The organism is Methylomusa anaerophila (genome assembly GCF_003966895.1).
GTDB lineage: Bacteria > Bacillota > Negativicutes > Sporomusales > Sporomusaceae > Methylomusa > Methylomusa anaerophila.
Genome location: NZ_AP018449.1, coordinates 3,628,596 through 3,859,281 on the forward strand (window position 1 = coordinate 3,628,596; position 230,686 = coordinate 3,859,281).

222 protein-coding genes, 11 tRNA genes, 1 other RNA gene, 3 riboswitches and 3 other annotated features (2 of these 240 only partly in view) are annotated in these 230,686 nt (G+C 44.6%); of the genes, 183 read left to right on the plus strand and 51 right to left on the minus strand.

All coding sequences use genetic code 11. The features are described 5' to 3' along the window. Window positions 1–578 carry the 3' end of a DUF6398 domain-containing protein gene (locus MAMMFC1_RS16270; protein ID WP_126309546.1) on the plus strand. It extends 1,006 nt beyond the left edge of the window, so 578 of the gene's 1,584 nt are visible here — the last part of the coding sequence; its start codon lies off the left edge, out of view; its stop codon occupies window positions 576–578. 47 nt (window positions 579–625) lie between these two features. After that, window positions 626–991 (plus strand): zinc ribbon domain-containing protein, encoded by a 366-nt coding sequence (locus MAMMFC1_RS16275; RefSeq protein WP_126309548.1) that lies wholly within the window; start codon window positions 626–628, stop codon window positions 989–991. A 37-nt stretch (window positions 992–1,028) separates the two neighbouring features. Here the strand turns inward: MAMMFC1_RS16275 and nadE are convergent, their stop codons facing one another. Next, the gene (gene nadE, locus MAMMFC1_RS16280) at window positions 1,029–2,933 is read right to left on the minus strand and encodes an NAD(+) synthase (protein ID WP_126309549.1); all 1,905 of its coding nucleotides are present in this window, start codon (window positions 2,931–2,933) and stop codon (window positions 1,029–1,031) included. A gap of 311 nt (window positions 2,934–3,244) precedes the next feature. On the opposite strand from nadE, the gene MAMMFC1_RS16285 reads away from it, so the two are divergent. The 4 genes from MAMMFC1_RS16285 (at window position 3,245) to pckA (ending at window position 8,429) form a co-directional block, all read left to right on the plus strand. Then, a complete protein-coding gene (locus tag MAMMFC1_RS16285) occupies window positions 3,245–4,315 on the plus strand; it encodes a DUF362 domain-containing protein (protein ID WP_145987650.1) in 1,071 nt (356 codons plus the stop codon). A gap of 109 nt (window positions 4,316–4,424) precedes the next feature. Then, window positions 4,425–5,123: a B3/B4 domain-containing protein gene (locus MAMMFC1_RS16290; protein ID WP_126309551.1), complete on the plus strand. Its 699-nt coding sequence runs from the start codon at window positions 4,425–4,427 to the stop codon at window positions 5,121–5,123. Next, window positions 5,120–6,628: a threonine synthase gene (gene thrC / locus MAMMFC1_RS16295; RefSeq protein WP_126309552.1), complete on the plus strand. Its 1,509-nt coding sequence runs from the start codon at window positions 5,120–5,122 to the stop codon at window positions 6,626–6,628. Before MAMMFC1_RS16290 ends, thrC begins: the two co-directional genes overlap by 4 nt. Window positions 6,629–6,851: 223 nt before the next feature. Continuing rightward, window positions 6,852–8,429 carry a phosphoenolpyruvate carboxykinase (ATP) gene (gene pckA / locus MAMMFC1_RS16300; protein WP_126309553.1) on the plus strand — a complete coding sequence of 526 codons (1,578 nt, stop codon included), beginning with the start codon at window positions 6,852–6,854 and terminating at the stop codon, window positions 8,427–8,429. A gap of 19 nt (window positions 8,430–8,448) precedes the next feature. On the opposite strand, the gene MAMMFC1_RS16305 is transcribed toward pckA, so the two are convergent. From MAMMFC1_RS16305 to MAMMFC1_RS16335, 7 genes are all read right to left on the minus strand, one after another. Then, a complete protein-coding gene (locus MAMMFC1_RS16305) occupies window positions 8,449–8,628 on the minus strand; it encodes a hypothetical protein (RefSeq protein WP_126309554.1) in 180 nt (59 codons plus the stop codon). A 397-nt stretch (window positions 8,629–9,025) separates the two neighbouring features. Beyond that, a complete protein-coding gene (gene ligD / locus MAMMFC1_RS16310; RefSeq protein ID WP_232035482.1) occupies window positions 9,026–9,964 on the minus strand; it encodes a non-homologous end-joining DNA ligase in 939 nt (312 codons plus the stop codon). Next, window positions 9,954–10,793: a non-homologous end joining protein Ku gene (gene ku, locus MAMMFC1_RS16315; protein ID WP_126309555.1), complete on the minus strand. Its 840-nt coding sequence runs from the start codon at window positions 10,791–10,793 to the stop codon at window positions 9,954–9,956. The genes ligD (MAMMFC1_RS16310) and ku overlap by 11 nt, the downstream gene beginning before the upstream one ends. 90 nt (window positions 10,794–10,883) lie before the next feature. After that, window positions 10,884–11,840, minus strand: a complete 957-nt coding sequence (ligD, locus tag MAMMFC1_RS16320) for a non-homologous end-joining DNA ligase (RefSeq protein ID WP_126309556.1) — start codon at window positions 11,838–11,840, stop codon at window positions 10,884–10,886. Window positions 11,841–12,172: 332 nt separating this feature from the next. Further along, window positions 12,173–12,469, minus strand: coding sequence for a zinc-ribbon domain containing protein (locus tag MAMMFC1_RS16325; protein ID WP_126309557.1), 297 nt, complete (start codon window positions 12,467–12,469; stop codon window positions 12,173–12,175). A gap of 143 nt (window positions 12,470–12,612) precedes the next feature. Continuing rightward, entirely contained in the window at window positions 12,613–14,481 is a 1,869-nt protein-coding gene (gene pepF / locus MAMMFC1_RS16330; protein ID WP_126309558.1) for an oligoendopeptidase F, read from the minus strand. 106 nt (window positions 14,482–14,587) lie between these two features. Further along, on the minus strand, window positions 14,588–15,367 hold the full coding sequence (locus MAMMFC1_RS16335; RefSeq protein WP_126309559.1) for an N-acetylmuramoyl-L-alanine amidase family protein: 780 nt from the start codon (window positions 15,365–15,367) through the stop codon (window positions 14,588–14,590). A gap of 261 nt (window positions 15,368–15,628) precedes the next feature. On the opposite strand from MAMMFC1_RS16335, the gene MAMMFC1_RS16340 reads away from it, so the two are divergent. The 6 genes from MAMMFC1_RS16340 to MAMMFC1_RS16360 all read left to right on the plus strand — a co-directional run bounded on the left by MAMMFC1_RS16340 (window position 15,629) and on the right by MAMMFC1_RS16360 (window position 23,236). Then, window positions 15,629–17,413 carry a B12-binding domain-containing radical SAM protein gene (locus tag MAMMFC1_RS16340; RefSeq protein WP_126309560.1) on the plus strand — a complete coding sequence of 595 codons (1,785 nt, stop codon included), beginning with the start codon at window positions 15,629–15,631 and terminating at the stop codon, window positions 17,411–17,413. Between the two features lie 299 nt (window positions 17,414–17,712). Continuing rightward, complete coding sequence (locus MAMMFC1_RS16345) at window positions 17,713–18,660, plus strand: TIGR01212 family radical SAM protein (RefSeq protein ID WP_126309561.1); 948 nt, start codon at window positions 17,713–17,715, stop codon at window positions 18,658–18,660. Between the two features lie 160 nt (window positions 18,661–18,820). After that, complete coding sequence (locus MAMMFC1_RS21600) at window positions 18,821–19,189, plus strand: hypothetical protein (protein WP_158618799.1); 369 nt, start codon at window positions 18,821–18,823, stop codon at window positions 19,187–19,189. Between the two features lie 177 nt (window positions 19,190–19,366). Then, on the plus strand, window positions 19,367–20,023 hold the full coding sequence (grpE, locus tag MAMMFC1_RS16350) for a nucleotide exchange factor GrpE (protein ID WP_126309562.1): 657 nt from the start codon (window positions 19,367–19,369) through the stop codon (window positions 20,021–20,023). After that, window positions 20,004–21,845: an Hsp70 family protein gene (locus tag MAMMFC1_RS16355; protein WP_126309563.1), complete on the plus strand. Its 1,842-nt coding sequence runs from the start codon at window positions 20,004–20,006 to the stop codon at window positions 21,843–21,845. Before grpE (MAMMFC1_RS16350) ends, MAMMFC1_RS16355 begins: the two co-directional genes overlap by 20 nt. Before the next feature lie 2 nt (window positions 21,846–21,847). Beyond that, on the plus strand, window positions 21,848–23,236 hold the full coding sequence (locus tag MAMMFC1_RS16360; protein WP_126309564.1) for a J domain-containing protein: 1,389 nt from the start codon (window positions 21,848–21,850) through the stop codon (window positions 23,234–23,236). Between the two features lie 78 nt (window positions 23,237–23,314). Here the strand turns inward: MAMMFC1_RS16360 and MAMMFC1_RS16365 are convergent, their stop codons facing one another. Then, window positions 23,315–23,509 (minus strand): DUF378 domain-containing protein, encoded by a 195-nt coding sequence (locus MAMMFC1_RS16365; protein WP_126310668.1) that lies wholly within the window; start codon window positions 23,507–23,509, stop codon window positions 23,315–23,317. 174 nt (window positions 23,510–23,683) lie between these two features. Here MAMMFC1_RS16365 and MAMMFC1_RS16370 point away from each other — a divergent pair, with 174 nt between their 5' ends. Both MAMMFC1_RS16370 and MAMMFC1_RS16375 read left to right on the plus strand, forming a co-directional pair. Continuing rightward, on the plus strand, window positions 23,684–24,226 hold the full coding sequence (locus MAMMFC1_RS16370) for a hypothetical protein (protein WP_126309565.1): 543 nt from the start codon (window positions 23,684–23,686) through the stop codon (window positions 24,224–24,226). After that, a complete protein-coding gene (locus tag MAMMFC1_RS16375) occupies window positions 24,227–25,735 on the plus strand; it encodes an AAA family ATPase (RefSeq protein ID WP_126309566.1) in 1,509 nt (502 codons plus the stop codon). A gap of 42 nt (window positions 25,736–25,777) precedes the next feature. On the opposite strand, the gene MAMMFC1_RS21605 is transcribed toward MAMMFC1_RS16375, so the two are convergent. The 3 genes from MAMMFC1_RS21605 to MAMMFC1_RS16385 all read right to left on the minus strand — a co-directional run bounded on the left by MAMMFC1_RS21605 (window position 25,778) and on the right by MAMMFC1_RS16385 (window position 28,016). Further along, window positions 25,778–25,921: a hypothetical protein gene (locus MAMMFC1_RS21605; RefSeq protein ID WP_158618800.1), complete on the minus strand. Its 144-nt coding sequence runs from the start codon at window positions 25,919–25,921 to the stop codon at window positions 25,778–25,780. A 179-nt stretch (window positions 25,922–26,100) separates the two neighbouring features. Beyond that, window positions 26,101–27,030: a class II fructose-1,6-bisphosphate aldolase gene (fba, locus tag MAMMFC1_RS16380; protein WP_126309567.1), complete on the minus strand. Its 930-nt coding sequence runs from the start codon at window positions 27,028–27,030 to the stop codon at window positions 26,101–26,103. 104 nt (window positions 27,031–27,134) lie between these two features. Next, complete coding sequence (locus MAMMFC1_RS16385) at window positions 27,135–28,016, minus strand: RluA family pseudouridine synthase (protein WP_126309568.1); 882 nt, start codon at window positions 28,014–28,016, stop codon at window positions 27,135–27,137. 135 nt (window positions 28,017–28,151) lie between these two features. Here MAMMFC1_RS16385 and nagA point away from each other — a divergent pair, with 135 nt between their 5' ends. Next, window positions 28,152–29,297, plus strand: a complete 1,146-nt coding sequence (gene nagA / locus MAMMFC1_RS16390; RefSeq protein ID WP_126309569.1) for an N-acetylglucosamine-6-phosphate deacetylase — start codon at window positions 28,152–28,154, stop codon at window positions 29,295–29,297. Between the two features lie 52 nt (window positions 29,298–29,349). Beyond that, on the plus strand, window positions 29,350–29,850 hold the full coding sequence (locus tag MAMMFC1_RS16395; RefSeq protein WP_126309570.1) for a PTS sugar transporter subunit IIA: 501 nt from the start codon (window positions 29,350–29,352) through the stop codon (window positions 29,848–29,850). Between the two features lie 127 nt (window positions 29,851–29,977). On the opposite strand, the gene MAMMFC1_RS21870 is transcribed toward MAMMFC1_RS16395, so the two are convergent. Beyond that, a complete protein-coding gene (locus tag MAMMFC1_RS21870; protein ID WP_194085693.1) occupies window positions 29,978–30,442 on the minus strand; it encodes a hypothetical protein in 465 nt (154 codons plus the stop codon). A 123-nt stretch (window positions 30,443–30,565) separates the two neighbouring features. Beyond that, entirely contained in the window at window positions 30,566–30,910 is a 345-nt protein-coding gene (locus MAMMFC1_RS16405; RefSeq protein WP_126309571.1) for a hypothetical protein, read from the minus strand. 262 nt (window positions 30,911–31,172) lie between these two features. On the opposite strand from MAMMFC1_RS16405, the gene MAMMFC1_RS16410 reads away from it, so the two are divergent. The 6 genes from MAMMFC1_RS16410 to MAMMFC1_RS16430 all read left to right on the plus strand — a co-directional run bounded on the left by MAMMFC1_RS16410 (window position 31,173) and on the right by MAMMFC1_RS16430 (window position 35,503). After that, a complete protein-coding gene (locus MAMMFC1_RS16410) occupies window positions 31,173–31,424 on the plus strand; it encodes a hypothetical protein (protein ID WP_126309572.1) in 252 nt (83 codons plus the stop codon). Window positions 31,425–31,473: 49 nt separating this feature from the next. After that, window positions 31,474–32,598, plus strand: a complete 1,125-nt coding sequence (locus MAMMFC1_RS16415; protein WP_126309573.1) for a hypothetical protein — start codon at window positions 31,474–31,476, stop codon at window positions 32,596–32,598. Window positions 32,599–32,703: 105 nt separating this feature from the next. Then, window positions 32,704–33,099 carry a class II SORL domain-containing protein gene (locus tag MAMMFC1_RS16420; protein WP_126309574.1) on the plus strand — a complete coding sequence of 132 codons (396 nt, stop codon included), beginning with the start codon at window positions 32,704–32,706 and terminating at the stop codon, window positions 33,097–33,099. Between the two features lie 282 nt (window positions 33,100–33,381). After that, a complete protein-coding gene (locus MAMMFC1_RS22460; RefSeq protein WP_232035483.1) occupies window positions 33,382–33,522 on the plus strand; it encodes a hypothetical protein in 141 nt (46 codons plus the stop codon). 39 nt (window positions 33,523–33,561) lie between these two features. Further along, window positions 33,562–34,470, plus strand: coding sequence for a DMT family transporter (locus MAMMFC1_RS16425; RefSeq protein ID WP_126309575.1), 909 nt, complete (start codon window positions 33,562–33,564; stop codon window positions 34,468–34,470). A 589-nt stretch (window positions 34,471–35,059) separates the two neighbouring features. Beyond that, a complete protein-coding gene (locus MAMMFC1_RS16430; protein WP_126309576.1) occupies window positions 35,060–35,503 on the plus strand; it encodes a hypothetical protein in 444 nt (147 codons plus the stop codon). Between the two features lie 216 nt (window positions 35,504–35,719). Here MAMMFC1_RS16430 and MAMMFC1_RS16435 read toward each other — a convergent pair whose 3' ends face one another. Together MAMMFC1_RS16435 and MAMMFC1_RS16440 are read right to left on the minus strand one after the other, a co-directional pair. Beyond that, window positions 35,720–36,037, minus strand: a complete 318-nt coding sequence (locus MAMMFC1_RS16435; RefSeq protein WP_145987651.1) for a hypothetical protein — start codon at window positions 36,035–36,037, stop codon at window positions 35,720–35,722. 3 nt (window positions 36,038–36,040) lie between these two features. Next, window positions 36,041–36,331 carry a hypothetical protein gene (locus MAMMFC1_RS16440; protein ID WP_126309578.1) on the minus strand — a complete coding sequence of 97 codons (291 nt, stop codon included), beginning with the start codon at window positions 36,329–36,331 and terminating at the stop codon, window positions 36,041–36,043. Between the two features lie 584 nt (window positions 36,332–36,915). Here MAMMFC1_RS16440 and MAMMFC1_RS16445 point away from each other — a divergent pair. The 7 genes from MAMMFC1_RS16445 (at window position 36,916) to MAMMFC1_RS16475 (ending at window position 48,078) form a co-directional block, all read left to right on the plus strand. Beyond that, complete coding sequence (locus tag MAMMFC1_RS16445) at window positions 36,916–38,145, plus strand: aspartate kinase (protein ID WP_126309579.1); 1,230 nt, start codon at window positions 36,916–36,918, stop codon at window positions 38,143–38,145. A gap of 165 nt (window positions 38,146–38,310) precedes the next feature. Further along, complete coding sequence (locus MAMMFC1_RS16450; RefSeq protein ID WP_126309580.1) at window positions 38,311–38,580, plus strand: alpha/beta-type small acid-soluble spore protein; 270 nt, start codon at window positions 38,311–38,313, stop codon at window positions 38,578–38,580. Between the two features lie 347 nt (window positions 38,581–38,927). Continuing rightward, window positions 38,928–40,175, plus strand: a complete 1,248-nt coding sequence (locus tag MAMMFC1_RS16455) for an aminotransferase class I/II-fold pyridoxal phosphate-dependent enzyme (RefSeq protein WP_126309581.1) — start codon at window positions 38,928–38,930, stop codon at window positions 40,173–40,175. A 157-nt stretch (window positions 40,176–40,332) separates the two neighbouring features. Further along, a complete protein-coding gene (locus MAMMFC1_RS16460; protein WP_126309582.1) occupies window positions 40,333–41,136 on the plus strand; it encodes a hypothetical protein in 804 nt (267 codons plus the stop codon). A gap of 406 nt (window positions 41,137–41,542) precedes the next feature. Continuing rightward, a complete protein-coding gene (locus MAMMFC1_RS16465; protein WP_126309583.1) occupies window positions 41,543–42,184 on the plus strand; it encodes a hypothetical protein in 642 nt (213 codons plus the stop codon). Between the two features lie 128 nt (window positions 42,185–42,312). After that, window positions 42,313–42,612, plus strand: coding sequence for a hypothetical protein (locus MAMMFC1_RS16470; RefSeq protein ID WP_232035484.1), 300 nt, complete (start codon window positions 42,313–42,315; stop codon window positions 42,610–42,612). Window positions 42,613–42,744: 132 nt separating this feature from the next. Continuing rightward, entirely contained in the window at window positions 42,745–48,078 is a 5,334-nt protein-coding gene (locus MAMMFC1_RS16475) for a heavy metal translocating P-type ATPase (RefSeq protein WP_126309584.1), read from the plus strand. Between the two features lie 63 nt (window positions 48,079–48,141). On the opposite strand, the gene MAMMFC1_RS16480 is transcribed toward MAMMFC1_RS16475, so the two are convergent. Then, complete coding sequence (locus tag MAMMFC1_RS16480) at window positions 48,142–48,462, minus strand: hypothetical protein (RefSeq protein WP_126309585.1); 321 nt, start codon at window positions 48,460–48,462, stop codon at window positions 48,142–48,144. Window positions 48,463–48,946: 484 nt separating this feature from the next. On the opposite strand from MAMMFC1_RS16480, the gene MAMMFC1_RS16485 reads away from it, so the two are divergent. Beyond that, window positions 48,947–50,497: a nucleoside kinase gene (locus MAMMFC1_RS16485; RefSeq protein WP_416338595.1), complete on the plus strand. Its 1,551-nt coding sequence runs from the start codon at window positions 48,947–48,949 to the stop codon at window positions 50,495–50,497. A gap of 93 nt (window positions 50,498–50,590) precedes the next feature. Here MAMMFC1_RS16485 and MAMMFC1_RS16490 read toward each other — a convergent pair whose 3' ends face one another. From MAMMFC1_RS16490 to MAMMFC1_RS16530, 9 genes are all read right to left on the minus strand, one after another. After that, on the minus strand, window positions 50,591–51,946 hold the full coding sequence (locus MAMMFC1_RS16490) for a pyruvate carboxylase subunit B (RefSeq protein ID WP_126309587.1): 1,356 nt from the start codon (window positions 51,944–51,946) through the stop codon (window positions 50,591–50,593). A 123-nt stretch (window positions 51,947–52,069) separates the two neighbouring features. Beyond that, the gene (locus MAMMFC1_RS16495) at window positions 52,070–53,515 is read right to left on the minus strand and encodes a [Fe-Fe] hydrogenase large subunit C-terminal domain-containing protein (RefSeq protein ID WP_126309588.1); all 1,446 of its coding nucleotides are present in this window, start codon (window positions 53,513–53,515) and stop codon (window positions 52,070–52,072) included. Window positions 53,516–53,723: 208 nt separating this feature from the next. Next, window positions 53,724–54,701 carry an ABC transporter ATP-binding protein gene (locus tag MAMMFC1_RS16500; RefSeq protein WP_126309589.1) on the minus strand — a complete coding sequence of 326 codons (978 nt, stop codon included), beginning with the start codon at window positions 54,699–54,701 and terminating at the stop codon, window positions 53,724–53,726. Beyond that, window positions 54,698–55,711 (minus strand): ABC transporter ATP-binding protein, encoded by a 1,014-nt coding sequence (locus MAMMFC1_RS16505; protein ID WP_126309590.1) that lies wholly within the window; start codon window positions 55,709–55,711, stop codon window positions 54,698–54,700. Before MAMMFC1_RS16505 ends, MAMMFC1_RS16500 begins: the two co-directional genes overlap by 4 nt. Before the next feature lie 278 nt (window positions 55,712–55,989). Then, window positions 55,990–56,424 carry a putative toxin-antitoxin system toxin component, PIN family gene (locus MAMMFC1_RS16510; RefSeq protein WP_126309591.1) on the minus strand — a complete coding sequence of 145 codons (435 nt, stop codon included), beginning with the start codon at window positions 56,422–56,424 and terminating at the stop codon, window positions 55,990–55,992. Beyond that, window positions 56,408–56,680 carry an AbrB/MazE/SpoVT family DNA-binding domain-containing protein gene (locus tag MAMMFC1_RS16515; RefSeq protein ID WP_197723846.1) on the minus strand — a complete coding sequence of 91 codons (273 nt, stop codon included), beginning with the start codon at window positions 56,678–56,680 and terminating at the stop codon, window positions 56,408–56,410. The genes MAMMFC1_RS16510 and MAMMFC1_RS16515 overlap by 17 nt, the downstream gene beginning before the upstream one ends. Before the next feature lie 174 nt (window positions 56,681–56,854). Beyond that, complete coding sequence (locus tag MAMMFC1_RS16520; protein ID WP_126309592.1) at window positions 56,855–57,769, minus strand: ABC transporter permease; 915 nt, start codon at window positions 57,767–57,769, stop codon at window positions 56,855–56,857. A gap of 2 nt (window positions 57,770–57,771) precedes the next feature. Then, window positions 57,772–58,704 (minus strand): ABC transporter permease, encoded by a 933-nt coding sequence (locus MAMMFC1_RS16525; RefSeq protein WP_126309593.1) that lies wholly within the window; start codon window positions 58,702–58,704, stop codon window positions 57,772–57,774. 59 nt (window positions 58,705–58,763) lie between these two features. Further along, a complete protein-coding gene (locus MAMMFC1_RS16530; protein WP_126309594.1) occupies window positions 58,764–60,374 on the minus strand; it encodes a peptide ABC transporter substrate-binding protein in 1,611 nt (536 codons plus the stop codon). 161 nt (window positions 60,375–60,535) lie between these two features. On the opposite strand from MAMMFC1_RS16530, the gene MAMMFC1_RS16535 reads away from it, so the two are divergent. Together MAMMFC1_RS16535 and MAMMFC1_RS16540 are read left to right on the plus strand one after the other, a co-directional pair. Continuing rightward, window positions 60,536–60,772 (plus strand): hypothetical protein, encoded by a 237-nt coding sequence (locus MAMMFC1_RS16535; RefSeq protein ID WP_126309595.1) that lies wholly within the window; start codon window positions 60,536–60,538, stop codon window positions 60,770–60,772. A gap of 88 nt (window positions 60,773–60,860) precedes the next feature. Continuing rightward, a complete protein-coding gene (locus MAMMFC1_RS16540; protein ID WP_126309596.1) occupies window positions 60,861–61,244 on the plus strand; it encodes a DUF1540 domain-containing protein in 384 nt (127 codons plus the stop codon). A gap of 338 nt (window positions 61,245–61,582) precedes the next feature. On the opposite strand, the gene MAMMFC1_RS16545 is transcribed toward MAMMFC1_RS16540, so the two are convergent. Next, window positions 61,583–61,804, minus strand: a complete 222-nt coding sequence (locus MAMMFC1_RS16545) for a DUF896 domain-containing protein (RefSeq protein WP_126309597.1) — start codon at window positions 61,802–61,804, stop codon at window positions 61,583–61,585. Window positions 61,805–62,146: 342 nt separating this feature from the next. Here MAMMFC1_RS16545 and MAMMFC1_RS16550 point away from each other — a divergent pair, with 342 nt between their 5' ends. After that, a complete protein-coding gene (locus MAMMFC1_RS16550; RefSeq protein ID WP_126309598.1) occupies window positions 62,147–62,980 on the plus strand; it encodes a copper amine oxidase N-terminal domain-containing protein in 834 nt (277 codons plus the stop codon). Between the two features lie 202 nt (window positions 62,981–63,182). Here the strand turns inward: MAMMFC1_RS16550 and MAMMFC1_RS16555 are convergent, their stop codons facing one another. Continuing rightward, window positions 63,183–63,467, minus strand: coding sequence for a sigma-70 family RNA polymerase sigma factor (locus MAMMFC1_RS16555; protein WP_126309599.1), 285 nt, complete (start codon window positions 63,465–63,467; stop codon window positions 63,183–63,185). A 313-nt stretch (window positions 63,468–63,780) separates the two neighbouring features. Beyond that, window positions 63,781–64,032 carry a helix-turn-helix domain-containing protein gene (locus MAMMFC1_RS16560; protein WP_126309600.1) on the minus strand — a complete coding sequence of 84 codons (252 nt, stop codon included), beginning with the start codon at window positions 64,030–64,032 and terminating at the stop codon, window positions 63,781–63,783. 395 nt (window positions 64,033–64,427) lie between these two features. On the opposite strand from MAMMFC1_RS16560, the gene MAMMFC1_RS16565 reads away from it, so the two are divergent. The 14 genes from MAMMFC1_RS16565 (at window position 64,428) to MAMMFC1_RS16630 (ending at window position 76,229) form a co-directional block, all read left to right on the plus strand. Continuing rightward, window positions 64,428–65,345 carry an NAD(P)/FAD-dependent oxidoreductase gene (locus MAMMFC1_RS16565; protein ID WP_126309601.1) on the plus strand — a complete coding sequence of 306 codons (918 nt, stop codon included), beginning with the start codon at window positions 64,428–64,430 and terminating at the stop codon, window positions 65,343–65,345. Between the two features lie 321 nt (window positions 65,346–65,666). Continuing rightward, complete coding sequence (uraA, locus tag MAMMFC1_RS16570) at window positions 65,667–66,959, plus strand: uracil permease (protein ID WP_269471846.1); 1,293 nt, start codon at window positions 65,667–65,669, stop codon at window positions 66,957–66,959. A gap of 100 nt (window positions 66,960–67,059) precedes the next feature. Next, window positions 67,060–67,329 (plus strand): ACT domain-containing protein, encoded by a 270-nt coding sequence (locus tag MAMMFC1_RS16575; RefSeq protein WP_126309602.1) that lies wholly within the window; start codon window positions 67,060–67,062, stop codon window positions 67,327–67,329. A 51-nt stretch (window positions 67,330–67,380) separates the two neighbouring features. Next, complete coding sequence (locus MAMMFC1_RS16580; protein WP_126309603.1) at window positions 67,381–68,739, plus strand: PFL family protein; 1,359 nt, start codon at window positions 67,381–67,383, stop codon at window positions 68,737–68,739. Window positions 68,740–68,811: 72 nt separating this feature from the next. Continuing rightward, window positions 68,812–69,519 carry an endonuclease III gene (gene nth, locus MAMMFC1_RS16585; RefSeq protein ID WP_126309604.1) on the plus strand — a complete coding sequence of 236 codons (708 nt, stop codon included), beginning with the start codon at window positions 68,812–68,814 and terminating at the stop codon, window positions 69,517–69,519. Between the two features lie 30 nt (window positions 69,520–69,549). Beyond that, window positions 69,550–70,005 carry an N-acetyltransferase gene (locus MAMMFC1_RS16590; protein WP_126309605.1) on the plus strand — a complete coding sequence of 152 codons (456 nt, stop codon included), beginning with the start codon at window positions 69,550–69,552 and terminating at the stop codon, window positions 70,003–70,005. Window positions 70,006–70,149: 144 nt separating this feature from the next. After that, window positions 70,150–71,139 carry a GTP 3',8-cyclase MoaA gene (moaA, locus tag MAMMFC1_RS16595; RefSeq protein ID WP_126309606.1) on the plus strand — a complete coding sequence of 330 codons (990 nt, stop codon included), beginning with the start codon at window positions 70,150–70,152 and terminating at the stop codon, window positions 71,137–71,139. A 45-nt stretch (window positions 71,140–71,184) separates the two neighbouring features. Beyond that, window positions 71,185–71,661, plus strand: a complete 477-nt coding sequence (gene moaC / locus MAMMFC1_RS16600) for a cyclic pyranopterin monophosphate synthase MoaC (protein ID WP_126309607.1) — start codon at window positions 71,185–71,187, stop codon at window positions 71,659–71,661. Window positions 71,662–71,666: 5 nt separating this feature from the next. Beyond that, complete coding sequence (locus MAMMFC1_RS22465; protein ID WP_126309608.1) at window positions 71,667–72,107, plus strand: MOSC domain-containing protein; 441 nt, start codon at window positions 71,667–71,669, stop codon at window positions 72,105–72,107. Further along, window positions 72,100–72,588: a MogA/MoaB family molybdenum cofactor biosynthesis protein gene (locus tag MAMMFC1_RS22470; protein ID WP_126309609.1), complete on the plus strand. Its 489-nt coding sequence runs from the start codon at window positions 72,100–72,102 to the stop codon at window positions 72,586–72,588. Before MAMMFC1_RS22465 ends, MAMMFC1_RS22470 begins: the two co-directional genes overlap by 8 nt. 291 nt (window positions 72,589–72,879) lie before the next feature. After that, entirely contained in the window at window positions 72,880–73,551 is a 672-nt protein-coding gene (gene phoU, locus MAMMFC1_RS16615; protein WP_158618802.1) for a phosphate signaling complex protein PhoU, read from the plus strand. 128 nt (window positions 73,552–73,679) lie between these two features. Continuing rightward, window positions 73,680–73,919, plus strand: a complete 240-nt coding sequence (locus tag MAMMFC1_RS16620) for a TIGR03905 family TSCPD domain-containing protein (RefSeq protein ID WP_126309611.1) — start codon at window positions 73,680–73,682, stop codon at window positions 73,917–73,919. Window positions 73,920–73,993: 74 nt separating this feature from the next. Further along, window positions 73,994–74,256: a binding site (T-box leader), on the plus strand. A gap of 75 nt (window positions 74,257–74,331) precedes the next feature. Beyond that, window positions 74,332–75,348 (plus strand): 3-deoxy-7-phosphoheptulonate synthase, encoded by a 1,017-nt coding sequence (gene aroF, locus MAMMFC1_RS16625; RefSeq protein WP_126309612.1) that lies wholly within the window; start codon window positions 74,332–74,334, stop codon window positions 75,346–75,348. After that, entirely contained in the window at window positions 75,345–76,229 is an 885-nt protein-coding gene (locus MAMMFC1_RS16630) for a prephenate dehydrogenase (RefSeq protein ID WP_126309613.1), read from the plus strand. The genes aroF and MAMMFC1_RS16630 overlap by 4 nt, the downstream gene beginning before the upstream one ends. A gap of 139 nt (window positions 76,230–76,368) precedes the next feature. On the opposite strand, the gene MAMMFC1_RS16635 is transcribed toward MAMMFC1_RS16630, so the two are convergent. From MAMMFC1_RS16635 to MAMMFC1_RS16645, 3 genes are all read right to left on the minus strand, one after another. Beyond that, window positions 76,369–77,982: an SGNH/GDSL hydrolase family protein gene (locus MAMMFC1_RS16635; protein WP_126309614.1), complete on the minus strand. Its 1,614-nt coding sequence runs from the start codon at window positions 77,980–77,982 to the stop codon at window positions 76,369–76,371. A gap of 273 nt (window positions 77,983–78,255) precedes the next feature. Further along, window positions 78,256–79,056 carry a sensor histidine kinase gene (locus tag MAMMFC1_RS21615; RefSeq protein ID WP_232035486.1) on the minus strand — a complete coding sequence of 267 codons (801 nt, stop codon included), beginning with the start codon at window positions 79,054–79,056 and terminating at the stop codon, window positions 78,256–78,258. An 808-nt stretch (window positions 79,057–79,864) separates the two neighbouring features. Beyond that, window positions 79,865–81,031 carry a GNAT family N-acyltransferase gene (locus tag MAMMFC1_RS16645; protein ID WP_126309616.1) on the minus strand — a complete coding sequence of 389 codons (1,167 nt, stop codon included), beginning with the start codon at window positions 81,029–81,031 and terminating at the stop codon, window positions 79,865–79,867. Between the two features lie 175 nt (window positions 81,032–81,206). Between MAMMFC1_RS16645 and MAMMFC1_RS16650 the strand changes: the two genes are divergently transcribed. Then, window positions 81,207–82,271 carry a response regulator transcription factor gene (locus MAMMFC1_RS16650; protein WP_126309617.1) on the plus strand — a complete coding sequence of 355 codons (1,065 nt, stop codon included), beginning with the start codon at window positions 81,207–81,209 and terminating at the stop codon, window positions 82,269–82,271. 206 nt (window positions 82,272–82,477) lie between these two features. Here the strand turns inward: MAMMFC1_RS16650 and hydG are convergent, their stop codons facing one another. Both hydG and MAMMFC1_RS16660 read right to left on the minus strand, forming a co-directional pair. Then, a complete protein-coding gene (gene hydG, locus MAMMFC1_RS16655) occupies window positions 82,478–83,911 on the minus strand; it encodes a [FeFe] hydrogenase H-cluster radical SAM maturase HydG (RefSeq protein ID WP_126309618.1) in 1,434 nt (477 codons plus the stop codon). Next, entirely contained in the window at window positions 83,901–84,185 is a 285-nt protein-coding gene (locus MAMMFC1_RS16660) for a TM1266 family iron-only hydrogenase system putative regulator (RefSeq protein WP_126309619.1), read from the minus strand. The genes hydG and MAMMFC1_RS16660 overlap by 11 nt, the downstream gene beginning before the upstream one ends. 326 nt (window positions 84,186–84,511) lie before the next feature. Between MAMMFC1_RS16660 and MAMMFC1_RS16665 the strand changes: the two genes are divergently transcribed. Beyond that, window positions 84,512–85,534: an acyl-CoA dehydratase activase gene (locus MAMMFC1_RS16665; protein WP_126309620.1), complete on the plus strand. Its 1,023-nt coding sequence runs from the start codon at window positions 84,512–84,514 to the stop codon at window positions 85,532–85,534. Window positions 85,535–85,564: 30 nt separating this feature from the next. Here the strand turns inward: MAMMFC1_RS16665 and MAMMFC1_RS16670 are convergent, their stop codons facing one another. Then, window positions 85,565–86,653 carry a hypothetical protein gene (locus tag MAMMFC1_RS16670; protein WP_126309621.1) on the minus strand — a complete coding sequence of 363 codons (1,089 nt, stop codon included), beginning with the start codon at window positions 86,651–86,653 and terminating at the stop codon, window positions 85,565–85,567. After that, window positions 86,650–87,561: an acyl-CoA dehydratase activase-related protein gene (locus MAMMFC1_RS16675; RefSeq protein WP_126309622.1), complete on the minus strand. Its 912-nt coding sequence runs from the start codon at window positions 87,559–87,561 to the stop codon at window positions 86,650–86,652. The genes MAMMFC1_RS16670 and MAMMFC1_RS16675 overlap by 4 nt, the downstream gene beginning before the upstream one ends. A gap of 151 nt (window positions 87,562–87,712) precedes the next feature. On the opposite strand from MAMMFC1_RS16675, the gene MAMMFC1_RS16680 reads away from it, so the two are divergent. From MAMMFC1_RS16680 to MAMMFC1_RS16725, 10 genes are all read left to right on the plus strand, one after another. After that, window positions 87,713–88,639, plus strand: coding sequence for an acyl-CoA dehydratase activase-related protein (locus MAMMFC1_RS16680; protein WP_232035487.1), 927 nt, complete (start codon window positions 87,713–87,715; stop codon window positions 88,637–88,639). Beyond that, complete coding sequence (locus MAMMFC1_RS16685; protein WP_126309623.1) at window positions 88,636–89,712, plus strand: hypothetical protein; 1,077 nt, start codon at window positions 88,636–88,638, stop codon at window positions 89,710–89,712. Before MAMMFC1_RS16680 ends, MAMMFC1_RS16685 begins: the two co-directional genes overlap by 4 nt. 126 nt (window positions 89,713–89,838) lie before the next feature. After that, a complete protein-coding gene (trmL, locus tag MAMMFC1_RS16690) occupies window positions 89,839–90,297 on the plus strand; it encodes a tRNA (uridine(34)/cytosine(34)/5-carboxymethylaminomethyluridine(34)-2'-O)-methyltransferase TrmL (RefSeq protein ID WP_126309624.1) in 459 nt (152 codons plus the stop codon). 43 nt (window positions 90,298–90,340) lie between these two features. Further along, window positions 90,341–91,222 carry a TIM barrel protein gene (locus tag MAMMFC1_RS16695; RefSeq protein ID WP_126309625.1) on the plus strand — a complete coding sequence of 294 codons (882 nt, stop codon included), beginning with the start codon at window positions 90,341–90,343 and terminating at the stop codon, window positions 91,220–91,222. A gap of 183 nt (window positions 91,223–91,405) precedes the next feature. Next, a complete protein-coding gene (murB, locus tag MAMMFC1_RS16700; protein ID WP_408631252.1) occupies window positions 91,406–92,332 on the plus strand; it encodes a UDP-N-acetylmuramate dehydrogenase in 927 nt (308 codons plus the stop codon). A gap of 181 nt (window positions 92,333–92,513) precedes the next feature. Continuing rightward, a complete protein-coding gene (locus MAMMFC1_RS16705; protein ID WP_126309626.1) occupies window positions 92,514–94,130 on the plus strand; it encodes an MBL fold metallo-hydrolase RNA specificity domain-containing protein in 1,617 nt (538 codons plus the stop codon). A gap of 147 nt (window positions 94,131–94,277) precedes the next feature. Beyond that, window positions 94,278–96,092: a translational GTPase TypA gene (gene typA, locus MAMMFC1_RS16710; protein WP_126309627.1), complete on the plus strand. Its 1,815-nt coding sequence runs from the start codon at window positions 94,278–94,280 to the stop codon at window positions 96,090–96,092. Between the two features lie 62 nt (window positions 96,093–96,154). Then, complete coding sequence (locus tag MAMMFC1_RS16715; RefSeq protein WP_126309628.1) at window positions 96,155–97,876, plus strand: adenosylcobalamin-dependent ribonucleoside-diphosphate reductase; 1,722 nt, start codon at window positions 96,155–96,157, stop codon at window positions 97,874–97,876. Window positions 97,877–98,039: 163 nt separating this feature from the next. Continuing rightward, a complete protein-coding gene (locus MAMMFC1_RS16720; protein ID WP_126309629.1) occupies window positions 98,040–98,474 on the plus strand; it encodes a cell division protein SepF in 435 nt (144 codons plus the stop codon). Window positions 98,475–98,804: 330 nt separating this feature from the next. Next, window positions 98,805–99,107: a hypothetical protein gene (locus MAMMFC1_RS16725; protein ID WP_126309630.1), complete on the plus strand. Its 303-nt coding sequence runs from the start codon at window positions 98,805–98,807 to the stop codon at window positions 99,105–99,107. On the opposite strand, the gene MAMMFC1_RS16730 is transcribed toward MAMMFC1_RS16725, so the two are convergent. From MAMMFC1_RS16730 to MAMMFC1_RS16745, 4 genes are all read right to left on the minus strand, one after another. After that, window positions 99,104–100,405, minus strand: a complete 1,302-nt coding sequence (locus tag MAMMFC1_RS16730) for an aspartate aminotransferase family protein (RefSeq protein ID WP_126309631.1) — start codon at window positions 100,403–100,405, stop codon at window positions 99,104–99,106. The two genes, MAMMFC1_RS16725 and MAMMFC1_RS16730, sit on opposite strands and share 4 nt — an antisense overlap. Window positions 100,406–100,838: 433 nt before the next feature. Further along, a complete protein-coding gene (locus MAMMFC1_RS16735) occupies window positions 100,839–102,797 on the minus strand; it encodes a peptidase U32 family protein (RefSeq protein WP_126309632.1) in 1,959 nt (652 codons plus the stop codon). A gap of 36 nt (window positions 102,798–102,833) precedes the next feature. Continuing rightward, window positions 102,834–103,703 carry an ABC transporter substrate-binding protein gene (locus tag MAMMFC1_RS16740; protein WP_126309633.1) on the minus strand — a complete coding sequence of 290 codons (870 nt, stop codon included), beginning with the start codon at window positions 103,701–103,703 and terminating at the stop codon, window positions 102,834–102,836. Window positions 103,704–103,832: 129 nt separating this feature from the next. Continuing rightward, window positions 103,833–104,162, minus strand: a complete 330-nt coding sequence (locus MAMMFC1_RS16745) for a helix-turn-helix domain-containing protein (RefSeq protein ID WP_126309634.1) — start codon at window positions 104,160–104,162, stop codon at window positions 103,833–103,835. A gap of 128 nt (window positions 104,163–104,290) precedes the next feature. Here MAMMFC1_RS16745 and MAMMFC1_RS16750 point away from each other — a divergent pair, with 128 nt between their 5' ends. The 21 genes from MAMMFC1_RS16750 (at window position 104,291) to MAMMFC1_RS16845 (ending at window position 129,690) form a co-directional block, all read left to right on the plus strand. After that, window positions 104,291–104,482 (plus strand): helix-turn-helix domain-containing protein, encoded by a 192-nt coding sequence (locus tag MAMMFC1_RS16750; protein ID WP_126309635.1) that lies wholly within the window; start codon window positions 104,291–104,293, stop codon window positions 104,480–104,482. A gap of 433 nt (window positions 104,483–104,915) precedes the next feature. Next, window positions 104,916–108,341 (plus strand): DNA polymerase III subunit alpha, encoded by a 3,426-nt coding sequence (locus tag MAMMFC1_RS16755; protein WP_126310680.1) that lies wholly within the window; start codon window positions 104,916–104,918, stop codon window positions 108,339–108,341. A gap of 33 nt (window positions 108,342–108,374) precedes the next feature. Further along, a complete protein-coding gene (locus MAMMFC1_RS16760; RefSeq protein WP_232035489.1) occupies window positions 108,375–109,616 on the plus strand; it encodes an LL-diaminopimelate aminotransferase in 1,242 nt (413 codons plus the stop codon). Window positions 109,617–109,849: 233 nt separating this feature from the next. After that, window positions 109,850–110,791 carry a DMT family transporter gene (locus MAMMFC1_RS16765; protein ID WP_126309636.1) on the plus strand — a complete coding sequence of 314 codons (942 nt, stop codon included), beginning with the start codon at window positions 109,850–109,852 and terminating at the stop codon, window positions 110,789–110,791. A 3-nt stretch (window positions 110,792–110,794) separates the two neighbouring features. After that, window positions 110,795–111,517, plus strand: a complete 723-nt coding sequence (gene sfsA, locus MAMMFC1_RS16770; protein WP_232035490.1) for a DNA/RNA nuclease SfsA — start codon at window positions 110,795–110,797, stop codon at window positions 111,515–111,517. A 380-nt stretch (window positions 111,518–111,897) separates the two neighbouring features. After that, window positions 111,898–112,623, plus strand: coding sequence for an amino acid ABC transporter ATP-binding protein (locus MAMMFC1_RS16775; protein ID WP_126309638.1), 726 nt, complete (start codon window positions 111,898–111,900; stop codon window positions 112,621–112,623). Between the two features lie 59 nt (window positions 112,624–112,682). After that, window positions 112,683–113,525, plus strand: coding sequence for a transporter substrate-binding domain-containing protein (locus tag MAMMFC1_RS16780; protein WP_126309639.1), 843 nt, complete (start codon window positions 112,683–112,685; stop codon window positions 113,523–113,525). Further along, the gene (locus tag MAMMFC1_RS16785; protein ID WP_126309640.1) at window positions 113,525–114,196 is read left to right on the plus strand and encodes an amino acid ABC transporter permease; all 672 of its coding nucleotides are present in this window, start codon (window positions 113,525–113,527) and stop codon (window positions 114,194–114,196) included. Before MAMMFC1_RS16780 ends, MAMMFC1_RS16785 begins: the two co-directional genes overlap by 1 nt. Then, complete coding sequence (locus tag MAMMFC1_RS16790) at window positions 114,193–114,843, plus strand: amino acid ABC transporter permease (protein WP_126309641.1); 651 nt, start codon at window positions 114,193–114,195, stop codon at window positions 114,841–114,843. The genes MAMMFC1_RS16785 and MAMMFC1_RS16790 overlap by 4 nt, the downstream gene beginning before the upstream one ends. Window positions 114,844–115,170: 327 nt before the next feature. After that, window positions 115,171–115,471 (plus strand) — a binding site (T-box leader). A gap of 127 nt (window positions 115,472–115,598) precedes the next feature. After that, the gene (gene trpD / locus MAMMFC1_RS16795; RefSeq protein ID WP_126309642.1) at window positions 115,599–116,624 is read left to right on the plus strand and encodes an anthranilate phosphoribosyltransferase; all 1,026 of its coding nucleotides are present in this window, start codon (window positions 115,599–115,601) and stop codon (window positions 116,622–116,624) included. 56 nt (window positions 116,625–116,680) lie between these two features. Then, entirely contained in the window at window positions 116,681–117,298 is a 618-nt protein-coding gene (locus MAMMFC1_RS16800) for a phosphoribosylanthranilate isomerase (RefSeq protein WP_269471894.1), read from the plus strand. Continuing rightward, on the plus strand, window positions 117,292–118,053 hold the full coding sequence (gene trpC / locus MAMMFC1_RS16805) for an indole-3-glycerol phosphate synthase TrpC (protein WP_126309644.1): 762 nt from the start codon (window positions 117,292–117,294) through the stop codon (window positions 118,051–118,053). Before MAMMFC1_RS16800 ends, trpC begins: the two co-directional genes overlap by 7 nt. A 29-nt stretch (window positions 118,054–118,082) precedes the next feature. Beyond that, window positions 118,083–119,276 (plus strand): tryptophan synthase subunit beta, encoded by a 1,194-nt coding sequence (gene trpB, locus MAMMFC1_RS16810; RefSeq protein WP_126309645.1) that lies wholly within the window; start codon window positions 118,083–118,085, stop codon window positions 119,274–119,276. Further along, window positions 119,264–120,061, plus strand: a complete 798-nt coding sequence (trpA, locus tag MAMMFC1_RS16815) for a tryptophan synthase subunit alpha (protein WP_126309646.1) — start codon at window positions 119,264–119,266, stop codon at window positions 120,059–120,061. Before trpB ends, trpA begins: the two co-directional genes overlap by 13 nt. 162 nt (window positions 120,062–120,223) lie before the next feature. Continuing rightward, window positions 120,224–121,213 (plus strand): hypothetical protein, encoded by a 990-nt coding sequence (locus MAMMFC1_RS16820; RefSeq protein WP_145987652.1) that lies wholly within the window; start codon window positions 120,224–120,226, stop codon window positions 121,211–121,213. Window positions 121,214–121,618: 405 nt separating this feature from the next. Continuing rightward, the gene (pgm, locus tag MAMMFC1_RS16825; RefSeq protein WP_126309648.1) at window positions 121,619–123,271 is read left to right on the plus strand and encodes a phosphoglucomutase (alpha-D-glucose-1,6-bisphosphate-dependent); all 1,653 of its coding nucleotides are present in this window, start codon (window positions 121,619–121,621) and stop codon (window positions 123,269–123,271) included. 223 nt (window positions 123,272–123,494) lie between these two features. After that, complete coding sequence (locus tag MAMMFC1_RS21620; RefSeq protein ID WP_158618804.1) at window positions 123,495–123,638, plus strand: hypothetical protein; 144 nt, start codon at window positions 123,495–123,497, stop codon at window positions 123,636–123,638. Continuing rightward, window positions 123,631–125,559, plus strand: coding sequence for a PrkA family serine protein kinase (locus tag MAMMFC1_RS16830; protein ID WP_126309649.1), 1,929 nt, complete (start codon window positions 123,631–123,633; stop codon window positions 125,557–125,559). The genes MAMMFC1_RS21620 and MAMMFC1_RS16830 overlap by 8 nt, the downstream gene beginning before the upstream one ends. A gap of 44 nt (window positions 125,560–125,603) precedes the next feature. Further along, window positions 125,604–126,800, plus strand: coding sequence for a sporulation protein YhbH (gene yhbH, locus MAMMFC1_RS16835; protein ID WP_126309650.1), 1,197 nt, complete (start codon window positions 125,604–125,606; stop codon window positions 126,798–126,800). Then, window positions 126,793–128,094 carry a SpoVR family protein gene (locus MAMMFC1_RS16840; RefSeq protein WP_126309651.1) on the plus strand — a complete coding sequence of 434 codons (1,302 nt, stop codon included), beginning with the start codon at window positions 126,793–126,795 and terminating at the stop codon, window positions 128,092–128,094. The genes yhbH and MAMMFC1_RS16840 overlap by 8 nt, the downstream gene beginning before the upstream one ends. A gap of 246 nt (window positions 128,095–128,340) precedes the next feature. Further along, the gene (locus MAMMFC1_RS16845) at window positions 128,341–129,690 is read left to right on the plus strand and encodes an MATE family efflux transporter (protein ID WP_126309652.1); all 1,350 of its coding nucleotides are present in this window, start codon (window positions 128,341–128,343) and stop codon (window positions 129,688–129,690) included. Between the two features lie 27 nt (window positions 129,691–129,717). Here the strand turns inward: MAMMFC1_RS16845 and MAMMFC1_RS16850 are convergent, their stop codons facing one another. Continuing rightward, complete coding sequence (locus MAMMFC1_RS16850; RefSeq protein WP_126309653.1) at window positions 129,718–130,068, minus strand: DUF4870 domain-containing protein; 351 nt, start codon at window positions 130,066–130,068, stop codon at window positions 129,718–129,720. 349 nt (window positions 130,069–130,417) lie between these two features. Here MAMMFC1_RS16850 and MAMMFC1_RS16855 point away from each other — a divergent pair, with 349 nt between their 5' ends. The 3 genes from MAMMFC1_RS16855 to MAMMFC1_RS16865 are packed head-to-tail and all read left to right on the plus strand — an operon-like array spanning window position 130,418 to window position 133,846. Then, complete coding sequence (locus MAMMFC1_RS16855; protein ID WP_126309654.1) at window positions 130,418–130,618, plus strand: putative signal transducing protein; 201 nt, start codon at window positions 130,418–130,420, stop codon at window positions 130,616–130,618. Window positions 130,619–130,649: 31 nt separating this feature from the next. Then, on the plus strand, window positions 130,650–132,404 hold the full coding sequence (pyk, locus tag MAMMFC1_RS16860) for a pyruvate kinase (RefSeq protein WP_174234385.1): 1,755 nt from the start codon (window positions 130,650–130,652) through the stop codon (window positions 132,402–132,404). A gap of 11 nt (window positions 132,405–132,415) precedes the next feature. Further along, on the plus strand, window positions 132,416–133,846 hold the full coding sequence (locus MAMMFC1_RS16865; RefSeq protein WP_126309656.1) for a hypothetical protein: 1,431 nt from the start codon (window positions 132,416–132,418) through the stop codon (window positions 133,844–133,846). A 5-nt stretch (window positions 133,847–133,851) separates the two neighbouring features. Here MAMMFC1_RS16865 and MAMMFC1_RS16870 read toward each other — a convergent pair whose 3' ends face one another. Further along, the gene (locus MAMMFC1_RS16870) at window positions 133,852–134,994 is read right to left on the minus strand and encodes an acyltransferase (RefSeq protein ID WP_126309657.1); all 1,143 of its coding nucleotides are present in this window, start codon (window positions 134,992–134,994) and stop codon (window positions 133,852–133,854) included. Between the two features lie 145 nt (window positions 134,995–135,139). On the opposite strand from MAMMFC1_RS16870, the gene MAMMFC1_RS16875 reads away from it, so the two are divergent. Both MAMMFC1_RS16875 and MAMMFC1_RS16880 read left to right on the plus strand, forming a co-directional pair. Next, on the plus strand, window positions 135,140–135,619 hold the full coding sequence (locus tag MAMMFC1_RS16875; protein ID WP_126309658.1) for a peroxiredoxin: 480 nt from the start codon (window positions 135,140–135,142) through the stop codon (window positions 135,617–135,619). A gap of 22 nt (window positions 135,620–135,641) precedes the next feature. After that, window positions 135,642–135,980, plus strand: coding sequence for a CC/Se motif family (seleno)protein (locus MAMMFC1_RS16880; RefSeq protein ID WP_126309659.1), 339 nt, complete (start codon window positions 135,642–135,644; stop codon window positions 135,978–135,980). Between the two features lie 59 nt (window positions 135,981–136,039). Here the strand turns inward: MAMMFC1_RS16880 and MAMMFC1_RS16885 are convergent, their stop codons facing one another. The 4 genes from MAMMFC1_RS16885 to MAMMFC1_RS16900 form a co-directional block, all read right to left on the minus strand. Further along, the gene (locus tag MAMMFC1_RS16885; RefSeq protein ID WP_126309660.1) at window positions 136,040–136,300 is read right to left on the minus strand and encodes a hypothetical protein; all 261 of its coding nucleotides are present in this window, start codon (window positions 136,298–136,300) and stop codon (window positions 136,040–136,042) included. Window positions 136,301–136,625: 325 nt separating this feature from the next. Then, entirely contained in the window at window positions 136,626–137,975 is a 1,350-nt protein-coding gene (locus MAMMFC1_RS16890; protein ID WP_126309661.1) for a vWA domain-containing protein, read from the minus strand. Further along, window positions 137,972–138,949: an AAA family ATPase gene (locus MAMMFC1_RS16895; RefSeq protein WP_126309662.1), complete on the minus strand. Its 978-nt coding sequence runs from the start codon at window positions 138,947–138,949 to the stop codon at window positions 137,972–137,974. Before MAMMFC1_RS16895 ends, MAMMFC1_RS16890 begins: the two co-directional genes overlap by 4 nt. Window positions 138,950–139,111: 162 nt before the next feature. Further along, window positions 139,112–139,471 carry a hypothetical protein gene (locus MAMMFC1_RS16900; RefSeq protein WP_232035492.1) on the minus strand — a complete coding sequence of 120 codons (360 nt, stop codon included), beginning with the start codon at window positions 139,469–139,471 and terminating at the stop codon, window positions 139,112–139,114. Between the two features lie 260 nt (window positions 139,472–139,731). Here MAMMFC1_RS16900 and MAMMFC1_RS16905 point away from each other — a divergent pair, with 260 nt between their 5' ends. After that, on the plus strand, window positions 139,732–140,040 hold the full coding sequence (locus MAMMFC1_RS16905; RefSeq protein WP_126309663.1) for a hypothetical protein: 309 nt from the start codon (window positions 139,732–139,734) through the stop codon (window positions 140,038–140,040). A gap of 26 nt (window positions 140,041–140,066) precedes the next feature. Next, on the plus strand, window positions 140,067–140,570 hold the full coding sequence (locus tag MAMMFC1_RS16910) for an ECF transporter S component (RefSeq protein WP_232035493.1): 504 nt from the start codon (window positions 140,067–140,069) through the stop codon (window positions 140,568–140,570). Window positions 140,571–140,585: 15 nt separating this feature from the next. Here MAMMFC1_RS16910 and MAMMFC1_RS16915 read toward each other — a convergent pair whose 3' ends face one another. After that, the gene (locus MAMMFC1_RS16915; protein WP_126309665.1) at window positions 140,586–141,308 is read right to left on the minus strand and encodes a M48 family metallopeptidase; all 723 of its coding nucleotides are present in this window, start codon (window positions 141,306–141,308) and stop codon (window positions 140,586–140,588) included. Window positions 141,309–141,457: 149 nt separating this feature from the next. Between MAMMFC1_RS16915 and MAMMFC1_RS16920 the strand changes: the two genes are divergently transcribed. From MAMMFC1_RS16920 to aroH, 17 genes are all read left to right on the plus strand, one after another. Continuing rightward, entirely contained in the window at window positions 141,458–141,658 is a 201-nt protein-coding gene (locus MAMMFC1_RS16920) for a hypothetical protein (RefSeq protein ID WP_126309666.1), read from the plus strand. Window positions 141,659–141,751: 93 nt separating this feature from the next. Then, window positions 141,752–141,837, plus strand: a tRNA-Leu gene (locus MAMMFC1_RS16925). Between the two features lie 261 nt (window positions 141,838–142,098). Beyond that, complete coding sequence (locus tag MAMMFC1_RS16930; RefSeq protein ID WP_126309667.1) at window positions 142,099–142,398, plus strand: hypothetical protein; 300 nt, start codon at window positions 142,099–142,101, stop codon at window positions 142,396–142,398. Window positions 142,399–142,416: 18 nt separating this feature from the next. Continuing rightward, complete coding sequence (locus tag MAMMFC1_RS16935) at window positions 142,417–142,734, plus strand: hypothetical protein (protein WP_126309668.1); 318 nt, start codon at window positions 142,417–142,419, stop codon at window positions 142,732–142,734. Window positions 142,735–142,992: 258 nt separating this feature from the next. Continuing rightward, the gene (locus MAMMFC1_RS16940) at window positions 142,993–143,784 is read left to right on the plus strand and encodes a DUF4931 domain-containing protein (RefSeq protein WP_126309669.1); all 792 of its coding nucleotides are present in this window, start codon (window positions 142,993–142,995) and stop codon (window positions 143,782–143,784) included. Window positions 143,785–143,797: 13 nt separating this feature from the next. Beyond that, window positions 143,798–144,406 carry a GDSL-type esterase/lipase family protein gene (locus MAMMFC1_RS16945; protein WP_126309670.1) on the plus strand — a complete coding sequence of 203 codons (609 nt, stop codon included), beginning with the start codon at window positions 143,798–143,800 and terminating at the stop codon, window positions 144,404–144,406. A gap of 39 nt (window positions 144,407–144,445) precedes the next feature. Continuing rightward, window positions 144,446–144,652, plus strand: a binding site (T-box leader). A 48-nt stretch (window positions 144,653–144,700) separates the two neighbouring features. Further along, window positions 144,701–147,181: a leucine--tRNA ligase gene (gene leuS / locus MAMMFC1_RS16950; RefSeq protein WP_126309671.1), complete on the plus strand. Its 2,481-nt coding sequence runs from the start codon at window positions 144,701–144,703 to the stop codon at window positions 147,179–147,181. A gap of 189 nt (window positions 147,182–147,370) precedes the next feature. Further along, on the plus strand, window positions 147,371–147,694 hold the full coding sequence (gene trxA, locus MAMMFC1_RS16955; protein WP_126309672.1) for a thioredoxin: 324 nt from the start codon (window positions 147,371–147,373) through the stop codon (window positions 147,692–147,694). 217 nt (window positions 147,695–147,911) lie between these two features. Continuing rightward, window positions 147,912–149,084 (plus strand): radical SAM/SPASM domain-containing protein, encoded by a 1,173-nt coding sequence (locus tag MAMMFC1_RS16960; RefSeq protein ID WP_126309673.1) that lies wholly within the window; start codon window positions 147,912–147,914, stop codon window positions 149,082–149,084. A gap of 5 nt (window positions 149,085–149,089) precedes the next feature. Continuing rightward, complete coding sequence (gene nirJ2, locus MAMMFC1_RS16965) at window positions 149,090–150,076, plus strand: putative heme d1 biosynthesis radical SAM protein NirJ2 (RefSeq protein WP_126309674.1); 987 nt, start codon at window positions 149,090–149,092, stop codon at window positions 150,074–150,076. 99 nt (window positions 150,077–150,175) lie between these two features. Next, entirely contained in the window at window positions 150,176–151,291 is a 1,116-nt protein-coding gene (locus MAMMFC1_RS16970) for a hydrogenase small subunit (RefSeq protein ID WP_126309675.1), read from the plus strand. Window positions 151,292–151,367: 76 nt separating this feature from the next. Further along, complete coding sequence (locus MAMMFC1_RS16975) at window positions 151,368–153,260, plus strand: nickel-dependent hydrogenase large subunit (RefSeq protein ID WP_126309676.1); 1,893 nt, start codon at window positions 151,368–151,370, stop codon at window positions 153,258–153,260. 44 nt (window positions 153,261–153,304) lie between these two features. Further along, the gene (gene cybH, locus MAMMFC1_RS16980; protein ID WP_126309677.1) at window positions 153,305–154,027 is read left to right on the plus strand and encodes a Ni/Fe-hydrogenase, b-type cytochrome subunit; all 723 of its coding nucleotides are present in this window, start codon (window positions 153,305–153,307) and stop codon (window positions 154,025–154,027) included. A gap of 96 nt (window positions 154,028–154,123) precedes the next feature. Then, a complete protein-coding gene (locus tag MAMMFC1_RS16985; RefSeq protein ID WP_126309678.1) occupies window positions 154,124–154,606 on the plus strand; it encodes a HyaD/HybD family hydrogenase maturation endopeptidase in 483 nt (160 codons plus the stop codon). Beyond that, entirely contained in the window at window positions 154,599–154,976 is a 378-nt protein-coding gene (locus MAMMFC1_RS16990; RefSeq protein ID WP_126309679.1) for a hydrogenase expression/formation C-terminal domain-containing protein, read from the plus strand. The genes MAMMFC1_RS16985 and MAMMFC1_RS16990 overlap by 8 nt, the downstream gene beginning before the upstream one ends. 93 nt (window positions 154,977–155,069) lie before the next feature. Continuing rightward, the gene (locus MAMMFC1_RS16995) at window positions 155,070–155,231 is read left to right on the plus strand and encodes a DUF1540 domain-containing protein (protein WP_126309680.1); all 162 of its coding nucleotides are present in this window, start codon (window positions 155,070–155,072) and stop codon (window positions 155,229–155,231) included. 487 nt (window positions 155,232–155,718) lie between these two features. Continuing rightward, window positions 155,719–156,093 (plus strand): chorismate mutase, encoded by a 375-nt coding sequence (aroH, locus tag MAMMFC1_RS17000; RefSeq protein ID WP_324332177.1) that lies wholly within the window; start codon window positions 155,719–155,721, stop codon window positions 156,091–156,093. An 82-nt stretch (window positions 156,094–156,175) separates the two neighbouring features. Here aroH and mqnE read toward each other — a convergent pair whose 3' ends face one another. Then, window positions 156,176–157,279 carry an aminofutalosine synthase MqnE gene (mqnE, locus tag MAMMFC1_RS17005; protein ID WP_408631215.1) on the minus strand — a complete coding sequence of 368 codons (1,104 nt, stop codon included), beginning with the start codon at window positions 157,277–157,279 and terminating at the stop codon, window positions 156,176–156,178. Between the two features lie 181 nt (window positions 157,280–157,460). Between mqnE and MAMMFC1_RS17010 the strand changes: the two genes are divergently transcribed. From MAMMFC1_RS17010 to sigK, 5 genes are all read left to right on the plus strand, one after another. Further along, complete coding sequence (locus MAMMFC1_RS17010; RefSeq protein WP_126309681.1) at window positions 157,461–158,411, plus strand: glycosyltransferase family 2 protein; 951 nt, start codon at window positions 157,461–157,463, stop codon at window positions 158,409–158,411. 75 nt (window positions 158,412–158,486) lie between these two features. Then, window positions 158,487–158,623: riboswitch (cyclic di-AMP (ydaO/yuaA leader) on the plus strand. Between the two features lie 50 nt (window positions 158,624–158,673). Beyond that, entirely contained in the window at window positions 158,674–159,294 is a 621-nt protein-coding gene (locus MAMMFC1_RS17015) for a C40 family peptidase (RefSeq protein ID WP_232035826.1), read from the plus strand. A gap of 198 nt (window positions 159,295–159,492) precedes the next feature. Continuing rightward, a complete protein-coding gene (locus MAMMFC1_RS22475; RefSeq protein WP_232035494.1) occupies window positions 159,493–159,654 on the plus strand; it encodes a hypothetical protein in 162 nt (53 codons plus the stop codon). A gap of 180 nt (window positions 159,655–159,834) precedes the next feature. Then, a complete protein-coding gene (gene yyaC / locus MAMMFC1_RS17025) occupies window positions 159,835–160,422 on the plus strand; it encodes a spore protease YyaC (RefSeq protein WP_126309683.1) in 588 nt (195 codons plus the stop codon). A 243-nt stretch (window positions 160,423–160,665) separates the two neighbouring features. Next, complete coding sequence (sigK, locus tag MAMMFC1_RS17030) at window positions 160,666–161,373, plus strand: RNA polymerase sporulation sigma factor SigK (protein ID WP_126309684.1); 708 nt, start codon at window positions 160,666–160,668, stop codon at window positions 161,371–161,373. Between the two features lie 77 nt (window positions 161,374–161,450). Here the strand turns inward: sigK and MAMMFC1_RS22745 are convergent, their stop codons facing one another. Continuing rightward, window positions 161,451–161,576, minus strand: a complete 126-nt coding sequence (locus MAMMFC1_RS22745) for a hypothetical protein (protein ID WP_269471847.1) — start codon at window positions 161,574–161,576, stop codon at window positions 161,451–161,453. An 82-nt stretch (window positions 161,577–161,658) separates the two neighbouring features. On the opposite strand from MAMMFC1_RS22745, the gene MAMMFC1_RS17040 reads away from it, so the two are divergent. The 12 genes from MAMMFC1_RS17040 (at window position 161,659) to holA (ending at window position 171,106) form a co-directional block, all read left to right on the plus strand. After that, window positions 161,659–162,165 carry a P-loop NTPase family protein gene (locus MAMMFC1_RS17040; RefSeq protein WP_126309685.1) on the plus strand — a complete coding sequence of 169 codons (507 nt, stop codon included), beginning with the start codon at window positions 161,659–161,661 and terminating at the stop codon, window positions 162,163–162,165. Between the two features lie 536 nt (window positions 162,166–162,701). Beyond that, window positions 162,702–163,964, plus strand: coding sequence for an ATP-binding protein (locus MAMMFC1_RS17045; protein ID WP_126309686.1), 1,263 nt, complete (start codon window positions 162,702–162,704; stop codon window positions 163,962–163,964). 569 nt (window positions 163,965–164,533) lie between these two features. Beyond that, on the plus strand, window positions 164,534–165,040 hold the full coding sequence (locus tag MAMMFC1_RS17055; RefSeq protein WP_126309687.1) for a YqeG family HAD IIIA-type phosphatase: 507 nt from the start codon (window positions 164,534–164,536) through the stop codon (window positions 165,038–165,040). A 279-nt stretch (window positions 165,041–165,319) separates the two neighbouring features. After that, a tRNA-Asp gene (locus MAMMFC1_RS17060) sits at window positions 165,320–165,396 on the plus strand. A 157-nt stretch (window positions 165,397–165,553) separates the two neighbouring features. Further along, window positions 165,554–165,629 (plus strand) — tRNA-Phe (locus MAMMFC1_RS17065). A gap of 6 nt (window positions 165,630–165,635) precedes the next feature. After that, window positions 165,636–165,710: transfer RNA gene (locus MAMMFC1_RS17070), tRNA-Gly, on the plus strand. A gap of 7 nt (window positions 165,711–165,717) precedes the next feature. Next, window positions 165,718–165,792 (plus strand) — tRNA-Cys (locus tag MAMMFC1_RS17075). A 186-nt stretch (window positions 165,793–165,978) separates the two neighbouring features. Further along, window positions 165,979–166,067: transfer RNA gene (locus MAMMFC1_RS17080), tRNA-Leu, on the plus strand. A 249-nt stretch (window positions 166,068–166,316) separates the two neighbouring features. Next, window positions 166,317–166,787 carry a hypothetical protein gene (locus tag MAMMFC1_RS17085; RefSeq protein ID WP_126309688.1) on the plus strand — a complete coding sequence of 157 codons (471 nt, stop codon included), beginning with the start codon at window positions 166,317–166,319 and terminating at the stop codon, window positions 166,785–166,787. Window positions 166,788–166,930: 143 nt separating this feature from the next. Then, on the plus strand, window positions 166,931–167,560 hold the full coding sequence (locus MAMMFC1_RS17090; RefSeq protein ID WP_232035495.1) for a helix-hairpin-helix domain-containing protein: 630 nt from the start codon (window positions 166,931–166,933) through the stop codon (window positions 167,558–167,560). A 43-nt stretch (window positions 167,561–167,603) separates the two neighbouring features. Further along, window positions 167,604–170,012 carry a DNA internalization-related competence protein ComEC/Rec2 gene (locus MAMMFC1_RS17095; RefSeq protein WP_126309689.1) on the plus strand — a complete coding sequence of 803 codons (2,409 nt, stop codon included), beginning with the start codon at window positions 167,604–167,606 and terminating at the stop codon, window positions 170,010–170,012. A 29-nt stretch (window positions 170,013–170,041) separates the two neighbouring features. Next, the gene (gene holA / locus MAMMFC1_RS17100; protein WP_126309690.1) at window positions 170,042–171,106 is read left to right on the plus strand and encodes a DNA polymerase III subunit delta; all 1,065 of its coding nucleotides are present in this window, start codon (window positions 170,042–170,044) and stop codon (window positions 171,104–171,106) included. A 130-nt stretch (window positions 171,107–171,236) separates the two neighbouring features. Here the strand turns inward: holA and rpsT are convergent, their stop codons facing one another. Continuing rightward, complete coding sequence (gene rpsT / locus MAMMFC1_RS17105) at window positions 171,237–171,506, minus strand: 30S ribosomal protein S20 (protein ID WP_126309691.1); 270 nt, start codon at window positions 171,504–171,506, stop codon at window positions 171,237–171,239. 175 nt (window positions 171,507–171,681) lie between these two features. Between rpsT and gpr the strand changes: the two genes are divergently transcribed. The 35 genes from gpr (at window position 171,682) to MAMMFC1_RS17280 (ending at window position 205,612) form a co-directional block, all read left to right on the plus strand. Continuing rightward, window positions 171,682–172,653 (plus strand): GPR endopeptidase, encoded by a 972-nt coding sequence (gpr, locus tag MAMMFC1_RS17110; protein WP_126309692.1) that lies wholly within the window; start codon window positions 171,682–171,684, stop codon window positions 172,651–172,653. A 124-nt stretch (window positions 172,654–172,777) separates the two neighbouring features. Next, window positions 172,778–173,917 (plus strand): stage II sporulation protein P, encoded by a 1,140-nt coding sequence (gene spoIIP, locus MAMMFC1_RS17115; protein ID WP_232035496.1) that lies wholly within the window; start codon window positions 172,778–172,780, stop codon window positions 173,915–173,917. Between the two features lie 9 nt (window positions 173,918–173,926). Further along, window positions 173,927–174,421, plus strand: coding sequence for a hypothetical protein (locus MAMMFC1_RS17120; RefSeq protein WP_126309693.1), 495 nt, complete (start codon window positions 173,927–173,929; stop codon window positions 174,419–174,421). A 105-nt stretch (window positions 174,422–174,526) separates the two neighbouring features. Continuing rightward, on the plus strand, window positions 174,527–176,323 hold the full coding sequence (gene lepA / locus MAMMFC1_RS17125; RefSeq protein WP_126309694.1) for a translation elongation factor 4: 1,797 nt from the start codon (window positions 174,527–174,529) through the stop codon (window positions 176,321–176,323). A 24-nt stretch (window positions 176,324–176,347) separates the two neighbouring features. Next, window positions 176,348–177,505 (plus strand): radical SAM family heme chaperone HemW, encoded by a 1,158-nt coding sequence (gene hemW / locus MAMMFC1_RS17130; protein ID WP_126309695.1) that lies wholly within the window; start codon window positions 176,348–176,350, stop codon window positions 177,503–177,505. A gap of 101 nt (window positions 177,506–177,606) precedes the next feature. Next, on the plus strand, window positions 177,607–178,638 hold the full coding sequence (hrcA, locus tag MAMMFC1_RS17135; RefSeq protein WP_126309696.1) for a heat-inducible transcriptional repressor HrcA: 1,032 nt from the start codon (window positions 177,607–177,609) through the stop codon (window positions 178,636–178,638). A 112-nt stretch (window positions 178,639–178,750) separates the two neighbouring features. Continuing rightward, complete coding sequence (locus tag MAMMFC1_RS17140; RefSeq protein WP_126309697.1) at window positions 178,751–180,337, plus strand: TCP-1/cpn60 chaperonin family protein; 1,587 nt, start codon at window positions 178,751–178,753, stop codon at window positions 180,335–180,337. 23 nt (window positions 180,338–180,360) lie between these two features. Then, window positions 180,361–180,948 (plus strand): nucleotide exchange factor GrpE, encoded by a 588-nt coding sequence (gene grpE, locus MAMMFC1_RS17145; protein ID WP_232035497.1) that lies wholly within the window; start codon window positions 180,361–180,363, stop codon window positions 180,946–180,948. A 66-nt stretch (window positions 180,949–181,014) separates the two neighbouring features. Continuing rightward, complete coding sequence (dnaK, locus tag MAMMFC1_RS17150; protein WP_126309698.1) at window positions 181,015–182,862, plus strand: molecular chaperone DnaK; 1,848 nt, start codon at window positions 181,015–181,017, stop codon at window positions 182,860–182,862. Between the two features lie 28 nt (window positions 182,863–182,890). After that, window positions 182,891–184,024 carry a molecular chaperone DnaJ gene (gene dnaJ / locus MAMMFC1_RS17155; RefSeq protein WP_126309699.1) on the plus strand — a complete coding sequence of 378 codons (1,134 nt, stop codon included), beginning with the start codon at window positions 182,891–182,893 and terminating at the stop codon, window positions 184,022–184,024. A gap of 53 nt (window positions 184,025–184,077) precedes the next feature. After that, the gene (gene prmA, locus MAMMFC1_RS17160) at window positions 184,078–185,013 is read left to right on the plus strand and encodes a 50S ribosomal protein L11 methyltransferase (RefSeq protein ID WP_126309700.1); all 936 of its coding nucleotides are present in this window, start codon (window positions 184,078–184,080) and stop codon (window positions 185,011–185,013) included. Window positions 185,014–185,027: 14 nt separating this feature from the next. Further along, window positions 185,028–185,765, plus strand: coding sequence for a 16S rRNA (uracil(1498)-N(3))-methyltransferase (locus MAMMFC1_RS17165; RefSeq protein ID WP_126309701.1), 738 nt, complete (start codon window positions 185,028–185,030; stop codon window positions 185,763–185,765). Between the two features lie 2 nt (window positions 185,766–185,767). Beyond that, entirely contained in the window at window positions 185,768–187,114 is a 1,347-nt protein-coding gene (mtaB, locus tag MAMMFC1_RS17170) for a tRNA (N(6)-L-threonylcarbamoyladenosine(37)-C(2))-methylthiotransferase MtaB (protein ID WP_126309702.1), read from the plus strand. A 119-nt stretch (window positions 187,115–187,233) separates the two neighbouring features. Next, complete coding sequence (locus tag MAMMFC1_RS17175; RefSeq protein ID WP_126309703.1) at window positions 187,234–187,581, plus strand: histidine triad nucleotide-binding protein; 348 nt, start codon at window positions 187,234–187,236, stop codon at window positions 187,579–187,581. A gap of 112 nt (window positions 187,582–187,693) precedes the next feature. Next, entirely contained in the window at window positions 187,694–187,870 is a 177-nt protein-coding gene (rpsU, locus tag MAMMFC1_RS17180; RefSeq protein WP_021167731.1) for a 30S ribosomal protein S21, read from the plus strand. Between the two features lie 27 nt (window positions 187,871–187,897). Beyond that, window positions 187,898–188,350, plus strand: coding sequence for a GatB/YqeY domain-containing protein (locus MAMMFC1_RS17185; RefSeq protein WP_126309704.1), 453 nt, complete (start codon window positions 187,898–187,900; stop codon window positions 188,348–188,350). A gap of 88 nt (window positions 188,351–188,438) precedes the next feature. After that, window positions 188,439–189,749, plus strand: a complete 1,311-nt coding sequence (locus MAMMFC1_RS17190; RefSeq protein WP_232035498.1) for an NfeD family protein — start codon at window positions 188,439–188,441, stop codon at window positions 189,747–189,749. Window positions 189,750–189,798: 49 nt separating this feature from the next. Next, window positions 189,799–190,797: a flotillin-like protein FloA gene (gene floA / locus MAMMFC1_RS17195; protein WP_126309705.1), complete on the plus strand. Its 999-nt coding sequence runs from the start codon at window positions 189,799–189,801 to the stop codon at window positions 190,795–190,797. Between the two features lie 16 nt (window positions 190,798–190,813). Continuing rightward, complete coding sequence (locus MAMMFC1_RS17200) at window positions 190,814–191,227, plus strand: hypothetical protein (protein ID WP_126309706.1); 414 nt, start codon at window positions 190,814–190,816, stop codon at window positions 191,225–191,227. 124 nt (window positions 191,228–191,351) lie between these two features. Next, a complete protein-coding gene (locus MAMMFC1_RS17205) occupies window positions 191,352–192,869 on the plus strand; it encodes an ATP-binding protein (protein WP_126309707.1) in 1,518 nt (505 codons plus the stop codon). A 72-nt stretch (window positions 192,870–192,941) separates the two neighbouring features. Next, window positions 192,942–193,217 carry a sporulation protein YqfC gene (gene yqfC, locus MAMMFC1_RS17210; RefSeq protein ID WP_126309708.1) on the plus strand — a complete coding sequence of 92 codons (276 nt, stop codon included), beginning with the start codon at window positions 192,942–192,944 and terminating at the stop codon, window positions 193,215–193,217. Continuing rightward, on the plus strand, window positions 193,207–194,421 hold the full coding sequence (yqfD, locus tag MAMMFC1_RS17215; RefSeq protein ID WP_126309709.1) for a sporulation protein YqfD: 1,215 nt from the start codon (window positions 193,207–193,209) through the stop codon (window positions 194,419–194,421). Before yqfC ends, yqfD begins: the two co-directional genes overlap by 11 nt. A 31-nt stretch (window positions 194,422–194,452) precedes the next feature. Then, a complete protein-coding gene (locus MAMMFC1_RS17220) occupies window positions 194,453–195,403 on the plus strand; it encodes a PhoH family protein (protein WP_126309710.1) in 951 nt (316 codons plus the stop codon). Between the two features lie 210 nt (window positions 195,404–195,613). Beyond that, window positions 195,614–197,806 carry an HD family phosphohydrolase gene (locus tag MAMMFC1_RS17225; RefSeq protein WP_126309711.1) on the plus strand — a complete coding sequence of 731 codons (2,193 nt, stop codon included), beginning with the start codon at window positions 195,614–195,616 and terminating at the stop codon, window positions 197,804–197,806. Next, window positions 197,757–198,209 (plus strand): rRNA maturation RNase YbeY, encoded by a 453-nt coding sequence (gene ybeY, locus MAMMFC1_RS17230; RefSeq protein ID WP_232035827.1) that lies wholly within the window; start codon window positions 197,757–197,759, stop codon window positions 198,207–198,209. Before MAMMFC1_RS17225 ends, ybeY begins: the two co-directional genes overlap by 50 nt. Window positions 198,210–198,224: 15 nt before the next feature. Further along, window positions 198,225–198,572, plus strand: coding sequence for a diacylglycerol kinase family protein (locus MAMMFC1_RS17235; protein WP_126309713.1), 348 nt, complete (start codon window positions 198,225–198,227; stop codon window positions 198,570–198,572). Window positions 198,573–198,679: 107 nt separating this feature from the next. Next, a complete protein-coding gene (locus MAMMFC1_RS17240; protein ID WP_126309714.1) occupies window positions 198,680–199,087 on the plus strand; it encodes a cytidine deaminase in 408 nt (135 codons plus the stop codon). A 2-nt stretch (window positions 199,088–199,089) separates the two neighbouring features. Beyond that, window positions 199,090–199,992, plus strand: coding sequence for a GTPase Era (gene era, locus MAMMFC1_RS17245; protein ID WP_408631216.1), 903 nt, complete (start codon window positions 199,090–199,092; stop codon window positions 199,990–199,992). Window positions 199,993–200,092: 100 nt separating this feature from the next. Further along, window positions 200,093–200,674 (plus strand): DUF502 domain-containing protein, encoded by a 582-nt coding sequence (locus tag MAMMFC1_RS17250; RefSeq protein WP_126309715.1) that lies wholly within the window; start codon window positions 200,093–200,095, stop codon window positions 200,672–200,674. Between the two features lie 153 nt (window positions 200,675–200,827). Further along, the gene (locus MAMMFC1_RS17255) at window positions 200,828–202,222 is read left to right on the plus strand and encodes a hemolysin family protein (protein WP_232035500.1); all 1,395 of its coding nucleotides are present in this window, start codon (window positions 200,828–200,830) and stop codon (window positions 202,220–202,222) included. A 49-nt stretch (window positions 202,223–202,271) separates the two neighbouring features. Beyond that, complete coding sequence (locus tag MAMMFC1_RS17260) at window positions 202,272–202,439, plus strand: YqzL family protein (RefSeq protein ID WP_197723848.1); 168 nt, start codon at window positions 202,272–202,274, stop codon at window positions 202,437–202,439. A 9-nt stretch (window positions 202,440–202,448) separates the two neighbouring features. Continuing rightward, window positions 202,449–203,198, plus strand: a complete 750-nt coding sequence (recO, locus tag MAMMFC1_RS17265) for a DNA repair protein RecO (protein WP_126309717.1) — start codon at window positions 202,449–202,451, stop codon at window positions 203,196–203,198. Between the two features lie 77 nt (window positions 203,199–203,275). After that, the gene (locus MAMMFC1_RS17270) at window positions 203,276–203,722 is read left to right on the plus strand and encodes a DUF4342 domain-containing protein (RefSeq protein ID WP_232035501.1); all 447 of its coding nucleotides are present in this window, start codon (window positions 203,276–203,278) and stop codon (window positions 203,720–203,722) included. A 428-nt stretch (window positions 203,723–204,150) separates the two neighbouring features. Further along, a complete protein-coding gene (locus MAMMFC1_RS17275; RefSeq protein ID WP_126309718.1) occupies window positions 204,151–204,804 on the plus strand; it encodes a helix-turn-helix transcriptional regulator in 654 nt (217 codons plus the stop codon). After that, window positions 204,797–205,612, plus strand: a complete 816-nt coding sequence (locus tag MAMMFC1_RS17280) for a pyruvate, water dikinase regulatory protein (RefSeq protein ID WP_126309719.1) — start codon at window positions 204,797–204,799, stop codon at window positions 205,610–205,612. Before MAMMFC1_RS17275 ends, MAMMFC1_RS17280 begins: the two co-directional genes overlap by 8 nt. 29 nt (window positions 205,613–205,641) lie before the next feature. Here MAMMFC1_RS17280 and MAMMFC1_RS17285 read toward each other — a convergent pair whose 3' ends face one another. Then, window positions 205,642–206,115 carry an LptA/OstA family protein gene (locus tag MAMMFC1_RS17285; protein WP_126309720.1) on the minus strand — a complete coding sequence of 158 codons (474 nt, stop codon included), beginning with the start codon at window positions 206,113–206,115 and terminating at the stop codon, window positions 205,642–205,644. A 160-nt stretch (window positions 206,116–206,275) separates the two neighbouring features. Between MAMMFC1_RS17285 and MAMMFC1_RS17290 the strand changes: the two genes are divergently transcribed. The 27 genes from MAMMFC1_RS17290 to MAMMFC1_RS17420 all read left to right on the plus strand — a co-directional run. Continuing rightward, a complete protein-coding gene (locus MAMMFC1_RS17290) occupies window positions 206,276–207,274 on the plus strand; it encodes a deoxyguanosinetriphosphate triphosphohydrolase (RefSeq protein ID WP_126309721.1) in 999 nt (332 codons plus the stop codon). Window positions 207,275–207,562: 288 nt separating this feature from the next. Beyond that, window positions 207,563–209,377 (plus strand): DNA primase, encoded by a 1,815-nt coding sequence (dnaG, locus tag MAMMFC1_RS17295; protein WP_126309722.1) that lies wholly within the window; start codon window positions 207,563–207,565, stop codon window positions 209,375–209,377. 50 nt (window positions 209,378–209,427) lie between these two features. Next, window positions 209,428–210,537, plus strand: coding sequence for an RNA polymerase sigma factor RpoD (rpoD, locus tag MAMMFC1_RS17300; protein ID WP_126309723.1), 1,110 nt, complete (start codon window positions 209,428–209,430; stop codon window positions 210,535–210,537). Window positions 210,538–210,619: 82 nt separating this feature from the next. Further along, window positions 210,620–210,694 (plus strand) — tRNA-Asn (locus MAMMFC1_RS17305). A 235-nt stretch (window positions 210,695–210,929) separates the two neighbouring features. After that, window positions 210,930–211,004, plus strand: a tRNA-Ile gene (locus tag MAMMFC1_RS17310). A gap of 169 nt (window positions 211,005–211,173) precedes the next feature. Further along, window positions 211,174–211,248: transfer RNA gene (locus MAMMFC1_RS17315), tRNA-Glu, on the plus strand. 117 nt (window positions 211,249–211,365) lie between these two features. Then, a tRNA-Val gene (locus tag MAMMFC1_RS17320) sits at window positions 211,366–211,441 on the plus strand. Window positions 211,442–211,583: 142 nt separating this feature from the next. After that, window positions 211,584–212,273, plus strand: a complete 690-nt coding sequence (locus tag MAMMFC1_RS17325) for a tRNA (adenine(22)-N(1))-methyltransferase (protein WP_126309724.1) — start codon at window positions 211,584–211,586, stop codon at window positions 212,271–212,273. Beyond that, on the plus strand, window positions 212,264–213,382 hold the full coding sequence (locus tag MAMMFC1_RS17330) for a Nif3-like dinuclear metal center hexameric protein (protein ID WP_126309725.1): 1,119 nt from the start codon (window positions 212,264–212,266) through the stop codon (window positions 213,380–213,382). The genes MAMMFC1_RS17325 and MAMMFC1_RS17330 overlap by 10 nt, the downstream gene beginning before the upstream one ends. 84 nt (window positions 213,383–213,466) lie before the next feature. After that, window positions 213,467–213,576, plus strand: a riboswitch (TPP riboswitch). A gap of 67 nt (window positions 213,577–213,643) precedes the next feature. Beyond that, entirely contained in the window at window positions 213,644–213,844 is a 201-nt protein-coding gene (thiS, locus tag MAMMFC1_RS17335; RefSeq protein ID WP_126309726.1) for a sulfur carrier protein ThiS, read from the plus strand. 3 nt (window positions 213,845–213,847) lie between these two features. Then, window positions 213,848–214,618, plus strand: a complete 771-nt coding sequence (locus tag MAMMFC1_RS17340; protein WP_126309727.1) for a thiazole synthase — start codon at window positions 213,848–213,850, stop codon at window positions 214,616–214,618. 20 nt (window positions 214,619–214,638) lie between these two features. Continuing rightward, window positions 214,639–215,739 carry a 2-iminoacetate synthase ThiH gene (thiH, locus tag MAMMFC1_RS17345; protein ID WP_126309728.1) on the plus strand — a complete coding sequence of 367 codons (1,101 nt, stop codon included), beginning with the start codon at window positions 214,639–214,641 and terminating at the stop codon, window positions 215,737–215,739. A gap of 85 nt (window positions 215,740–215,824) precedes the next feature. Further along, entirely contained in the window at window positions 215,825–216,751 is a 927-nt protein-coding gene (locus MAMMFC1_RS17350) for a 3'-5' exoribonuclease YhaM family protein (protein WP_158618806.1), read from the plus strand. A gap of 80 nt (window positions 216,752–216,831) precedes the next feature. Beyond that, window positions 216,832–217,185, plus strand: an RNA gene (rnpB, locus tag MAMMFC1_RS17355) — RNase P RNA component class A. 215 nt (window positions 217,186–217,400) lie between these two features. Then, window positions 217,401–218,831, plus strand: a complete 1,431-nt coding sequence (gene glnA / locus MAMMFC1_RS17360) for a type I glutamate--ammonia ligase (protein ID WP_126310704.1) — start codon at window positions 217,401–217,403, stop codon at window positions 218,829–218,831. Between the two features lie 264 nt (window positions 218,832–219,095). After that, the gene (locus tag MAMMFC1_RS17365) at window positions 219,096–221,006 is read left to right on the plus strand and encodes a type I glutamate--ammonia ligase (RefSeq protein WP_126309730.1); all 1,911 of its coding nucleotides are present in this window, start codon (window positions 219,096–219,098) and stop codon (window positions 221,004–221,006) included. A 179-nt stretch (window positions 221,007–221,185) separates the two neighbouring features. Beyond that, window positions 221,186–221,698 (plus strand): ferritin family protein, encoded by a 513-nt coding sequence (locus tag MAMMFC1_RS17370; RefSeq protein ID WP_126309731.1) that lies wholly within the window; start codon window positions 221,186–221,188, stop codon window positions 221,696–221,698. Between the two features lie 229 nt (window positions 221,699–221,927). Beyond that, a protein-coding gene (locus MAMMFC1_RS17375; protein ID WP_126308630.1) for an IS630 family transposase occupies window positions 221,928–222,967 on the plus strand; the annotation gives its coding sequence in 2 pieces (ribosomal slippage) (window positions 221,928–222,423 and window positions 222,423–222,967; 1,041 coding nt in all). Between the two features lie 76 nt (window positions 222,968–223,043). Next, complete coding sequence (locus tag MAMMFC1_RS17380; RefSeq protein ID WP_126309732.1) at window positions 223,044–223,715, plus strand: nitrite/sulfite reductase domain-containing protein; 672 nt, start codon at window positions 223,044–223,046, stop codon at window positions 223,713–223,715. Between the two features lie 132 nt (window positions 223,716–223,847). Continuing rightward, on the plus strand, window positions 223,848–225,074 hold the full coding sequence (locus tag MAMMFC1_RS17385) for a Zn-dependent hydrolase (RefSeq protein WP_126309733.1): 1,227 nt from the start codon (window positions 223,848–223,850) through the stop codon (window positions 225,072–225,074). 17 nt (window positions 225,075–225,091) lie between these two features. Further along, the gene (locus MAMMFC1_RS17390; RefSeq protein WP_158618807.1) at window positions 225,092–225,796 is read left to right on the plus strand and encodes a 2-phosphosulfolactate phosphatase; all 705 of its coding nucleotides are present in this window, start codon (window positions 225,092–225,094) and stop codon (window positions 225,794–225,796) included. Window positions 225,797–225,986: 190 nt separating this feature from the next. Then, the gene (locus tag MAMMFC1_RS17395; protein ID WP_126309735.1) at window positions 225,987–226,445 is read left to right on the plus strand and encodes a hypothetical protein; all 459 of its coding nucleotides are present in this window, start codon (window positions 225,987–225,989) and stop codon (window positions 226,443–226,445) included. 119 nt (window positions 226,446–226,564) lie between these two features. Next, window positions 226,565–226,721: riboswitch (cyclic di-AMP (ydaO/yuaA leader) on the plus strand. Window positions 226,722–226,739: 18 nt separating this feature from the next. Further along, window positions 226,740–227,324, plus strand: a complete 585-nt coding sequence (locus MAMMFC1_RS17400) for a peptidoglycan-binding protein (RefSeq protein ID WP_232035829.1) — start codon at window positions 226,740–226,742, stop codon at window positions 227,322–227,324. A 133-nt stretch (window positions 227,325–227,457) separates the two neighbouring features. After that, window positions 227,458–227,910, plus strand: coding sequence for a DMT family transporter (locus tag MAMMFC1_RS17405; RefSeq protein WP_232035503.1), 453 nt, complete (start codon window positions 227,458–227,460; stop codon window positions 227,908–227,910). A 160-nt stretch (window positions 227,911–228,070) separates the two neighbouring features. Beyond that, entirely contained in the window at window positions 228,071–229,204 is a 1,134-nt protein-coding gene (locus MAMMFC1_RS17410; RefSeq protein ID WP_126309737.1) for an acyl-CoA dehydrogenase family protein, read from the plus strand. 79 nt (window positions 229,205–229,283) lie between these two features. Continuing rightward, window positions 229,284–229,360, plus strand: a tRNA-Val gene (locus MAMMFC1_RS17415). Between the two features lie 177 nt (window positions 229,361–229,537). After that, window positions 229,538–230,686, plus strand: the 5' portion of a protein-coding gene (locus MAMMFC1_RS17420; RefSeq protein WP_158618808.1) for a GDSL-type esterase/lipase family protein. Its footprint extends 84 nt past the window's final position; 1,149 of the gene's 1,233 nt are visible here — the first part of the coding sequence; the start codon lies at window positions 229,538–229,540; its stop codon lies beyond the right edge, outside the window.

The following is a 230,686-nucleotide window of genomic DNA, read 5'->3' on the forward strand; positions in this document are numbered from 1 at the left end:
TCACGAGTGTAGAAATCAGCACTAATCTTCGCCGGCGTATAAAAGAGGAAATTGCCCGCCAAAAAGCCATATTTGATATTCAAAAGCCAGGAGCCAGCTGGAGTGAGTTTTTAGAACGTCATGCCAATGCCATACGGCATACAATCGATTTGCTGGCTACTTGGGCCAAAGTCAATGTCACCCCCTATACCCATATTGAACATACTTTTCCCAAGATTGAAGAAAAATGCAGACCCAACCTTGCGGTGTCGCAGGTAATCGCTGGATTTATGCCAAAATTATCGTATTCACATCATGACGTTATGCTGGCGCAACAATTGTGGGATGATTTTAGTCAGCTTACCTGTGTTACTGTTCGCAAGCCCGAGGTATGGGCGGCTGCGGTAATCTACGCGTATTCGCAAATTAATTCTTCCGAGGCCGGGGTTTCCCTTGATATTCTGGCTGAGGAACTGGGAGTGAGTAAGTCCGGTGTCAGCCAAAACCGGAACAGGATTGCCGATATTCTTGAATTGAAACCGTTCGATCCCCGCTATTTGAGCGAAGAAGGCCTAATACATTTGCTGTATAGCTCGTAGTATTAGTATTACATCTATATACGATAGAAGGTTAGAAGGTGAAATGAATGCGATGCAGTAGCTGTGGCGCCGACCTTGATGAACAAAATGAAGTTTGTCCCCATTGCCGCATGGGATCCGAGGTAAAGCCCTTGTCCAAGCGGGAACGAGACAATTTTGACGGCCTTACTATCGAAGAAGAGAAGACTAAGAGCGGCAAATATTATGAATACCGTGAAGAAAGCCCTAGCCATCGTATTCATGTGCGACAGATTAATCTTAACTTTGGGTTAACCGGACTGCTGGGCAAACTTACTATTCTTGCTTTCCTTATCTTCGTATTCGGCGTGGTGTTCTTCGTGGCCTTGCCGTTACTCTTTCTCTTGGCAATTGCCGGCAGCATTGTGTGGTTCCTTTTCTTGAGACGCAGATGAGGCTGTTGTGAATTCGCAAAATATTATCCACCTGCCATTAGCAGGTGGATAATATTTTTGCTTTAAGATTATTATAGGCGCGGGTATAGTAGCTGCCGTTCTGGGCTTCTCTATGGTCAAAGCCGTATGCCCGGCGGCTCACGGCTAAAACCGGCGGCGATTGTATTCGTTTGGCAAGTCCCATGCCGGCGTAGAGATTCCACCACCGTTCCAAATCGGTGATAAACTCCTTGGGGGAAGGGAACAAACGGGAGACTATTCCGGCTTCGCAACCCAGTTTTTCTTCCAGACTGCCTTCCTGATACCAAGTGAGAATATCTTCCGGGGTGGCTTTATGCCAGTATTCTATAAAAGATCTGAACAGATAATCATGATACGGATAAATAATAGGATCTCCTTTACCTTCATCTACGGCTTGATCGGGAGAAAGTTCGGCACTGGGGACGATATCAATAGTTGCCTGCGGAATTACTTCCTCTTCGTAAATGCAGCTATTAAGATAACCGGCCAATTGGTAGACCTGGTGCTTCCATAAGTCGGCAAGAGTCGCGAGAAACCCTGCTTGATCTCCGTATAAAGTGGAGTAGCCGACTGTAAGCTCACTTTTGTTGGCATTACAAGTGAACCCACCACCAAACGTGGCTGCTATACCTGCCAGCAATCTGGATGAACGGTCCCGGGCCTGAATATTTTCCGTGATGAAGGGAGTAATGTTAAGATGGTGTGTTTTTTTATTTGCCGGGCAGACCACCGCTGTTTGGCTGATCTGGGATATGGTAAGGTCAACGGCTTCCTGGATGGGAATAACCGTATACAAACATCTAAGATTGGCAGCAAGCTGTGCTGCCAGATCCTTAGTGGTTTGAGAATTATATTTACTGGGCATATTGACCAGCAGTACATTTTCCGGCCCCAATATTTTTGCATACAACGCTGCGCTGACAGCAGAGTCGATTCCGCCCGAAGCCCCGATTACAACCTTTTTCATATTAATTGTAGATAAAAATTTGTTAATACCATAACTAATAGCCTGGTACATACTGGAAATATTGTTGTCATCGGCAGCCGCGACCGGGATGTGATTTAGGCCGCCATTTTCCGGGTCAAGTTCAATATATTCAAGTTTTTCGCGGAAGGGGGGACAATAAGTGATGATCTCGCCGGCGCAGTTATATACCGTACTGAAGCCATCGAAAGTATAAACGGTTTTGCCGTTATTCTGCCCCCCCACAGTATTTACGTATATCAGCGGGGTTGCGGTATCCCGGGCCTGGCTGGAAAATACCCGGTTGCGTTTATTGTTTTTTCCTAATGTAAAAGGAGAACTGGAAATATTTATATATAAGTCAACAGGTCCGTTGGCAGCTAAAGCCGCAATGGGATCCACGGTATAATCGTCATTCCAGCCGTCCTCACAAATAATACAGCCTAAATGGTATTCTTTGCCGGATACTTTTATCGTAACCGGCAAGAGCAGGCTTTCGGTATCTTGTTTAAGATCAAGCGCCAGCTTGCGGAGGCTGTAAAAATGCCGGGTGTCGTCAAATTCCCGGTAATTGGGATGGAGCGTTTTGATTCGAAACGGATAAGGAAACCGGTGATCCGGGACAAGCTTCCCGTTTTGGGCCACAAAACAGGCGTTGTATTTTCTGGGGCGCCCGTCGTCGCCGCGTTTTTCCCAGTCAACGGCGACATTGCCAAAAATAACGCATATTCCGGCAGCTGCGGCGATGATATCTTGTCCAAAGGCTTCGCAATCTCTGATAAATGACTGCTGTTCCCACATATCACCAATCAGGTAGCCTGGAATTGCCATCTCGGGGAAAACAATTATATCTGCTTGCTGTGTGCGGGCTTGATGAATCATGTCCAGCATTTTTTTCGTATTTAGGTCGGGTCTGCCGGGAATGACATCCATCTGCCCAAGCGCAATTTTCAACAAAAAAGTTCACCTCATTCAGCAGGAATATGGGAAAGATAGGTATTTATCATCGTGTTGGCAGAATTAGAGAGTTTTCCCTTATAAATGTGGAAAAAAACAGTATATCGCAATATTCGCTGTCTATAAGTGCTTGTCCTTTATTATTTGCAGATTTTTTCCTGATAGACCATGAAAATAGTCGATTGTAAAAGACTCATTAAAAATCACCGCACCCTTGCCATTATTCACATTTGACGGTTGACAAATAGAGGAATCAATTATATACTGTGATAAATTTGAGTATATTAAGTATATTTGGAGGGATTTTTGTGATGGCCAAAGTATACTTTATTCCTGTCGCTGATGCACTGCCGGTTTCCCAACAGGCGGAAGTTATGGCGAAATTATTTGACGAATCAGGTGCTGGCGGGGTCATAGGCAAAAATGATTTTGTCGCCATAAAGCTTCATGTAGGTGAGCGAAAGAACACAACGCATGTGAAACCGGAACTTATTAAAAAATTGGTAGACAGGGCCAAAGGGTTAGGCGGACAGCCTTTTTTGACTGAAACTTCCACCTTGTATAAAGGGGAACGGGAGAATGCGGTTAAGCATATCCTGCATGCGCATAAACACGGATTTGGTATTGAAAGAGTCGGCGCGCCCTTTATTCCGGCCGATGGCCTTGCCGGCAATACTGAATATGAGGTGGAAATCAACGGCCAACTGCATGAGAAAGTTAAAGTAGCCAGGGAAGTGGTTAGTGCCGACGCTTTGCTGGTTGTTTCCCATCCTACCGGACATATTGCTGCCGGTCTTGGCGCTTGCCTAAAAAACCTGGGAATGGGATTAGCCAGCCGGCTGGGTAAAATGCGGCAACACTCCGCAATGCTGCCGGAAATCATCACTGAAACCTGTCAATTCTGCCGGAAGTGTCTAAAGTGGTGCCCGGAGAACGCTATTGTTGAACAAGATGGAAAAGCTTACATCCTTAGTCATAAATGCATTGGCTGTGGCGAGTGTTTGGCAGTCTGCCGGTTTGATGCCGTAAAGTATGACTGGGACATCGAATCAGGGTATATGCAGCGTAGTATGGCGGAACATGCTTACGGCGCGGTTAAAGATAAAGCAGGTAAGTCTTTCTATTTTAATGTAATGATCGATATGACCAAAGACTGTGATTGTTTTGACGTTGAGCAGTCCAAACTGATTCCGGATATCGGAATCCTGGCTTCTTCCGATCCGGTTGCTATTGATATGGCGACGCTGAATTTGACCGCCCAAACTAATGGCAGAACGTTGGCGGCGATGTCCTACTCCCATCATAATGCCATGATCCAAATTGAGCATGCGGCCAAAATCGGCATGGGTTCAATGGAATATGAATTAATTACATTAGATTAGAATTATCTTATCACTCAATAATCTGGTCGAGGCTACAAATGCTAAGATATGTACTATTGTTCGCTAAGATGGAAAGTCAAGCACTGTGCATTATGGAAGGCGGGTAATAATGAAAATAGTAATAGATGAGAGCATAAGCCAGGTTGTGCCCAACTGCCATCTGGGGTATCTACATATAAAGGATGTTGTTGTCCGCGGTACCCCGCCAGCCTTAAGCCAGGAATTTTTAAAGCTGCAGTCTGAAGTTGCCGAGGCTTACAACCTTGAAATTCTCCCTAAACTTCCCCGCATCATGGCCGTTCGCAATATGTATAAAAAGTTGGATTTTGACCCTTCACGGTATCGCCCGGCATCTGAGGCGCTCGTGCGGCGGGTTCTCCAAAATAAGGGATTATATTACGTTAATAGTGCGGTTGACGTAAATAATTATTGCTCCATTAAATACATGTTACCTTTTGGTCTATATGATATGGATCGAATCAACGGCGATATCCTATATCAAAGGGTTAGTGAAGGAACATATACCAATATTGCCGGCAATCTGGTAAATACTGACGGCAAACCTTTTTTAACCGACCAGCTTGGCGTATTTGGCAATCCTACTTCCGATTGTCAGCGGACGGCAGTTACATTAACGACGAGAAATCTGTTGTGCGTGATTTATGCTGATGAAGCTGTCAATACGGCAGAATTAAGTTCAATGCTGGATTTTGCGGCGGAAATGTTCCTATGCTATAATAAAGGTTCAGTGACAGCGAAAGGTTTTGCCTCAGTTTATGAAGGGATTAGAGAGGGGACTGGGCAATGAAATACATCAGCACTCGCGGTGCTATTGGTGAAATAGAATCGGCCGCCGCTATTGCCGCTGGCATTGCTCCTGACGGGGGACTTTATGTGCCTGGAGAGTTGCCGACGATAAATCTCCAGGGCATAGGCGGTTTACTTCCTTTGTCTTATCAAGAACGGGCAGTCAAAATTCTTAGCCTGTTTTTGTCTGATTATAGTTATGAAGACTTGGTCGAGTGCGTTACGGCTGCCTACAATCTTGAAAAATTTGATTCCCCGGCTGTAGCGCCTGTTGTTACTGTCGGCAATAATACCCACATGCTCGAACTATGGCATGGTCCTACTAGTGCTTTTAAGGATATGGCTCTGCAGCTTTTACCGCATTTACTGTCCAAGGCTCTGACCAAAATCGGCGAACAGGCTGAAATTGTTATTTTGGTAGCGACTTCCGGCGATACAGGCAAAGCAGCTCTGGACGGATTTAAGGATGTTGAACGAATTAAGGTTATCGTATTTTATCCTGAGCACGGCGTTAGCCAGATTCAACGGTTGCAGATGGTCACCCAGCAAGGAGGCAATTTATCTGTAATCGCTGTTCGCGGGAATTTTGATGATACTCAGACTGGTGTGAAGGAAATATTTAACGATCCTGCCTTCAACTATGAACTCTTGGAGCATGACTATAAACTTTCGTCAGCGAATTCTATCAACTGGGGAAGACTCGTACCCCAAATAATTTATTACTTCAGTGCTTACTGTGATTTGGTGCGCGAACAGCACGTTTCTTGGGGACAGCCGGTAAATTTCGTGGTCCCTACCGGTAATTTTGGCAATATACTGGCAGGATATTATGCAAAATTGATGGGCTTACCCATAAACCGTCTCATTTGTGCTTCCAATAGTAATAATGTATTGACGGAATTTATCAATACAGGCACTTATAACCGGAACCGGCCGTTCCACAAAACCTACTCCCCTTCCATGGACATACTGATATCCAGTAATTTGGAAAGACTGTTGTTTCACATATCGGCAGCCGACTCCGCAAAGGTTCAGGGTTGGATGGAACAACTAAGGTCTACCGGAATGTATCAAATTGAAGCAGAATATTTCACTAAAATAAAAGAAATATTCTTTGCCGGTTATGTGGATGACACGGAAACAACTGAAACCATCAGGCAGGTATTTAATGATTTTAATTACGTATTAGATCCGCATACGGCGGTCGCCTGGAGAATTGCTGATAATTACCGGCTTGAGACAGGGGACGGCATACCGAATATTATCGTTTCTACCGCAAGTCCATTTAAATTTAACGCGACGGTTTTAGCCGCTTTATCCGCAAGTAAGAGCTTATCAGAGCAGGCGGAATTTGGTTTGCTGGCTATGCTTGCTTCTTTAACGGGATGGAAGGTGCCGCGGGCGCTAAGTGAACTGGAGCATCTGAAAGTACTGCATAAATATACCTGTGATAAGGATAAAATGTATTTGGCTGTCAGAGATGCTCTCGCTGGGTTAAAAAAATAGTAATTATTATTAAATATAATCATAGTCAATAAGACTTGGCAGGAATACCAAGTCTTATTCATTTTGTTTAGAATTTTTTACTCAATATATGTAAAAATATATTATAAAAAAATTGTATTTGCGTTAAATTACTGACTAATTGTTTCTTTTGTATACACAACTCCTGTGATATAATGACAACTAAAATGATAACGCGATTCTAAACAGATGGAGGAATTATGTAATGAATGTGATCCCGGCCGACGCCATTCGTATTTTTGAAGGAGAAGGATTGGATAATATTCACTATAACCTGACACCTAGTGAATTAGTGGAATTTGCGTTGTCAAGAGGTGAAGGATTAACGACTTTCACCGGTGCTTTGCGAGTAACTACCGGCAAATATACCGGCAGGTCCCCCAATGATAAATTTATTGTTGACTCACCGGCAATCCATAATGAAATTGACTGGACCGGCAACAAACCTTTTGGTACCGATAGGTATTATCATTTATATAATCGAATGATGGCTTACATGCAAAACCGGAATTTATTCGTATTTGACGGGTTTGCCGGGGCTGATCGGAAGAATCGCGTCATTGTCCGTTTTATTAATGAATTTGCCTGGCAGAATTTATTTGCTCATCAACTGTTTATTCGTCCTCAGGCCAGCGGGCAGAATCTGATTCCTGACTTTAAAGTAATATGCATGCCGGGCTTTAAGGCATCACCGGCGATCGACGGGACCAACTCCGAGGCATTCATCATTCTTAATTTTGAAGCGGGCACCATCCTTATTGGTGGTACCGGCTATGCGGGAGAAATGAAAAAATCAATTTTTTCCGTAATGAATTATATTTTGCCGCAGGAAGGTATCTTGCCCATGCATTGTGCCGCTAATGTGGGTCAGTACGGAGATACCGCGCTTTTCTTCGGGCTAAGCGGTACCGGAAAAACTACTTTATCTGCAGACTCCAGCCGCCGGTTAATCGGTGACGACGAACATGGCTGGAGTGATGACGGAATATTTAACATTGAGGGCGGCTGTTATGCAAAGTGCATCCGCCTCAGTTACGAAACCGAACCTCAGATATGGGAAGCCATCCGTTTTGGCGCGGTCCTTGAAAATGTGGTTATGGACTCTCATTCGCGTGTGGTTGATTTTGATTGTGAGAAAATTACTGAGAATACCCGCGCGGCATACCCTGTGGATTATATTCCCAATGCATTGATTCCGGGTGTAGCCGGACATCCCACAACCATTGTATTTTTGACTGCCGATGCCTTGGGTGTATTGCCGCCGATTGCCAAACTTACCAAAGAGCAGGCTATGTACCATTTTCTATCGGGTTATACCAGCAAACTAGCCGGTACCGAAAGAGGAATAACCGCGCCTGAGGCCACCTTTTCCGCTTGTTTCGGATCACCGTTCCTGCCTTTATCGCCCCTGAAGTACGCGGAGTTACTGGGAGAAAAACTGGAACGGTACAATACCAATGTGTTTTTAATTAACACCGGCTGGTCCGGCGGCCCGTACGGCACCGGTTCCCGCATGAGTCTGCTCCGTACCCGGGCCATGGTTACTGCCGCTATTGAAGGGCGACTGGATGATGTAGAATACGAACTTGACCCGGTATTTAATGTTTATGTACCCACTTCTTGTCCCGGGGTACCAACGGATGTCCTGACGCCGCGCAATACTTGGCCCGACAAGGATGCTTATGACCGTCAGGCGCAAGAATTGGCCCGACTTTTTATCAAAAACTTTAGTAAATATGAAAATATGCCGTTGAAGATTATTGACGCCGGACCTAAAGCTTAAATAGTTGTTGATATATTTATTACTTTCCGCCGCCAAAGGCGATGAACAGCATGAATAGCACTCCGATGATAATAATCCAGTCTATCAGTTGTGGTGATTTTTTCGTATTTTTCACTTTGGCCCGAATTTTCTTCCGGGCAAGGGAACGTTCCAGCTCTTCATCATAGATTCTTTGTTTTTCTTTGGCCGTTAAAGACATGAAATCACCTCGCCGCAGTTATAAGCTTATATGTTAAGTATAATTGAGAATACATGTAAAAATATGTAAAATAACGATTTGTACCATGACATATTACTTGAATTGAAAAAGGATGATAAGGCGCATAAAATTGAGCTGCTTTAAACTCTAGTGTCTTGACCACATTATCTTTTTAGTTTGATGACGGACAAAATGGCAAATGGCGGCGTCAGCCCCTCCTAGCAGACCCCTTCCAGTATGCGTCGTCGGGTCTTCCTTGTCCTTTGCCATTTTGTCTCGCCCTAAAACTAAAATATAACATGGTCAAGACTCTAGGGCAGCTCAATTTTTTTCGTTACTATTTTAATTTACGGCTAACCCACTTGTAGAAGTGATAGTTTCGTTTCACGTTTCATTGTTAGCTTTTGCCCAATTGGTTTGTGGCCGGAAGGTTTTGTTTTAAGCCAAGTAACGGACCAAACAAATCTCCCCGCGATTTGACTCGGTCCAAAACCTGCTGAGCTTCAAAAACAAGTGAATTAGGATTATTCTCATGCCAGGCGGCCTCAACCTCTTCCCATGTTACCGGGGTGGATACAGTGGCCAATTCTCCGGCTCTTAATGAATATACACAAACAGTGGTTTTATGTTCATCGTTTTGACTCCAGTCAATGAAAACTTTCCCGCTTCGCAGTTTTTTTTTCATATTGGCAACAACTTTTTGGGGGTATTGCTCCTGTAAACGGTTAGCCAGTAAGCGGGCATAGCTTTTGGTGTGGTCGTAGCTTAGGGGTGTATTGAGTGGAACGTATACCTGCAATCCTTTGGCGCCGGAGGTTTTGGGGAAACTTTTGAGATCCTGCTTGGCCAGCATTTCCTTTAGCCACAGAGCTACCTGGGCACAATCGACAATGGTTGCCGGGGGACCGGGGTCTAAATCAAACACTAAGAGAGACGGACTGGCGATTTCGGGTGCGAGGGAAAGGGAGGTGTGAAGCTCCAAGACGGCTAAGTTGGCTGCCCATATTAAAGTCGACAGATCAGCGGCATTACAATAGTTAATGTATTTCCGGTTTCCTTCGCTCCATACCGGGATGGTTTTTACCCACTCCGGACGGTGTACGGGACAATCTTTTTGATAAAAAAATTTGCCTGTCACGCCGTTGGGGTAACGTTTGAATGTTAAGGGCCTGTTAGCAAGGTGGGGCAAAAGGACCGGTGCTATACGGATATAATAATCCAGCATTTGCCCTTTGGTGAAGCCGGTAAGGGGATAGAAAACCTTGTTCAAGTTGGCAAGCTTCAACTTTTTCCCCGCAACTTCAATCGTTGTTTTATCCGAAATATTATTGGGCACGGGATTTTTTCCTCCCGGAGCTTACGACTGTTTTGCCTGCTTTATCCGGATTTTTTTTGATGGCGGAGATACTCGCTTCCAGGGCAGCCATTAAGTCGATCACTTTTGCTCCTTCTTTTACTTCCGGCTGAACGGCGATAGTTTGGCCTTCCGCTTTTTGTTCAATCATTTTTATGACTTGTTCGTAGTATTCATCATGATATTTTTCCGGCTTAAAGGCGGCTGAAAGGGACTCAATCAACTGTTCAGCCATGGCTAGTTCACGCTTGTCCGGTTCAACGCCTGTATCCGGCAATTCTTCCAACTGGGCGAGAGATATAAGTTCATCCGCAAAATGCATGGTAGACAATGAGAGGGCTTGTCCTGACGGCCGGATTGCAGTCAGGTATTGTTTGTTGCGGATCACAACTTTGGCTATAGCCACTTTTCCTGTTTTCTGCATAGCCTTTAGCAAGAGAGCGTAGGCTTTAGCCGACCCTTTATCCGGGGTCATATAGTATGAATTGTCAAAATACATGGGATCAATTTCGCTAAGACTGACGAAATCTTCAATAGCAATGGTTTTGGCATTCTTAGGTTGTATAGTCTCAAGTTCTTCACTGGAAACGACAACATAACGGTCTGGTGAAATTTCATAGCCCTTTACGATATTTTCATTGGGAACTTCTGCTCCATCGGTAGAACAAACTTTTTTCAAGTTAATGCGGCAACCGTCGGATTTTCTTAACTGATTAAAATGAATGGTTTTCTTTTTTACAGCATTATACAATTTTACCGGGATATTCACAAGGCCAAAGCTGATAGCCCCGCTCCACACAGGTCTAGGCATGTACATCATCTCCTCGCGGCAAATATTCGGTATCTAACGATTTTTAAGCAGTTCGTGACACTTGATAGCTGAGCGGATAGACAATAGTGACTATTGGGTTGGTTCGCGGGTTACTTGGTGTGGCTCAATATCGGTTCGGAGGCCTTTAAAGGCAGGATGGCGTAAAGTACCATTGGGTGTCCATTCTGTAAACTCAAATTCGCCGACAAACAGGGGTGTTACGTATACTGCGTTTGGGACCCGCGGGTCGGTGGAAAAGGGGTTCATGTCTTGTTCGTGGGGCTTAAGCAGGCGGGACAATCTGTCAAGGGTGTTGCGGGTAAAGCCTGTTCCGGCTTTACCGGCGTAAATAAACCGGTTGGATTGGTCATAGTATCCTATTAGCAGTGCTCCGATTTGGCCGTGGCGATTTCCTTGACCGGGTACCCAACCGCCGATCACAAGTTCCTGGCGCCGCTGATTCTTGATTTTAATCCAAGCTCCCGTTCTTTTGCCGGGCTGATAAGGACTGTCAAGACGCTTGGCAATAATCCCTTCTAAACCAAGTTGTCTGCTGGCGGCAAGGATGGTATTGCCGTCGCCGGTTTTGTAGTCCGGAGTTTGCCAGGAAGGACCGTTTAGCTCCAGTTCTGCCAGTAGTTTGCGTCGCTCCGTATACATTAAATCAAGGCAAGACCGGTTATTGAAGAGCAATATATCAAAAATGATGTATTGTACAGGTATTTCCTGCATTTTAGCTTCAATTGCCTTAGCATCCGACAAGCCCATTCGGTGTTGGAGATCGGAAAAAGAAGGAAGCCCTTGGTTATTATAGGCAATAATTTCGCCATCTAAAACAAGCTTTCGATTATTCATTGATATTCCCAACCTGTGAAGTTCCGGATATTGAGCAGTAATATCTTTATTGTTACGACTCATGACAGTGGCCTGATTGTCTTTTATATAACATATCGCCCTTAGACCATCCCATTTAATCTCATACCCGTAGTCTGCCTGTTCTTCCGGCAGAGAACCGGCTTTGGCCAGCATCGGTTTAAAGATCAGCACATGTTTTCCTCATTCCTTAATTAAAAAGGTGATTCAGTAATAGTATCTTTGCGTGACCAGTGGTCTGCTATAGAATTAGGGTTTACAGACCACTTGGGAAATATGAGGGAAAAATAAAAACAGGCCCATGATTTGGCCTGAAAAAACTAAAACGTCATAAGACAAAGGAACCGGAACCACAGAGACACCGAGGACACAGAGGGACACAGAGGGACACAGAGAAAGGATAAGGAAGAGCGTTGAAAAACATAAATAATTAATCCCTCTGCGCCTCTGCGGTAAAACGTTCTTCCCTGTGGCGCCCAATATATTGGCATGGAGGTCTGCCTGGATTACCTGTTTGCTTTGAAACAATCCCGGCAATATACAGGTCTGCCGGTGGTAGGTTTAAAGGGAACCTGGGTGGTAATTCCGCAAGCACTGCAGGTTGTTTCGTACATTTCACGCTGCTGGTGCGGTACTGCGCTCACGCGGCCGCCACTTTGGCGCTTTCTGGCGGCGCGACATTCGGGGCAGCGGGACGGGGCATTTTGAAAACCTTTTTCGGCGAAAAAAGCTTGCTCGGATGCGGTAAAAATAAAACTTGCCCCGCATTCCTTGCAAGATAATTCTTTGTCTTGATAGTCCATTAATAACCAACCTCCTAGAAATAATTGACGCAAATCAATTGCCGGCCGGTTGGTTAGAGGATTTTAAGACTGCGAGCCATCCCAAAGCAATTATTTACCGTCATTTACTACACTATAACCCTGTCGCTGATTTATTGTCAAGATTATCCAAGTAATTTTTCCAGTTGATCTAAAGCAGTTAAGAATTTACGTAATGTTAATTCAACCGGATATGGCTCTGCCATATTCACTCCCGCCTGCTGAAGAATATTGAGAGGATAATCTGCTCCGCCGCTTTTTAGGAAGTTCAAATATTTTGCCTGCGCGGAATCATCCTGGGCAAGCATTTTTTCCGCCAATGCAGTTGCTGCGGCATAGCCGGTTACATACTGATACACATAAAAATGCCAATAGAAATGAGGAATGCGCGCCCACTCAATTTTGATTTGGTCATCAACCACTATGTTAGGACCGTAATATTTGGTGTTAAGATTGCGCCACAAGTCATCGAGGATGTCGGCGGTTAAGGTTTCTCCAGCCTCAACTTGTTGATAGATGACTTTTTCGAATTCGGCGAACAAGGTTTGGCGGTAGACGGTTGCCCTGACCAGTTCCAGATACTGATTAATAAGATAAAGTTTTTTCTGCTTGTCGTCTATGGTTTTAATCAGGTAATCATTGAGCAAGATCTCATTGGTAGTCGATGCAACCTCAGCGGTGAAGATAGTATATTGTGACGTTGCATAAGGTTGATTGGACTGACTGTAATAGCTGTGTAGCGCGTGACCCATCTCATGCGCCAGGGTGCTGACGTCTTCCAGACGGTCATGATAGTTTAGAAGAACAAAAGGGTGGACGCTGTAAACACCCCAACAGTAAGCGCCGGTCTGTTTGCCTTTGTTTTCATAAACGTCAATCCAGCCGGAAGCAAGCCCTTCATTAAGGATAGCGATATATTCCGGACCAAGAGGAGCAAGGCCTTCTTTAACAAGTTTCAGGCCATCGGTATAAGAAACTTTGAATTTGACGTCCGGAACCAGCGGGGCGTACAGATCATACATATTTATTTCATCCAGACCGAGTGCTTTCTTTTTCAAAGATACGTAACGATGGAGCGGCTCCAGGTTCTGGTTAACTGTTTTGATTAAATTGTCATATACTTCGATTGGGATATTGTCGCCATGCAAGGCCGACTCCAGGGTTGAATTATATTTTCTTGCTTTTGCATAGAAGAAGTTGGTTTTCACATTGGCGGACAAGGTAGCGGCAAAAGTATTCCGGTAGTGATTGTATTCGCCTAATAAACCGGTGAATGCATCCTGCCGCACGCGGCGATCGGATGACATGATGAATTTGCGGTATCTGCCTTCACTGAGGCGGACAGGGTTATTTTCTTCGTCTTTGATCTCAGGAAAAACCATGTCCGCGTGAGCGAGCATATTAAAAATGTTTTCCGGCGCTTGGGTTACTTCCGACGAACGGGAAAGCAACTCTTCCTCGGCCGGAGATAAAACGTGCTTTTTCTGTCTGGCCAAATTATCGAAATAGAAGCTGTATTCCGTCAGTCCTGTTTCATTTTTACGATAAAAGGATAAGACATCATCGGCAAGGGATAGGATTTCCGGTTCGATAAATGCCGTTGTTCCACCAAGTTCAGCCAGGAGACTTTCAATTTTTCCGACCATTCCCTGGTATTTGGGGTCAGCGGTATTTTCATCCCGCTGCAGCCGTGAATATGCATGTAGCTTGCTTGCTATAATACTTAATTCGTCCCGTAGTTTTAAGCAAGCTAACAGCGTTCCGGCTGATTCGGATAAAGCGCCTTTATAGCCGGATATTTTTTCCAGAGATGCTTTAACTTTATTCAAATCACTTTTCCAGGCTTCTTCATTGCTGTAAATATCTTCAATGCGCCATTGATACTTTTTAGGAATATCGGTACGGGCGGGCAGGTCGGCGCCGGATTGACTGCTGTCGGCGTTAGTTTTATGTTGTGGGCCGGTTTTGGCGGCGTGCAAGATTGTAGTTGTCATGAGTGTAATAACACTTCCTTTTTTTAGATAATTTCGGTATACTTTAGTAATATATTAGCATGATTTGGTATAATTCCTGTATATTGTGCCCGCAAGTTGGAGTTTTCTATACTTTATAATACTTCATTATCCCCTCGCAAATGCTGTCGGCAGCGTTTTCCCGGCCGTCAGTGCTTGACAATAACATTTCTTCCACCGGGTTTGAGATGAATGCTACTTCAACCAATATTGCAGGCATATCGGTATAACGGAGTGTATAAAAGCTGGCAAACCGGGAGCCCCGGTCTTTTGTGCCGAGACGATTTCCTATACATTCCTGCACTAGTTTTGCCAACTGTACTGATTCCCGGTCTCCATAGTGAAATGTAGTTGTGCCGACAGCAGTTTTACTGGTAAAAGAATCGTTGTGGATGCTGATAAACAGATCCGCTTCGGCATCGTTGGCAGCACTAACTCTGACCCGGAGTTCTTCGTCCGGGATTGCATCAGGATAAGCAACGTCTTTATCGCTGTCGCGGGTCATGATAACAGTGGCGCCATTTTTCTCCAGCTTATCTCTGAGGAGAAGGGCAATCGCCAGGGTATGATCTTTTTCGGCAGTACCGGCAGGTCCTAGCGACCCGGGGTCGCTTCCCCCGTGTCCCGGATCAAGGCAAAATACTTTGTTGGCTAAACGGGCGCTTTCTTCAACCCGCTCTTCATTTGGTTTATCCACAGGCAGAGGCGGTACGCTGGAATCCTTGGAATTAATTAACACCAGCTCTCTGGTAGCGTCGTAACGAATTCCCCATTTAAGGTTTTTCGCAACATTTTTCAGAGTAATTAAAAGGTCACGGCTGACTCGGACATTACCCGGCAAATAATGCCCGTCTATTATGATTCGCATAATAATCACCTTCCCTGAATGCATCAGCGATATAGTTTACCTTGATTCATTTTATGCTGCAGTCAGGCGGGCGGTGAAAGAGTTGCAAACCTTCCCGGGCAGGATAATTTCAAAGCAGACGGGAATTAATAGATGAGATAATAAGTTATTCCGGTTAATCAGAGGGTAAAACACGCAACCCTTAATTTAGGGAGGCTGGTCCAAAATGCGTGGATGCACCGTTGCATAGGGCCTTTTGTCGTGCCTGTAGAGGTGAATGAATTGAAAATTCTACTAATAGCTTTAAACGCCCAATATATACATTCTTCTTTGGCGCTCCGTTCTTTGCGTTCTTATTGTGAGTCTGAGTCATTGAAGCAGGATAATGAATTTATGATTCGGGAGTATACCATCAATAATGATTTGCTTGCTATGCTGAGTGATATTTATCGGCTAAAACCGGAGGTAATTGGGATAGCATGTTACATATGGAATATGAACTTAATTTTAAATCTGGCAAGTCTGATAAAAAAAGTTCTGCCCAATGGCAAAATTGTGTTAGGTGGACCGGAAGTTTCCTATGATCCCGATACTATCCTTGAAAAATATCCTGCCATCGATTATATTGTTATGGGTGAAGGGGAAGAGGCTTTTGCCGCTTTGCTTAAGGTACCGGCCGGATACAAAGAAGAACGTGTACCGGGGCTGTGTTACAGGCGAGGGGCGGATGTGGTTGCCAATGGCTTACCCAATATCATCCCCGACCTTAATAGTTTGCCTTTTCCTTATGTCACCACCGATATCTACGATTTAAAAGATAAAATTATTTATTATGAAAGTTCACGCGGTTGCCCGTTCTCTTGCCAATACTGTCTGTCCAGTATTACTCAAGGAGTACGTTTTTTGAGCCTGGAGCGGGTGTTTAACGACTTGGAGTTTTTTATCAGGCACGATGTAAAGCAAGTTAAATTTGTTGATCGGACTTTTAATGCCCGCAAGGATCACTATTTCCCCATACTGAAGTTTTTGGCAAATCAGAGTTGCCGTACCAACTTCCATTTCGAGATTGCTGCCGATATGTGGGATAGGGAGGTGCTCAGTTTTTTGCAGACTGTTCCGCCGGGGCGATTCCAATTTGAGATTGGGATTCAGTCAACGAACCAATCTACTTTGTGTGCCATTCAGCGTCAGAATAACTGGGAACGGATTGCAAACAATGTTCGCTGCCTTCACAAACACGGCAACATTCATCTTCATCTTGATTTGATTGTCGGCCTGCCTTATGAAGATATGAATAAATTTGCACGGTCATTTAATGATGTTTATAGTTTACAGCCCGATATGCTCCAGATTGGTTTCTTGAAGCTGCTTAAAGGATCAGGTATCCGACGGGAAGCGGCCAAGTATGGTTATGTATACATGGATTCGGCACCGTACGAGGTATTGGCCAATAATTGCCTAAGCTATGATGAAATTCGCAGACTTAAGATTATGGAAGAGGTGTTTAATCAAGTTTACAACAGCGGCAGATTTCGGTATAGTTTGCCTTGGATGATTCTAAAGCATACGGGAAGCGCTTTCAAATTCTATTACGACCTTGCGGCTTATTGGGAAGAACGCGGGTTGCACCTTGTGTCTCACGGGGTAAAATCACTATATTTATACATGGCTCAATTTTTCGAAAAGGGTCATTTACAAGACATGAATCTATACCTGGAGTTCTTAAAGTTTGATGCCTTATTGGCGGATAAAGTTTTGGTCCGCCCGGAATTTCTACCTTGGAATCAATCTGCTCAGCATGAAAGCGACCCCTGGGAGAAAGAGAAAGCATCCTATTGGCGGGATGCTGACCGGGTCAGCCGCTATGTGAAAAATTACAGTTTCACAACATGGCGGGACATTAAGAAAAAGTATCATATTGAGGTCTTTAATTATGACATTCCTTCCTATATACAAGAAAGATTACCAGGGAGTACTACCGTACAACAAAAAGAAGTCGCTATCCTGTTTTCATACGCCGGCAACAGCCCGGCGTTTCAAACAATCAAGCCGGAAGATTTTTGGTGATAAGAAGGTACCTGCTTATTTTACAAATGCCACGAACTGCTTAGAAATCGCCAGATACCGTTGCATATGAAAAAAACTTATTGTAATGATATTTGCTAATTACAGTTCTAACCATCATAGTCAGACCGTAGGCGCGACGGGGACCGGAACGGAGGCGTACTGGTGGTTCGCACAGACTACTTAGAAAAAGGCTAACTAGGCCAGAACGGTTGTAGTGAGGACCGCAGGAGCAACGACGCAGATGGCGGTTTATAAGCAGTTCCCAACTTAAAGTGAATAATCATGAAAGGAATTGTTTCATGAGGTATTACATGTATTCGGAATACCTAAAGCAGCGATACGGCGAAAAAGTATACAAGCTGCCCATAAGCTTGCCGGTAACCTGCCCCAACCGGGATGGAACATGTGGTATCAACGGCTGTGTATTTTGCGGTCAGATTGGAGCCGGTTACGAGAACCTGCCTGCGTCCATGACAGTTGCAGCTCAGATAAAAGCGAATAAAGAACACATTGCCGCTAAGTACAAAGCAAGTAAATTTATTCCTTACTTCCAGAACTTCAGCAACACTTACCTTCCTGTTGATAAACTGGAAAACTATTTGTTGGCAGCCTGCCGGGAAGGAGCGGATATTGTTGGGATTGCACTGGCAACGCGGCCGGATTGTGTTCATGATCAATATCTTGATTTGCTTTCCCGTATAAAAGAAGAGTATGGAGTAGATATTGTCCTTGAGCTGGGTCTGCAAACTGTGAATTATCATACCCTTGTAAAAATCAACCGGGGACATACGCTGGCGGAGTTTATTGACGCCGTAGTGCGAGCCAAGCGGTATGGTATAGACATTTGTGCGCATTTAATCTTGAATTTGCCCTGGGACGATATGGCTGACGTTGCAGAAAACGCTAAGATCGTCTCGGCTCTCGGTATTGACCAAGTTAAGCTGCATGCCCTGTACATTGTTAAAGACACGGTTATGGCCGAATGGTATCAACGGGGGACAATCGCCTTGATCAGTAAGGAAGAATACATCGAGCGGGTAGTGACCTTCCTGGAGCACTTACATCCCCGCATTACTGTCCAACGTTTAATCGGCAGGGCCCCCGAGCAAAACACCTTATTTACCAATTGGCAAACCGGTTGGTGGAAAATTCGGGACGCGATTGAACAGCGTTTGGAAGAATTAGATACATGGCAAGGCAAAAGATGTAACTATTTGAACGGTCGGGCGGTACAAAAGTTTATATAGATTGTACGCGTTTGCGCACCATTGTTGTCTTTCCCGCAGCTAAGAGCTGTCAGTCCCGCCGATAAAAAAGCCCGGCGGGATGGACGGGAGCTACTTGACTGCTTTAAGTTGGTGAATGGCGGCTTCTTGCTGAAATAGGCGATTATTGAGCACGTCAAATTTGGCGTTTAGCTCAGATACATCTTCTCAAGCTTGTCAAACTCGTAAGTTAGTAATGGCGGATTTTGCCACTTGGTTGAATGAAAGGGAAATAGTGTATACAATTCAAAGAAAACTTGCTTTTCTGTGTATTTTCATGACATATTTACAAAGGGAGAGTATGTTGTTAATATTATACTTGCAAGTCGTTTTTAAGGAGAGTGTAATATTGACAATGGAAAAACTTCAGCTATTGGAGCGTATTCATAAGCTCGCTTCTATAGTGCATAGCGAAGATTTAAAGGACTTTAACCTGACTGAAGAGAGCATCCAAGAAATTCGTAAAGCGCTGGATGCTTTAACTGAAAAGTATATAACCTGCTACTGCTGAACATCGTCTTAACGATGTTTTTTTTTTAATCCCTGGGTTTCGTTTCATTTGCTATTCATGCAATGAACGGTAGTTTTTTGATAATGGCAAAAAATAGGTATGGAAAATCTAGGTGGAATTTTGGTATTATAGTATTAAAATAGACCTTTTTAGGATATTAAGCAGGGAGAGAACAAAATGGAGTGGGTTTTCTGGAAAAAGAAGCGACATTCGTTGGATGAACAACTTGGCGGCATTAATCAGCAGATTGCAGAAATGAAGGATGGATTGACTCGGCTGGAGGATATGAGTGAGGCTGGGGTGAGTCAGAGTGCCGACTTCAACGCGCAGATAGCCAAACTAGCCAGACTGCAATACAAATCCGGGCAGGAAATACAGGCCGGATTGGCCGGTCTGCACCAGATGCTGGGACAAGTACTGGAACGACAGGCTGAACTCGCTCTGGATACTGCTCAAGTTGACGTTTTAAACAAACAAAACGAACAGTTGCGGGCCGCGTTAATAGATCAGCTTGATGAGTTGGATGCAGTTTGTGCCCGGCTGGATGCGGCAGCCGAGCATTCGTGGCAGACAGTGCTTAATCAGTGGCGATGTCGGATCAGCCGGGCTTTGGCAGAAGTTGGCATACTGGAAGTTGAAGTGGTTGGCAAGACCTTTGCCCCGGAGATCGCTGAATGCGTAGGGACGGTGATAAGACCTGCCGGTAGTCCAGAAATTCCTTATGAGGTGGCGGAAGTTCTGCGGCGGGGTTTTATAACTCGGGATGGAGTTCTACTGCGTAAGGCGCAGGTGGTTACATACAGGGAGGATCACTATGAGCAAAAAAATAGTTAGGCCGATAGTGGGGATTGATTTGGGGACTACTAATTCGGCAGCGGCATATATTCACAATGGACAGCCGGAAATTATTCCGCTGTCCGACGGTAAACGGCTTATGCCGTCCGTTGCTATGATGGATATGCAGGGACGTATTATTGTTGGTGAGACGGCACGGGCTTCGCTGGTGGCTATGCCTGACCGGGTCGTCGCCGCCGTGAAGCGCAGGATGGGTTCTACGGAACTTATTACCATGGCCGGTCAGCAATTTTCAGCGCAAGAAATTTCCGCTATTATTCTCAAGGAATTGAAAAAACATATTGAAGCAAAATTGGGCGGCGATGAAATTGAGGCAGTAATAACTGTTCCTGCTTATTTTACCGACGAACAGCGGCGAGCTACCAAACAGGCCGGGGAATTGGCCGGTTTTGCGGTGGAAAGGATTATTAATGAACCTACGGCGGCAGCCTTGGCGTATGGACTTAATAAGCTGGGGGAAGACCGGCATATATTGGTGTACGACTTGGGCGGGGGGACATTTGACGTTTCGGTTGTGGAAATGATAAGCGGGATACTGGAAGTAAGGGCTTCAGCCGGAGATAGCCAGTTGGGCGGCGAGGATTTTGACTGGCGGCTGGTCGATTGGCTGGCCGAAAAAGTAAAAAAAAGCCATGGCATAGACCCTCGCCAAGACATACGGGCAAAGAGCCTGTTAAAAGAGCAGGCCGAAAAGATAAAAATGAAACTATCCACCGCAGATAAGGTTTCTGTGGAAATTCCGTTGCTTACGATGAAGCGTAACCGGCCGGTGGGACTATTTACCGAGATTACTCGCGAAGATTTCAACCAACTGATCAAAGATTTGCTGGATAAAACAACGGACTGTGTGAAGAGAGCGCTGGCGGATGCCGGCATTTTGCCGGCAGATGTGCAGGATATCTTGCTGGTGGGGGGGTCGACCCGCATCCCGCGGGTGCGGGAAATGATTGTTGAGTTATTCAAGAAAGAACCGCGTGCGGATGTAAACCCGGATGAAGCGGTGGCTCTCGGTGCGGCGGTTCAGGCCGGCATAAAAGGAGGCGCTCTGTCGGCAAGCGGTCTTATTGTCACCGATGTTGCCCCATTTTCCCTGGGGGTTGCGGTGGCCCGCAATTACAACGGTGTTATGCGGTCAGGAATTTTCCATGTCATTATTCCGCGCAACACGCCGGTACCCGCAGCTCGAACAGACAAATTTTGCACAGCCGTCCCTGAGCAGACCGAGGCGGAAATAGAAATATATCAGGGAGAACATGAACAGGTAAAACGCAATCATTTGCTGGGTAAGTTCTTATTGCAAGGCATACGATCAAACCGGCGGGAACCTGAAAGGATTGACGTGACGTACCGGTATGATTTGAATGGTATTCTGGAAGTAACGGCCAAATGTGTTTCCAATAACAAAGAACAAAGCCTGACGGTACATGACGAACTGGCCCGCGATTCTCAGGAAGCCTTTCAGGATAGCATGGAAAAACTTAACATTCTGTATTCCCATACTGAGGATGGCGCCGAGGAATATTTACCCGCTGAGGACCCTGACGGGGATGATGATTGGCCGGAAGACGAAATTGGGCCGGAAAAATTTGACGCTCTTCGCAGGCAGGCTGTCTTGCTGCGCACCAGAATACAAAATATTGAAACCGTTTGCAATGATCTGCAGCAGGAAAAATTGAAACAAATTGACCAGAAACTATCGGAAACTTTACTGCTTGCTGAAGAAAATGCTTATCCACTATTGCAGGAGGCGGTCGATGAGGCGGCTGATTTTCTCATTGAATTGGAAACTTGGGAGGAATAAGTATGAAACAGGAACCCCTGTTTGATAATTTGGAAGAACTGCCGCTGCCCAAGGAACAAGACGTGAAAAGTGGAAAGGAAGAAGCTGCGATTATTAAAGAGCGACGGGAACAAAAGAAAAAACAACCTGCCGGCAAGCCGCAACCGGCTGCTGTTCTTAGGCGGCGCCGGAAAAAGGGACTGGCTATGGTGGAAGATTATTATGCCGTCCTTGGCGTCAGTAATACGGATAGCCTTGATATTTTAAAACGAAACTATATTGCCAAGGTAAAAGAACATCCTCCTGAAACCCACCCCGAGCAGTATCAGCTAATCCGCCAGGCTTATGATACCCTGCGCGACGCCGGGCGGCGCAAGGAGTATGATGTTTTACGCAAGTACGGCGAATCTGTTGATGACCTTGTGCATGAGGCTATGAACAGCAGTATGGGTAATGCAGAAAAATTACTGAACCGGGCATTGGCTATCGACCCTGGATACCAAAAGGCAAGGCTGGCTTTGGCCTATTTATACTTACACCAAGATAAAGAAACCAAATTTGAGGAACAGTTCACCGTATTGCGGGAAACGGTCGGCGATGAGGTTTGGCCGGCCTTGTGGAAAACTAAAATCGTCATGTTGCTGGAAGAATATCATGGTGCGTGTGCGTTTGTTGAAGCTGAACAGCGGCGGCATCGCTATCCGGAAACTCTAACGCAAGATTGGGACATGTATTTGTCTGTTTATGAGTATGCGGACCGGGAAGAGGAATTTATGGCTGAGCTTGAAACCCGGGCCAGCGGTGCCGGCGGGGAAAATCCTGACGATATCGGGCTGTTTATTGCCTGGCTCCAGGTGGCTGATGCACTAGATGATAAGAAAAGCCTGAACAGGGCAGAACGGGAAACAGGCAAATTTATCAAGCGTTTTTGCCTGCCGCAACAAAGAACTGTTATTGCTGCGGCACTGTTGGCAGAATACCACAAATGCAAGGAAAGCGGCGACACGGATGGCGCCAAACGTATGGCTGATTTGGCGTATGCCGCCGACCGAAACAGCAAGGAAGTCCGGGAAACCCGGGAACAGGCGCAGGCTAATTATTCTATCGGCAAGGAAATGGAGCGGGCGCTAAATGACCAGCGGATTTTGCCGCTGGTTTTACTGGACGCTATGGAATGGCTGGTTGAGGAAGATGTACTGGATGGCGGTATGCTGGATGAACTTAGGAGTGCCTTACCTGACGAAATACTGGAAGAGTTGCGGGAAATGGATGAAGAATATGCCGCCAGCATTGTCTGTTTGAAGAAAAAATGTCCTATTATTTATCGACGGTTCCAGGCGCGCTGGGAAGCGTTGTTCAAGGAAAAGACCGGGGGATTGAACCGGGAGGCCAGACGGTCGTTGCGGCTATAGGTGCAACTCCAAAGGGGCTAACCTGTTATATTTCAGGTCAGCCCTTTATTTATTTAGGCGTAGGCTAAAATAAATAATTTAAGTTAGGCTTCTTTCCCTAAAGAGCAGTGACAGGGACCAGATACCAGCCAAACCAACTAGAGTGTAAACAGTCCGGCTGAGGAGAGAATTTTGTCCACCGAAAATAGCAGCTACTAAGTCAAGGTTAAACAACCCAACCAGCAGCCAGTTCAACGCTCCGGCGATAACTAATATTAGGGCCACTCTATCCATCATTTATTCCCCCTTGTTATTATATACATGTTTAGTTTACCCTCGGTTATTGCAACTTATTCTACTAAAGACTGGATATACAGGATGATAATTACCATATAAAATTTTATAGGAATATGATATAATTTTTGAGTTAATAGTATTGCTTTACTCCGGAGAGAGGAGTTGGATTGTATGCAAGACAATAGTATGAAATGGCTGCTGGGAGTAGTTACCGTTATTGTAACTCTTGCTTTGTTATTGGGTGGGCAGTTTGTGTGGAATCGCTATGCCGTAGCTAAACCTTTGGATAAAATGTTCAATGGGATTCAAGGTGTGGAACAGGTAACGGTGGATTTTAATGATCAGATAAAATCAAATGAACAGGTCAGTATTCAGGTCAAGCTTGGTGATATTGATAATTTGCAGAAAGTATATACTGAGGTAATAAAAAATTTGGAAAAAAAGGGTGGTACCCAAAAATATGACCTGGTAATTCAAGACGACCGTTCGCCGGAACTTGAAGATTTTTACTATTCTGTTCACTATTACATTCAAGAAGCTATCGTGACCGGGAAGTTTGCTGTAATGGCTGAAAGAATTCAAAGCCAGTCGAATTCTGCCGGTGTGAATACCCAAGTTTATGTGGATACCGATAATATCTATCTGCAAATGAAAAAAAACGGTCGTGCAATGTATGTCATTACACCTCGATCTCATTCCAAGGAGGTGAGATAGATGTATCGCATTGAAGTTGTGCTGGGTGTGGTGGTTGCCATATTGATTTTTCTGGCGATACAGGGCCTTGACATTTTGCCAGTCCTACTGTTCGGCAGCCTTTTGGGCGCCATCTATTATATGAATGTAAAACGGGCCGGCCGTAAGTCGTTTGCAGCAGTTGGGCAGACGGGAGCGGAGGAACAACTGATACACTTTGACGATATCGGCGGCCAGGATGTGGCCAAAGGAGAACTAAGGGAAGCACTGGAATTCATTAAAAATGTTGAGAGTATCCGAAGCCTTGGCATTCGCCCATTAAAAGGAATATTGTTAAATGGTCCCCCGGGGACAGGGAAGACATTGCTGGCGAAAGCCGCTGCCCAATTCACAGGATCTGCCTTTCTTGCCGCCAGCGGTTCTGAATTTGTTGAAATGTATGTAGGTGTCGGCGCCCAGCGGGTGCGGCAACTGTTTAAACAGGCCAGGAATATTGCCAAAAAGCATGGCAAGTCAAGTGCTGTGGTCTTCATTGATGAAATCGAAGTGCTGGGTGGAAAAAGAGGGCAAAACGCCGGTCATTTGGAATACGATCAGACTTTAAACGAGTTGCTGGTTCAGATGGACGGTCTATCTGCGGACGATGATGTCCGAATCCTGGTTATTGGGGCAACCAACCGGATGGATATTCTTGATCAAGCCCTCCTGCGGCCCGGTCGGTTTGACCGGCGAGTAAAGGTTGATTTGCCTGACAAAAAAGGCCGTCAACGGATTTTGGAATTGCACACGCGCAATAAGCCTCTGGCTGAAGACGTTTCGTTGGAAGATGTAGCCAGCGACACATTTGGGTTTTCCGGCGCCCACCTTGAAAGTGTCACCAATGAAGCCGCTATTTTAGCCTTTCGTGAAAGTAGCAGTACAATAACCGCTGAGCATCTGAAAAACGCGGTTGAAAAAGTTATTATGGGTGAAAAACTGGATCGAATTCCTGGACCGGAAGAAACTAAGCGGATTGCCATTCACGAGACCGGACATGCAATTTTAAGCGAATGGACCCAACCGGGTTCGGTCGCTAGTGTGAACATCGCGCCTCGCGGCAACGCATTAGGTTATGTACGACAAACGCAGCAAACAGACATATACATTTATACTGTTGAATATATTCAGAAGAAGATTTCAGTTGCAATCGCCGGTGCCATTGCCGAAGAGATCTTCCTGGGTAATCGGAGTACTGGCGCTGCCAATGATTTTAAACAGGCTGCCGAACTTTCAAAACAGATTATTTTTGGCGGTATGTCCGAACTTGGCATAGTTTCACCGGAAGATATTCCGCAAGAACTTCTCCACAATACCATTAGCGATATTCTGCAAAATATTGCGAAACAGGTCAAAGACATTTTGGCGGAACAACAATCGGCGATGGATATAACCGTTCAGACGCTTTTAAATCAGGAAGTAATATCCGGAAACGAATTCCGGACAATACTGGCAGATCAAAGCAATCAAAGTGAACTAGCGGAATCAGTATAGTAATAAAATGTAAAAGGCGCTCCCAAGAGCGCCGGTTAGATACTATTTTTTGTGATTGATGAAGGCAAGCAGGTAAAGCGTATTACCGTGTTTTCTGGCGAAATCCTCTTCAAACTGTTTAACGGTTGTCAGTTCTTCGCTGGACAAAGTTGCATAGGTAATGTCGGTAATATTATTGGGACACATAAGCGGCATATCTCCTTTCAGTCTGGATTTGGTGTTAATTTGTCCGGATAATAAAAGATCTATTCTATATATGTCCCATTAAAGAATGATATCCGGGTATTAGGATAAGCTGAGGTTAAGCGACAGCGGCGAAGCGTTCCTAATACCCGGATATCATTAATTTTTTAATTGGTATGTATTTAGATACGGTTACTGCAGTTGAGTACATTGCGTATTTTGTGTTTGACCATGTTCTTGATAGCTTCACGTGCGGGTTTCAAGTATTGACGGGGATCAAAATCCGCAGGATTTTTCGCAAAGTGTTCACGGATGCTGGCAGTCATCGCCAGGCGTAGGTCGGTATCAATATTAATCTTGCATACACCCATCTTACCTGCTTTTAGCAGCATATCTTCCGGAACACCCTGGGCACCATGGATTTTGCCGCCATACTGGTTGCATTTTTCCACAAATTCAGGTAGTACGGTGGATGCGCCGTGCAGCACCACTGGGAAGCCGGGAAGCTTATTGGAGATGGTTTCCAAGCGGGCGAAGTCCAGCTTGCACTCGCCCTTGAATTTATATGCTCCGTGGCTGGTACCAATGGCAATGGCCAAAGAGTCGACGCCGGTACGTTCAACGAATTCTACTGCTTGATCGGGGTCTGTATAGGTAGCGTCCTTAGCATTGACGTTGACGGCGTCTTCAACCCCGGCCAGACGGCCCAATTCGGCTTCCACCACTATACCGCGTTCATGAGCGTATTCAACCACTTTCTTGGTTACCGCAATATTTTCTTCAAACGGTAGTTTTGAACCGTCGATCATAACAGAAGTAAAGCCGCCGTCGATACACGATTTGCATATTTCAAAATCTTCCCCATGGTCGAGATGCAGGGCGATAGGAAGGCCGGAGTCTTCCAATGCTGCTTCGACTAGCTTCACGAGGTAGATATGTTTTGCGTATTTGCGGGCACCGGCGGATACTTGCAAAATTAACGGAGCGTTTTCCTCCTTGGCGGCGTCCACAATGCCCTGGATGATTTCCATGTTGTTTACGTTAAAGGCGCCGACAGCGTATTGGCCTTCGTAGGCTTTTTTAAACATTTCACTGGTTGTAACTAACGGCATACAAATCCCTCCTAGAAATTGTTGGTAGTTCTGATCGTATTATATCATAATATTTGGGTAAAAGAGAAACAAGCAATGCAATTATATAGAAATTATTAGGAATATCACCAGTTGTTGGACAATCTTGTTAACAGTGCACAGATGTCATCGGGAAGCGGACTTTCAATGGACAATGATTGCCGTGATACAGGGTGGGGGAAAACAAGGCGGGAAGCGTGAAGGGCCTGCCGGGAGATGAGTTCAGTGGAACCGCCGTATAAATCATCTCCCAGCAGAGGATGACCGATATGGCTCATATGTACCCGGATCTGATGAGTCCGTCCGGTTTTGAGGGAAAGTTTAACCAGGCTGGCAATATTGTTGGTCAAAACATGGACTACCTGAAAGGCAGTAATAGACGATTGGCCGCCAGGATTCACCATACGTTTGATGATACTGTCCGGACAGCGGGATATTGCGGCCTCTATTATACCGGATAATGGATAAGGAACGCCGGACACTATTGCTAAATATTCTTTGCTAATTAAGGGAAAACGCTGATTCAACAGGTGGTGGACATCAGGCGCCTTGGCGATAAGGACCAGGCCGGAGGTATTCCGGTCAAGACGATTCACCGGATGAAACCCGCATGATAAGCCTTTCGTTTGAAAGTAGTTAATAATGCCGTTGGCCAAGGTAGTTTCCTGACTGAGACTCACGGGATGAACGAGAAGCCCGGGCGGTTTATCCACGACCAAAAGATAATCATCTTCATAACGGATGACGAGGTCTAACGGTATTGGGGCCAGATCGTTCGCCACCGGCCAGATTACGCGGATAACATCCCCTGCTTTCAATGGCGTGCGGGGAGCAGCCGGCAAACCATTGACTTCAACACTGCCGGACTGTTTAATTTTTCGCCAAAGACTTAAGGATATGCCGTCGCGGCGGAGAAAATCTTTAACCGACATCCCGTCAAAGCCTTCGGGAATAACGAAACTACGCATAATGTCTCCTTTGATTTATTGAAGCGGACACGCGGATACTCTGATAGTATTTCGCTGTGCGCTTGGAAAAATCCTATAAAGAAAAATATGTTATAATGAACACGGCTATAAAAAAGTTATAAAGGACGATGCCAATTGCGAGCCATTCATAATGCTAAAATAATCACTGAAACGGGATTGATTGAAAATTCTGCGGTGGTATATACCGAAAAAATAGCAGCGGTGGTTCCGGATACGTCCTTGGACTGCTATCAGCTGCGGGAAAAAATTGATGCGGAAGGAAACTATCTGGCTCCCGGCTTTATTGATCTTCATATCCATGGTTGTGCTGGCATGGACACTATGGATGAAGAGGATAGTGCGCTGGATGTGTTAAGTAAAAGCTTGGCTCAGACCGGCGTTACGGCCTTTTTGCCGACGACTATGACCATGCGGTTTGATCTTGTGGAAAACGCGCTGGCGCGCATTCGGGGCAAAATGGGCCAATCACCTGGCGCCGAAATATTAGGCTCTCATTTGGAAGGACCATTCATTAGTAAAGAGCATAAAGGGGCGCAGGATCCACAATATATTTTGGAACCGGATTATAGCAGGATTGACCGTTTCGCCGATGTAATTAAGATAGTAACAATAGCTCCTGAGATGTACGGCAGTCTTGAATTTATTCAAAAGGCACGGAGAGATAACATTATTATTGCGGCCGGACATAGCGCGGCAACCTACGATCAGGCCATGGCGGCTATCGCGGCCGGAGCATCTCATATTACTCATACATTTAATGCTTTCACTGCTTTTGACCACCGTCAACCGGGCATGCTGGGCGCGCTGACGGACAGTAGTGTAACCTGCGAACTGATTGCTGATAACATTCACGTTCATCCCGCCGCCCAGCGTTTGCTTCTTAAGCTTAAAGGAGTGGAAAAGCTAATTTTGATTACCGACGCGATGCGGGCTTGTCTAATGCCGGATGGAATATATGACCTGGGCGGGCAAAGAGTAAATGTAAAAAGCGGCGCAGCCCGTTTAAATAGCGGCGTAATCGCCGGGAGTGTGCTTACGCTTAATAAAGCGGTTGCGAATTTTAGAGCTACCTCCAGACTCTCGCTCAGTGAAATTGTTAAAATGGTTACAATTAATCCGGCGCGCAAATTGGGTATCGATTGCTGTAAAGGCAGCATTGCACCAGGTATGGATGCGGATATGGTTGTTTTCGATGAGGCCGTCAACGTGCTGTTAACCCTGGTCAGAGGGCGGATAGTATACCAAAAGGCAATGAGTTAGAAAGGCCGGCAAACTGTATCCCGATGATAAATTTCAGACAGGTGGGAATCATATGTTCAATTTTTTAAAAAGAAAAAAGTATTCAAATTCTTCGAATTCTTCATTAAAACTATTTGCACCGGTAAAAGGACGGATAATGGACATCTCACAAGTGCCGGATCAGGTTTTCGCCGGATGCATGATAGGAGATGGAGTGGGCATTGAACCCGATGAAGGACTTATAGTTGCTCCTTGTGACGGAGAGATAGCAGTGCTGCCGCCGACACTGCATGCAGTGGCATTAATATCAAACGAAGGTGTCGAGATTCTGATTCATGTGGGACTAGATACCGTGGAACTGGGGGGGACAGGCTTTACTGCCCATGTGAAACCTGGAAATAAAGTGCGTTGCGGTGAAAAGCTGCTAACTTTTGACCTGGACTATATTCGAAGTCAGGGGAAATTGTTAACGACACCAATTGTCATTACCAACATGGATGAAAAGGTAAGCAAATTAATGAAGTTTGTGGATAGTGGTAATGGAGTAATAATGGAAATTGCGCTGAAAAACTAATCCCTGTGCGAAGTTGCTTGATTTCCGAAAAACGTGGATTGAAAACGAAAATAACCAGGGGGACCTAAAGTCCTCCTGGTTTTGTTTTTGAACTTGCTTTTCACGGTTCAAAAACGGTTTGCGTTTTTTACATAACATAGTTAATCATAGATATAAATTTGGCCAGATGCTCCCGTTCCATTGCTAACGAGTTACGAAGATATTCACCCATGGGATTTCCCCGCTGGCTATAGAATTGTACAAAGCGACGGTGCCTGCGGATTAATCCTAGTAGCAGAAGTGTGAGTAGCAACCGATTTCCCCACTGTCTTTCATTTTCTTCCGTCTCATTGTCTCTTAACTTTAGCCCATACTTTTTTATGGAGTTTGCCATTGAGTCATCATGTAAACTAATCATGTGTAAAACGTCCATGTAAGCTTCCCAGTGGTTTTCTGTCATACTGTCCAAGCTATCGCGCATAGAATCCGTTGCATGTTCCGCGGCATCAGCCGAAGACCGCATCAGTTCCAATTGTTCAATTGCCTCCTGATGCAGCGTAATCATATGTGCTGGATCAACCGGGGTGGGCCGGCGGCTGAATGGTTTTCTCATTTCATCATCTCCTCATCTCCTCTATCAAAGTCAGTATAATATATAGTATAGGGTATGCTTTTGTGTATGAAATGTGTGATGGATAGAGGGGTCAGCAACATTGCTGGCGAGATGAAAACCTAATTAACGGCGGGACTTAAAAGGAGCAATGAACCGGATCATTTTAATCGGTACATGCAGGGAAATGGGCTTATGCCGATAAAAACTGTTCACGATAATATAGTCGCAGCCTACGTAACAAATAGTGCCACAGAAGGTCGAAGTCCGGCAAAAAAGCATTGCGTCTGTGCCGATAAGGACTTCATCACCCAAGAAACACATGAGTCGATCTTTGAAATTATCATAGTATGCTTTTGGGGGCAGGTAGTCTGGCAACTCGTCGCAGCACATCACGTCTTTGTCGGGATAATCACAGCACAACTTTTCATCGTGGTCGTGGCTGTACCAATGCGGGTATTTGCTTTCCATGGATACCAACATCCTCCTTTATAAAGATATTTATTCACTTGGTGCCAATATTGTATCTATCTGTTTGCGCTACCTACTTCAGCATATGATAGGCTTAAACATAATGTTACAACCGTCAACATTTTAAAGCCTAAATCGCTGCCGAAAATTTCTTAGCGTAAATTTTACACTCACAAAAGCAGGAAATTATTGATCAAGAATCGAAATTAAATATTGATCTCTATGTTTTTTCAATGGGGAGAGAGGAGCATATAGTACCATAATGGAGTTTATTCAAAACATTAATATTATCCTTGTCGGTTTTTTGGTTTGGCTTATCATTGCGCCAAGGATTAGCAGTCCCAAATATGGAGAAATGTTTTTGGCCTATATGACTGCTTTATTATTTAGCCTTATTGCCAGTTCGGAACTGTTGATGGTGAAGCCAGTAGCTTTTTTCTTTACAGTTGGTGGTGTATTAGCTTTCTGTTATGTAGTGGCGAGGATGACAATTCGTATAACTATCAGAAAGTAAGAATTTATCCGGTATAAAACCGAGCATAAATTGAAAAAGGGGTTAATATATGGCAGTAAAACCGCAAAATAAACCACAATCTGGCAGACGTAATCACGATGAAAATATTCAACAGGAAAAGGCTGAAGTACGTTATTTCAAAGGGGAAGAACAGTTTGAACGCTGGCGTAAAGAATTTATTCAGCATCAGGATTATGAGTTGAAGTTAGGAGCAGTCAGCAAATTAGTATATGAGCAAGTAGACTATGAACCTTTTTTAGAAAGGATAACTTTTCCCGAATTGGTACTGACCGATTATGAATATCTCTATGAACAGAACCGTAAAAAAATCGAAACCCAATTTATGATGCCAATTGCTAGCAGGATTGGTATTTTAGCTATTTTGGCTATTGCTGTTGCCGTGTTGTTTAATGTCATTACCTTGTGGATTACCGTACCTTTGGCTGTAGCTGCCGCCTTTTCTTTGTATATTGTTTTCAAAACGAGGGAAGAGGCTTTAGAAGAGTCTCATATTGCCAGTCAGGCCGAAATTGAACGCCGTCATGCCGAGGAGATCAAGGTATATGAAGAAGCTAAATCCAAACACGAAACTGAGGAAACTACCCGGATAGAAAATATTCAGCGGTTACTGGAGGGAGAACCGGGAGCCATCGGGTTGAAAATTGATGAAACCTTGTCGCAGATGAGATTGCCGGTAATTGTAGAGGTTGATGTAGACTTTCATGTGAATATACCTTTAATTACGGTTTGGCTGCCGCCCAAAGCTGTTGTGCCCAGGCAAACATGTGAATTGCTTCCCTCGGGAAGAATTCAGTACCAGGACAAAGAACCCAGCACGTTCAATAAGCAATATTTCGAATTATGTGCTGCCATTATTTTGCAGGTGACAGCTGACATATTATCCCGTATTCCGACTTTTGAGCATTGTTATGCCTGCGGAATGGCTAAAACTGATATTAATGACGAGTGTGTTATAACCTTTCATGCGACCAGAGAAGAAGTTGCCGGCGCCTGCCAGGCAACCAATTCGATTATGGCATTGCAAATCTTGAACGCCAGTTATGAATGCGATACTTCCTTAGGGTTGAAGGCTGTTGAAATGAAATATCCACCAGAATGGGAAGGATTGGACCAACAAATGTTACGTACCGTTCACGTACGCATATATAAATAATAAAATAATATAATATTGATGGTATATACGGAGGAGTTTAGTATTTAACGGAGAATGGTTATTCCATGTAATGTATTCCAATTACCAACAAGGAGGAATGGACACATGAGAATTGCTGATCTTGTTCAAAGTGCCGATTGGAAGGCGGAGAAGCACGTACCGGTCCTTGAGGCAGCGGATCGTGTGCAAGCAGGGGAAAAACTCACTGTTGAAGTATGTGTAGGCAAGGAAATTGCTCATCCCAATACTACCGAACATCATATTCGCTGGATTAAGCTTTATTTTAAGCCTGATAATGGCAAATTCCCTTATGAAATAGCGACATTTGAGTTTAACGCTCATGGTGAATCTGTGGAGGGCGCCAATAAAGGACCGGTCTGTACCGATCCGTTTGGCAAAGTTGTTATCAAGTTGAATGCTTCCGGTACTCTGATTGCTGAATCTTATTGCAATATCCACGGACTGTGGGAAAGTTCCAAAGCTGTAACCGTTGTAGAATAACGAATGATTCATTAAGAGAATACATATAAAGACCTGCTAACTCAAGTCAAGAGAAAAATCAAAAAAGAGTAGCAAATAAATTGCAAGCAAAGCAGACCGGCAGTGAAAAGCTATCGGTCTGTTTTATTATGCGAAGAGCTAAACAGAATAAATTCCCCTAACTCTGGTGTAATAGATGCGCGAGAATTTATTGAGGGCAGCAATTCAGTTTTAGCCCTGTGGATATTCAACGCCACATATTTTTGAATGGGAGCGCGAATAACTTTCCTATTTGGAGCTATAATGGCTAAAATCGTGTCTGGGCATATGGGATACTTAATTATTAGTGGCGACAATTATCGGGAAGTGCAAAACAGGATTAAGCTGGAAATGGACAACTTTGCCAATAAAATAGTAGGCAATACTAGCGAAGCAAGTGCGTAACTATTTGTTGTAAAAAAAATAGTCTTGGGGGAAATACAAATGTATCAGTCTTACGTTATGGGGCTCGTAGCCATTTTTTGTACCGCTGTAGTTTGGGGGTTATCCTTTATCAGCATAAAAATAACGGTGGCTGTGATACCACCGATGACCCTGGCATTATTACGCTTTATCATTGCCTCGGCGATTCTTGTTCTTGTACTAAAAAAAGTCGAGCCTGCCACGCGCTTGGCTAAGAGAGACGTTCCTTTCATAGCCCTTTCGGGAGTGCTGGGAGTGACAATCTTTTATTCCTTTCAAAATATAGGGATTAAACTGACCACGGCCTCCGCCGCTTCGATGATCATTGCGTCCATACCAATATTCACCATAGTAGGCGAGTTTCTGGTTTTTAAAACTAAGTTGTCGTTAATCAAGATATGCAGTGTAATTTTATCAATCGTTGGGGTTTACCTGATCGTTGCCACACCGCAACAAGCATCAAGCGAAAACTTGGTAGGAATTTTATTTATGTTGGGGGCTACTGTATCCTGGGTTATATATATGTTAATCACAAGGCCATTATCGGAGAAGTATTCTCAATTAGCAGTGGTTACACATCAAGTTATTTTTGGTACCTTAGCCTTAATCCCTTTCAGCTTTTTTGAAACTTGGCAATGGGAAGCTGTGAATTACCCCATTATTCTTCACTTACTATACCTGGGGATTATTTGCTCGGCTTTAGCTAATTATCTTTATGTATACGCAATGAATATATTAGGGGTTAGCAACGTTTCCCTCTTTGTTAATTTTATACCGGTGGTTTCGGTGATTGGCGGATTTACCATTTTACAAGAGCCGGTAAGCACGATGCAAATGCTAGGTGGCGCGATTATTTTACTGTCTGTTTATTTAGCTAATCGCAAAATAGAGAAGTCAGAGGAAGAAGTAAACACAACCCTGGCAAAATAATGGGGGGAGGACCAGACGACAATAGTGAAAATTTGTATGTTATAGGATTTATCGCAAAACAAGGAAAGAACAATAAAATGCTAATGAACAAGGACCTGTTCACAAACTGACTTCATTAATAAGTTAGTTGAGCAGACTAAGATTGAAAAGGAATATTGGAAAATATAGCTGTTTATGAAAGCTTTCTCGGGCAGTTCGGTGATATCCACTTTTGAACAAAAGTAAACAGCAATGTAAGAGCAGTCGGGCAAAGGTAACTCCTTTGCCCAATTATCATACAAGAGAAAGGAAAATTCGATGAATAAACAGTTTAAGGCTGACTTTATGCTATTGATGATTACGATCTTCTGGGGAAGCTCTTATGTCGAATTATCTACATAGGATTATTTTGTAGGAGTGAGGGCTATGTATCAGGAAACAAGAGCACGGCAAATGGAATGGAATTTATTTGTATTGATGAATTAGTTTCCAAGGATCATTTTTTACGTCAAGTGGATAAGCAATGGAACGAATTGTTGGATTATTGAAAAAATGATATAATGAAAGCGAAAGAACCTGAGAATAGAACTGATTTTTCGGAGGTGAGGGTATGCATAAGGTGCTGCTCTTAGTTGCCTGTTGTTCATTTCTCTGGAACTATGACATTCCTCAACGGTATATGAGTTGCGAGAAGGGAAAGGTACGCTGCGGGCGTAGGTTGATTCGTTTAGCACTTCTTAAACTAGGGAGAAGGGTCGGGGCAAAAGCAGCTCGCCAAATAACGCTGGCGCTTATATTTCTGGTATGGTTATGCTTATCCTGCTACTTTATAGCCGTCGGTGCTTTTTTTCACACCACAGGGCCCAAAGTGGTGTCTATGTTGGCGGCAATCTTAGGAACTATGGCGCTGGGGCAGGAAATGGCTCATGCTTACCGAAACTTTGCGGAATGGTGCTACAACAGGGAGGAGAATGTTTTAATGGTAAGCAAAGGCTGTTGGGAAATTATACTGGCTGGATTGGTGTTTGTAAATGTATTATTCTACAATAATTAAATTAAGCCTATAACCCCGAAAGTAGTTGATTTTATTGGGGTTATAGGCTTATTATTTTTCTGGTATGGTAAGAGGATGGAGGTGTCCAATTTGGGCAGTTGTGCGTCCGGGATTACCAAACATCGGTAAGGAAATGTTTCCTGACTTGAAAAGATACCCTAGCCACTAAAGAGGCCCCATTGAGCGCTACCGCCTGGCTATAACTCTAATTCGCATTCACAAGCGCTTGAAAATTTTCACAAGGTGTTTTTTGTAAAAACAAGCTTCTCCATCATGCCGCCGGACTATGCAGTTAATATCATCAATTCGGCAAACGCTTGCCGATTGAGACCGAACGACGTTGCCCCCGATGTGGAGTTTACCGACTGGAACGATGCCAATTAAGGCAGCCAGGTTGTCAGTCCCGTCGATAAAAGAAAACCCGGCGGGATGGCCGGGGATTGATTGTAGAACGGTGGGACTATTCAGCTTTTCTAATGCGGCGTATATCGCTATCATGTTCAGCAGCTTTACGAACAAGGAAGTTGATATCATGTGCTAGGCGGCAATATCATCTTTAGAAGCTGTTTGGGCCTCAAGACGAGCAATGTTTTCTTTGGTGGCCGTACTTACTAACAGGCCGTCAAATTTGGCGTCTAATTCTTCAGTACGGTGAACAAGGGCTTTAATGTATTGGGTGTTTTCTGCTTGTTGACCTTCGATATTGTTAACGGTGGTTTTTAGGTCGGTAATATCGGATTCCATCCGGTCAAGCCGCTGGGTAATTTGCTTTTGACCTTCAAATAGCTGTTTCTGACCTTCTAGGAGTTGTTTTAATAACTCTTCCATGATCAATACCTGCCTTTCAAACCTATAGGACTATTTTACACCATAACCAGGAAAGAGGACAGTCCCAAACTATTGTTTGACTTGGGAAAATTCTCCGCGTACAGTTATAGCATGTCAATTTCCCAGATTGTCAAATTGACATGCTGGTAGTGGCGGATTTCGCCAGTTGTGTTGTGCGATTCGCACAGTAAGGTGGGGAATTTTCCCACGTGACTGAACCATTTTTTGTGACCGACAACTTGTCCGTCACAAATATCCAGTGTCAAAGTTCCGAAACCTTTAACATACGACAGCGCTGTCGTGAGTTAGCGCGCGCTGAATAATCCCAAACGCTTGGGATTTTGTAATATTACAAAATTTATTACAATCATCGTTAAATGTGTGTTATTATGAAAGAGTAAGAATGCGTATTCTATAAGCACTCATGAACACCGTTAAGTACGGTTGATTATATTTATGTAAATGTATTATTCTACAATTAAATCAAGTTTTGTTTGTAATTTGTCCTCTCATAGAAGGAATCTGTTCGCGCATGGAGAATATACAGTGTCGTGCTAATTTATTGGTACCAAAGGGGGATAGGCATGGCACTAATTGTAAAAAAATTTGGCGGCAGTTCTGTGGCGACACCGGAAAAGATCAGAGCTGTGGCCAGTAGAGTATTAAACGAACAAAAAACCGGTGATAAAACTATAGTTGTGGTCTCAGCTATGGGAGATACTACAGATGATCTCGTAACTTTAGCCAAGGAGATTACTGGAACGATTGATCAGATATACAATCGGGAAATGGATATGCTGCTTACTACCGGCGAGCAGGTATCAATAGCCTTATTAGCCATGGCATTTCAGAAATTAGGACATCCTGCTGTTTCTTTTACCGGTTCTCAGGCGGGTATTGCGACTAATGAAATCCATTGTAAGGCAAAAATTATTGGCATCGATCCGGTAAAAGTATTTAACGAGCTGGAAGCTGGAAAGATTGTTGTAGTTGCTGGTTTTCAAGGACTTACAGATAAAGGCGAAATCACAACTTTGGGGCGTGGCGGTTCTGACACGACAGCAGTAGCTTTGGCTGCCGTCCTAAAAGCTGATCATTGCGAGATATATACGGATGTTGACGGAATTTATTCCACTGATCCGCGCATGGTGCCTTCGGCCAGGAGAATGAAAGAAATTACTTATAATGAAATGCTGGAGATGGCAAGATTAGGAGCGGGTGTAATGCATCCCCGGTCTGTAGAGCTGGGTAAGCATTATGGCATACCGATTCACGTTCGTTCCACATTTGTTCAGGAGCCAGGTACGTTTATTAGGGAGGAGTATACGATGGAAGAAAAAGAGTTCGTTATTCGCGGCGTTACCCATGATACTAATGTTGCAAAGATTGCCATCTTAGGGGTACCTGACATTCCGGGTATAGCTTATAAAATTTTTTCAGTCCTGGCAAATTCCAATATTGATGTTGATATGATTGTTCAAAGCATCCGCAGCTCCGAAAAAAATATTATTGATATGGTTTTCACGATTGCCAAAAGTGATGTTTCGCAAGCAAAGGTAATTATGGATCAGCTTGGCAAGAAAATGGAGTTTAATGGCATCCTCATTGAAGAAAATGTGGCCAAGGTTTCGGTGGTGGGCGCTGGTATGTTAGGTAACCCCGGTATTGCCGCAACTACTTTCGGAGCACTTGCAGAAGCTGGTATTAATATAGGAGTAATCAGTACATCGGAAATTAGTATATCTTGCCTGATTCAAGAGGACAAAGTAAAAGAAGCCGTCAATGCCATTCATGCCCGTTTTTTTCCGAAATAGAAATTTATAGGGAACGCTTCTTTGACACTGCCGCTTAACCTAATACCCGGATAATGCGACATACATATATAGATTAAAAACCATTAATTTCAAGGTATGTCTTATTTGATTATTGGTATCCTAATAACAGGTACCCAATATTTTTTAAAATGGAGGTTTTGCGTAATGTCACGAAGCAACAAACCTGTGAATCCAGCAGCGCAAAATGGCCTCGACCGGTTGAAAGAAGAAACGGCTGCCGAACTAGGTCTGCAGAACTATAACAACACCTATAAGGGAGCATTAACTTCCGCTGACAATGGTCGGGTAGGTGGCCAAATGGTTAAAAAAATGATTCAAGCCCAGGAACAACAATTTGCAGGGAGCGCAGGGAGCGCAACCCCGAATGCCGGTGGAACAGTGACGGCAAAATTTGATGCAAATCAAAGACCCTAAGCAGGCGAAAGCCTGCTTTTTCTTTTTTTATTTTATTATTATATACGCATTAAAGAAAACAATCCGGGTATTAGGACGCTTCGATGCTGTCGCTTAACCTGAGCTTATCCTAATACCCGGATGTTCCAATTCTTTAATGCGTTGTTATTAGATCTCGAAAAATTCACAGATTTCAAAAATTCATCTTGACCATATTGATAGCAGGAAATATAATATTTGGTATGGCCGGAGTAAGCACATAATATCAATTTCGCGTATGCTACATAAAATATATCCTTAGTTTTGTGTGAACAGGAACTATAGAAATAAACGGAATATATAGTAATTCCAATTCTGGGAGGAAAATCATGACAAATAGTTTTGCGGCTACCCATGCCAAAGGGAAATTAGCCACCGACACAATCTTTGGAGCGGGTTCTGCTGCCAATCAAGCTGTGACCAGGTTCGGTAAGGACAAGGTAGTTAATGCTACCATTGGTGTGATCTTGGATGACAATGAAATGCTTGTTTGTCTTCCTACTGTAGAAAAAGTCTTTCGTAATTTGCCTATAACCGAAGTCACTAATTATGCTCCTATTGCCGGCTTGCCGGATTTTTTGGAAGCCGCTGCCGCACTGACATTCGCCGAAAATCGTCCTGATGCCTATATAAACGCGGTTGCTACCGCCGGCGGATCAGGAGTAATTCATCATACGATTTGGAATTATTCCGAAATAGGTGATACTCTGCTCACGTCAGACTGGTACTGGGACCCCTATAAAGTGCTCTGTGAAGATGCTCTCCGAAAGATTGATACATATTCTTTATTTGATGAAAATGGGAAATTTAACATCAAATCTTTTGAAAGCAAAGTTAACGAGTTGTTGGCGAAACAGAACAATCTGGTGATTATCATAAATACTCCTGCTCACAACCCAACCGGCTACAACCTGACTGACAGTGAGTGGGATCAGATATTAGATGTTGTATCGGCCGCCACCCGGAGTAAAGAAAAACGAATTGTTCTTCTCGTGGATATTGCCTATATCGATTATGCCGGCGATAAAAATGAATCCCGCGGATTCATGAAAAAATTTGGTAACATGCCGGACGATATTTTGGTTGTACTGGCGTTCAGCATGTCTAAAGGATATACTATGTACGGCCAACGCACCGGGGCGATGATCGGCATATCCAAGAATAAAGATGTTGTTAAAGAGTTTGAGGATATAAACCAATTTACCAGTCGGGCAACCTGGTCCAATATAAACCGCGGGTGTATGAAACTATTATCCACTATTTACAATGACAAAGCTGTTTTGGCCCAGGTTGAGGCCGAAAGAGGCACCTGTTACCGGATGATACAAGAACGAGCCGCTGTCTTTATGCGTGAAGCTAAAGCCGTTAACCTGTTTATGCTCCCTTATGTTGCCGGGTTCTTTTTAACCATTCCGGCCCAAAAACCCAATGCTGTCTGTGACAAGTTGCACGAAGACAACGTTTACGCAGTTCCGTTGGATAAAGGCGTGCGTATTGCGGTATGCGCCGTTCCAGCAACCAAAATCAGCGGCATGGCCGGAAAAGTGGTAAAAGCTTTAGCGGCAGTCGAAGGATAGAAGGATAGAATATGTAAAACCAGGGCGGGAAGCCTTGGTTTTTTATTTTAACATAAACTTAACATCCCGCTAACCTTCTGATAACAATTATCGCATATAATTTAATAGCGAAAACTTTTGTATACATAATAAGTTAATAGGCAAAGGGGGTGCAGGTATGAGCCAAACAGCGTTGCTGGTTCAGGATGAAGAAAGACTTCAGCATGCAACAAACTTGGATATGATAGACTATAAAGAAGCAGAAGTAAGTTTCAGGGTAGAATTTTGTCTTGATTATATTGAGCAGGAAATCAGCCGGTTTTTTAACGATTGTACGGATAATGTAAGCTTCTATGTGAAACGAGTTATGGCGGGTGAAGAAAAACTTTATCTTAATTCTCTGTACACCCAGGTAGTTCCCTTGGCTGAGCTCGAAGCAGTCTTGGAACACGTAAAAACAAGAATTCAGCAAGAATTATATTTGTGTTTTAATATTATGTCGCCTGATATCACAAATGCCGGAAAAACGTATAACGCAAATGACGTAAGCAGCCTAACCGCTCTGGCTGAATTGTGGATGGAATACCAAAACACCATGGTGGTAATGGCTACAGTTACTGAAATTGCTGATAAACTATGGCAAAACAGCTTGGAACACATCCAACCGGTGAAATTGCCTAAGAAAGTAATTGAACATTTCAAATTTGGCAGTGAATTTATGCATATAATTGATTGCGATGTGCGGCAGCAAGCCGGATGGTGTCGCGATACTTTGATTAAGCGTATTACAGGCGTACTGACCAACATAAAATTACGATTGATACGGGAACTAAGTGCAGCAACTGCCGGCACTTTTTATGAAATTTTGGATAAATCAAAGTTGAATTATTACCCCAATACGGCGAAGAAAAACACAAAACGTTTTTCCAACAGGAAGAATTTGGGTAATCGGTTTAATAACCTAGTACCTCATCTGTATTAAAACTATAGCTAATTTAGCGAGGATTTTTTTGGTCTGCGAGGCGGAGGAGCCGCGCAGATCGGGAATCTGCAAGGTGACGACAACGAAGCAGGGCGGAAAAAGACCGCTAAATTAGCAGAGATTTTAATGCGGATGAGGTACTGATCACTCTTAATGATGCCGTGACTCTTTAATAGGTTTCTGAAGTCTACAGACGGCATACCAAGTCTCGCTAAGCCACTCGGATCTAATATCTGGGTGGCTTTTTGACGTTTTCTTAGACAAACATCATTAGTATGATCCTGCACAAAGCGTATATGCGTGGTTAATTTTGGAGAATATAAATCAATGGTGCAATATTAATCAATGGTGCAATATTAATATTTGTATGGAATAGAAACAGGAAAGGAAGGAAAGCATATAAATTATGGAAAGACAAGCAAACATGGATGGGCAAGATAACCGGCGCGGGCAGATATCGAAGCGGGGGGCACGGAGCCGGCGTATGCGGGATAAGGCATTAAAATCCATAAACGAAGAAACGGTAACCGGTCTGGAACAAGCATTTGAAGCAAAGTTAGCTGCTTTAAGAGTGTATGAACAAAAGTTGGAGGGCATCAGTGATCCATACGCCCGAAAAACTCTGGATAATCTTATTGTGCAGGAACAGGCGCAGCTTCTTCACTTAGCCGACTTAATTGATTTGGTTGAGCAAAGTCCGGGTATGAGCAAATTGGCGCGGACACAGCGAAGGATATCGCACCAAATGCGATCGCCCGCCGGTAAAAGCGTTGTACTGGGATTGGGAGCTGCCGTTTTAGGATTTTTGTTATTGCCTACGGTAAGAAAAGCCTTACATCCCGTCGCTGTTAAAGCTATGCAAGGAATTATGGAGTTTTCTGAACAAGCGCAAGGAATGATGGCGGGAGTAAAGGAGGATATTGAAGATTTGGTGAGTGAGGCTGAATTTGAAAGATTTAAAACTTCCTTTGAAATACCTGAGGTTAATCCGGAGCAAATGACCGACATGGCTGAAACTATTGGTCCGGATGATCCGGAGGGCAAATGAACTCGTCCAGCTAATGCTGGACGTCAAAACTTGGAATGAGGGGACTCGGCCGCAACGATATTTAACGATACTTATAAAAGCGGGAGTCTCAAAATTGGATAAAGATCTGATAGTGAGGAGGTGAAAGCTTGATCAATGATGTGCAGGATGTTAAGGATGTTGCCAAGGAGAAATCCCGGCAACTTAACTGCGAGATAGATAAGGAACTGAAGTTGCAGGAGAGACTTAATAGAATTGCCCATGATTTACGCGATGCGGTTGATATGACGATTGAAATGCGTCAACAGTCGCCGCAAAGTAAAGGGGAAGTAACCAGACTGTGGGAAAATTTCTTGGGGCAGTTCCTGGGGTACATTAAACATCGGAGTAAAGAAAGCAAGGATAATCTGTTGAGCGGGATTTCCTGGACGAGAATGAAGTTGTTCTAATAGGAGAATAATAAAATTATAATGTGATACGGTGGGTGTAGCGACCCACGGCAGCAAGGACTACCTGTCCTTGCTGCCAGTTTTTTGAAGCTTAATCTGATCAGAATTAAGATCCCCGAGGAGGAGAAGAAATTGCAATCATGTCTGTCAGTGGTGGAACCTGTTTGCTTATTGCCGGGAAGAATCCGCGTCAGTGTGAGCGGGCTCTACCGTAACCCGGTTTTTGCGAAAGAACTGACTCGTCAGTTAAGTCAAACAGCCGGGGTGAAAATTGTCAGTGCCAGTCCTCTAACCGGCCGGACATTAGTTGTTTTTGATGAAAGCGCCATTTCTTTCCCGGCCATCAAACGTGAAATGGAAAAGATAGGTCGATTCTTTATTCCAATTCCGCCGCTGGCCCCGAAACAGCAGTGCGGTCATACGACCCAAGCAGCAGCAATGCCGACCGCAGACCGGGTGAAGAATATCGCCAAGGGGATTTTATCTGTGCCGGTAATCTATGCTGCTGCTACCGGTGGTGTACTGGCAGCTCTTATAGGCAAACGGGCACTCTTAGGTGTTTCGCCGTTGGCCCGGTCGCAAAAGATATTCAATCTTGCTGCGTTGACCACTATTGTGGCGGGATATCCGGTTTTAAAAGACGGACTGTCCCATTTGGCAAAGAAGAAGCAGATTAACTCGGATTTAATTATTTTTCTTGCCACCCTGATCTTGTTAGCTATGCGGGAAAGCCTAACCGGACTGTCAGTGCTTTGGATCGTGCATTTGAGTAATTTATTTCAGTATGTTATGCAAGCCAGGTCACGGGCTTCCATTGAGGCAATCTTGGCAGGAAAACAACAGTCGGCACGGGTATTCGTGAACGGTAAATCACGGCTTATTTCCGCTCAAAACGTAAAAGCAGGTGATGTCGTCGTCGTCCATTCCGGTGAAAGAATTTCTGTTGATGGGCGCGTCAGCGGCGGTAAAGCAACAGTGACTCAGGCCGCGGTTACCGGGGAGTATTATCCTGTCGCCAAACGGGTAGGAGACGACGTTTTTGCCGGGGCGATGGTAGAGGCGGGATCTATTAAAATACAAACTGAAAAAGCCGGTCAAGATACTGCAATTTATGATGTTATACGAATGGTTCAGCGTAGCGGTTCCCTGCGCGCCAGCGGATTATCAGGTGAAGTCTATTCGGCCAAAATCGTACCGTGGACAATTGCTATTGCAGTCGGCATTTTTTTATTAACAAGAGACTTTAATCGCAGCTTGGCCATATTGCTTGCCGGTTGTCCGGCCACAGTGGTATTAGCCAGACAGAGCGCTCTAGGCACTGCCGTTGCCCGTGCTGCCAGACATGGAATATTTGTCAAGGACGCGCGGCATTTAGAAACGGCAGGCTTAGCAGATACGGTACTTTTTGATAAAACCGGCACCTTGACCTCTGCTAAACCGCAAGTAGCTGAACTTGTACCATGTACGAAGACAATGTCGGCCGAAGATCTTTTGATTATGGCCGCCTCCGCTGAGAAAGCTACCAGTCATCCTTTGGCCCGCATGTTGGTTGAAGAGGCAAAAACCCGGAATTTATCATTACGTCCGGCAGATGAGAACCATTTGGTTGTTGGACGGGGAGTTCGCGCCACCATTGACGGCAAAGAAATTTTAGTAGGTAATGAGCAGTTTATGGTGGAAGAAAAAATTGATATGCGCCAAATAAAGGCCCGTGCTGCCCGGATGCGACATTTGGGCAATAGCGTTTTATACGTGGCGGTGGCAAGAAAACTAGCCGGCATTATCAGCATTTCCGATACAATTCGGGCCGAAAGCCGAGAAGCGGTTGAAAATTTAAGGGTAGTCGGAATTGAACAAATCGGTTTGTTGACCGGTGATACTATTCATTCGGCAGAGACAGTGGCAAAGCAATTGGGGCTATCGGAACATTGGAGTGGCATGCTGCCGGAAGATAAGGTAAACCTAGTCAAGGACATGAAGGCTAACGGACACAGAATCATGATGGTTGGTGACGGGGTCAATGATTCCCCGGCTATGGCGGCTGCGGATACCGGAGTGGCGTTAGGAGCAGGCGGTACAGATTGGGCAATTAAATCCGCCGGTATTGTTTTGTCAAGTGACGATCCGCGAAAAATTGCAGAAACAATTCAAATTAGTAATCACACCATGGAAATTATGAGGCAGAACATGTCCTTGGCGGTAGGTCTAAATGTAATCGGTATAGCGCTGGCTGTTTCCCGTTTTATTTCGCCTGTAACTGCCGCTATTTTGCAAAACATCAGTACGGTTGCTGTCATCTGCAATTCTGCCCGACTGCTATCAGGTTCCACCAAGTCATCCTTGGCTGAAGCAAAGGTTTTTCCAATAAAATCCCACTATAGCAGTAGCAAAATTAGCAAAATTAACAATGTCAACAATAGTAACAATAGTAACAATGTCAACAATGTTAACATTGTTACTGAAGATGCAAAAAATAAATCGCGGCGGTTTGAGAGTTCTCCGTCAGGTGCTATGACCACAAAGCAGATAGATTTGCAGCGTTTTGCCAACGACAAACCGGAAATGGCGGTAAGCAAGCATAAAAATAATCTGGTATATTTCCGCTCGAAATGTGATGCTGCTAATTATTTTCCCCTGGTGACCAATCAGGCGCAGGTTCACGACGATCATTGGCACTCTATGCCGTTAGAGTCGGTTTGTGAACGGTTTGAAACCTTACCCCGCATTGGTCTGACCGGAAATGAGAGTTCCCGTCGCCGGCAAATATACGGGACAAACTTGCTGGCGGAAGGGGAGAAAGAAAGTTTTTGGCAGTTATTTAAAAACCAGTTTAAGGATTTTATGGTACAAGTGCTGCTGGGGGCGGTAGGCATTTCCTTCTTCCTGGGTAAGGGTAAAGATGCGCTGCTGACGCTAGCTATCTTAATGGCCAACGCCTGGTTAGGGGCAGCGCAGGAAAAGCAGGCGGAAAAATCAATGGATGCACTGCAAAAAATGACGGCGCCTCAAGCCAGGGTTATAAGGGATGGTTGCATAACCAAAATCAACGCTCAAGATCTTGTCCCGGGAGATATTCTTGTTCTGGAAGCCGGGGACCGAATTCCGGCAGACGCCCGGCTTTTAACAACGATCCATTTTGAAGCGGAAGAAGCATCATTAACAGGTGAAACCGTATCAGCAAAGAAAAACTATAGATTCACAGGTCCGGCGGCATTAACTCTTGGCGATCGCAAAAATATGGTATACATGGGTACAAGTGTGTCTCGCGGCCGGGGAACAGCTGTTGTTGTTGCCACAGGCATGAATACTGAAATGGGTAAAATCGCTTCGTTAATTCAACAGCATAGTAATGAAGCTACTCCGCTTCAACGCCGGCTGGAAGAATTAGGACGATATCTGGTTTACGGCTGCCTGGCCGTTTCCGGTATTGTGTTCATCGCCGGATTAATGAGAGGACTGCCGCTAATACAGATGTTACAGACTGCTGCCAGTTTGGCAGTGGCCGCCATACCCGAAGGGCTTACAGCCATAGTGGTTATTGCCTTGGCTATGGGGGTTAAGCGTATGACCAAAAGGAATATTATTGTTCGCCAACTTTCCTCTATTGAGACATTGGGTTGTGCAAGTGTAATTTGCTCCGACAAGACGGGAACTTTAACTAAGAACGAAATGACAGTTCGCTCCATATATAGCGGCGGGCGGCAATGGCGTATAAGCGGTGAGGGATACGAACCGCAGGGAGAGTTTATTCAAAACGGGCAAACGGTTGATACTAACAGCATCACAGCCGATGAAAGTCTAGCCCGGACTCTCGTTGCCGGGGCTTTATGCAATAATGCGAAACTATGCCAGCAGGTCAAACACTCCCGCATCGTTTCCCTGGATGACCGTCGCGCCGGCGGCTGGAGTATGGCCGGTGATCCCACAGAAGGCGCGTTAGTGGTAGCCGCGGCTAAAGCGGGAATATGGTGCCATGACTTAGAAAAAATGTATAAAAGGGAAAAAGAGATACCATTTGAACCGGAACGGCGGATGATGTCTGTTGTTTGCTCAAAAATGGAAAAATCGGCAGAACTAGAAAAAGAAAGCAAAATATTATATACCAAAGGAGCGCCGGATACAGTGCTTTCGGCTTGTACCCACTACCTCCTGCCAGACGGGGACATTATTCCGCTGGGGGATGAAGAACGGGAAAGAATACTGCGAGCAAATGAGCAAATGACCGGCGAGGCTTTACGTGTACTGGCAACTGCTTTTCGCCCGTTTAGCTCAGATGCGGAGGATAACGTTGAAAACCTGGAACAAGGTTTAGTATTTTGTGGCCTCGTCGGGATGATTGACCCGCCGCGCCCGGAGGTTCTGCCGGCTATCGCCAAATGTCACCGGGCCGGCATTAAGGTCGTTATGATTACCGGTGATCATCCCAATACGGCCAAGGCCATTGCGAAAGAGCTGGGGATTTTTGACTCAGATAACAGGATTGTATTGGGACGCGAAATTGATCAGATGAGTGATGCCGAACTCGCGGCAGTAACCGGCAATGCCACAGTTTTTGCCCGTACATCGCCGCATCATAAATTAAAGATTGTGAAAGCTTTTAAAGATAAGGGATTCGTTGTTGCCATGACCGGTGACGGCGTTAATGACGCGCCGGCGGTAAAAGCGGCCGATATCGGCATTGCCATGGGTATAACCGGAACTGATGTCACCAAGGAAGCTGCAAGTATGACTCTTGCTGATGACAATTTTGCAACAATTGTCAAGGCAATAGAGGAAGGACGTTCCATATACGCCAACATACGTAAATCAATTCGTTACCTTGTAGCCACCAATGTGGGTGAGGTTGTTATGATGTTATTGGCAGTGCTCCTAGGGCTGCCGTTGCCGCTGTTACCCCTTCAGCTTTTATGGATAAATCTTGTAGGCGATGGGTTGCCTGCTGTTGCCCTTGTTAATGATCCGCCGTCTAAAGATATTATGAACCATCCCCCAAGAAGTGCGGATGATAGCGTTTTGGCCGGCGGCCTTGGCAGAAAGGTCCTGACAAGAGGAGTACTCATCGGTGTCGCCAGTTTAGGATTGTATGCGTGGAAGCTTATGAGCAGCGGTAATGTGACCGTTGCCCGCACAATGGTTTTAGCGCAGCTTGCTATCAGTCAGTTCATGCATATATTTGACTGCCGTATGGAAAAACAAGCGGGAAAGGTAGGCCTGTTAAGCAATTTGCCGCTTGTTGCCGCAGTTGCGCTATCCATGGCCATGGTTATCGGGGCTATTCACATTCCTGGACTTCAACCCATTTTCACAACTGTACCGCTTTATTGGACAGAGTGGTTGCTGGCTTTGGGAGTGGCCGCTTTCACATCATTGTTAGACATTGCCGCCGTGAGAATAACGGAAAAAGCTATACCAGATAGTTCCAAACCTATCGTCCCCTGTGTGCCGGCGCCAATGCCATCCGTATAATAAAAGAGCGTGATCTGTCCGATCACGCTCTTTTATTATAGCTGTAATTAGTATTACGCGAGTTTAATGCTCCGGATTAGGGTTTTCCAAATCTTCACCGCTGCCCGGTTCATGGTCTTCATCTTCGGTAAGGGATGAATACACTTGGGTTTCGGTGCGTTCTTTCGCTTCGGCGACAATGTCTTCAACTTCTTCTACAAAACGTGCTCCTGCCCCTCTGATCTGCTCAATGGTACCGATAACACCACTGGCAACTGCTACCGCTGCTGAACGGAGAAGGTTTCTCGTCGGCGGAAAGGTAAGAGCTAGCGCCGCTCCGGCCATAACAAGGGTGGCTGGATGACTTCTTTCAATCATGCGAGTGCCCCAGCGAAGTACATTCAAATTAACTCACCTCCATTATTGCGATATAGTATAGTGTTGTCTCAAGTTAAGGCAGGTATGTATTCTGTGACAGAAAAAGATTTCCAAAGTTTTGGCCGCAAAAATTATAGTTGCATTTTGCAGCTTCGGAGATACTAACAATAAGAAGTAATCCTAGGCGTCAACCGATAATTGGAATGGTTGCCGCTTTCTTCATACAATAGATAAGACAGAAAAAAATTAATGATTTGCTTCAGTAATAACAGTAATAACAGTAAATTTATATTACAGTAATTTCCTGTCGATTGTAGTCGAAAGCAGGATCTGGCAATGGCAGGTTGAATTATATATATATTTACTGTTAAATTCCGAATTCCAGGAGGAGAATCAGGTGGAGGAAAAAGTAACCGTAACATTTGGTAAAGGTGAGCAAAAGGAGTACAAAAAAGGAACTACTTTGTTAGAAATCAGCCATGATGCAGCAACTCAGTTTTCCACTCCCATCATGGCTGCTATAATGAATAATGATATCAAGGATCTTCAAAGTACCGTGGAGATGGATTCCCGGCTGGATTTCCTTGATTTGTGTACGGAAACGGGAATGAAGGTATACCAGCGTAGTTTGACCTTTTTACTTATTGTTGCTGCTCAGGAGTTATTTCCCGCCAGTGAAGTTGAAGTAACGGTGGAACATTCTCTTAGCAATGGTTTATATTGCGAGCTTCATCACGGCAGAGACATTACACCCGCCGACGTAAAGAATCTGGCAGGCCGCATGCGGGAAATTATCGCGGAGAACCGTCCGATTGTGAGGAAAAGCCTGTCCACAGCTGAAGCGATAGAGCTGTTTAATGCTGCCGGTCAGAAGGAGAAAGTAAAGCTGTTGGAGCAATTAGACCGGAAGAAAGTAAGCCTATATTATTGCGGCGAGATTTATGACTACTTTTATGGCACAATGACGCCAGCGACAGGGTATTTAGATGTTTTCGAATTAAAATACTATCAACCGGGTATTATTTTGCGTTTTCCCCAAAAGGATAACCCGTCGGTTTTGCCCAAATTCATTGAAAATCCGAAGTTGTTCAATGTTTTTCAGGAGGCTGAAGCGTGGGGAAATATTCTTCGCTGCGGCTATGTGGCAAATTTAAATGAATATATTATGGGCAAAAGAATTGATGAGATCATCAGGATAGCTGAAGCGTTACATGAGAAAAAAGTGGCTCAGATCGCTGATTTCGTCTCCAGCCATCGTAATGAAGTACGGGTAATATTGGTGGCAGGTCCGTCGTCATCCGGCAAAACAACTTTTGCCCAGCGGCTGAATATTCAGCTTCGGGTAAACGGGGTTTGGCCCGTTCCCATATCTCTTGATGACTATTTCCTGGACCGCTGTTATACCCCGCTGGATGAAAAAGGGGAATATGATTTTGAATCTATTGATGCCATCGACTTAGAACTGTTCAATGATCATCTGACACGTATTCTTGCCGGTGAAGAGGTGGAGCTTCCTTCCTTTAATTTTAAGACCGGCTGCCGGGAATACCTTGGTCATCGCATTCGCATCGACAAGGGGCAGCCGTTAATTGTCGAAGGCATTCACGGATTGAATGAGCGGCTTACCAGTGCGGTGCCCAGGCATTGCAAAATTAAAGTCTATATTAGCGCTCTGACTCAATTATCCATCGATAATCATAACCGGATTCCAACTACCGATACCCGCCTGATTCGGCGTATTGTGCGCGACAGCCAGTTCCGTTCCCATGACGCGCTTATGACGCTGAGATTGTGGCCGGGAGTGCGGCGCGGTGAAGAACGCAATATTTTCCCTTTCCAGGAAGAAGCCGACGTGATGTTTAACTCTGCCCTTATTTACGAATTGGCTGTTCTTAAAAAATACGCCGAACCGCTGTTAAACGAAGTAACTCCCGCTTATCCCGAATATATGGAGGCACAACGATTGCTAAGCTTTCTAAGCTATTTCAGTTCTATCAATGACGATGAGATCCCCCTGAATTCCATCCTGCGGGAATTTATCGGTAAATCCTGCTTTTTCTAAAGTGAGACAAAGTAAAAAAACCGCCACGCGGCCTTTGCATTCTTTGAAAAACCCCTGCCGGCAAAAATTCCGGCAGGGGTCTTTCAAAGTGATTTAGCGGTTGTTTTCAAAGAATTTGATGGCGACTTCCGGAAATAATCCGTAAGAAAGCACATCTTCCGCCGAAGCGTCAGGATAGCCTTTTTCAGCCAGTTCCTGGCGCAGTTTCGCCATTTGCGGCGGAATATTGTCTGCCGGTCGACAGGTAATAATGTCTTCATCGCCAATGCCAATGATGTTCTTTAGGAATTCCGGATCAATTGGCGCCGGTGTACGTCCGTATTTACCGCGAGCCAAGTCTTTGATTTCCCGGGGGACTACCTTGTAACGGCCCAGCATGACATTAAAAGCTGCCATCGAGCCGACGATCTGGCTGGTGGGAGTAACAAGCGGCGGATAACCCATTTCAGCCCGGACTTTAGGCATTTCCTCGATCACGTCAGGGAATTTGTCGGCCATTCCCTGCTCTTCCATTTGGTTAAGGAGGTTAGAAAGCATGCCGCCGGGAATTTGAAAAGAGAGAACTTTAGTATCGATGTCAATAGCAGTGTTTAGTTTAAATGTTTCGGCTAATTGCTTTTTTACTGTACGGAAATGATCAGCAACAGGGTAGAGCGCTTCTTTTTTAATTCCTGTATCTCTGTCGGTACCTTCCAGGGCAGCAATCAAGGCTTCGGTCGCAGGCTGGGATGATCCGATGGAAAAAGGCGATAGAGCACAGTCGATAATGTCTACACCTGCCTCAATGGCCTTCAAATAAGTCATGGATGCCATACCGCTGGTGTAGTGAGTGTGGAGTTGAATGGGTACGGTGATTTCAGTCTTTAACATTTTGACCAAATCGTAGGCGGCATAGGGATGCAAAAGTCCTGCCATGTCCTTAATACAAATGGAATCGACACCGAGGCTTACCAGATCCTTTGCTACTTTTAAAAAGCTGGTATTATCATGATAAGGGCTAATGGTATATACAAAAGCTCCTTGAACATGGGCGCCGGCTTCTTTAGCCGCTTGGGCCGAGACTTCCAGATTACGGACGTCATTTAAAGCGTCGAATATGCGTATAACACCTACACCGTTCGCGACTGAGCGTTTAACAAACTCCGTCACAACGTCATCGGCGTAATGATTGTATCCCAATACATTTTGGCCTCTTAACAGCATCTGAATGGGAGTTTTCCTTATATATTTTTTTAGCGTGCGCAGACGTTCCCAAGGGTCCTCATTTAAAAAACGGAGGCAGCTGTCAAAGGTGGCTCCGCCCCAAGCTTCGAGGGAAAAGAACCCCATATCGTCAAGCTGCTCTACAACAGGCAACATGTCGGAAGTACGCATTCTGGTAGCGGTCAGTGATTGATGACCATCACGTAAAACTGTTTCAGTAATTTTAACTGGATTTCGGCTTGCCATGGATATCCCCCTTTCACTTATTCACATAACAGTAAAGGACATATGGCTTTTATTGTAGTTTATCATCTATGACTTTGCCAATTAATTTTTTGTAAATATACTGTATACATGTGACTAAGCATATTATCCGGGCAGAACCAATGCCTTTGCATCAGCCGGGGATGTAGTAAGCTTGCGGGACAAAATGGCTGCCATGGGGTTCTCGCCGGTCATTGCCGGAATATTGCTGCCGTCCCCGTTTATTATGTTCACTCCTCCTAAGCGGGCCAGTACGGCATAAATATGAGGGTTTTCCACCGGAGTCTGGGCATGGGATAAGATGCTGTATTCATTTACGCAGCGGGTACCTTCCTCAGAAGGAATGATCCGGCCCGGCCCGCCGACACAGCCGCCTTTACAAGCCATGCCTTCGATAAAGTTGGCGTCGATTTTCCCTGCTTTAATTTCTGTAAGCAATTTTTGACAGTCAGGTATTCCGTCAACTTTAATGGCTTTAAGGCTTTGGGCGCGGCGCGGCACCAATTTAACCAGGGTGGCCGCCACTGCCGAGCTTACCCCGCCGGTTCTGCCATATAATCTTCCCCCCCAGGAGGCAGTGGCGTTTTCTTCATCCGTTTCATCGGCAGGGTTTATAGCCGCCGCCGCAAAAATGGTACTGAGTTCCTGGAATGTCAGTACATAGTCAATAGCTCCTTTTAAATCGGGTAACAAGGCTTCCGATTTTTTGGCCACACAGGGGCCGATAAATACCACTTTTGCTTCCGGCTCTAAGGTTTTAATTACCCGCCCGGAGGCAATCATGGGCGAAACTGAAGGCGATATATGAACGACCAGCTCCGGGAATTTATTTTCCACCAGTTTGATCCAGATGGGGCAGCAGCAACTTGTGATCATAAAATCCCTATCTGTCTTTACATGGTCATTAAATTCAAACGCTTCTTTAATTGTTACCAGATCTGCATATAACGCCGTTTCAACCATATCGGTAAAACCTAGTTTTAACAGAGCGGTACGGAGTTTGCCGGGAGTTGTTCCCGGGCCAAACTGACCGGCGAAAGCGGGAGCTACCGATGCATAAACAGGGTGAGTATGCTGTTTAAGAAGATTAATCAGGGGAACAAATTGAGATTTCTGGGCAAGGGCGCCAAATTCACACACGCCGATACAGGTACCGTCGCCGAGACACCGGGTGTGGTCGATTTTTAGCCGGCCCGTTTCATCATGACTGATGGCTCCTACAGGACAATGCTGTTCACAGGCACGCGGTTCAAGGCATAACCTGCAGGCGTCAGGATTGGCGACAACAATAGGCTCGCTGCCCATACCCATGAGAGCTTCTTCGTCATAATCGTTTATTATTTCGTCAGAATCATGGGGACTTAGTCCCATAGCAATACGTATTTGGTTGGTCACATATTGCCTGGCGGTTTTATCTTCAAATTCAGCTTTGATCATACGGCAAATGTCTTCCTGGCGTTCAAACAGTTTTCCTTCCCAGGCTGCTTTGGCTACTTGGAATAGAATACGCGGTCTAATATTTAATTTTAATGCGGGAGGGATATTTGACATACTGCCACCTGCTTTGCGAATTGTTTTCTTAAATAGGGAACGCATTAGGGAATTGAAACTATATCCGGGTATTAGGAACGCTTTGACGCTGGTTTCTTAACCTCAGCTTATCCTAATACCCGGATGTCAATTCTTTAATGCGACATATTATAGAAATATTTATTGGTGCTTGATTCATTTTTACTGTTGTATTTTACAGACTCTTTTGCTATTTATTGATTAAATGACAAGCAACATGGTGTTCATTTTGTGATATGAGTTGAGGAATTTCCTCGGAGCATTTCGGCATAACGTAACGGCAGCGAGTGCGGAATTTACACCCGCTTGGCGGGTTTATCGGGCTGGGAACGTCGCCCTCCAGGATGATACGTTTACGGTCCAGTTCGACCGCCGGGTCCGGGATGGGAATGGCAGAGAGCAGGGCCTGGGTATAAGGGTGCTGCGGTTTTTTATAGAGCTCGTCGCAGTCGGCCAGTTCTACCAGGGAGCCGAGGTACATAACAGCAACCCGGCGGCTGATGTGTTTGACCATTGACAGATCGTGAGCGATAAAAAGATAGGTCAAACCAAACTGTTCTTGCAATTCCTGCAGCAGGTTGACTACCTGCGCCTGGATAGAAACGTCCAAGGCCGAAATGGGTTCATCACAGACGATAAATTCGGGATCAACGGCCAAAGCGCGGGCAATACCGATACGCTGCCGCTGACCGCCGCTGAATTCATGGGGGAAACGGCTGGCGTGTTCCGGGTTAAGACCTACTTTTTTCAGCAGGTGATAAATGCGATCCATTCTTGCGCCGCCCGTTGCCAGTCCGTGGATGTCAATTGGTTCACCGACAATATCGCCAACAGTCATTCGCGGGTTTAATGACGCGTAGGGATCTTGGAAAATCATCTGAATCCTGCGGCGCATGGCTAAAGGGTTTGAGCCGCGAATTGCGGCGTGAACGTTGCCCCCGTTAAACAGCACCTGGCCGGAAGTGGGAGAGTAGAGCCCTGCCACCGTACGGCCAATGGTCGATTTGCCGCACCCGGTCTCACCCACCAGGCCAAGGGTTTCACCTTTTATTACTTGAAAGGATATGCTTTCAACCGCTTTTACGTAAGATTCCGCTTTGCCGAAAAGGGAGCGTTTGGCAACAAAATATTTGGTCAGGTTTTGTACATCGAGCAAAACTTTACTCATGCCGGTTCACCCTCCTTAAACAGGCTGGCAGGAGTATAGGGTGAGCTTTCATTGACCAGCCAGCAGCGGCAAGTGTGAGCTGGCCCAATAGCAGCCAGCTCCGGCGGTTGCTTACATATCTCCATGGCGAAGCGGCAACGCGGCATAAAGGCGCAGCCCGGCGGCGGCGCCAAAAGGTCTGGCGGTTGACCGGCAATCGACTCCAGACAGCTTTTTTTCACATCAAGGCGCGGTACCGAGCGGAGCAAGCTCCAGGTGTACGGATGCTGCGGGTTGGCATAAAGTTCTTTCAGCGGCGCCATTTCCACTATTTTACCGGCGTACATGACCATAACCCGGTGACAGATGCCTGCCACCACGCCAAGATCATGAGTAATAAGGATAATGGAAGTAGCCAATTGGCGGTTAAGATTTTTCATCAGGTCCATAATCTGGGCCTGTATGGTAACGTCAAGAGCGGTTGTGGGTTCGTCGGCAATAAGGACTTTGGGATTGCAGGCGAGAGCCATGGCAATCATAACCCGTTGCCGCATACCGCCGCTCATTTGGTGGGGGTACTGGGAAATCCGGGATTCAGGGGCGGGAATGCCCACCAGCCGCAGCATATCCACCGCTTTTGCCAGCGCCTGTTTTTTGCTCATTTTTTGATGAAGCATGAAGGTTTCTCCCAGCTGAAGACCTACAGTCAGCACCGGGTTTAATGAAGTCATGGGATCCTGGAAGATCATGCTGATATCATTGCCACGGATGGACCGCAACTCTTTTTCCGCCATTTTTGCGATATCTTTGCCCTTGAACATAATTCGGCCGCCGGCTATTTCGCCCGGAGGCGAGGGGATTAGACCCATCAGGGAACTGGCCGTAACGCTTTTGCCGCAGCCCGACTCGCCGACAATGCCAAGCACTTCACCTTTTCCCAAGGTAAAGCTCACATCATTGACGGCCTGCACTTTCCCGGCATAGGTGTTAAATACTACTTTCAAGTTTTCAACAGATAAGACTGCTTCCATAATTTACGCCTCCTTGTATCTATTTAAGTTATCAAATGCCACGAACTGCTTGGAAATCGTCAGATACCCCGTTGCATATGAAAAAAACTTATTGCAATGAAATTTGCTGATTACGGTTCGATTATCATAGTCAGATCGCCGAGGCGCGACGACGATTCTGATTTCGTTAACTAAGTATAATAGTTTGCACGGGGCCCGGAACGGAGGCGTACTGGTGGTCCGCACAGGCTACTTAGAAAAAGGCTAACTAGGCCAGAACGGTTGGAGATATTTTAATCCTACGCAAGACCGCCAAAAGTTCTTAAAAATTCGGCAGGAGTATAAACTGCAAAATACTCTTTAATTTCATCGGTATGAAAATCATAGTCGCCAGTTACAAGTGCGTCAGGCTCAGCTAAAATAGCAGATATCAAAATTGGGATATCTTTTTTATCTCTTATGTGTGGCACAGGAAATGTTAATGGGTTCTCTGGAGTGTATACTAATTCAAATTCGAGTAAAGACAGAAACCGTTCCCATTCTGCGAATTTGTTGGGAAACCGTTTTTTAATAACGTGAGAAACTTCAGAGATAGTGTAACTGCAAATGAGTAAATTGTGTTCTTCTACAACTAATAGCAATAGTTTTCTGGATAACGATTCTGTTGAATGCATAGCTGAAATTAAAATATTGGAATCCACGAAAACACGAAGCCCGTTACTCTTTTCGCCCATTCCACATTTCCTCCCGGACCTGCTCCAAGTCATCGAGTAGTTCTTTTTCCGTAATTCCTTTAGCTTGGACTTCCTTACTCATAGAGTCAAGAAACTCACGCAAGGCAATTGCACTAGACTTAATTATGATAATTTTACCAGTCTCATCTTCAATAAAAGCAACTTTATCACCTTCAGCCAGATTTAACCGCTCACGGATCGCCTTCGGGATGGTGATTTGGCCTTTTGATGTTATTCTTGAAACTTCAATATTCATAGTCCGCAACCTCCTTACTTTCCTTACTTATAATATATCAAAAAACTTACTTAAAAGTAAAGTTCCGATACTCACCATTTTAGGAACTTTACTCGGGAGGAAAATATGTGAAGCGAAATTGGGGTTTGGAGGAACTGATAGAACATTTTACATTGCTGTGAATAGTTATGCCTCTTACTTGCGCATGCGCGGGTCAAGCGCGTCGCGTAATCCATCCCCCAGGAAGTTGAAGGACAGCATGGTAATACTGATTGCCAAAGCCGGGAAAAGAAGCTGGAAAGGGTAGGAGCGTAAACTGGTAACACCCTCGGAGGCGAGTACACCCCAACTGGCCATGGGAGCAGATACCCCCAAGCCGATGAAGCTTAGGAAGGCTTCGGTGAATATCGCCTCGGGAATGGCCAGCGTCGCTGTAACAATAATCGGTCCCATGCTGTTGGGAATGAGATGCCTTAAGATAATACGCCAGGAGTCAGCGCCAATGAGTCGGGCAGCTAATATATATTCCAATTCTTTCAGGGCCAGTATTTGTCCCCGGACAATACGGGCCATCCCTAACCAGTAAACAAAACCAAGGGCGATAAAAATATTAGTTAAACCCGGTTCCATTACGACCATTAACAGTATTACATAGAGAAGGAGCGGGATTCCGTAAAGAACATCGATAATCCTCATCATGACACTGTCCACGCGACCGCCAAAAAAGCCGGAAATTCCACCATATAGGACGCCAATGGTAAAGTTGAGTATGCTGGCAACAATGCCGATGGAAAGAGAGATCCGGGCACCGTACAGTACGCGGGTGAACAGATCGCGGCCAAGATTGTCAGTACCAAACCAGTGCTCGGCTGACGGTGTCTGGTTGGCAAATTGAAGTTTTTGGTCAGAGTAACTATATTTTGAAAACAATGGTCCGAATAAGGCTAGCAGAGTGATCAGGAGGATCATAACCATACCGGCCATCGCCATTTTATTCTCTTTTAGCCGGCGCCAGGCATCCTGCCAGTATGTGGTGCTGGGGCGGGCAATATCATAGGATGTATCATGGGTAAAATCAATGCGACGGAATAATTCAGGGTTTGGCGCCATACTCAGTTTTCCTCCTTATTGTCTAATTTAATTCTTGGATCAAGGAACATATAAGCAATGTCAACCAAGAAATTGAGGAAGACCAGCAGGGCACTGTAAAACACCGTTATTCCTAAAATTACAGTGTAGTCACGGTTGTAAATGCTTGTTACAAAATGCCTTCCCAGACCGGGTATGGCAAAGATTGTTTCGATGACAAAGCTACCGGTAAAAATCATTGCGATTTGCGGCCCAAGGTAAGTAACGACCGGGATGAGGGTATTCTTGAGAGCGTGGCGGTAGACGACCAGGAATGCGGAAAGCCCTTTAGCCCGGGCAGTGCGAATGTAATCTTGTGACATAACTTCCAGCATTGTTGAACGTACCAAGCGGGCAACAAAAGCAGTTGATAAGCCAGCCAAAGAACAGGCCGGCAGAATCATATATTCAAATCCTCCCCACATTGCGGCGGGAAGAAGCTCCAGTTTCAGGGCAAATACATATATAAAGAGCGTGGCTAATATGAAGTTTGGCACCGAGACGCCAATAGTAGCCAGGAACATAGTGGCATAATCCGGCCAGCGGTTTTGGAACAAAGCGGCAAGGATTCCCGCCGGAATGCCGGCAATTAGTGCGATGGCTACAGTCAGCGCACCTAATTCGGCGGAAACTGGAAAACCTTCAGCAATAATTTGATTGACTGTACGGTTTTCGTATTTAAAAGAAGGTCCCAAGTCGCCTTGCATGATGTTGGTAAGATAGTCGGTGTATTGCTTCCACAAAGGATCATTCAGATGATAACGTTCGTTAATGTTTTTTAAAACTGCTTCAGGTAATGTACGCTCTGCCGTAAACGGACCGCCCGGGATAGAATGCATGAGAATGAATGTAGCGGTAATGATTACTAACAAAACTACCAGCATGGAAACAAATCTGTTAATGGTATACTGCAGCAAAAATAATCACTCCTTGACTTAAGAAGAGGGTACGCCATTGGCGTGCCCCCTTTTTGGCATTACTCCAGATAGGCTTCTTTTAAGTAAGTGGTATGAGTTATGGAGCGGATAACTCCTTTGACGTTCGGCTTTACAACCGCCGGGAAGGTGTAGAAGTAGATTGGCGCCAGGACTGCTTCGTCCATCAATAGTTTTTCAGCATCATGCATGGCTTTCATGCGTATGGTCTGGTCGTTCGTCGATTGAGCCAGTTTAACCAGCTTGTCATATTCAGGATTTTTGTACTGCGGATCATTGTTGCCGCTGCCAATAATAAACAGGTCCAGGAAGGTCATGGGATCCGGATAGTCGCCAATCCAGCCATGCCGGGCAATTTGGTAGTTGCCGGTTTGCCGGTTGTTAATGAATACTTTCCACTCTTGGTTGGAAAGGGTTACGTTGATACCCAGGTTTTTCTTCCACATTTCCTGAATGGCTTCAGCAATAGCTTTATGGCGGTCGTCAGTATTATAAATCACAGTGAGAACAGGAAATCCTTTTCCATCAGGGTAACCGGCTTCAGCCAATAGTTTCTTGGCTGTTTCAACGTCATATTTTACGAAGTCTCCTCCTACCTTGCGGAAATCTTCGCCCGGTTTGGCATCAGTCAGTCCGGGGGGAATCCAAGCCGTAGCCGCTATTTCTTCAGTTTTGGTAATATTCTTTACAATAGCATCACGGTCAATAGCCAGCGACAACGCTTTACGCACTTTGGGATTGTCAGTGGGAGCGGCGTTGTTGTTAAAGCTGTAGTAGTAGGTTCCCAGGTAGGGGAAGACTTGCAGTTTGTTTTCTTGCTTTAAACGAGGGACTTCCGCGGCAGGTGGATACGGTTGATCAATGAAGTCAACCTGACCGTTTTCAAACATGGAAAGAGCAGTGGCAGCATTGTCAGTTATGATAAGATCCAGTTTTTCCATTTTGACTTTCCCAATATCCCAGTAATTTTCATTTTTTACTAATTCAATCTTGGAATTGTGTGTCCAGTTGGCAATTTTGAAAGGACCGTTACCAATAAGAGTATTAACATCGGAGGCCCATTTTTCATTGGCGGAAACTATCTTTTTATTAACCGGATAGTAGGTATGGAAGGTGGTTAAGGAAAGAAAATAGGGAGTAGGAGCTTCCAATGTAACTTCAAGGGTTTTGTCGTCAAGTGCTTTTACGCCTACTTGATCGGCAGTCGCCTTGCCTGTGTTATAAGCTTCGCCGTTTTTGAGATAATACAATTGAATGGCATATTTGCTGGCAAATTCAGGCCGTAAGGTTTCTTTCCAAGCGTATTCAAAATCATGGGCCGTTACAGGATCGCCGTTAGACCACTTGGCATTTTGGCGAATGTAGAATTTGTATTTAAGCCCGTCCGGGGAAATTTCCCAACGCTCGGCAGCAGCCGGGACAGGGATTTCTTTGCTGTCCAGAGCAGCCAGGCCTTCAAAGATTTGGGATTCAACAGTGGATTCCGGGGTACCGGTGGATTTGCGGGGGTCCAGGGTTTCCGGCTCGGAGCCTATACAAAAACGGAGATATTTAGCGTCCGGTTTCCCGGTTGTGGTTCTGCCGCAACCGGCCAGAAGTGATGCAAACATTAACACAACCAGCATCACCAAACATAGTTTTTTCCAGGACATAAAATCACCTCTCTATTAAATTTCTAAATTTCTTTTGGAAATATTCGTGCTCGTTACCTGTTTTCCTGCATACACCGGGAGAACAGCCGGATAAATATTCAGATATTTATAACAATAACAGCTTATCCTGCGACGTATATAATTCAAAATGAGGTGAATCCATGCAAGAAAAAGTATGTCCTTTATGCAATGCCCTGCAGGCTGTGACTGAAATTTGCCCCAATTGCGGTGAAAACATGGTGGACGGAGGCGGGATTAACGACTATGTCGGGCCGTATAGTCCTTATATGGACAGTCTCCACATGCCTTTGCAAAATGAAGGGTATTGTCTTCATCTGCTGTTTTGTCCCGCATGTAAGTACGATACTCTCATGGCGTTTGCCCTGATAACCGTCTGAAAATGGCTCACACAAATACAACCGGGGATAAACGGATAAACAAAGCGGATTGGGTAAATAATAAAAAAAATTGCGAGGAGTGATATGAATGTCAAATCCACTAGTTAAATGTACAGTCGATCAGTGCACCCACTATATGCCGGGAGATCAGTGCGTGGCCGCGAAGATAAGTGTATATAACGATGAGATGAAAAGCAATTCCAGGATGAAGGAAGAAACCTTGTGCAAGTCTTTTCACCCCAGAAAGACCATGGGAGATATGTTAGGCGCGTTCCATAACGCCAACGTCGGCGGCACAGTGTCGGCGGCATTTGTGGATGGAACACAACTCACGCCGGCTGTAGAATGTTTTGTAAATCCGTGTAAATACTGGCAGCACGGCAATTATTGCAATGCCGAACATATTCACGTTGCCGGACTCAACGCATCCAAAACTGCAGATACGGACTGTGAAACCTTTGAAGCGAAGTAGCTCTTAGCAAAGCAGAGAGCCGGGGGAAACCCCGGCTCTCTGCTTTTCAGGCTGTTGAAAAACTTCGCCTAGCGTCGTTGCTCCTCAGAACCCTTGCTTGCGTACCTCCGAAGTACGCGGCGCGGCGGGTTCTTCCGGTGCGCCTAGTGGTCTGTAAACTTTAATTCTATAGTGTTCTTGCGAGATCTTTTCCGTCCTGCTTTGTTGTCGTCGGCTTACATATTCCCGATATGCGCGCCTCCTCCGCCTCGCAGGGCGAAAAACCTCTCGCAATTCATTCTATAGTTTTAGAGTTTACAGACCACTAGCTATGCTCGTTTTTGAACAGCCTGAGTTTTTTAGTGCTTTTGCGGGTCTTTCTTGCAACCACAGTCACAGTCAGGGCTGTGTTGGTCCTGGATTTCAATGCAGTCTAAACTGGCTTTAACCTGAGCTTTAATATGATCAATATACAAACGCCTTAAATGCGACTGTTCGGTACGTTCCTCTTCCGTCAAACAGCTTTCACGGCTTTTGCGCGCCAATTCGTTAATTCTGGCGATTACTTCCGGCGTGATCATCCTCTATACCTCGCTTTCACTTTTATAAGGCTGCCTGCTTTAATTAGCTTATAGACATAGTACCAAACTATAAACAGATATTCAAATTCATCTTTGATAATAAAAGCCGGTTTTTTGATATTTCCCGAGCATGAAAATCGCGAAACTATGCAATTTTAGGATCTTTCTAATTGCAGAATTTCTTAAAAAACTATCGGTAAAACTAAATCTGTATTTCTACCCATAAAATTGCTTCATTTTTTCAATTGAATGGTATAATTGTAAGTAATAAATAGTTTTGCGGCAGATTGCTGGTGAATTTCTCAATATGTAGTCATAGTTGAACATGGGGAGGTTCTTAAATTGAATAAGAAATGGTCAATTATTATCGGTTCTATTATTCTGATTAGTATCTTCATTACTGGGGTTTTTGCCGACAGTCCAATAAAGCTTATTGTTAACGGCCAAGAAATCAAACCGGATGCTGCACCGCAAATCATTAATGGCAATACGATGGTTCCTATCAGCTGGGTAGCGAAAGCATTGGGCGCTGATGTTAAGTGGGATAAGCAAAACAATGCTGTTAATATAACCAGACCATATTTTGTTTCTAACCAAGCGGAAGCTGAGGCCAAATTATATCCCTTTCAAAATATAAATGGAATGTATAGAGGCTTTATTTTAGAGGTTAAAGGGGAACGTAAATATTTTGCTTGGGAAAATGTTACCAACCCTACCTATGCTCCCGAACTTCTTTTCGCTGATATTAACCAAGATAGTGAAAAAGAATTGATTATACTCTTAACTACTGGAACAGGAACAGGAGTTCATAAAGAAGACATTCATGTAATAAACCCTGGTATGCTTACAGAGATTGCTGTAGAAAGTCCGGCTGATATTGTTAAACAGAATATAAATACTAAGATGCAAAGTGATGGCGACAACATGGTCATACAAATCATAACGGGCGGTAAAGAAACAACGATTATTAAAGAAAAAGAATATAGCTGCAGTTGGTTCAATAATGTAGCTTTTGGTAGTATTTGTCATTATGAAGTGATTAATAATAAATTGATAGTCAGAATTCCGGCACAAGTGTCTCCAGGGAGTTTTGTTGGGGAAATTCAAGCTACGTATATTTTTGAAAACGGTAAATACAGGGCGAACACCATTAATTTTACAAAAACTGATTATTAACTCCTTTGCTCAGATAGACCAGTTTTCCGAAACGAATATTGCTGTCGTTTTAACCGTCAGTTTCAAGGACAATTTAATCGTCTACTCGCTTGTTGCTTTTCTACTCTCCAATTACCTATTCTGAGCCAACGGCATAATCACTTTACAAAATATAATAAGGAAATCAGGAAGCCTGCCTCAGGCAAGCTTCCTGATTTCCTTATTATATTATCTCGTGTTCTGGTCGTTCTTCCAAGATTGTTGCCGTAATAATTTTTTGCTGCTGCGACGTCAACAACGAGAGCGCTTCCTGGAGGAATACCGAATCCTCTGTTTCTACAGAGATATCATTGGTAGCTGCTACGCCATCAATCATCTCCATCGTCTCACCTTCAGTACTTCGACTAAGAAAGTCGTTAAGGATAAGTAGCTCATGCTCTCGCAAACGCTTGTATTTCTTTGCCAGTCTGATGGTTTCGTGATACAGGCCAGTTACAAACCAAGCCATTATCCGGGCATCTTCAGGGTCATTATCATAGGTGTCAGGTATAAGGAATCATCATTGCTCACCTCCTTTCTGTCCATTTCGCCCTCTACTATATAAAGAGAAAATAGGGGGCCGTTTTAATAACCCCCTATTTTAAAAAAATTGTAATTATTGAGGTACTTCTCTTTAGCTCAGCACAAATAAGAAATTATTCCAAAATCAAAAAACTGCTTTAAAAAAAAAGCTAGGTCCTTTGAAAACAAAGGCTCCTTGCCGTTTTAAAGAATGTAGCATATAGGAGAAAGAATAAGGCCGAATTCCAGGTCTTTCTTGTTTATTTCTCCTCCGCCGGATTGGTTGAGAAACCTCTCTCCAGTTTGCCTTTTTTCCCCATGGTACTTGGCTGGTAACGGTGAATTGCTTCCACTATCCATGTCACCAGATCAGAACAGGCTTCATCGTAACCCAATTGGCGGCTATATTTCCTCACAAGAGGACTAAGACGGAAAACCAGTTGGGCTGTAGCTTCGGTATTACCGTTTTGGGCTTGAATGATCAGTTCCTTTAATTTTGGCTTATGCTTCAATCTTCTCACATCCTTAACAAAAACTGTTACTATAGATATTGCCTAAAATATGGAACTGACTAAGGACATACACACTTCCCTGCAAAATCACTAAATAAAAGTTCAATAAGAGTAAAAAAATCCTTCTTAAAAATGGAATCAAAACCATATTTTACAATTATTTAAGCTAATTTTCAGAGAAAAGAAAAATAGAAAGCTAAACTATACCCAGGCGGGAGACTTTCCGGTGAATCATGGAGTAAAAACAATTTAACTTACTTTTATGCGCTCTTAATATTGCTCTTAATTTTATTGATACAAAAAGATTTGATGTAAAATTGTGACCCAAGGACCACCTCTCACATATAGTTGGTATAGACGGATGAAATCAGAGCTTATGTGAGGTTGAAAAATATATGTATGATTTGGTCATAATTGGCGGAGGTCCTGCAGGTATGACGGCTGCTGTTTATGCCGCCCGCAAGCGTATGAATGCCGTATTGGTGACAAAGGAAGTCGGCGGCCAGGTCATGTGGACAATGGACATTGAAAACTACATGGGTTATCAGTTTATTACCGGACCTGAGCTAATAGCAAAGTTCGAGGAGCAGGTCCGGCAATTTCCGTTAAAAATTAAATATGAAGAAGTGAACAGACTAATCGTGAAGGATGACGGCACTTTTACCGTAGTGAGCGCCGAAAGGGAATATCATAGCAAAACGGTAATCATTGCCTCAGGCAAGCGCCCTAAAAGGCTGGGAGTGCCGGGAGAAGAGGAGTTTGCCGGGCGGGGGGTCAGTTATTGCGCCACTTGCGACGGACCTTTGTTTGCAGGCAAAAATGTTGCCGTCATAGGTGGAGGGAACTCGGCGCTGCAGGCGGCAATCGAATTAAGTCAAGTTGCCGACAAAGTATATCTTGTTGCCAGAAATAATTATAATGCCGATCCCATCGTAGTCGAAAAACTAAAAAAGAGCAATAACATTGTTGAACTTTCGGGTGATACCAAGGGTATTCAGGGTTCCCAGTCAGTGGAAAAGCTGATAATTGCAAGTTTAGACAGCAGGGAAGAAACAGATTTGCCGGTACAAGGGGTTTTTGTAGAAATCGGACTGATGCCTAACTCCGAATATTGTGACGGCGTTGTCAAATTGAATGACGGTGGGGAGATTGTTACCGATTGCCGCACACGGACTAAAATACCGGGCCTATTTGCTGCCGGCGACGTGACGAACGGCCCGGACAAACAAATCGTAATTGCCGCCGGCGATGGCGCCAAAGCCGCCCTGGTTGCTTATGAATATCTGTTGCATAAACGACCCCATTGCGGATAATGTCAATCAGTACTATTTTGTTAATGTAAACTGGTGCATAAGCAGGTAATTAAATAAACGAAGCGAATAATGCATAATTGGGCCAAAATATGACATTGATAATACTTGTTACTTGTGCACCAGCCTGTTGTTTTTTTACCTGGATTGTGAAGTGTCACCATAGAATCCGGTATTTTTGAATATTGTACTTTGGTTGGACATGCACCGGTATTATTAAACAGTATAAGAAGACCTGCCGGCCCATTTGACATTACCTTGATCGGGATGGGGGTGCTTACACTTAAGATTTATTAATTTAGATTGAAAAGGACGTGTTAATAGGTGGACAATACAAAAATTCGTTATGATGTTGAGCAAAAAGTTGCTCTAATGGAAGCGCTGCCGCTTAGCTTTCAGCATTTATTTGCTATGTTTGGCGCGACCGTGTTAGTCCCGTTCTTATTTAAAGTAAATCCTGCGACCTCTTTGTTAATGAATGGTATAGGCACGTTAATATATCTTACTGTTTGCAGAGGCCGGATACCTGCCTATTTAGGGTCAAGTTTTGCTTTTATCTCTCCTGTATTCGCCATCCTGGCCATTCCCAGCCTGGGCGGGTATTCGGCCGCCCAAGGAGGGTTCATTGCCTTTGGACTTTTTTTTATTGTAATATCCCAAATTATCCGGATAGCCGGCACCGACTGGCTGGACATTATTTTTCCGCCGGCGGCCATGGGCGCCATTGTCGCCATCATCGGCCTGGAATTAGCCCCTGTTGCCACTGAAATGGCAGGATTGACGGGCAAGATGGTTGAGCAGCTTCACATACCTTACGCTACTGCTGTAACAGTATCGATGTTTACTTTGGGAGTAACAATCTTGGGTTCAATGCTGTTCCGCGGTTTTTTAGCGGCAATTCCGGTTCTTATCGGCGTTATCGCCGGCTATATTTTATCCTTGTTCATGGGGATAGTCGATATAACAGGCATTATTAAGGCTCCCTGGTTTGAAGTACCTACATTGTACGCACCAACCCTTAATATCGACGCCATATTAATGATTTTTCCGGCAATGCTGGTTGTACTCGCTGAACACATTGGGCATTTAGTCGTGACAGGGAACATCGTTGATAAGGATTTACTCAAGGAACCGGGTTTACACCGTTCGCTGCTGGGAGACGGTATTTCCAATATGCTGTCAGGATTGGTTGGCGCCACTCCTAACACAACCTATGGGGAAAATATTGGCGTCATGGCGATTACAAAAGTATTCAGCGTCTGGGTGATCGGCGGTGCTGCGGCAATTGCTATACTGGTCTCTTTTGTTGGCAAATTCGCGGCGTTGATCCGCAGCATACCTGTTCCGGTAATGGGCGGGATTTGTATTCTGCTGTTTGGCGTTATTGCTGCTGCCGGCATCAGAATGTTAATTGAAAAGAAGGTTGATTACACTAAGTCTCGTAACCTGATTTTGACTTCCGTGGTACTCATCAGCGGCATTAGCGGCACCGCAGTGAAATTCGGCACCGTCGAACTCAAGGGAATGGCATTAGGAACAATTGTTGCGATTATCATCAGTATTGTATTTGAAATTTTCACTAGAATAGGTGTTACCAACGACCGTGATAATAATTAAGAAGCCCGCTAAAGCGGGTATTCTCGACCTGGTTATACTTGGGTTAGATAACAGGTACACAAGTTTTATTAGCGTTAAAAATACTGGAGTGTGATGATGGATGAAAGTTGTGATAACTATTGTCGGACAGGACCGAGTCGGGATTATTGCTACAGTAAGCCAAATATTAGCCAATAACAATATAAACATATTGAATATCAACCAAAATATACTGGAAGGTTTTTTTAACATGGTGATGCTGGCTGATATGTCTCAGGCCGCTATCAGCTTGAAAGACCTTGGGCAAACATTACGGGAAAAAGGTGAGGCTATGGGACTTGAGATTAAGGTTCAGCACGAAGATATTTTCCGGGTCATGCATAGGGTCTAAGCCATACTGCCAATCAGTGAGGATGGTTCAAAAGAAGGGAGAATCGCATTTGTGTTTACCATACAGGACGTCTTTGAAACCAATCGCATGATTGAGGAAAACAAGCTGGATATACGCACGATAACCTTGGGCATAAGCCTGAGAGATTGCGGCAATCCCGATACTAAAATATTTTGCCGCAATATATATGATAAAATTACCCGTGTCGCCGAACGTTTGGTGCAAACCGGTGAAGATATTGAAACCGAGTATGGCATACCTATCATTAATAAACGGATTTCGGTAACGCCAATTGCAATTGCTGCTGAAAGCTGTCGTACCGACAGCTTCGTTGAGGTAGCCGAAGCTTTGGACGCCGCTGCCAAAAATGTAGGTGTAAACTTTATTGGCGGATTTTCGGCCTTAGTGGAAAAAGGCTATACTAACGGGGATAAAGTATTGATAGGCTCCATTCCTGAGGCTCTAGCCCGTACGGAACGTGTCTGTTCCTCAATTAATCTAGCCTCAACCAAAGCCGGTATTAACATGGATTGCGTCAGGGAAATGGGTGAGGTGATCAAGCGGACGGCTGAACTTACCAAGGACCGTGACGCATTAGGCTGTGCCAAGCTGGTTGTGTTTGCCAATGTACCGGAAGACAACCCGTTTATGGCCGGGGCCTTCCATGGTGTGGGCGAACCGGAGACAACAATTAATGTCGGCGTAAGCGGCCCCGGGGTAGTCAAACGGGCCCTTGAGGATGTAAAAGGCTGTGACTTTGGAACGGTTGCTGAAATCATAAAACGGACAGCCTTTAAAATTACCCGGGTTGGTCAGTTAGTTGCGCAGGAAGCATCGCGACGGCTTGGGCATCCTTTCGGTATTATCGACTTGTCACTAGCTCCGACTCCTGCCGTAGGTGACAGCGTTGCCTACATTCTCGAGGAAATGGGGATTGAAAGCTGCGGCGCGCCGGGAACTACAGCCGCGCTGGCAATGTTAAATGATGCGGTAAAGAAAGGCGGCCTTATGGCCTCTTCTCATGTTGGCGGCCTTAGCGGAGCGTTCATTCCAGTCAGCGAAGATGCAGGCATGATCGCAGCCGCGGCAAGAGGCAGCCTTACGTTGGAAAAATTAGAGGCCATGACTTGTGTTTGCTCCGTCGGATTGGATATGATTGCTATTCCCGGCGATACTTCGGCGGCGACAATTTCGGCAATTATAGCTGATGAAGCAGCTATCGGCATGATTAATAACAAAACGACCGCTGTGCGGATAATTCCGGTGCCGGGTAAATCAGTCGGCGACAACGTAGAATTCGGCGGCCTTTTGGGATACTGTCCGATTATGGCTGTCAGCCCCTTTAAATCTGACCAATTTATTGCCCGGGGTGGGAGGATTCCGGCGCCGGTGCGGAGTCTGACCAACTAGATTGAAGACAAACAAGATACAAGATTGTTATACCAACCGGGCAACTATATCAGCTGAAACTGGAGGCCCGCCATGAGATTAAGTAAAGCTGTCAGGCAGCAAATGCTGACAGTTCTGGAGGAATGTTATAAAGACTCTACCACGGCCCTCAAATATACCACTCCTTTTGAACTCCTGATTGCCGTTATCCTGTCAGCTCAATGTACTGACACAAGAGTTAATATCATAACTGCCCGCTTGTTTCCTCAATACAATACACCGGAAAAAATCCTGAGTCTTGAACCGGGACAAATGGAAGAATATATTCACGATTGCGGCTTATTTCGCAGCAAAGCCAAAAATATTATGGCAACCTGTGAAATGTTGATCCGGGAGTTTGGCGGACGGGTTCCGGCCAGTTTTGACGAGTTGGTGAAGCTGCCCGGGGTGGGGCGAAAAACAGCCAATGTTCTGCTTAGCCAGTTGTTTGGCGTACCGGCTATAGCAGTGGATACTCATGTCTTTCGCGTTGCAAACCGTTTACAGCTGGCTCAAGGTACTACACCTTTTGAAGTTGAACAGCAATTGAGGCGTGTTATCCCGAAAGCCAAATGGAGTGAAGCACATCATTGGCTGATATGGCATGGACGAAAAATCTGTAAAGCAGTTCGCCCTTTGTGTGCCCAATGTCCCCTGGCCCGCTTATGCCCTTCCTTTGAAACCATAAGGGAAAACCATTCACCACAGAGACACAGAGGCCACGGAGGGCCGCAGAGAAAGAACGGCGAAGAGAGAGGGTAATAATGCATAGAGAATGGAGGATGACGCCAAGTGAATTTTCGTAAAGCTACTTTTCGCGATGTAGAAGCGATGCAAAAGCTAATTAATGACTATGCCGAACAAGGTTTTATGCTTGCCAGATCAAGAAACACTTTGTATGAAAGTCTGAGAGATTTTATAATCGCAGAGGAAGCTGGAAAATTAGTTGGATTGGCCGCATTACATCTGGTATGGGATGAATTGGGGGAAATCCGGGCTCTGGCTGTGGCTCCCTCCATGACCCAAAAAGGAGTAGGGCGAAAAATTGTAGATATGCTGACGGAAGAAGCACGAACCCTGGGCGTGAAAACCCTGTTTGCGTTGACTTATAACCCTGGATTTTTTGCAAAACTTGGTTTCCTGGAGGTAACGAAAGAGTCTGTGCCGCAGAAAATGTGGAAGGAGTGCATTAACTGTCCTAAATTTCCTAATTGCGATGAGGTAGCTATGGTCAAAGAACTATTTTAGTCATTGAATTCTTTCTGTTTATTTTGCTAATTACGAAAAAGGTTAAATCCGTCAGACGACGAATTGATGAAATATAAAGAATATTTGGAGTAATAACTGCGTTACCGATAGGGGACAAGTACCTAAATCAAAGGATGATGGCAAATGGGAGCAAGGCGCGACTGCTATAATAGACAAATTGACTATTTGCGTGTTTCAGTCACCGACCGCTGTAATTTCCGCTGTGCTTACTGCATGCCGGTGGAAGGAGTATTACTGCAAAAACATACTGATATGTTAACTTACGAAGAAATGCTGCGAATCATAAAGGTTCTCAGTAAAGAGGGAATCAGCAAGATTCGTTTGACCGGCGGCGAACCGCTCGTACGCAAGGGGATTGTGAACTTTATCAGTGAAATAGCCGCTCTTGGAACCATTAAAGATATATCTATGACGACTAACGGTAATTTATTGGCGGACATGGCCGGTTCATTAAAAGCCGCAGGTTTAAACCGGGTAAATATTAGCCTGGATACTGTCGATCCGGAAAGATTCCGGGCAATTACCTGCGGTGCGGATGTAACTCAAACTCTCAAGGGAATGGAAGAATCGCTCAGGATAGGCTTAACACCGGTTAAACTTAATGTAGTACTGACCGAATTTTTTACTGAATCGGATATTGCCTATTTTATTAATTTGGTACACCACCATACTGTAGCCGTACGGTTTATTGAGTATATGCCCATTGGGAATGGCCGGGTTCATGCCGGACCAAGTGTCGAGAAGATTAAAAGCATGATCAATTCCTGGGGGAAAGGTGTTCTCAAAGCTGTGCAAAATGTTAAAGGGTATGGACCTGCCAGATACTATACGCTGCCTGAAGCCGTGGGAAGCTTCGGTTTTATAACCCCCATAAGTGAGCACTTTTGTCAGTCTTGCAATAGGATTCGGCTAACTGCCGATGGAAAATTCAAACCTTGTTTATTGTCTAACAAAGAGATTGACGTAAAAAAAGCACTGCGCAGCAGTGCCGGCGACGAGGAGATTGTTAATTTGTTTTACCTTGCCATCGGTGCCAAGCAAGCTTCGCATACATTAAACGAAGCAAATTTCCAACCCGATTTTTTTCGTAATATGTCACAAATCGGGGGTTAGGGTGTTACGGGGCGTTTTGAACCTGCCGCCAAAAGGAGAATCAACATGGAACTTACTCATTTTGACCATGCCGGTAAAGCCCGCATAGTTGACGTAACAGTCAAAGATGACACTACAAGGGAAGCAGTTGCAAAAGGACGTATTGCCATGAAACCCGCTACTTTAGACCTTGTTAAGCAAGGTGCGTTAGGTAAGGGAGATGTTCTGGGAGTGGCGCAGGTTGCAGGAATAATGGGTGCCAAACGGACTCCGGATTTAATCCCTATGTGTCATCCGCTGCTCTTAACCGGTGTCAACATTGAATTTACCATTGATGACGCCGGCAGCGCCATCGATATTGCCGCCATTGTCAAGACTACCGGCAAAACCGGAGTGGAAATGGAGGCGCTGACTGCAGTCGCGGCCACCGCCTTAACTATTTACGACATGTGTAAAGCAGTTGACAGGGATATGACGATAGAATATATCCGTCTTGTAACCAAATCCGGGGGTAAAAGCGGCAATTATGTAAGGGAGGGATAACCCGAATGCAAGGTAAAATTGTGGCGGTATGTACAAGCAAAAATAAAGGTGAGAGAAAGCAAAATGTGGGTCAGGGAACTTTGTTGCCGGAGCAGGGGCTGCAAGGCGACGCTCATGCCGGATTTCAGCATAGGCAGGTGAGTCTTTTAGCTTTGGAAAGTATAGAGAAAATGCGGCAAAAGGGGCTGGATGTTCATCCGGGAGATTTTGCCGAGAACCTGACGACGGAAGGTTTGGAGCTTCCTTCCCTGCCGATTGGGACCAAAATGACAATCGGTGATTGCTTGTTGGAAGTGAGCCAGATTGGAAAAGAGTGTCACAATCGTTGCAATATCTATTATCAGGCCGGTGATTGTGTCATGCCGCGGGAGGGAATATTCGCCATCGTGCGCAAGGGTGGACCAGTTAAAACCGGAGATACAATTGAGGTGAAGGCGGATGTTTAGCATCGGGATCATCACTGCCAGCGACAAGGGTGCGCGCGGTGAACGGGAAGATATCAGCGGTAAGACAATAGCTTCCATGCTTGCCGGTATTGGCGAAGTCAAGCATTATACAGTGGTACCGGACGACAAAGACATTCTAAGCCGGGAAATAATCCGTATGGCGGATGAAATGATGATTGATTTGATTTTGACCACCGGCGGAACCGGTTTAGGGCCGCGAGATGTGACGCCGGAGGCTACTCTGGCTGTGATTGACCGCCATGTACCTGGAATTCCGGAAGTTATGCGGGCAAAATCATTGGAAAAAACGTCAAGGGCGATGCTTTCCCGGGCTGTTGCCGGTTTACGCGGCCGTACTTTGATTATTAATTTGCCAGGCAGCCCCAAGGGCGTTCAGGAATGTCTCGAAGTTGTTCTGCCGGCTCTGGAACATGGTCTGGCAATCATGAAGGGAGAAGCAGGCGAGTGTGCCAGGCAGTAGTTGACCTTAAGCGATTCGCTGTGGTGACGCCTGCCAATAGGAAAAGAAGAAGTATGAATAGCCGAAATAAATAACCGGTATTGCAAAAAATTAAAGCAATGCCGGTTGTTTTTTGGGGGCCGCCACCGGCCGCAGTGTCTGAGGTTCCTGTGATATCATGGTCTGCAGGAACGTTGGCCCGCATATGATAAAAACATGGGAACATTATCGAACGCCGCAGGTTTTATAATAATTATACCGAATAATGTCCTTAAAGTCAGCTATACTATAATAGTTAAAGGGGGATGTGTCGTGGTGCGGGCAAATTATTTGCAGGAATTATCCAATATTAAACGCTTAGTCCTGGACATGGGAGAGAAAACTACTGCGGCAGTATTGTCCGCTGTAGAGTCCTTTACGACTAATAATGCCGATGCGGCCCTTCGATCGCGGCAGTTAGAAAAAGAAGTTGATGTGATGTTTACAGATATAGATGAACAATGCATAAAAACTATTGCGACCCAGCAACCGGCAGCTACAGACTTGCGCTTCTTGATATCCAGTATTAAAATTGCCAGCGAGATCGAGCGCGTGGCTGACTATGCAAACAATATCGCCAAAATCGTTCAGAAAAAATTTCCTAAAATGGAACGAAATGCCGTTGAGTCCTTTTCACCCCAGATTGCGGCATTAGGCCATTTAGCCCTCCAAATGCTGTCAGATGCAATTAAAGCGTATGATACCAATGATGCGAACTTGGCAAGCCAGGTCCGGGAGCGGGATGCGGCGGTAAACCAGCTTAATAAAACATTGTTAAAAGACCTGTTGGCCGCTGCTGTAGCCAACCCAAATCTGCAAGAGGCAGTTGTAGAATATCATGTTGCCATTCGTTATATTGAGAGAGTGGCGGACCGGTCGACTAACATAGCTGAATGGGTGTTTTATATTGCTACCGGTTATCGGATGAAAGATAAAAAAGCATAACGGATAGGTCGGTGAAACTAAAACGATAAGAAAAATCATAGGCTTTTTGCGCAAACCCATGTTATAATTGTAACTATAGGGAACGCATTAATAGTTATCAAAGTCGTTTTTAGAAAGGATGAGAGAATTTGTCGACCTTTACACCGGTGGGAGTTTGTGCCAAGCAAATTGATTTTAGCGTGAAAGATGGTATTGTTCAGAAAATCGTATTTCATTCCGGCTGTCCCGGTAACTTGCAAGGCGTGAGCAGGCTGGCCGAAGGCAGGCCGGTGGAGGAAGTGATTAGCCGGTTGAAAGGAATTCAATGCGGCGACAAGGGTACTTCCTGTCCTGACCAGTTGGCTAGAGCGCTGGAAGCTAACAAATAAATAACATATTGCTAACATATTGACCTATTGACTTCATTATTATAATTTGTTATATTCAAAGCGAACAGTATATTGCAAATGCGATGAACGGGAGAAGTAAGTCAGGGACACTTTCAGAGAGCCGGGGGTTGGTGCGACCCGGCAGGAAAACTGACTGAAATACACCCGCAAGCAGCAAGGTTGAAAGTACATTTATTGTGTAGACCGCGCCGGATTGCCACCGTTAACACAGGCTAGGGTATCGGAATTATCCGCGAGGTTTTCCCGTACCTGAAGGAGTGGCTTGCTTAAAGCAGGCAGGGTGGTACCGCGAGTTAGTTTGAATCTCGTCCCTGTAGGGGGGACGGGATTTTTATTTTTCTCAAGTATCCAAAAAGTCAATGTGTAAAAATGTGTTAAGGAGGAATAAAAAATGATCATTGTAATGAACCCGGAAGCAACTCAGGCTGAAATTGATCATGTTATCGAGCGTGTCGTGGGAGCAGGACTCAAGGTGCATATATCCGAAGGGAAAATGCGGACCATTATTGGAGTCATTGGGGAAAAGAAACTTATGTCCCAATTGCCGGTGGAAGCAATGGCCGGTGTGGAAAAAGCCGTTTCGGTAACGGTGAGTTACAAGCTTGCCAGTCGTGAATTTAAACATGATGATACCATAATTGACATTGGCGGGATAAAAGTCGGGGAAGGCAATTTAACTGTAATGGCTGGTCCTTGTGCGGTTGAGAGCCTGGAACAGCTGATGTTATCCGCCGAAGTCGTAAAAAATGCCGGCGCGCAATTTTTGCGAGGCGGTGCTTACAAACCCAGAACTTCTCCCTACTCGTTTCAAGGCTTGGAGGAAAAAGGCCTCGAAATGCTGGCGGCAGCGAGAGAAAAAACCGGACTTAAAATTGTCACGGAAGTTGTTGACGTGCAGTCAGTGCCGCTGGTTGCCGACTATGCCGACGTACTTCAAATTGGCGCGCGCAACATGCAGAATTTCAAACTGCTGAAAGCTGTGGGCAGAGCCGATAAACCGGTACTTTTGAAGCGCGGCATGGCGGCTACCATCAATGAATGGCTGAATGCAGCCGAATACATTATGAATGAAGGGAACTACAACGTTATGTTCTGTGAACGGGGCATTCGAACCTTCGAAGACTATACGCGCAATACGCTGGATTTAAGCGCTGTGGCGGTTTTGAAAAATTTAAGCCATTTACCGGTTATTGTCGATCCCAGTCATGGCACCGGCGTATGGAAACTGGTGCGTCCCATGGCCAGGGCTGCGGTTGCCGGCGGGGCTGACGGACTTATGATTGAAGTTCACCCCAATCCCATGGAAGCTTTATCAGATGGCAATCAATCCCTAACACCGGAAAATTTCCGGTCTTTGATGGGGGAAGTTACGGCCGTTGCCGCACTTATGGGTAAGATTTCCGTATGAATACAGACAAAACCCGCATTACAATTATCGGCATGGGGCTGATCGGAGGTTCATTGGGACTGGCTATTAAGAAGGCATTAGGCGATCAGGTCAGGCTTACCGGTGTTGATCGGGAAGAAGAAACTCTGCGCCTGGCTTTGGAGCAGGGGGCGGCTGACCACGTGACTTCCGATGCAGGCAGCGGAGCCATCCAGGCTGACATCATATTTCTTTGCATTCCGGTACTGCAAATGGTACCGGTGATAAAACAAATAGTCCCCGCTTTAAAACCGGGAGCTATCTTAACTGACGTCGGCAGTACCAAGTGTCAGATAACAGAGACCATTTTGTCAATTATCCCCCCGGAAGTGCACTACGTGCCGGGGCACCCTATGGCCGGAAAAGAGAAAAACGGTATAACTGCCGCCGATCAGGATTTATTCTTAGGAAAATGGTTTATTATCACTCCTTACCCTTCCGTTTCGCCGCAAGCAGCTCAAACCTTAGCGGACTTGATTAAACAAATCGGCGCAAAGGTAACGGTTATGGATATGGAAACTCATGACTGGTGTACGGCCATAATCAGCCATGTACCCCATGTTGCGGCGGCGGCGATGGTGAATTTACTGGAGTATTCTCCTGACTTCGAAAGCAGCCTTAAACTGGCTGGCGGAGGATTCAAGGATACTACCAGAATCGCTTCATCCTCCCCTGATATGTGGGCGGATATTTGCATGACCAACGGGGAAGCCATTAATGACAATCTGGAAAAGCTGCAAAGGATATTAGGAGAAGTGATAGCTGCTATTCGCACCGGCAACCGGCCGTATATTCATAATTTTTTCCAAATAGCCAAACGAAGGCGGGACGAACTGTTAGTCTGTGAACAGGAGATTATCTGATAACTATTCAGGTATTCAGGTATTCAGGTACTCAGGTACTCAGAATTCAGAATATGCCGCAAGCAGTCTTCAAATACCTTAGTCGATTCTCATTCTGAATTCTGACGCCTGTAACTATTCAAGTACCTGAATAGTTACATCAACGGATAACCCTGCTCCAGTTTGCGTTGATAATTTGGGCCATTAATTTTTTTCCCTCAATGTCCAGGTGTAAGCCATCGATGGCAAAATGGTCCGGCAGTTCGCCGCCGGCATCCGTGAAGAACGGTTCCAGCTCAATATAATATTGCTGGGCGCGGATGAATTGATTAACCGCGGCAAATTCTTTCTGCCAGTCGGGAACTGTCTCTTCCTGGAAAACCTCATGGATGGCAGTTGGGTTGATCGGGGGCAAAGTCAAGAAAATTGGCCTGATGCCGTTGACCAAACAATTGTCGCGAATCGCGGCCAGCTCATCGATCACCTGTCTGGCAGGAGTACCGCCGCGCAGACTGTTCGTTCCGCCGAGTATTAGCAGGAATTTTGGTTTAAACGGCAATACATCCCGGTCGAAACGGTCTAGCATGGTCTCGGAAGTATCACCGCTTTTGCCTAAATTAACGGCCGGAAAATAGAGATATGTTTGGTAACTATAGTCGCAATCGGCCGGGGAATAGGAAATGGCGCCTCCCCCATGCGTGATGCTGTCGCCAAAGGTTGCCGCATAATTTCCCCGGGAGAGATCAACAGTAAATTCGGCGATGTCGGAATAAACCCCGACGGGGTTGCCGTCATTATCAATTCCCCTGACTCGCCAGTAATACCTTCCCGGGATAATGCGCGGCTCTTCATCATAACAATCAAATGCGCCGGCGACTTCAGCGCTCCATAGCCGGTAGCGTGAAGGATCAATGCCATTGGGGTTTTCCGGTGGCTGGCTCAGCAGCTCAACTTCATGGCGCGCGGCTCCTTGAACAGGTATCCAGGAATAGGCAGGATAAAGCGGCGGCGGGACGTTTTTTCTTTGATGCTGGTTTAGCAGTGGTTTTAGAGGCATTTGCAGGGAATGGTCGATAAATACTTCTGCCGCATCGGAAAAGACTCCAATGGGGTTGCCTTTATTATTGAGAGCTCTTACTCGCCAGAATAAATGGTTTCCTTCGTACCAGCTCAAATCAGCATTATAGCCGTTAGTAAATACTTCCCGGGTAATCTTTAATTGATGCCGCCTGGACGGCTTTATTCCATTGGGGTTTTCCGGAAATGCGCTTAATAGTTCTAATTCATAATAGACTGCTCCCGGAACCACTGTCCAGGTAAACATGGGCTGGGAAGATGCCGGGAGATTGTAAGGATAATGAATGGTGGGCACTGGTTTTATTCTGTCAAATGTCGGCAGTTCTTGTCCGGTGTGATCTTCGAACTTAAGCGTGTCGGAGCAGCGCCCGAGAGGATGATGAAACAGACTATGCGCTGAGACCCGCCAAAAGGTATGAAAAGGAAAATTTTGTTTAATAACAAGGCGGGTGTCTAACGTTCTGTATTTGGTTATAATCTGACCTGTCCCGTTTATATCCTCCCTGGGAGGAGCGCTAAAGACTTCCACTTCGTAGTAAACCGGATACGGTAGGCGTGACCAGCTCAAAATATACTCGTTGGCAACGGTATTTATAGTAAGCAACGGCTTAAATTGATTTAAACCGAACCAATCGATCGCCTCAACCGCATACAGTAAAGCTGCAAGTAATACCAAGGCCATTAGCAGGCGTTTCAAAGTAAATAACACCCTCTATAAGTTTTTTACATATCCAATATTATCATATTTTTATTATATTCCCAACAAAAAACGACTCGGTATTTGCGGGTCGCGTTTCAGACTGTCGGCAAAGTATTGGCGGCAGTCTTTTTTATGCATCAAAGGAAGGATATAGTAATTTATTATAGAAGTATTCATTTAACTGGTAGTGATCATAAAGGGTATTAGCTATTAAAAAACTAGAAAAATTTAAGGAAATTAATTCTTGAAGTCTCGCCTGATTATTCTTAATTATGAAACACTGCTTACCGTATCGGGTACAACAAGCGAAGACCAGGCAGGCTGTGTTGATAGATCTTTGGGAAAGCTAAAAGAGAAAGTGGCTCCCTTATCAACCTGTCCTGTCAGCCAGGCTTTGCCATGGTGTCTTTGCAATATCTTTTGACATATTGCAAGTCCCACACCATGTCCTTCAAATTCCTCATTGGTATGGAGTCTTTCAAAAATGCCAAAAAGCCTGGCAGAATCCTTCATATCAAAACCGGCGCCGTTGTCTTTTACGGAAATAATATAATTGTTTCCGGCTTCTTCCATAGCGGCTTCAATAATTGCCGGTTCCCGGTCCCGGGTAAATTTAAGTGCATTGGAAAGAATGTTGCGTACAAGCAGCTTTATCATTACCAGGTCGCCATGAATAGCAGGAAGCTGCTTCAACTTAAACTCCACCTGCCTTTCCGGCTGAAGTCTCATTAATTCTTCGTAAACTTCCCGAAACAATGGTTCCAATTGAATGGCTTCCATTTGCATCTGTTTCTGGGACATTCTGGCCAGTTCAAGTAAATAATCAGTAATTTTAATGAGTTCTGCTGATTTATTTTGAATATACCGGGTTAATTTATTCCCATTGCTATCAAGCTTATCTGCGTAGTCCCGGATAAGAAAGCCGGCAAGCTGGTTGATCGAAAGCAACGGGCCTTTGAGATCATGGGCCACTGAATGACAAAAGTTGTTCAGCTCCCGGTTGACTTGCTGGAGACTTTCAAAATGTTCTTCTTTAGTAATTAAATCCGCTCTCGTTTTTTCGAAATACACCATTAACGTACCAGAAGCAATGAATAAACGTAATATTCCACCGATGAAGCTAAGTAACTGAAAATGATTGCTGAAAAGAAAAAAGGGGGTTATGAAAGTTAAAAGGCACCAAAGAAAAAAAGAACCGCCGGTAATATACTTTCCTACCCCGCGTGTTTTAATATTTATAAATGTTTTGGCAATATATAGGAGCCCAATGCAAGAAAACCAGGCGGGAAAGGCAATTTTGTAAGCTATTGGTAATTGAATTATAGAGGATGACGTTACACTTAGAATAACAGTCAACGCAGCGCCGTATAACCAGTAAATTTTATAAGGTTTATTGATAAATATGTAAAGAGCATAAATATATATCATGAGACAGGTAAGATACAGTGTTTGAAAGATGACAGTGCCCAATATTGAATGTTCCCAGTCAAAAAATTTAAGATCAAAAAAAATAACTCTGGAAAAAAAGAGAATCCAGCTTATAACCCACAGACCCATAAAGCGTTCACGATAAAGAAAATAAAGATAGACATACATTAGTATTACTGAAAGCGTACCTACTATTGCACCGAATATCGATAGCTGAAAATAATCCATTTGTTGATGTCTCCTTCATAAAAATACTTATCTATAATATAAGGAGAATTACCTTAATATTAACAATATTAACGAATTATATTATAACAAACGTTGGCATTTGTGGAAAGAAATTCATGCTAAATGAAGCAATTTCATTAATAAACAATTAACAAAAAAAGGACTAACCTAAAAATAATTAAGCCAGTCCATATTTGTTGTTGATATTATTTTCGGGTAGTTTCTACCCTATTACATATAATGAATAATTTTGCTTGTGTAAATTATTGAGTATCTTACGAGCAATATTAGGATGGCGTTTTCTGAAATTGCTAAAATAATGAAACGATAAGACTAAAATATCTGAATCATCTATAGCTATGTAACTTGAGGAATGTATTGTTCGTTTAACTAAACCACTCTCTCCAAAATGTTGTCCCAGTGATATCCTTTCAGCCGAGTACGATTCTACTTTTTCTACCTTTCCTGATAATAATACATTAAGTTCCTGACTGGCATTACCGCCTGCTGTGATAAAATCACCTGTATGGCAATGAACAATACTACCACAGCAATGTAAAAACAGTTTTGCTTCTAAAATAGATAATTCTTCCAGTATAGGTATAATGTGATGTGGCATGTCACCCAGGTAATGACAAATAATAGACCATAGCTCGTCCACAGCAATGAGTTGACTATTAACGGTTGTTCTTATTTCGCAAGCAAATTCCGAATTAAACCAATTGACTACTTCTTGCTTTAATGATGTTCTTTTACGAGCAATACGGAAGAAAGGAGAGCGAACTGTCTGTAGATGTTGAACATCATCTACCAACATAACAAGACTGGCCATTGGGCCAATGTTAGGATCTATGATATTTTTATCGATGCGGCGACTTCCGTAATGCTCGTGTAGTGGAATTAAATGAAAATTGCAATTGACGAAGGAAAACTGTATTTGGTAGTCACAACATAGTTTATAACCCTCTGCCATTAATAGGTAAAATGCTGGTGAACTACGGTATTGTGGAACTACCATACCTTTGGAAATCACTGCAAAATAAGGGTCAACCTTTTTGTCATAAAATTTTCTAAATCTATCCATACGGTATGTTTCTACCAAATCGGGAGGAAAATCCGAAAGTTTGCCAATATTGATCCTTCCTGTGCCGATAATTTTCGACCCAACTTTCGCATAGAAGAGCATGGCCTTTTCATCCAACTCATCCTGTAAAAATTTGTTGGCATGATCAGCAGCCGCAAGTTTAAAGGCTATTTCCTCAGCATAAATTTGATACCGAAGACGGTAGATTTCTCTTTTTTCCTTGTCCGTTGTTGCCTTACTGATTATTATTTCTTCCTTTGGGGGCACAGCTGGGGACGGGAATACTACTGGAGCAATTTTTTCCATAAAATCACTTCTCCTCTACATAATATTGGGAAAATGTTATTTTCCATTACGTTCATAATACAATATCTGTAGAAATATGAAATATTTTGTCCGGTTGAATGATAAAAGTGTTAGACTTGAAAAACCCCGGAATTGGTTAAAACACAAAAAATAAGTTAAACCGGAGGAAATCTGCATGTATAAGGTATTGATCGTTGATGATGACGAGACGGTAAGGTATGTGCTTAGGCAATTGCAAGGGTGGAAACTATCCGGGTTTACGGTTGAAGATGAAGCTGGGAACGGTAAAGAGGCTTTAATAAAATTAGCGGCAAAAAACTTTGATTTGGTGATTACCGATATTAGAATGCCTGGTATGGACGGGCTCAGACTGGTAAGTGAAATTAAGGCGAAAAACTTAGATGCTTGTTTGATATTGCTCAGTACATTTAATGATTTTGAATATGCGCAGCAAGGCATCCGTCTTGGGGTATTTGACTATATGATCAAACCGGTGGGGGATGATGCCTTAATGGAAGCTTTGGAACGGGTTAAGAGGCATTTGAATGAAAAAAGGCTGCAGGAAGATAACCTGGAATTTTATTACCCCGAGAGCCAGGAAGTAAAGCTCACTGATTTAGTGCTGGCAGGCAGCCGTGAAGCCATGGATGTGGCAACAAGTATTTGTTTGGAAATATTTAATTTGACAGATGGAAACCTGGTTAAGACGGGTATACTGCTGGAAAAAATGATCTTAAATTTAAGTAATGGAATGTATAAGGTTTTCCCCTATTTAGAAGCCTTTGAAAAGCCGGCTTTTAACGGTATTTTCATTAACACGGAATCTTTGGCGAAAGTGAATGGAAAGTTTTTAAGTTGTATCAAAATCATGCTGGAAATTATAAAAAAATATGAACTGCACCACGCGGACAGTGTAGTGAAAAAAATATGCACCTATGTAATGACCCATGTGGAAGAAGATATCAAATTAGACGATATTGCTAAAGAAATATATATCAGCGGCGGTTATATCAGTAAACTGTTTAAAGAGAAAACGGGCAGCAATTTTAATGATTATGTGACAAAAGTAAAAATGGAACATGCTAAATATCTTTTGGGGACAGGTAAGTATAAAAACTATGAAATAAGCGATAAACTTGCATACAGCAGTCCGGACTACTTTTGCCGCCTATTTAAAGACTATACGGGATATACACCGTTTGATTTTAAAAAATTGAGGGAAAAAACATATAACATATAAATGAAAACAATCTGCATGGCTATTTGAAATGCAGACTGTTTAAAAATTATATTATTTCCAAATTTTTAGGGTGAGGCAGGCGATTCCCAAGCTATTTACTTATGGCAATAATATTTACGTTTGTATTATAATGTGCAAGTGATTCAAAATAAAAAACGGCTCGGTATTTGCCGAGCCGTTTTTTATTTTTATGTCTTCTTATGATCTTAGAAGTACAGGTCACGGGTCCCATTCTCAATTTGTTTAAGCCGCTTGACAGTTTCGCCGCGAATGTTTTCTTGGGGGATTGAGGCGAGGTGTTTATCGATTGCGGCTTCACCGGCTTCTTGGGTGGCAGGATCTGCATAATCAATAAGATATTCTTTGAAGGTCAATAAGGCATTTGGCAAGCAAACATTTTGAATTTCACCGCTTTTCGCCAGTTTCATGAATCTGTCCCCGGTGCGGCCCTGGCGGTAGCAGGCGGTGCAGTAAGAAGGGATGAATCCCTGTTTGCACAACATGGCGGTGATTTCATTAGGAGAGCGGTTATCGTCTGTCTCAAATTGCATACCGTTGTTATGACTGTTACCACCCGGTTCTTTGTAAGTCTGGTGATAGCCGCCGACGCCGGTACAGGAGCCGGCACTTATTTGGGATATTCCGTAGCGGATGAGTTCATCTCTAAGTTCGCCAGATTCACGTGTTGACAGGATCATACCGGTGTAAGGCACAGCTAAGCGAATGATTGCAATTATTTTCTTAAAATCGTCGTCACTCACTAAATAAGGGAATTTTTCAACGTCCATACCGGAGGCGGGGCGCAAACGGGGTACGGATATGGTATGGGGACCAACCCCGAATGTTTTTTCCAGATGGTCGGCGTGCAAAAACGTAGCAACAGTTTCGTATTTGTAGTTATAAAGACCATACAGCACGCCGATACCTACATCGTCAATACCTGCTTGCATTGCCCTGTCCATCGCCGTTGTATGCCAATTATAATCGGACTTGGGACCGGTGGGATGAAGGATGGCATAGGTTGGCCGGTGATAGGTTTCTTGGAACAGAATATAGGTGCCAATGCCTGCTTCTTTCAGTTTACCGTATTCTTCGACGGTGGTTGCGGCAATATTTACGTTAACCCGGCGGATACTGCCGTTACCGTTATTGACGCTATAGATTTGGCGGATAGAATCAATAACGTAATCAATATCGCAGTTTACCGGGTCTTCGCCTGCTTCCACGGCAAGTCGTTTATGACCGAGGGATTCGAGAATTTCCACTTCTTCCTTAATTTCATCCCGGGTGAGGCGGCGGCGGAGCTGCTCTTCATTGCCGGACCGGTAACCGCAGTAGGTACAATTGTTGACACAGAAGCTTGATATATAAAGAGGAGCAAACAAGACCACCCGCGTCCCGTAGATTACTTGTTTCACTGCGGCGGCAGCGGCAAACATCTCTTTATTTAGTTCAGAATCACTCACTTCCAGCAATATGGCCACCTCAGCCGCAGTTAATCCATGATAATGACGCGCTTTCTCAATAATGGAACGTACGAGTTCCTTATCTTGAGCTTTGGTTACGGCATCAGTTAATAACTCATGGATTAACGGGTCATTGATAAAGGCATCCGAAGTTCGCTCAGCATTATTGATCATTTACTTTTTCCCCCTTGGCCGCCGTCTGTCTGGCAGTAAGGGCTGATTTAACAACAACACCGGCAAGGTTGCCAAGTTTACCTGTTAAGGCGCCAATCTCATCCGTGCTTCCTTCGATAATGAGCGCGATGACACTAACCTTTTGCTCCGGCCGGGGGATTCCCATACGGCCAACAATGATATGGCTATAACTGCTGAGGATGGCGTTTATTTTTTCTACTACCTGTTTGGGATCGCTAATCACAATGCCCACAACACCCAGTCGGTTCACCATATGTTGTACCCCCAAAAAACCAGATAAGTCTTCTTTGCGCATAGCAAAGAAGACTTTAGTGTCCTCACCTTTGGCACTTAGTCATCCTGTGCTCAGGCGCCAGCCCTTGCTTTTAGATTCCGGCAGAATAATTTAGTATTGTTTTTTAATTTTTATCCTTAGCTGTATGATGGCAATATCACACAACCGCAGACTATAAGTTAATAGTGTTATTATACACCATTACCAGGGAAAAGAGAAGTATAAGAGTATAAAGTACTGAATAAAATACGTATATTTTTGCCCATACTATTAAGGTTGAGATAAAGATTAGGGAGGTATTCTTTATGCCGCAGCAAACTGATGCATATTTGGGTATTGATGTTGGCTCGGTAAGTACAAATATCGCCGTCCTTGATCCAACAGGCAAGGTTGTGGATACTCTTTACATTCGGACCCAAGGCCAACCTATTAACGCCATCCAGCAGGGGCTGAAGAAAATCAAAGAGCAAAATCCGGGCTTAAGTGTCGGCGGAGTAGGCACGACCGGCAGCGGCAGGCATCTGGCAGGCATAGTTGTTGGCGCCGACACTGTGAAAAATGAAATAACGGCTCACGCTGTAGCCGCCATGCATATTGTGCCTGAAGTTCAAACGGTAATAGAAATCGGGGGGCAAGACTCAAAAATCATCATTATCCGTAATGGAATTGTTACTGACTTTGCCATGAACACTGTTTGCGCAGCCGGCACCGGATCTTTTTTGGATCAGCAGGCAGCCCGTTTAAATATTCCCATTGAAAAATTCGGTGAAATGGCTTTGGAGTCGATGACGCCCCTGCGGGTAGCGGGCAGATGCGCAGTATTTGCTGAATCCGATATGATCCATAAACAGCAAACCGGGCATCAGACCAGCGATATATTAAACGGCCTGTGTCAGGCGTTGGCTCGCAATTATATCAATAATATCGGCAAAGGCAAGCAAATCAAAGGTCCGGTATTGTTTCAGGGGGGAGTTGCCGCCAATAAAGGCATGAAACGTGCCTTTGAGGAGGTGCTGGGGCTGGAAGTCGTCGTGCCGCCTTACCATAATGTCATGGGCGCCATTGGAGCGGCGCTCTTAGCCAGGGAGCATATAGGCGGACAGTCGGCAGAAGGCACAACTCTTTTTCGCGGTTTTGCGGTGGTAGACTACTCCTATGTTCCGCGCAGTTTCGAGTGTTCCGGCTGCCCGAACCTGTGTGAAGTAGTGGAAATTGGAATCAATGATCAAGTGGCTGCAAGATGGGGTGACCGTTGCGGTAAATGGAGCGACAGTATTGGAAAAGCTGTCAGTTGTGAAAAAGCTGAAAAAGCATCTGTGCCCCTGTAACGGGCCGGATGCTTTCTTTCTCTCATGCTTTTATTCCCTGTGTTGGCGGCGTTTCATACAATCGATAAAAGCTTCTATCCTGGTAACAATACCTACGTCACTGGCATGCTCGTCCAAACTTAGCGATAACAACGGCAGATCGTAATCATGGGCTAGATTCTGAAGGGCATATTGAGCTACGACTTCCGGCATGCAGCCAAAGGGATAAACGTGAATGATGCCGTCGTAGCCATTTTTTGCGCACCATAACGCGCTCCCTACCGTCTTAAGGCCGTCCCCGCCAACATGATGATTCAGATACGGCCGGGCTTGCGCCAGGTAGTCTTTTTCTTCATTATACAAACCAAGGGCCCGAAGCAGTGAGTTGGCATACACCCAGCGGCCGGAATACACAAAGCGTTTTACCTCCACTCCCTGCCTGATTAAACGGTTCTCAATATTGTTGTTTACAAAGGGCTCCAACAGAACATAAAATTCACCAATTATACCGACTTTAAGCGGATTAACATCAGAATTGTCAGCAATTGCCCCCATGGCTGAGAGGATAAGTTCCTTTTTATTGTGAATCTCTTGTCCGGTGCTGACATTGCTGAATTCTTTGAGACCACTGTTGTAGATTTTAATAATATCGTCAGAGTGGTGAGTTCTTGCGCCAAAATAATTTTTTGCGCAGTTTAGCTCGTCAAGAGCCTTTAAACATTTTATGGCGGAAATAATATTACTGATGATTGACCATTTGCTGGTATGTGGCGCAACGGAGTGAAGAAACCGGTACAGATTGGGAAAAATATTTTCGGAAATGTTAATCGAATAAAATTGCAGAGGTTTATATTCGTCCAGCGCTATTTTTTGAACAGTGTTATAAAACCCTAACCGGCATTTTCCCGCGCCGCACAATGAAACCAAAGTGTTGGCCCCCTCTCCCAGTCCTTCAAGAAAATTTCCCATGTTAATCTTGTAGGGGAGACAAACCTCTGCCGGCGAGTGCAAAGCTCCCAGTTCGACAGTTTTTTTGGTGATTGGCGGAGCTTCAACGACCTCGATCCCCAGATTCCGCAGCATATTGGATACGGGGATGTTCATATAACCCATATGCGGGTAAGTGATCTTTGGTGTCATCGTTTTGACCTCCAGTCCACCAAGTCTAGGAAGGCTTCAATTCTGGTGATCAGGCCGGCGCTGCCGGTATGCTCATCCATGTTAACCGTAATAAACGGTTTGTTGCTGGGTTTTAAGACCTTGTGCTCAATGTATTCGTTTACAAGCGAGTCAGGACCGCAGCCAAAACTCGATAGCGTCATCAGTCCGTTAATATCCGGTTGACTGCTGAAAAGGCGCGCTGCGCCGGCGAGCTTGGCCGATAACTGCCAGTAAATATCAGGCTGAAACACTTGGGCGCAGCGGTATAATTCCCGGCTGGGAATGTCGTCAGGGGTAATGATCCTTACTTTTTTGGCGCTGAGTATGTTCAAGATATCCTGGCGAAAAAAAGGGTCCTTAAGGATATAACTATGGCCAATGAGAGCGACTGTACCGGTTATGTCGGACTTTTGGGAACTATGACTTTTTTCCCAGCTCCGCTTGGCGGAATAATATGCCAAACACCCTTTAATAGCGGAAATTTCCATCTGGCGGCAGGCGGAATGCAGGGCTTGCCATTGACTTGTCAATGACAGGCTATCAATGTTAGGAGCAATAACTCGGTCTGCCGGCAGGCTAAAAGTATTTTTTACGATGTCAGGCAGGCCTGCAAACTTGGCACACATAAAAAAATCACGGTGGAGGCTGGTGATCCGCGGGACAAAAATATGACTGCAGGTATCCAAAAGCGATTCTACATGTCCTAGAAAGATTTTTAGCGGCAGACATGACTCATCAATCGCTTGCTGCACGCCGCGATTAAGTATTTGTTTATTGGTTGCGGCTGAGGTTTTGAATTTAATCCCGGAATTGGCGAAAAAAGTTTCCCAAAAGCTTCCAAACTCGTGGTAGAGTAAAGCTCTGGGAATACCTACCTGAACAGGCATATGATCACCCTTATTACAATGATAATATAATCATGCTCCATAGGCGTTAATTTTATTAGTTTAGCGTCATGGAATATATAGGAATGGGATTAAGGCGCTGGAATCTGGAAATACTCAACATGAAACGGTATGCCAAAGAGGTGAGCATTAGTTGTCTGGTATTGTTCATAAGCCGGTTGTCGGTTTGCCGCGAGGCCTTCTATATTATTACTACGGTGCGGCCTGGGTTAAGTTTTTTGAGAGTCTTGGGGCCCAAGTTATTGTTTCAGGGCCTACGACCAAAGAGACTCTCGATTTGGGCGGAGTGATCGATGAAGTATGTCTGCCGCTTAAGGTGTACTTCGGTCATGTGTTTCATTTATGCCGCCGCGTGGAGTATTTGTTTGTGCCAAGAATTATCAGTGTGTCTCCGGGACAGTACACTTGTCCCAAACTGATTGGACTGCCGGACCTTTTGCGTGGTAATGTGCCTGATTTGCCTGAGTTGCTTTCTGTTGACGTAAGTTTAAAACAAGGTAAAGGACATTTGTATCAAGCAGTTGTGAATATCGGACGCAGGCTCGGTAAGAGTCCCTGGTCCTGCCTGCAAGCCTGGTATCGGGCTTGCAGCGGCAAAAACCGGTGGGAGTTTTATCGCAATTCAAGCTCTCCCGGAATGAGACTCAGGATAGGTCTGATCGGTCATTCCTATTTGATTCATGACCCGCTAATCAGTATGGGTATTATAGACAAATTAACTCAGCTTGAGACTGATGTCATAACTCCGGCGATGATCAGCCGCCGGCAGGCAAATCATGCGGCCGGCAGCCTTCATAAGCGGATATTTTGGTCTTATTGCCACCAGCTTGCCGGTGCGGCGCTGGCCATGATTGAGCAGCCGGCAGTGGATGGTTTAATTTTTATGACTTCTTTTAGTTGCGGGCCGGACTCATTAATAGGCGAAATCATCAAGCAGCGAGCGTCTGCCGCTGACGTTCCTTTTATGCTGTTGTCAGTTGATGAACACACGGCGGATGCAGGAATAGTCACACGTCTTGAAGCATTTACCGACATGCTGCAGAGGAGGAAAAGAGATTGACTTTAACATTCCCCCATATGGGAACAATGAGCGTGGTTCTCAATACTCTGTTAACCGGGTTGGATCTTGCAACCCTGCCACCGCCGGCAATAACAAAGAAGACTATGGAGTTAGGGTCCCAATACGCTCCGGAGACGGCTTGCCTGCCGCTGAAAATTACCTTAGGCAATTTCATTGAGGCTCTGGAGCAGGGAGCGGACACTATTATCACCTGTGGCGGCGTCGGACCGTGCCGGTTGGGTTATTATGCTGAAGTGCAGAAAGGAATTCTGGAGCAGTTGGGTTATCGGTTTGAGATGGTTGCCGTAGAGCCGAGTCTTTTTCATGTGCTGCAAGTCTTGCACCGTTTTGTCCCGGGGAAGAGTTGGCGAAAAATATATTATGCATTCAAGCTGGCGGGAGCTAAAATGGATATCATTGACAGATTGCAAAATAAGTTGAATCGAATTCGGGCGCGGGAAAAGACTCCCGGAACGGCAGCAGCTCTTTTGTTGCAGGGAGTATCGGCATTGGCAGCTGCCGATAGCATACAGGAAGTGATTCGCTTAGGGGAAGACTATGATTGTAAACTGGATGAAGTGCCGCTGGCTGAGCATAAGGATGTAATTAAAGTAGGCCTGGTAGGCGAAATATACGTAATGCAAGAACCGATAGCAAATCAGGATTTGGAAGCTAAGTTGGGTCGATTGGGGGCTGAAGTGCATAAAAATGTCTATCTTACCGACTATGTTCATACCCATTTATTGAAAACGAGGAAGTATCGGGAAGCCTTCAATAAAATCATCGGTTTAGCAACTCCCTTTCTTGGCCATTATGTCGGCGGCCATGCGATTAAAAGCATTGGTTGTACAGTAGAGATGGGGCAGCAAGGATTTGATGGTATTGTACATGTGTTTCCGTTTACTTGTATGCCGGAAATTATTGCGAAAAACATATTGCCCCAGGTTAGTGCCCACTGTTCGATCCCGGTATTGTCCCTGGCTTTTGACGAGCAATCCGGAGAAGCCGGACTGGTAACCAGGTTGGAGGCCTTTACTGATCTGATCAGGCGGCAGCGAAGCCGCAAACATTAAGAAATCCTACTCCATCAGGCTCCAGCGGGTAGGATTTTTGTATTTTGTGTAGAATTAATTAATTTTGGTATTTAGTCTCTGGCATAACTAAATTTGTGATGGGAATTAGATGGAGTTGGATCACTTATGCATATTGTGCTCGTTGAGCCGGAAATACCTGGTAATACCGGAAATATAGCCAGATTGTGCGCGGCAACCGGCTGTGAATTACATCTGGTGAAACCCTTGGGATTCTCTATTGAAGACCGGTATTTAAAACGGGCTGGTCTTGATTACTGGCATTTGGTTAAGGTGCATGTACATGAGAATTTTACTGAGGTGACGGAAAAATACAAGGACCGCCGTTTTTACTTTAACACGACTAAGGCTGGCAGACATTACTCCGAAATCACTTATTGTACGGATGATATGCTGGTGTTCGGCAAGGAGACGGCGGGTTTACCGCCAGCGGTCTTAGCAGCCAATAGTCAAAGTTGTATCCGCATCCCAATGATTCATGGCGCAAGGTCGCTTAATTTATCCAATGCCGTTGCTATTGTTACCTACGAAGCATTACGCCAGCAAAAATTTTCCGGCTTGGATTGATTGGTAAAAAGGCAGTATTAGTTAGTACTAGGACGGTGATCGAATGTTTGCCCATTTCGGACCAGCAGGTAATCCGGACGCCTTCTATGAAGCCGGATTTAAGGCATCGGCTCAAATGCCGGCGTGGCTGGCGGGTCAAAATTTAACCGCTTATGAATATCAATGCAGCCGCGGGGCGAATGTCCGGGAAGAAACAGCCCGGTTAGTTGGTGAAAAAGCTGCGCAATATGGTGTGAAACTTAGTATACACGCACCATATTACATAAGTTTGGCGACAGAGGACGAAACTACGGCTGCCAATACCCAAAAACACTTTCTAAAGACTTTGGAGATTGCTTCGTGGATGGGAGCCGACCGGGTAATATTCCATATCGGCGGCATTGGCAAGCAAGGGCGGCCGCAGGCCATGGAAACGGCCAAGGGGGCGTTTGCCAAAGTGCTAGAGTCAGTCGTGGCCCGGGGATTAAATAATATTTTGCTTGCGCCTGAGACTATGGGTAAACGAAATCAATTGGGTACATTGGAAGAAGTCTTGGAGTTCTGCCAAATGGCCGACTGGATGATTCCGGCAATCGATTTCGGCCATCTCCATGCGGTTAGCGGCGGCCGGTATACAACAAAAGAAGAATTTGAATCAGTATTTGACCGGGTAGAGGAGGTCCTCGGCAGCCACATTGCGGGAAACGCGCACATCCATTTTAGCCGAATCGAATTTACCAAAGCAGGCGAAAAAAGACACTGGACATTTCAGGACCCTTATGGTCCGCCCCATGAACCCCTACTGGCCGTCATTGCTGAACGAAAATATACTCCGAGAATTATCTGTGAATCAGCGGGTACTCAGGCAAGGGATGCAAAAATTATGCAGGATGCATATAGGGCTATGTTGAATAAAAGCAATAATTATCTGACGACTTCTAAGTAGTTCATAGCAGTTGATGCGAGGCAATCGGCTTTGAAGTATAATGTTAAATGTGCGTGCATAAGATAAATTGTGATATTTGGAGGATTACGATTGATTGTCCATGACTGATCATGGGGGATGTCTGCGAAATAAATAGCGACGCTGTCGCAGAAGGAATGGATATATTTGCTGAAAAATGAAGTGCTGACAAAAGCGGACACGCAACCAGTCTTCTTGAATGAATTAAAGTCAATTATTCCGCCATCACGCCTTCTATTAGGGGAACCATTAGCCCGACATACTACTTTTAGAATTGGAGGTCCGGCAGATTATCTGGTTTTTCCGGCGTCTGCCAATGAAGTGAATGACGTGTTGAATGCCGCGAGGATGCATGATATACCTGTCACTGTTTTGGGCAACGGTTCAAATGTCCTGGTGCTGGATGGCGGAATACGTGGCTTAGTCTTGAAATTTGGCCGGGAAATCAGCTGCATCAAGCATTTCAATTGTACTGTTACCGCCGGCGCCGGCGCCTTGCTTGCGGACGTATCCAAATATGCTGCCCGGCAAGGACTAACGGGCCTTGAATTTGCTGTCGGCATTCCTGGCAGTATCGGTGGCGCTGTTTTCATGAATGCGGGGGCTTACGAAGGGGAAATAAGCCAAGTTGTCACCGCCGCCACGGCAGTTTGTGCCGATGGCAGAGTACAGCGCTTCAGCAAGAACGAATTGAAGTTTGGTTACCGCCGTAGTGTGTTTCAGGAAAATGGCTGTATTATCTGCGAAGTGGAACTTACACTTAATAATGGAGAAAATAGTCTCATTCTCAGCCGGATGGGTGATCTTACACTTATGCGTGAGACCAAACAGCCCTTGGAAATGCCATGTGCCGGTAGTACATTCAAACGTCCGCCGGGGCATTTTGCCGGTACCTTGATTGAAAAAGCGGGATTGAAGGGATTTGCTATCGGCGGAGCACAAGTCTCAACGAAACACGCAGGGTTTATTGTGAATGCAGGAGGTGCTACGGCGGGAGAAGTATTGGCGCTTATTAATCATGTGCAAGATAAGGTGTACGAAAAATTTGGCGTCACTTTACAGCCTGAGATCCGGGTGATTGGTGAAAAATAAACCAGGAATAAACCATGACTGGATCATGAAAAAGGCGGAGCATTGCGATATTTGCTCCGCCTAAATATTGTCGCAGGTGTAACAAAAGATGTTCATCTAGTGAACTAGTGGACTATCTGAAGAAGACGAGAGATCAGTGATAAGGAATAAGTCTTGATTTTGTTGTAAAGGGGATGATATAATGCGTCTTACATTTTTGGGTGCAACCGGTATGGTTACCGGATCGTCTTACCTTCTGGAAGTTGGGGAGGGGAAGTTTTTAGTGGACTGTGGAATGTTTCAAGGGTCGAAAGCGATTACCGCTTTGAACTCCCAACCTTTTTTTTATGATCCTGCCTCTATTAACGGCGTACTATTAACCCACGCTCATATTGATCATAGTGGTTTGTTGCCCCGCCTCTGCAAGTCCGGCTTTAAAGGGCCCATTCATGCTACCAAAGTAACTGTTGAGCTTTGTGGCATCATGTTGCCGGATAGCGGTCATATCCAGGAATTTGAAGCAGAAATAGCTAACAGAAAAGGGCAAAGGGCTGGTAAAAAACCTGTTGAGCCTTTGTATACGGTCGATGACGCCTACTCTTGTCTTAAACAGTTTTCACCAGTGGCCTATAATACAGAGCTGAAATTGTCGCCGGAAGTTACGGTCAAATTTCAGGACGCCGGTCATATACTCGGCTCATCCATGCTGGAAATTTGGGTCACGGAAAATGGTAAAACGGTTAAGCTGTTGTTTTCCGGCGATCTTGGCCAGCCCGATCAGCCGATTATTAAAGATCCGACGATAATTGACCATGCCGATTACATAATCGTTGAATCTACATACGGAGCCCGGGAGCATGATGATGAGGACCCGGTGGAGGTTCTGGCTAAGGCAATTAACGATACCGTAAGCAAAGGCGGCAATATTATCATTCCCTCCTTTGCCGTTGGCCGTACGCAAACGATTCTGTACTACCTTCACGAGCTTTTTAAAGACAAACTGATTCCGGACATTCCGGTCATTATTGATAGCCCCTTGGCTATTTCCGCCACCGACATATTCATGCACAATACTCAGGAATATGACAGTGAAGCCTATGATATGTTTTACTCTGAGCACGATAATCCGTTATATTTGCCACAGCTTACTTTCACCAAAACTTCCGAAGAATCGAAAGCTATTAACAAAATGGACCGACCGGCCATTATCATCTCCGCCAGCGGTATGGCTGATGCCGGACGCATTCTCCATCATTTGAAACATAACCTGTGGCGGCCGCAATGCGCTGTCTTATTTGTTGGCTATCAGGCCCAGGGAAGCATGGGCAGACGCCTACTGGACGGAGTCAAGAAAGTAAAAATCATGGGGGAGGATATTAGTGTTAAAGCCAAAATCTATAACCTAGAAGGCTTCTCCGCTCATGCGGATAGGGATCAGCTACTCGCTTGGTTAAGTAATTTTAAAACCAAACCGGCTAATATTTTCATTGTTCACGGCGAGAAAGATATGTCTGAACCGTTTGCCATACTTCTTCAGGAACGCTTGGAAGTTTCGACCTACATCCCCAAGTATACCGATTCAGCGCTCATTGATGGCAAAGACTTCCATATTGAACCTTCCCACTTCATTATGGTAGACCCGGTAATGCAGCAACTTCGCGATTTATTGGACGAAATGGAGAGAGAATTCGTGGACTACCGGCGAAGATTGGAAGAAGTCAGTGTTGTTGGCAGCGGCAATAGTAAAGGGCAGGAAATTCTTCGCTGTTTGAAAAAAATCCGGACTTTTGCCAAAAAGACTATCGATGATGTAATATGATGTGATATACAATATGGGGAATTAATTATTATAAATTTAATTTGACAGTTGGCGGCGTGTATAATATATTGAAATGTGCATGAGACTACGGAAGGATGCGAAGATACCGGATGCATCCTTTTTGTTTTGATTTGAGGAGGACGGCATATGAATCGTACCGAGCTACGCAATATTGCGATAATTGCCCATGTCGATCATGGAAAAACCACCCTGGTGGATGCTATGCTAAAGCAGAGCGGTGTGTTTCGCGTCAATGAGCAGGTGGCTGAACGGGTTATGGACTCTAACGAACTGGAGAGAGAACGTGGAATCACTATTTTATCCAAAAACACCGCAGTAATGTATAAAGGAACGAAGATTAATATTGTGGACACACCCGGCCATGCGGATTTCGGCGGTGAGGTGGAGCGGGTCCTGAATATGGTGGATGGGGTTTTGCTCCTTGTTGATGCGTTTGAGGGGCCGATGCCGCAAACAAAATATGTGCTCAGGAAAGCTCTGGAGCAAAAGTTGAAAGCTATTGTTGTGATTAACAAAATTGATCGTCCGGACCAGCGGGTCGAAGAAGTGGTTGACGAGGTTTTGGAACTTTTCATTGAACTTGAAGCCAACGATGATCAACTGGACTTTCCTGTTGTTTATGCAGCCGCCAGGGACGGTATAGCTAAAATGGCCATGGCCGAGAACAGCGGCAACCTTGTTCCTTTGTTTGAATGTATCATGGAAAACATTCCTAGTCCCCAGGGCGATATCGACGGTTCGCTGCAGGTGATGATTACCACGCTGGATTATGATGATTATGTAGGTCGTGTTGCCATTGGCCGGGTGGTGCGCGGGCGTATAACGAGCGGGCAAAACGTTCTGCTGGTGAATGGGGAGGCGGAGGTGAAAGCTAAAATTAGCCGCCTATATAGCTATGAAGGACTGAAACGTACGGAGATTAACGAAGCCGCGCTGGGTGATATTATTGCCATTACCGGCTTAGAGGATGTAAATATAGGCGATACGGTGGCCGACCCTGACAGTCCCGAAGCACTGCCGGCCATTCGTATTGATGAACCCACGCTGTCAATGCTCTTTTCTGTCAATAACAGTCCTTTTGCCGGCAGAGAAGGAGAGTATGTTACTTCCCGTCATTTGCGAGACAGGCTTTTTCGGGAAGCGGAGACAAACGTAAGTCTTCATGTTACGGAAACAGACAGCCCGGATGTCTTCGAAGTGGCTGGCCGGGGTGAACTGCATCTGTCGATACTGATTGAAACCATGCGGCGCGAAGGCTACGAAATGCAGGTCAGCAAACCGAAAGTGATCTACAAGGAAATCAACGGGCAGCATTGTGAACCGATGGAGTTTTTGACTATCGATGTACCACAGGAATTTATGGGATCCGTCATGGAAGCCCTTGGCACCCGGCGAGCCGAATTGGTTAATATGATTGAATTGGCCGGCTACTTGCGCATGGAATTTATCATTCCTGCCCGGGGACTAATTGGATTTCGTTCCGAATTTTTGACTAATACTAAAGGTAACGGTATTATGCATCATGTATTTCATGGTTATGCTCCCTATAAGGGAGACATTCCCGGACGCACACGCGGCGCCTTGGTTGCTTTTGAGGATGGCGAAACTACCGGTTATGGCATTAATAGCGTCCAGGAACGGGGAATTATGTTTTTAGCCCCTGGACAGGCAGTATACCAGGGGATGATTGTCGGGGAAAACTCCCGTGAAATGGACATGGATATCAACCCTTGCAAGAAAAAACATGTTACCAACATGCGCGCATCCGGTTCCGACGATGCTATCAGACTTACGCCACCCCGGGTATTAAGCCTGGAGCAAGCGTTAGAATATATTAACGATGATGAACTGGTTGAAATCACTCCCCGAAGCATTCGTTTGCGCAAAGCAATTCTTGACCGCCATACCAGGGGACGTGAGCGGAAAAACGCTCAACAGTAAACCAAAATTTCGGGAGGGTGGTTCAAAATAGGCGTTTTGAACCACCCTCTGGGGGGACTAGGATGGAACCGGTACTAACGTTGGAAGCCAACACTGTTCTTAAAGCCAGATATCTTAAAGATAATGAAACTGCCGGCGAGTTATTCCGGCGAGTGGCTTGCCATGTTGCCCGGGCAGAGTCTTTCTATGGCTGTAGCAGCGAAGCAGCCGGTCAGGAGTACTATCGTCTGATGGCCGGCCTTGAATTTTTACCCAATTCGCCTACCTTGTTTAATGCCGGCAAAACCAACGGACAGTTGGCGGCCTGTTTTGTTCTTCCGATCGGGGATTCATTGGCCGGTATTTTCGAAACATTGAAAAATACCGCCCTCATTCATCAAAGCGGTGGCGGAACAGGATTTTCTTTTTCCCGGCTGCGACCGGCAGGTGACACTGTTAACAGCACCGGCGGCGTAGCCAGCGGTCCGGTATCTTTCATGGAAATATATGACGCTGCCACCCAAATTGTCAAGCAGGGAGCGGCCCGGCGAGGCGCCAATATGGCGATTCTGCGCATCGACCACCCTGATATCCGGCAGTTTATTACTGTTAAGCGAAAAAGAGATATACTGAATAACTTTAACTTATCTGTGGGAATAACCGACCAATTTATGCAGGCTGTAAAAAAGGGCGACGACTATAGTCTTGTTAATCCTCGTGACAATACCATAGCTGAACGGGTAGCGGCCAGGGAGCTATTTGATCTTTTGGCGGAAATGGCATGGGAAAACGGTGAACCGGGACTTTTCTTTCTTGACGCAGTGAACCGGGCTAATCCCACCCCGGCTTTAGGCGAATTTGAGGCGCCGAATCCCTGTTCTGAACAGCCTTTATTACCGTATGAATCTTGTGTTTTAGGATCCATCAATCTTACAAAAATGCTTTTACCGGTGGACGGGGAAAAAGTAGTTTTTGATTATGAAAAACTGCGGCGGACTGTCCGTCTGGCGGTACGCTTTCTCGACAATGTCATTGATGTTAATAACTATCCACTGCCTGAAGTGGAAAGAGCTACCGGGCTAACCCGGAAAATTGGCTTAGGCATTATGGGATTGTCTGACTTATTTATACGTTTTAACATTCCTTATGCCAGTCAACAAGCGGTAGATATGACTGCGAGTATTATGCACTTCATAACGGAAGAGGCCAGGAGAATTTCCTCCGAATTAGGAGAAGCGAGAGGCAGCTTCCCTGAATTTGCCAACAGCATCTACCCCAAACTGGGCTTTAAAACTCTGCGTAATGCCACTGTTACAACCATTGCGCCCACAGGCAGTATTAGTATAATTGCCGGATGTTCCAGCGGCATTGAACCGCTCTTCGGTTTGGCCATGACCCGGCGGGTGCTTGACGGGCGTCTGATAGCCAGTGTCAATCAAGTGGTAGTCGATTACTTAATTAAGGGAAATCTGTGGTCGGATGAAGTAGAGGCCGCTATTATGGGTACAGGAAGTGTGGCGGGTTTGAATTTGCCTTTACCTGTAAAACAAACTCTGGCCACTGCCCACGAAATCAGCGCCGAATGGCATGTGGCGCAGTTGGCGGCAGCCCAATGCCACACCGATAACGGCGTGTCCAAAACCGTAAACTTACCGCATAATGCAACTCGCGAGGATGTGGCCAATGTATTTTGGCGAGCTTTTATCAATGGGTGTAAAGGAGTAACAGTATATCGTGACGGCAGCAGAGACCAGCAGGTTCTTACCCAGGGGGCAGAAGCCTGCGAGGAATGCGGCAGTCAGTAGCGGTAGTCCTGAATGATAGGAAATAATAGGAAATAATAGGAAATATAAACCAATTAAATTATATTTTGACAATCATTATACACATAGCAGGAATTATCAAAAGTTTGTCGAAATGTTACCATAAATTGGCGTCCATTGAAATTTGGTGTATGGAGGCAATAATATGGCATTTAGTTTAATTGATAAATTGACAAACTTTTTAATGCCGCTTGAAGAAACGGCTACGGAGCCGGAAAGTTCAACTGCGATGAACGGACGGGAAAATATTCAGGAAGCGACTGAACGGAAACATCACCTGCGGGTACATACTGCCGCTGTTTTAAAAATATTCGTTGACGTGCCTACTTGTTTCGATGATGTGCAATTATATGCAGATCATCTGAAGTCTAATGCAGCTATTGTCGTAAATTATCATCAGGTAGATTCAGAAACCCAGCAGCGAATCAGTGACTTTTTGAATGGTGTGTGTTACATTTTAGGGGGAATGGTCCAGCGAGTATCAGAGCAGGTTGTAATTTATGCCTATGCTAACATTGAAATTGACAAAAAGATTTATGCCTATTCTGTTCCTACCTATGTGCGGGTAAAAGGTGAATAACGAACAAATTCAATAAAACTCAAAGAGGCTGTCAAAAGTAAATGTTCAAAAAACAATAATCCGCAATCCGCAATCCATTAGCTACAATTCATTATGCGGATATAAATATATTGATATGAAAAAGCGCAAGCTTGCACCCATTCACAAGTGCAGACACTCGCGCTTTTATTTTTTTACTTCCAGTTTTAAATACATATTGCTTTGGAGTCAGCTTTTCCTCTTTATGTTTAAATATGGCATAAAAAGTATCTTTCTCGCATATGTTTGCACTAATGGCTTCCGTGTTTATCCTAGAGGTTCAAAATTTCAAGATGTGGGGGGAGGACTCTGATGAAGGCAGTTTTTAGGGAAAGGGTCAGCCAGTTTGCTTCTTTGATCAGCCTCATCGCCCTGTGTGCGATGTTGATTTTGTTTTCTCTTAATCTTCCGGGTTTTTTGGTGTCAAGTACAGGACGGGCATTTGCCGGCGTGTGGGCTGTTTTTGCTTTAGTTGTTTTTTGGGCTCACGCTATGCATTTAGCTGCCGGTCATCCAAGCAAAGGTCAGTTGACAGGTTTAGACAGGCGCCGCGGGGGAACAAAAGAGGTCCGCAGCCGCAAGAATATTCGGATGGTTCGGGCCATGCGAGGTTAGTACCCTGATTTGAGCACATCTTCCAGATTATTTAGCAGGCTGTCCATATCCTCTCTATTAATGACCAAAGGCGGCAGGAAGGTCAAAACATTGCGATCGGGACCGGTTTTGCCGATAAGGAAACCCCGGTCCTTCATATTCTCCATAATATTGTCCAGTTCCTGTGCTGCCGGTGAATTGTCCGGACGCACCAGCTCTGCGCCCAGCATAAGGCCCAAACCACGAACATCACCGAGAAGGGAATATTTTTGCTGCAGGCTGGCAAGACCTTGCTTTAAATAGGATCCTGATTCCGCTGCCCGTGCAGGAAGGTTCGAATTGGTGATGACATCCAGGGTAGCCAGCGAGGCAGCGGCGGTAACCGGATTTCCGCCCAGAGTAGAAGCGCCGGGTCGTGTATAAGCGGCGGCGATTTCATCTCTGGTCATAAAGGCTCCCACCGGGGTGCCGTTAGCCAGAGCTTTGGCCACCGTCATGATATCAGGTTCCACGTCGTAATGTTCAATACCAAACATTTTGCCTGTACGGCCAAATCCTGTCTGCACCTCATCGACAATAAGGAGTATGCCGTAGCTTTCAAGTATTTCCTTGAGCCGTTTGAAATAGCCTGGCGGCGGGGTGATGATACCGCCGTTTCCCTGGATCGGTTCCGCAAACATAGCTGCCACCTGGCCGGAGGAAGAAGTTTTAATTACTGTTTCGATTTCATTGGCGCAAGCCAGGTCACATTCGGGATAGCTTTTGTGGAGCGGACAGCGGTAACAATAGGCGTTGGGAGCGAAGCTTATGCCGCCCACCGGGCTGGTGTCGGTCCGCCACATGGATAGGCCGGTGAGACTCATTGTCAGTTTAGTTCGGCCGTGCAGACCCTGCCTCAGGCTGATAAACTCATGCCTGCCTGTAAAAATAGATGCCAGTAAGGCAGCTCCTTCGTTGGCTTCTGTGCCGCTAGCGCAAAAAAAAGATTTTTTCAGGCGTCCGGGAGTGATTGAAGCCAGACGCTCAGCCAGGTTGACGATGTTTTGAGTGAGATAAATGGTGGTAGTGTGCTGCAGCGTATTAACCTGATCGCAGATTGCCCTGGTAATCTGCGGGTGACAGTGCCCACAGTTTATAACGGAAATACCGGCGACACAATCAAGATATTTTTTGCCGGTATGATCATAAAGATATTGCATCTCTCCCCGGACCAACTGCATCGGCTTACTATAAAAATGATACACGCAAGGAATGAGATACTCCCGTTTTTTCTCCAGTATTCCCTCCGGACCGAGAAAAGCCTGTTTCCCATGGTTCATAAATGAATCACCTCAACTCTTATAATCTGGGGAAGATGTGGAAACTTTCGTAGATGTGGAGAAACTTCATTCTTCACATCTTTTCGTATTTGCTCAGATCATGGATTGCCACGAACTGCTTAGAAATCGTTAGATGCTAGGCGCGACGAGATTTCGAGGCCGGAGGCGTACGGGTTTGTATTTTGAGGACCTCGGAATCCCTGGCAGCGCCGCGGATGACAGTTATTCAGTAGTTTTCACCTTAACGAGTAGTAAGCTTGTATCCGCTTAGCTTACCTACTGCCACGGACTGCTTAGAAATGGCCAGATGCTAGGCGCGACGAGGACCGGAACGGAAACGTACTGGGATGTACGTTGGAGTGAGGACCGCAGGAGCAACAACGCAGATGGCTGTTTCTAAGCAGTTCCCTACTTTAAGCCGACCAGTTGCAATTTAGCGGGACATGCGATAGCGAAAAGCCCCAATCCCCAGTTCGCGCGGACTTTCAGCCGCAATACGTTCCGTGAGGGTGGTGTCAAATCTATAACCCGGTAAATTTGCACTGATTTTAGTTAGTTCCTGGCGATAAATTCCTGTAACCAGTCCCACATGCTCGGGACTGTAATACTGACCCTCAAGCCGGTAATGGCTCACACCCGCCGCGACAAGCGCTCCAAGGTGGGGTAACAAACACAAATCTTTTGCGAATAGCACATGATTGCGGCAATACTGGTCGATCCGGATCGGATGCGTCTGACTGGCGCTGTCAAGCAGCGTGTATTGTTTATTAAGACATAAGGAATTGCAAGGGCTTTTCTCACTGGCGGCAAGTAGGGCGGTAGGGATGCAATGGTCCAGAACCATGGCTTCCAGTCCGCCGTGAACTATCATTTCCAAGGGCAGCGGACTATTTTTAACTACCTCGGCGATTTGTTCATAGGTAGCCTCAAGGGAAAAGGCAGCTTTTACCGCGCCGTTGCTTTTCAGCCATTGCACTGTTAGGTGGTTAAACAGATTGAAGGAGAAATCCGCCTGTACCGGCAAGGGGGATATACTACGGGCCAGCCTTAGCATACCACTGTTGCTGACCATCAATCCGTGAGGCCGGAGTTCGTTTAAGCTGGTGATGAGCTGTTCCAGCTCGCCGCATTCCCGTTCCAGAGTGATGCGAGGTGTTGTAACCACTACTTGTTTACCATATATTTTAGCTAAATCCACTGCTTGTTTAATATCGTCCAAAGTCCAAGGCTTATTGGGCTTAAAAGCCTCACCGCCGATATAAGCGATATCCGCTCCGCTCTCAAAAGCTGCCGTCAATGCAGCTAGGTTGGCTACCCTTACGGCCAAACTGGAACGAAAATTAATTGCCATCTCTTGTTTTGGCAGAGCCGTAACAGCAACAGGTCCGGTAATGCCGGCTTCTTTAACGGCCTGGCTGAAGAAGCGAGGTTCCCGCTCGCCGGTATACCCTATGGATTTAGCGCCTGGATTGCCGAAAGCGTAACAAGTGGAAAAATCACGGGACCGATAATCAAATAGCTCCTGCCAACTGTTCTGATCCAGGATGTAGCCGGCCGGGTCGGCGATATAGCGGTCAATTGCCTGACGATAGATGTGGACGATACGGCTGATGAAGTCGGCTGTTCGCATACGGCCTTCTATTTTAAATGAGCAAACTCCTGACTGAATCAATTCCGGCAACGCGGTGTACATGCACATATCTTTTAAGGCCAATTTATAGGGGCCGGGATCTGCGGCAGGGACTGCCGTGCCTGTCGTCCTATCAATAAGCTGATAAGGCCAGCGGCAAGGTTTGAGACAGCGGCCGCGGTTGGAACTTTGCCCGAATAAGACCCCGGAATGAAAACATTGCCCGCTATGGGCGATGCACATGTCGCCGTGAATGAAATATTCCAGTTCGATACCTGTGCGTTCTTTCAGCAAGCTAAGTTGGCTAAGGGAAAGCTCACGGTTTACCACCACCCTGGTAATACCGTATTCTTTAAGCGCATGGATGGCATGCTCGTTATGGGTGTTCATCATAACCGAGGCATGGAGCGGAACGGTTATGTCCATTTCCCGGGCAAGCACAAGAATTGCCAGATCTTGTATGATCAGGGAGTCGGGCCGGATTTCGTTTAAAAACTTGAGATAATCCCGTATTGCCGGAATTTCCCGCTCGCTGATAAGATTGTTTACTGTAACATACAGGCGAACATTATGTTTATGGGCATATTTAACTGCTTGTACCAGTTTTTTGTCATCAAAATTAACATCGGTCCGGTGCAGCCGCATATTGAAGCGTTTACCGCCCAAATATATGGCATCGGCGCCGGCGGCCACGGCGGATTCGAGAACTTCCCAGGTTCCGGCGGGAGCTAATAATTCAACCGATTCAGATGTCAACAGCATGGGTTTCATCTCCGTTTGTTCCATCATTTAATACATTTAAAAAAAGACTTCTTTTGCCGCCGCTATCAGATCGCTGGCGATATTAATCCCCAGATTTTGGGCAACAAAAGAATTTAGGTGAATTTCCGGTTTTTCCACAATGCTTACCGGAATTGTTCCGGGTGCGGCGCCGGCTAATATTTGTCCGGCTTTGACGGCTGAGGCCCGTCCCAATTCAGAGTGGTTGGCTACCAGCGCGCCAATAGCACCGGCGGGCACGTTGGGAGCGTGGGAAGCTATGACCGGCAAGGTGGCGACGTCAGTGTAATAAACAACAGAAGGAAAGTTTTCTTCCACAATGCGTCCGATTGGCAAAAACAGGACATCGATGTCAGACGTCAGCAATTCCGGAAGGTTGGACAGATCTTCCGGCTTATTTATTGGTATTTCAATAACCGGGTATCTATTTTGCGCGGCGTCGCGAAAGTTTCCTGCTTCAACGAGGGCGTTGCTGTCACCTGTATGGTACAGCATGCCGATGTTTTTAGCCTGCGGCAGTAGGCCGGCAATAAACTCTACTTTGGCTGCTGCCGGAACCATCCCTGAGACACCTGTAGCTTTTCCCCCCGGCCAGTCCAAACTGGCGGCGAGACCGGCTCCAACCGGATCAAAAACCGGTGTAAATACTACCGGGATGCTGCCGGGAAGATTCACTGCCGCCTGGGCGGCGGGGGTTGAACAGGCAAATATCAGATCGACGTTGCGCTCAGCCAGCTTTTTTGCCAGAGGCGCAAGGTCGGCAAGGGCGCCGTCGGCATTGAGATAAAAGAAATCAGCGGTTATACCAGCCTCGGTTAGTCCGTCCTTAAAACCATTTACCGCATCGTCGAGATTTTGTGTTAATTGTAATATGCCAATGTGATACAATTGCAGACACCTCTTTATTCCAACATAAAACAGCGTGACCGAAGAATAACAAACAGTTATACAATTTCCACATCTAAATCATTATACCTGCTAACTTATTCCACTTGTGTCACTAAAATCATATTTCGGCTACTTATCTATGCCGGGCTTTTTAATACCATGTTTAAAAAGGACAAATTCTTTGATTAGATCTATTTCTTGTTTTATATGCTCGGGAAGATCATCCATTTCATCATTATTATGATTGATTGTAATTGTATCAGATTCCAAAGTAAAAAAATCTGCCAGAGATATTTCAAGAGCTTTACAGATTTTTTCTAAAGTGGTAATATTAGGGCTTTTTTTACCAATTTCAATTTCACGTAGAGTTGCTTGCCCAATTTCGGCGAGTTGAGCAAGTTTATTGGTACTATAGCCTTTTTCTCTTCGCAAATAAATAATACGTTCGGCAATAGTCATTCTCTAAATCCTCCAAATTAACGCTAAAGCAATTATAGCATAAAAATATAAATATGAGATTATTAGTGCAATAGCATTGACTTATTAGTGCAAAAGCGTTAAAATTAGGACAACAAGGAGGTGATAACTTGAAGAAGTTAGCTAATCTCCGTAAAGCAAGAGGTTGGTCGCAAAAAAAGTTATCAGATAAATCCGGTGTTTCACAAACCTATATATCTGAACTTGAAGCTGACAAGAAACAGCCGACGGTTTTTGTAGTTCAAAAAATTGCGGCAGCTTTAGAAATGACTGTTTCAGAATTGCTGGATGAAACGAATTAGCAATATTTTTTGTCAAATTATTCTTCTTTATCCGGCGAAAAAGGAGCGGGGCAGACCTAAAATCCAGCTTGGACGCTAGATTATCTGCCAATTCTGCCGGGAGATCTGTTGAGCAAACCACGTTAATTTATTTAAGAGGACAATTCAAAAAAGGTGATTGGACGGTTGCGTCTCGCCTCCACCATCCAAGTCCGGAATCTATAAGCAGAAATCTGAATTGAAGCATAAGTATCATACACGATATTTGTGCTTCATTTTGTTATGCATCAAATTGGGCTTGTGAAAAAAGCAAATTCAGTAACTCTTTAATGTTTCCTATTTTTTCTCTATAATAGTATTAGATAATTAAATCGCACTATTGAAGTAACATTATAAATTGCTGCCATTATTAATTGTTAATTGTTATCGGAAAGGATAGAAACCCTTTATGGATATGGAACAAGGAAAATCTTATACTGGTCATAGCGGGTTCGTACATCTCCATACCCACACCGAATATAGTCTGCTGGATGGGGCCGGCCGGGTGGAAGACCTGGTGAAAAGAGCCAAAGAATTGGGGATGTCCGCAGTTGCCGTAACGGATCATGGAGCCATGTACGGCACGATTGATTTTTATAAACATGCCAAGAAATACGGCATTAAACCTATTATCGGCTGTGAAGTCTATGTGGCTCCCCGTTCCCGCTTGGACAAGATGACGGTGGAGGGGGAATCGTATTATCACCTTGTTTTGCTGGCCGCCGACAACGGCGGTTATCGTAATCTGATTGAACTGGTGTCCCGAGGGTACAGCGAAGGCTTTTATTACAAACCGCGTATTGACAGGCAGCTTTTGCGGGAATACAGTCAGGGCCTGATTGGACTTAGCGCCTGCATTGCCGGTGAGATTCCAGCCCTCTTCTTAAAGGATAATCCGGAAGGGGCGGAAGCGGTGGCGCGGGAGTATATTGACATTTTTGGCCAAGATAATTTTTATATTGAGCTTCAGGACCACGGGATGGAAGAGCAGCGCCGTGTGAACCCGCTCCTCGTGGACCTGGCCCGCCGTCTGGGAGTGGGATTGGTTGCGACTAACGATATTCATTATATCGACAGGCAGGATGCGGAATGCCATGACGTCCTCCTGTGCATTCAAACCGGTAAAACCGTTGATGACAGCGAACGCCTGCGCTTTCCCAATGATGAGTTTTATTTGAAAAGCCCGGCAGAAATGGCGCAGCTATTTAGGGATTATCCCGCAGCTTTGGCAAATACTTGCGAAATTGCGGAGCGCTGCAACGTAACATTTGATTTTGATAAAATCCATTTACCTGATTTCCCCGTACCGGATGGTATTACAGATGACGATTATCTGACCAAACTTTGTAGGGAGGCTTTGTCCTGGCGATACCCGGAAATAACAGCGGATATAACCGACAGGCTCCGGTACGAACTTGACGTTATCAAGAGAATGGGGTATTCCAGCTATTTTCTTATTGTATGGGATTTTGTCAATTACTCCCGGCAGCAGGGCATACCGGTGGGACCCGGACGGGGTTCAGCCGCCGGCAGCATCGTGGCTTACCTTTTAGGAATTACGAACATCGACCCTCTCAAGTACAGTCTGCTGTTTGAGCGCTTCTTAAATCCGGAACGGGTATCCATGCCGGATATTGATATTGATTTCTGTTATGAACGCCGGGGGAGGATCATTGAATACGTGGTTTCCCGCTATGGCAGCGACCGGGTAGCCCAGATTATTACATTTGGCACCATGGCTGCCAGGGCTGCCATCCGGGACGTAGGGCGGGCCTTGAATATGCCTTACGGCGAAGTGGACCGGATAGCCAAACTGGTGCCAACTGAACTGGGCATTACGCTGAAAAAAGCTTTGCAAAATAATCATGAACTCAAAAATCTATATGAAGAAGAAGCTTCCGTTCGTAAATTGGTTGACCTGGCAATGGCGCTGGAAGGATTGCCGCGGCATGCTTCCACCCATGCTGCCGGGGTGGTTATTGCCAAAGAACCTCTTACCCATTACGCGCCGCTCCAGGTCTCTGCCGAGGGATTTTTGACAACCCAATTCGATAAGGACCGGATAGAGGAAATCGGGTTATTAAAAATGGATCTTTTAGGTCTTCGGACTCTGACGGTAATCGGCGACGCAATTGAACTCATTAAAACAAACCGGGGGGAAACAGTCGATATTGAACGGATTCCGCTGGCTGATGCCAAGACCTGCGCCATGTTGGCCAGCGGTGATACTTCCGGGGTATTCCAAATGGAATCAAGTGGAATGACCAACTTGGTACGGGAGCTACGCCCCGAAAGGTTTGACGATCTCATACCTTTGGTCGCGCTGTATCGTCCAGGTCCGTTAGGCAGCGGGATGGTAACAGACTTTATCGAAGGAAGGCACGGGAAAAAACAGATAAAGTACCTTCATCCCTTGCTGGAACCAATTTTGAAAGATACCTTCGGTGTAATCCTGTACCAGGAACAGGTGATGCAGATTGCGTCAACATTAGCGGGTTTCACCCTGGGACAGGCTGATCTGCTGCGCCGGGCAATGGGGAAAAAGAAGCATGAGGTTTTGGCGGCGCAGAAAGAAAGTTTTATGCAAGGAGCAGCCGCCCGGGGTGTCGATGCCGCTCAGGCTGAGGAAATATTTAATCTTATGGCGCATTTTGCCGATTACGGGTTTAATAAATCCCATAGTGCCGCCTATGCGTTGGTGGCCTACCAAACCGCCTATCTGAAAGCTCATTATCCGCAAGAGTTTTATGCGGCGCTTCTCACCAGCGTTATGGGCGCCAATGAAAAAGTGGGTTACTATATTGAAGAATGCCGCCGCCGGGGAATCAATGTGCTTCCCCCGGATATCAACGCCAGCGGCAATGGTTTTTCTGTTGACGGTCCGGTTATCCGTTTCGGTCTCGCCGGGGTAAAAAACGTAGGGGAAAATGCAATCGCGAATATTTTGTCCTCCCGCCAGGAAAAAGGCAAATTCAACTCGCTGGTTGACTTTTGTACCCGCGTGGATACGCGTCTGGTAAATAAAAGAGTACTGGAAAGCCTGATCCGGTGCGGGGCATTTGATTCGCTAAATGTTCGACGGTCGCAATTGCTGATGGTATTGGAGCAAGCAGTCAATATTGCCGCCGGCAGGCAAAAAGACGCTGCTTCCGGCCAAATAGGCCTGTTTGGCGACGATGCGGCGGAAACTGTAAACACGCTTATATTGCCGGATATACCTGAGTTGCCGCAAGAAGATCTTTTGGCAATGGAAAAAGAAATGACCGGGTTTTATGTTACCGGTCATCCTTTGGATAAATATCGCGAGAAAATGAAAAGCTTGCCGCAGCTTGATCAGTTAGCTGAAGGACAGTTTAACGACGGCCAGCAGGTCCGGGTTGCCGGACTGGTGGCAAATGCCAAGCGGATCACCACGAAAAGCGGCGACATGATGTGTTTTATTGGCCTCGAAGATTTCGCCAGCCAAATCGAAGTTATCGTTTTCCCAAGGGTATTTGAAAAGACCAATCGATTGCTGGTGCCGGATATGCCGGTAGTGGTTTCAGGCAGGCTCAATGTCCATGAAGAGGGGGTAAAGATTTTAGCCGATGAGGTAACTCCCCTTGACGGATTAGGTTCCGAGATCCGGATTACCTTGCGAAAAGATCAGGAAAATGGCCAAGTTTTAGCGAAACTTAAAGGAATACTCAATAAACACCGGGGATCTTCCGCTGTTTTTTTGCATTTGGCGGACAGCCGCCGGCTAATCAAAACCGAACCGGAGTATTGGATTAATCCGACTCCGCAGGCTTTCCGGGAAATCGAATTGTTGCTCGGGAAAGGAACGGTTACTGCGTATTAAAGGCATTTATGAGTTTGATAGGGGGTAATAACCTTGACCTTGACCAGTTTTATTCAAAATTCATTTGCCGAAAGGATCGGCGGCAGTAAATTCGGGCAGGAGACAGTCCTATACAAGTTCGAGAAAATCAAAAGGGCAAAACGGGCCGCCATGGGAAAAAATCCGGCTGTGGAGATGATTGATCTGGGTGTCGGAGAACCGGACTGGATGGCTGAGCCGGAAGTTGCCGAAGTATTGTACCGTGAAGCTCAAAAGCCGGAAAATAGGGGTTATACTGATAACGGATTGCAGGAATTTAAGGATGCAGCCGCTAAGTACCTGGAAAAGGTATACGGAGTAGCGGGAATTGATTCTGTGACAGAGATTAATCATGGTATCGGATCAAAGCCCATCCTTGCTTTGCTGCCGTTGGCGTTTATTAATCCCGGCGATATTGCAATCATGACAGTGCCGGGGTATCCGGTGTTAGGCACTGCTACTAAAGCATTAAACGGAGAAGTTGTAAACTTGCCGCTGCTGCCGGAAAATAATTTCTTTCCCGATCTTGAATCTCTGACGGCAGATCAGCGGCAGCGGACTAAATTGCTGTACATCAATTATCCCAATAACCCGACCGGTGCGACAGCCACTAAAGAATTTTATGAAAAAGTGGTACGTTTTGCCCGGGAAAATCAGATTATTGTAGTGGCGGATGCCGCCTACGCCACACTGACTTTTGACGGGGAGAAGCCGCTGAGCTTTCTTGCGGTTGAGGGAGCTAAAGAAGTCGGCGTGGAACTTCATTCTTTGTCCAAATCTTATAATATGACCGGTTGGCGTTTGGCTTTCCTATGCGGCAATGAATTGGTGGTAAAGGGCTTCGCTGCGGTAAAGGACAATAATGATTCCGGGCAGTTTGCCGCTATTCAAAAAGCCGGCATATACTGTCTGGAACATCCCGAAATTACCGAAAAAACTGCGGCGAAATATTCCCGCCGTCATAATATGCTGGTAGCGGCTTTAAACAGCATTGGGTTCTCTGTAAAGAAACCAAAGGGATCTTTTTATTTATATGTTCCCATACCGAAAGGGACAAAATCCGGGCATACATTTGTCTCTGCCGAGGATTTTTCCGAGTTTTTGATTACCGAGAAGCTAATATCTTCAGTTCCCTGGGATGATGCCGGTCATTATGTCCGCCTCTCGGTAACCTTTGTTGCCGAAAATGAAACCGATGAGAAGCGGGTTATCGCGGAAGTCAAACGCAGGTTGGCTGAAATGGAGTTTGTTTTCTAGAAAGGCACGGCGTGAACCATTGCAAAATATCGTCGATTTCAATTTTCAATACTTAGGGGATGAGAAATATGTTTGGCACATCGCATTTAGAGGTGTTTCTTTTGGCCGGAATTCTCTTAAATATTATATATTGTTAATATATTTAGATAACTAAAATTACGGCCTGCTCGGGGCACTTGGGGCAGGCTTTTTTCCATCATAGCATGTTCTAAATAAATTTTGGGGGAATAACAATGGGGTCAGAAAGCAAAGCCAACTTTGGTATCTATTTTATTATGCTGTTAGTACCCTTGTTTTGGGGTGGAGCCTTTGGCAGCACCAAGCATGTACTTACGGAATTGCCGCCGCTAACAGCTTCTGCAGTAAGATTTTTAATTGCCGGGCTGCTTATGGCTCTGTGGGTGGTGGTCCGGAAAGACTGGGACTGGGCAATCGTTAAACATAACTGGCTGGGTTTATTGGGACTTGGGTTGACAGGCGTCTTTGGCTACAACGTTTTTTTCGCCATGGGCCTACAGTATACTTCCGCTATCAATGGCGCTCTTGTAATCGTAATCAACCCTGTAACGACAGCGCTAATATCCGTCTTATTTTTGGGCGAGGCCTGGAGCCTGCGTCTAGGGCTGGGGGTAGGGCTCTCGCTGGCAGGGGTATTAACAGTTATCACCAAGGGGAATTTTGGGGTATTAGCTAATATGTCTTTCAATTATGGTGAGATACTGCTTCTGGGGGCTGTGGCGAGTTGGACGGCTTATACCACTCTAGGTAAAATGGTGATGCGAAATATTGGCGCCGTCCCGGCAACTGCGGTATCCACCTTAATGGGGGCAATACTCCTTATTATCAGTTCGTTCATGGAAAATGCCTGGCGTAATATGCCGAATTTATCTTTCCAGGTTGTTGCTGAGTTGCTGTATCTGGCTGTGTTTTCAACTGTGGTGGCGTTTATCCTGTTTAATATAGGCATACGCCGCTTAGGTGCCAGCAAGGCCAGCGCCTATATAAACTTGATGCCTGTTAATGCTTTGTTGATTGCAGCTGCCGTTTACGGGGAGACGGTTACGATTATGCATATAATTGGTATGGTATTGGTGATAAGCGGGGTATTATTGACAACGACTGCTTCCGGTGCAAAACCTGTGCTTTCCAAGCAGGAGCTAACCTGTAGATCTTAAATATTGAATTATAATATTGGGGTAGCCATGAAATACGATAATATTATTAAAGGTGTATTTATCGAACGTCCTAACCGGTTTTTAGCTCGCGTTACGGTTGACGGTTCCGAGCAAACTGTTCATGTTAAAAATACGGGTCGATGTAAAGAAATTTTATTGCCGGGAGTGGAGGTCATTCTTGAAGTTGCTAACAACCCTGCCCGTAAAACGTCTTTATCGTTAATCGGGGTATATAAAGGCGATCGTCTGATTAATATTGACTCACAGGCTCCTAACCAAGTGGTTTTTGAAAGCCTGCTGGCAGGAAATGTAAAAGAAATCGGCAGGATTAAGTTTGCCAAAAAAGAAGTGTCTTTTGCGAATTCAAGATTCGATATTTTTTTTGAAACAGACAAACAAAAAGGATTCATCGAAGTCAAAGGAGTGACCTTGGAAGAAAACGGAACTGCCATGTTCCCTGATGCTCCAACTCTAAGAGGAACGAAGCATCTGCAAGAATTGATAAAAGCTGCCCAAGCCGGATATATTTGTTGTGTTCTTTTTTTGATACAAATGCGGCCAATATCATACTTCACTCCCAACGTAAGCACCGACCCAAATTTTGCCGCAGCCGTAAGGCTTGCCGCACGGCAAGGGGTCAATGTGCTGGTATATGATTCTATTGTACAGGAAGACGAAATAAAAATGGGAGACAGGGTCCCATGTTTGCTGTTTCCGCCGGAGTAAAAGTTGCCTCAGGAACAGTCGAAAAAAATGGGAAAAATCTAAATTGAATGAAATAATGCAAATTATGGCGATATCGGGTAATGTAAGACGAAAAGCATATGTAATTGGGTATAATGGGCAATTGTCTGTTTTGTGTACGACTGACAAATGATTTTCTTTATTGTACAATAGAAAGGAACTTTCCTTACCTTGGCAAAGACGCCTGGCGATTGAGGTAAATAAACTCCGGATCGCTTTGGCGTTTTTCGTGCTGCATCAGACGGTCATGGGTACAAAACGGCCCCGGCGAAGTATGAAATGCTATTTTTCAAGGTAGAATTTATAATTTTTCGGGAAGGTACAATTTTTCATATTCAACAGGGAAAGGAGGAGAAAGCGAAATGATACAGATGCACGGGGTTCAAAAGCAATTCGGACAATTACAAGTTCTAAAAGATATTAACCTTACTGTTAAAAGCGGCGAAAAATTGGTAGTTATCGGACCAAGCGGCTCAGGTAAAAGCACACTTATTCGCTGCATGAACTTATTGGAACAACCAACAGAAGGAAAAGTAATTGTTGACGGGGTTGAAATCACGGCGCCCAGAGCGCGGGTAAACAAAGTGCGGGAGGCAGTGGCTATGGTATTTCAGCAATTCAATTTGTACCCGCATAAAACCGTTCTGGAGAATCTGACTCTGGCGCCAACTTTGATTAAAGGTGTCGGTAAGAAAGCAGCAATTGAGTCGGGAATGAGTTTTCTGGAACGGGTCGGGCTAAAAGAAAAAGCGGACGCCTATCCGTCCCAGCTTTCCGGGGGACAGCAGCAGCGTGTCGCCATTGCCCGGGCACTGAATATGCGGCCCAAAATCATGCTGTTCGACGAGCCTACTTCCGCTCTTGATCCGGAGATGATTCAGGAAGTGCTGGATGTAATGGCGGGTTTAGCAAATGAAGGCATTACGATGGTGGTTGTTACCCACGAGATGGGATTCGCCCGCCAAGTGGCCGACAGGGTTATCTTTATGGATGGCGGGAGAATTCTGGAAGAAGGAACTCCCAAGCATTTTTTTGTCAACCCGGAGCATGACCGGACTAAACTTTTCTTAAGTAAAATCGTACATTAAGATCTGAAGACCTAAGATTTATTTATTATTTTTATTTATTACTAAGGAGGTAAATCGTCTTGAAACTTAAAAGGTATCTAGGTGTAACAGCTATTTTACTGGTGATCAGCCTACTATTCATTACCGGGTGCGGCTCATCCGGCGGACAGCAGGCGGCAGGGACAACCGCCAATTCTAACTCTGCAGCCGGTACTTCGCCGGATATTAAGGCAATAAAAGACCGGGGCGTTTTAAAAGTTGGGGTAAAAGTGGATGTTCCCAAATTTGGCTTTAAAGATCCGGCAACCAATAAGACCGAAGGTATGGAGATCGACTTGGCTAAGGTGATAGCCAAAAAGATTCTTGGTGATGAAAATAAGGTTGAAGTACAGGGTGTAACCGCTAAAACCCGTGGACCGCTTCTTGATAACGGTGAGGTTGATCTGGTAATTGCTACTTTTACCATTACGGAAGAACGTAAGCAAAGCTATAACTTTTCCGATGCGTATTTCACCGACGGTGTTGCTTTGATGGTGAAGAAAAGCGCAGGGATTAACGGCTTGAAAGACCTGGACGGCAAGAAGATAGGAGTGGCGCAAAGTGCCACCAGCAAGAAAGCTCTCCAGGAAGCCGCCGACAAAGCGGGCGTTAAAATCAGCTTTTTGGAGTTCGGCACCTATCCCGAGATTAAGACGGCGCTGGATGCCGGACGTATCGATTGCTTCTCTGTCGATGCCGCAATCTTGTTCGGGTATCTGGACGATTCCACCGTCATTCTGAAAGATCGCTTCAGTCCGCAAGAGTATGGTGTAGCTTCTAAAAAGTCAAATACCGGACTTGCCAAAATTGTAAACGATACAATAAACGATATGAAGAAGTCAGGCGAATTGGATAAGCTGATCCAGAAGTGGGGTCTCAAGTAGTGAATGGTCCGTTCGCCGGATTTAAGTGGCTGGCCTTGTTCCAGGATTGGAGGATATTCGCTGAAGGCTTTGGTGTTACGCTGGCGTTATCGTTTTTGGCTTTGGTGTTGTCCTTGATTCTTGGAATATTGTTTGGTGTTTTAGGGGCGGCCCAATGGAAGGGTTTTAAAGTGATTAACAGGATTTATGTAGAATTTATACAAAATACGCCATTGGTTATTCAAATATTTTTCCTTTATCACGCCCTTCCCCATGTTGGAATCATGTTGCCGGTGTTTGTTGTCGGAGTACTGGGAGTCGGAGTGTATCATGGCGCGTACATGGCTGAAGTAGTGCGGGCCGGAATTCAGGCCGTGCCGAAAGGACAATTGGAAGCCGCATATTCGCAAGGGTTTTCTTACTGGCAGGCAATGAGTCATGTTATTTTGCCGCAGGCAAAACGGATGTCTTTTCCGCCTCTTACCAACCAAGCCGTAAACTTGATCAAAAATACTTCCGTGCTGGCTATGGTGGCCGGTGGTGAGTTGATGTACCACGCCGATTCATGGTCAAGCACCAATCTTTATTATGGTCCGACTTATGTGGTAACCGGTCTGTTGTATCTGGCGATTTGCTTCCCGCTTGCCACTTATGCAAGACGCTTGGAACGCAGGCTGGAGGTATCGTCATGATTCAAGAGCTATTTAAACTCGAGTTGGTTACTTTTTTAGGCGCAGGACTCATAACGACCTTACATATTGCGGTGGTATCCATCATACTCAGCATGATATTCGGAACCATCCTGGGAGTGGCCCGGTATTCCAGTATGCCTATACTCGGGCAAGCGGCGGCAGTATACGTGGAAGTGGTCCGCAATACTCCCGTACTGCTGTTTATTTTGGCGGCGCGGTTTATGACCAGTTTGCAGCCTGTCAACGCAGGGATTGTCGCCATGACGGTATTTACCTCAGCCATGATAGCCGAGATTGTCCGGGGCGGACTGAATTCCATAGGGAAAGGTCAATGGGAGGCGGCCAAATCACAGGGATTTACCTACATACAAACCCTTCTTTACATCATATTGCCGCAAGCCTTGAGAAATGTGATACCGCCGCTTGTATCGCAATGCACGACAGTAATCAAAGACACTTCTTTCGTATGGGCGGTCGGTATTGAGGAACTTACCGGCAAAGGGATGATTATCATGGGTAAATACGGCACGACGGGGCAGGTCTTCACTATATTTACCACGATTGCACTACTGTATTTTGTTATTAATTACGCCTTATCCTTATATGCCAGAGGTTTACAGCAACGGTTAGCTATGCGAAGCTATTAAATTAAATGCAGCTTAAGTTTTTTTAACGGTATCTGACGGTTTCTAAGCAGACTTCCATGCCAATATATTGGGCGCCACAAGAAATGAAAATGGGTAACGTTTAACCATAGAGGCACAGAGGGCGCAGAGAAACACATATGACGTTTTAGATTTTCAGGATAGTTCGAGGCAATAGTAAGCTGAGCCAATACGGGCAATGGCGAGAGCCGGATAACGGTTCTCGTTTTTGTTTTAAGATTTTTCGGCATTGAACAACGGGAATATGTCGGCGGAAAGATATTGACATTACAGGCAGTATCGTTTATCATAGAATCAAAATTGAATTGTTAAACAGCTGTGAACGGGACGAGTACATATGTCTACTCTAGTTCAGCGAGCCGGTGACCGGAGACCCGGAGGTGTGATGACCGGTCTGGAGAGTATGTGGAATGGACCCGCGAGCTGCCCACCGAACGATATATTCATGGTTTATAAGCAGTTCCCTGCTTATAGGCGAATAGACTCTAGTAGGCTGGGCCGGATGCCTCCGTTAAAGGGCTAGAGTATCGGACGTATAGTCCCGTACTTGAAACAAGTGAGAAAGCTTGCTTTCGGTAAGGGTGGCACCGCGAAACATTTCGCCCCTTGGGGGTGGGATGTTTTTTATTTTGGAGCCTTGAAATTCAACTTTCTCAACAAAAGGGTGGTACCGCGAGCCATTTCGCCCCTTTCAGGGTGAAATGGCTTTTTAATTTTCTAGGCGGAGGGTGATAAGAATGTTAAAAGAATACCTGTCAGAGGTTATTTCAGGAAGTAATTTATCCCGGGAACAGGCAGGGCAGGCCATGGAAATCATCATGTCCGGTCAAGCCAGCGAGTCTCAAATTGGAGCTTTTTTAACGGCCCTCAGAATGAAAGGCGAAACGAGCGCCGAAGTTGCGGGTTTCGCCACGGCTATGCGAAATTGTGCTGTCAAAATCAATTGTAATAGCGAGCCTTTACTTGATACTTGCGGTACCGGTGGCGATAGAAGCGGAACTTTTAACGTATCAACGACAGTGGCATTTGTTGCTGCCGGAGCCGGCTTGAGTGTTGCCAAACACGGCAATCGCGGGGTTTCCAGTTCTTGTGGCAGTGCTGACGTTTTAAGCGCGCTGGGGATCAAAATAGATCTGCCGCCCCAAATTGTAGCACAAGCCATAAATAGTATCCAAATTGGTTTTCTGTTTGCCCCCAATTTTCATCAAGCAATGAAATATGCGGCCAAACCAAGGAAAGAATTAGGGTTTCGAACTGTTTTCAACCTGCTTGGACCTCTTACCAATCCGGCAAGTGCCAACCGCCAGTTAATCGGGGTATATGAGCGTTCATTAACGCTAAAAGTGGCAGAGGCCCTGGCTGAACTGGGAATTAAACGGGCTATGGTGGTATATGGTTTAGACGGTTTGGATGAGATATCAATTGGCGCTCCTACCCAGGTCAGTGAAGTAAATAACGGTCAAATTCGGTCCTATTTAATAGACCCGGCTCAATACGGTTTTTTCGAGGGCGATAAGAAAGATCTTCAGGGTGGCGCTCCAGCGGAAAATGCTGAAATAATATTAAAAATTCTTAACGGGCAACCAGGTCCCAAGCGGGATGTTGTGTTGCTAAACGCGGCAGCGGCGTTTGTTGCCGCCGATATGGCGGACGGAATAGAGGAGGGTATTCAGATTGCTGCCCGCAGCATCGACAGCGGCGCTGCCAGGGAGAAACTGGAGGCCCTTAAAAGATTTTCTCTCTTGCAGTATCAGAATTTATAACTTTTCATGAAGATGCAAACAGTTGATTATGAGGAGGGGTCGCTATCTTAATTAAAATTTGCGGCGTTTCATCCTTGGCGACTGCGGTGACGGCGAAAGAGTGCGGCGCTGATTATATTGGTTTTGTATTCGCGCCGAGCCGGCGACGGATCGCCATACCGGATGCGTGTAATATAGCGCGGGAAGTCAAAGGGATCGGTAAAGTTGGGGTGTTTGTCAACGCCCCGATTTATGAATTGCTGGAAATTGCCCGGCAATGCCGGCTTGACTATGTGCAGCTTCATGGCGACGAATCTCCCGCGTATTGTCAGAAAGTAAACATTCCTTTCATCAAAGCGGTTCGGGTAAATAACGAACTAACGGCGGCATACCTGGCGCAATATCAGGCGGACTATATCCTCCTGGATAGCTACGTTCCCGGCCGACAGGGCGGTACCGGCATAACCTTTGATTGGAATAAAACCAAGGATTTACGCCGTAAAGTGGATACTCCCATCATCGTGGCCGGGGGTCTTACCGTGTCAAACGTAGCGGAAGCCATAGGTACTTTGCTTCCTGCCGGTATAGATGTTTCCGGGGGAGTCGAAACCAACGGACAAAAAGATGATGATAAAATCAAATGCTTTGTAGCGGCAGCACGGCGGGCCGCTCAGGGAGGTGGACACCCATGCTGAAAACAATTGTGGAACAAAAGCGTCAGGAAGTAGACTGCGCCAAGCTGGTGCAACCGGCAACGACTATGGCAATCCAACCTGCATCGCATGAATTTGCCAAAGCAATCCAGCGGGTCAACTGGGCGCTCATAGCGGAATGCAAACTGGCCTCGCCTGTGAAAGGCAGATTGTGCACAGGCTATACTGTGCCGGAATTGGCCGAAATTTACGCCGCCAATGGCGCCGCGGCGCTGTCGGTGCATACAGACCGGCACTTTTGCGGTCATCTTCAGGACATTGCCAAGGTTCGGGAAACAGTAGCTTTGCCAATTCTGCGCAAAGACTTCATTATTGATCCATATCAGATATACGAGGCAAGAGCGGCTGGCGCCCATGCCATTTTATTAATAGCGGCTATACTGACAGATGAGGAGATTCTCAGTTTTCTGGCTGTTGCTGCCGAAATGGGAATGGATTGTCTGGTAGAAACCCATAGCCGGGAAGAACTTAAACGGGTAATAAAGACCCCGGCGAATATTGTCGGCATCAATAATCGTGATCTGAAAACTTTTACCACGTCAATTGAGAACACATTCGATTTATTGCCGGATGTTGAGCCGGGGAAAACGATAATCAGCGAAAGCGGCATTCATTGTGGGCAAGATGCCCTTCGGCTCAAATCGGCGGGAGTGCGAGGGATACTTGTAGGCGAGGGACTGGTAAAAGCAGCGGATATAGCCTGCAAGACGAAAGAATTGGCGCTGCAGCAGAATTAAGAAAAAATGAACGGACGGGAGGAATACATATGCCAGATCAAAACGGTAGATTTGGAATTTTTGGCGGTCGTTTTGTACCGGAGACGGTGATGCCGGCGCTAATTGAGTTGGAAAATAACTATCTTAAGCTATGTAATGATGTTTCTTTTAAAAAGGAATTATCCTTTTATTTAAATGAGTATGCCGGTCGACCCACTCGTCTGTATTATGCCCATAAGCTTACAGAGCGCTTCGGACGGGGGCGGATTTATCTGAAACGGGAAGACTTGCTTCATACCGGGGCTCATAAAATTAACAATGCCATTGGGCAGGCCCTCCTGGCGCGGCGCATGGGCAAGACCCGTATTGTCGCTGAGACGGGCGCGGGTCAGCACGGCGTAGCCTGCGCTACTGTTGCCGCTCTGTTTGGTATGAAATGCCGGGTATTCATGGGGGAAGAAGACATGGAAAGGCAGGCTTTAAATGTATTTCGCATGAGGCTTTTAGGTACGGAGGTTACACCGGTAACATCCGGCACCGGTACATTGAAAGACGCGACCAGCGAAGCGATACGATATTGGGTTACCCACGTCCGGGATACTCATTATATTATTGGTTCCGTAGTAGGTCCGCATCCTTATCCCATGCTGGTCCGGGATTTTCAATCCATAATCGGTGAGGAAGTAAAGGCGCAGATTCAGAAAATCGAAGAATGCAAATTGAAATATATTGTGGCTTGTGTAGGCGGCGGCAGCAATGCCATGGGCATCTTTTATCCTTTCCGTGATTGCGAAAAGATCACTAAGATTGGCGTGGAAGCGGCAGGCAAGGGGGTAGACAGCGGTGAGCACGCAGCTTCCCTTACTCATGGCCGGCCAGGGGTGCTGCACGGAGCGTACAGTTATCTACTGCAGGATGGGGATGGGCAAGTAATACCCGCGTATTCCATATCCGCCGGCTTGGATTATCCCGGCGTGGGGCCGGAACACTCCTATTTCAAGGACAGCGGCAAAGTTCAATATGCTTCTGTCACCGATGAAGAGGCGTTGGCTGCCTTTCGCCTTTTAGCCGAGACGGAAGGAATTATTCCGGCGCTGGAAAGCTCTCACGCCTTGGCGTACCTGGATAAAATTATGCCCCAAACCCAAATCGGTGAAGCAGTGGTGGTTTGCTTGTCCGGACGGGGCGATAAAGATGTGCAGATGGTAGCGAAAGTACTGGAGGGATTGACATGTCACGCTTGAATGATAAATTCGACCAACTGAAAAACAGCGGCCGCAAAGGACTGATTGTCTATCTTACAGCCGGTTGCCCCAATTTTGACGATACACTCCAGGCAGTTCTCAAATTAGAGCAGGCAGGAGCGGATATTGTTGAAATCGGCATTCCATTTTCCGATCCCATGGCTGACGGTCCTGTGATTCAAAAGGCGGCGGTTATGGCTCTGAAAGGCGGGGCAACTACCGGCAAAGTGCAGGAACTTGTTGAAAGGATACGGCAAAAGAGCGCTATCCCGCTGGCAGTAATGACCTATGTCAATAGTATCATCCAATTCGGTACGGAAAAATTTATTCATTCTTTCGCGACAGCCGGAATTGATGGCGTAATTGTTCCTGACCTACCGGTGGAAGAGGCCGCAATTGTAGCGCCGGTTTGTCGTAATTTTGACATGGATTTTATACAATTTGTAGCTCCCACGACAACTTCCGAACGAATTCAAGCGCTAACCAGCCAAGCGACAGGCTTTATCTATTGTATCACCAGTACCGGTGTTACCGGCGTAAGAGAGATTGACTACCGACCGATTGCCGCTGTTATCGAAAAAGTCCGCAACCGGACGCAAGTTCCGCTGGCGGTAGGATTTGGTATCGGCAGCCCGGAATCAGCCCGGCAAGCGGCCCGGTATGCTGATGGAGTAATCGTAGGCAGCGCGGTGATGGAAAGAATGATGACCGGCGGAATTGATACGGCGCGGGATTTGGTCCGCTCCATCCGGCAAGCGCTGGATGAAGGGGAGACAGGTGGCTGAGGTGAAATTTTTTCTTTTTTTACGTTAAATTAATTAAATGTTAACAAAAATACCCTAGATGCGTCCTATACTGAACATAGTGTCTATACTCAGATGAACGGGATGGAGAGGATGGGTATTAGGGGATATATACGGCGGCCGCCAGTCACACTGGAGGAATGTGTGACAATGACTCCTTTAGACGTGGCCCGCAAATCTGCCACGATTCGAACCTCATATAGTTATCTTGTGCGTACTGCCGATGAAATTACTGATCAGGATCTGCGGCAAAAAGTGCTGCAGGTATTGGAAAATCCTGCACCTACTTTTCTAACACAATATGATGAGGCAGAAAAGAAAAGAATATGGCAAATGCTAATCGACAGCAGGGCCATATCTGAAAATATTACAATCGAGGAGTTATTTCCTTTTTGGGCAGATTCAAACCAGGCGCCGCAACCGTTTTGGTCGGCCCCGGGCAGCAGTTATGAGCGCCACCATTCCTATCCCGGCGGGCTAGCCCTTCACACGGCCATGAATGTCAAGGTTTCCTTAGGCCTGTTTCAGGCCTATCAGGAGATGTATGACTGTAATTTGAACCGGGATATGATAATCGCCGGACAAATCCTTCATGATTCCCAAAAAGCCTGGACACTGCAATGGGAAAAAGACGGCAGTTGTTATAAGCAGATTAATATAGCCGGGACAGGGGCGCATCATGTCCTGGGTATAGCGGAATCGGTATACCGAGGTTTTTCACCCAAGGTGCTTTTGGCTCAAACCTGTACTCACGAGCACCCGGGAACCAGAGAAAATGAGCAGAAGATCCGGAACTGGCTGCTGACGGCGTGTCTCCTTGCCGGAAAAGATTGGGAAACTGAGCCGGATGTTGCGAATGAATTAGCTGTCGGTAATTCTCAAGTCGAATGGTTTATAACTTACCAGGGAGATCACAACTGGGTATTAAGCCTGAAGGCGGCCGCGGTAACCATTGAAGCTATGGAACAGTTGGCCAGCGAAGTTTATCATATCGGTACGGAAGATTCGCGAACCTTCCACGCATTGCGTAATTATGTATTTGCGCAGATGAGCATTTTGAAGTTGTACGAAATTCTTGGAAAATACGGCTACCAGGAATTTAAAAATGTTGTCCAGTCACTTGTGACAAGCTAGGCAATCGTATATGATGCTATAGCGGCAAAGAGTTATGAGTTTATTTCAGTAACGTTTTTTACATTTTACCTCATCTGGGCGATATCGGGCTTTTAACGGGCCACAGCCGATATCGCTCATTTCTTTTCTGTAGGCGATCAAATCTATCAGAAAATAAATAAGATTCAAAGGAACCGGAACCACAGAGACGCAGAGAACACAGAGGACCACAGAGAAAGGGTAACGAACTTTTTTCATACTTTGCTGGCGCCGTTCTAAACGGCATGCCCGCCTGCTATGGAATTATGGGAATGGATAAAGAATTAGTCGGATCGAAAACCTGAATAAGCGGCAGGAACTTTAGATATTTATAACGAAGAAAGAACCAGAATTTTACTTTAATATCAATAATCTTGGAGGTGTATCATGTCAATCCATCCTTTAGCAGGCCAAAAAGCTCCCCAATCCATTTTGGCCAATATTCCGCGCCTCATTAGCGCTTATTATGTAAATAAACCTAACATAGATGAGCCGGCGCACAAAGTAGTGTTCGGTACTTCCGGGCATCGCGGCAGCTCGTTGAAATGTACTTTTAATGAGGACCATATCCTTGCCATTACTCAGGCAATTTGCCGCTACCGCCAAGAACACGGCATCACCGGTCCGTTATTTATTGGTTTCGATACTCATGCCCTGTCCGAGCCGGCGTTCATTTCGTCGCTGGAAGTACTGGCTGCCAACGGGGTGGAAACGCTGATTGCCAAGGATATGAACTATACGCCGACTCCGAGTGTATCTCACGCTATTTTGACGTATAACAAAGGTAGAATGGACGGACTTGCCGACGGTATTGTCATTACTCCTTCCCACAATCCGCCTGACAACGGCGGTATAAAATATAATCCCCCCAACGGCGGTCCGGCTGATACTCATATTACCAAGTGGATAGCTGATAAAGCAAACAAGTTTTTAATGGACGGCAACAAAGAAATCAAACGCACAGCATATGAAAAAGCATTGAAAGCTGATAACGTGCGCGAATATGACTTTATCAGATCCTACGTCAATGATTTAAAGAATGTTATTGATATGGATGTCATCAAATCCGCCGGACTTAAACTTGGCGCCGATGCCCTTGGTGGCTCAGGCCTCGGCTATTGGGAGCCGATAGCTGAAACTTACGGCCTTGATATCGAACTCCTGAACGGTTACCCGGACCCGACGTTCAGTTTTATGAATGTGGACAGCGACGGCAAAATACGTATGGACTGCTCATCACCTTATGCGATGGCCGGACTGATTGGACTAAAAGATAAATATGATCTTGCTTTCGGCAATGATCCGGATTTTGACAGGCATGGCATTGTCACCCGCAGTGTTGGGCTAATGAATCCTAACCACTATCTTGCAGTCGCTATTGCCTATTTATTCCAAGACCGCGCCGGCTGGCGAAAGGATGCCGCCGTGGGCAAGACCCTGGTCAGTTCGTCAATGATTGACCGCGTGGCTGCCAGCCTTGACAAAAGGCTGGCTGAGGTACCGGTTGGCTTCAAATGGTTTGTCGATGGACTCGTTGACGGATCGTTCGGTTTTGGCGGGGAAGAAAGCGCCGGCGCATCCTTTCTTAAAAAAGACGGTACGGTTTGGACTACAGATAAAGATGGTATCATTCTTTGTTTGTTAGCGGCGGAAATTACCGCCAAAACCGGACGGGATCCCGGACAGCATTATCAGGATTTGACGCAAAAATTTGGCACTCCTGTTTATGAGCGTATTGATGCAACTGCTAACTCGCTGCAGAAGACTATATTGGCTAAGCTATCACCGGAGCAGGTAACAACTGACACCCTTGCAGGTGAAAAGATTACCGCCAAGCTTACCAAGGCGCCGGCCAACCGGGCGGAGATAGGCGGCTTGAAGGTTTGTACTGAGAATGGCTGGTTTGCCGCGCGTCCTTCCGGCACGGAAGATATATACAAAATATACGCAGAAAGCTTTAAAGGAATGGCACATCTTAAAGAGATTCAGAAAGAAGCCCAAAAAATTGTCAGTGAGACCTTCGCGGCTGCCGGAGTGTAATCGACTGCTTACAGACTCGAATTGAAGATATTGTATACGCTAAGACAACAAACTTAGCAGCTTTAGGCTGATGAGTTTGTTGTCTTAATTATTACTTTTGTTGTATAAAAATACGTTGGAAAGTCATACCTATAGCGAAATTAATTATAGACAAAGTCTTATTAATTTGATATATTGAAGCTATAGTTTACAAACGTCTATTGGATAAGGAGTGCGATGTACAATGTGTGAGAATTATGAGAATATTTATGATATCGAGATTGATTTGACAAATGATGGGGATGGCTTGCTGAATTTCGCATATGGCGAAGATGAGGAAATGGAGCCGAATAAACAACATACTGAAATGGGGAATAAGTATGGCTGATTTTGACTTTATTAGTTTAATTCATCAGGACAGAGAGGAACGAAAACACGAACATTTTTCCGGTACGCTGCTTGATTACCTGGCGATTATTAAAGAAAATCCGCAAGGAGTCATGCTGTCTCATCAGCGGATGTATGAACTCCTTACCGCTCCGGGAGTAGACATAGTGAAAACCGAGGAAAACCCTCGCTTAAAACGGATTTATGGTAATGATATACTGCGCAAGTACAAGTTTTTTGACGATAGTTTCTTCGGTATAGACAAAAGTATTATGAAAATAATGCGCTATTTTCACTCTGCTGCCATGAAAGGGGAAGAGTCCCGCCAGGTTCTCTATTTGGTTGGTCCGGTAGGCGCAGGCAAGTCCTCGCTCATGGAAGCGCTGAAAAAAGCGCTGGAGATGAGTACGCCCATTTATGTTATTAAAGATTGCCCCATGCGGGAGGAGCCGCTGCACTTGCTTCCCAAGCACCTTCGGCCGCAGTTTGAGGAATTGTTGGGAGTAAAGATTGAAGGTGATTTGTGTCCTGTCTGCCGGTATCGCCTGAAAACCGAGTACAACGGCGAATATGAGCGTTATCCTGTGACAGTCTCCGAGTTTTCCGTCCGTTCCCGTAAGGGAATCGGTGTGGTACCGCCGGTTGATCCTAACAATCAGGACACTTCCGTACTCTCCGGTTCAGTCGATATATCCAAAATGGACCTATACCCGGAAGACGATCCGCGGGTACTGGCGCTAAACGGTGCATTTAATGTGGGTAACCGGGGTATCGTTGAATTTATCGAAGTATTTAAAAATGACGTTGAATATCTCCATACAATGATCACGGCAACTCAGGAAAAATCTATACCTTCGCCGGGTAAAGGCTCAATGATTTATTTTGACGGCATCATTTTGGCCCACTCCAATGAGGCGGAATGGAATAAGTTTAAATCCGACCATACGAATGAAGCTATATTGGACAGGATAGTTAAGGTGGAAGTTCCTTATTGTCTGGAACTGGATGAGGAAGTAAAAATCTACCGGAAAATGCTTAAGAATAGTTCCTTTGCCGCTCATATCGCGCCTCACACCATTGAAGTTGCTTCCATGTTCGCCATTTTGACCCGCCTAACCCCTTCCGCCAAAGTGGACCCGCTGACCAAACTTAAAATTTACAATGGGGAAGAAATTGTAGAAAAAGGGTCTACCAAAAAAGTGGATATTTTTGAACTGAGGGAAGAAGCCTTGCGGGAGGGCATGACCGGCATATCCACCCGATTTATTATGAAATGTATTGATACGGCTCTCTCGGAATCCGATTCGAATTGTATCAGTCCCATCGCCATTATCGATACGCTGATCAAAGCAGTAAAAGAGATGGCCATCGGCGAGGATGAAAAGAAGCGTTTCCTCGGTCTTTTGCAAGATACGATTAAAAAAGAATACAACAAAATGCTGGAAAAGGAAGTTACCCGTGCCTTCATTCACGGCTACCGGGAGCAGGCGGAAAGCTTGTTCAATAACTATCTGGATCATGCTGAGGCGTTTGTGAATTCGACGAAAATTAAAGACCGCAATACCGGGGAGGAACTGGAGCCTGATGTTAAATTCCTGCAGTCCATCGAAGAACAGATTGGTATTACCGGCTCAGCTGCACTGGGATTCCGGCAGGACGTTACTTCCTACATGTTCTCCCTTTTGCGAACCGGCGGCAAGATTGAGTACAAGAGCTACGAACCTCTTAAAGAAGCGATTGAGAAAAAACTGACAGCATCGGTTAAGGAACTGTCCCGGATAGTTACCAAGGCCAAGGTAAGAGACCGGGAACAGGACGGCAAGTATAACGCCATGGTGGAAGAGATGAAAAGAAGTGGCTATTGCGATCATTGCTGTAATGTGATTCTTAAATATGCGGCCAATAATTTGTGGAAAGATTAGTGGCGCATAAATAAGCCGTCTGATGGGGAGGGGAGGAGTAACCATTGGCTATCTTTAAAGACGGCGGCAGAGCAAGTTCCGATCGCTCCCAGCGGGACCGCAAACGCCACCGCCAACTGGTGGAAGAGGCAATAAAAAAGAACATGGGCGGTATAATTGCGGAAGAAAGCATCATCGGACAAAGTAAGGATAAAAAAATTAAAATTCCCGTGAAAGGAATCAAAGAGTACCAGTTTGTTTTTGGCAAGAATAATCCCGGTACAGGATCAGGCAACGGGGAAGAAGAACGGGGGCAGGTAATCGGCAAGACTGGTGAGAAGGGCCGGCTGGGTAATGGACAAGCCGGCAGTGATCCGGGCGAAGACATTTTTGAAACAGAAATCACTTTGGATGAACTGGTGCAGTACCTGTTTGAAGATTTGAACCTGCCTGACCTGGAACGGAAGAAATTTTCGCAAGTAGAAGCGCAGCGAAACTACAAACGCTCAGGATTTCAGAGGAAAGGCATTCCACCGCGCCTGGCCAAAAAACGTACAGTCATTGAAAAACTCAAGCGGCGGCAAACGGTACTGCGGGATCAGCCGGCGGGGGCAACAGACGGTACTGAGGTTCATGAGAAAACCCAGCCAAGAATTCCTTTCCGTGAGGATGATCTCAGGTACTTCCGGGTAAAAGAAGACATTGACTATCATTCCAATGCGGTTGTCATTTGCATCATGGATACTTCCGGGTCAATGGATCAGACCCGCAAGTATTTGGCCAGAAGTTTCTACTTCCTGCTGTACCAGTTTGTTCGCTATCGGTATGAGCATGTGGAAGTGGTATTTGTGGCCCACACCACAGAGGCGAAGGAAGTAACGGAGCGGGAGTTCTTCCACAAGGGGGAATCAGGCGGTACATTTATCAGTAGCGGCTATGCCAAAGTTCTTGAGATCATTGAAGCGCGCTACAACCCGGCGATCTGGAACATTTATGCTTTTCATTGCTCTGACGGGGATAATTGGCCCGAGGACAATCCCAAGGCGATCGACCTTGCCCGGGAGCTTTGCGAAATATGCAATTTGTTCGGTTACGGCGAAGTGGGAATCCATTCTTGGGGGAGTACTATCAAGCGGGAATTGGAAGAAGAGGTCAAAGCCGATAATTTTGTTACCGCGTCCATAACCGCAAAGGAAGAAATATGGCCGGCTTTTAAAAAAATTCTGGAAAAAGATACAACAGGAGAAGACGGCAATGACTGAATATGAATATACTATGACCGACCTTGCCTTCTGGAATGAAAAAATCGAAAAGCTTACTGATGAAATCGGTCTCAACTGCTATGAACAACATTTTGAAATTTGCAGTTATGAAGATATGCTGTGTTATGAAGCTTATACAGGCATGCCGTCTCACTATCATCACTGGAGTTTTGGCAAAGCTTACGAGCGGCAGAAGACTTTCTATCAGTATAACCTTACCGGTTTGCCGTATGAAATGGTGATCAATTCTGACCCGTGCATCGCCTATCTCATGCGGGATAATACCCTGCTGCTCCAGATCCTGACCATGGCCCACGTATACGGCCATAACGACTTTTTCAGAAACAACCGGCTGTTTAAGCAAAATACACGGGCGGAACTGACTATTGAACTGTTCAAGGCCCATGCTAACCGGGTACGTGACTATATTCAAAATCCCGGCATCGGGCCGGAAAAAGTGGAACGAATTTTGGACGGGGCCCATGCGCTTAAGTTTCAGATTACCAGGACAAAACCGGAAAAACCCAGGAATCGGGCCGAACTGGAAGAAGACAGGGATGCTGCCATACCGGAGCGGTTCAAAAACGACTTGTTAGGCTTTTTGGCCGAACGGGGACGGTTGAGCGAATGGGAACGGGACCTTATTCACATTGTGCGGGACGAGGCGCTGTACTTTATTCCTCAGATTGAAACCAAGATTATGAATGAAGGCTGGGCCAGCTACTGGCATTATCAAATACTTAAAAATCTTGAATTGCCGCAGGGGCTCTATCTGGAATTCATCCAGCGCCACAATTTGGTAATACGTCCCCATCAAGGTCGAGTAAACCCATATTTTGTGGGTTTTAAAGTGTTTGAGTATCTGGACAAAACCGGTGGCAGAGAAAAAATCATGGCGATTCGGGCTGAAGAGAGGGATCAGTCCTTCTTACGGCGTTATCTGACCCGGGAACTGTGTGAGGAAATGCATTTATTCTCCTATGACGTGGAAGATGAATACATTGTGGTGACGGAAGTGTCGGACGAAGAAGGCTGGAAGACGGTACGCGACCAGTTGGTGAATTCCGTAGGCATGAGCGGTATGCCGGTTATCAAGCCGATGGCGGTAGAAAAAGGAACTTTAGTACTTGAACATGATTTCGACGGACGGGAACTGGAGCTCCAATATGCGCAACAAACTCTTAAGTATATTGTGGATTTATGGGGTGGAAAGGTTGTACTTCATACCAAAATCAACGGGAAAGATAAACGACTTATTTGTACTGAAAACAAAGAAATCGCCGATTTAAAATGAGCGCTCCGGCGCTCTTCTTATTTTTATATAAAAAAGTATAATGTTTAGGACGGCGCCGGACAGCCTTATTAACGCTGCGACGCTATCGCTTAACCTCCACTTATAATAAGGCTGTCCTTTGCCTGCCGGTCGCCAAAAGGACGCGTTAGCGGTTTTAAGGCGTAAAAAATTCGCTCGAACAAAAAGTATTTTATAGTTTATAATGGGAAAGAGTATTACCAATTTACAGCTTGGAGGATGGGAGACATGAATCATGCCGCCGCGCTTGGCGAGGAAAAAATAGCGAAATTGCTTTGGCGGTTTTCCGCACCGGCAATCGTCGGTATGGTAGTAAATGCTCTATATAACATAGTCGACAGTGTATTTGTCGGTAACGGCGTAGGTGAAATCGGACTCGCGGCGGTAACCATAGCCTTTCCCATTATGCTCGTTTTAATGGGCATTGGCATGTTGATTGGTATCGGGGCTTCTACATTGGTTTCGATACGGTTGGGGGAAGAACGGCGAGATGATGCGGAAAACATATTAGGGAACGCTTTTGTGCTCATTATTTTATTGGCTATACTGTCGACGGGCGGGACGCTGCTGTTCCTGGAGCCTGTCTTGGTCCTGCTGGGGGCGGAGGAGAATGTTCTTTCCTATGCCAGCGATTTTACCAGAATTATTTTATGGGGCAGCATTTTTATGCATATTGGATTTGGCCTGAATAACATTATTCGGGCGGAGGGGAATCCCAAAGTTGCCATGGCAACTATGCTGATTTCCGCAATACTAAATACCATTTTAAATCCCATTTTTATTTTTATCTTAAAAATGGGAATTGCCGGTTCGGCTCTGGCCACTGTGATAGCCCAGGCGGTATCGGCGGTTTGGGTTCTCTATTATTTTACCGGGAAAACCAGTGTGCTAAAATTGAAGAGTTCCAATCTGCGACTGGACAAAGATGTGGTAATGGAAATCTGTAAACTCGGTTTTTCGCCGTTTGCAATGCAAATTGCCGCCAGTCTGGTAACCATTTTATTTAACCAAAGCTTGCTTCATTTCGGCGGAGAATTGGCTGTGGCTTCCATTGGTATTATCAACAGGGTGGCAATGCTTATTCTTATGCCTGTTTTCGGAATTAGTCAAGGCGTCCAGCCTATTCTTGGCTACAACTATGGAGCAAAAAATTACAATCGTGTACTGGAAGCGCTAAAAATTGGGATCTATGCCGCTACCGCCGTCTCCGTCTTTGGTTTTATTATGACGCAGGTATTTTCTGAAAAAATAGTCCGGGTATTTAACAACAACCCCGAACTAATTGCGATTGGTTCCAATGGCCTGCGCATATTACTGGTTATGTTGCCGATCATTGGCTTTCAAATTATCGGCGCCAACTATTTTCAGGCCACCGGCAAGGCCGGCTACGCTGCGCTGTTAAGCATGTCACGGCAGGTGATTATACTTATTCCGGCAATTTTAATACTGCCCGGCTTTTTTGGGCTGCGAGGCATTTGGTCTGCCGGGCCGGTAGCTGATTTTGCGTCGTCGTTGCTTACGGGAGGGTTATTGTGGCTGGAAGTCCGCAAACTAGGCGTCATGGAAAAACAACTGTGACAGAAAAAACAGGGGATTAATCCCCTGTTAAATCTTATCGACGATTTCTTGAATGAAGGGGTATCGGTATAACTCGCCGTTTAGGGCTTTAATCGCGGCAATAACAGAGGTAATGACAAGACCAATCCAGACTACCGCCAGAACTGGCAGTAAGAGTATTCCGATGAGAAGGAAACATAAAAATGAGATTGCCAGCGATAAAACCAGTACAGCTAAATGAGAAATAAGAGCCTGCCTGGCGTGATCGTAGACAAAAGGATCGCCTTTTTTCAGGATGAAGATAATAAGTGGGGCAATAATAAAACCGGCGCCACCAAGAAGATAACCCAGGTGGGCAATAATTGCCAGAATCTTTTGCTCGCCGGTGATGTCGTTCATAGTAAAACCTCCTTATATCCTTTATTAATATTATACTATGTTACTATTATTCTGAGGTATAATTAATTATGTTATTACGTTAATTTAATCACTGGGCTGAAACGTGGCCAGTGGGCGATAAACCCGTTTGCCGTCTTCTTGTATGCTATTGACCAGTGAGAAGTGACGAAGCTTATTGATTTGTTTTGTTGGAATTAAAAGAGAAATTTTTCGTCAAGTTTTCTGAAAAGGGTAGAAAAACCATAATACCAAGAAGGAATACAATCTGTTTTGGAGAACAAGCTATAATAGTTACATGGAATTTATATTTTATTACAAATTACAAAGTTAATTACTTTAGGAGGATACCATGTGGACGGTAGTATATATAGCATCTAACCGGGCCCAGGCGGAACTTTTAAAAAATGTGCTGTGCAATGAAGGAGTACTGGCCAATACACGTCCGGCCGGGGTGGTTTCCACTCTTGGGGACGGATTGTATGAGATCCTGGTATTGGAATCGGAAGCCGACGAGGCTCATGCGATTATTTGTCAACACGCAGTTAAGTAGCCATCAGTAAAAGAGGTAAGGAGTGAGCTGCTTGCTAAAAAAAACCAAGATCATTTGTACAATAGGCCCGAGTACTGATAAGTTGGAAATATTGGAAAATATGTTGAATGCCGGTATGAATGTTGCCAGATTCAATTTTTCTCATGGATCTCACGATGATCATGCCCAACGAATTGCCATTGTGCGCGCTGCCGCCGCTAAAGCACAAAAGCCGGTAGCTTTAATGCTGGACACTAAGGGACCGGAAATGCGGCTTGGTAAATTTGCTAATGGTAAGGTAAAGTTAATAGCCGGCCAAAAATTTATCATCACTGCCAAAGAGATATTAGGTAGTGAGGAGATTGCATCTGTCAATCATAAGTTTTTACCCCGGGAGGTTGTGGAAGGCAACACCATCCTGTTGGCTGACGGTTTGGTCAGCTTGCTGATTGATGCGGTTGAAGGGGACGATATTATCACCACTGTGCTCAATAGTGGTGAAATCAGTGACCGCAAACGGGTTGCCGTCCCAGGGGTTAGTGTAGGTTTACCACCGGTTTCGGAGCAAGATGTGGCAGATATTTTGTTTGGTGTTAAACAGAACATGGATTTTATTGCGGCATCTTTTGTTCAGCGGGCTACTGACGTACTTGCCATCCGCAAAGTCTTGGAAAATGCCAACTCTGCTATGGATATCATCGCAAAAATTGAAACCGCGGAAGGTGTAAAAAATATCGACGAAATTCTTAAAGTATCGGACGGCATCATGGTGGCCCGCGGGGACCTAGGGATAGAAATTCCCGCTGAGGAAGTGCCGCTGGTGCAAAAGATGCTGATTGGAAAATGTAATAAGGCGGGAAAACCCGTTATTACTGCCACCCAGATGCTGGAATCTATGATAACCAATCCGCGTCCCACGAGAGCCGAGGCCAGTGATGTGGCCAATGCCATTTTAGATGGAACGGACGTTATTATGTTAAGCGGAGAAACGGCATCCGGTCAATATCCGCTGGAAGCGGTTAAGACGATGGCAAGTATTGCCGTTCGCACCGAAGCTTCCTTAGGTTACAGCGATCTTTTACTATCGAAAGGAATTTTACCGCAGCGGACAACCACTGACGCGATTAGCCATGCCACTGTGCAGGTTGCTCATGAGCTGAGCGCAGCTGCCATTGTTACGGCGACTCAGTCGGGGTATACCGCCCGTATGGTATCAAAGTATAGACCCCAGGCTACCATCGTAGCGGTTACTCCTACTGAAAAAATAGTGCGCCGAATGATGCTTCTTTGGGGAGTTTTGCCAGTGTCCGGACCTAGTTCACCCAATTCCGATGAAATGGTCCAAAATGCAATAGCCAGTTCCCTTACCGCCGGAGTGGTCAAAGACGGTGACTTGGTGGTGATTACCGCCGGAGTTCCTGCTGGCGTATCCGGTACTACTAATATGATAAGGGTACATATCGTGGGCAATATTTTAATGAAGGGAACAGGCATAGGTCAAAAAGTTGTTACCGGCAGAACTTGTGTCGCTTCTTCGATAAAAGATGTAAAAACTAAATTTCAGCCCGGAGATATCCTTGTGGTTACAAGCGTCGACGAGGAAACCGCTGTGTACGCTGCCCAAGCTGCCGCTATTGTAGCGGAAGAAGGCGGTCTTACTTCTCATGCCGCAATCGTCGGGGTGAGTTTCGGAATTCCGGTCATTGTCGGTGTTGATGGGGCAACTGAGCGTCTAAGTGATGGCGCGGTTATTACCGTAGATGCCGCTCGGGGACTTGTGTACCAAGGAGAAATACACGCGAAATAGGGAGAAAAAATATGTGGGTTTGGTGGAGTGCGCTGCTTATTAGCCTTCTTATAGTGATAGCGGCTTTATGGCGGTATGCTTCGCGGCGTCTCGTTTGGCGGCTCAGACGACTCAATGCCGGGCTGGCCAGACTGATGCACCGCCGGCGATACCGGCCGGCGGCGGCTAAAAAATTGCTGCGCCAAATCTATTTACTTATATCCGAGGCTCTTGACAAGGGCGATTACAAGATTGCTTATGAGGCTTTGGATTTGATAAAACTTGCCTTGGGACAGGGATTCGGTCGAATTAACGATTCCGCCCGTTTAACGGCCATTGTGGCTAAGTCGCTTAAACTAAAAGAATTTACGCTTGCCGGGCATGGAGTGGATGCTTTTTGGCCATTAGTGCGGCAGGCTCAGCCCCAGGATGTGCCACAAATAACCGACCAACTCGGTATAATAGCTATAATAGCTCTCAAGGAACGTCAGAATTTTTTGGCCGCACGAGCGGTGGATATTATTTTTGATAGCGTTGATAAGCTCGATAGAGTAAATAGTATGAATAATATAAATAATACCTTGGATGCGGTAGATGGCCGGGAAGAACTGATTATATTGTCCTTACGGTCACTGAAAACTATTGGTGTTATGGTTCTGCGGCGTAAAGATATTGAGTTGTTTCGGGAAATATGCACCAAGTTTTCCAACTGGGTTGCAAGCAAAAAAACGGCTGCGGTTGACGGCAGTCTTCTGGCAGGAGTGTTGGTTAACTGGCTTCACAGAATAGTTAAAAGCGGGTTTTCTTCAGCATTCCACATGTTGTCCGAACAGATAGAAGTTATGATTATTACCGGTAAATTGGATAGTACAGCTGCCCGGCATCTGATTGAAGAATGCCGTCACTTAGCAGGCATAGCCAGCTTGAATCCCCAGAATCCGGCGGCAGGGATGATTCTTGAGTTTATGTTAAAGCTGGCAGGTCACTATGAAAACATATCACTATGGGTCCAGGCTGTACGCAGCGGGGGAGAAGTTGTCAAGCTAGCCGTTTCCAGGTACGGCGTCCAGGAAGCGTTTGCTGTTGTATATCCGTTGCTGGAAACAGGCCGCCGGCTATTATTGACGCAAACCAAGAAGGGATCTTCCGTGATTTCCCATGTTTACGGGCAGCAGGCTCTTTATGTTATTGTGCGCGAATGTCTCCATGTTGCCGAATATATAGCAAGACAATCCTTTTTGCTAACAGCGGGAGATGTGATAGGCGATATGTGCGATTGCTGGGTTCGATACCCGGCGGCTGCCGGCTCGGAAAAATCATGCAAGAAGTATTGCCAACTGCTCCTCTTTTACTGGACTCGAACCAGAAGGCCCTTAGCCGCCTCCAATGCGGGCACCCTGTCTGCCGGTACATCCGGTCTTCTCTCAGACGCCGATAAAGAACGCCTAAAATTTTTGTTTTAGTTTTTTTAGATGTTTGGCTTAATATCGTTCCTTTTATACACGGAACCGGTCAAAAGTAAGTTGAGGAACGGCACAAACAGGCCGAGATTTCGTATAGCCATCGCGATGGCTATACTGGCGCAGACCGTAATTACGTAGAAAACTACAGTTATTGCGACGGTCATTGGTAAGTGGTGCAATTGTAAGAAACCTGCCAGATAGTACATAACCAGCGGGTGTACCAGATATACCGGATAGGAATATTTCCCCAAACAGCTTAGAAAGGCTGAGAGTCCTGACGGCATAGCGTTAGTATTAAACAGACGAAACCAGAACAGTGTGGCGGCTAAAGTATAAATCACTCCTATCGGACTAAGCTGGTGAACGATGTTGACAGCGCTTTCCGGCCCATGAGATGTGAAATAAAGAAGAAAATAATAATAAGCAAGCATACCGGCGAGAGAAACTGTAAAGAATGCCCAAACGGATCGCTGGCAGCGGCGCAAGGCCTCGGCGAACTGAGGGTACATTACTGCACATACGGCACCCAGTATGAAAATGAAAACATAGTGAACGATCAAGTAACTCATGCGATGCTGTATGGCGATATTAAGATAGCGATTCTCGAAATTTGCTTGCAGCAGATAGCTGGAGTAGTAATTCACAACAATTTGTAAAATGAGCAATACAGACATAATCGGTACCGGGCTGTTGACAATCCGCCGAACGATAAGTCGCCATAATGGCATAAGGAGATAAAACCACATTAAAATTACTAAAAAGTATAGCTGGTAGGATGCCAGTCCGAAAGCGAAGTATTCAAAAACCAGCGGTTTTTCCCAGATGGACATATCGGTGGTGACCCAGGTGTAATGGACCATATATAGAATCGACCACATCAGATAAGGAAGCAATACAACCCGGAATCGACGGCGCATAAAATCTAAATAGTCGAATTTACCATTAAGCGGCTGCTGCCAAAATAACCCGAAGGATGAAACAAAAAAGAAAATAGGGACACTGAATCTGGTAAATATTTCAAGCAAGGCAAAAAGATGAATGTTGACATTTGGGTTAGTCAGCGAATAGGCACCGGTATGAATGCCGATAACTCCCAGCATAGACAAACCGCGGATGTAATCAAGAGCTGGAATACGTAGTTTTGTCATATGTTTACTCCTCGCTATTCTATCGACAAAAGTGCCTGATAGTAAAATAGTAAAGATGTAAATAATTATATGGGATAAAGCGTAAATCCGCAACTTTTTGCGAATGACTTCAATATATATTAAAATATATTAAAGAGGGATAAAAATGGATACTTTAACTGAAGTGGCGGTAGGGCAGGTTGCACCCGACTTTTCTCTGCCTGCGACAGGTGGCGGTATAATCACATTAACCCAATACAGAGGGAAAAAAGTAGTGCTCTATTTTTTTTCCAAAGACAATACTTCGGGTTGTACAAAGGAGGCTGTTGATTTTCGCGACCTGTACCAGGATATTGTTGCGACAGGTGCACAAGTATTGGGAATCAGCAGAGACAGCATTGAAGTTCATGAGAAGTTCCGTATAAAATATGAATTGCCGTTTCCGCTTTTGAGTGATGTAGATACCCATGTAGGCCAATTATACGGTGTGTTTAAAGAAAAGAACATGTATGGTAAAAAAGTATTGGGGGTTGAACGCTCAACCTTCATCATCAATGAAGAGGGAATAGTAACTCACGTTTTCCGCAAGGTTAAGGTTGCGGGGCATGCTGCTGCGGTACTGTCAGCTTTAAAAACCGATAAATAAGATATAAGGGGGTGAAATGATTATGGAAACTAATGTCATTATTTTTCCCGGCGCCCGGGAACTCATCATGGGACAAGGCGGCGTTATTACCTTGAAAGTTGAAAATCGCCTAATACCAGGGTGCTCTGAGTCAAAAATAGCCGCTATACCTGTAGTACAAGCGGGGGAACCGGATGAAGGCAATGAAGCTTATCAAGTGGTTACTGTTGACGATGTCAAGGTATATGTTCACCCAACATTGACAAGTGGTGATAATCCGCAAGAGCTGCGGATCGGGGTTGAGACGACTCTGTTTGACAGGCGATTAATGGTAATCGGCGCAGCTGGTAATAATATGCATTGCGGAAGTTGTTCCTGTTAGAGCCGGTTCAACCATAAAGGCAGACTTGTATACCAAGTCTGCCTTTAAGCGTTTCGCGGCTATTTAAGATTTGAAGCGCAACTGGAACAACCCCCGTTGCTTGCGGCAATTTTTTCTTCCAATTGTTTGTTGTTAAACATAATCATCTCAGCTAATGCCATGGGAATAACTTCCGCCAATAGTATCTCCATAACGGAATGGACAGCTTTTTTCGGATCGGGCTCTTCTAAGCAAGTTGTAAGTTTGGCCTCGATTGGTTCGCGGTAGGTTTGCAGCCAACGTTTGTAATGATTAACTAATTCGGGTCCGTCGTAGTACATCAGGATCACCACCCTTTATAAGAAATATATTCACTTTAAGGAGGGAACTGCTTATAAACCGTCATCTGCGTCGTTACTCTTCCGGTCCTCACTCCGGCGTACCCCCAGTACGCCGGAGTTCCGGTCCTCATCGTGCCTAGCATCTGACGATTTCTAAGCAGTTCGAGGCAGTTGGTAACTAGCGGATACAAGTTTACTACTCGTTAAGATTGAAGGTACTAAAATATCTCCGTTTGCGTCGCTCAACTTGCAGTTGACGTACGCTGGTACGCCTACTTAAGCGGTTCGAGGCAGTTGGTGAATTGAGTGATACAATTTAATAGATTTAGAGTTGACGGGTGAGATTGAGGGATAAAATTTTGGCCAGATGGGCTAATGAGTAGCATTCGAACATGGAGCAATATTTACTGAACAAAGGGATAGCAGTATTTTGGCGCCAGCGCTCGCGCGTTTGGGTATTTAGCCATAGTATGCGCTTGACTCGTTTTCCTATAATATTTAGTTCATTGGCGGTTTCAAGAGGCGCCAGCGTGTTGGCGTCGCTAACGATAATCAGCAGTGTCGATGAAGACAGAAGGTTGCCGTATTGCTGCTGCAAGGTTGACAGCGCGACGGAGACATTTGTTCCTTGTCCCATTTGGGAAGTCTTAGCCAATAATTTTTCTGTGGTTCGGGCGAAGTCCTCGCCACGGTGGAAATAAGGGGTTACTTTTTCCAAGTCATTGGCAAAAATGAAGCTTTCAATATTTTTTACTACACTGGAGAGACCGTACAAAAGAGGGAGGGTAAAGCGGACATATTTGGTCATGGAAGCAGAAACATCACATAGAATCATTATATTAGGCTTATGGATTTTTTTTGTTTTATAGTTAAGAGCGATCATGGTGCCGCCATACCGCATATTGCGCCGGATGCTCTGACGAATGTCAATCAATTTCCGTTTGGCAGTCAGGCGAAAACGGCGAGATATACGGGTAGTTAACCGGTGGGCCAGTCGCTTAATAAGAGTGGTGACTTGCGGTATTTCATTCTCGGAAATATCCTGCATGTTCTTACCCAAGAGCGGGTTACGGCCGCTGCCTCCCTGACCGGCAGCGGATTCGACCACGTTATCCAGTTCGCTCATTCCTAATAACTGGCGTCTGGCTTGGGCCAACTGGGCCAGGTCTTCCTGGGAAAGTTGCCGCTGCCAGAAGGAAAGGGAGCTTTTTACTAAGTTTTCTACTACCGGTTGGAAGGACTCATTTACTTTATTGCCGGTAGAGGTTTTCTCCAAGAAATCCTGCAACCGTTGTTTCTCCCGTTCCGGTAATTGTTTGTATATGTCTTTCAACTCAGCGGGGATATTAAGCTGCTGCCCCTGAAAAACCAGTTCTTCCTCAGCCTGTTGAGTTTGTTCAAAATCGAGCTGTTGTTTTGCTTCCCATGCTTCTTGCTGCTGTTGTTTTGCTTCCGGCGGAACGAAGAAGAGGTTAAAAGCCTGGTGGAAATTTCCTAGGTCTTCGGCATTTTTTACCAACATACTTTTTAACGCGGCATAAAACTCGTCGCGAGCTAACGGATTAATCAAGCTTATACTTTTAACCGCGTCAAGAGTTTCAGCGGTACTAACCCGCACCCCCAGCTGCCTTAAAATCTGGACAAAACCTACGATATTGTCGGCAAGTGAATTCACAGACCGGCTCCTTCACTATCTGCCCTACAATCGCAATGGCCGGGAGGCATATTTGCCGCAGAGTGCTGTTTGATTGCTGTACATAGACCTTCAGGTCCAAGCTCTTTTTGGAATGAGCTTAAATCATCACGCTGTTTTAGCAAAAGCCCCATTGTTTGCTTCACCAATTCGGGATCTAGGAAATCGGCATGCATGGAAACAATAGCTCTTGTCCAGTCAAGTGTTTCGGCTATAGAAGGCTGTTTTTGCAAATTAATGTTGTGCCGCAGATGGTGTACGGCGGCAGCAATTTGTTCTGCGAGCTTATTGGAAGCTTGGGGGATTTTTGTTGTAATAATAGTAATCTCTTTTTCAATTGAAGGGTAATCGATATACAGATATACGCAGCGGCGGCGTAACCCTTCGGAGAGTTCACGGTCGTGGTTACTTGTCAAAACTACTATAGGAATATGATTGGCTTTAACTGTGCCCAATTCCGGAATGGATATTTGAAAATCAGAAAGTATTTCAAACAGGAAGGCTTCAAACTCTTCGTCAGTTTTGTCAATTTCATCAATTAAAAGAACAGGGCGCTTATCTGCACGGATGGCTTTTAAAAGGGGACGCTCCAAGAGGTATTCAAGTGAGAACACATCATGTTCATTGAGCTGATAGCAAGCACTATCCCGGCTCATTTGAATTTTAATGAGTTGCCGCTGGTAGTTCCATTCATATAAGGCTTTATTTTCATCAAGTCCTTCATAGCACTGAAGCCTTATCAGTTCTGTGTCGAACACCCGGCTTAACACCTTGGCAATTTCAGTTTTGCCTACACCGGGAGCTCCTTCAATTAATAAGGGTTTTTCCAGTTTAAGAGCCAGATAAACGGTTGTTAAAAGTTCTTTGTCAGTTATATAACCTTGAGTTTCAAAAGCTTTCTTTAAATCAAAAATGCTGATTTCGGTGCTATTTTGGGAAAAATTTCCTGTTTCCATGCATGTAGTCTCCTCATTGCTTTAATATAAACTGTTATTCTAATTTTACAACAACTTATTATGACTGACAAGAAAATGGAGTGATATGGATCACATAAAAGAAAAAAGGACAAAGCTACTAGTACTTTGTCTTTTAAAGATTTAAAAACATGTGATTAACAGTTATAGATTAATTCCAATAAAATCACCGCTTTGGAACGGTTCATTTTCTATGAATTGGTCAGGGAGAATATTAAAATGTTTGAAAAACTTTTTCGCACCTATATATGCCCCTTTGGTGGCGTAACGGATAGGAAATGAATTGGGTTTTAATTCTGTAATTGGCAGAATCCCCAAAGCCCGGTTTTCCGGGTCATATCCCAACATGCAAAAATGGTGCTGTCCTAGTAACTGGCATGCTTTTTTGTTAAAGATTATACGTCCATTGGGACGGACTTCAACTAATGGATCGTCTTTTTTTGGTATTCGTGTACGGTGAGGCTCAAACAGAGCAAATGAATACAATTTCTCTTGATTTGACACTCTTAATTCAACTCCTTAAAATTACTTTATATTATTAAAAGTATGCTCAAAAATCGAAAAGTATAAACCTACTTAAACAAAATTTAGTAATATTTATCGTGATAATATTTTTTTTATCTTTATTGATTTATTGAGAGAGGATTTTCTTTATAATAAGTCAAAGTAAGATGGATTATGATAGCTTTAATTCCTTTCAGTTCTTTCGTACAATAACTGCTCAACTTTTAATCCTTTTATTGATTATGTTAGGAGGATGAGTCATGCATCAAATTTGGTTTCAAGTACTGGCTGTTATGGTTGTCGGTAGTATAATCAAATACTTTATTATTAATCCGCTGGCCTGGGTTGTTATTGATCTGGCCATTTTGGCCATAGCTTACCTGATGTTGCGACGACATCCGTTTGTTGACTTGAAGAGAACCATGATTTTCTTTGGCGGATTAACGTTAATCAATATTTTGGTTGATATAAGAATACTTGATGGTATGCTTGGCAATCTGGCACTGTTAGGCTTGCTGGCTTGGATGTTATTCGGCGGTGGGACAAAAAATAACCGGCGCTGGCGATAATTCCGCCGAAAGGAGGCATCCGTACAGTGCATAAAGTTTTAACCCGGACAGCACTGCTCTTGGCCCTGACTTTGCTGTTTCAATCACTGCGGTTTTTTATTCCCATTCCACCATTATTTTCAACATTCATTATCGGCAGTTTGGTTAATGCCTCCTTGCTGATTGCTGCTGAAACTGTCGGTATATGGCCTGCGCTTCTAATTGCCGCTGTGACGCCCATTGTTGCTTATTTTCAACAGTTGCTGGTGCTGCCTGTTTTCATTATTCCTGTGGCACTGGGGAATGCATCTATGGTTGTTGTTTATTTATTGACCCTAAAGTTTGGCAAGGTTATCAGTGTCGGGATAGCTGCATTTACCAAAACCTGCGTATTGTATGGGTTATTTACTTGGCTGCTTGCTTTAGTAGTATTGCCTCCCAAAGTTGCTGCGCTCCTGATGTTTGTCATGAGTTGGCCGCAATTTGTAACAGGCATAATTGGTGGCATACTGGCGGTACTCATAGCCAAACGGCTAAAGTCTACTTTATAATTTTTGTTTTTCCCGCTATATCCGGGATAAAATTCTCCCGTTCTTCGTTAACCAATCACGATGTCTTTTATAGTCCGGCATATATTTTGCCACCAAGTCCCAAAACTTGGTGGAATGGTTAGGTTCAATAAAGTGACAAAGTTCGTGTACAACCAAATAATCGCTTACTTGAGGCGGGGCCATAATAATCCGCCAATTATAATTGATGTTACCGAGGGAAGAGCAGCTTCCCCATCTGGTTTTTTGATCCCGAATCGTGATTCGCCGGGGGCAAACTCCTATTTCGTTAGCCCAGAAAACAGTTTTTTCGTGAAACATTTTTTCCGCGTGGTCAATTAACCAGATTTTTAACATCTGGTTAGCCACAGTATTCATCTTGTCCTGTTCACAATCCGGTAAACAAATAATGATTTGGTCTTGGCACAGTTTTACTTCCTGATTACTTTGTCCTGATTTCCAGACTAAGATGTATGGCACTCCCTGATATAATATGGGTGCGCCTTCGGTTACGCACTGATTGACCGGCTCATTTGCCAGTGTCCGGAGTTTTGAAAATTGCTCATTAATCCATTTGGCTTTAGAGGTAAGAAGATGTTCAATTTCCGGCTTTGCCATCCGGTTTGGCGCGGTGATCTCAATCAGGTTGGGAGGAACCAGCCTGATTTTAATAGTCTTGCGGCGCTTACTGTACGATATGGAATATTTGAGCATCTGATCAGCTATAACAATGTCATTCACTTTTTTATCCTTGCATCAATTTATTATTTTATTATTTAAATTTATTATTTTATTTGTAGGAAATCTGCTAATTAAATATTTGCGGTTATATTTGAAAATCCTTTCTACAGGGAACAGGAGTAATAAAATATGTAATTGGGGGAAGAACGATGTGTGGGCTTAACTGGTACCGTGAGCAACTTGAAAGAGCGGAAGACAACAAAGAAAGACTTGCCGAGTTAAAGAAGATGATGGAAGAACGCTATAAAATATCTGACTTAGGACTCGCTGAACTTTTAGAATTAACTCCCGATATCCTCTCAACATATAAGGAAATTGTATTAAGATTAGGTTCTTCAGAGAAAAGATAAATTATATTAAACCGGCTTGACAGCGATATGTTATGTCGCTATAATGGTTAAAGTAAGGCGACGCGCCGGACGCCTCGCTACAAAATAGCACATGCCGAAGTGGCGGAATTGGCAGACGCACCTGACTCAAAATCAGACGAGGTCTCCTCGTGCCGGTTCGAGTCCGGCCTTCGGCACCAAAGAGCTTTTAGGCTTTTAGGAAATTATCCTAAAGGCCTTTTGGCTATTTTCTGCGAAGTAGTCGCCAGGTTAAGATACAATCACATTTCCTACGTTGCCGGTTGGCCTGCCCAGAGAGGATATTTGGACAGCTGCCTGTCTGGAATAATTGAGACAAAATCATCTACTACTGGTAATCTTTTTATATATTCATCATATATTATAGTAGTTTTAAATTATAGTAGTTTTAAATTACAAAAAAAAGGGGAGGCCAGTAAAATATGAGCTTTTTCGATGACCTATGCAATAGGCATTGGTGCAAAGAATTCGATTGTGTCTGTGGGACTAACGTTGTAATTTTCACAGCCGACGGGTTTATTTTCTTTGGCTTATTGGACAGGGTAGAAGATGGCGTTCTAACGCTGGTTCCGGCAGCTAATGAGAATGACGTCTTTGTTATTACAGCAGGCGGCGACATAGAAGAGGAAGATATATCCTATATCGATGTCTGCAGCGTTATTGCCTTGTCCAAAAACGTGGTTAAAAAACCGTTTCATTCCCACAAAGATTCAAATGAATAAAGTGAAGGAGGGAACAAGATGACTGAGGAAGCAAAAGCGAATGAAGAGAAAACCGTAGTTGAAGAAGTGATTGTTGCTGAAGAAACAACTAGCCGTGACGCAATCTGCAAATTGACTCGTATTCTTAGACGGCTTCAAGGTGAAGAAGATGTAAATATAAGAACAGTTGGGGGATTTGAATTCGAAGGAGGCCGTCTCGTTCGTGTGGAAGACGGATTGGTAGTTCTTACGGATGTTGAAGTTGATCTTCCCGGTGGAGATGAAATCGATTTGGGCAACGTAACAATAAATCTCTGTGCAATAACTTCCGTAGGCATTGATGATAGGCATTGCTGATTAAGATTTGACTATATAAGCAACCGGAAATTAATTTCCGGTTTACTTTTTTGGCGCGTGTTTTTAATTTAAAGCCAATGCTATACATATAGCATTGGCTTTAAATTTGTTAATGTTAATTATGTTAATTATGATAAATATATTTTGGGTTTTCTAGTTCCTGGCAGGAAAGCCCGTATTAATAAACGAAATATAAAACATGCATAATATTCTCAGCAGATTGCGTTTTAAACTGTGTCAAGAAAACAGGGGAATTATATGACAACAGAGCATACCCACCTATTCTTTGATGTGGATATTGGAAGGACAAAACCTGAAAACATTATGAATCGAAATAATGATTGCCCTTTTTGTGACAGAAATAGCTTGGAGGGCGTACTGGCCGAGGATGGTCCGATACTGCTTCTTAAGAATAAATATCCTGTTTTGGTTGACGCTTTTCAGACAGTTCTTATTGAGACGTATGACTGTGACTCCGAATTGTCCGTATATCCTAAAGATCATCTTTACCGGTTAATGCGTTTTGGGATAACCGCATGGCAAGAAATGATAGCCAGCAATAAATATAAATCAGTTCTTTATTATAAAAACCATGGACCATTCTCGGGTGGCACCATAAGACATCCCCATATGCAGATTGTGGGACTGAAATATATCGATTATAGTTTCAATATGCCGCTCAATAGTTTTGAAGGCATCATAATTGACAGGACTGCAGGAGTGGAGTTAAATCTTGCGACAAGACCCAAAGTCGGTTTTTACGAATTTAATATTCTTCTCAAGGATTTGAATAAATTGAATGATTTGAGAGATTTGAAAAACATAGATTTTATGGCTGATTATATCCAGGCCACAGCTCACTTTTTATTACACCATTTTCATAAATGGTGTAACAGTTATAATTTATTTTTCTATCAACTTGAGGGGAAAATTTTGGTCAAAGTAATGCCGCGATTCATTACTTCGCCATTATATATAGGATATTCCATCCCACAGCTCTCATGCCATATGGAAAAAGTGGTGCAGGAGATGCAAAATCTTTATTTTTAGGGGATGCATAGTTATGTATTATGGTGATAATACTCCTTTTAAAGTAGTGGCCATCGGCGATTCAATAACCTATGGTTTTCCGTATACACCGCATTTTTCCTGGGTAAACCTGGCAGGTGAGAAACTAGGCATTCCTATGATAAATAAAGGTGTGAACGGCGATACAACTAGTAACATGCTAAAGCGGTTTAAGCTTGATGTGCTGAAATACTATCCCTCCCACGTCGTTATTACCGGCGGTACGAATGACGCCTTTGCCCTTGCCGACGCGGCTTCAGTCATTAGCAATATACATCGTATGGCAGAGTTTGCCAATGAAAACAATATTACTCCCATTGTTGGATTGCCGATACCTTGCAGCTATAACCGGAATGATCAGATAGTAGCCCTCTACCGGGAGGAATTGCGTCAATACTTCTTTGATTATGGTATCTCGTTGCTTGATTTTTCTGCAGTGTTTTATGATTCTATCAATAACAGCCTTAGGGTGAATTTATTTACCGACGGCATTCATCCTAACCAGGATGGATACTGTAAAATGGCCGACATGGTTGTTGCTTTCTTCAGACAAAACTTAAGCTTGCCACAAGCCAAAGTTTGTCCTAAGTCAATTGACTTTTGAATTTTCCTAATATATAATGAAACACACAATCAACAATTCGACAATTCTTTGAAGCAGAATAATAAGATGTATTTAGGCCAAGAAAGTTGGCGGTTGATGCAAGCCAATACCTAATAAATCTGAACCTCACTGCGGAGGAGCAGTTGTGAATTTTGGCAGCAACTGACGTAGGACTGCGTTATGGTCAAAGAGTGGGTGACGGTGGTCACTAATCAGGGTGGTACCGCGAGAATACTCGTCCCTGGCTATAAGCCAAGGGGCTTTTTTAGTTAATTTGAGGGGGCTCTGCATACAATGGATGAAAGATATGTTCCACGGGAGATCGAAGCCAAGTGGCAAAAACGGTGGGTAGAGCAAAATGCATTTAGCACTGCCATCAACCGCCAGCGGCCTGAATATTATGTTCTGGAGATGTTCCCCTATCCGTCTGGGAATCTACATATGGGCCATGTACGAAATTATTCGATTGGTGATGTAATTGCCAGGTTCAAAGTGATGCAAGGATATAATGTTCTGCATCCAATGGGATGGGATGCTTTTGGTATGCCGGCGGAAAACGCCGCTATTAAACACGGTATTCATCCCTCGGCTTGGACATGGGACAACATTGCCAATATGCGCCGCCAACAACAGGAACTTGGTTTATCATATGACTGGGACCGAGAAGTAGCAACCTGTCATCCGGACTATTACCGCTGGACCCAATGGCTTTTCTTGCTATTTTTCCAGCGGGGTCTTGCATACAAGAAAAAAGCTGCTGTTAACTGGTGCAACGACTGCAATACCGTTTTAGCCAATGAACAGGTAGTGGACGGACGGTGTTGGCGCTGTGACTCAGTTGTTGTTAAAAAGGATTTGGAACAATGGTTCCTAAAGATAACAGAATATGCCGACCGTCTGCTGGCCGACCTGAGTGAGCTTAAAGGATGGCCGGAGCGGGTCAAAATCATGCAGGAAAATTGGATTGGTCGCAGTGAAGGCGCTGAATTTAGTTTTACGATTCCGGACTTGAACGAAAAAATATCAGTGTATACAACTCGCCATGATACTGTTTTTGGTGTCAGTTATATCGTATTGGCTCCTGAGCATCCCCTCGTCAATAGACTGATTGCCGGTAAAGCGGAAGAACCCGTTGTAAGGGCGTTTGTAGAAAAAGTACGGAATATGAGCGATATTAGCCGCACTTCTACCGAAACCGTAAAAGAAGGGGTGTTTACCGGCGCCTATGCCGAGCATCCTTTTACCCGCGACAAAGTGCCGATTTGGGTTGCCAACTATGTACTGGTTGAATATGGTACAGGGGCTGTAATGGGCGTACCTGCTCATGATCAAAGAGACTGGGAGTTTGCATCCAAGTATGGATTGGAGAAAAAGATCGTTATTCAGCCTCAAGGGGTGGAGTTGTCTGTTGAGCAGATGACCGGAGCATACTCTGAACCTGGAATCATCATTAATTCCGGCGAATTTACCGGGATAGACAGTGAATTGGGGAAAACAAAAATAGCAGAATGGCTGGAATCTAAGGGTATCGGTAAGCGGCGAATTAATTACCGTCTAAGAGACTGGCTGGTTTCCCGGCAGAGGTACTGGGGTGCGCCTATACCTATCCTTTACTGTGAGAAATGCGGTACTGTCCCTGTTCCCAAAGATCAATTGCCAGTGATGCTGCCTGAAAACGTCAACTTTTCTGCCGGATCGGTTTCGCCGCTGGCAACGGTTGAAGAATTTGTTAATTGCACCTGCCCGCAATGCGGTGGTAAAGCCAGGCGCGAGACGGATACCATGGATACATTTATTTGCTCTTCCTGGTATTATTTCCGCTACACCAGTCCCCATGAAACGACACAACCCATTGATCCGGACAAGGCCAATTATTGGATGCCTGTTGACCAATACATCGGCGGCATTGAACATGCTATCCTGCACCTGTTGTATTCCCGTTTCTTTACAAAGGTCTTGAAAGACGCCGGATTAATTAACGTAAACGAACCGTTTAAGAATTTGTTAACCCAGGGTATGGTGATTAAAGACGGCGCCAAGATGTCCAAATCGAGGGGGAATGTAGTCTCACCGGAAGATATAATCGCCCGCTACGGTGCGGACACGGCCAGGATGTTTATTCTATTTACCGCTCCCCCTGAGCGGGACCTGGAGTGGAGTGATCAGGGGGTAGAAGGCGCCTACCGGTTTTTAGGTCGGCTATGGCGTATTATTGACCACTATTCCGCTATAGTGAAAGAAGACGCAAGTAGTTGCAATCCTGCGGCGCTAAACAAGGAAGAACGTGAGTTACGCCGTGTTCTTCATCTGACGATTAAAAAAGTAACTGAAGATGTTGGTTTGCGGTTCAATTTTAATACTGCTATCAGCTCAATTATGGAATTGGTGAATGCAATGTATGCTTTAAAAGAGCAGGAGGTCGTTCCGCAGCCCGGACTGGTTCGCGAAGTGATTTCCGGACTTTTGCGCCTGCTAGCTCCGTTTGCTCCCCATATTACGGAAGAACTATGGAGTGAGACTATTGCGGAAGGCAGCGTGCATAAGCAGCAGTGGCCGTCCTTCGATGCAGCCGCCGTGCAAGTGGATGAAGTCGAAATTGTGTTACAGATTAACGGTAAGGTTCGGGAAAAGGTGGTAGTTCCTGTCGGCCTAACTGCTAAAGAGTTGGAAAAAACCGCGCTCTCCCAGGAAAAAGTTCAGGAATTGATCGCTGGCAAGGAAATAGTTAAAGTGGTTTGCGTACCCAAAAAGCTTGTTAATATAGTAATTAAATAGATAAGTAGCCGGTCGGTTTTACGACCGGCTACTTTATATTAAATAGCTGATAAGAAATATTGTTTATAGATATTGACTATATATAACGGATTATTTTATAATTGAAACAACCCCCTCTTTGGGGTAGGGGTAGATAATTATTAGAGTTCTGCGAATACTAATACAAATTAATTTAGGATGGTGACTACAATGAATATTTTGAATATCTCAAATTTATCGCAATTTGACGAAGGCGTTTTGAAGTCCGACAAGGCAGCTCTTGTAGACTTTTGGGCTCCGTGGTGCGGCCCGTGTAAAATGGTTGGGCCGGAGATCGAGAAGGTTGCTGCCGCCTTTCAGAATAAGGCTGTGGTTGCCAAGGTGAATGTTGATGAGCAGCAGGAATTGGCCAGTCGATATAATGTTATGAGCATTCCTACAATGGTAATGTTCAAAAATGGTAAGGAAATTGGCCGGTTTATCGGTTATCGCCCGGCGAAAGATATCAGTGCCGCTTTGGAAAAACATGTCTAAATATTGGTAAAACTCCCGCTGAACCCGGGGGTTGCTTTATTAATTTGTTGTTATTATGGAGAGGGAAGGTATGAGCCTTCCCTCTCGATTCGTGCCATTATTTTTTCCTAAGCTATTTTGCAGGAGCAAAGGCGTCAAATGTCGAATTGCCGTAAAGATTTAGATATAAATTTATCAATTGTGTGTACAGATGCCTGAAAGGGGATAATAGCTAATAATGATTGGATGTACAAAATTGTTGTGCGGCACGGCTACGGTTTCCGATATAGTCAAGTACGGTCGCAGTTCCAGTAAATTACCGCCGCAAATGCTGCAATTTTCTTCGGATACTACGCCGTTGGTTGTGTGGAATATGACTAACCGCTGTAATCTGGCGTGCCGGCATTGTTATATTTGTGCGGAGGACAGGGTCTATGCCGGCGAGCTGACCACTGGGGAGGCCAAAGCTTTTATCGATGATCTTGCGGGGATGAAAGTGCCGGTACTTCTTTTTTCCGGCGGAGAACCCCTGGTACGCAAAGACCTGTTTGAGTTGGGAGCTTATGCTGGGGCAAAAGGGATTCGGCCGGTGATTTCTACTAACGGCACATTAATTACTCCGGAAATTGCCAAACGGATAAAAGAAACCGGTTTTCAGTATGTCGGCGTTAGCTTGGATGGCAATGAAGAAGTTCATGATTATTTCCGGGGGAAAAAGGGCGCATTTGCCGAAGCCCTTACCGGTATCCGGAATTCTTTGGCTGCCGGCAATAAAACAGGTATTCGGTTTACGATTAATAAATTGAATTATCATACGTTATCTAATATTTTAGATATTGTGGAGAAAGAAAAAATTCCCCGTTTCTGTATGTACCATCTGGTGTACGCCGGACGGGGCAAAGAAATGGCGGAGCTTGACACCACGCCGGAACAAAAGCGGCAAACCATAGAATTGTTGATAGAGAGAACTCTGGATTTTCATCAGCGAGGAGTGGAAGTAGAAATTTTAACCACCGATAATCACGCGGATGGAATTTATATTCTGCAATATTTCGAACGGACTCAGCCCGAACGGGTTCCTGAAGTCAAGGAATTGCTGACTATGCACGGAGGCTGTTCCGCCGGGCAAAAAATGGCCAATGTGGACCCCTTGGGCAATGTTCATGCCTGTCAGTTTTGGGGGCATAAAACCTTGGGTAATGTGAAGGAGAAACCGTTTAGTGAAATCTGGCTGAATACGCAAGATGAGTTTTTGCTTAAACTTCGCGAAAAAGCGGGGCATGTTGAAGGACGCTGCAAGGACTGCCGCTATAAAAATCTATGCGGCGGCTGTAGGATACGGGCGGAAGCTGTGTCCGGCAATCTGTGGGGCGAAGACCCCGCATGCTATTTAACCGACTATAAGGAGTAATCACCATGATCATATCTTGGAACACGACGCAACAGTGCAATATCAACTGTATTCATTGCTACCGGGACGCAGGTCCGAAAAGACCTGATGAACTTACTACCGAAGAAGGAAAAAAGCTGCTTAATGAAATAGCCAAGGTAGGATTTAAAATTATGATTTTCAGTGGAGGGGAACCGCTTTTAAGGCAGGATATATATGAACTGATTTCCCACGCTACTTCCATAGGTCTACGGCCGGTAATCGGAACCAATGGCATTATGATTACCGAAGAAGTTGCCGCCAAACTTAAATCCGCCGGTGTTATGACCGTGGGAATTAGCGTAGACAGCGGCAATCCGGAGAAACACGATTGGTTCCGCGGCTATAAAGGTGCCTGGGAACAGACAATGGCCGGCATTGCCGCTTGTCGTCAAGCAGGTCTTCCTTTCCAAATCCACACCACTGTATTGAATTGGAACGAGCATGAGATTACTAAAATTACAGATACAGCGGTGGAGTTGGGAGCTGTTGCCCATCATATATTTTTTCTTGTACCTACGGGCAGAGGAAAAGATATCGAGGATACTACTTTGAAAACTACCCAGTATGAAAACCTTTTAGAACAGATTCTCGATAAACAGGCGCAAGTGCCGATTGAACTGAAACCTACCTGTGCGCCGCAATTTATGCGAATTGCCAAAGAACGTAATATGCAAATGCGTTATACCCGTGGGTGTTTGGCAGGAACCGCTTATTGTGTAATTCTTCCCAATGGAGATGTGCAACCCTGCCCCTATTTGCCTTTGAAAGCGGGCAATGTGCGTCAAACAGATTTTGATATCATATGGCGGGAAAGCCCAATGTTTAACGAGTTAAGGAACCAGCCCTTAAAAGGAGCATGCGGCAGCTGCGGTTTTGATAGTTCGTGCGGCGGGTGTCGCGCAAGAGCTTATTATTATTCGGGCGGGGACTATATGGCTGAGGAGCCGTGGTGTAGCTGTGGCAGGAGTTAATATGTTTATAAAAGATGCGCCAAAATTAAAGGATAATCATTAAAAAAAGCGAATGATTATATTTAAAGAATATTATGGAAAAAATAAAGGGGGGCGACTATGGAAAAGCAAGACACTTTATGGGATTTATTCCAAAAAAAGAACATTAGCCGGCGGAGCTTTTTAAAAACCTGTATTACTATAACCGGTGTCATGGGTTTGGCTCCCGGTATGATATCCGAGGTTATCCGCGCGGCTGAGACAAGACCTCTTACTCCTGTTATTTGGCTGCACGGTCATGAGTGCACAGGCTGTGATGAGGCGTTTATCCGTTCGCAGAGTCCTTTGGCATCGGACCTGCTGTTAAATATGATATCTCTTGAGTACATGGATGTCCTGGGTGCTGCTGCCGGCGAGCCATTGGAACATCACTTAGAAGAAACAATCAAGAAATATGACGGTAATTATCTTCTCATCTTTGAAGGGGCGGTCCCGCTTGCCGAGAATGGAATTTACTGTATGGTAGGCGGAAGACCTATCGCCGAAACGTTAAAGCGTGTGGCTAAAGGAGCGGCTGCAATTATTGAAAATGGCTCCTGTGCTGCTTGGGGTGGAATACAGGCAGCAAGGCCTAACCCCACCAAATCTGTTGCCGTAAGTGAAGCAGTCAGTGGAAAACCCATTGTTAAGGTCCCTGGATGCCCCCCAATTCCCGAGGTATTGACCGCCACCATTATGCATTATGTGCTGTTCGGTCAATTGCCGCCACTGGATAAAGAAGGGCGCCCCAAACAATTTTTTGGCAATCGGATTCACGATACTTGTTATAAGCGACCTTTCTTTGATTCCGGTATGTTTGTTGAGAAATTCGACGATAGTGGAAGTAAAGCAGGCTGGTGCCTTTATAAAGTCGGCTGTCGCGGGCCGGTAGCGTACAATTCCTGTGGTAACATGCGCTGGTGGAATGGTTTGTCTTATCCAATTCAGTCAGGAGCTCCCTGTGTTGCTTGCGGATCAAACAATTTCTGGGATATCGACCCGTTCTATGAACGGCTGCCCAATATACCGGTTCCGAACACAATTGTAAACGCCGACAAAGTTGGCTTTGTTTTAGCCGGAGCAACAACTGCAGGTGTTGTTGCCCACGGTGTGGCGTCCTATATTCAGCATAAAAAGCATGAAGCGAAAGAACAAGCTGAAGCAACCCAGCCGAAACGGGAAGAAGATAGTGAGTAATATTGCAATGAGGCTTGCGAGCTTTTTGTAGTTATGAAGCTATTCATGAAGAATAGGATGGAGGAGGAATCACTTAATGAAACGCATTGTAGTTGACCCGATTAACCGGATTGAGGGGCACCTGCGAGTTGAAATAAAAGTCGATGAAGCCACAGGAAAAGTGGAGGACGCTTTATCCAGCGGAACTGCCTGGCGTGGAATTGAACTAATTGTAAAAGGGCGCGATCCCCGCGATGCCTGGCTATTTGCCCAGCGTATCTGCGGAGTCTGTACCACCGTGCACGCTTTAGGGGCATTGAGGGCAGTGGAGGATGCGTTAAATATTGAGATTCCCAATAATGCCAACTATATCCGTAACATCATTGCCGCCACGCAAACTGTCCATGATCATTTGGTTCATTTCTATCACTTGCATGCCCTGGACTGGGTAAGTCCGGTGGCTGCTCTCAAGGCAGATCCTGCGGCTACAGCTGCTTTACAAAATACCGTACTGGAGAAATATCGCTTGGACATGCCTGGACCGGTTGCTTATAACACCGATGCTTATCCGAAAGATTTTCCTAAGGCTACTACTTTATACTTCAAAGAAGTCCAAAATAAGATACAAAAAATTGTGGATAGCGGTCAACTGGGTATATTTGCCGCTCACTACTGGGATCATCCTGATTATGCGGTATTGCCTGCCGAAGTCCATTTAATGGCGGTTGCTCATTATTTGAACATGCTTGACAAACAGCGCGAGATTGTCATGCCCCATGTCGTTTTTGGAGGAAAGAACCCGCATCCTCACTATATTGTCGGCGGGATGCCTTGCGCTATCTCGATGAACGACATGAATGCCCCCGTTAACAGTGAACGGTTGGCTATTGTTGACAATGCGGTCAATTTGGCCATTAATGTTGTAAATTATTTCTATCTGCCGGATATTTTAGCTATTGGTGATCTTTATGTTAAAGCAGGTTATGTCGATGGTGGCGGTCTTGCCAAAGAGCGGGTGATTGGGTTCGGTGAATTTCCGGAAGGCAAGTATCGGGGAACTACCAGCGGCGACTATCATAAAAATTTATTGCTTCGCAGCAACGGTGTAGTGGAGAATTTCGCTCAGGGTATTGCTCAGGCTGTTTTTTATCCCTTTGAACCCAGTGACCTGACCGACCCGGGGGTTTTGGCGGAGGGCGTCGAGCATTCCTGGTATACTTATCCTGAAGCTGGTAAAGATTTACATCCATGGAGCGGTGTTACCTCCCCGCAATATACCGGGCCGAAAGAAGGTACAAAAACAGAATGGAAATATCTGGACGAAGGGGGCAAATATTCCTGGCTCAAAACGCCAAAGTGGAAAGGCAAGATGGCGGAAGTAGGACCGCTGGCGCGGTACATTATTATCTACACAAAAATTAAAAAGGGTATCATTACAGAGCCGACTTGGGCCGAAAAAATGATTGTTGATCAAATTGAGGCTGTTTCGAAATTAATCAATTTACCCCCGGAAAAATGGCTGCCTACCACAGTTGGCCGGACAGCTGCCCGTGCTCTGGATGCGCAACTTAACGCATATATTAACAAATATTTCTTTGATAAACTCATAAACAATATCAAAGCCGGCGATACAACTGTGGCCAACACTGACAAGTGGGATCCTTCAACCTGGCCGGCGGAATCTAAGGGCGTAGGGCTTCATGAAGCGCCCCGCGGCGCCCTGAGCCATTGGGTAGTAATAAAAAATGGCAAGATAGAAAACTATCAAGCGGTAGTACCTTCCACTTGGAATGCCTGCCCGCGTGACAGTAATGCCGGGTATGGAGCTTATGAAGCAAGTATGATTGATACTCATGTAAAGGTTGCCGAAAACCCGCTGGAAATATTGCGGGTGATCCATTCCTTTGATCCTTGCCTTGCTTGCGCCACCCATTTATATAATAACGAAGGCAAAGAAATTGCGGTAGTTCGCACCGACCCATATTTATAATATAAGAGTCGCCTTGGCATCTTAGGAAAGGGGGAGTTCAGCAAATGCGACAGGGTGCAATGCAAGATTATTATATATTCAGCCCTTGGATCCGTATATACCATTGGGTGATGGTAGCATGTATCCTCGTTCTGTTCTTTACCGGTTTATATATTGGCAATCCGTTTTTTATCGGCACTCAAGGCCTTGAACCAACATTTGGGGTGAATAACTGGCTGTCCATGGAAAATATTAGATTTATCCATTTTGTAGCAGCCTATACGCTGGTAGCGTCTTTAATCCTAAGAATTTATGGTTTTATCGTGAATAGAGGTGACCGGTTGCTGCCAAGACCGTGGAGCAAATTATATTGGACCGGTATGATTGATACCCAAATGCATTATATGTTTCTTCGTTCCAAGCATCGCCCCTATTTGCGCAACTCTTTGGCCAGGTCGGGATATTTGGCAGTCTATTTTATGATCCTTATTGAGATTATAACTGGTTTTGCTATGTATTATATGGTTGAACCAAACCGTTTTCTGGCTAAAATTTTCGGTCCGCTCAATAATTGGTTGATTAACGAATATGTTGTGCATCTCATTCACCATTTTGTCGCCTGGTTTATTATGCTGTTTGCCATCGTCCATGTGTATATGGCGGTAAGAGCAGACCTTATAGAAAAAAGCGGGGAGGTATCCGCCATGATTTCCGGAGTAAAGTACATGGGGGAGGAGCCGGCAGATATTGAGGATATTTGTGATGCCAGGCTTAAGCAAAATCGCTGACGTGGTACTTTATTTTAAAGAACAAAACGAATCGCGGCGGATGCAGGGTTCGCGGCAGGCTACGGAGGCCATAAAGTATAAGGGAGAACTCTAGCGATGGAACAAATAACTGTGCTAGGAATCGGCAATATTTTGATGCAAGACGAAGGTTTCGGCGTCCGGGTAGTGGAAGAATTGGTGAAACGCTTTCGATTCCCTGAAAACGTGCAAGTGTTGGACGGCGGTACTCTTGGTATGGGGCTTTTAAATTTTTTGGCCGGAACAACAAGGCTTGTTGTCTTGGATGCAATTAACGGAAATAATCCTCCGGGAACTTTTTATGATATAAGCAACGAGCAGGTAAAAGCATATTTTACGCATAAGGTTTCGCTGCACGAGCTTGGTATTCAGGACGTTTTAGCTACTTTGGAGGTGCTGGAAAAGCCAATTACAGAGGTTGTTGTTCTTGGCGTCCAGCCGGCTGTTGTTGATGTTGGGCTTGAGCTAACGGCAACGGTTGTCCCAGGTATTGAACAAGCTGTTAATAAAACGCTGGCATATTTAGCTAATTGGCAGGTTAAGGTTGAAGCAAATGAATAAGAATATTTTCGCTGTAAGCAATAATTGCAAGGCTGTATTGGTAGAAATCGCAGCAGCCCTTGAACGCCTTCTTAATGAAAATGGGGAAGACCACACAATATTCATTGACAAAATGGGTTTAACCCAAGAAGAACGTCAAGCTATAAAAAACTTGTTAGGAACCGGCGACGTGCGGATTCACTTTGAAGGTACGGCTGAGCCTGCTGAATGGCTGGAAAGCGGAATTGCGGGGGTTTGGTTTGGAGTCTATTATGACCCCAACCGGCGACCGCTTTTAGAAACAATCGAAATCTGCCGCTTTCCTCAAGTTGCGGCAGCGCAAAAATCAGATATAAGTGCTGCCAGGGAAAGATTGAAAACTAATTTGTAAATGTGTAGCCGCAGTAGTGTTTCAACTCCTGTAGGATAATCACCATTATTTTGTACATACTATCTTCTGGAACATGAAGGAGGTGAACAAATAATGGATGTTTTGCCAGGAGTAAAATGCTCAGTACAAAACTGTAGATTCTGGGAGAATGGACATCGCTGCTCTGCTTCGGCAATTGAGGTTAATGTGGATGGCGGTGGAGCAAATGCACGGCAGAGTGAACAGACGAATTGTCGTACATTTCAACTTAAGTAGCTCGATAAAACCCGGATATCCGGGTTTTATCGTTTTATGAATGACGCCTGCTAACCTTCTCATACATTATTATTAATAATGGGAGGGATGCAAATGGATTATAAAAACTTATACGTGATAATAACTCTTAAGGACCAACCGGGGCAGTTTCCGGTTGAAGGATGGCGGCTTAATCCCAAGTCCATGCATAAGGAACTATTAATTACATTATTCGAACAAAAGATATGGGTAGACAGTCATCAAGTGAGACTTCGCAGAGGAGCAGGGACGACTTTTTGTTGGAACGAGTATAATCAGGGGGAGTATGTTACGTTAAACGATCAAAATGTTGTTTGCCCTGAATGCGGTTGGTGGATATGCCACAAATGTGGTTCTTGCAGATGCAATAAACCCCAAAAATAAATAAAATATTAGCAGGAATTTTTAATAACAATGAGAATTTTATATAATCTATACTAATACTAATGATTTAAAGACTAAAGGGGTGGTGAACATACTGCGGGGAGTAAGGGGAGCTACAACTGTTATAAACAATGATCGACAGGAAATATCGGTACGGGTAATAGAATTATTGAATGAAATAGTCAAAGAAAATGGTTTGGAGAAGGAAGATATCGCAGCGGCTATTTTTAGTTCCACCCCTGATTTGAATGCCGGTTTTCCTGCTGTAGGCGCCAGAATGCTTGGCTGGAATGAGGTTCCTCTGTTCGGTACACAGGAGGTCGAATGTCCCGATGCATTACCGCGCTGTATTCGGGTCCTCATACTGTGGAATACGGACCGCAACCAAAATCAAATTAAGCATATCTATTTGCACCATGCTGTTGCTTTGCGACAAGATATTGCTGACCAACCGGTATAAGACACGGCAGGCTGAATAAAGTAAAGTAGTAACCCGCCTTAGACTTTGTGCCTAAGACGGGTTTAACTTTTTTCGCCGGAGTTTATTCATAAATATTAATAATATTATACGTCGAATCCCGCTCAACCGGAATTCGACCGGTCTGTTTAATCATTTGAATCATAGTATCGACAGATAAGGTTTGTCCGGAATTTGCTCCTGCGGCATGAGTTATTTTTTCTTCATTTACCGTGCCGTCAATATCATTGGCGCCAAATCCCAAAGCAAGTTGCGCGATTGATACTGTAAGCATTACCCAGTAGGCTTTAATATTTTTAAAGTTATCCAACATCAGGCGGGCTATAGCCATCATCTTCAAATCTTCCCAGGAAGATACTCTCTGCACCCGTTCTTCCAGACACGTATTAGCCGGATGAAACGGAAGTCCGATATATGTTTGGAAACCGCCGGTTTCATCCTGTAGCGAACGGAGGGCAATTAAATGATCGATACGTTCTTCAAGTGTTTCAATATGCCCATATAGCATACTCGCATTGCTCCGAATGCCAAGGCTATGGGCAATGCGGGCAACTTCCAGCCATTCTCCTGCGCTTGCTTTGTTCGGACAAACTTCCCGGCGGACTCGTTCACTAAAAATTTCAGCGCCTCCTCCGGGCATAGAACCCAATCCGGCAGATTTAAGAGTCTGCAAAATCTTAGCAATGGATAGGCCGGATATTTTGGCAAAGTGACATATTTCAACACCTGTAAAGGCTTTAAGGTGAAGGTGGGGAAATGTTTCGTGTAAAGTTTTAATAATATCTACATAATATTCGAAAGGCCACTTGGGGTGTAAACCACTTACAATATGAAGTTCTCTAAGCTTCTCATCTTTCGCCGCATGCTTGGCTATCGACAATATTTTTTCTTTGGTCATTGCATAAGCCTTGGAACTTGTGTCATCACAGCCGAATGCACAAAACTTACAGCGCGCGGTGCAGATATTCGTCAAATTGATGTGCCGATTGATATTGAAATATACATAATCACCGGCAAGACGTTGTCTGGCCAAATTGGCTAAGTATCCAAGCCAGGCTAGATCGTTACAGGCGGCTAAAGCCAATCCTTCCTCTCGGCTTAAGCGAGTTCCTGTTGTTACTTTATCAGCAATATCATCATACGATGTATTTCGGGTTTTATTAGCCAATCTTCGGACACTCCCTTTCGCGCATAATTTCGCTAGTAATGCTATTTTTCCTGCTTATTTGATCTATATTAATAGATAATAGAGTTCCGGTGATTGTTTGATAATGATGGATTATGCGGGAATTCATTGACCGCGGGAAATGTTAGGTAATAATTAGGTAGTGGAGGAGGATGACAATACTTTGCCAACAAAACTAATCTCGATTGTAGTACCGGTATTTAATGAACAGGACAATGTCGATAATTTCTACCGGGAAGTCATGAAAGTAATGGAACCGCTGCCGTATAAACTCGAATTAATTTTTATTGACGATGGTTCCTATGATGCCACGCCGGCGATTTTAGACCGGCTTGTGCATCAGGATAAAAGGGTAAGGGCCTTGATTCTGGCCCGCAATTTTGGTCATCAGGTAGCTTTAACATGCGGCTTGGATCATGCGGCAGGAGATGCTGTTATTACCATGGATGGCGATATGCAGCATCCGCCTGAAATGTTGCCTCTTCTCGTATCCAAGTGGGAAGAGGGTTTTGAAGTGGTACAGACAATTCGCATTAACACGGAAGGAGTCTCTTGGTTTAAAAGTTTTACATCCGGGATTTATTACAAATTAATGAATGCCATGTCCAATGTGAGGATAAGCGCGGGAGGGTCGGATTTCCGCTTATTGGACAAGCAGGTAGTAGAAAGCTTTCGTCGTTTCAACGAAAGAGCCAGGTTTATCAGAGGCATGATCAGCGCTATCGGCTATCGCCAAACCAAGCTTGAATTTGTTGCCCCGAAACGATTTGCCGGACAATCTAAATTTTCGCTTCAAAAAATGCTGCATTTCGCATTAGACGGTATTACTGCCTATTCTAAGACGCCCTTGCGTTTTGCGTTTTATATCGGCGTATTGCTAGGTCTGATTAGCGTTGGGCTTACTTTGCACGTATTATATATCAAACTGTTTACCGATGAGGCAGTTCCCGGCTGGGCAACTATTTCGGCCAGTATATTGCTATTAGGCGGATTACAACTGGTTGGACTGGGAATCATAGGTGAATATGTCGGGCGCATATTTGAAGAGGTGAAACAACGTCCTCTCTATTGGCTGAGGGCGGATCTTAGACAAACAAGCGACAAACAAGAATAATTTGTAAATTTTTTTTTGATTCCGGCAGGATTTTTGACAATTAGACCGAAAAAATATCAATGGAATGTTTAAAGAGCGTTTAAAAAGCCGAATCCAGCTCAGGTACGGGGGAACCAAAGTTTGGGGTGAAACTTGCGATTTTAGCAATCGCGCGTAGGGTGCCTGCAACCCTAACCCGTCAGCTAACCTCGGAGGCAGCGAGAGGAGAAGATAATTGCATAAGGTTTTTGGGTTCATTGTTTTTTGTTTTTTCTTTGGGGCTATTTCTTTTGCCCATGCTGCCGGCACATACCAAAGTGGTGACCAAGGACCCGAAGTTGCCGCAATTCAGACCCAGTTAAATAATTTAGGCTATAAAGCGGGTAATGTGGATGGAGATTTTGGGGAGTTGACCACCAATGCTGTTAAAGCTTTTCAGAAGGCACGGGGAATAGAAGCGGATGGCATTGTCAGCGCAGAAACCTATCGAGCCCTTATAGGGCGTGAAATGCCGGTGAGTCGTGGGGATGGTTCCACCTCGGGGTTGCGCCGTGTCGTTCAAACAGCTTTACGTTATGTTGGGGTGCCGTATGCTTTTGGCGGGACGACTCCTAACGGATTTGATTGTTCAGGGTTTGCCCGGTTTGTTTTCGCCCAAATCGGTATATATCTGCCACGGATGGCTGATGAACAGTTTGCGATTGGCCGCACTGTATCTTACCAAAACCTTCAGCCGGGCGACATGGTTTATTTTTCCACCTATACTTCTGGACCGTCGCATAGCGGCATTTATATAGGAGAGGGAAAGTTCATAAGTGCTACCACCAGCCGTGGTGTGGCGATTGACAGCCTGGACAGCAGTTACTGGGGGCCGCGTTATGTTGGTGCCCGCCGTGTAATGTAATATTTTGTGGAAGGCGATAAGCCTTCCGTTTTTATTTCAGGATCAGAAAGTATAACTCTCCCATGCCAGAGATTGGGAGGCAGAACGGACACTGATACAAAAAACATTGTTGGCGGTTGATGAATTAACCGGATTTGTTATCGCCTGCGCTTTGGTCCGTCCAGACAAAAGCCTTGAAAATCTTGAGATAAAATCATAATGAAGAAAATGAAGGATAAGGCATTCGCTCGTGCGGTAAACCGTGAGACTATTATTGCGAGTGCTGATGCTATAAATATTGATTTAAAAGAACATATTGAATTTGTGACCAAGGCTTTAGCGCAGCAGTCAAACAACCCAAATTTCAGGAGTTACCCTTAATTGGCCAATAGCGGGCAACAGCACAGATGGCGTTTTGAATCGGTTTCTACATAGAAAAGAAAAGCAGCAGGAACTACTAAATTGGTAGCAGCCTGCTGCTTTCTATTATTTTATTATATAAAAATAAATTCTATATATAGAGCATAAAGATTAGTAAGGATGAATTAAGGGAGAGAGATGATGGGAAATCAAGTTCTGGAAAAACTCACCATTAATCTTTATGACCCATGTGTCCAGGAAAAGCTATACAACTACTTGCTACACCTTTTAGGCAAACAAGAAGGTCTAAGCATTAGGCCGATTGTAGCCTTGTGTATTGGTTCAGACCGATATACCGGGGATGCGCTGGGGCCTCTTATCGGCTCATATCTAGAGGAGACAATAAATTGCAATATATTTGGAACCTTGGAGCATCCTGTTCACGCCGGTAATTTTATCGAGACTCTAAATATCATAGATCGCAGATACCATCATCCATTAATCATCGCCACTGATGCTTGTTTAGGAAAAAGTCACGAAATAGGCAATATTGAAATATGGCAAGGAGGATTGACCGCAGGAATTGCGGTAGGGAATCGTCTGCCTACCGTTGGCCACATATCAATTATCGGCGTTGTGAACTCACGCAGCCAGATCGGCTATCTGGACTTGCAAAGCACCCCGCTCTCGAAAGTGATGAGATTAAGTAAAGTCATTGGTGAAGCGCTTGCCAAGACAATTCATGTAGTTAATCAAGTTAATCACGTAGCGATTCCAAGTTGTAAATGATTCAATCTTATTCCTCAGGGAACAACCTGTCCCAGATCATATATAATACTACAAGTATACTGGCAAAAACGATGCCTAAGTCTCCTATAAACTGTTCCATTGTCCAACCACACTCCCTAATCTATCTGCTTGGATTATAATTTAGTTGATATTGGAATGCAATACAATTTTTTTCTGCCAGGCACATTTAGCCGCCATCTCCCATAAAATGAATCGACAAGTTTTCGGGGAGGGGGTTAGCTAATGGGTCTTTCTTTTTTAATGGTGCTAACAGCTTCGGTTTTAAAGGGGATTACTTTATTAGTATCCTACATCGCCAATAACACGTTTCCTTTGCCGCTTTCCGAAAAAGAAGAGCAGATATACTTATCCCGTCTGAGAGAAGGAGATGAGGATGCCAGGAATGTTCTAATTGAGCGTAATCTAAGACTGGTGGCTCATATAGTGAAAAAATTTGATAATACAGGGGAGGATATTGACGATCTTATCTCCATAGGAACGATTGGATTAATCAAAGCCATCAATACGTTTGATCCGGCAAAAAAGATCCGCCTTGCGACTTATGCGGCACGATGCATAGAGAACGAAATATTAATGCATCTTAGAAGTACCAGGCGGATTCGCACGGAAGTAAGTCTTTACGACCCCATTGGAGTTGACAAAGAGGGAAACGAGATTACACTTATCGATGTTCTGGGTACTGCGCCGGATGTTGTGGGCGAAGCAGTGGAAAACTTATGTGAACATGAAAGATTAAACAAAGAAATACATCGTTTAACCGCTCGTGAGAAATGGGTGCTGGAAATGCGTTTTGGTATTCCGGATGGAAGTAGAAAAACCCAGCGTGATATTGCAAAGATGCTTGGCATTTCCAGATCATATGTATCCAGAATAGAAAAGCATGCCATTCACAAATTGGGTAAAACTTTGTCGATTGATGGCAATAAATAAAATATCTTGGAATAGCTATAATATGTCTCCAGAGATCGTTAAATGGATAGGAAGCCTTACAAAAGCCGGGTTTAAAATTATTCTGGTGTCAAACAGCGGGGTTGAAATACGCTTTTTAGATAAGCATAGTCAGGCCGTTCCCCGCGAAGATACTTGGCTAATTCCTTTGCTTTCTTTTTAGCTGAAATCCGCTTTTCCGTCATGCAATTATACCCTCTTCCAGCAGAAGGCGTTCATTCATGTTCAGCTTAAACGAGCCATAAGGGTTGATGTGTGCATAAATAAGTGGATTTAACTTGGCATGCATATCTAACGAAGGATGAATTTGATAAGCTGATTACAAAATATACTGAGCAAGCTGAAGAGATTTACAGTTACTCAATAATTGAGGATGACTATGTTCTTGTGCCATATACAAAATTCGGGTTGGCTCCCTATGCGAATGATTTAACAAGATATTTAGAAGCGCATGAGGTTTGCTATGGCAATACTCCATCAGTATCTATCGAAGGTTTTACAAGGGTATTTTGTAAAAGATGGGAACGATATGCCAGTAAAATCACATTAGAAGATGAGATAAACATATTTGAAAGCGCTTACTTTCAACATAGCATTCACGATCTTATGAGGTTATATGCTCCGGAAAATACGATAATTATTGAACATTTAAAGAGGCTCATACGGGAGGTTGAAGAATTAAACCAGTGCTATTCTACCTTACGCAAGCTGATGTCAAAAAAACTCTTTTACAGACGTGGAAGGACAGGACTACACCGGATAAAAACGCACTAAACCGGGCTATTAGATTTGTTGAGGATTCTCAATATGGTAGAGTCAATAGTTTATCGGGAGTGGATGGCGCTATCCGATTCTGGGAAGACAGAAAGACAATTGAGTTTGAGGCAATACGTGAGTTACCGTTAAATTCATTTGTAATTGACAACTCGGATTATGATTGGGATGTGGTATTTGATAATGTAATAAGTATTTTGGGGGTCTAGGGTCTGCTGATAATTATGCAAACTGGTAGGTCTGAGCTTTTCCAGATGAACTGGAAGTACCACAATAAATCCCGGCCCAAATCGAAGATAACTTCCCTAAGTTTGTGGTTAGCATGGATGATGTCGATATGTCCCAAAAGGGAATTATACATTTGAATATCAAAGATTTTTTGTTGAATACCTGGTAGAGATAAGCCGCCAATCCTAATGTTAGGATCAGCGGCTTAAACTTTGGGGTAAACCGCTTGACAAAGCATATATATCAGGATAATATAAAATTATATTTTAGATTTGCCTAAAAATATTAAAAAAGGAAGGCAAACCGTTATGTATATCAAACGGAAAATAGAAGATACGATACTAAAGACCTCAAAGACATTTCCCGTATTGCTTTTAACGGGACCAAGACAATCTGGCAAGACTACGTTATTGGAACAACTTTCGGATAGCGACAGGAAGTATGTTACTCTTGACGACCCTGCCGACCGTATATTTGCCAAAGAAGAACCACAGGCTTTCTTAGAACGGTATACCCCTCCGGTTATCATTGACGAGATTCAATATGTGCCTGAACTCCTGCCTTACATTAAGATTGCAGTCGATAGAAATAAAAATAATGGCAGCTACTGGCTGACTGGCTCACAGATGTTTCATATGATGAAAAACGTATCCGAAAGCCTTGCCGGACGTGTCGGAATAGTAAACTTATTTGGACTTTCCGGTAATGAAATTACAGGCAATCTTTTTGGTGCATATACGAGCGACAAGGACGAACTCACAAAAAGAATCAATACAGCAGAACCTATGACATTGGTTGAAGTTTTTAAACGCATTCACAAGGGGGGGATGCCAAGGCTTTACGAGCAGCCAGACGTAGATTTAGGCAAATACTTTTCTTCCTATGTCCAAACTTATATAAGCCGTGATATTAGAGAACTTACACAAGTTGCTGATGAGCTTGCTTTCTATCGTTTTATATGTGTTGTGGCGGCAAGGACGGGTTCTATGGTGAACTATGAAGTGTTGGCAAAAGAAACGGAAATTTCAGCGCCTACGGCTAAACAGTGGCTGTCTATATTAGTTTCTTCCGGCATCATAATATTGATAGAACCGTACCATAACAACGCCCTGAAGCGTGTGGTTAAATCGCCCCGCATGTATTTTGTGGATACAGGTCTGGCGGCGCACCTGACCCGCTGGGGCAGCCCTGATGTGTTGGAATCAGGGGCAATGGCAGGGGCGTTCTTTGAGACCTATGTTGTTTCGGAAATATATAAAAGTTTTATCAATTTGGGACAACAACCGCCGCTGTTTTTTTACAGGGATAGCAATACCAAAGAAATTGATTTGATTATTTGGCAAGATGGTACTCTTTATCCCATTGAGATCAAAAAGAGTTCCAATCCATCAGGAGCAACCAAAAATTTCAATGCGCTTAACCCTGTCACAAACGAAAAGAATTTCGATGAAATGTCAAGGCACTTAAAAATGAAAATCGGAACAGGGAGCGTTATTTGTCTTGCAAACAATTTACGTCCTGTCCAAGGCTCAAAAGGAGATAATTGGGTTGTGCCGGTGTGGCTAATATAAATGCAAAAAAATACACCGTTTAACCGCTCGTGAGAAGTGGGTGCTGGAAATGCGTTTCGGTATTCCGGATGGAAGTAGAAAAACCTAGCGTGATATTGCAAAATGCTTGGCATTTCCAGATCATATGTATCCAGGATAGAAAAAGCATGCCATTCACAAATTGAGTAAAACTTTGTCCATTGATGGCAATAATACGTAGTGAACCCGCCTAGCTTTAACTGGACATCAAAACTTCGGTGGGGATTCCACCCCACCGAAGCAGCAAATAGGTTTTTTATCATATGCAACGGTACTTCTATATGGAATCCAAAAATGATTTTCTATTAATCGTAATGCTAGGAACGCTTCGACGCTGCCGCTTAACCTACGCTTATCCTAGCATTACGATTGTAAATCATTTTTGAAAACTATATAGCAGTGGGAGTCTTGGAATTAAGATGAAAATTTGGTGACTGCCCAAAAAGCAGTCATTTATTATTTATCATTTGTAATGATAACCGGCTTGTATTTTCTTAAGGTAATGGTCATGATAAAATGTATATTATAAAGATTACTGCGGGGGTGCATTATTGTACTATCTACTTGCGCCTAATGAACAGGTCAATAGTTTGGGAGACATTAATATCATAAATCTTGGGGAAAAGGGTATCTGTGGTATTATTCTGGATTTGGATAATACTATCATACCTTGGAATAGCTATAATATGTCGCCGGAGATCGTTAAATGGATAGGAAGCCTTACAGAAGCCGGGTTTAAAATTATTCTGGTGTCAAACAGCGGGTTAAAAAGAGTTGGTGAAATTGCGCTAAAACTTCAGATTCCCTATGTTGCCCAAGCATATAAGCCTGCCAAGTTGGGTTTTTATAAAGCTGCAACCCTTATGGGACTGGATGTTTCTCAAGTAGCTGTAGTGGGGGATCAGTTGTTTACCGATATATTTGGCGGCAACCGCACGGGGTTCTATACAATATGGGTGAAACCATTGTCTACTAAAGAATTCCTGGGCACCAAAATTACCCGTTATTTTGAAAAACTAGCTGTGCGCTTTTTACGGGCCAGAGGGTTTTTAAACTGATTGTGTTGACGCCTGTAACAGCGCTTGGACAAAAGTTAGTAACTTTCGATGCTATACAGGCGGGGCGCATCAAGCTTCATCGTTGTGTCCTTCGAGCCTCAGCAAGTTGCGGATGCTGCAAAAAAAGTTCTGGCGAGTTTGAGTTAATGATTACTTGACTATCTAACTATCCATATAGTATAATTATTTTTGTTGCCAATGAACCAATGCTTTATTAAAAGTATTCCATATTGACATATGATTTGTCCATAATATATACTGTATACTACGATTGTATGCGGCCCTGTGGTGTAGCGGTCTAACATGCCGCCCTGTCACGGCGGAGATCGACGGTTCAAATCCGTTCAGGGTCGCCATTGATTTTTTCTTGTCATTGATCAGCCTTGCGGCTGATTATAAATGCCTAGATGCGAGGCGCGATGAGGACCGTAGCGGAGGCGTACTGGTAGGTACGTTGAGCAACGGACCGCAAGAGCAACGAAGCAGATGGGCGTTTAGAATCTGACGCAACTTGCCTCGGTAGCTCAGTCGGTAGAGCAGAGGACTGAAAATCCTCGTGTCGGCAGTTCGATTCTGCCCTGAGGCACCATAAAATGCGGAAGTAGCTCAGCGGTAGAGCATCGCCTTGCCAAGGCGAGGGTCGCGAGTTCGAATCTCGTTTTCCGCTCCAAACATAAGGCGGCATAGCCAAGTGGTAAGGCAGAGGTCTGCAAAACCTTTACTCCCCAGTTCAAATCTGGGTGCCGCCTCCATAAATATCATGGCATGTATGCAGATTACCAAATGCCACGAACTGCTTAGAAATTGCCAGATGCTAGGCGCGATGAGGACCGGAACGGAGGCGTACTGGTTGGTACGTTGAAGTGAGGACCGCAGGAGCAACGACGCAGATGGCGGTTTATAGGCAGTTCCCAACTTACAGAGAATAGTAATATTATGCCGGGGTGGCGGAACTGGCAGACGCAACGGACTTAAAATCCGTCGGAAAGAAATTTCCGTACCGGTTCGATTCCGGTCCTCGGCACCAAAATTCATCATTTCCAATTTGGGCCTTACATAGACAACCAAGCTTAGTGGATATGGTTGGTTTTATCCGCTAAGCTTGGTTCCATTTTCATGTCGATCACCTCCGTATTCATATATTTCCCCAAAGGAGGGAAAGGATTAGCTTATTGCAGTAATTTATCTGACAATAATTGCATTATAAAAAGCCATGCATATCTGCTATAATCTATACATAACTAATTTATATCTTCAATAGGAAAGGAATGATGGAGTGAAGAAACTCTTTGAATTTAAGTATTTAGCTGTTGTTATTTTAATAATAGGAATAGCATTGACCGCCGGCTGCGGCGGAGGGTCTGACGCCCAGCGTATTTTAGGATTGTCTGCGGAGCAGGTAGTGCATACCTTTTACGACTCCGCTAAAGAAAATCGTATGAATGAAGCCAAGCTCTATGTTTCTCCTGCTTCGATTGGCGATACGCAAACAGTGCTTAAATATGTTACCGGCCAAACAGCGTCAACCGTAAAGAACTCTAATTTGTTGTCGGTTAAGCAGGTTGCGCAAGCAGGCAACTATGCGGTAATTGTTGCAACCCTGCAGGAACAAAATTCATTAAATGTATCAGTTAAACCTGTCGGTTTGGAAAAAATTGATGGTGAGTGGTATATTGTAGATTATGACCAAATTTTTAAAAATCTGAAGTATCAGGCTTTGGCTCAGCTTATGAGTAACATTAAGTAATTCCATATTCATAAAAATAAGGCGCCTGTAGAATGGGCGCCTTATTTTTTTTGAAAAAAGCTACACGAGCGAGGCGGCTTGAATACGCACATTTTGAAATATAATGCCCTAATACCGCTCTATTTGGAGGATTTTGGGATACTATGACGAAGGTTAGACATACACAAGTGAGGTGTATAGGAGTGGACGGACTTAAGAAAAAATTGATTGTAATTCTTGTATTAGCCGGAGTCATACTGGGTTATAGTTTTTATAATTATGTACAAAAATCATCAGTAACGGAAATTGCTCCCGTTGAGCAGACTAACCAAGCTGACAATGCTGACAATGTAAATACAAGTGCAAACGACACTGTGATTTACGTCAGCGGAGCCGTTAATAAGCCGGGAGTATTCAAAATTTCTGCCGGCAGCAGGGTGCTGGATGCCATTAATACGGCAGGGGGATTGGCTCCGGCAGCGGATGCTGCAAAAGTGAACATGGCTTTATTGGTTAAAGATGAGATGCATATTCATGTGCCTCTGCTCAACAACATTGACTCAGGCGTAGCAACAGCAAGCGCCAAAGATGGAAGCTCAGGCAATCTTATTAACATTAATCTGGCAGACAAAAATGAGCTGGACAAGTTGCCGGGAATTGGTCCGGCTTTAGCTGACAGGATAATCGAGTATCGCAACGCAAATGGCCAATTCAAGGAACCAAGCGATATCAAAAAAGTTTCGGGAGTCGGTGAATCCAAATACAATCAGATTAAAGATAAAATTACCATATAGCATATAGACTGAATAAATAAATATAAAAAGAGTAGAAAAGATTATGCATAATCTGATTATCATTGCTGCTTTGGCTTTTACCACAGGAATATGGACTGCCGGCATGCGTGACTGGTCACTTAGTTTTCTTTACTTACTAGCATTCATCGTTTTATCAATGGGAATATGGGGAATGTGGTCCATTAATTTTAAACCGCAACGCATTATAGGAGTTATTGCCGCCCTTTTTTTTATTTTAGGCATGATTTGCGCCGTTCACGATGCTGCTTTGCCGCCTATGGATGTCAGTCGCTATACGGATAGCGTTCTTAAAATCGAAGGTACTATAGACGAAATCCCGGAGTTAATTCGGGTTGATGATTCTCGTATATTGGCCAAATATATAGTAAAAATAAAAAAGCTCCCAGACGCATCCCCTGACTTACAAGCCGTTGGCAAGATACGATTAAATGTACTCTTTAAGGAGGACCACGAACCTGTCGCATTCGCTAAGTTTGGCGATTATATCACCGCCCGCGGCAAATTGTTAAAGCTGCATGGTTACAACAATCCGGGACAGATTGACGTAGTTACATCAATGAAACGCCAAGGAATTACGGCCAAGATGACAGTGCAGAGTTCGAATTTTGGTATTGTAAGCCGAAATGAGACAGAATATTCATTAAAGCAGGAACTTGCCGATTGGCGGGAAAAAATCACTGCCGTGATGCACAACGTTATCCCCGAAAATGACAGCGGAATTTTATCAGGCATGATTTTTGGCGGCTATAAAGGAATTCGGCGCGATGTGCTCGATGATTTTGCCACTACCGGAATGGTCCACATTCTATCAGTTTCCGGCGCCCATATTGCTATTGTTGCCGCCGCGCTGGGATGGCTGGGGCGAACCTTGCGATTACCCAATATACTTACGATCTTTATAATAACTTGCGGCATTATTTTCTATTCGCTGATAAGCGGGCTGACCCCGCCTGTAATTCGTTCGGCAATCATGGGAATTGTAGCGCTAGGGGCGGTACTAGTCAGAAGGGAAAGGTACTCACCTGCAATCTTAGCTTTAACAGGCTTGCTAATGCTGGCCTACCAGCCGCTTCTGATATATGACATAAGTTTTCAGTTGTCTTTTAGCGCAACAGCCGGACTGGTTTTTCTTTATCAGCGGACACTGGATCAATTAGCGTGGATGCCAGAATACCTGGCTTGTCCACTATCTGTTACTATTGCAGCGCAACTAGGATCGCTGCCGTTTATGGCTTGGTATTTTAATAACTTTTCCCTTGTTTCTTTTGTTGCCAATATTGCTTTATTACCCATCATTGAGTTCTCTCTGATTCTGGGGTTGATAGCGGCACTGTGTTGTTTCATAGTACCTGCGGCAGCCGGCATACTGTTTGTGGTTTGCAGCTTATTAATCGGTATCGTGATTTACTTTGCAAAACTGCTGTCCGGTATACCCGGGGGTGTTCAATATCTACCTTCCATCGGATTAATTGACGGTTTATTATACTATGTGGTAATAGCCTGGCTATATGGGTATATAACCGGTACTGTTCCGGGAAAAGCTGGATTGCGGGAGTGTTCGCGGTTAAGTTCTGATACTGCCAAAAAACTTTGTATAACTGCTTTAATCATACTAATAATTCTATCTCCACAAATTTATAGGGGATATTCAGGGCCGGTTACAATACATTTTATTGACGTAGGTCAGGGAGACGCAACCCTGATCATTACGCCCAAAGGCCGGGGAATCCTAGTTGACACCGGGGGAACTATGGGAGAAAACAACGGTTTTGATATTGGCGAGAAAGTTGTATATCCTTACCTTAAGCATTATGGGCTTAATTCCCTTGAATTTCTTATATTAACTCATGGTCATCAGGATCATGCCGGCGGCGCTGCCGGCATAGCAGCCAACATGCCGATAAAAAACATTATAGTCTCCAGAGAGGTTTATACGCCGGCAACGCGTATGTTATTGCGCCAAGGAGCAGGCAGTGTAGTAATTCCGGCTTATACGGGACAATCATTCTATCTTGACGGGGTTGCAATTATTGTGGAGCAGGCGGAAGAGCGCACAGACAATGGCCAAAATCAAAGTAATGAGACATCTAATATTATTAGAGTTGTTTATGGAGAACATAGTGTTTTAATAACCGGTGATATGGGGCAGCAAGGGGAAAGATCGTACATAGCGGCGAAAAGAGAACCAAGTACTATTTTGAAAATCGGCCATCACGGCGCCAAAACTTCAAGTTCGGAAGAATTCTTGAAGGTTGTATCGCCACAGTATGCTATAATATCGGTAGGTTACGCCAATCGCTTTGGTCATCCCCATCGGGAGACGTTAAAACGGCTTAGTGACAGAAACCTAAAAGTGTATCGCACCGATTTAAATGGCGCAGTGGTATTTGAAACCGACGGGAAGAACATTCAAGTAGAGACTTTTAAATAATTACATTTTTATTGAATGGCGGAATTAATATGGATTATAAAGCAGCCCTTGAAAAAATCAGGCAGGGACAAGTGGCTCCGGTTTATCTGATACATGGTGAAGAAACGTACTTAATTAGGATGCTGGAACAAGCGATATTAGATTCGGTACTTGAACCAGATACTAAAGATATGAATTTGACAACCTTCTGCGGCGATCCGGATTTGTATGAGATGATTAATGCAATTGATATGATCCCGTTTATGGGTGGTAATAATCTGATAATCATCCGTGAAACTGCGCTATTTTGCAGTGGACGCAAAACATCTAAAGCAGAAACGGATCCAAACGTTACCGGTATTGGAACCGAAAAAGCCGATCCCAGCCTGGAAAATCTCATCAAGACAATTAGCAATATGCCTAGTTCCAGTTATGCGGTTTTCATCGCCGGTGCTAAACCGGATAAGCGGCGTAAAATTTATAAGTCTGTTGAGAAATATGGTGCTATTGTTGAGGCTGCTCCTCTCCGGGGAAAAGATTTGCGGTTTTGGTTGACTGAGCGTCTGAGGGAATTAAATGCAACAATGACTCCGGAAGCTCAAGCATACTTATTGGATGCGGTCAGTATGATGCCGCAGGTTTCCCTTGATTTCATTGATAATGAACTGGCAAAAGTAATTCTCTATACACAGGACATGCCGTCCGTCAACTTGGTGTCTTTACGTGAGATTTTGTCGGCAGTACCTGAGATTTCTGTATTTGCAATGCTTGAATCCTTGAGCCAAAGACAGATACAATCTGCTCTTAGCTTGCTTGGCGAGCAGTTGAATGCAGGCGAGCATCCCATTAAACTTTTAGGACTTTTAGCCAGACAAATACGCCAGTTGCTTCAAGCCAAAGAGATGGTAAATCTAGGATTAAGCAGCCGGGATATTGCAAACAGTTTAAAAATTCCTCCTTTTGTCGGTGAAAAGCTAATGAAGCAAAGTAAAAGTTTTTCGATAAACAAATTAGAACACTCTTTGTTACAATTGGCAGAAGCTGATAGAGACTTGAAATCAAGCCGGACAGGACCGATGATTCTTGAGAAAATTATCATTGAACTATGCCAGTGAACCGTTTCAGCCAAAGCAAAGCCGGACAATGAAAGACTTCCACCGGAGTTGAAAAAAGGAATACAAAGAGGCGAAATTAAAGCCCAACTCATTTAAATGAGTTGGGCTTTAATAATGCGGGCTCAGTAGACTATTCAGTTGCTGCCGCATTAGCTTTGCGAGCCAGCCGGGACTTTTTACGGGCCGCGGCATTTTTATGAATAACGCCTTTGGCGGCTGCTTTATCAATAACACTAGTAGCTTGTGCCAGGAGGTTCTTAGCCTCATCTGCTTTGCCGGCCTGCACGGCTTCATCTACTTTACGGGATGCGGTTTTAAGAGTAGATCTTACAGCAAAATTGCGGGTGCGCCGTTCAGCGTCTGTTTTTACGCTACGCTCAGATGATTTGATATTTGGCAAGTGTTTCACCTCCTTATATATGCAGGTATTGATGTACTAAAATATTTTAGCATGGACAATAGGAAAATGCAAGCAATATTCTGCGCTGAACATTTCATCGTATAGCAATTTCGTATTTAGGAAAATATAACTTTAATACTCTCAATAGTTTAACAGTTTAACGAGGAGGAATTATATGAATCAGAATATCCAAGGGGTACGAACCGATTTGGCTTTAGAAGCCAGAGAAATGCTAACGAAAAAAATACGTCAAGACATTCCGGGAGTTCTGATGGAAACTGCTGAAAATGATGACATACTAATAACCCGGGTGGACATTACAACGCCTGAGGCCGAACGTATGATGGGAAAAGTACAGGGAAAATACGTAACGCTCGAAGCTCCCGGACTACGGTATAAAAATACTCCGCTGCAAAAAAAAATTATGGGTTTTTTAGCCCAGGAGTTGGCTGATTTGGTTAAACTTTCTCCCAATGCAACGGTATTAATAGTTGGATTAGGAAATTGGAATATAACACCGGATGCATTGGGACCGAGAGTGGCTCACAAGATTGTTGTGACACGCCATTTACAGGAAATGCTGTCCCCGGAACTTAAGGGCGGGGTGCGTTCCGTGTGTGCTATCGCCCCGGGTGTTTTAGGCATAACCGGAATGGAAACGGGAGAAATAATTCAAGGGATTGTGAATAATATTAAACCTGATCTGGTTATAGCGATAGACGCTTTAGCCGCAGCGTCCAGTCAGCGGGTGATCACCACTATACAGCTGGCGAATACAGGAATTCATCCGGGTTCCGGCGTTGGCAACAAGCGATTTGGTTTAACGCAGCAGTCTCTTGGCGCGCCAGTGATCGCAATTGGGGTGCCGACTGTCGTTCATGCATCAACCATAGCCATGGATACGATTAATACGTTGCAGGAACACGCCACTTTTGCCCGTTATTTTAAGAGTATGGCCAACTTATCCGACCAGGACCGGCAAACCATTGTCCGGCAGGTATTACCGGAGATGTTGGGTGACCTTATGGTAACACCAAAAGAAGTGGATCGATTGATTGAAGATATCGCGGCAGTTGTGTCCGGGGGGATTAATCAAGCATTGCATCCCAATATTGACTATGAGAACATTCATCTATACCTGCATTGATCGTGTAAATAACAGCCAGTCCTGAATTTGTTGTAATATCGCATTGCTGCCAGGCATATACATTGTATGTAAACAAAAATTCCACGGACACCCGGCACGACGACTGGGTCGTATGGAGGCGGCAATGGCAGCATCAATAGCAAAGTCAAGGAAACAAAGGAAGCAGGGTGTTCGTAAGTCCTATTTTAATATCATACGAATTTTCAAGGTATCCAGATGGGTGAATGTATTACTCATTAGCATGCTGCTATGCTGTGTTGCGATAATTTCTTGGGGAACATATGAAAAACTGCCGGAAGCCGCTATGCCGGTCAGCGCCATGAAATGGCGTCACGATTCTTTGCTTATGCCATTATGGCCTAATTGGCGTGAAGTCCTGTTCAATGGAATTCCAGGATTATCTACCATTATTGAACCTATTGAGCAACCAGCGCCTGTAAAGATAGTTCCGGAAATTGATACCAATACATTTACACAAAGGTGTTTATTTTTTCTGGCGGGAATCAATACAAATGACTGGAAAATGTTGTTTTCTCAGGAGATACCCTTGCTGCTCACCTTCGGCAAACCAGGATCACCAGCGGTAAACGCCGCTTCCCTTCCCAACTTTCCTGCTTTTGATGCCAATGCCACAAATCAAGCGGGAAAGCCGCTTGTTGGAATTTACCATACTCACACAGCTGAATCATTTATACCTGATTCAGGAGCATCCCATAAGCCGGGAGGACAACGGGGCGATATTGTAGACGTCGGTGCAGCCTTAGCAAAACATTTGGAGAAAAATGGGATTGTCGCGGTACAAAGCCAAACGATCCATGATTATCCCAGTTTTATGAAAGCATATGGCGTATCGGAACTTACAGCCCAAAAAATGTTAGCTGAAAACCCTTCCATTCAAATGATTTTTGATATTCACCGGGATGCGGGAAAACGTCAAGACTTCACAGCTACCGTTTACGGGCTGCCGGTTGCTAAAATTAGCATTGTAGTCGCTATCGGCCAGCAGGACTTGCCCCAACCCCACTGGCAACAAAATCATGCTTTTGCTAAGCTGATTGAGGCGAGGCTTAATAGTAAATTCCCCGGGCTATTCGCCGGCATACAACTGGAGGACTGGCGTTTTAATCAGCATTTGCACCCCCGTGCCCTCCTTTTGGAAGTCGGCTGTCAGGAGAATACAAAGGAAGAAGCTATTCGCAGTATAGAAATGTTAGGAGACGTACTTGTGGAAATTATTGCGGAAAGCAAGAACCAGCAACGGTGAGGTGATATTTTGTTTAACCGTTTGATGGCGCATGACGCTGCAATAGTTGCTCGGGGTTTGCTTTTACTGTTATTAATCATATTTATTGGGGTTGGGGTAGCCGAACATCAATTGGCGGGTTTAACGCAAAAATCGGAGGGTTCCATGTTTTTCCATATTGGGCGCAGCAAAGAATACCGTTATTCGGTTTATTTGTTTGGCCAGGGTGCCCAGCTAAAATGTTTGTATCAAGTTGGCACTATATCAAATGCCGGGCGGGATTTATTTATAAAAATAGCCGATAAATATTTTGTTGTACCGACCCAAGTTGAATACGATATGGGGAACTTCTACTATTGGGCAAATTTGTGGCGGCGGCAGTTTAGCGATGAAGCATGTAAAACCAAACAAAGCATTCAGCAGCATATGTTAATAGTCAAGCCTATTATTGAAAAAAATTGTGACAAGGCAGTCAAACAGGCTAAATATTACTATCAAAAAGTGCTGGATTTTTCCGGGATCTAAAATTTAGTTATAAGCGGTGACGCTTGCGAGGACAGGGCTACAAATGGTATAATCTAAAGAAGTATGCAGAAATGACTTGATTTTGCCAGGGAGGAGCCCGCCTGAATGGATACAGCCCATATACGGAATTTTTGTATTATCGCCCATATTGATCACGGCAAGTCTACGCTTGCCGATCGTCTGCTGGAGTACACCGGTGCTCTTTCGGCCAGAGAGATGGAAGATCAGGTCTTAGATCAGATGGAACTGGAACGTGAGCGCGGCATCACCATTAAAGCCCAGGCAGTACGGCTTGAATATACGGCAAATAACGGGGAAAAATACATGCTCAACCTAATTGATACCCCAGGGCATGTTGATTTTACTTATGAAGTTTCCCGTAGCCTGGCTGCTTGCGAGGGGGCTTTGCTTGTTGTTGATGCGGCCCAGGGGATTGAGGCGCAAACGCTGGCCAATGTTTATCTGGCGCTTGAGCACAATTTAGAAATTATCCTTGTTATAAATAAAATTGACTTACCTAGCGCCGACCCTGAAAAAGTAAAACATGAAATTGAAGAAGTAATCGGCTTAGATGCTTCTGAGGCCATACTGACAAGCGCGAAAACCGGTGTGGGCATCAAAGAGATACTGGAAGTAATTGTTAGTCAGATTCCCTTCCCCGCCGGAAATGCGAATGAACCCCTGCAAGCGCTCATTTTTGACTCTCATTTCGATTCTTATAAAGGGGTTATCGCCTACGTTCGGGTAGTCAGCGGGCGTATTGCTCCGGGTACCAGGATCAAGATGATGGCAACTGATAAAAAGTTTGAGGTTACTGAAGTCGGCGTCTTTCGTCCCTACCTTGCCAATGTTGCCGAGTTGGGACCGGGAGAAGTTGGCTTTATTGCTGCCAGCATTAAAAATGTGAAAGACACGCGTGTGGGCGATACGGTTACAAATGCCGACTGTCCGGCCGAGGCTCCTTTACCGGGATATCGTAAAATTAACCCAATGGTCTACTGCGGTTTGTATCCTGTTGATAGCGCCGATTATGAGTCATTAAGAGACGCTTTGGAGAAGCTTCAGCTAAATGACGCGTCGCTGTTATTTGAACCGGAGACGTCGGTTGCGCTGGGATTTGGTTTCCGTTGCGGCTTTCTGGGACTTTTGCACATGGATGTTGTTCAGGAAAGATTGGAAAGAGAATACAATCTCACACTTATTACCACCGCTCCCAACGTAATTTATAAAGTCTTTAAAACCGATGGAGAAGTCCTGGATATCGATAACCCTTCCAAACTGCCGACAACGCAGGAAATCGACCATATTAAAGAACCTTATGTCAAAGCAACGGTAATTGTGCCAAATGATTTTGTAGGGGCAGTAATGGAATTGTCGCAGGAAAAGCGGGGAGAATTTAAAGATATGAAATATCTTGATACGACTCGCGTTATGCTGACCTACCATTTGCCGTTAAGTGAAATAATTTATGACTACTTCGACCGGTTAAAATCTTCAACCCGGGGCTATGCGTCTCTTGACTATGAACTGATTGGATACCAACAATCAGAATTGGTTAAATTGGACATCTTGCTAAACGGTGAGCCGGTTGATGCGCTAAGTGTCATTGTTCATCGTGAAAGAGCGCAGCAGCGCGGGCGGCAATTAGCCGAGAAGCTAAAAGAAATTATTCCGCGGCAAATGTTTGAAATACCTATTCAAGCCGCTATTGGCAACAAGGTGATCGCGCGCGAGACGGTCCGGGCCATGAGAAAGGATGTATTGGCAAAATGCTATGGCGGTGATATTTCCCGTAAACGTAAGTTGTTGGAAAAACAAAAGGAAGGCAAGAAAAGGATGAAACAGGTAGGAAATGTTGAAGTGCCGCAAGAAGCCTTCATGGCAATATTAAAAATGGATTAAAATTATTAAGGTTATATTGTATATATGAATATAGAGCGTTCAAATAATAATATTGGGTTATATATTCACATTCCTTTTTGTATCAAGAAATGCTTATATTGCGATTTCCCTTCTTATCCCGGCCATGAACATTTATACCACGCTTACATTACCGCCTTGTGTCGGGAAATTACTGACCGGGGCGGTATCTTTTGCCCGGAAATAGTTGATACCATTTATATTGGCGGGGGAACGCCCAGTCTCTTACCTGTGGAGCTGCTTGATTCTATTCTATCTTGTATCCGCCAAAACTTTACCGTTTCAGAAAACGTTGAAACCAGCATGGAGATAAACCCAGGGACAATTAATAGTAACAAACTGAAGGAAATACATGCACTGGGGGTTAATCGCCTGAGTTTTGGAATTCAAACTTTTTCGGACGAACTTTTATACGGCATAGGCCGCATCCATTCCGCCGCCCAGGGGATTGAGGCTGTAAAACAAGCTAAACATATCGGTTTTAACAATATAAGTCTGGATTTGATGTACGGACTTCCCGGGCAAACAGTAATTGATCTCGCGCAAAGCCTCAGCAGCGCAGTAAAACTTCAGGTGAACCATATCTCAGTATATGGCTTAAAACTGGAAGAAGGTACTCCGTTGTTTGACGCTCATGCCGCCGGGGTAATTGTACTTCCGGATGATGATGCCGAAGCAGCAATGTATGATTATGCAACCGATTATTTACCGGCTAACGGATATCATCGTTACGAAATTTCAAATTTTGCCCGCAAGGACTACAAATGTCGCCACAATTTAAAGTATTGGCGTTACCGCCCCTACGTGGGGTTTGGTGCTGCCGCCCACTCCTTTTACCGGGGACAGCGCACAGGCAATGTTGTTGATGTGGGGGAATATATTGAGCGGTTAAACGATAACTGTTCGCCTGTTAGTATTACCGAGCATCCTGGTAGAGATCAAGCTATGGCTGAATATATCTTTTTATCTTTGCGCACAACGGAAGGCCTTTTACTGCCGGACTTTTCCCTTGAATTTGGCGCAGATTTTATTAAAAAATATCAACCGGTAATAACACGCCTTTCCAACCAGGGCCTGTTGGCTATTAAAAAAAATAAGATAGCGTTGACTCCCCTGGGAATGAAATATGGCAATATTGTATTTCGCAGTTTTTTACCTGATTAGAGACCTTCATATATCTTGACATTAGACCCATAGAGTGGTATTTTCTTATATAGATATTAGCACTCGATTCATTCGAGTGCTAACAATGGAAGGTGGAGCAGATGCTGGATGAAAGGAAAAGGAGAATTTTACAGGCAATAATAGATGACTATATTTCCACCGCCGAACCAGTTGGCTCAAGAACTATCGCTAGAAAATACGAACTTGGCATTAGTCCGGCTACTATTCGCAACGAGATGGCAGATCTGGAGATACTTGGTTATCTTGAGCAGCCTCATACCTCTGCCGGACGGATACCTTCAGCCAAAGGATATCGCTTTTATGTTGACTGCCTGTTATCGCCGCCGCAAATTTCCGAGCGGGATATTGCAATAATTGATAATTGGTACCAGACAAAAGTTCGCCGGATTGAGGAAGTTTTCCAGGAAACAGCTAAAATTCTTTCGCGCGTAACCCGGAATATTTCTCTGGTTCTGGCACCGCAAATATCTCAGTGTACCTTCAAATACCTACAGTTTTTACCTTTGGATGAGCGGCGTTCAATTGTCGTTATTGTCACGAGCAATGGCTTGCTAGAGAACAAAATCATTGAAATTCCTGAAGGGTTAAGCAATGACGATCTGCATGTGGTTGCTTCCGGGATTAATAACCGGCTGGGTGGGTTGTCGTTAGATCGGATTAAGTCTTCATTATTAAAAGAAATACAGCGGGATATTCTAGCTGATCCCGGCCTTTTTGAAACTGCGCTGGGGCTCTTGATCTATGCTCTTACGGCTGAGAAAAATGAAAAAATATACCTTGGCGGTACGACTCAGGTTCTAAACCAGCCGGAATTCAGGGATGTTGACAAGGTAAAAGACCTTCTATCCATGCTGGAGGAAGAGAAGCTGTTATGTGATATTTTGCATACGAATGAAAGTGACGGTGTAATTGTAACAATTGGTCATGAAAACAAGTTTTCGGGTATTCATGATTGCAGCGTTGTTCAAGCAACTTACCGCGTCGAAGGACAGATTGTGGGAACTGTAGCCGTATTAGGCCCTACGAGAATGGAATATGGTAAAACAATGGCTGTGCTGGAATTTATGCATAAGCACTTGGGTGAAATATTAAGTAAATACAAATTAATATAAACTTTGCAATTGTAATTGTGGCCGATATTTTCCGGTATTTCAACAATAGCAATCATAATTTAAGCAAGCAACTTTGATTAAACTGGATTAGACTGGATTGGAGGATAATTGGATGAATCTTAAACAAGCAGGCAGTGGCGCTGACGTAGATGAGCGTTTGGCAGCGTTAATGACCAATGCTAACGCCGTGAGGGCTATTACTGCCGCCGTCGAAGGTACAATTGGCCCCAAAGGGCTTGATACTATGCTGGTAGACCGATTCGGTGAAGTAATTATTACCAACGACGGTGTAACGATCTTGGATAAGATGGATGTAAACCATCCGGCCGCTAAAATGCTCATTAACATTGCTAAAGCTCAGCAAGCGGAGGTTGGCGACGGCACTACCACCGCAACGATTATGGCCGGTACTCTTGTTGCCGAGGGTGTTAGTCAGGTAATACGGGGTGTGCCGGTGGCCAGAGTAATTGAAGGAGTTAAATATGGAGTTGCCCATGTTATAAAAGCGATCAAGGAGCGAGGGCGCCAAGTAAATGATATTGATGACCCGATTTTACGTCGAATCGCAATGATTGCCGGTAGAGAACATGAGGATATTGCCGATTTGGTAGTGGAAGCCGCGCGCCTGATCGGTGTCGGTAAGTTATCCGAAAATACATTTAAATTATCGGAAATAATAACCGCTGAAGCCGGTGCGGATAATGAAGTATTTATGGGCGTTATTGTTAATCAGGAACGTATGACGCAAGAAATGCCGGAAAGAATCGAAAAAGCAAAAATTTTGCTTATTGATGACGCACTGGAACCGGAAGAAATTGAAGATGAGGCGCTCAGCACGGAGGCAGGGTTTAAACGATACATTGAGTTGCAAGATGAATTTAAAAATAATATACATAAAATAGTTCAACTAGGAGTCAATGTGGTCATGGTTGATCGTGGCGTACATGAAGCAGCTGAGGAAATATTGACTGATGCCGGGGTTCAGGTTGTGCAAAGAGTGTCGGCGAAAGACCTTCGGCGGGTTGCCGATCACGCCGGTGCCAGGATGATTAAACGTACAGGGTTGAAAAAGAATGCGGCTGACATAGAGAAATACCTTGGCTATGCGGAAAAAGTATACGAAGATGAAAAACTTGAACATATGCGGGTGCTGGGCGGACGCGGTAAACCAATGGCCACGATTTTAGTCGGAGCTGCCACCGAAGAAGTAGTGGGTGAGCGCGAACGCATTGCCAAAGATGCAGCCTCCAGCGTGCAAGCCGCGGTCAAAGGCGGCTATGTTCCCGGCGGCGGTTCCATGGAGATTTCCATGGCCAGAGAAGTTATCAAATTCAGGGAAAATCTCAAGGGAATGTCCGCATATGGCATTGATTGTGTAGTGAACGCGCTTAAACAACCTTTATCCCAAATTGTGGAGAACGCAGGTTACAATCCTTTGGAAAAAGTGGAGGAGGTTATTAATGCCCAGGTTGCTGCCGAAACTGATTCTCTTGGCGTTGATTGCGATTCCGGTGAAGTAGCAGATATGCTGGAACGGGGGGTGGTTGATCCAGTTCCGGTCAAGCTGCATGCCATTAAGGCTGCCGGCGAAGTTGCGGTGGCAATATTACGTATTGATACGATAATTAAGAAAAAAGAGGAAAATACGGCCGCACAAAAATCAGGTGGAAGTATTGAGAATGAAATGCCGGATTTTTAGTAAATTATGGAGGTGTGAGTACCGTGATAGACGACAGACAAGATCAAATCCCGGCAAAAAACCGGGAAGAGTCAGCAGGGGAAAACCATACAGGTGTTGAAAATACTTCGGTTGAAGATCCGTTACAGGGCTTTCCGACTGACGACGCTGTAAACCAAATTAAGTCTGCGTTAGCTGAAAAAAGCCGCCTGCTTGATGAGTTGACAGACAAATATAAGCGGCTACAAGCTGATTTCGATAACTTTCGCCGTCGTTCCCGCCAGGAAAGGGAGGAACTGTCTACTGTTGTAGCTGAAAAGATTGTGTGCGATTTATTGCCTGTTATTGATAATTTTGAACGGGCCATAGCAAACTCAAGTCAAGATCCGGCCAGCGTGACAACTGGTATAGAAATGATTTACAGGCAAATGAATAATGTTTTGACCAAATTAGGTGTCGAACCAATCTGCGCCTTAGGATTAACTTTTGATCCAGTTCTGCATGAAGCCGTAATGCGGGAGGAAGATTCAAGCCAGCCGGACGGAACTGTAATCGATGAATTACAGAAAGGGTATAAAGTGCATGGCAAGGTTGTACGCCCCAGTATGGTGAAAGTAATATGCAACAGTTAAAGCCTACGAAAAATGTTCCGGTAAGACCTGCAAATGTTGACATTCGTAATTGAGGAGGAATAGACTATGGCAAAAGTAATTGGTATTGACCTTGGTACAACAAACTCAGTTGTAGCAGTTATGGAAGGCGGCGAGCCTGTTGTTATTCCTAATGCGGAAGGCGATCGTCTCACTCCCTCGGTAGTTGGTTTTTCCAAAACAGGGGAAAGACTGGTTGGCCAAATTGCCAAACGGCAAGCAGTTTCCAATCCTGACCGTACCATAAGTTCCGTTAAGCGCCATATGGGAACGGACTACAAAGTAAATATTGACGAAAAAAATTATACTCCCCAGGAAATATCGGCAATGATTTTACAGAAGCTCAAAGCTGACGCGGAAGCTTACTTAGGTGAAAAGGTATCCCAGGCGGTTATTACCGTTCCGGCTTACTTTAGCGATAGCCAGCGTCAGGCGACAAAAGATGCAGGCGTCATTGCCGGCCTTGAAGTGCTGCGGATTATTAACGAACCGACGGCTGCCGCTTTGGCCTACGGTATGGATAAAGGCGAAGATCATACCATCTTGGTCTTCGACCTGGGCGGCGGAACTTTTGACGTATCCATTCTAGAACTTGGCGAAGGCGTGTTTGAAGTTAAAGCTACCAGCGGCAATAACCGTCTGGGCGGTGATGACTTCGACGAGCGGGTTATGAATTGGCTGGTTGCGGAATTCAAGAAGGGAAACGGCATTGATCTGTCCAACGACCGAATGGCCATGCAGCGGCTGAAAGAAGCAGCGGAAAAAGCTAAAATTGAACTGTCCGGCGTGCTTACTACCAATGTTAACTTGCCGTTTATCACTGCGGATCAATCCGGACCTAAACATTTGGATATTAACTTAACCCGGGCAAAATTTGATGAATTGACCGCTGATCTGGTGGAAGCCACAATGGGTCCCACCCGGCAGGCTTTAGGCGATGCAGGTCTTGCCCCCAAAGATATTGATAAAGTAATCCTCGTAGGTGGTTCAACCCGTATTCCGGCCGTGCAGGAAGCTATCAAGAAGTTTTTAGGCAAAGAACCCCATAAAGGAGTAAATCCCGACGAGTGTGTGGCGATAGGCGCAGCAATTCAAGCCGGTGTACTTGTCGGTGAGGTAAAAGATGTTCTTCTCCTGGACGTTACGCCGCTGTCTCTTGGCATAGAAACATTGGGCGGGGTGTTTACCAAGATCATTGACCGCAATACGACAATTCCCACCTCTAAAAGTCAGACCTTCTCCACAGCGGCCGATAATCAGCCTTCTGTTGATATCCACGTACTGCAAGGCGAACGGGAAATGGCAACCTATAATAAAACTCTCGGCCGCTTTGAATTATCGGGAATTCCCCCTGCGCCCCGCGGCGTACCTCGCATTGAAGTAACCTTTGACATCGATGCCAACGGTATTGTTCATGTTTCCGCCAAAGACCTTGGTACTGGCAAAGAGCAAAAAATCACCATTACTTCTTCCAGCGGTTTGGCCAAGGATGAAGTTGAACGTATGGTGAAAGAGGCTGAATCCCATGCCGCCGATGACAAAAAGCGGCGTGAAGAGATTGAAACCAGAAACAATGCGGATTCGTTAATTTATAATGCAGAAAAAACAATTAAAGATTTAGGCGAAAAAGCAGATAAGGCCGTGGTTGAAAAAGTTCAAAAAGCCATTGATACTTTAAAAGAATCCCTCAAAGGTACGGATATTGAAAAAATTAAAGCTGACACTGAAGAACTGACCAAACCGCTGTACGAATTGTCTGCCGCTGTCTACCAGGCTAATGCGCAGACTGAAGCGGGGCAGACGGACGGAGCTGCCGGCAGCGGTACCCAAGGCGCTCCCAAAGATGAAAAAGTAGTTGATGCGGAATATAAAGTGGTTGATGACGACAAGAAATAACAAGAAATAATTAGTTGGATGGTGTGAAGTGAGTAAGCGAGATTACTATGAAGTGTTAGGCGTGTCTAAAAGTGCGTCTGAAGATGAAGTAAAAAAAGCGTTTCGCAAGTTGGCCCGCAAGTACCATCCTGACGTCAACCGTGACAACCCGAAAGAGGCGGAAGAGAAATTTAAAGAAGTGAATGAGGCTTATGAAGTCTTGTCGAATCCAGAACGTCGGGCGCAGTATGATCAGTTTGGTCACGCTGCGTTTGATGGCGCTCAGGGTGCAGGTGGTTTTGGCGGTTTTGGCGCAGGCGGTTTTTCCGACATCTTTGATATGTTTTTCGGCCAATCCGGTTTTGGTTTTGGAAGTAGGCAAGCGGGGCCCGAGCGGGGAGCGGATTTGCGCTATGATATGGAAATTAATTTTGAAGAGGCTGCTTTTGGTCTGGAAACCGAAATACAAGTTCCCCGCACGGAAGACTGTTCCCACTGCCAAGGTTCCGGCGCAGCTCCGGGTACCCATCCTGAAACCTGCCCGGACTGCCGTGGGGCTGGGCAGGTACAGGTAACCCAGAATACTCCCTTTGGGCGGATGGTAAATGTTAGAACCTGTGAACGCTGCCATGGCGAAGGAAAGATTGTTAAGACTCCATGTAAAGAATGTAATGGTCGCGGTAAGATACGCATTAAACGCAAAATCAAAATAAGGATTCCCGCCGGCGTGGACAGCGGTTCGCGTTTACGAGTCGCTCATGAAGGCGAGGCCGGTCAACGCGGTGGTCCTCCAGGCGATTTGTATGTTTATCTTTTTGTAAAACCGCATACACTGTTTACACGGGAAGGTAACGATGTGATCCTGGAAATGCCAATTAATTTTGTTCAAGCAGCTCTGGGAGATGAGATTGAAGTGCCTACTTTAGACGGCAAAGTTAAACTGAAAATTCCTGAAGGCACTCAAACTGCTACAACCTTCCGCATCAGGGAAAAAGGTATTCCTCATCTTAGAGGGCATGGCCGCGGCGACCAACACGTGCGGGTAAAGGTAGTAACTCCGCGAAAATTAACCGAGCGTCAGAAAGAAATTTTGCGGGAATTTGCTAAAACCGGCGGCGGGGATTCCGGTATTGAGGAAAAAGGATTTTTTAAAAAGTTTAAAGACGCCTTTGGCACTATGTAATGCGCGAAATACCTGACATAATAACTACGCAAGCTGGATAGGGGCGATGCTCTGTGAAGTGGGCCGAAATCAGTATTCAAACAACTCACGAGGCTACCGAGGCGGTGGCCAATATTTTTCATGAGTTGGGAGCTAGCGGCGTAGTAATCGAAGATCCGGAACTGGTTAATTCATACCGATGCTCGGGAGCATGGGAATATTGCGATATTCCGGAAGTTACCGAAACCGGGGTTGTTACTATAAAGGCTTATTTGCCTGTTGATGAATACTTAGATGATAAATTGCGCATTTTTGAAGAACGCATTAACAGGTTAGTCGAACATGATATTGATAAGGGACGGGGTGCTATTAACTGGCGAGAAGTCCAGGAAGAAGACTGGGCATCCGCCTGGAAGCAGTATTTTCATCCGGTCCGGCTGGGTGAAAGAATTGTAGTTAAACCTTCATGGGAAGAGTATATTGCTGCTGCAAACGATCTAATCATCGAATTGGATCCGGGAATGGCTTTTGGCACCGGAACCCATCATACAACTGCTATATGCATACGCTTACTGGAAGATGTAATTAAGCCTAAGAGTACGGTATTTGATATTGGCACAGGTTCAGGTATTTTGGCTATAACTGCTGCAAAACTTGGCGCTTCCCGTGTGATTGCTATAGATCTGGATCCGATTGCGGTTAAAATTGCCAAAGAGAACATAAAAATTAATAAAACAGATACCATCATTGAAGCTCTCCAGGGAGATTTGTTAACGGGTGTCAACGGGCAGGCAGACGTGATTGTCGCCAATATTGTCGCCGATGTAATCATAAGAATGCTGCCGGAAGTACAAAAACACTTGACTCATAACGGACTATTTATTGCCAGCGGCATTATTGCCGAACGATTAAGTGACGTCACCGCCGTAATGCTGGAGAATAAACTGATCATTGACAGGGTAGTCGAAGAAGGCGGCTGGGTAGCTATCTTGGCCAGCCGCAATGGTTAGGGAGGCGCTTTAGAGTGCGCCGTTTCTTTATTCATGGCCCTCTCACCTCCAATATCAATATTATTAATGAAGATGCCCGTCATATATCCCGGGTGCTTAGAATGACTGTTGGCGAAAAACTGATCGTAGTCGGCGATGATGGACAAGCCGGCAGGGCAACAATAACTAGGATCACACCGGACACGGTAGCGGTAATGCTGGAGGAAATTCTTATCAATGATACCGAACCGCCAATTCAGGTATGGTTGGCTCAAGGACTGACCAAGGGCGACAAAATGGATTATATTATACAAAAAGCGGTAGAATTGGGAGTTGCCGGCATTGTGCCTGTTATAACGGAAAACTGCGTAGTGCGTTACAATGAGGTAAAAAAAACGGATAAAGTTAAGCGCTGGCAGAAAATTGCCGCAGAGGCGGCAAAACAGTGCCGGCGATCTCAGATACCTGAAGTTAAGACAGTAACACATCTCAGTGATTTATTTGGTGAAGAAATTTGTAGCGGCGCCAAGGTGATTATGTGTTATGAAGGCGATGCTTCCCAAGGAATTAGATCTATACTGACAGCTTCGGACCGGCAATCTTATGTTATTATTATAGGCCCGGAAGGCGGCTTCAGTGATTCGGAAGTAAGAATATGTGAAAATAATGGCGCCCTAACGGTAACAATGGGTCCAAGAATTTTACGCACAGAGACGGCGGCGCTGGCAGCGCTAACTGTAATAATGTATCAACACGGTGACTTGGGGGGCTAAACGTGCCGCAAGCAGCTTTTACAACCCTGGGTTGTAAAGTGAATCAATATGAAACTCAAGTTATGCAAGGTTTGTTTATTGTCAAGGGATATGAAATCGTAGACTTCTCCCGTCAAGCCGATGTATACGTCATAAATACTTGTTCTGTGACACATTTAGGCGAGCGCAAGTCCCGCCAGCTAATCCGCAGGGCTCAACGGCTAAACCCGGCTGCAACTATTGTGGTTACCGGTTGCTACGCCCAAGTTTCGCCGGCAGAAGTGGCTAATATTAAAGGTGTTGATCTCATCATCGGTACACAAGACCGGGGACATATGGTCGAATTGATAGAAAATAGGAAGCAAAACCATAAGTTTCAACCCCTTAATGCGGTTACAGATATTATGGCTGCCAAACAGTATGAAGACATTCCGCTCTTTTCCTTGCCGGGAAGAACAAGAGCCTTTCTAAAAATTCAAGAAGGATGTACGAATTTTTGTACGTATTGCATCATTCCTTATGCCCGGGGCCCGTTGCGCTCGCGCCCGCTGGCCAGCATTGTCAAGGAAGCGTCAAAATTGGTAGAGGCGGGTTTTCAGGAAATTGTCCTGACCGGCATTCATCTTGGGGCTTACGGCCGGGATCTGGCCAATAACGGCGAAATAGTTTCGCTGGTTGACGCTGTTCAGGCTGTGCTGGATATTAACGAATTAACTCGTCTCAGACTGGGATCATTGGAATCTATCGAAGTTTCAGATAAATTAATAGACATTATGGAAAAGGATGTCAGACTTTGTGGGCATCTGCACTTGCCGCTGCAGTCAGGTGACGATACTATCCTTAATTTGATGAATCGCCATTATACCGCGGCGCAATACCTGAATTTAATTGAAGGAATTAAAAAACGGGTTCCCGGTATTGCCATTACGACTGATGTAATTGTGGGTTTTCCCGGCGAGACAGAAGCAATGTTTGCTAACACTGTATCACTGGGGAGAACTATCAAGTTTGCGGGTATGCATGTCTTTCCTTATTCCCGTCGCACTGGTACACCCGCAGCTGAATTCACTTGTCAAATTGCTGAGTATGAAAAGAAACGAAGAGTCCAGGTTATGCAGGGATTGGCTGAAGAAATGGCCAAAGAGTACCGTTGCTCATTTATCGGAAAAATACGAGATGTCTTGTTTGAAGCGGAACCGGGAGGCGATGCCGGCGTGACTGCCGCAACTAACTCGGGAATTATTAGTGGTTTTACCGAAAACTATATTCGGGTTTATGCTAAAGGAGAGCAAACGTTCCTGGGTCAAATCAGGGGAGTGGAACTCACCGCCAATTATCTGGACGGTTTATGGGGCAAAATAATGGAGTAAATATCTTTTCATACTATATGCCGGTGGCAGGAATTTAACTAGATGGGAAGAATATTCTACAGTAGAAGCGTATAATACTAATTATCTGAATACTGATATAGTATGGGAGGAGGTGTGGTATGCAACACGATTGTATATTTTGTAAAATCGCAAGTAAGGAAATACCAGTAAAGGCCGTATACGAAGATGAGCACATGCTGGCATTTCCTGATATTAATCCTGTCGCCCCGGTTCATCTTCTTGTGATACCGAAGCGGCATATTTCCAACCTCCTCGAAGTACATAGCAGCGATGGTGAATTATTGGCACATATTATGACAACTATTCCGAAGATTGCAACCGAAGCCGGCTTATCAGAAGAAGGTTTCCGATTGGTGATTAATACGAAAAGACATGGTGGGCAAACGGTCGATCACCTTCATTGGCATGTTTTGGGTGGGAGGCACATGGAGTGGCCGCCAGGCTAACCCCGGCGGGTAAGCCTATATTGACTTTGTTAGGTAGTTTAGTGTATAATGGTTAGGTGTATGTTAACTAGTACACTTCCTCGTAACGGTTCTATGGAGGGAGGGAGATCAGATGTCAGAAGTAAAAGTAGGCAAAAATGAAACACTTGATAGTGCGCTCCGCAGATTCAAGCGTACATGTCAAAAAGCCGGTGTTCTTGCGGAAGTCAGAAAACGCGAGCATTATGAAAAACCCAGTGTAAAACGCAAGAAAAAATCCGAAGCGGCACGTAAACGTAAATTTAACTAATCGCTAGTTTCGGAGGTATCGAGCTTTATGTCCATAAAAGAAAAACTGGTAGAGGATATGAAACAAGCCATGAAGGATAAGGAAGCAGGGAAACTTCGGCTTTCTGTTATCCGTATGGTTCGTGCCAGTATAAAAAATGTTGAAATTGACAAGAAGAAGGATCTTTCTGAAGAGGAAGTTCTTGACGTATTGGCTAAAGAAGTTAAAATGCGAAAAGATTCAATGGATGAGTTCAGAAAGGGAAACCGACCCGATTTGGTTGAGACACTTGAACAGGAAATCAAGATTTTGCTGCAATACCTTCCCCAACAGTTGACTGAAGATGAAATAAGGCCCTTAGTCATTGAAGCCATTCGTGAAACTCAGGCTGCTGACCTTAAAGAAATGGGTAAGGTTATGGCGGCACTGATGCCCAAAGTGAAAGGCCGCGCTGATGGTAAATTAGTAAATACAATTGTACGCGAACAGTTGAATAAATAAAATAAGTAATGAATCCGGTACTCAAGGGTACCGGATTTTCTATAATGTAAGATTAATAATGTAAGATTAGGCTAATAGGAGTGAGATAGTGAACTGGATTATACGAAGGATATTAATGGTATGCTTTGTAGGCATCGCTGCATGCTTGCTCGTGGATATGCCTGTTATAGCTAGTTCCGGTCCGGTTATTAGCATAGTAATAAAAGGAGAAATCAACCAAGGGCAAACCGCTCTCGTTCATAAGGCGATGGAAGAGGTACAGAAGCAAAAAGCGCAAGCGGTGCTGCTTGAAATTGATACTTTTGGCGGTCTGGTTGATTCGGCGATTAGTATTAGAGACATGATAATAAATTCACCTGTGCCCACAATCTGTTACATCAAAAACCGGGCCTGGTCGGCAGGAGCATTGATTGCCATTGCCCATAAACATATCGCAATTACTCCGGGGGGAAGTATCGGGGCCGCTGAACCCATTCCGACAACAGAAAAGACAGTGGCTGCGCTTAAAGCTGAATTCGCCGCGACAGCTAATAATACCGGCCGCAACCCGCAAGTGGCGGAAGCGATGGTTGACAAATCTCTTGGTTTTCCCGGCTATGCGGAACCGGGACAAATTTTAGCTTTGACCGACTACCAGGCAATCCAAGTAGGATATGCGGATACTGTGGCTTCAGACCGGGCTGCGGTATTAAAGCATTACGGTTTTACCGGAGCTCCGGTAGTGGAATATGTGCAAGAGTGGCCGGAAAAGCTTGCCGGCTGGTTGTCTGACCCGGCTGTAAAATCGGTTTTAATATCGATTATCTTTTTGGCTGTTCTGGCAGAGATAAAGACTGCAGGTATGGGAGGCGCGGCGCTTATCGGGATCATTGCCGCTATGCTCTTCTTCGGCAGCCAGTGGTTAACCGGACTTGCCGGTTGGGTAGAGCTACTGCTTTTTATCGGCGGTATACTTCTGTTATTTGTTGAATTATATACCCCCGGTACGGGTATATTTGGAGTAACAGGCGTTGTCGCGATACTTGCCAGTTTTTTCTTAACTTTGGGAGCCGGTTTCCAAGCAGTAAATGTTATGGCCATAAGCCTGGTAGCAGCAATTGTCATATTCTTAATGATAATTAGGCGTTTGCCTTCAAGCCAGCTTTGGTCTAAAGTTGTATTGAAGGATGCTGAAACCACTAATTCCGGATACATTTCAAGTAAAAATTATCAAGAATATATGGGAAAGACAGGAATAACAATTACGTTGTTAAGGCCGGCCGGAATTGTCGATATCGACGGCGTTCATCTCGATGTGGTCTCGGAAGGGCAGTTTATTGATTCAAACCAAAAAGTAAAGGTGGTGGATATTAACGGAAACAGAATTGTTGTACGTCCGGTCAGTGGCTCTTCCAGCTAAAGTCGGACATTGTCTATTGTCATGATTATTAAATGAGGAGGTTTAGTCCATGATCGCGTTAATTGGAAGTGTATTTATATTATTGGTATTTATCGTTGGAATCAGCATTTTTTTGCACTTTGTGCCGCTTGCTCTATGGATTTCCGCTTTGGCTGCCGGTGTTAACGTAGGAATAATTACTCTGATTGGTATGCGTCTCAGGCGTGTACCGCCGTCCCAGATTGTAATGCCGTTAATCAAGGCAAATAAAGCGGGCCTTGATGTAAACGTAAATCAGCTAGAGGCTCATTACTTAGCCGGCGGTAACGTTGATCGGGTTATCGACGCGCTTATCGCGGCCCATCGTGCTCAAATTCCGTTGCCGTTTGAACGGTCGGCTGCTATCGATCTGGCTGGTAGGAATGTGTTGGAAGCAGTACAAATGAGTGTTAATCCTAAAGTTATTGAAACCCCCTTCGTATCGGCAGTAGCGAAAAACGGGATTGAGTTAAAAGTTAAGGCCAGGGTCACGGTTAGAGCCAACATTGACCGGTTGGTAGGCGGTGCCGGCGAGGCTACCATTTTGGCCAGGGTTGGCGAGGGGGTCGTCACTACGGTAGGTTCGACTGACGACCACAAGGAAGTGCTGGCCAACCCTGACCACATTTCCCGTACAGTCCTCACCAAAGGCTTGGATTCGGGCACTGCCTTTGAAATACTCTCCATCGATATTGCCGATGTTGACGTTGGCCGTAATATTGGCGCGGAACTTATGACAGATCAGGCGGAAGCCGAAAAACGCATTGCCCAGGCTAAAGCTGAAGAACGGCGGGCCATGGCGGTGGCCCGGGAGCAGGAAATGCGGGCGTATACTCAGGAAATGCAGGCCAAGGTGGTGGAAGCGCAGGCTGATGTCCCGCATGCTTTAGCTGCTGCGCTACGGGAAGGTCGTATGGGCGTAATGGATTACTATAACATGAATAATGTCTTGGCCGACACCCAGATGCGCGAGACAATTGCCAAAGCCGGACCGATGGAGCCTGGACCCAAGTCTGATGAGAAAAAATAGGTGAATAGGTGAGTATATGGAAATTATGGACGTATTGATACCATTATTGCTGATGGTTCTCTTATATGTCGTGCCCGAGCTTCTAAAGCGACGAAAAACCAAGGAATACGAATATCCTGACATACCGGATACTCCGGATACTAAAATTCCGCCTGAAATGGCTAACACTCCAACCCCAATTCATAAAATGGAACAAGTTAATCAAGAAGAACCGGTTGGGGATTTAAGTGCCTATGCCAGCCATCCTTTTGCAGCCGCAAACAATATGCCTCCGCCGGTAAATATTCCGCAAGTTAGAGAAGTGATATCGCCTTGGCGAGAAAAACTTACTTCGCAAACGATTGCAAACGGAATCATTTTCGCTGAAATCCTCCTGCCACCGCGAGCTTATCGCCCAATCTATCCTCGCAAGAATACCAAAGGCAAATGAATAGGAAATACTAAATAAAACAGGAAAAATATATTCCTGTTTTATTTTTTATGGTCCAGCGCACACTAATAATAATCGAAAATTGAATTTAGAAGCGGTTTTCTGCTAAGAGGGGGCAAAGCATATGGCACAACAACAATATAAAGGGCGTCTTACTTACGCCCAGGGTACGTATGTAGAATTTGTCGTTGCTCCTAATCAAGACGTTGATTTTGGTGATATTCTTGTAGTTGAAGGTAAAAATAATGATCGTTTTTATGTTCGCGCCTATGATTTCAAGGTTAAATCCCGTTGGTCAGGTATGAACGGGGTGAGTTATCTTATGAGCAAATTAGATGAAAATGGTCAAATTGTAAATCAAGAGGAATTAGACTTCTATTTGGGAGGTAATCACACAGTCAAAATTGGTCTCGCAGAACAATTGTGTTATGCGGACCACAATGGTCAGTTATTTAATCCCAAGACCTGTCCGGATTTTTTTTGTGAAGTGAGAGGCTTAAGCTCTAAAGATACATCTTTATTGAAGGAAATGAAGGGTGACTTGGAAATAGGTTTTTTAAAAAGCGGTCGAACCGTACTTGAACTGCCGGTAGGCATATTTGGCTCAAAGGCTATTACCGAGCATATCGGGATATTTGGAACTACCGGCTCAGGCAAAAGCAACCTTGTTAAAGTGTTGTCAAGCTCGATTATCGATAACGGCAATTACGGACTATTAATATTTGATGTTCACAACGAATACTATCGTGACTTATCCCAGCATCCTAAGTTTCATGATCGGCTTGTGGTCTATAATACAAACCCCGAGTCGAGGCATAATGTGCGAAAACTGGCACTATATTGTGACGAGATTGAGCCGGAGGATATAACAGCCTGTGCTACTTTTACAGAGCCGCAATTAGATGCTATCTATAAATTGTCTTCCGTATGGCATGATCGATGGATGGAATGTGTTCTAAAATATGATACGCAAGATATTATAGAAGAACTTCACGAATGTACGGGACAAAAGTTTCAGGCGAGAACAATCAGTAAAATTAAGAGCATTTGCTGGAATTTGGAACAGGAGCTGAATATTAGTGACACCCAACCAAATGAAAAAGCAAGTATTGCCATGCAAATGATGAAAGAATTAGAGGAAGGAAAAGTGGTCTTGGTTGAGCTTAAAAATATCTCACCGGTTGGTGAACAAGCCCTGTCCACGTTACTATCAAAGAAACTATTGCAACATTATGCAGGAAAAACCGATTCCGAACGAAGTCATTTGAAGCCGGTTCTAATCGTTTTGGAAGAGGCACACAGATTTTTAGGCAAAAAAGAGTTAACATCGCAAAATGTATTTGCCCGTTTCGTAAGTGAAGCCCGCAAATTTAACTTAGGATTATGTGTAGTGGATCAACAGCCGCGTTTATTGGCGGATAAAGTATTATCCCAGCTCAATACGTTGTTCATTTTAGGACTGGCTTCCAAAGCCGATCGGTCAAAGTTAGAAGCTATGTGCCGCAAAGATATCTTGCAGCAACGCAATGAGATTAAAAATTTAGACTGCGGTGAATTAATCGTAGCCACAAATTACATGCGGTTCGCAGCCCCGGTTAAGGTTCATAAATTTGATGAATTTTTGACGCGAAAATTTCAATAAGTTTATATAATCCCCCTTCATGTACTAAACCCGGTAGCCGGGCATACATTTGTATATGAGGGGGGATTTGTCATGTTGCGTCGCAAAGGAAAATTACAAACACTCGCGCGACTGTTTGAAATTCCACAAGACATTGTATTGGATTTGCCGCGCATTACTATGCTTGGCAACAAACAGCTATTAGTAGAAAACCATAGAGGTATTATTGAGTATACCCCTTCGCTGTTGCGGGTTAAATTTAACCAAGGAGAATTAGTAATCAAAGGCAGCGCCTTGTCTCTTAGCAGTTTTCAAACTGAGCAGATACTAGTCGAAGGTACGGTCAGGGAGGTTAAGTATGATATTTAATTTCCGTTATCTGAAAGGCGCGGTAAAAATTCGAATCACTGGGCGTATGCCGGAAAGATTTATTAACTTATGTTTGGCAGAACGGATATTTCTCTGGAATATTACTAAACGGAATGATGATTTAATAGCTTGGATTAGTTTGGATGATTTTTTTGCAATCCGGCCGCTGGTGAGAAAAAGTCAAACCCGAGTGCAAGTTGCATCATCATGGGGATTGCCATTTTTGATAAAACGGATAAAACAACGAAAAATGATGGTAGTTGGCGGACTTATATTTATATTATTGCTGCATGTTCTTTCTTCTTATATTTGGTTTATCGATATTACAGGATTAAAATATTTATCCAACGATAGAATAAGGGAAAGTATTTCAAAAAATGGCTTAAAACCAGGAGCAATGAAAGAAAAAATCGATATTAAGCAAATTGAACGTGATATACTACTAAACATTCCTGAGGTGGCGTGGGTAGGTATCAATTTTACCGGCACGCGTGCTGTGGTCGAAATAGTGGAAAAAACGCTGCCGAAACAAGAAAATAAGGCGCCTGCTCATATAATTGCCGCTAAGGATGGAGTTATAACTGACATAATTGTTTTGGCTGGGCAACCGGCCGTAAAAAAGGGAGATACTATAAAAAAAGGGGACTTGCTGATAAAAGGATTCCCGGCTCAGTACATGGAGCCATCGCTGACTGGCGAAAAAACGGCTGCTATTCCTCAGGAACTTATTAAAGCTAAGGGCATTGTTAAAGCTAGAGTATGGTATGAAGGCTATGCCGAGGCCGAGCTCAATAAAAAGGTTTCGCGGCCAACCGGCAACCGGCAGGTTGCTGTAATGTTAAAAATCGGCCCCAATGAAATTATATTAAAAACTGTGCCTAATCCTCCTTTTGCCGAGTACGATACTGAGATCATACATAAACAGCTTCCCCTATGGAGGAATAGGGAATTCACTGTCGAATCAACTATTAAAATCTATCATGAAATTACTTCAAATTTGATAGATAAATCATTTGAAGAGGCCCGGGATGAAGCTCAAACGGCAGCCATGCACATGGTACAAGGCTCGATACCGGAAGCGGCGCAATTACTATCCCGCAATGTAGAAGTATTAAATCTAGCGGAACAAAATATTGTTAGGGTAAAGGTTAGTGTTGAAACTTTGGAAGATATTACGGAAACAATGTATTTAACACAACAGTAAAATGTGTAGAATATAGGGAGGCTTTGTCTTTTTGGAAAAACGCATCAACTTTAGTGACACAGCAGAGACGGTTGCGATTCTGGGACGAAACGACGAAAATCTTAGAATCATTAGGGAACAGTTCGAAGCTAAAGCTACCGCCCGTGGAAATGATTTGATTATCGAAGGACAGCTACCCGAAATTGATAAAATACACCGATTGTTTTCGGAATTAATATACTTGTATCGTGAAGGTAATCCAGTTACTATTCATGATGTCCGTTATAGTATCAAAATGGTTAAGGATGGTCGAGAAGAATTTCTCCACCAAATGTTTGCCGATACTTTTCTTGTGAATGCCAGAGGTCGTCATATTAAGCCTAAGACATTGGGACAGCGTCTTTATCTGGAAGCCATCCGCAACAATTACATCACCTTTGGTATAGGGCCTGCCGGCACTGGGAAAACTTATCTTGCCGTCGCAATGGCAGTTTTTTCCTTAAAAAATAAGTTGGCCGAGAGAATCATATTAACCCGGCCCGCCGTAGAAGCCGGGGAAAAACTTGGTTTTTTGCCTGGAGACCTGCAGGAAAAAGTTGACCCATATTTGAGACCATTATATGATGCGATGTATGATATTCTCGGAGTGGACACCGTAACCAAATATATGACAAAAAATATTATTGAAGTTGCTCCCCTGGCCTACATGCGCGGCCGAACCCTCGATGATTCTTTTATAATTTTGGATGAAGCCCAAAATACGACAATGGAGCAGATGAAAATGTTTTTGACCCGGCTTGGTTTTGGTTCGAAAATGGTTATTACCGGCGACATCACCCAGATTGATTTGCCCCATGGATCTGTATCAGGGTTGAAACAAGCTCAATCTGTTTTAAGTGACATACGTGGTATTGAAATTAAGTGCTTTGATGAAAGTGATGTTGTCCGTCATGAAATTGTCAGCAAGATTATAAAAGCATACGAACGGTTTGAGCAGTCGTAACTGTTCTCTTTAGGTAGGGAACTGCTTATAAACCGCCATCTGCGTCGTTGCTTCTGCGGTCCTCACTCCAACGTACTTCCCCAGTACGCTTCCGCTCCGGTCCTCGTCGCGCCTAGCATCTAACGATTTCTAAGCAGTTCGGGCATTTGATAAGCTGGCGGATACGAGTAGAAAAAAATAAATCTCTGTATTTGGAGATGAACAATATATATGATATCGGCAAATAACAAACTGCGGAATTTTTTCACCCGGCTGGCGAGCGTGTATACCCGGCCGCTGGTACGCCGCATTGTACTTGCTTTGGCATTTTTTGTCCTCTACACGATAACTTTATCGACAGATTTTATCCCCGACAAAGTTTCGTTGCAGGTCGGCCAGGTTAGCGACCGAGACGTTATAGCACCGCGAACCGTTTCTTATATTGATACTGCTAAAACTAAACAGCTGGAAGCAGAAGTTTTGGCTAGTATAGCTAACGTATATGATCTAGATGTTGCAGTAATGACCAAGGTGGAAGTAGAAATAAAGACTATCTTTCGGGCTGCTCAGCAGGTTATAACAGATAAAAACCTTGATTCGACTGAAAGAAAATTGGACAAATTAGACAAAGACTTGACAGAATTGAAAATTTCCTTACCCAGTAACGTTTTATCCGATTTAATTACTCTTGATGAAGCTACTCTTCCCCCAGCCGAAGAGTATGTAAAAAGTGCATTGCGCAAACATTTGCAGCGCGGTATTCACGAAGACGAGTTGGATATTGCCAGAAAACAAATTGTAGTAGAAACTGAGGAACTTGGCTTAGGCAATAATACTGAAGCTGTTGTGGCCGGTATCGCACAAAAACTGCTAAGGCCCAATTTTATTTTAAACGCACGCGAGACTGAAAAACGAAAACAAGCTGCCTTAGCTACGATTGAGCCTGTCCGTCAAACTGTAAAAAAAGGGCAGGTGCTTGTAAGGCGAGGCGATGTGATTACACCTGAGCGAATTAACGTTATGAACGAACTCGGATTATACGCGGGCAACGTAAATGAGATGCGAATATTAGGGTTGGCAATATTCGTGCTGTTAGCCATGATAATAGCATTGGGCTATTTGTATAAATTTGCCGGGTTTGTCTATGGAAATGACATGTATCTTGTACTTTTAGGATTAATTATTCTTGTAACCTTACTATTGGGTAAAGCAGCCCATTACTACTCGGACTTTGCCGCCCCGATCGCGGCTGGCGCATTATTAACCGCAATCCTTATCGATACACGAGTAGCTTTATTAATGGGCGTTATTGTGGCGATGCTGTTTGGCGTTATTGTTGATCATGATTTTCGTGCAGTGGCCGTAGCTTTAACTGGCAGTTTGGCCGGAGTATATAGTGTCACCAAAAAGGCCCATGGCTACAGTCTAACCAGAGCCGGGATTTGGATAGCTGCAATCAATTTTCTGGTTATTAGCTCAACTGGTTTTATTGAGGAAATTGATAATAGGGAAGTGCTCTTCCAGGCAATACTGGGTATTTTTAACGGTATTGCTGCTGCCATTATCACTACCGGAATTCTTCCTTACCTGGAACATGCTTTTAACCTTACTAGTTCAGTCAAACTCTTGGATTTGGCGAGGCCCAATCATCCGCTGCTTCAGCGGCTTCTCCTCGACGCACCCGGAACCTACCACCACAGTATCTTGGTTGGGAACCTGGCGGAAACTGCGGCTGTTGCCATTGGCGCCGACCCCGTGACTGTTAGAGTGGGGGCATATTATCATGACATTGGTAAAATCAAGCGGCCCTATTTCTTTGGGGAAAACCAAGTTGACAATGAAAATCCGCATGACAAAATCGCCCCATCGCTAAGCACGTTGATCGTAACTTCTCATATAAAAGACGGGCTGGACCTATGCCGTGACTATAAACTGCCACAGGTCATTACCGATATTATTCAACAACATCATGGAACTACGCTGGTATCTTACTTTTATAAACGGGCCACTGAGAACGAACATGGAGAATGTATAATTGAAGCGGACTTTAGATATGAAGGGCCTCGACCACAAAGCAAAGAAGTTGCTTTGGTAATGCTGGCGGATGCTTGTGAAGCGGCTGTGCGCTCAATTAGCAAGCCCAATGTGAACCGTATTGAAGGAATGGTACGAAAAATTATTCGCGAACGGCTTCATGACGGACAGCTCGATGATTGTAATTTGACTTTAAAAGATCTCAATGTCATAGGTGATGTGTATATTCGTCTATTATCCAGCATGTTTCATACCCGCATTGAGTATCCGGATGCTCTAAAAGAGCTAGAGAGGAAGAAATTGAAAAATGGAAACGCTAATCGACAATGTGCAGAAAAAGATGACAATAACGGAACAAATGACCCAAACAGTGCGGGCAGTAGTAAATAAATCCGCACAAGTTTACGGACTGGAAGAAAAGGCCGAAGTTGGGCTGATTTTTGCAGACGACGAATACATCCGAAAATTGAATTTTGAATATCGCGACAAGGATTGTTCCACGGACGTATTATCCTTTGCATTGAATGACCATATCGACCACGATACGGAACCGGAAATCCTTGGCAACCCCCCGGGAATGGAAATACTGCTGGGAGATATTGTAATCTCTCTCGAGACTGCCGCTCGTCAAGCTGAAGAGTTTGGCCATAGTATGGAACGGGAACTGGCTTACCTAACAATTCACGGCATGCTTCATTTGCTGGGTTACGATCACGAGGATGAAGCAGAACGGGCAGACATGCGCAAGGAGGAAGAGCATGTTTTGTCTCTGCTTGGAATTACCAGAGGCTAACGTGTTGTATTCGCCATGAGATTTATCCTATCATTGCGACATGCTCTGCGGGGGATTTTATTTAGTGTGCTAACAGAGCGGCACATGCGATTTCATCTATTTGCTGCTGCGTGCGTTATACTACTGGCTTGGAAAGTCGGTCTGAACAGCATTGAATATGCCATTTTAGCCGTCACAATAGCAGGTGTATTGGTTGCGGAGTTATTTAATACTGCTTTAGAAGCAATCGTTGATAAGGTTTCGCCAGAATATCATCCTTTGGCCAAAATTGCCAAGGATGTAGCCGCCGGGGCTGTTTTGGCAAGCGTGTTCAATTCTTTGGTTGTTGGGTATCTCCTGTTTTTTCATAGATTATTTGGCTAGAGGCTGGTTGAAAACGCTCATCTGCTTTGTGAACCAGCCCAGCCTCTATAAAATTATAAAATTGAGGTTGCGTGTTTTTTAAAACACGCTCTAATGGGGAGGACAAAATGGACAAAGTGGTGAAAGAGCTTCTTGAAGCGGCGCTTCTTGCCCGTAAAAAAGCTTATGCCCCTTATTCTAATTTTAAAGTAGGGGCCGCCGTGCTGGGAAAAAACGATAAGATTTACGGCGGCTGCAATATAGAGAATGCTTCCTTTGGTTTATCCAATTGCGCCGAGCGCACTGCCATCTTTAAAGCAGTTTCTGAAGGAGAAAAAGAAATTATAGCTTTAGCTGTGGTTGCTAATACGACGGAACCGGTATCTCCCTGCGGAGCCTGCCTTCAAGTTATGTCTGAATTTGGCATAAAGAGAATCATCCTTGGCAATACTCAGAGAGAATGGCGCGAAACTACCATTCGTGAACTGTTGCCGGATAGCTTTACCAAAACGGATTTAGTTAGTGGTGGTGATTAAAATTGACTACAAATGATTTGCAAAAACATGTATCAGGGTTCGTTGCCGTAATTGGCCGCCCCAATGTGGGAAAATCAACTCTGATAAATAGTTTGATTGGGCAAAAAATCGCAATAATGTCTGACAAGCCGCAAACCACCAGAAATAAGATAATGGGTGTTTTAACATTAGACGATGCTCAAATCTTGTTTATTGACACTCCCGGAATTCACAAGCCCAAACATAAATTGGGAGAGTATATGGTCAGGGCGGCAGAAAACACGCTTCATGAAGTGGATGTAATCCTATTTGTTGTTGACGCTACCGCAAAAATGGGACCTGGAGAAGAATATATACTGGACAACCTTAGTAAGATCAGGACGCCGGTAATTTTAGCGGTAAATAAGATTGACCAGGTTCCTAAGATCAGCTTGCTTCCTTCCATCGAAAAATATACCACTTGTTGTGAGTTTGCCGCAGTAGTACCCATATCCGCACTGGACCATACGAACCTGGATCGATTAATCGCGGAAATCAAAGCGCATTTGACACCCGGCCCCCAGTATTATCCCCCTGACATGGTAACGGATCAGCCTGAGAGATTAGTAATTTCCGAACTTATTCGCGAAAAGGCGCTTCACGCAACCAGGGAAGAAATTCCCCATGCCATTTTGGTTGATATAGAAGAGATTAAGACTCGCGTTAATGATGATCTCTACGTGCGGGCAGTTATCTATGTGGAACGGGAGTCGCAGAAAGGAATTGTAATCGGTGAAGGTGGAAAACTTTTAAAACAAATTGGGCAAGCGGCTCGAAAGGATATAGAAAACTTGCTGGGGAATAAAGTGTTCCTCGATTTATGGGTGAAAGTGAAAAAAGACTGGCGTAATCGTGAAAATATATTAAAGACTTTTGGGTTTGAGTAAAAAATCCTTAACTTTTTTTGGCTGCCGAATAACGGCAGCCATTGATTTTATTGACCAATGCTTTACTTGATGGTATCATTTGTAAAGAGGGGATTAAAATATGAAATGGTTCTCCAAGTATTTTATTAATGGTCTTATTATTATTGTGCCGATCGCTATTACTGTTTTTGCAGTAGTTAATACTTTTTCATTTACTGAATGGCTGCTAGGGAGATACCTGCCTATTCATTTTCCCGGACTTGCTTTAGTTGTCGTTTTGGCTCTCATTTTTTTGATTGGCTGGTTATCCTCTCACTGGTTGCTGAAGGGCATCTTTGATTATACGGAACGATTACTTGGTTCTATCCCAATAGTCAAATTTATTTATAATAGTGTAAAGCAGCTTTCTACCACAGTGTTTGAGTCACAGAAACTCCTTGAGAATGCTGTGCTGGTACCCTACCCGCATCCAGGTGTGAGGTCGCTGGGTTTTGTGATGCCTGACCTGTCGGAACCGCTCAGCAAACAATTTGATGAAGAACATGTTTGTGTGTTCGTACCAATGAGTTTGAACCTGACCGCAGGATTTAATATAATCTTACCCAGGCGGGATATAATACCTTTAGATGTGACAAGCGAGAGTGCATTGCAATATGTTATTACTGCCGGAGCCGTCATGCCCCGCAGTAATTCCAACTGTTAGGGACTGTTCAAAAAGATGCAGCTGCTAGGCGGCGCGAGGATTGTGCTGCGCCGCGTACGTAGTTTGTACGCAAGAGCGCGTCGCCATGGAAACGGAATGTGTGAGATAAGGCTATCCTACTAAGAATAGCTTGCATCTTAGACCGTAACCGGAGTGCCAACGACGCAGATGCGCTTTTTCAACATTCTCGTTAGGGAGAGATGCTTTATCGACCCGGCTTTATTACTCAGCATAGTCAAACTTTTTGCAGCTTTCCTGCTGGTATTAGTGAACGGTTTTTTTGTAGTGGCTGAGTTCTCACTGGTTAAAATTCGAAAGACCCGCCTGGAAGAGCTTTCCCTGCAAGGCAATCGCCGGGCTGCTTTGGCATTAAAAGTGGTATCCGATTTAGATACTTATCTGGGGGCTACTCAACTTGGAATTACGCTTGCTTCGCTGGCTTTGGGGTGGCTTGGTGAACCGGCGATTTCTTCTCTGTTAGAGCCGCTTGTATATAAATATATTCCCGTATCCGAATGGGTCCGTAATACTATTAGTATTGCCGTGGGATTTACTGTTATTACGTTTTTACATATTGTAATCGGTGAACTTGTGCCTAAATCTTTGGCCATTCAGCAGGCTGAGAGTACGACTTTATTTTGTGCTTGGCCTCTTTATATCTTCCATAAAATCGGTTATCCTGTCATAGTTTCGTTTAATCGTATAGCACGAGCTATCTTACGCCTGCTGAATATTAAAGCGGCAAATGAAACCGATCTGGCTCATTCGGAAGAGGAGTTAAGAATGATTGTCAGTGCTAGCCATCGCGGTGGGGTTCTTGACCAGATGGAAAGCGAATTAATTGACAATGTTTTTGATTTCGCGGATCGTTTGGCCCGGGAAATCATGGTGCCGAGACAAGACATGATATGTCTTTTTGTTGATGATTCATTTGAGGAGAATATGCAGGTAGTTAAGGAAACCGGTCATACCCGTTATCCCCTCTGCGCGGAAGATAAAGACCACGTAATCGGCATGGTGCATATACGTGATTTGATGGACATGACAGATCCACCCAATAAAGACTTAAAATTAATCGTGCGGGAAATTTTGATCGTCCCTGAGGGAATGTCTGTGGCTCATCTTCTGCAAGTGATGCGCCGTAAACGCACTCATTTGGCTGTCGTTGCCGATGAATACGGCGGCACCGCCGGCTTGGTGGCTCTGGAAGACGTGCTTGAAGAAATCGTTGGGGATATTCAAGATGAGCATGATCTGGTGGAAGAAGTTGAAATACAGCGTTTGCCAGACGGAAGTTATGAGTTCGACGGCGGAGTATTATTGGATGATGTTATCGAGCTATTGAATATACGGTTGGAAGAACATGAAGAAGATACAATTGGCGGGTATATTTTCGGCATGCTTGGACGCCGTCCGGAAACCGGTGATAAGGTGGATATCGGCGATTTTTCTTTTGAGATATTGCAGGTTAATGGCTTGCGGATTGTCAGGGTTAAAGCTTCACCGCTGTTATTAGAAAATCCTGACAAGGTTGATGAGGACTTATAATTATGACGGTGATTGGTGAATCCTAAGATTATATATTCGTGAGAAAGGGATGATTGGATTGGTACTGCGGGAGATGATGTGGGAGATTTTTCAGAACACCGGCAACATCGACGCTTATTTAGCCTATCGGGCTTGTGTTGATAATAATGCAAGCCAACCTGAATCACGGGATTTAACTGGCAGTTTGTCGGCAAAACTAAAAATCATGAGTAGTTAGTGAGGTCAAATGCCGGTGGAGTATCAAACTGAAGCCATTCTGTTGGCAGTACGTAATTGGGGCGATGCCGACAGAATGGTTACTTTGTTTTCACGTGAGTATGGCAAAATAACGGCAATAGCATACGGCGCACGCCGATCTAAGAGCAAGTTAGGCGGCTGTTTGCAGCCCTTTTCTCATTTGGACTTATCGTTATCCTTTGCTAAGCTTAAAAGAGGATTGGATTCAGTAAAACAATGCGAAATTATGACATCTTTTCGGGAACTCAGAGAAGATCTGACTCTGTTGGCCTATGGGAATTTTCTCGCCGAACTGGTAAGTGAATTATGGCCGGAACGGGAAAAGGATTTTAATGCGTTTTATATTTTGTTACATGCTTACCATTTGCTTTTAGTAAGAAATCCGCGTATTACCACTTTGGCGGCTGCATGGCAACTATTATCACTGGCAGGATTTCAGCCGAGCTTTGATCGCTGTCTTTACTGTGAAAAAGATCTAATTTTTCCAGCTTTTATAGACGTGAGAGCAGGAGGGGTTGTCTGCCCGCATTGCGATCACTATCAACTGCCTGAAATTACCCGGCAAGTCCGAGATTTAATAGGCAATCTAATTAGACTTGATTGGAACAATCCTGGTAATTTTTCAATAAATGGGAAAGTTCTAAATCAAGCTGAGAGCATACTGTGCAGTTTTCTTCGCTTCCAATTGGACAAAGATTTAAACTCATTAAAGTTTATTCAACAGATTAACGCTATGTAAGCGTACTATATTTTCAGAATACATTATGGGCAGTCAGGAAATAATAAGCTGAGATTACTGTAAGGAGGCGGAGCTTGATGGATAATATTAATAATATTACTTTGGAAAAAATTGATATGGTTCGCGAAAGAATTGGGGTAACCTACCGGGAAGCCAAAGAAGCGCTGGAACGCAATGGCGGTAATGTCATAGATACTCTAATAGAGTTGGAGGGACGGACAAAAAATAATAATTGGACTGAGGAGTTTTCCGTTCGTTCAACAGAGGTTATTGATAAAGTGAAGGAACTTATTCGCCAAGGTAATATAAATAAAATACGAATCAAGCATGAGGACAGAGTCTTAGCAGAAATACCTGTAGCGCTGGGAGCAATCGGGGCCGTAGTTCTGCCGCAACTGGCGGTACTTGGCGTTTTGGTTGCGGTATTTAAACGCTGTACGATTGAAGTGATTCGAGATGAAGAAAGTGTTCCGCCTCAGGAGGAAACTACAAAAGCAGTAGAGACCCTCAGAGATCCATTATAAGTATGTAGCTCGCACAGAGTGAACTCGTTTAGCTTCTTGCTAAACTTCGGGGCTTCGGTGGGGGACTCTACCCCCACCGAAGTTTGGAAGTGGTAACACCCACTTATAGAAGTGGGTGTCTTCAAAGTTGGATAAAGCATGCTGAAACTTAGATATATTAGTAGCAACGATATCTGTGAATTTTTGCACAGGTATCGTATTTTTTTTTAAGAATACGTGAAAGTATAATATGTTAGGTTAAGCGACAGCGTCGAAGCGTTCCTAATACCCGGATATAATTTCAATTTTTTAGTGCGTTCCATATAGCATATAGTAAAAGAAATCATTAAAGGAATTCGCCAAACTTTGGCGTATAGACATAGTATAGCTTATATATTTTAAATTCTGCGCGTGTCAACATTGAGTATTCACGAAAGGGGTGTTAATTATTGCCATTAACGCCGCGACAAGAGAAAATATCCGACATCGTACGCGCATCGGGCCCGATAACCGGGGAACAGATAGCTGAACGGCTTAATGTTACCCGAGCAGCTTTGCGCCCGGATTTAGCTGTTCTGGTAATGTCCGGCCTGATCGAAGCCCGCCCGAAAGTTGGCTATTACTATACCGGGAAAGATGCTTTTTCTTTGATAACAGATCAAGTTAGCCTAATAAAAGTACGGGATATACAGTCTGTACCTGTTGTGGTATCATGTAACACTAGTGCTTATGACGCTGTCGTGACCATGTTCCTGGAAGATGTAGGCACAGTGTTTGCAGTCGAGCCTGGGGGCATTTTGGCAGGTGTGATATCGCGCAAAGATGTACTGAAGATTGCCATCGGTGGGAATGACCTTCATAAGATGCCGGTAAAGGTGCTAATGACTCCCATGCCCAAAATTGTGGTTACTACTCCGGATGAACCGGTACTTGCAGCCGCAAAAAAAATTATTGACAATGAAGTAGACAGTCTGCCGGTTGTATCGGCAACATCTACCCTGGGAAACAAAGTTTATGAAGTTGTCGGACGGTTGACGAAAACGAATGTTGCAAGGCTATTTGTAGAATTAGGCGAAGGAAAAGGAGGTAACAACTATAGCTAGTTTACCGATTATTTATGCTTTATCCGATTCAATTGGCGAGACTGCCGAGATGGTGGCTAGGGCTACGGCCAGTCAGTTCAATTCGGGTCATTTTGATATTATTCGTATCCCTTACATCAATTCCGTTGATCAGATTGAAGAAACAGTCAGAGAAGCAGCGAAACATTCCTGTGTAATCTGTCATACACTTGTTTCCCCTGATTTGCGGGCGGCATTGCTGGAACAAGCCCAGCGGTATGACGTAGCGGCAATCGATATAATGGGCCCCATGCTTAATGCAGTTCAAGAGATCTCAGGACTTATCCCCCGCCTTACACCAGGACTCATCCACAAGCTTGACCAGGAATACTTCAAACGGGTTGAAGCCGTAGAATTTGCCGTAAAGTATGATGATGGAAAAAATCCCTGGGGCTTACTTAAAGCTGATGTTGTGATTGTCGGAGTTTCGCGAACTTCGAAGACCCCGTTAAGTATGTATTTGGCGCATAAAAAAATAAAAGTGGCAAATGTACCCATGGTACCTGAGGTACCGCCGCCGCAAGAGTTGTTTCAAGTTCCGCCGCAACGAATAGTAGGTTTGGTTATTAACTCGCAAAAATTAAATGAAATCAGGTGCGAACGTTTAAAAACCATGGGTCTGGCTCCTAATGCGACTTATGCTAATATGGACCGTATTATTGAAGAACTTGAATATGCTAAAGCCATAATGAGGAAGCTCAATTGCCTGGTCATTGATGTGTCAAACAGAGCTATCGAAGAAACTGCCAACAAAATTCTAGAAATCGTCCAAAGAAATAACAAACAGTGAAAAGAGTCCCTCTTTATCCTCCAACTTGATTACAAAAATGTGTCTGTGTCAACATTATAGACTACATTAGCCGCTTTCCACCGGTTATTTCCCTGTGTTACTTCCACGTCACCGCAAAAATTCGCAATTCGGCTACGCCAGTTGAAATCAACTTTATTGGCCTTTATGGATAGATTGGTGCGGGCAAACTCTACTCCGCCATCGATGGAAGCCTGGCTGTTTGCTCCGCACACGTATACACTGTCCCCGGTAAAATGTATATCATCCTGAGTGACCGAGATTCCTCCGGAACCCCAAACTTCTAGAGATGCCATGTCAACCTTGGCTTGACCCGCAGTTATGGTGCGATTATTAACCTGGATAAAGACATTTCCTTTTAAGACATACAGACCAGTATTAATGTCAAAATAAGTTTGATCAGCGGTAATAACAGGTTTGGCAGCAGCTATGCCGGTTAATAATACAATAAAGACGATAATGAAAATTAAGGCTTTTATTTTCACTGTAGATCCCCCTTTTGATTGTATTATACTAAAACAAGTATAATACGCGCACCTGGGAAAAAGATCCGTTTCTGGTTTGAGTCTTTCTGGTCTTTCTATAAAAACGGGATAAGACAAGGAAACCATCCACATTAGATATTAGAGGAGGCAAATACATCCAATGAAGGTACGGGAACGTATTGAAGAGTTGGAATATAAAATATTAGCCCCTTTTGCGGCCAAAAGCCGGGATGCAGTGCGGGAGCGGGATGAGTCACCATGCGATTTTCGCACCGCATTCCAAAGAGATCGTGACCGAATTATTCACAGTAAATCCTTCCGCAGGCTAAAGCATAAGACCCAGGTTTATATATCACCGGGGGATCATTACCGGATGCGAATGACTCATAGCCTGGAAGTAGCTCAAATTTCCCGGACGATTGCCCGAAGCCTAATGCTAAATGAAGACTTGACTGAGGCCATAGCCTTGGGTCATGATGTAGGGCATACTCCCTTTGGTCATTCCGGTGAATACGCACTCAAAGATTTAATCGGATGTTATAGCCATAATGAGCAGAGTCTCCGTGTTGTTGAGCATCTGGAACGCAACGGGCAGGGCCTTAATTTAACAGCGGAAGTACGGGATGGAATACTCAATCATACCGGGAATAGCAAACCGCTTACTTTGGAGGGAAATATTGTTCGGTTTGGTGACCGAATTGCCTATTTATGTCATGATTACGATGATGGAATACGGGCGGGGATGCTCAGGCCTTCCGATCTTCCCCCAAATGTTGCTTCAACGCTGGGGACCAACCCTTCCCGCATGATTACTGTCATGGTGTCTGACATTATTATAAAATCTACAGGGAAAAAAGAAATTCTTATGTCAGATCCAGTTAAAAATGCCATGGACCAGTTACGCGAGTTCATGTTCGAAAAAATATATCATTCGCCCGAACTGGAACCAGACCGGAAAAAAGCTCGCTATGTTATTAGTAAGCTATATGAATATTTTATGAAGAACCCCGATAGTTTGCCGCAAGAGTTCTTAGACCGCGAAAAACGTTGGGGGTTGCAGACAACGACGGTCGACTATGTTGCGGGTTTGACCGATTTATATGCTATTAAGATATTCGAGAAGCTCTTTATCCCATCAACATGGGCCCAGTCTAAATGAGGACAATAATTTATCTTCACAACCGGGTCATTGGATCACGGTTGTTTTATTTAACAAATATACTGTTGTTTGTCAAGATCCCAAAGAGGAATTTTGTCATTTATATTGAATAATATTTAAACATGGAGCTTGATCCTGTTAACAACTGAGCATCTGTAACCGCAGTAGCAGGAATAATAATTATTTATGTCGAATTTGGCAAAATGACAGGATGCTTTGGTAGGCAGTAAACCGGTTATTTAGCAGGATTATGAAAATAAATGGCGAAAAATATGCTAGGTGAAAACTATGAAAGACTTAGTATTCGAAGATTTTATTGAACAGTTGCGTGAGACAAGCGACATTGTTGGTATAATCTCCGATTACGTACCCTTAAAAAAACGAGGTAAGAATTATTGGGGATGTTGCCCATTTCATCATGAAAAAACACCATCATTCTCTGTTACTCCTGATAAAGGATTTTTTTACTGTTTTGGATGCCAAACCGGCGGTAATGTCTACAATTTCTTGATGAAAATCGAAAACATTGGTTTTTTGGATGCGGTGAAGTTATTAGCCAATAAAATGAATGTTTCCTTGCCGGCAAAAGAGAAATCTGAACGGGAAAAAATAAGGGATCAGGAAATTAACAAAATATATCAGGCTACCGAATTAGCCAGAGATTTCTTTTTTTCGTGTTTGACTAAAACCAATTTGGGTAAAACCGCTCGGGAGTATTTGGCAGCACGAGGTGTTGCTGATCAAACAATCGAGACTTATAAAATAGGCTTTGCTCCCCCTCAGTGGGATAAGCTTTCCCTAGCATTTTTGGAGCGCGGTATTTCCCTGGACGTTTTACTTAAATCGGGATTAGCAGTTTCCCGACAGTCCGGCCGAGGAGTATACGACCGCTTCCGGAACCGTATTATATTTCCGATCTGTGATGCAAGGGGAAGGGTCATCGGCTTTGGTGGCCGGGTGATTGATAATAGCCAGCCTAAGTATTTAAATTCTCCGGAAACCTTAATTTTTAATAAACGCCACGTTTTATATGGATTTGATATAGCTTATGAGAATATCCGCGGCTCTGGTCAGGCAATTGTTGTGGAAGGTTACATGGATGCCATTACCGCACACTGTATGGGGATAAAAAATGTAGTAGCCTCCTTGGGAACCGCTTTTACTCCCGAGCAGGCAAGACAGATCCTTAAATGCAATGTGGAAATGGTGTTTTCATATGACAGCGACAGCGCCGGTCAGAACGCAACCTTAAGAGCGTTGGAAGTAGTGCGTGCTTTGGGAGCTAAGATTAGAGTTGTGCAGATTCCTGACGGCAAAGACCCTGATGAATTTTTGCGAAAATACGGCAGTGAAGCATATAAGCTTTTGATACAGGACTCTCTGCCGCTAGTTGAATATCAAATTAGTCAGGCTTTAGCCAATACGGATTTTTCAAGTATCGAAAGTAAAATTGCCGCTGTTGCGAAGCTTGTTCCTATATTGGCTGTAACTAGAAATCAGGTGGAAACCGAAGCTCATATATCTCGGCTTTCACAACTAATAGGGGTTGACGAGGGTGCGTTTAGAGCCGAAATACGAAAGTACATTATTCAAAGCAAAAAGGATAATAATGTAAAAAACGGGAAAAATATAAATATTGCGTTTTCATCTCAGAAACCTATCCCGGCAAGAACCAAAGCTGAACGCCAGATTATTCGCTTAATGTTTGACGAACCTTCGCTTATTCCTTACGTTGCCACGCAATTGAAAAGTGAAGAAGTACATGGCAGTGAGCGAATAGAAATAATTAATTTTATATTTAACGCGTATAATATGGAAAAAAATATTACACCGGCTATATTATATAATGGTGCAAATAATCTAAGCGAAAAAGCAGCAACCGAGCTTTCTCATATTATGTTAATGGATATAGAATTCCATGATATTGCCCAATTTGTTGACGGTTGTATAAGAGCTATTCGCTTGGCGCATTTAACTGCTTTATATGAACAACACCGTTTGACGGCCGATGAATTAGAACGTATGGGGGATAGCAACTTTCTGCAGGAATTAGCAGAGAGTCAGCGAATCAAAAATGAGATTAGCAAGTTACATCAACTTTAACTTATCAGTATCCACATTTTCCGGTCTTGCCAAGGGAAGGGGGGAGAAATATGGCCGATAAAAAAACTTTGTCCAATGAGCATGTTGACGAATTGCTGCATAAAGGCAAAAAACGTGGCGGTGTGTTGACATATGCCGAGATCATGGATACAATGCAGAGCGAAGATTTATCACCGGATGAAATTGACGATATGTATGAGATTTTCACTAATAAAGGCATTGAGATTGTTGATGAAGTGCCCGATGTGGAGATGATAGACGGTCCGGATATTTCTGAGATCGAAGTTACGGCCGAAGAGGTAGATATTGATCTCACCATTCCAGAAGGTATCAGTATTGACGACCCTGTTCGCATGTATCTTAAAGAGATTGGCCGCGTTCCACTCTTGACGGCTGATGAAGAGATTAAATTGGCTAAGCGTATGGAACAGGGCGACGATGAAGCAAAGCGCCGGCTGGCGGAAGCCAACCTTAGACTGGTTGTAAGTATTGCTAAGCGATATGTGGGTCGAGGTATGCTGTTTTTAGATTTAATTCAGGAAGGAAACTTAGGTCTTATCAAAGCGGTAGAAAAATTTGACTACAACAAGGGATACAAATTTAGTACCTATGCTACCTGGTGGATACGTCAGGCAATTACCCGGGCGATTGCCGATCAGGCGCGTACCATACGAATTCCTGTTCATATGGTTGAAACAATAAATAAATTAATTCGTGTTTCACGTCAGCTTCTCCAGGAATTGGGACGTGACCCGATACCGGAGGAAATTGCAAGAGCAATGGATGTCAGCGTGGAACGGGTTCGTGAAATTATGAAGATTGCCCAGGAACCGGTTTCGTTAGAAACACCCATTGGCGAAGAAGAAGACTCTCATCTGGGAGACTTCATTGAAGATCAGGATGCGCCGGCGCCGGCCGAGGCTGCTTCCTTTATGCTATTAAAAGAACAACTGGAAGAAGTGCTGGAAACTTTGACACCCCGTGAGGAGAAGGTTCTCAGATTGCGATTTGGTCTGGATGACGGTCGTGCCCGTACATTGGAGGAAGTTGGACAGCATTTCGGGGTAACACGCGAACGTATTCGGCAAATTGAAGCGAAAGCACTAAGAAAGCTTAGACATCCTAGTCGCAGTAAAAAACTCAAAGATTTTCTGGAATAGGGATGTCCGAAGTTCTATTTAATTATTAAAAAAACTTGACGTAAAGATGACCATGAGATATAATAATTTTCGTTGGCGTCATTCCTCGATAGCTCAATGGTAGAGCACTCGGCTGTTAACCGAGTTGTTGTAGGTTCGAGTCCTACTCGAGGAGCCAGTTTATAAGTTTGTAAAACAGGCTTTCTTCGGAAAACCTGTTTTAATATCTCTCTAGGTAACTGCTAAGGTTATCAAATGCCTCGAACTGCTTAGAAATTGTCAGATGCTAGGCACGATGAGGACCGGAACGAAGACGTACTGGGTGGTACGTTGTAGTGAGGACCGCAAGAGTAACGACGCAGATGGCGGTTTATAAGCAGTTCCCAACTTAAAGGTGAATAGTTACGCCTCTAGGGCCTATAGCTCAGCGGTAGAGCAGCCGGCTCATAACCGGCTGGTCCCTGGTTCGATCCCAGGTGGGCCCACCAATTTGGTCATCGGTCATCGGGTGTCAGGCAGCGGGAGTGTTTCGTTGTCTCCAAATGATTGAAATCCGACAATTAAATAAGTATTTTTAGTCATAGGTAGTAGATAAGAGAGATAAACTTAAATAATTTCGTTCCCGACGCCTGCTGCCTGATGACCGCCTACTGTTATGGCCCGTTGGTCAAGCGGTTAAGACACCGCCCTTTCACGGCGGTATCAAGGGTTCGATTCCCTTACGGGTCACCATATTCGATATTCGAGGTTCGATGCGCGATGTTCGAAAGGGCAGAAGTGACGAGCCTGGATAAATAGTTTTCGGCTAGGTGTGACGAAAGTCGAACGTCAGATGTCGAAAATCGAAACGGGCGATTAGCTCAGCCGGGAGAGCGCCTGCCTTACAAGCAGGATGTCGGCAGTTCGATCCTGTCATCGCCCACCAAATTTTGCAAAAACCTACGAGCAGTCTTCGTAGGTTTTTTTACGTTTGTGAATGAATAGGCAGGGGGGGGGTTTCCACAAAAAGGATTTTTACCCTAGTTCGAGAAATACTATGGTTGGGACATCATGTAGGAGGAGCTCAAGTGAAACTCGGAAAACGTCTCGCCGCCATTGCTTCTAAGGTTCCCCAAGGCAGCCGACTGGGTGACATTGGTACCGATCATGCTTATCTTCCAATCTATTTGGTCCGGCATAATATCATTTCTTATGCAATAGCGGGTGATCTCCACCAAGGACCTTATCTTTCAGCTCAAAAGGCAGTTCAAGACGCCGGGCTGGAAAAATTTATTTCCGTTAGACAGGGAGACGGGCTTAATGTAATTAAGCCGGGAGAAGTTGACGCAATTGTAATTGCCGGCATGGGTGGAGCCAATATTATAAATATACTTACCAGCCGACCGGATGTCACCGGAACTGTCACCCGTATGATTCTTCAGCCAATGATTGCTGCTGCTCCCGTCAGACGTTGGCTTACTGAAAACAGGTGGCGGATTACTGATGAAACTTTGGCAGAAGATGAAGGGAAAACTTATCAGATTATTGTAACGGAGCAGGGAGAGACTCAGCCATTAGACCCTATTTTCTATGAAATTGGGCCAGTACTGTGGAATAGTAAACATCCGCTATTAAAACAGTTAATAGCCGAGATATTGATACATTATAAAGAAATTATAATTGCAATGAGCGGCAGTCCCGCAGCCGCGGCTTCACCTAAATATCAGGAACTTATAGCCAAAATGAAAGCATTGGAGGAAAAACTCATATGCCTGTAATGTGTCAAGCTGTGATAGATGCAATGGAAAAGCTTGCGCCCGCGCAGTTGGCGGAAGCATGGGATAATGTCGGTCTGATTATAGGCAAACCAAACCAGGAAGTCAGTAAAATTTTAGTGACGCTGGATGTGGATGAGGCTATAACCGATCAGGCAATCACTTCCGGAATACATATGATCATAGCCCATCATCCTTTCCTGTTTAAAGGTATTACGAAAGTACGAACCGATCAGCCAGCAGGGCGTATACTGAGCAAAATTTTGCAAGCAGATATTGCTGTTTTTGCGGCCCATACCAATTTGGATATAGCGGATGGTGGTGTAAATGATGTGCTGGCTGATAAGCTGGGCCTTAGAGATACAAAACCACTGAAAATCACGACAGCCGATAAATTACGTAAGCTGGTGGTTTTTGTACCCAAAAGCCATGTAGAAGAAGTACGTTCGGCCATGACCATGGCCGGAGCGGGTCATATCGGCAATTACAGCCATTGCACATTTCAAACGTCTGGAACAGGTACTTTTTTCCCTTTGGCAGGAACCAATCCTTATCTTGGTAAACAGGGACAGCTTGAATATGCGGATGAATATCGATTAGAGACTATTATACCGGAAAAGCTCAGCCACACTGTGATCAGCGCCATGATCAAAGCCCATCCCTATGAAGAGGTAGCTTATGATGAATATCCATTATTAAATGCCGGCGCTATTCATGGATTGGGACGAATAGGACGCATTGCAGCGCCTGTTTCACTCCGTAAATTTGCTGATGATGTGAAACAGGCACTAGGTATTCCCTATGTCGTTATAGCCGGTGACGCGGATAAAAATATTACGCAAGTTGCTGTATGCGGCGGCAGCGGCGCGGCCTTGATACCAAGCGCCGCTGCCGCCGGGGCGGATGTGCTGGTGACCGGTGACGTCAAGTATCATGAAGCCCAAGAAGCAGTAGCTAATGATCTAGCCATAATTGACGCCGGACATTTTCCCACGGAAAACCTTGTAATACCTGGCATTACAAATTATTTGCGTCAATGTGCGCGGCAAGCCAACTGGGATGTGGAAATTATTTTCAATACAATTAGCAATAATGTATTGTCTATATACTGACTGCCCGATAATTCACAGATAATTCACAAATTGTTTGACGCCTTGTCAAATATAATATAAAATAGAGGACATAGAAACAATTAATATGTCGGCCGAGGGAGCTCATGTTATGGGCTGAGAGTGGAACTAAAGAGTTCCTGACCTCTAGACCTGAACGGGATAATGCCCGCGTAGGAAAGGCGTTAATTTGAGATATTAGCGTGCCTGCTGAGCGGGTACGCTTTTTTGCCTTGTCATAATTGAATGGAACGGAGGCTGACTATGACGCTGACAATCAACGGAAAAGAAGAAATAGTGGCCAACGGAACAACTTTGGCTGCACTTATCCAAGAGAAAGGGTTGAAGCCTGCTGTTATCGTTGTGGAGTATAACGGAACAATCGTCAAAAAAGAAGAGTGGCCCAATATCATCTTAAAAAATACTGATTGTTTGGAGATTGTGGCCTTTATAGGAGGGGGTTAAATTATGTCTGATACATTTGCAATTGGCGGTAAAAATTTGACAAGTCGTTTGTTCCTAGGGACAGGCAAGTTTGCGTCAAATAAATTAATACCGGAAGTTGTCAGGTCTTCCGGTTCGCAAGTGATAACGGTAGCGCTTAGACGGGTAAACCCTGATCAACCAGAAGAGAACATTGTTTCCTATATTCCGCAAGATTGCATACTCATGCCTAATACATCCGGTGCAAGAAATGCCGGGGAAGCAATCCGTATTGCTCAGTTAGCAAGAGCGGCTGGTTGTGGTGATTGGATTAAAATTGAAGTTGTTTCAGATCATAGGTATCTGCTGCCGGATAATATGGAAACCATCAAAGCGACAGAAGTTTTGGCGGCGGAAGGATTCGTCGTTTTGCCCTATATGTGTCCTGATCTAATGGCAGCTAAAAAACTGGTTGAAGCCGGCGCGGCGGCAGTAATGCCTTTAGGAGCCCCAATCGGAACAAACCGCGGGTTAAAGATGAAAGAGCTCATTGGCATTCTAATCGAAGAGATATCTGTGCCAATTATTGTGGATGCAGGAATCGGACGCCCATCGGAAGCGGCGGAAGCTATGGAGATGGGAGCGGCGGCAGTACTTGTAAACACTGCGGTTGCGACAGCCGATGATCCCATAGCCATGGCGAAAGCTTTTGGGTTAGCTGTGGAGGCTGGTCGACTAGCGTATTTAGCGGGACCTGGTACCGTACGGGACTATGCCAGTGCGTCCTCGCCGTTGACAGGTTTTTTACATGAGTAGTTCGGCAGGAGGTGAGCAATGTGAGTGTCTATAGAGAACTTGAAAAGTATGATGGCTTTAATTTTTATGAGTTTTTTGACCAGGTCAAGGAAGGTACAATTTTACAAATATTAGATAAAAAACGCTTATCGGTTATAGACTATCTGGCCCTATTGTCTCCTGCGGCTGAACACCAGCTTGAGGCCATGGCCCAGCGGGCTCACCGGGAAACAGTACAAAACTTCGGCAAAACCATTTTGCTCTATACACCATTGTATCTTGCCAACTATTGTGTAAATCACTGTGTATATTGCGGGTTTCAAACTGCCAATAAAATTGCGAGAAAAAAATTGTCCCTTGAGGAAGTTACTCTAGAGGCAAAACAAATTGCTGCTACCGGGTTAAAACACATATTGCTGTTGACAGGCGAATCCCGCATTCATTCGTCCGTTTCTTACATCAAAGACTGTGTCGAAATATTGAAGCAGTATTTTACCTCGATCAGTATCGAGATTTACCCATTAGAGAAGGATGAATACGCCGAATTAATAGCCGCCGGAGTTGACGGACTTACCATTTATCAGGAGGTATATGATCAAGAGATATACTTAGACCTTCATAAAGCCGGACCGAAAAGAGATTTCCGGTATCGTCTCGATTGTCCCGAGCGAGCGTGTCAAGCCGGAATACGTACGGTAAATATTGGCGCCCTGCTGGGTCTGAACAACTGGCGTCAAGAGGCATTTATCACCGGAATACATGCCGACTATTTGCGCCGAAAGTATTTGGACGTGGAGGTAAGCATGTCACCGCCTCGCATGCGTCCGCACACAGGAGGATTTAAGCCGCGGGTGATAGTCAGCGATAAGAATCTTGTTCAATATCTTTTGGCTTTCCGGTTGTTCTTGCCCAGGTGCGGGATAACTTTGTCGACAAGAGAAAGCGCTTATCTGCGGGACAAATTATTGCCGTTGGGTGTGACGAAAATGTCAGCCGGTTCTTCCACGGCTGTCGGTGGTCATTCGCCAAACAAGACAACCGGCCAGTTCGAAATAGCGGATGAACGCAGTGTGGAAGAAATGACGGACATGCTATATGCGCAAGGTTATCAGCCGGTTTTCAAGGACTGGCAGATGTGGTAGATACAAAAAGCTTCATCACAGCAGGAATAAAGTGATGCTCCCGCGAATATATAGAAAAATATTTTTGATATGGGAGAAAAGAGACATGTTGCACGAGTTTCGTGTTGGTGACCAAATTAGGCACGTGAGTTTTTTAAGACTGCAAAAATCCGGTGTCGCCGCTAGTGGAGGAATGTTCGCCAGAGGCAGCTTGAGTGATAAAAGCGGCACACTAAATTTTATCACCTTTAATCAGGAAGTTGTCGAGTTTTTAAAAGAGTTGAGCAGCCAAGTTGTGGTTGTACATGGAACAGTTCAGGCAGATCGTTATGGCGGTGACGGCGCCCGGCAGGTTGTTGTGGAAAGGCTTGAACTGCCGACGGAAGACGAAGACTTATCTCATTTAATTCCAAGCACAACGAAAGATATCGACTTCTATAAACAATTACTCCAAGAGCTCATTGCCGGCATAAGCAAACCGCATCTGAAAGGACTCTTGACAAGTCTTTTTTCGGGAGATACATATAAAAAGTTTGTGAAGAGTCCGGCAGCTATGAGTTACCATCATGCTTATACCGGTGGATTATTGGAACACTCCGTGGATGTAGCCAGATTGGCACAGGCGATGGCAAGGGAGTGTCCAGGGGTTGAGCCTGATTTTGTTGTAGCCGGCGCCTTGCTCCATGATATCGGTAAAATAAGAGAACTTTCCCCGGATGTTGGTTTTGAATATACAGAGGTTGGGCGTTATATCGGACATTTAACCTTAGGCGCCTTAATGGTTGAAAAGGTCATGACTAAAGTTCAGGACTTTCCCAGGCAGGATGCCTTGAACCTTATGCATATCCTTCTGTCTCATCACGGATCCATGGATAAGGGATCACCGGTTGGCTGCGTAACGAAAGAAAGCCTGATTGTTCACTATGCCGACGAACTAAATGCTGTATTGAATCAATTTGATGAGCTGGAAAAGAACAACAAAGGGGAATGGCAGTATCACAAAATGTTAGGACGGCAAGTACGAGTAAAATGAACTTTTCACTTTAAAGCAACAATATAGCTTGAATTCCGGTTTAGTTTATGATAATATATAGTTCTTAATAATAAGGCGAATGAGTACGAAAGATGATCGCGGATGCTGAGGCATACGAGGAAAGTCCGAGCTCCATAGGGCAGGGTGCTGGATAACGTCCAGCGAGGGTGACCTTAGGGATAGTGCCACAGAAATGTAAACCGCCTGGGAAGCCAGGCAAGGATGGAACGGTGCGGTAAGAGCGCACCAGCAGTCAGGTGACTGGCTGGCTAGGTAAACCCCACCCGGAGCAAGACCGAATAGGGAAGGGATGAAGCTGCCCGCTGATCCTTCCGGGTTGTGTCGCTAGAGCCGCCAGGCAACTGTCGGCCAAGATAAATGATCATCTCCGTGGAAAAAACGGAACAGAACTCGGCTTATTGACTACTCATCCGCAATATTAAGAAGACTATTTTTAAAAACTATCTAGAAACTATATAGACAAACCTAAGTTTTGTGTTATAATTACATCATATGGTAAGGTGATGTTTTCATACCGTGGTCAGGCAATGGCGCCGTTGAGATGTTTGGGTTTAAAACCGAAACACTTGTCGGTGTCTTTTTTTATATATTTACAATTTTTACAATCAGAAGCAGGAGGTAAAGGATGATGAGTATGACTGTGCAAGAAGTATTAGCACTTGCCAAAACCAAAGGGGCCCAGTTCGTAGATTATAAGTTTATTGACCTTCCCGGTGTTTGGCAGCACAAAACAGTTCCTATCAGTGAATTTGATGAATCGGTTTTTACTGAGGGTACAGGTTTTGACGGTTCCAGTATCCGCGGTTTTCAGGGTATTGAAGAAAGTGATATGTTGCTGATTCCTGATCCGGGTACCGCAATTATTGATCCTTTCATGAAACTCCCCACTTTGAGCTTAATCTGTAATGTTGTATCCCCTGATAAAGTTAGCTATAGCCGCGACGCTCGTTACATAGCACAAAAGGCGGAAGCCTATTTGAAAAAATCCGGTATTGCCGATACCAGCTACTGGGGTCCGGAAGCTGAATTCTTCCTGTTTGATGATGTACGCTATGACGCTACCCAAAATACAGCTTATTATGCCGTAGATTCCGAAGAAGCGATTTGGAACACCGGCAAAAGTGAAAATCCCAATCTTGGCTACAAGATTCGGAATAAAGAAGGATATTTGCCTGTTCCCCCGGCAGATGCCACCCATGACATCCGGTCGGAAATGTCCGCAGTTTTAGAAAGCTTAGGCATACAGGTAGAAGCCCATCATCACGAAGTTGCTACCGCTGGCCAAGGCGAAATTGATATGCGGTTTGACACTCTAACTACTATGGGTGACAAACTAATGCTGTTTAAATATGTGGTCAGAAATGTAGCCAAACTTCATGGAAAAGTAGCTACCTTCATGCCGAAACCGTTGTTCGGCGATAACGGCAGCGGTATGCATGTGCATCAGAGTCTTTGGGGCAACGGCAGTCCATTGTTTTTCGACTCTAACAACTATGCTCAACTCAGCCAAACTGCTTTATATTACATTGGCGGTCTTTTAACACATGCTTCCGCGCTTCTGGCTATTTCCTCACCGACCACTAATTCTTACAAGCGGCTGGTACCAGGTTATGAAGCACCGGTTAACATTGCCTTCTCCGCCCGTAACCGCAGTGCCGCTATCAGGATTCCCATGTATTCCAACAATCCCAAGGCAAAACGTATTGAATTCCGCCCGCCCGATCCTTCTTGCAATCCCTATTTGGCCTTTGCAGCGATGCTTATGGCCGGTATTGACGGAATCAAAAATAAAATCGATCCGGTTGCAGCCGGGTTCGGGCCGTTGCAAGTCAATATCTACGAATTGTCACCGGAAGAAAAAGCTAAAGTTAAGAGCGTACCCGGCTCCCTGGAAGGGGCGCTTAAAGCATTGGAAGACGACCATGCCTTCTTATTGGAAGGCGGAGTATTTACACAAGACCTTCTGGAAACCTGGATTTCGTACAAATACGCCAATGAAGTCGATGCAGTACGCCTACGTCCGCATCCCATAGAGTACAAACTTTATTTTGACATTTAAAAAAATACTTCAAAAATACAGAGAAAGCGTTAGTTTCGTCTAACGCTTTCTTTTTTATGACCAATTGCCGTAAAATAGATTTTTTAACCATATCTTATGCTGGTGAAGAAGGATAAATACATTCTACAAGGAATATATTATAATCGTGTCCCTCAATAGCGTCCAAAACACATAAATATTAGCTTTGTCTTTAATAGCTGGATCCGGCATTCTGTCTTTGGTCGTCAAATAGGGCAACATGATAAATATAACGAGGTGGAAAATATGGTGAAAGATTTGTTGTACGTGATCCCGGCCGGCAAGTATGGCAAAGAAGATCTGGTTAATCTCCTGAAGAATCATCCCGAGATAAAATTTGTCTCTCTTGTTGGTATTGATTTGGCGGGTAATGACACTGACGAAAAAATACCCATTCAATTATTTTTAAAAAATGTTGATGATTTTTTCGCCGGCAGTGCAGTGCAGACTGATGGATCTTCCGTCGTGTTAACAGGCGTTGCCACATTGAACAATGCCAAGGTTGACATGATAGCTGATCCAAATGTTAATTGGCCTGTTGACTATAACTACGAATTGACCGATGAAGAGACCGGTAAACCGGTCGGCACTCTCCGCATTCCGTCTTTCTTGGTTCATAACGGTGTCCGTGTTGATTCCCGTTCCATACTGGCTCAAAGCCTGGAATATATAAAATCTGAACTTCTTTCACTGTTTAAAAGGAATACCAAAATTGCCGGTATAGAGCATGTCAGTGCTGATGAAATTGAAGATGTGGTCTTTACTTCGGCGACTGAGCTTGAATTCTGGGTTAAAACTCCGGCCAACAAAGCCGAAGTTGAAGAACTTTCCGCTTCTCAGGTTATGCAGGAACAGTACTGGCAGCGTACCCGCGGCAATGTACGCACGGCGATGGAACAGGCGATTTTAATGCTGGCAAAGTACGGCCTTGAACCGGAGATGGGGCATAAGGAAGTTGGCGGTGTAAAAGCTAAAATTGATGAAGCCGGTCATCTCAGCCATGTTATGGAACAGCTTGAAATCGACTGGAAATTCGCCAATGCTATTCAAGCTGCCGATAATGAACTTCAAGCCCGTATCATTATAAAAGAGGCTTTCCGGTCGAATGGACTGGACGTAACCTTTAAGGCTAAACCAATTATTGGTATTGCCGGCAACGGGGAACATACTCACGTTGGCATTGCGGCAAAACTAAAATCAGGTAAAATTATTAACCTGTTCTCGCCTGCCGATATGTCCAAGTATTTTCTGAGTGCGATTGGTTATGGAGCAATCATGGGCCTCCTCAAAAACTACGAGGTTGTGAATCCGTTCATTTCTTCCACCAATGACTCTCTCAACCGGTTGAAACCCGGCTTTGAAGCGCCGGTATGCATCGTAACTTCTCTTGGTCACGATCCGGCAGTTCCTTCCCGCAACCGCACCATTCTCGCCGGTCTGGTTCGTGATGTCGCTAGTCCTCTTGCCACCCGTTTCGAAGTTCGCGCCCCCAATCCTTATACCAATACTTATATTGCTTTGACAACAATTTACTTAAGTATGTTCGATGGAATTAAGGCTTGCATTGAAGCTGGCAAGTCCGTTGAGGAACTTGACGCTGAACTGTCCAAAGATGCTGGAACAGCAGGCTTCTATCTTGAAAAAGACCGCGCTTATCGCAGTGAGCATGACGTATTTGAGGATTATACGGCTGAAACAAGGGACCGCCTGTTTAGCAAGCCGCCGGCAACTGTTTGGGAAAACATGAATAATCTAAAAAAATATCCGGAAAAAGTAAAAGTCATTACTGCCGGCAATGTATTGCGGCCTGAACTGGTAGAAGCTTTTGTGGCCGGTGCTTTGATCCGCTGGAAAACCGAGCTATTAAACCGCATTATTCCTGAGAATCTGTCAATTGTTACCGATGCATGTCGTCTCCATGATACGGAAGCAACTGATTTGGATCTTCATAATTGGGAAAAAATCAACTCTCTCAGAGTATACTTGGCCAAAGACAGCGTTGCCCAAAAGAGTATTTTCACTCAAATCAGAGACGCTATATCCACGGGGGACTTCGATACTGCTTCCAAACTGCAGATAGAAATGACCGACAAAATTGATGAACTCAAAGCCCTTTACTTACAATACAGGAAAAACATGATCCATATTTGTAACTGAGTCTAACACCCCAATCGCAGTTGAGGTCGTAGACTGTAGATAAACCCGCTTTTATTGCCTCATGGCTTGAAAACGGGTTTTATTACATTGTTAAGCTGAGACAAGGAATTTCGTAATTTTTATGGAATATAAATTATAAAGCTATATTTTAGAATAAGTCGGGGGAGGTATATACCGTTATGGAAAAAAACACGTGCGATAGCAACCGTTTGTTTAGTGATTTAGAAGGTCTAAGAATCAGTATGGATATTGAAGCCCGCGGCCGGGACTTTTACAAGCAGGCGTATGAAAGAGCGGAAAAAAAAGAGCATAAAGAGCTGTTTTTGCTGCTTATGAATGATGAAATTCACCATTTGGAAAAATTCACTCGTTTATATAATCAATTTAAAGAAAATAAAGCCGCATATAATGATGAGTATTTGTTTGACGCTGACATTTCCCGGTATCTAACCGTTTTGGCTGAAGCTCACATATTTCCGCAAGACAAATCTAAAAATGTGCTGCCGGAACTGAAAAGTATGGCCGACATTCTGAAATCGGCCATACAAGATGAAAAGGATTCCATTTTATTTTATGATGCCCTGTCAAAATGTGCGAAATTTGAAGAAGCGAAACAAGTTTTTAATGTCTTAAAGGCAGAAGAACAGACTCACGTCGTGAAACTCCGGGAAATGTTTGATGGCTGGGCTTAAACAACTTTTCTCCCATATTTATCGCAATGATTATTTCGATCTTGTTTTAAATAGCGCGTTACGGCGCTATTTTTTTTTGAAAAATTTTGTAGTAAAAAATCAATCTAGCAGGATTTTTTGTAATCTATATAAAATCTAAAAAAGATTTACATTAGGGACTATTTTCTTTTGGTTAAATGTGGTATTTTTAAAATATACTTATTCTTTAACCAAAGGAGCAGGGTTACACATGGAATCCTTAGATAATCGTCTAATTGCAGTAAATCATGCAATGAAGAATTGTAAAAACCGACGCCTGTTTGAGCGCTACCAAACCATAAAACTTTACTTGGAAGGTTATGATGTTCCTCAGATCGCCAAAATCACCGGTCGTTGTTTGAAAACAGTCTACAATTTTCTCAACGCCTATCAGACCGGTGGCCTTAAGGCCCTTGCAATGAACTTCTCTCCTGGCAGACCCTCTTTTCTTACCAAGGAACAAAAACAAGAAATTCTTGATGTCCTGATCCATAAAAGACCCGAGGATGTAGGTTTTCCGGCAGAGATGAACTGGACAGGACCCATCCTTAGAGAATGGATAATTCGCACCTTTAATGTAGAATATTCTCGAAGTGGAACCAATGTATTATTGCACGAACTGGGCTTTACCTGTACTCGTCCAACCTATACTCTTGCTCATGCTGACCCAATTCAACAAGAAGAATTCAAAAAAAATGGGAAACCCTGAGAGCCGATCTTTTGCATGACAAAGTTGATCGTATTTTGTTTCAGGATGAATCTATGATTCGGGATTATCAGGCTATCGCCCGTACTTGGTTTCCAAAAGGGCAGCAACGCATTATCCCAACTTACGGTAAGCATCAAGGTATTAAACTTTTAGGCACGCTTGACTATGAAAGCGGCGAAATCTTTGTAATCGAAAGTGACCGTTATGATGCCGAGGTCTTTTTGTCCTTTCTACAGCAGATCCTTTTGAAGTATCCAGGGGAAAGAATTGTAATCATTCTCGATAATGCCAGAATTCATCATGCCAATCTCTTACAGCCATTCTTAAAGAGTAACAAGGATCGTCTTACCCTTGTTTTTTTGCCGCCTTACAGTCCCAATCTTAATCTAATTGAAGAATTCTGGGGCTGGCTCAAGCATTCTTGTATCTACAACGTTTTTTATCACTCAACCAATGAAATTCGCCAAAGGATTCAAAGGTTTGTCGCTCAAATCAATCAAATGCCTTTAAAGGTCATTGATAGGTTGTGTTGTTCTTTGTAAATCTTTAATAGATTGTATATATATCAAATTATATTAACATTCCAATAAAAATAATTATCTAACGGAGGATGATACCATGGAAGTTAAAACCGATTTGCTGGAAAAAGGTGCAATTATACAGCGTGATAAAGAAACATATGCTATTGCTCCCCATATTCCCGGTGGAATTATTCTTGATCCTTCAATCCTGCGTAAAATTGCGGATGTGGCAGAAAAATACGCGGCCAAAGCGCTGAAAGTAACTTCGGCGCAACGCATCGCAATCGTTGGCATTCCGGAAGACAAAATCGACAGCGCCTGGGATGATCTGGGAATGGATAAAGGTGCTGCCGTAGGTCTTTGTGTTCGCAGCATAAAAATATGTCCGGCTGCACATTTTTGTAAGCGTGCTCAGCAAGACGGCGTGACTTTAGGTCTAGCACTCGATAAGATTTATCATGGAATGGAGCTCCCAGGCAAACTTAAAATAGGAGTCAGCGGCTGTACAAATTCTTGCGCCGAATCAGCCCTAAAAGATGTTGGCCTTATTGGCACTCCCAAAGGCTATAGAGTATACATCGGCGGTAGCGCTGGTTCCAGGCCGAGAATTGCCGATTTATTGACGGAACAAGTAGTGCAGGAAGACGTTTTGCCCCTGGTTGCAAAAATAATTGATTATTATAAAGCCAATGCCCGTAAACATGAAAGAATAGGTATGATGATCGACCGTCTTGGTTTCGATACGGTTAAAGAAGAAATTCTAAGATAAACTAAAAACGTCCGGTATCGGCCGGACGTTTTAGCTTGTCCGGGGTGGAAATTTTATTTGTTTAGCAGTATACTTTTTTTAATAGGTTATTGAGAGGAGGCGGGGGAAATAGCTGCAAGTAATCGACAGGACGTGGCGCGGGTGTTGAAAATTATAAATGAGCTCGCTTTACTAAGCGAAGGAAGAAATGGCATTTGCCGTTTGGCGTTTAGCGAGGCTGACCTCAAGGCACGGCAATACATGATGAATATCATGAAAGAAAGCGGATTTGCCGTACGGCTGGATCCTATCGGCAATATTATCGCCCGTTATGAAAGCGGTACGGTAGAAGAAGGCGCACCGGCAGTGGTTACCGGTTCTCACCTGGATACAGTTCCCGAAGGCGGTAAATATGACGGTGTTTTGGGTGTTGCCGTTGCTTGGTCCGCCGTGCAGCGATTAAAAGAAAAGCAACTGCCACTGAGTCATCCTGTGGAAGTGGTTGTTTTCGCCGCTGAAGAATCAAGCCGATTTAATTTTGCCACAATGGGTAGTAAAGCCATGGCCGGAATGGCAAATATTCACGCTTGGTCTAAGGCGAAGGATCAGAATGGGATAAGTTTTTCCGATGCTTTGACGACTGCGGGATTAACTTTAAGTGATGTACCGGGTGCGACCCGTTCCAAGAAAGATATAAAAGCATTCGTCGAACTGCATATTGAACAGGGACGCATTTTGGAACAAGAACATTGTGTTATTGGTATAGTTGAATCTATTGCTGCGCCAACCCGCCTCAAAATAACTGTGGAAGGTACCGCTGCCCATGCCGGAACAACTCCAATAGAAGACCGGCAAGATGCCTTGGTTAGTGCTGCTATGATCATTCTGGCCGTAAGGAATATTGCTGCGGAACAATCGTACGAAGGCACAGTAGCTACAGTAGGAGCTATTAAGGCATCCCCGGGTGTTATCAATGTAATTCCCGGTAAAGTGGAGATGTGGGTAGACATAAGAGGGACACGGCAGGAAAATGTTATCGAAGTACTGCAGGAGATCAAAGATGCGATTAGTACAATTGCCGATGACCAGGATACTCCTGTTTCCATTGAGGTAATATCGTCAGAAAAACCGGCCCAGATGGATGAAGGAATAAATGAATTGGTTAAGGCTGTATGCCGGGATCTAAATATACCTTATACCCGGGTTGACAGCCGGGCCGGGCATGACGCAATGAATATGGCTCATATTGCTCCCACGGCGTTGATCTTCCTTCCCTGCCATGAAGGCATTAGTCATAATCCGGAGGAATTTGTCGCTACCGAGCATATTTCAATAGGAATTGATGTTTTAACAGAGACTATTTACCGAATAGCAAAATAAACTGGCAGGTGCATTGTGTGAAAATCGATGTATGTTTCTCAATTAATGAGTATACTCAACCGAGGTACTTAGGTTACAGTGCAGTCGTTATTGATGTGTTGAGAGCAACCACATCGATAGCAACGGCACTTCATAACGGATGTATGCGATTGATACCCGTCGAAACAGTTGAGCAGGCAATAAAATTAAAACATGATAGATATCAGGACGCCCTTTTAGCTGGTGAACGCAAGGGACAATTGATACCTGGATTCAATCTCGGTAATTCGCCGTATGAATATACAAAAGAAGTTGTACTGGACAAAACCATTATTATGACGACTACAAACGGTACACTAGCCCTAAGTAAAGCTCGCAATGCAGAAAAGGTATTTACCGCTTCTTTTGTTAATGCAGATGCGGTTGCGCGAAAACTGTATGAAGAAAGCCGGGATATTGTTGTTTTATGTGCGGGCACAGAAGGGCGTTTCTCTCTAGAAGATGCTTTATGTGCCGGACTTTTAGCGGAACGGCTAACCGACAGGGCTTGGCTTAGTGACTCGGCAATGGCCGCTCAAGCCATGTACCGTGATTTCCGTTGTGATTTAGTTAAGAAAATTTCGGCTTCCTCCCATGCCCAATATCTATTCAGTATTGGTTACGGCGACGACGTGGCTTTTTCCATGGAGCACGACGCCTATTCTGTCGTTCCTCAATTTAGGGAAGGTCAGATTACTGCCTAGGTTTATTTTACCAGTCATCAAGTTTTAGTTGGGCTAACATTGTGTATAAGTGTAATGAAAAGGTTCGACTAACCTCCTGTTAGCGTTTGGAGGTTAGTTTTCTTTATATTACCTCTATAGTTTATGTAAAGTATATGATAAAATATCCTCGAACATCTAATCTATTACCCGAAAGGAGTAAATACTAAGCATGAAAAAAATGGCCGCGATGATGTTAATAGTTTTTGCAGTTCCGTTATTTTTCCCGGCAATGCCCCGGGCTGAAGCCGCATTGTTGGATGACAAGCTAACTCAGAGGATGGCGCAAAATCCTACTGTTTCTCAAGTTCAATCGATAATTAACATTACCAACAGTATTCAAAAAAGCGAGAAGCAGGATTTATGGAGTATATTGGTAAAGGCAGTGATGGAGCAATCCGGAAACGCCGAGGCAGTAAATGGAATTGCTTCGGCAGCGAATGATATAGTCACACTAAATGCCTCAATTCAGGATCCGAATATTCTCGGCAAAGTCAAGGTATTGGTACAAAATAAGGTGGAAGAACACGTCAAAGAAAGTCTGATTCCATATGAGGATAAACTTAACACTCTGGCCGAATTGATTAACGCCGGTAACGTCTTGTATTCCCCAAGCCATTCAAAACAATAACTTTCCAACCGGTGCTCCGCCTAGCTACGGACAGATATATTAATAATATATTAATTTTGTATTAAATTTTGTACATTGCCAAAGATTGACCGAACTAGGTAATTTATAGTATCATAATTATGATCATGTCGCCGAATCCTTGGGCAATAGGTACGGGGGAACCAATATATATTAGGGGTGAATCTGCCAATACAAATAGGGCAGAAGGGTTATTTCTCTTACTTCTCTTTGACCCTAACCCAACAGCTAACCTCGGAGGCGCAGTGTAAAGAGAGGGTGAGGCAATTGAAAATAGTGTGTCGGGCAGTAGTGCTGCTGTTCCTTCTGTCTAGCGGTACTTTCCCAATTGTTTTTGCATCGCCCGTTCTTTCATCAGGTGGTACCATAGATATTGGTTCCCGTGGTGACGAAGTACGGGTTGTACAAAAACTTCTTGCCGATGCCGGATTCTATGCCGGTGAAATTGATGGCATCTATGGATCGGGCACACAAAGAGCCGTAAAAGAATTCCAGCAGAGCAATGGCCTTACTGTGAGTGGAGTTGTGGATAAAGAAACAGTTCTTTATCTCGAACGGGCCGGGGGAGAACCGAGCCGATACAACAGGTCGTTGCTAATGAGGGCCTCTGCATACACGGCCAATGACCCTGGCTGCAGCGGATTTACCTACCGCGGTAACCAGTTACGCCGGGGACTGGTTGCAGTAGATCCAACAGTGATTCCTCTGGGTACCCGTTTATATATTAATGGCTACGGCTATGCAATTGCTGATGATATCGGCAGTTCTATCAAAGAGAACCGTATTGATTTATCATTTGACAGTCGGGCTGAAGCTTTTAGTTTCGGTGTCAGAAATGTAACTGTTTATATCTTGGATTAGCAGGCGTTGTGCCTGTTTATTTTTTTATTTATAATACTTTACTTACAGTATTGTCAGTATATAAACACATCGGCAGTATTATACTAACCCTGTATGAATTTGCTAGGACAACCTTCTAAGGAGCGTGTAAAGGGTGAATTTCATTTCACAAGAAATGCTGCCGTTAGTATTGGCGTTGATATCTGGTGTATTAATGGCGGTACAGGGATCTCTAAACAGCGCTTTAAGTAAGGTAATAGGGCTGTTAGAAGCCACATTCATGGTTCATATCACGGGGACAATTGTAGTTATGCTACTACTGTTCATTTTTAAAATGGGAAAAGGTAACCTATATGTCTGGCCTGATGCCCCCTGGTATTCTTGGCTAGGAGGCATAATTGGCGTAGGAATTATTTATCTGGTAGCCGCAAGCATCCCCAGTGTCGGTGTAGCCAATGCCACAACGGCCATAATCGTCGGACAAGTTCTAACGGCGATTATAATCGATCATTTTGGTGGTTTCGGACTAGAACGTATTACGTGCAGTCCCAAGCAAATTTTAGGGCTTGTGTTACTTGCTACAGGAGCGAAGTTTTTGCTTAAGTGAACAGAAAAGTGTACAGTGCCGCGGCATGGTAATGTATACTTTTTTTATTTTTTACAGGCAAAAGTGTTAACAAAAAAAAGATAATGCGGTATACTTAACATTAGAATTTTTTGGTATCATTTGTAGAATTATTTATTTTTTATATTTAAGGAGGCAAAGCATGGATTTTAACTTTACTCCCGATCAAATGGCATTGCAAAAAATGGTTAGAGATTTTGTGGCAAAGGAAATTACTCCGAAAGCTTTGGAAATGGATAAAGAGGGCGAAGTGCCGCCGGAACTGTGGACCAAACTTGATGAAGCAGGACTGCTGAACCTGACTGTGCCGGCAGAATATGACGGACCCGGGCTTGACGCCCTATCAATTGCTCTCATCTATGAAGAGTTGGGTAAAGGTTGTGCCGGTATTGCGACAACTACCGCTGCCAATGCTTTGGCTTCCTACCCGCTAGTTCTCCTGGGAACTGATGAGCAGAAGAAAAAAGTTTTTGATGTGCTTAATGATGGCAAATTGGCCGCTTTTGCATTGACGGAACCGGGGGCGGGATCAGATGCCGGAGCTGTTGCGACTTCAGCTGTAAAAGACGGCGATTATTACATATTAAACGGAACTAAATGTTTTATAACCAACGGCGGTATTGCCGACATATATATTATCTTTGCCAATACCCGGAAAAGTGCAGGCATTCGGGGTTTGACCGCGTTTATTATTGACCGTGATACTCCCGGATTCTCCGTAGGTAAAGAAGAAGAAAAAATGGGCATCCGGGCATCCAACACTTGTGAACTCATCCTGGACAATGTGCGCATACCTGCATCCAACCGGATCGGTAAAGAAGGCGAAGGCTTCAAAATTGCCATGAAAACACTTGATGCCGCTCGACCGTTTGTAGGCGCTGTGTCAGTAGGGCTATCGCAAACAGCTCTGGATCTGGCAGTGAAATATTCAAAGGAACGCGTACAATTCGATAAACCGATTGCCTCCTTTCAGTTAGTACAAGCGATGATCGCCGATATGGCTATGGCCGTAGAAGCTGCCCGTCTACTTGTCTACAAAGCTTGCTGGCTGAAAGATCAAGGACTTCCTTACTCGAAAGAATCTGCTATGGCTAAATGTTTTGCCGCCGATACGGCGATGAAAGTAACCACCGATGCCGTACAAGTATTAGGCGGATATGGTTATTCCAAAGAATACCCGGCTGAGAAATATATGCGCGACGCCAAGATCATGCAAATTTATGAAGGCACAAACCAAATCCAGCGACTGGTTATTGCTAATAATATATTATACTAACATGTCCATTTATGTTCCTTAATATCGGTTTGACTCTTGACAATTAATTGGCGGCATAATATAATACGTTATGTGTTAAGGGACTATAGCTCAGTTGGTTAGAGTACTACGTTGACATCGTAGGGGTCACTGGTTCGAGTCCAGTTAGTCCCACCATTGAAATTTAAAGCTTTTGGGTGACCGAAAGCTTTTTTATTTTACACAAATCAGCAGGGATTTCATGCAAAAACAAGAATAATATTTATGCTATAAAATATTTATACTTGATAGGAATGTAATCTAATGCGTAAATCAATTGCAATATCGGTTTGTCTAATCCTTGTTTTTTTAGTTTTGCAAGCAACTCCCCGATCCACTTACGCGGATTTAACGACTATTAGCAAAGTCCGCCTTAGTTGGAAGCCAGTGCCGGATGCGGTCATGTATGAGTTTGTCATTACCAAGAATCCGGCCAAATCAAAGAGAGAACCGGTAGAAGAAGATATTGTTTTTAAAAAGGTCGACATTTATGCCCCCGGATATGAGGTGGATGTCAGACCCTACGCCGATGATTTAAACGGGCTATGGTGGCAAGTACGCGCGCTGAACCTTGATTATCAAGCAATATCGCAATTTACTCCTCCCCAAAAAGTAACGGAGGGTGAGCTTGATCCGCTATCGCCACTGCCGACTGCCGATCTTGCTGCACGGGCTTTTGTACCTTTATATCCTTCCTACTCCTGGATTCCGGTTCTTCATGCTGCTTCTTATGAAGTACAAATATTGTCGCAGCCACTAGCCCCGGAAAACATGAACACCCAAGGTATACTTGAGAGGAGTTATGCCATAACCGGTGGTACTTTGTTTGATTGCTACGATACACATAGCTACAATCAGGCAGGGACATGGTGGTGGCGGGTCGGCGCCAGAGATGTTGAAGGCAGATTAATCGGCTTATGGTCTGAAGCCTTACCGTTTAGTGTCCGCCTCACCGGAACTGACGTTGCCGCCTTTGGGGATAGTGTCACCCACGGGGGAGGGGCAGTTTCCAATCCGCCATGTGATCCGGCTTACGATTGGACAACCTATGTAGGTTTTCCCATGCGTAATTTAGGGTGTAGCGGTGATACCACATGGTCTATGCTCCAGCGATTTGACGCGGATGTTTTGCCCTTTTCTCCCAAGGTGTTGGTAATATCGGGTGGGGTTAATGATATTCGCGGCGGCACGCCTGCCGCTGAGGTAATTGACAATCTTGCGGCAATGAGGGAAAAGTGTCAACAGAACGGAATTTTTCCTGTATTCGTGACTTTGACCCCGGTGAATCCTACGGGGATAGAAAGGATTTTTCAAGAAAAGACATCTCCTGACTGGCAAAAAGAATGGACTGCCGTAAATATGTGGGTTCGCAGTCAAAATTCCTATGTAGACGTATCACCTTCATTCATAGACTTAAACGTGTTTATGCCTTCCTCATTATCTACAGATGGGTTGCACCCTGAT

Bases quoted from the DNA above. Each gene is read 5' to 3' on its own strand.
- yyaC (WP_126309683.1), top strand. From the start codon at position 159,835: ATGGGAAATCAAGTTCTGGAAAAACTCACCATTAATCTTTATGACCCA.
- MAMMFC1_RS17395 (WP_126309735.1), top strand. From the start codon at position 225,987: ATGAAAAAAATGGCCGCGATGATGTTAATAGTTTTTGCAGTTCCGTTA.
- glnA (WP_126310704.1), top strand. From the start codon at position 217,401: ATGAGTATGACTGTGCAAGAAGTATTAGCACTTGCCAAAACCAAAGGG.
- MAMMFC1_RS16945 (WP_126309670.1), top strand. From the start codon at position 143,798: ATGTATTATGGTGATAATACTCCTTTTAAAGTAGTGGCCATCGGCGAT.
- MAMMFC1_RS16735 (WP_126309632.1), bottom strand. From the start codon at position 102,797: ATGCTGTTGACATCTGAATCGGTTGAATTATTAGCTCCCGCCGGAACC.
- hemW (WP_126309695.1), top strand. From the start codon at position 176,348: ATGAATATAGAGCGTTCAAATAATAATATTGGGTTATATATTCACATT.
- nirJ2 (WP_126309674.1), top strand. From the start codon at position 149,090: ATGATCATATCTTGGAACACGACGCAACAGTGCAATATCAACTGTATT.
- MAMMFC1_RS16565 (WP_126309601.1), top strand. From the start codon at position 64,428: ATGTATGATTTGGTCATAATTGGCGGAGGTCCTGCAGGTATGACGGCT.
- trpC (WP_126309644.1), top strand. From the start codon at position 117,292: ATGCTGAAAACAATTGTGGAACAAAAGCGTCAGGAAGTAGACTGCGCC.
- pckA (WP_126309553.1), top strand. From the start codon at position 6,852: ATGAATGTGATCCCGGCCGACGCCATTCGTATTTTTGAAGGAGAAGGA.
- MAMMFC1_RS16930 (WP_126309667.1), top strand. From the start codon at position 142,099: ATGAGCTTTTTCGATGACCTATGCAATAGGCATTGGTGCAAAGAATTC.
- MAMMFC1_RS16720 (WP_126309629.1), top strand. From the start codon at position 98,040: ATGGCATTTAGTTTAATTGATAAATTGACAAACTTTTTAATGCCGCTT.
- ku (WP_126309555.1), bottom strand. From the start codon at position 10,793: ATGCCTAGACCTGTGTGGAGCGGGGCTATCAGCTTTGGCCTTGTGAAT.
- MAMMFC1_RS16970 (WP_126309675.1), top strand. From the start codon at position 150,176: ATGGAAAAGCAAGACACTTTATGGGATTTATTCCAAAAAAAGAACATT.
- MAMMFC1_RS16755 (WP_126310680.1), top strand. From the start codon at position 104,916: ATGGAACAAGGAAAATCTTATACTGGTCATAGCGGGTTCGTACATCTC.
- leuS (WP_126309671.1), top strand. From the start codon at position 144,701: ATGGATGAAAGATATGTTCCACGGGAGATCGAAGCCAAGTGGCAAAAA.
- MAMMFC1_RS16960 (WP_126309673.1), top strand. From the start codon at position 147,912: ATGATTGGATGTACAAAATTGTTGTGCGGCACGGCTACGGTTTCCGAT.
- MAMMFC1_RS16790 (WP_126309641.1), top strand. From the start codon at position 114,193: ATGATTCAAGAGCTATTTAAACTCGAGTTGGTTACTTTTTTAGGCGCA.
- grpE (WP_126309562.1), top strand. From the start codon at position 19,367: ATGGAGTGGGTTTTCTGGAAAAAGAAGCGACATTCGTTGGATGAACAA.
- MAMMFC1_RS16840 (WP_126309651.1), top strand. From the start codon at position 126,793: ATGACTGAATATGAATATACTATGACCGACCTTGCCTTCTGGAATGAA.
- MAMMFC1_RS16355 (WP_126309563.1), top strand. From the start codon at position 20,004: ATGAGCAAAAAAATAGTTAGGCCGATAGTGGGGATTGATTTGGGGACT.
- MAMMFC1_RS16975 (WP_126309676.1), top strand. From the start codon at position 151,368: ATGAAACGCATTGTAGTTGACCCGATTAACCGGATTGAGGGGCACCTG.
- cybH (WP_126309677.1), top strand. From the start codon at position 153,305: ATGCGACAGGGTGCAATGCAAGATTATTATATATTCAGCCCTTGGATC.
- MAMMFC1_RS16530 (WP_126309594.1), bottom strand. From the start codon at position 60,374: ATGTCCTGGAAAAAACTATGTTTGGTGATGCTGGTTGTGTTAATGTTT.
- MAMMFC1_RS16725 (WP_126309630.1), top strand. From the start codon at position 98,805: ATGAAGGCAGTTTTTAGGGAAAGGGTCAGCCAGTTTGCTTCTTTGATC.
- MAMMFC1_RS16880 (WP_126309659.1), top strand. From the start codon at position 135,642: ATGGAAACTAATGTCATTATTTTTCCCGGCGCCCGGGAACTCATCATG.
- gpr (WP_126309692.1), top strand. From the start codon at position 171,682: ATGAATCAGAATATCCAAGGGGTACGAACCGATTTGGCTTTAGAAGCC.
- hrcA (WP_126309696.1), top strand. From the start codon at position 177,607: ATGCTGGATGAAAGGAAAAGGAGAATTTTACAGGCAATAATAGATGAC.
- MAMMFC1_RS16850 (WP_126309653.1), bottom strand. From the start codon at position 130,068: ATGAACGACATCACCGGCGAGCAAAAGATTCTGGCAATTATTGCCCAC.
- MAMMFC1_RS16885 (WP_126309660.1), bottom strand. From the start codon at position 136,300: ATGTACTACGACGGACCCGAATTAGTTAATCATTACAAACGTTGGCTG.
- MAMMFC1_RS22470 (WP_126309609.1), top strand. From the start codon at position 72,100: ATGTTTAGCATCGGGATCATCACTGCCAGCGACAAGGGTGCGCGCGGT.
- pgm (WP_126309648.1), top strand. From the start codon at position 121,619: ATGTCAATCCATCCTTTAGCAGGCCAAAAAGCTCCCCAATCCATTTTG.
- MAMMFC1_RS16730 (WP_126309631.1), bottom strand. From the start codon at position 100,405: ATGAACCATGGGAAACAGGCTTTTCTCGGTCCGGAGGGAATACTGGAG.
- MAMMFC1_RS16360 (WP_126309564.1), top strand. From the start codon at position 21,848: ATGAAACAGGAACCCCTGTTTGATAATTTGGAAGAACTGCCGCTGCCC.
- MAMMFC1_RS16695 (WP_126309625.1), top strand. From the start codon at position 90,341: ATGTTTGCCCATTTCGGACCAGCAGGTAATCCGGACGCCTTCTATGAA.
- MAMMFC1_RS16375 (WP_126309566.1), top strand. From the start codon at position 24,227: ATGTATCGCATTGAAGTTGTGCTGGGTGTGGTGGTTGCCATATTGATT.
- MAMMFC1_RS16855 (WP_126309654.1), top strand. From the start codon at position 130,418: ATGTGGACGGTAGTATATATAGCATCTAACCGGGCCCAGGCGGAACTT.
- MAMMFC1_RS16895 (WP_126309662.1), bottom strand. From the start codon at position 138,949: ATGGAAACAGGAAATTTTTCCCAAAATAGCACCGAAATCAGCATTTTT.
- floA (WP_126309705.1), top strand. From the start codon at position 189,799: ATGATCGCGTTAATTGGAAGTGTATTTATATTATTGGTATTTATCGTT.
- aroF (WP_126309612.1), top strand. From the start codon at position 74,332: ATGATCATTGTAATGAACCCGGAAGCAACTCAGGCTGAAATTGATCAT.
- MAMMFC1_RS16365 (WP_126310668.1), bottom strand. From the start codon at position 23,509: ATGGATAGAGTGGCCCTAATATTAGTTATCGCCGGAGCGTTGAACTGG.
- MAMMFC1_RS16555 (WP_126309599.1), bottom strand. From the start codon at position 63,467: ATGGCTTGGTTTGTAACTGGCCTGTATCACGAAACCATCAGACTGGCA.
- MAMMFC1_RS16425 (WP_126309575.1), top strand. From the start codon at position 33,562: ATGTATCAGTCTTACGTTATGGGGCTCGTAGCCATTTTTTGTACCGCT.
- trpA (WP_126309646.1), top strand. From the start codon at position 119,264: ATGTCACGCTTGAATGATAAATTCGACCAACTGAAAAACAGCGGCCGC.
- sigK (WP_126309684.1), top strand. From the start codon at position 160,666: ATGGGTCTTTCTTTTTTAATGGTGCTAACAGCTTCGGTTTTAAAGGGG.
- MAMMFC1_RS16875 (WP_126309658.1), top strand. From the start codon at position 135,140: ATGGATACTTTAACTGAAGTGGCGGTAGGGCAGGTTGCACCCGACTTT.
- MAMMFC1_RS16765 (WP_126309636.1), top strand. From the start codon at position 109,850: ATGGGGTCAGAAAGCAAAGCCAACTTTGGTATCTATTTTATTATGCTG.
- MAMMFC1_RS16510 (WP_126309591.1), bottom strand. From the start codon at position 56,424: ATGGGCGAAAAGAGTAACGGGCTTCGTGTTTTCGTGGATTCCAATATT.
- MAMMFC1_RS16445 (WP_126309579.1), top strand. From the start codon at position 36,916: ATGGCACTAATTGTAAAAAAATTTGGCGGCAGTTCTGTGGCGACACCG.
- MAMMFC1_RS17045 (WP_126309686.1), top strand. From the start codon at position 162,702: ATGTATATCAAACGGAAAATAGAAGATACGATACTAAAGACCTCAAAG.
- MAMMFC1_RS16645 (WP_126309616.1), bottom strand. From the start codon at position 81,031: ATGGAAAAAATTGCTCCAGTAGTATTCCCGTCCCCAGCTGTGCCCCCA.
- MAMMFC1_RS16430 (WP_126309576.1), top strand. From the start codon at position 35,060: ATGCATAAGGTGCTGCTCTTAGTTGCCTGTTGTTCATTTCTCTGGAAC.
- ybeY (WP_232035827.1), top strand. From the start codon at position 197,757: ATGACAATAACGGAACAAATGACCCAAACAGTGCGGGCAGTAGTAAAT.
- MAMMFC1_RS17350 (WP_158618806.1), top strand. From the start codon at position 215,825: ATGTTGCACGAGTTTCGTGTTGGTGACCAAATTAGGCACGTGAGTTTT.
- MAMMFC1_RS16920 (WP_126309666.1), top strand. From the start codon at position 141,458: ATGTGTGGGCTTAACTGGTACCGTGAGCAACTTGAAAGAGCGGAAGAC.
- MAMMFC1_RS16285 (WP_145987650.1), top strand. From the start codon at position 3,245: ATGGCCAAAGTATACTTTATTCCTGTCGCTGATGCACTGCCGGTTTCC.
- MAMMFC1_RS16665 (WP_126309620.1), top strand. From the start codon at position 84,512: ATGCCGCAGCAAACTGATGCATATTTGGGTATTGATGTTGGCTCGGTA.
- yqfD (WP_126309709.1), top strand. From the start codon at position 193,207: ATGATATTTAATTTCCGTTATCTGAAAGGCGCGGTAAAAATTCGAATC.
- MAMMFC1_RS16995 (WP_126309680.1), top strand. From the start codon at position 155,070: ATGGATGTTTTGCCAGGAGTAAAATGCTCAGTACAAAACTGTAGATTC.
- MAMMFC1_RS16420 (WP_126309574.1), top strand. From the start codon at position 32,704: ATGAGAATTGCTGATCTTGTTCAAAGTGCCGATTGGAAGGCGGAGAAG.
- holA (WP_126309690.1), top strand. From the start codon at position 170,042: ATGGATTATAAAGCAGCCCTTGAAAAAATCAGGCAGGGACAAGTGGCT.
- MAMMFC1_RS16520 (WP_126309592.1), bottom strand. From the start codon at position 57,769: ATGGCGCCAAACCCTGAATTATTCCGTCGCATTGATTTTACCCATGAT.
- pepF (WP_126309558.1), bottom strand. From the start codon at position 14,481: ATGACAACTACAATCTTGCACGCCGCCAAAACCGGCCCACAACATAAA.
- MAMMFC1_RS16485 (WP_416338595.1), top strand. From the start codon at position 48,947: ATGGCTGCTATAATGAATAATGATATCAAGGATCTTCAAAGTACCGTG.
- moaC (WP_126309607.1), top strand. From the start codon at position 71,185: ATGGAACTTACTCATTTTGACCATGCCGGTAAAGCCCGCATAGTTGAC.
- MAMMFC1_RS16830 (WP_126309649.1), top strand. From the start codon at position 123,631: ATGGCTGATTTTGACTTTATTAGTTTAATTCATCAGGACAGAGAGGAA.
- fba (WP_126309567.1), bottom strand. From the start codon at position 27,030: ATGCCGTTAGTTACAACCAGTGAAATGTTTAAAAAAGCCTACGAAGGC.
- MAMMFC1_RS16455 (WP_126309581.1), top strand. From the start codon at position 38,928: ATGACAAATAGTTTTGCGGCTACCCATGCCAAAGGGAAATTAGCCACC.
- MAMMFC1_RS17260 (WP_197723848.1), top strand. From the start codon at position 202,272: ATGATTGGATTGGTACTGCGGGAGATGATGTGGGAGATTTTTCAGAAC.
- yqfC (WP_126309708.1), top strand. From the start codon at position 192,942: ATGTTGCGTCGCAAAGGAAAATTACAAACACTCGCGCGACTGTTTGAA.
- MAMMFC1_RS16325 (WP_126309557.1), bottom strand. From the start codon at position 12,469: ATGGACTATCAAGACAAAGAATTATCTTGCAAGGAATGCGGGGCAAGT.
- thiS (WP_126309726.1), top strand. From the start codon at position 213,644: ATGACGCTGACAATCAACGGAAAAGAAGAAATAGTGGCCAACGGAACA.
- MAMMFC1_RS16990 (WP_126309679.1), top strand. From the start codon at position 154,599: ATGAATAAGAATATTTTCGCTGTAAGCAATAATTGCAAGGCTGTATTG.
- MAMMFC1_RS16405 (WP_126309571.1), bottom strand. From the start codon at position 30,910: ATGGAAAGCAAATACCCGCATTGGTACAGCCACGACCACGATGAAAAG.
- MAMMFC1_RS17090 (WP_232035495.1), top strand. From the start codon at position 166,931: ATGACGAAGGTTAGACATACACAAGTGAGGTGTATAGGAGTGGACGGA.
- dnaK (WP_126309698.1), top strand. From the start codon at position 181,015: ATGGCAAAAGTAATTGGTATTGACCTTGGTACAACAAACTCAGTTGTA.
- MAMMFC1_RS16410 (WP_126309572.1), top strand. From the start codon at position 31,173: ATGGAGTTTATTCAAAACATTAATATTATCCTTGTCGGTTTTTTGGTT.
- MAMMFC1_RS16450 (WP_126309580.1), top strand. From the start codon at position 38,311: ATGTCACGAAGCAACAAACCTGTGAATCCAGCAGCGCAAAATGGCCTC.
- MAMMFC1_RS16490 (WP_126309587.1), bottom strand. From the start codon at position 51,946: ATGGCAAGCCGAAATCCAGTTAAAATTACTGAAACAGTTTTACGTGAT.
- MAMMFC1_RS17185 (WP_126309704.1), top strand. From the start codon at position 187,898: ATGTCCATAAAAGAAAAACTGGTAGAGGATATGAAACAAGCCATGAAG.
- MAMMFC1_RS16495 (WP_126309588.1), bottom strand. From the start codon at position 53,515: ATGTCAAATATCCCTCCCGCATTAAAATTAAATATTAGACCGCGTATT.
- MAMMFC1_RS17175 (WP_126309703.1), top strand. From the start codon at position 187,234: ATGCAACACGATTGTATATTTTGTAAAATCGCAAGTAAGGAAATACCA.
- MAMMFC1_RS16865 (WP_126309656.1), top strand. From the start codon at position 132,416: ATGTGGGTTTGGTGGAGTGCGCTGCTTATTAGCCTTCTTATAGTGATA.
- MAMMFC1_RS16440 (WP_126309578.1), bottom strand. From the start codon at position 36,331: ATGGAAGAGTTATTAAAACAACTCCTAGAAGGTCAGAAACAGCTATTT.
- MAMMFC1_RS16845 (WP_126309652.1), top strand. From the start codon at position 128,341: ATGAATCATGCCGCCGCGCTTGGCGAGGAAAAAATAGCGAAATTGCTT.
- moaA (WP_126309606.1), top strand. From the start codon at position 70,150: ATGGGAGCAAGGCGCGACTGCTATAATAGACAAATTGACTATTTGCGT.
- MAMMFC1_RS17250 (WP_126309715.1), top strand. From the start codon at position 200,093: ATGAAATGGTTCTCCAAGTATTTTATTAATGGTCTTATTATTATTGTG.
- MAMMFC1_RS17330 (WP_126309725.1), top strand. From the start codon at position 212,264: ATGCCTGTAATGTGTCAAGCTGTGATAGATGCAATGGAAAAGCTTGCG.
- trpD (WP_126309642.1), top strand. From the start codon at position 115,599: ATGTTAAAAGAATACCTGTCAGAGGTTATTTCAGGAAGTAATTTATCC.
- MAMMFC1_RS16415 (WP_126309573.1), top strand. From the start codon at position 31,474: ATGGCAGTAAAACCGCAAAATAAACCACAATCTGGCAGACGTAATCAC.
- MAMMFC1_RS16675 (WP_126309622.1), bottom strand. From the start codon at position 87,561: ATGCCTGTTCAGGTAGGTATTCCCAGAGCTTTACTCTACCACGAGTTT.
- MAMMFC1_RS22465 (WP_126309608.1), top strand. From the start codon at position 71,667: ATGCAAGGTAAAATTGTGGCGGTATGTACAAGCAAAAATAAAGGTGAG.
- MAMMFC1_RS17235 (WP_126309713.1), top strand. From the start codon at position 198,225: ATGAGATTTATCCTATCATTGCGACATGCTCTGCGGGGGATTTTATTT.
- thrC (WP_126309552.1), top strand. From the start codon at position 5,120: ATGAAATACATCAGCACTCGCGGTGCTATTGGTGAAATAGAATCGGCC.
- spoIIP (WP_232035496.1), top strand. From the start codon at position 172,778: ATGGCAGCATCAATAGCAAAGTCAAGGAAACAAAGGAAGCAGGGTGTT.
- MAMMFC1_RS16335 (WP_126309559.1), bottom strand. From the start codon at position 15,367: ATGCGAATCATAATAGACGGGCATTATTTGCCGGGTAATGTCCGAGTC.
- MAMMFC1_RS17365 (WP_126309730.1), top strand. From the start codon at position 219,096: ATGGTGAAAGATTTGTTGTACGTGATCCCGGCCGGCAAGTATGGCAAA.
- MAMMFC1_RS22460 (WP_232035483.1), top strand. From the start codon at position 33,382: ATGGCTAAAATCGTGTCTGGGCATATGGGATACTTAATTATTAGTGGC.
- MAMMFC1_RS16575 (WP_126309602.1), top strand. From the start codon at position 67,060: ATGAAAGTTGTGATAACTATTGTCGGACAGGACCGAGTCGGGATTATT.
- MAMMFC1_RS17140 (WP_126309697.1), top strand. From the start codon at position 178,751: ATGAATCTTAAACAAGCAGGCAGTGGCGCTGACGTAGATGAGCGTTTG.
- MAMMFC1_RS17200 (WP_126309706.1), top strand. From the start codon at position 190,814: ATGGAAATTATGGACGTATTGATACCATTATTGCTGATGGTTCTCTTA.
- MAMMFC1_RS17205 (WP_126309707.1), top strand. From the start codon at position 191,352: ATGGCACAACAACAATATAAAGGGCGTCTTACTTACGCCCAGGGTACG.
- MAMMFC1_RS16305 (WP_126309554.1), bottom strand. From the start codon at position 8,628: ATGTCTTTAACGGCCAAAGAAAAACAAAGAATCTATGATGAAGAGCTG.
- MAMMFC1_RS16775 (WP_126309638.1), top strand. From the start codon at position 111,898: ATGATACAGATGCACGGGGTTCAAAAGCAATTCGGACAATTACAAGTT.
- rpoD (WP_126309723.1), top strand. From the start codon at position 209,428: ATGGCCGATAAAAAAACTTTGTCCAATGAGCATGTTGACGAATTGCTG.
- MAMMFC1_RS16985 (WP_126309678.1), top strand. From the start codon at position 154,124: ATGGAACAAATAACTGTGCTAGGAATCGGCAATATTTTGATGCAAGAC.
- MAMMFC1_RS16535 (WP_126309595.1), top strand. From the start codon at position 60,536: ATGCAAGAAAAAGTATGTCCTTTATGCAATGCCCTGCAGGCTGTGACT.
- MAMMFC1_RS16275 (WP_126309548.1), top strand. From the start codon at position 626: ATGCGATGCAGTAGCTGTGGCGCCGACCTTGATGAACAAAATGAAGTT.
- MAMMFC1_RS16715 (WP_126309628.1), top strand. From the start codon at position 96,155: ATGGAACCGGTACTAACGTTGGAAGCCAACACTGTTCTTAAAGCCAGA.
- recO (WP_126309717.1), top strand. From the start codon at position 202,449: ATGCCGGTGGAGTATCAAACTGAAGCCATTCTGTTGGCAGTACGTAAT.
- MAMMFC1_RS17410 (WP_126309737.1), top strand. From the start codon at position 228,071: ATGGATTTTAACTTTACTCCCGATCAAATGGCATTGCAAAAAATGGTT.
- nth (WP_126309604.1), top strand. From the start codon at position 68,812: ATGAGATTAAGTAAAGCTGTCAGGCAGCAAATGCTGACAGTTCTGGAG.
- MAMMFC1_RS16545 (WP_126309597.1), bottom strand. From the start codon at position 61,804: ATGATCACGCCGGAAGTAATCGCCAGAATTAACGAATTGGCGCGCAAA.
- MAMMFC1_RS16290 (WP_126309551.1), top strand. From the start codon at position 4,425: ATGAAAATAGTAATAGATGAGAGCATAAGCCAGGTTGTGCCCAACTGC.
- MAMMFC1_RS17225 (WP_126309711.1), top strand. From the start codon at position 195,614: ATGATATCGGCAAATAACAAACTGCGGAATTTTTTCACCCGGCTGGCG.
- MAMMFC1_RS17290 (WP_126309721.1), top strand. From the start codon at position 206,276: ATGAAGGTACGGGAACGTATTGAAGAGTTGGAATATAAAATATTAGCC.
- MAMMFC1_RS16460 (WP_126309582.1), top strand. From the start codon at position 40,333: ATGAGCCAAACAGCGTTGCTGGTTCAGGATGAAGAAAGACTTCAGCAT.
- dnaG (WP_126309722.1), top strand. From the start codon at position 207,563: ATGAAAGACTTAGTATTCGAAGATTTTATTGAACAGTTGCGTGAGACA.
- MAMMFC1_RS17370 (WP_126309731.1), top strand. From the start codon at position 221,186: ATGGAAAAAAACACGTGCGATAGCAACCGTTTGTTTAGTGATTTAGAA.
- MAMMFC1_RS22475 (WP_232035494.1), top strand. From the start codon at position 159,493: ATGAAGAAAATGAAGGATAAGGCATTCGCTCGTGCGGTAAACCGTGAG.
- MAMMFC1_RS16465 (WP_126309583.1), top strand. From the start codon at position 41,543: ATGGAAAGACAAGCAAACATGGATGGGCAAGATAACCGGCGCGGGCAG.
- MAMMFC1_RS16870 (WP_126309657.1), bottom strand. From the start codon at position 134,994: ATGACAAAACTACGTATTCCAGCTCTTGATTACATCCGCGGTTTGTCT.
- trpB (WP_126309645.1), top strand. From the start codon at position 118,083: ATGCCAGATCAAAACGGTAGATTTGGAATTTTTGGCGGTCGTTTTGTA.
- MAMMFC1_RS16940 (WP_126309669.1), top strand. From the start codon at position 142,993: ATGACAACAGAGCATACCCACCTATTCTTTGATGTGGATATTGGAAGG.
- MAMMFC1_RS21870 (WP_194085693.1), bottom strand. From the start codon at position 30,442: ATGAGAAAACCATTCAGCCGCCGGCCCACCCCGGTTGATCCAGCACAT.
- hydG (WP_126309618.1), bottom strand. From the start codon at position 83,911: ATGATCAATAATGCTGAGCGAACTTCGGATGCCTTTATCAATGACCCG.
- MAMMFC1_RS16345 (WP_126309561.1), top strand. From the start codon at position 17,713: ATGAGGTATTACATGTATTCGGAATACCTAAAGCAGCGATACGGCGAA.
- trmL (WP_126309624.1), top strand. From the start codon at position 89,839: ATGCATATTGTGCTCGTTGAGCCGGAAATACCTGGTAATACCGGAAAT.
- MAMMFC1_RS17270 (WP_232035501.1), top strand. From the start codon at position 203,276: ATGGATAATATTAATAATATTACTTTGGAAAAAATTGATATGGTTCGC.
- MAMMFC1_RS16650 (WP_126309617.1), top strand. From the start codon at position 81,207: ATGTATAAGGTATTGATCGTTGATGATGACGAGACGGTAAGGTATGTG.
- MAMMFC1_RS16670 (WP_126309621.1), bottom strand. From the start codon at position 86,653: ATGACACCAAAGATCACTTACCCGCATATGGGTTATATGAACATCCCC.
- lepA (WP_126309694.1), top strand. From the start codon at position 174,527: ATGGATACAGCCCATATACGGAATTTTTGTATTATCGCCCATATTGAT.
- MAMMFC1_RS16370 (WP_126309565.1), top strand. From the start codon at position 23,684: ATGCAAGACAATAGTATGAAATGGCTGCTGGGAGTAGTTACCGTTATT.
- MAMMFC1_RS16905 (WP_126309663.1), top strand. From the start codon at position 139,732: ATGCATCAAATTTGGTTTCAAGTACTGGCTGTTATGGTTGTCGGTAGT.
- MAMMFC1_RS16515 (WP_197723846.1), bottom strand. From the start codon at position 56,680: ATGAATATTGAAGTTTCAAGAATAACATCAAAAGGCCAAATCACCATC.
- MAMMFC1_RS16540 (WP_126309596.1), top strand. From the start codon at position 60,861: ATGTCAAATCCACTAGTTAAATGTACAGTCGATCAGTGCACCCACTAT.
- trxA (WP_126309672.1), top strand. From the start codon at position 147,371: ATGAATATTTTGAATATCTCAAATTTATCGCAATTTGACGAAGGCGTT.
- MAMMFC1_RS17340 (WP_126309727.1), top strand. From the start codon at position 213,848: ATGTCTGATACATTTGCAATTGGCGGTAAAAATTTGACAAGTCGTTTG.
- MAMMFC1_RS16505 (WP_126309590.1), bottom strand. From the start codon at position 55,711: ATGGAAGCAGTCTTATCTGTTGAAAACTTGAAAGTAGTATTTAACACC.
- rpsU (WP_021167731.1), top strand. From the start codon at position 187,694: ATGTCAGAAGTAAAAGTAGGCAAAAATGAAACACTTGATAGTGCGCTC.
- MAMMFC1_RS16745 (WP_126309634.1), bottom strand. From the start codon at position 104,162: ATGACTATTGCCGAACGTATTATTTATTTGCGAAGAGAAAAAGGCTAT.
- MAMMFC1_RS16395 (WP_126309570.1), top strand. From the start codon at position 29,350: ATGTTCAATTTTTTAAAAAGAAAAAAGTATTCAAATTCTTCGAATTCT.
- MAMMFC1_RS21620 (WP_158618804.1), top strand. From the start codon at position 123,495: ATGTGTGAGAATTATGAGAATATTTATGATATCGAGATTGATTTGACA.
- typA (WP_126309627.1), top strand. From the start codon at position 94,278: ATGAATCGTACCGAGCTACGCAATATTGCGATAATTGCCCATGTCGAT.
- MAMMFC1_RS17240 (WP_126309714.1), top strand. From the start codon at position 198,680: ATGGACAAAGTGGTGAAAGAGCTTCTTGAAGCGGCGCTTCTTGCCCGT.
- MAMMFC1_RS16660 (WP_126309619.1), bottom strand. From the start codon at position 84,185: ATGGTGAACCGACTGGGTGTTGTGGGCATTGTGATTAGCGATCCCAAA.
- MAMMFC1_RS17095 (WP_126309689.1), top strand. From the start codon at position 167,604: ATGCATAATCTGATTATCATTGCTGCTTTGGCTTTTACCACAGGAATA.
- MAMMFC1_RS16385 (WP_126309568.1), bottom strand. From the start codon at position 28,016: ATGCGTAGTTTCGTTATTCCCGAAGGCTTTGACGGGATGTCGGTTAAA.
- MAMMFC1_RS17380 (WP_126309732.1), top strand. From the start codon at position 223,044: ATGGAAGTTAAAACCGATTTGCTGGAAAAAGGTGCAATTATACAGCGT.
- MAMMFC1_RS16630 (WP_126309613.1), top strand. From the start codon at position 75,345: ATGAATACAGACAAAACCCGCATTACAATTATCGGCATGGGGCTGATC.
- MAMMFC1_RS22745 (WP_269471847.1), bottom strand. From the start codon at position 161,576: ATGACGGAAAAGCGGATTTCAGCTAAAAAGAAAGCAAAGGAATTAGCC.
- MAMMFC1_RS16935 (WP_126309668.1), top strand. From the start codon at position 142,417: ATGACTGAGGAAGCAAAAGCGAATGAAGAGAAAACCGTAGTTGAAGAA.
- MAMMFC1_RS16435 (WP_145987651.1), bottom strand. From the start codon at position 36,037: ATGATATCAACTTCCTTGTTCGTAAAGCTGCTGAACATGATAGCGATA.
- MAMMFC1_RS21605 (WP_158618800.1), bottom strand. From the start codon at position 25,921: ATGTGTCCCAATAATATTACCGACATTACCTATGCAACTTTGTCCAGC.
- MAMMFC1_RS16500 (WP_126309589.1), bottom strand. From the start codon at position 54,701: ATGAGTAAAGTTTTGCTCGATGTACAAAACCTGACCAAATATTTTGTT.
- MAMMFC1_RS16705 (WP_126309626.1), top strand. From the start codon at position 92,514: ATGCGTCTTACATTTTTGGGTGCAACCGGTATGGTTACCGGATCGTCT.